Genomic DNA, 230,686 nt, shown 5'->3' with positions numbered 1-230,686 from the left:
CGCTAGCTTGAGGTGCTAGTGCCCTTTATCGGGCGTGGGGGTTCAAGTCCCCCCTCGGACACCAGCAGGAACCCCACTCCGGTGGGGTTCTTTTGCGTTTCCGGTGCCGCCCCCGTCCCCGCCCGCGGGCCGTCGGGGGCGGTGTCATCGGGATTTCATCGGGGTTCCTTAGCGTGGTCGAGTTCGGACAGGGCTCGCACGGCGGGGGAGGACGGTTCGATGGGGCTCAGGAGCATCAGGGCAATCAGGACGCGGCTGCCCGTGGCGGTCGTGGTCGCGGTGGCGGTGATGGGCACGATGGCGGCCGTGGGGGCGCCGGCCGGCGGCGGCGGGGCGGCGGGGGCGGACAAGCCGACGATCCGGTACACCGAGTACGGCATCCCGCACATCATCGCCTCCGACTGGGAGGGGCTGGGCACGGGCTACGGGTACGCGGTGGCCAAGGACAACATCTGCACCCTCGCCGACACCTATCTCATGGTCAACGCCCAGCGGTCGCGCTATCTGGGGCCCGACGGCAGGACCAGCCCCGGCGAGCACCAGAACACCACCAACAACCTCAACAGCGACCTGTACTTCCAGCGGATGAACGACGACCGGGTCGTGGAGCGGCTGATCGGCCTGCCCGCCCCCGACGGGCCGGAACCCGAGGTCAAGGACGCCATCCGCGGCTACGTCCGGGGGTACAACAGGTACCTGGCCGAGACGGGCGTGAACAACATCTCCGACCCCGCCTGCCGCGGCGCGGCCTGGGTGCGGCCGATCACCGAGCTGGACGTCTACCGGCACGCGCACGCCGAGATCATCATGGGCACCGCCGACGCGCTGCTGGAGGGCGAGGTGAACGCGGCGCCCCCCGGCGCGTCGGCGGCGCCGGCCCAGGCGGCCCCCTCGCCCGAGGAGACCGCGAAGAGGATCCGCGACGCGATGGCCGCCGGCCGGCAGCAGGGCATGGGGAGCAACGCGCTCGCGGTCGGTTCGCAGGGCGTGTCCGGGGGCACCGGCATGCTCCTCGCCAATCCGCACTTCCCCTGGCAGGGCAAGAACCGGATGTGGCAGAGCCAGTTGACGATCCCGGGCAAGGCCAACGTTTCCGGGGCCAGCCTGCTCGGCTTCCCCGCCGTGAACATCGGGCACAACGACGACGTCGCCTGGACCCACACCGTCGCCACGGTCGCGCCGTTCGGCTTGTTCGACGTGCAGGTGGACCCGCTGAACCCGACCAGGTACCTCGTCGACGGCGCCTGGCAGCAGATGACCTCGCAGCAGGTCGGCGTCGACGTACGGAAGGCGGACGGCACCGTCGGCAGGGTCACCAGAACGCTGTGGGCCACCCGTTACGGCCCGATCACCACCTCCGTCCTCGGCACCCCGCTGCCCTGGGTGGTCAGCGCGCACGCGGTGCGCGACGTCAACATGGACAACCTGCGCGCGCTCAACACCTGGTTCCACCTCGACCAGGCCAAGGACGTCGACGACGTGGTGCACACCCTGGAGAGCACCCAGGGCGTCCCCTTCTTCAACACCATCGCGACCGACCGCAAGGGCAACGCCCTGTACGCGGACATCCAGGCCACCCCGAACATCACCGACGCGCACGCCCGGTCGTGCCTCACGCTGACCGGCCAACTGCTGTTCGACCAGACGCTGCGGCTGCCGAACGTACCGCCGGTCTCCGTCCTCGACGGCAAGCGCAGCGCGTGCGACTGGCCCGACGACCCGAACGCCGTGGCGCCCGGGCTGCTGGACCCCCACAAACAGCCCCGCCTGATCCGGTCCGACTTCGTGGGGAACGCCAACGACAGTGCCTGGCTTGCCAATCCGGCCCAGCCGCTGTCCTTCCCCCGCGTGATGGGAGACACCGCGGCGCCCCGGTCGCTGCGCACCCAGGAGCTGATCCTGACCGCGCAGAACCGGATCAACGGCAACGACGGCCTCCCGGGCAGGGGCTTCACACCGGAGAACATGCGGCAGTTGCTGTTCACCGACAACAGCCGGGCCGCCGACCTGGCCCTCAACGCCACCGTCGCGGCCTGCCAGGGCGCACCCTTCGGGCTCGTCCTGGTGGACGGCAACCTGGTCAACGTGAGCGAGGCCTGTCCGGTGCTGGCCGCCTGGAAGGACCACGACTTCACGGCGGACAGCAGGGGATCGTGGCTGTTCGAGAACTACTGGGTCCGCCTGCTCGGCGGTCAGGCGATCGAGAAACTTCCGTGGCGCGTCCCGTTCGACGCCAACGACCCCGTGCACACCCCCAATTCGCTGGATTCCGGCAACTCGGCGGTCCGCGACGCGCTCGCCCGCGCGGTGCTCTCGCTGCGCACCGCGGGCGTGCCGCTGAACGCCCGGCTGGCGGACGTCCAGAAGGTCACGCGCAACGGCGAGCAGATCCCGGTCCCCGGCTCGATGAGCGAGCTGGGGGTTCTGAACGTGGTCACCCCGGGCCTGGTCGACGGCACGTTCGACATCACCTTCGGGTCGAGCTTCATCCAGCAGGTGCGGTTCACGGCCGACGGCCCGCCGCAGACCTCCTCGGTACTGGCCTACTCGCAGTCGGCGAACCCCAACTCGGCCCACTACGCCGACCAGACCAGGCTCTTCTCGGCGGGCCAGTGGGTGACCGAGCGCTACACCGAGAACGACATCGCGGCCTCTCCGGTCCTGGAGGTCAAGGTCCTGGACTGAAACCGCCCGGCCGCATGATTCACCGACATGTCCATTGATTGATCGAGACACCGAAGGAGCATGCTGTGACGAGGACTTCGAGCCGATGGCGCGCGGTGGTGGCCCTGATGGCCGCGATCGTGGCCCTGGCCGTGCCGGCGGGTGCGGCGCGGGCCGCCGACGGGACCGCGCCGCCGGTCATGACGGACGGCTTCGGCCTGACCCAGGTCGACGCGCCGGTGGGCGGCGCGACCAACTTCTACATCACCGTGACCACGCCCGAGGTGGCGGGCAAGCACCACATAAAGATCATCCTGCCGAGCGGCTACCACGACGATCCGGGCAGGCGCTACCCGGTGCTGTACTTCCTGCACGGTTCGCCCGACGACCCGATCCAGCAGAACTATCCGGCGCTCACCACCTCGAACCAGATGATCACCGTGATCCCGGACGGCGGGCCCCGGGGCTGGTACGCCAACTGGCTCAACCAGAAGACCGCGGCCGGAGCCCAGAACTGGGAGACCTTCCACCTCAAGCAGGTGATCCCGTTCATCGACGCCAACCTGCGCACCATCGCCGCCAAGAAGGCCAGGGCCGTCGCGGGCATCTCCATGGGCGGGTTCGGGGCGTTGCACTACGCCCAGGTCCGCCCCGACCTGTTCGCCCAGACGGCGTCCCTGTCCGGCGACGTCGACCTGTCGGTCAGGTCCATGGACCTGCGGATGGCCGTGGTCGGCTCCCTGGTCGCCTACCAGCCCAGCGTCGACAGCGACGCCGTGTTCGGCTCGCCCTACCCGGTGTTCAACGCCGACTGGCGGTTCAACGAGGTCGATCCGGCGGCCCACATGAACAAGCTCGCGGGCGTCGGAGTCTCCCTCTACGTCGGCAACGGACGCGGTGACGTGACCGACCCGGAGTTCTGGGTGGAGAGCGCCTCCCAGCACGTCAAGGACAGCATGGACGCCCTGCACATGCCCTACTACTACGTCGACTACGGTGACGGCTCCGCCTGGGGCAGCCAGTGCAACGGCGGCCACAACGCGGGCTGTTGGGAGCAGGACCTGCGGGACCTGATCCCCCGGCTGGAAACGGCGTTCGCCGCCTGACCGCCTGACCGCTGACCGCCGGCCGGGTCGGCGCCCTCGCGCGCCGGCCCGGTACGCCACCCCCGCCGCGTCAGGCGGTCTCCTCCGGCCGGGCGGTCAGGCGCGCCGCCGTGAGCCAGAGGCCGGGGGGCAGGGTCGGTTCCGCCTCGGTGTCCATCAGCATGCGGGCGCAGAACTCGGGCCCGTTCCCCTCCTCCGGGAACTGCTCCAGGTAGCACGCGCCGAGGAGCCGGTAGCGCGGGTTGCCGGTGTGCAGCCGCCGGTGCTGCTCCGCCTCCGACTCCAGGTCACCGCTGCCGCGGACGAAGTCCTCGGCGAGCAGGTAGTCCGCGAAGGGCTCGGCGTGGGAGGCCAGTTCGTGGACCAGGATCTCCACCAGGCAGCCGGGCCAGTCCAGTTCGGCGCCCGCCGTGACCTTGACCTTGATGGCGAAGCGTCCGGTGGGGTGCGTCTCGCGCCAGGCGCGCACCTCGTCGGCCGTGGCGTGGGTCAGGTCCTCTTCCGCGCCGGACGCCGTGAAGCCCGACAGGCAGGTGCCGCCGCCGGGCTTGCTGCCGAAGGATCCGTACACCACCACCTGCGTGTCCGGTACGTTCCCCAGCTTCACGAGAAGGGGCGTGGCGAGGCCGTCCTGGACGGATACCAGGGTGTCCCCGTCCGGTTCCTCCCACAGCTTCCACCGCGCGTCCGCCGGGACCGCCGCCCGGTCCACCGCGGTGAGCTGCGCGTGCGCGAGCATCCAGATCGCGTCCGATAGGAAGGTTCCCCCGAAGCTGATGGTCATGCTGCTGCCCCCTCGGCATCCGTACTGACGTCGCGGGAACACTATCCGCTGGTTTGCAGAACAGGCCGGGAGAACAGGGCAATTGACACCGGCACGTGGCGCGCGGGCCGTTCAGGTGTGCAGGACGACCAGGCCGCCGCCGGTCCCGAGCGGGGGCAGCGGGGCGAAGGTGCGGGGGAGGGCGAGGACCGGGCGGCCGCGCTCCTCTGGTCCGGGCGCCGCGTCGAAGAGGTACGCCGCCTCGGCGGCCGGATCGCTGACCAGGTGCGGCCCCCGGGACGCCGCGGCGCCGGCGGCGCGGGTGTGCCGGGTACGGAAGGCGCCGCGCAGGTGGCGCAGGGTCTGTTCGGCGGTCGGCGGGCCGGCCGGAGGGGCCGCGTCGACCGGGGGGAGCGCGCCGGTCAGCAGCAGGGCGAGCAGGACCGGTACGGCCTTGCGGCGCAGGGTATCGGTGGCGGCGCCGAGGCGGTCGGCGTGCGCCACGGGCAGGGACAGCGCCAGGCTGCTCGCCGTACCGCCGGCTCCGAGCGGCACCGCCGAGCAGACCACGCCGGGGGAGTACTCGCGCAGGTCGAACACCGGCTCGCCCGGGGCCAGCGCGTCCAGGGTGTGGAAGAGGACCCGGCAGTCGGTGATGGTGCGCGCGGTGAGCCGGGCGGGCCGGTGCCGCGCCACGTGGTCGGCCCGGTCGTCCGGACCGAGCTGGGTGAGCAGGCACTTGCCGACCGCGCTGGCGTGGGCGGCCGCGCGGAAGTCGATCCATTCCTCGACGGGCGGGGTGCCGGGCCCGTCCGCCACCTGGGTGATCCGGACCTCGCCCCCGGCGTACCGGCTGAGGTAGAAGGCGGCGCCCGCGCTGTCCCGGGCCAGCGCCAGGGTGTGCTGGAGCTGGGCGGCGAGCCCGTGGCCGCCGGGGGCGCCGAGACGGTCCAGCGCGGGACCGCGCCCGAAGACCCCCGCCGCCGGGCGGTTCGCGTACTCCTCCTCGCACAGCATGGCCAGCACCGGGCGGAGTTCTGCCTCGGCCAGCCCCGTCTCCCGTCCGATCCGGGCGGCGCCGACCCCCAGGGGGTGCCGCTCGATGGCGCCCACGACGGCCAGCGCGCGCCGCGCCGCGGCCAGTGCCCCGGTGGTGTCGGCATCGGCCGCGCGGGGACGCGTACCCCGGCGCGGGGCGGAAGGGGCGGAGGCGATGCAAGGGGCGGCCGGGGCGGCTTCCGGCAGGCCTTCCCCGCGGCCCGCCCCCGGGGGGACCCGCCCCCCGGCATCCGGCCCCCGGCTCACCCGCCCGGCCTCCGGGCCCGGGGGACCGTCCGGCTCGCGGGCCGGGGCGGTGGGCAGGAACGCGGGGAGCACCTCGGCCAGCCCGGGCCGGGGCAGCGGCACCGGACCCAGATCGACGTCCTCCAGCTGGTCCACGTACCGCAGGACCCGGGCCTGTGCGCACAGCCGGATCTCGCGCAGGTCGCGCGGCCCCCCGGGGAGGTAGCCGAGGCGGGCGAGGTCGGCGGCCCAGAACCGCGCGTCCTCGTGTTCGCCGCGCCGGGAGTGGTCGAGGAAGAGGCAGTAGGCGGCGGCTTCGGTGTGCGCGGCGCCGGAACCGGCCGCGAACTGCCACCAGAAGCGGGCGCCGTCGCGCAGTCCGGCGAGGTGCAGCAGACAGGCGAAGACCAGGGCGCCGGGCGGATCACCGCACCGGCCGGCGGCGAACGCGCGCAGCCGCGCGGCGGCTTCGGGCCCGCAGACCACGGCCAGGCTGACCGCTTTGAGGTCGCGGCGGGCCTGCTCGGCCTCCACGGGCCGGTCGCGGGCCGGATCGCTCCAGCCGGGCGGTCCCGGGCGGGCGCGGGCGGCGGCGGCCCCGGCGGCGGCCGCGCGGGTGCGCAGCAGCAGCCGGGTCTCGGCCGCGCCCAGGTCGTAGTGCGGGTAGCGGTCCGGGACCCGGGCCCGGGCCAGGAAGTGGGCCAGGGTGCGGGCGGGACCGCCGTTCCCGCCGTCCCCCGGGCCCGCGTGCCCGGTGCGGCCCGGATGCTCGGCGCTGTCCGCGTGCTCGCCGTGGTGGGTCATGGCGCGGGCTCCCCGCCGAGGAGCCGGGCGAGCCTGCGGCGCGCCTGGCTGAGGTGGGAGCGCACGGTGGCTTCCTCGACGCCCATCACGTGGGCCGCCTCGCCGGTGGTGCAGTGCAGTCCGTAGCGCAGCAGGACCGCGTCGCGCTGGCGCTCGGCCAGCCGGGAGACCGCCGTGTAGAATCGGATGCTGTCCGTCAGCACCTCGTACGGATCGACGGCGGCGTCCTTGAGGGCGGCCTCGAAGGCGCTGATGTCCATCGGCCGCGGCCGCCGCTCGCGCGTGCGCTGCACGTCGACGATCCGGTGTTTGAGGACGGTCCAGGCGTACGCCTCCAGCCGGTCCATGTGGAGCATCCGGAGCCACTCGTTCATGATCGCGTCGAAGGCGGCGTCGACGGCGTCCTCCGCGTCCGCTTCGGTACCCAGCTGCAGGTACGCGAATCTCATGTACGCGGGCCGCCGGTCGGTATGGAAGGCCCAGTACGACAGGCGCGCCCGCGTGTCCCACTGGCTCATGGGCGTCGCCGGCCGCTGCCGTCGGCTCGGCAGCCCCACCGCCCCACCGGATTCCTCCGGTCCGCCATCGCTCACCGCTCCACCTCTCCCCCTCGTGGCACTGGAGGTGCTCGCCCCCCACCCTGCCAGCGTTCGGGCGGGCGTGCGGGCGCCGCGGAGAAACGGGTGAACGCCCTGGCCGGTCCTGGTCGTTGGGTGATCGACTCCGATCGCGGGCGGTGCCGAACTGTCGATTCCCCAGCGATTGCGCATATGACGTACGGGCATTCCGGCGATCGCCGCCGGTCAGCGGCGCACCGGCGGGGCCCGGCGGCGGACCGCGGGGAACGTCGGCCCCGGCGCGCCCGGCCGGACGCGGCGCGACATGTGACCATCCCAAGATTCACTCGTTTGTCGGACCGTGGGCACATCACAGCGATTCGGCTCCACCGCCGTCGAACAAGCCGAGGCGGTCCTCGTCGAGCAGTACCCCCACCTGGTACGGCTCGCCTACCTGACGCTCCCGGACACCCTCGGGCGGCACGCCCGGGTGCTCCTCGCGCACCGGGCCGTCCAGCGGGCGCTGCCCCGGGCGGGCGGGGGTGGCGAGCCGCAGCGGCCGGGCGGCGCACCGCCCGGCCGGGCGGTGCCCGGAGCTCGGCGAGAATCCGGCGGTCCGGGGGCGCCGGGAGGAGGGTCCGCGACCGCGGCGGGCTCCGCCCCGCCCACCGGCCCCGGCGGTCCGCTCGGCGGGGTGAGGGCCCGGGTGCTGCGCGCCGCGCTGGCCCCCGGGCGCCGGCCCGGGTCGGCCCTCGCGCGGTTCGGGTGGCCGCCCGCGCCCCCCTTCGTCTGGGGGCTGCGGCTCTGGCCCCCGGCGGGCGGGATCGACGAGACCGCCCGGCTGCTCGGAGGGGTGGCCGCCGAGGTCCGGGCCGCCTTCGTACTGCACCGGCTGGACGGGCTGGCCGAGGAGGCGGTGGTCCGGGTGCTGGCCGCGGCCGGAGCCGCCGCCCCCGCCGACAGCGTCCGCGAGGCCCTCGCCCTGCCGGTCGGCGAAACGCTTTTGCGGTCCACGGAGTTCGACGCCTGCGTCGTCAACACCCGGCCCACCGACCTCCTGCGCCGACGCCGCCGGGTGCGCGCGGGGTGGGCCGCCGCGGCCGTACTGGCCCTGGTCGCCGGGGTGGCGGTGGCCGACGGGGCTCCGCCCGGGCCGGCCGCGCGGCCCGCCGCCGGGAGCGTGACCGCCGGAGCGCTGGATCCGGCCCGGCTGGTCCGCGTCCCCGCCGCCGCCTGGTCCGACACCGCCCGGGTCGACTTCACCGCCTGGCCCGCGCGGGGCGCCCGGGCGGGGGACCGGGCCCTGCTCGCGCGGGCGCTGGGGGCCTGGGCCGCCCGGTCCCCGCAGGTGCCGGTGACCGCGGCGCCCGGGACCCCGGTGGACCCGCCGGGGCGCCCGCCGCAGCTGCTGTACGCCGGGGACGTGGACGGGCGTGCGGTGGTGCTGTTGCTCGACGCGGACCGGGTGGTGCGCTACGGCGAAGCCGCCGGGGGACCGCGGGACCGGGAGCTGGAGTTCGCCCGTACCGACGAGGCCGGGGTCACCACCGCGGGCGCCCTCGCCGTGGGCCGGGCGGGCGGCCGGGCCCGCTACCTGCTGGCCCCCTGGATCGCCACGGCCGCCGTCCTGGACCTGGCGCGGCCGGGCGACGCCGGGCAGCCGCTGGCCGTGGCCGCCGACGGACTGACCGCCGCCGCGGCGGTGCCCGCGGCGGCCGGGCCCTGCGCCGGGTGGCCCGTGCTGGCCCTGACCTCGTCCCCCCGGATCGTGGAGAAGCACTCCTTCGTGCTCGCCGACCTCGGCGCGCTGACGCCCGTACACCTGACCTACACGCCCCTGCCGGACGGGCCGGGCGCCGTGCCCGCGCGCCAGCCGAGGGAGGCGACCGGGCCCGCGGCGCGCGCCGCCTGGGCGCCGGTCGCCTGCGGGCTGGGGGACCTGCGCGGGGGCGGGGTGCGGGCCGTCAACATCTGGGACTTCGCCGCCACCGAGCTGCCGGAGGGCGGCGGGCGGGCCGTCTGGTCCTGCACCCGGGCCTCCGGATGGGCGGGACCCGGCGACGTGCGCGTCCGGCTCCGGCCGCCGTCCGGCCCGCTCCAGGAGGTGGCCCGGGCGCGGTCCACCGCGGCCTGCGGCCGGTTCGGCCAGCACCTGCTGGTCGGGACCCGGTGGCGGACGGCCGCCGGACACTGGTTCCAACTGGCCGCCGGGAGCCGGGAGGTCACGTCCGTCACGGCCACCGGAGCCGTCCGCGCCGAGGCGAGCGGCCACAGCCTGAGCGTCCCCGCCGGACCCGAGGGAGCCCCCGTCGCCCTGACCGGACGGCTCGCGAGCGGCGCCCGCGTCACGGCGCTCGACGGGGCCGCCGGAGGCCGCGACTGAGCGCCGCGCGAAGCCCCTCCGACGGCCGTTCCGACGGCCCTTCGAAGACTGCTCCGACGGCCGTCCGACGGCTCCGGGCAGCCGTCGGGCAGCCGTCGGCCGGGCCGGACATGATCGGCGCTCCTGTACCATGACCGGGAGCGCGAGGGCAGTGACGCACGAGGTCACAGCCCTCGCTTTCGTGTAAGGCCCACCCCTTGAAATGCGGCACGTGGTGTTTCGGCGGTTCGATACGATGAGCCCCTTCACGATCCTTCACACGCCGCACGTATGAAATGGAGCATCCGAGGATGTCTCGACACCTGATCACCAGCGCGCTTCCCTACATCAACGGGATCAAGCACCTGGGCAACATGGTCGGGTCGATGCTTCCGGCGGACGTGTACTCCCGGTACCTCCGCCAGCGCGGCCACGAGGTCCTCTACATCTGCGCCACCGACGAACACGGCACCCCCGCCGAGCTGGCCGCCAAGGCCGCCGGGCTCTCGGTCGCCGAGTTCTGCGCCCAGGCGCACGACGCGCAGAAGGCGGTCTACGACGGCTTCGAGCTGTCCTTCGACTACTTCGGCCGCAGCTCCTCGCAGCAGAACGCTGAGATCACCCAGCACTTCGCGCGGCGCCTCCAGGAGAACGGCTTCATCGAGGAGCGCGCGATCCGGCAGGTCTACTCGCCGGTCGACGGCCGCTTCCTGCCGGACCGCTACGTCGAGGGCACCTGCCCGCACTGCGGCTACGACAAGGCCCGCGGCGACCAGTGCGAGAACTGCACCCGCGTCCTGGACCCCACGGACCTGATCGAGCCCCGCTCGGCCATCTCCGGCTCCACCGAGCTGGAGGTCCGCGAGACCAAGCACCTCTTCCTGCTCCAGTCCGCGCTCCAGGGCGAGGTCGAGGCCTGGGTCGCCGAGCACGAGGAGGAGTGGCCGCAGCTCGCCTCCTCCATCGCCCGCAAGTGGCTGACCGAGGGCCTGCACGACCGCGCGATCACCCGCGACCTGGACTGGGGCGTGCCGGTGCCGGCCGACACCTGGCCGGAGCTGGCCGCCGACGGCAAGGTCTTCTACGTCTGGTTCGACGCGCCGATCGAGTACATCGCCGCGACGAAGGAGTGGGCGGACGCCGACCCGGCGAACCGCGACTACAAGGCGTGGTGGTACGAGGCCGAGGACGTGCGGTACACGCAGTTCATGGCCAAGGACAACGTCCCCTTCCACACCGTGATGTTCCCCGCCACCGAGCTGGGCACCCGTGAGCCGTGGAAGAAGGTCGACTACGTCAAGGCCTTCAACTGGCTGACGTACTACGGCGGCAAGTTCTCCACTTCGCAGAAGCGCGGCGTCTTCACCGACCACGCGCTGGAGATCCTCCCGGCCGACTTCTGGCGCTACTTCCTCATCGCCAACGCGCCCGAGTCCGACGACTCCTCCTTCACGTGGGAGCACTTCACCACCACGGTCAACAAGGACCTCGGCGGCACCCTCGGCAACTTCGTCAACCGCGTACTGACCTTCTCCCGCAAGAAGTTCGGCGACGAGGTCCCGGCGGGCAGCCCGGCCGGCGAGGCCGAGGCCAAGCTGGGCGAGCAGATCGCCGAACTGCTGGCCGAGTACGAGGGCCACATGGACGCGCTCCAGTACCGCAAGGCCGCGGCCGCGCTGCGCGCCCTGTGGTCGGCCGGGAACGCCTACCTCGACGAGAAGGCCCCCTGGCTGGAGGTCAAGACCGACGCCGAGGGCGCGGCGCTCACGCTGCGCACCGCGATGAACCTCATCCACCTCTACTCGGTGGTCTCCGAGCCGTTCATCCCGGCCTCGGCGCGCGCCATGCGCTCCGCGTTCGACCTGGCCGACGACACCGCGACCTGGGTGACCCCGGAGCGGGCGAAGGCGCTGGACGCGGTCCCCGCGGGCACCCCGTTCACCGTGCCGCCGGTGCTCTTCGCGAAGATCACCGAGGACGACCTGGAGTCCTACCGCGAGCGCTTCGGCTCCGCCGTCGTGGCGGTCTGACGCCGCGCTCCCACCGCACACGCGAAGGGGCGCGGACCACCACCCGGTGGTCCGCGCCCCTTTGACGTGCCGGGCGGCGCTACATCGCCGCGCCCAGGGCCACGAACCCGCAGATCAGCACGAACAGAACGGCCAGCAGCGGCCACACGAACCGCAAGTACGTGTCGTAGCCGACCTTGGCCAGGGCCACCCCGCCGATCGTCACCGCGGTGGTGGGCACCCACAGGTTCATCCAGCCGCTGGCCGACTGCCAGGCCGTCACCACCACCGCGCGGGGCACCCCGGCGAAGTCCGCGAGCGGCGCCAGGATCGGCATGGCGAGGGTGGCGTGCCCGGAGGTGGACGGGATCAGGAGGGCCAGCGGCAGGTTCACCAGGAAGACGATCACCGCGAAGACACCGGACGAGGTCCCCTTCACCACGCCCTCGATCGAGTGCAGGACGGTGTCGGTGATCTTCGAGTTGTTCATGATGACCGTGACCCCGCGCGCCAGCATGATGACCAGGGCGGGTGAGATGAAGTCGGCCGCGCCCTGGATGATGGTGGAGCTGAGCTTCGCCTCGCCCATCCGCGCCACCAGGCCGACCAGCACGGCGGCGCACAGGAACAGCGCCGAGAGCTGCGGGAAGGACCAGTCCAGCTCCCAGCCGTACGGCGTCGCGTCCGCCTTCCCGGTGAGCGCGCTCGACCACGGCACCACCGAGAAGATCATGAACGCGAAGACCAGGACCAGCAGCGCCAGCACCGTCTTGTGCAGCCGGGTCAGTTCCGGCTCGGCCACCTCGTCGCCGGTCGCCTTCTGTTCGCGGTCCCCGGGCAGGAACCCGCACAGCGACTTCGCCGGGTCCCTCTGGACCCGCTTCGCGTACCGGACGACGTAGAGGACCGTCACCGCCGTCAGCACGATCCACATCAGGAAGCGCAGCACGATCCCGTCGCCCAGCGAGATGTCGGCCGCCGAGGAGGCCACGCCCGTCGCGAACGGGTTGACCGTGGAGCACAGGACGCCGACGCCCGCGCCCAGGATCGCGGCGCCCACGGCCACGAGCCGGTCGTAGCCGAGGGCCAGCATCATCGGCACGAGCAGACCGTAGAAGCCGAGGGTCTCCTCCGCGAAGCCCTCCACCGTGCCGAGGACGGAGAAGACCAGCATCACGGCGGCGATCAGCAGCGCGCCGCGCTCGCGCAGCCGGTGGGCGAGGCGGGCGATGCCCCGGTCCAGGGCGCCGGTCGCGAAGACGACCGTGATGAACGCGCCGATCGCCAGGACGAAGAGGAACACGCCCGCGCTGCCGTAGAGGGCGCCGGTCAGGCCGGGGCCGACCTGGCCGGTCGTGGGGTCCTGGAGTCCGTAGAGGCCGTTGACCGGGGCGAGGAACAGGTCGTTCAGGCGGTCGGTGAAGCTCTGGGTGCCCGCGACCCGGTGGTAGGTGCCCGCGACCGGCGCGCCGGTGTCGCCGCGGTCGTACTGCCCGGCGGGGATGAGGAAGGCCAGCAGCCAGATCGCCACCGTGACCAGGGCCAGGACGGTGAGGGCGCTGGGAAAGGCGAACTTCCGCGAGGGCGGCGGGGGCTCGCCGCCCGCTCCGGGTTCCGCCTCCGGTCCGGCCGGGGTGGGGGCCGGGCTCGCGGCGCTCACCGGGCGGCTCCCAGGCGGTGGTCCGCCGCGAACTCGCGGACGAAGGCGGCCATCGCGACGACCGTGTTGCGCAGCTCCGAGAACAGCACCCGTTCGTTGGGCGCGTGCAGGTTGCACATGCTGTCCTGGGCGCCGAAGAGGAGCACCTCGGCCCCGGGCGCCGCCTTGGCCAGGCCGTTGACCAGCGGGATCGAGCCGCCGGTGGCGACGTAGGAGGCCTCCGTGCCCCAGGCCTCCTTCAGCGCGGTCAGCGCCGCCCGGTAGGCGGGGCCCCGGTCCGGGCCTCGAAGCCGGGGCCGGTGTCGCCGGGGGTGACGGTGAGCGGGATGCCGAAGGGACGCTGCGCGCGCAGGTGGGCGACCAGTGCGGCCCGGGCCTCCCGGGCGCTCTGGTGCGGGTGGAAGCGGAGGTTCAGCTTGGCCCGGGCGTACGGGACCACGGCGGAGGCCGCGTGGTCGACGGTCGGGGCGTCCAGCCCGATGACGGTGATCGCGGGCCCGCTCCAGAGCCGCTCGCCCAGCGAGCCGGTGCCGATCAGGGGCAGATCGCCCCGGACGGAGGCCAGGTCCCGGAACTCCTCCTCGGTGTACGTCGTACCGTCCCACGGGTCCCGTCGCAGGCCCGGTACGGCCACGTCCCCCGCGTCGTCGTGCAGGGTGGCCAGCGCCCGGAGCAGGACCAGCAGCGCGTCGGGAGCGGCCCCGCCGAACTCCCCGCTGTGCCGGGGCTCGGCCAGGGTGCGCACCTCGACGGTGACCTCGCAGGCACCGCGCAGCCCGGTGGTCAGGGTCGGCGTGCCCGGGCGCAGGTTGCCGAGGTCCGCGATGACCATCGCGTCGCAGGCGAACCGGGCGGGATCGGTGGGCGGGTAGTCGTCGAAGGCGCTGCCGTACTCCTCCTGCCCCTCGATCACCAGCTTGATCCCGACGGGCGGGCGGCCGCCGAACACCCGCAGCATCCCCAGGTGCGCGATCACGTTCGCCTTGTCGTCGGCGACGCCGCGCGCCCGCAGCCCGCCCGGGACCGGGGTCGGTTCGAAGGGCGGGGACAGCCACAGCCCCGGAGCGCCGACGGGCTGGACGTCGTAGTGCGCGTAGAGCAGCACGGTGGGGGCGTCCGGTTCCGGGGGCGGGATCTCGGCGTAGACCACCGGGGCGGTGTCCGGCAGGTCGATCCGCTGCACCTGCGTCACGCCCGCCTCGCGCAGCAGCGCGACGATCAGGTCGTGCGCCTCCTCGACCGGCTCCGGCGGGTAGCCGGGGAAGGAGATCGAGGGGATCGAGGTCAGCCGTTCCAGATCGGCCCGCAGACCGTCCGTCAGCGCGTCGACCCGCGCTCCGAGATCGCCTTGACTGCTCGCGTCCACCCGGCACCGTCCCTGTGATCCCCGCTGAGCTGCGGCTGCGCTCCCTCGATGATGGGGCGGGCGCGGGGCGGGTGCCGTGGCGGGCTGGGCCGGGCGGGTGAACCGGGCCCGGCCGCGGTGGCCGGAAGTAATCCCCGCCCCGGCGATCTTGACTGATCCACGGCGTATCGAAGCCCCGCCGCAATCGTTTCTTCAGCCGGGAGCACGAACAGGACCGGGAGCGCCGCGAGCCGCGGGGCGCCGGGCGCGCGACAGGGAGGCAGTGCGGTGGCCGCTTGGCAGTACTTCGCCGGAGCCGGGCTGGTGGCCGTCTTCTGTCCGCTGCACGGAGCTGGACACGGTGGGGGGCACGGGCAGGTGGACGTGCCGCCCCCCGGAGCCCGCGTGGACCTGTGCGTGCCGGCCGGGCAGCCGCCCGTGGCGCTGCCTCCGGCCGTTGGCCGGCCGTCCGTGCGGCCCTCCGTCCCGGGCGCCCTGCCGGGGCCCGCGGGTCCGACCGTCCGGCACCCGGCTCAGCCCGCGCCCGCCCCCGCGCGGCCCCCGCTTCCGGCCGCCGGGCCCGCGGCCGCCGCGCCGGACGCGCCTCCCGTTCCGCCCGTTCCGCCGGTCCCCGTGGTTCCCGCGCCGTCACCGCGGCCCGCCGCCGCGCGGGCGGCGGTGCTTCCGGCTGCCGGGTTCCACGTGCGCCCGTACCGTTCCGCGGCCCTCCAACGACGGGGCCCGGCCGGGCTGTCCACCATGATGCTGCTCGTGGTCGTCACGACCCCGGCCGTGCTCGCGGCCGCGGCCCTGCGCCCGCGCGGGCGCAGCGGCCGCAGCCGCACCGCCTGAGCCGGACCGCCCGGAGCGACCGGCACCCCACCACCGGCGCGGCCCCCGCGGCGCCCCGCGGCCCCGTGCGGCCCGCCCCCCCCGTTTCACCGACCGATCCACACCCACACCGGGAGATCCCGCATGTCCGAATGGCTGGTCCTGGCCATCGCCATGGCGCTCGTCTGCGCGCTCGTCCTCGCCTGCACCGCGCTGCGTCACCGCCGCGTCGCCGCCGACGAGGACACCAGCGAAACCCCCGACGTCATCGAGTACATGACGATGATGGTCGGGGTCGTCTACGCGATCGTGCTCGGTCTGGCGATCGCGGGCGTCTGGGAGGCGCGCGGCGCCGCCGAGGACACCGTCCGCCGCGAGGCGCAGTCCCTGTACGAGGTCACCCAGCGCGCCGACGTCTATCCGGCGCCGGTGCGCGACCGGATCCGCGGCGAGGTGGACGCGTACGTCACGCACACCGTCACGGTGGACTGGCCGCTGCTGACCTCCGGCGCGAACGCCTCCCCGAAGGGGGCCGCGCTGCTGGGCGCCCTGCGCAGCGACGTCACGCACCAGAGCCCGGCCACCGAACTGCAGGCCCAGGCCTACCAGCCGCTGCTGGACCAGATCGCGACGGCGGACGACGCCCGCCACTCGCGCACCCAGAGTTCGGGGGCGACGCTGCCGGGCGTGATCTGGTTCGGGCTGCTGACCGGGGGTCTGGTCACCATCGGGCTGATCTTCACCCTGCAGATCCGCCGGTCCGGTCGGGAGCTGCTGCTGGCCGGGCTCTTCAGCGGGCTGATCGTCTTCCTGCTGTTCATGGTGTGGAGCTTCGACGCCCCCTACGGGAGGGAAGGGATCGATTCCGCGGCCCCGTTCCAGGACCTGTTCCCCTCGCTGGCGCTCGCCCTCGGGACGTAGCGCGTCAGGTGCCGGCGGGCTCCACGGGCCCGACGGGCTCCGCCGGTTCGGCGTGCCCCGCCGCGGTCCGGTCCGTGCGCCGGGTGAAGCCCAGCTCCCGTTCCGTCAGCGGCGGCCCGGTGAGCTGGGGCATCCGCGGTCCGCGCAGTGCGTGCAGCAGGACGCGGGGGCGGACCAGCGTGGTGATCGGCGCCGACAGCGTCATCACCTCGGTGAGCGCGGTGGCCACCACGAAGTCCGCGGTGGCGGTGCGTACGAGGCGGCCGACGTAGCGCGAGAGCAGCTTGTCGGCCGCCCCCGGCCGTTTGCCGACGGCGTCCGGGGAGAAGATGTCCTGCCCGGTCGCCAGGTCCCAGGCCACCGACACCGGTGCGGCCACCGCCCGCTGGGTCCGCCGGGCCAGGCCCGCCGCGCGCAGGCCGCCGCCCTCCAGCAGGGAGCGGCGCAGCGCCCGCGCACCCTGCGCGGCCACCGACATGCCGTGCCCGTACACCGGGTTGTAGGAGGCCACGGCGTCGCCGAGCACCACGTAGCCCTCGGGCCAGATCCGCGACTTCTCGTAGTAGCGCCGCCGGTTGGCGGTGTTCGCGAAGGTGGTGACCTCGGACAGGGGCGTGGCGTACTGGAGCAGCTCCGCGACGACCGGATGGCGCGCCGAGCGGGCGAAGGACTCGAAGGCGGCGCTGTCGGCGCTGGGCTGGCCGCCCTTGGTGCCGGACAGGGTGACCAGCCAGCGGCCGCCCTCGACCGGCATGATGACGGCGCTCCTGCCGGGGCGCGGACCGTGCGTCGCCGCCTGGACGTTGACCACGGGGAAGCCGGTCTCGGCACCGGGCGGAGCCTGGTAGAGGCGGCTCGCGTAGACGAGTCCGCAGTCGACCAGTTCCTCGCGGACCCGGGGCACGCCCAGTTCGCCCAGCCACTCGGGGGTGCGGGTGCCGCGCCCGCTCGCGTCCACGACGAGGGCCGCCGACAGGACCTCCTCGGCCCCGTCCGGCGCGGTGATCCGCAGACCGGTGACCCGCCCGGCGTCGCCGGTCAGGCCCAGTACCCGGGTGTCCTCGACGACCCGGACGTTGGCGAGCCCGGCCATCTGCGCGCGCACGGCCCAGTCGATCAGGTCCCGGCCGGCGGTGAGCAGGTAGCGGGTGGGCCGCCAGCGGCGGTACCAGCCGCCGGGGGAGAGGGCCACCATGCCGGAGGTGAGCGGGATCCGGTGCGCGCCCGCCGCGAGCAGCCGCTCGCAGAACCCGGGGAGCAGGCCCTCGATGGCCTCCGCGCCGCCCGACCAGAGCATGTGCGCGTGCCGGGCCTGGGGGAGGAAGGCGCGCGGCTCGGCGGCCCGGGGGAGGGTGTCGCGTTCGATGACGGTGACCCGGTCGGCGTACGGGGCGAGGGCGGCGGCGGCGAGCATGCCGGTCAGCCCGCCGCCGATCACGACGGCCTCGCGCCGCGGGGACGGCGTACCGCTGCCGGCTGCCGCCGCGTCCGGGGCGGGGGCCGTCTCCCCCGCCGCGGGTCGCGGCGCCGGTATGCGTCTCGGCCCGGGCTGGGCGCGGCTCGTGGTCTCGCTCATGGGTGGCTGCTTTCCGTACTGGCCGCGTGCCGGCGGGTCCGTGCTGCTTCGGGGGAGCGGAGGGCGCGCGAGATGCGCACGAGGTCGCGCGGTCCCTGCACGCTCGCCGACGTATAGGCGTCCGCCGAGCCGATGACCTTCTCCTCCGGGTCGGCCGCGCGGGCCCGGACGGCGGCGGCGACCATCGCGGCCTCGGCCGTCGCATCGGCCTGGGCGGTCCCCGCGCCCGCCGCGAGCGCGGCGGCCCGGGTCCGGTCGCGCAGGGCGTGGTCGAAGTACGGGTCGAGGTGGAGGATGCCGTCGTGGATGTCCGCCACCCGCTGCGTGACCCGCAGGTCGGCCGGGGACCACCAGGAGATCCGGACCGCGCGCGAACCGTGCGGGACGACCGTGCGCAGCTCGCGCCACAGCGGTCCGAGCCGGTGGTACGTCGCCCAGGTCTGCCAGAAGGCCGACGCGCGCTGGACGACGAGCGGCAGCACGAAGCCCGTCCCGATCAGGAGGGCGGAGAAGGACGCGACGGGCGGGGCCACCGTGGTGCTCAGCACGTCCAGGTCCTGCCCGGCCCAGCGGGCCCCGACGGCCGCGAACTTGGCCGCGTCGAAGACCAGGTTGAGCATGAACCCGCACACCATGAGGATCAGCCCCGAGCGCAGCGAACCGCGCACGTGCAGGGACCAGCGCCGGCACAATACGGTCATCACGACCGCGGCGACGGTGTGCGCCACGAGGTAGATCAGGATCATCTCGCGGATGTAGGGCGTGTTCGCGTAGTACGTGTCGAAGTCCCGCAGCCGCTCCACCGGGGCGCCGCCCGTCGCGAACAGGGAGAACTGCGAGACGATCACGGCGCTGTACGAGCCCACGCACCAGCGGGACAGGGTGCGCGCGCGGTCGTCGGGGCCGCCCCGCCAGTTGATCAGCAGCAGCAGGCAGGACGCGCTGAAGGCGGTGAGGATGCAGTAGACCAGCGGCGCCGAGAAGTTGGGGACGCCGGTGATCCGGTTGACGGCGGCGATCGTGGGCGGGGCGGCGAAGAAGAACACCGAACTGGCCACGAGCAGCAGCACGCTGACCGCCCGCACGAGCGGATCGCGCCAGTGCCGGGTCAGTCCCGGGAGCTTGCAGGTGAAGGCGATCACCAGGACGCCGGCCGGAATGTAGAAGTCCAGGCCCTTCACTTCTTCAGCACGCCCTCGGGCCGGTGTTCGCCGTGGTCCCCGGCCTTGTGGTCAGCACGTTCTCAGCCTCGTGGTCCTCGGTAGCCGAGGGACGCCTCGATGCGTCCCGCGAGCTTGTCGCGTCGGGTGGGCTCCGGCCCCAGGGAAGCCGACAGCCAGGGGCGGCACTTGCTGCCGAGCAGCAGGCCGAAGGTCTCCGCCTCGGTCTCCTCCCGGACGTCGGCGCGGGTGCGCGCGGCGACCCGGCGGACCGTTTCGCTGAGGTCGGCCTCATCCGACAGCAGCCGGGCGGCCACCGCCGCGCCGTCCACGTGATGGCTGCAGTGACCCGCCTTCATGTGCCACAGCTCGTGGCCGAGGATCACCAACTGGTGGTCGGGGGCCGTGCGCTCCTCCACGACGACCAGGTCGCGGTCGGCCATGTCGAGCCACAGGCCGCTCGCCGTCCCCGGGGGGAAGGAGGCCATGCGGAACTCCACCGGGCGCCCGCGGTGTCTGCTCATGCCCTCGCACAGGGTGGTGTAGAGGTCCACGGGTTCCACGGGGGCGGCCTGGCGGATGGCCGCCACCAGCTCTCCGCACAGCCGCCGCTGCTCTCTGCCTATGCTCACCGTTCTCCCCGTCGGCGCGGATCCGGATCAGGACTCAAGGGTCAGACCCAGGCTTTCGACTGGGTCATGATTCTGTCGGTTTGACGCTTTCGAGGAGCATGTCCAGCCATTCCGTCACTTTGTCCCGGTGTTTGTCACTGGGCAGTTGGGCGGCGCGCCAGGCGATGCCCCGGACGCCGTGGTTCTGGAGGAGTCTTGCCAGCGGATCGCCCGTTGAAGCCTGCCCGGCCGCGTTCTGCCGCTCGCGCCCCGCGAAATCCTGGAGCAGCTGCTGCTCGGTGCGCAGCAGGGCGTCGGTGAGGGCGTCGGCGTCGTGGGCGGCGAGGAAGCCCGCGTGCACCCCGAAGAAGCGCTGGATGGCGTCACAGTGCTCCATGGTGGGCCGCCGGTCGCCGTTGATCAGGGCCCCGGCCTGCTGGCGCGACATGCCGGCGCCGTCCGCGATCTCCTGCTGCGTGTAGCGGCGGCCGTTGGGCTTGACGCGGGTGCGCCGGAGCAGGTCCAGGCGCTGCAGGAAGCGGGTCTGCAGATCGGGCTCGCCGGTGGGGCGGCCCTCCAGCAGGCTCTTGACCACGTCGGCCGGCACCCCGGAGGCCTCCGAGAGGCGGCGCAGATCGAAGACCTCGCTCTGGTCGCGGCCCAGCTTGCCCGCGAGTTCGGCGACGCGCGTTACGGTGGCTGCCAAGGGCACGTTGGCCACCGCGACGGGAGCCGGGAAGCCGTCTGTCACCAGTGGTTCTCCTAGATCGCGCGAGGGTCGGTTCGGGCACATGGTCGGCCCCTGGAGGCTAACCCTTCTCCCCTTGAAGGACTAGAACTTGCCACAGCTGTGGCGTGAATGAGCCGTCAAGGGGCTGGAATTGCCACAATAGTTGACACTCGAATGAAGTCGGTAGCAGGATCGCCACACGTAAATGAAGATCCAGACCGTGAGAAGGGGGAGCTCTCGGTGCCACATCTCGCAGCGGTGGGCCCGTCCGATGGCCTCGCCCGAGCCGGTGAGGGGCGCCTGACGGGTGAAGAGCCCGTCCGTGGCGCGGTGCGGTCGGAGCGACGCAAGGAGATTTTGCGCCAACGGCGCGAAGAGCTGAACCTTAGCCAGGAGGACCTGGCCGCACGCCTGCGCATCAGCGTGCGGGCGTACGGGAACTGGGAACGCGGCCTGGTCAAGGAGTGGACGGACCGCAAGCTGCTCGCCCTGGCCGAGGCGCTGGAGATGAGCGAGCGCCAGTGCTTCTGGCTCTTCCGCGTCATGGTGGACCGCGATCCGCCGCCGACCTGGCGCGCGGCCGAGGAGAACCGGCTGCCCGCCGACCCGGCGCAGCGCGACTACCTGCGCGACTACGCCGCGCTCATGGAGGCGGTGCCCTACCCGAGCTTCCTGGTCGACCGCCGGTGGGACGTAGCGCTCACGAATTCGGCCTTCGACCAGCTCTTCCAGACCGTCCGCCCGCACCCCACCGCGCTGCCCGACGACAACTTCCTGCGCTTCGTGCTGTTCCACCCGGACGCCGCGGCCGTGCTGGAGGACCACGAGCCGGCCTGGTGCGTGCCCCTGCTCGCGCAGTTCGCGACCACGCTGGCCGCCGATCCCGACGACGAGGGACTGCGCAGCATCCGCCAGGAGGTGGCCCGTGACCCGTTCATGGAAGCCGCCTACCGGTACGGCGTCCCGCACTGGCTCAGCACCCACGGAGCCGCGGCGGCCGAGCGCGACGGAGCGGTGCGCTCCGTGCGCCACCCCGACCCGCGCTGGGGCGCGGCCCGCTGCCGGATGGTGGCGGAATCCGGCCGGATGCTGGACCTGATGGGGCTGACCCGGGTCACCCTGATCCTGTCGGCGCCCCAGGGCGTACCGGTCGGGCCCGCGCCGCGCGGAGCGGCCCGCCCGCCGCAGGCCGCCGCCGCGCGGCTGCGCGCCGTGCCGTCGACGGCGGACGCGCCGGCCGGGTGACACTGGTGCCACGAAAGGTGGCACGGGCGGCCCGCCGGCAACGGCACCCGTCCGTGTCACGGAATGTGGCACGGACGGGTGGCATGTGACCGGCGGGACGTGACCGGTGGCACGGGCGCGCGGCGCGTGACACGTGGCCGGAGTGCGGCGGACACCGCCGCGCGGGCGAAGGGCGGTAGGACGTGCGGCTGACGATCCTCGGCGGGGGCGGTTTCCGCGTACCCCTGGTCTACGGGGCCCTGCTCGGCGACCACGCCGACGGCCGGGTCACCCACGTGACGCTCCACGACACCGACCCCGGCCGCCTCACCGCCATGGCCCGGGTGCTCGCGGACCAGGCCGCGGCCGCCGGGGTGCCCGACGCCCCCGAGGTGAGCGCCACCAAGGACCTCGACGAGGCCCTGCGCGGCGCCGACTTCGTCTTCTCCGCGATCCGCGTCGGCGGCCTCGACGGGCGCGCCACGGACGAGCGGGTCGCCCTGGCCGAGGGAGTGCTGGGCCAGGAGACGGTCGGCGCGGGCGGGATCGCGTACGGCCTGCGCACCGTGCCGGTGGCGCGCGAGATCGCGCGCCGGATCGCCCGTACCGCCCCCGGGGCCTGGGTCATCAACTTCACCAACCCGGCCGGACTGGTCACCGAGGCGATGGCCGAGGAACTGGGCGAGCGGGTCATCGGGATCTGCGACTCCCCGGTCGGGCTCGGCCGGCGGATCGCCCGGCTGCTCGGCGCCCGCCCCGAGGAGGCCTGGATCGACTACGTCGGCCTCAACCACCTGGGCTGGGTCCGCGGCCTGCGCGTCGGCGGCCGGGACGAACTGCCGCGGCTGCTGGCCGACACCGCCGCCCTGGAGTCCTTCGAGGAGGGCCGGCTCTTCGGCGCCGACTGGCTCCGCTCGCTCGGTGCGATCCCGAACGAGTACCTGCACTACTACTACTTCAACCGCGAGACGGTACGCGCCTACCAACAGGCCGAGCGCACCCGCGGCGCCTTCCTGCGCGACCAGCAGCGCGCCTTCTACGCGCAGGCCGAGGGCTGGGACGAGCGACCGGGGGACGCGCTCGCGGCGTGGGACCGCACGCGCGCCGAGCGCGAGGCCACCTACATGGCCGAGAACCGCGAGGCGGCGGGCGCCGGGGACCGCGAGGAGAGCGACCTGGAGTCCGGCGGGTACGAGCAGGTGGCGCTCGCGCTGATGCGGGCCATCGCCCGCGACGAGCGCACCACGCTGATCCTCAACGTCCCGAACCGCACCACCCTCTCGGTGCTCGACCCGCAGGCCGTCATCGAGGTGCCCTGCCTGGTCGACGCCAACGGCGCGCACCCCGTCGCCGTGGACCCGCTGCCCTTGCACGCGGTGGGGCTGGTCACCTCGGTGAAGGCGGTCGAGCGGGCGGTCCTGGCGGCCGCAGCCGGCGGTTCGCGCCGGGACGCTGTCAAGGCCTTCGCACTGCACCCGCTGGTGGACTCGGTGGCGGTGGCCCGGCGGCTGCTGGACGGGTACGTGCAGGAGCACCCGGGCCTCGCCTACCTGCGCTGATCCCGCGCGCGGGTGACCCGTACGGCCCAGCGCCGCATGCGGGCGGGCGGCGGCGCTGTGAGAGTGCGAGATGTGACCACAGCCTCCGCGGCCCCCGCGGCCGACCCCGCGATAGCCGCCGCGCCGCCCGTGCTCGACCGGCGGCGGCGCAACATCGTCTTCGGCACGATCATGCTGGGCGTGCTGCTGGCCGCGCTCGACCAGACCATCGTGGGCACCGCCCTGCCCACCATCGTGGCGGACCTGGGGGGAGCTGCCCACATGTCCTGGGTGGTCACCTCGTACCTGCTCGCGGAGACCGTCGCCACGGTGCTGGTGGGCAAGTTCGGCGACCTCTTCGGGCGCAAGGTCGTCTTCCAGATCTCCGCGGTCGTCTTCATCACCGGCTCGTTCCTCTGCGGCCTCGCGGGCAACATGACCCTGCTGATCCTGTGGCGGGGCGTACAGGGAATCGGCGCGGGCGGCCTGATGGTCACCTCCATGGCACTGATCGCCGATGTGGTGCCGCTGCGCGAACGAGGCAAGTACCAGGGCGCGATCGGCGCCGTGTTCGGCGTCGCGACCGTCATCGGACCGCTGCTGGGCGGGCTGTTCACCGACCACCTGAGCTGGCGCTGGGCGTTCTACGTCAACGTGCCGATCGCGGTCCTGGTGGTGATCGCGGCCGCCCGTACGATCCCCTCGGTACGGTCGGGCGCGCACCCGGCCATCGACTACCTCGGCATCGCGCTGGTCGCCGTCGGCTCCAGCGCGCTGATCCTGGGCACCAGTTGGGGCGGCAACGAGTACGCCTGGACCTCCCCCGTCATCCTCGGGCTCTTCGCGGGCGGGGCGGCCGCGCTCGCGCTGTTCTGCGTGGCCGAGACCCGGGCGGCCGAACCGATGCTGCCCATGAGGCTGTTCCTGAACCCGGTCTTCACGGTGTGCTCCGTGCTGAGCTTCGTCGTCGGTTTCGCGATGCTCGGCGCGATGACCTTCCTGCCGACCTACCTCCAGTACGTGGACGGGGATTCGGCCACGGTCTCGGGCGTCCGGACCCTGCCGCTGGTCATCGGCCTGCTGATCGCCTCGATCTTCAGCGGCAACGTCACCGGCAAGACCGGGCGCTACCGGATCTTCCCCATCGCGGGTTCCCTGGTGATGGGCGTCGGGCTCTACCTGCTGTCCCGGATGGGGCCGGGGACGGGGGCCGTACTCGAATCGCTGTACATGTTCGTGCTCGGCGTCGGGATCGGCCTGTGCATGCAGGTGCTGACCATCGCCGTGCAGAACACCGTCGACTACGCGGACCTCGGCACCGCCACCTCCGGCGTCACCTTCTTCCGGACCCTGGGCAGCGCCTTCGGGGCCGCGGTCTTCGGCACGATCTACGCCAACAGCCTCAAGCCCGCCCTGACCTCGGGCGTGGCCGAGGCGGCCCGGATCACCGGCGGGGACCCGGCGGCGATCGGCGCGCGGGCCCAGAGCCCGCAAGGGGTGCACGCCCTGGACCCGGCCGCGGCCGCCCCGGTGATCGCGGCCTACGCGGACGCGCTGCACACGGTCTTCCTGTGGACGGTGCCGGTCGCGGGCGCCGGTTTCGTCGTCGCGCTCTTCCTCAAGCAGGTGAAGCTGCGCGACAGCGCCCGGGCGGCTTCGACCGACATGGGCGACGGCTTCGCCTCCCCCGCCACGGCCTCCGGGGATTCGGCCAAACTGCTCGAACTGGCGGTGGGCAAGCTGGTCCGGAGCATGGGGCCGGAGCAGGCGCGGAGCATCGTCGCCGGATCCGACACCCGGCTCGACATGGCGGGCGCCTGGGCGGTGATGCAGGTCGACCTGCTGACCCGCACGGTCGGGTACGCGAGCCTCGGCCTGATCGCCTCCCGCCGCTCGCTGCCCCCCGAGGTGCTGGTGCCCGTCTTCGACCGGATGGTGGAGGAGGGCTACCTGACGCACGAGGGCACCTTCTTCTCGCTCACCCGGGCGGGGGAGCGGGAGGCCGCGGTCATCTCCGGCGCCTGGGCCACCTGGCTCGGCGACCAGCTCGAACGCGACCGGGGCCGGCCGCGCAGCGCGGAGCTGCGGGCGGCGGCCGACGCCATCGCGAAGCGGCTGCTGGCGGAGGACCTGGGCGAGGGGAACTTCGCCCCGCGGGTAGCGGCGCGGGCCTGAGCGGTGCGGTGCGGCGGGGGTCAGCGGGCTCAGGCGTGAGCGGTGCGGCGCGGGTCAGCGGGCTCAGGCGTGAGCGGTGCGGCGCGGGTCAGCGGGCTCAGGCGTGAGCGGTGCGGCGCGGGTTAGCGGGCTCGGGGCGTCGGGGGGCCGAGGACCTCGGCCAGGTCGTAGCCGACGACCTCCTCCAGCTGGGCGTACGTACAGCTCTCCGGCACCCGGTCGGGCCGCCAGCGGCGGAACTGGGCGGTGTGCCGGAAGCGGTCGCCCTCCATGTGGTCGTAGGCCACTTCCACCACGCGTTCGGGGCGCAGCGGCACCCAGGAGAGGTCCTTCTTGCCCGTCCAGCGGCTCTGCGCGCCGGGCAGCCGGGCGCTCTCGTGGGCGGCCTCCTCGGCCCAGGCCGCCCAGGGGTGGCCCGCGGGGTCCGGCATGCGCAGGGGTTCGAGCTCCTCCACCAGTTCGGCGCGGCGCTTCATGGGGAAGGCGGCGCAGACGCCGACGTGCTGGAGCACGCCGTGCCCGTCGTGCAGGCCGAGGAGGAGCGATCCGACGATCGGACCGCTCTTGTGGAAACGGAAACCCGCAACGACGGTGTCCGCCGTACGCTCGTGCTTGATCTTGAACATGAGGCGGGCATCGGGCCGGTAGGGCAGATCGAGCGGTTTGGCGATCACCCCGTCGAGCCCGGCGCCCTCGAACCGCTCGAACCACTCCTGCGCGAGCGCGGGGTCGGTGGTCGCGGGCGCGAGATGGACGGGGGGACGGGCCGTGGACAGGACTGCGGTGAGCGCGGTGCGCCGGTCGGCGAGCGGGGTGTCGAGGAAGGCCTCGTCGCCGAGCGCGAGCAGGTCGAAGACGATGAAGCTGGCCGGGGTCCGATCGGCCAGGAGGGTGACGCGGGACTGGGCGGGATGGATGCGTTCGCTCAGCCGGTCGAAGTCCAGCCGCCCGCCATGAACGATCACGATCTCCCCGTCCATCACGCAGCGCGGAGGCAGATTGTCCTTGAGCGCCGTGACCAGCTCGGGAAAGTAGCGGGTCAGCGACTTGCCGGTGCGGCTGCCGATCTCGATCTCGTCGCCGTCCCGGTGGACGATGGCGCGGAAGCCGTCCCACTTCGCCTCGTACTGCATGCCTGCGGGGATGCGGGACACGGACTTCGCCAGCATCGGCTTCACCGGGGGCATCACGGGCAGATCCATGTCAGCTCCACCTCGGTCTGTCGTCCATGTCTCCGATTCTGCGGTGGTACGTCCACGCCCGCCCGGTATGCGAGGTGAGCCGGGCGCGCCTACCGTGGCGCACATGGGTGCTGCGGGCAATGCGATCGAGCTGGAAGCGGGTGGGCGGACGGTACGGCTGTCGAGCCCGGACAAGATCTACTTTCCGGAGCGCGGTCTGACCAAGCTGGACGTCGCGCGGTACTACCTGGCCGTGGCGGAGGGCATCACGCGCGCCCTGCGGGACCGGCCGACCACCTTGGAGCGCTACCCGGACGGGGTGGAGGGGGAGTCCTTCTTCCAGAAGCGCGCGCCGAAGAACCTGCCCGAATGGATCCCGACCGCCCACATCGCCTTCCCCAGCGGGCGGACGGCGGACGAGATCTGCCCGACCGAACCGGCGGCCGTGCTGTGGGCCGCGAACCTCGGCTGCCTCACCTTCCACCCGTGGCCGGTGCGCCGCGGTGACACCGACCGCCCCGACGAGCTGCGCATCGACCTCGACCCGCAGCCGGGGACCGACTACCACCACGCGGTGGCGGCGGCGCACGAGCTGCGCGCGCTGCTGGAGGAACTGGGCCTGCGCGGCTGGCCCAAGACCTCGGGCGGCCGGGGCCTGCACGTCTTCGTGCCCATCGAGCCGCGCTGGACGTTCACCGAGGTCCGCCGCTGCGCGATCGCCCTCGGCCGGGAGCTGGAGCGGCGGATGCCGGGGAAGGTCACCACGGCCTGGTGGAAGGAGGAGCGGGGCGAGCGGATCTTCGTCGACTACAACCAGACCGCGCGCGACCGCACCATCGCCTCGGCCTATTCCGTCCGCCCCCGCCCGCACGCCCCGGTCTCGGCACCGCTGCGCTGGGACGAGGTCGACGCGGCCGAGCCGCGGGACTTCGACATCGTGACGATGCCCAAGCGCTTCGCCGAACTGGGCGACCTCCATGCGGACATGGACGACCACGCCTTCAGCCTCGACGCCGTCCTGGAGCTGGCGGAACACGACGAACACCACCGCGGCATGGGCGACATGCCCTACCCCCCCGACTACCCGAAGATGCCGGGCGAACCGAAGCGCGTCCAGCCGAGCCGGGCCAGACCGGCGGAGTGAGCGCGCCCCGGCGCGTCCCCGCCGGCTGACGACGGCGCGGGCCGATGAACGGTGTTGATCGGTCGTTGATCGGACGTACAGCGGGCGCGGTGAGGATCACCGCATGTCGATGAACACGAGCGAACGCACGACGACGGCGGCGACGGACGTCTCTTGGTACGAACTGGCCCTCTGCGCGCAGACCGGTCCCGGCTTCTTCTTCCCCGAGCCGGGGTCCTCCCTGCGCGACGCGAAGCGGCTGTGCGGTGCGTGCGAGGGGCGGGTCGCCTGCCTGGAGTACGCCCTGGCCAACGACGAGCGCTTCGGTGTCTGGGGCGGCCTCTCGGAAGGCGAACGCCACGCACTGCGCTCCCGGGGCTGACGCGCCGGGCCGCCGCGCGCACGGCCGCCCCGGGGAGCTTCTGCCCGGGGGTCGGCCGACACCCGGCCCGGCGTGCCGCGTAGACCCGGCCCCCTGGACCCGGCCCCCTGGGCCGGTCGCGACGATGCCCCGGCGGCGCGGGGCTCTGCCGGGGCATCGTCGTCGTTCCCGAAGCGGGATCAGGCCGTGCGGGTCATCAGGCCTTGCGGGCCGCGATGCGCGCCGCCCGTGCGGCGAGCCGCTCGTCGAACTTCTTGGCTTCGGCGTCCAGGCCGTCCATGTACATGCCCAGCTCTTCCTGAGCCTTCCGGCCGTCGGCGCCCAGGCCGTCGATCTCCATGACCTTGAGGTAGCGGAGCACCGGGCTCAGCACGTCGTCGTGGTGGATGCGCATGTTGTAAATGCCGCCGATGGCCATCTGCGCGGCGGCCCGCTCGAAGCCCGGCATGCCGTGCCCCGGCATCCGGAAGTCGACGACCACGTCGCGCACGGCCTGCATCGTCAGGTCCGGGGCCAGCTCGAAGGCGGCGCCGAGCAGGTTGCGGTAGAAGATCATGTGCAGGTTCTCGTCGGCCGCGATGCGGGCGAGCATCCGGTCGCAGACCGGGTCGCCGGACTGGTGGCCGGTGTTGCGGTGCGAGATCCGGGTGGCCAGCTCCTGGAAGGCGACGTACGCCACCGAGTGCAGCATCGAGTGCCGGTTGTCGGACTCGAAGCCCTCCGACATGTGCATCATCCGGAACTCTTCGAGCTTGTCCGGGTCCACGGCGCGCGACGCGAGCAGGTAGTCGCGCATCACGATGCCGTGGCGCCCCTCCTCCGCGGTCCAGCGGTGCACCCAGGTGCCCCAGGCGCCGTTGCGGCCGAAGAGGGAAGCGATCTCGTGGTGGTAGCTGGGGAGGTTGTCCTCGGTCAGCAGGTTGACCACCAGGGCCGTGCGGCCGATGTCGGTGACCTTGGACTGGCCGACCCGCCACTCCTCGCCGTCCTCGAAGAAGCCCGGGAAATTGCGGGCGTCGCTCCACGGGACGTACTCGTGGGGCATCCAGTCCTTGGTCACCTTCAGGTGGCGGTTCAGCTCTTTCTCCACCACCTCTTCCAGCGCGAACAGCAGCTTGGCGTCGGTCCACGCCTCCGAGCTGCCGAGGTGGGGAGAGGTGATCGTCACGGGTGCTCCTGGGGACAAAGCGAATACCTACGGTTCCGTAGCCTACGAACCCGTAGGTTAAGCGCGCCGTGAAGAGGAACCAAGCCCCACCCCGGGGGGTGGTTGGTTACGTCCGGTTATGTGTGCAGTTGAAAGGGGTGCCAGGGCGTGGAAAGTCCACCGGAAGGTGTCCCCCCGTCGCCGCTCAGTCCTGCCACATCGACGCGCGGACCTCCTCCGCCGTGGTCGGGCGCAGCTCGCCGTCCAGCAACAGCCACCGGGTGATGCCGATCGACTCCAGGAACGGCACGTCGTGACTGGCGACGACCAGGGCCCCCTCGTACGACTCCAGCGCCTGCGTCAGCTGCGCCACGCTCGCCAGGTCCAGGTTGTTCGTCGGCTCGTCCAGCATCAGCAGCTGCGGCGCCGGCTCCGCCAGCAGCAGCGCCGCGAGCGCCGCCCGGAACCGCTCGCCCCCCGACAGGGTGCCGGCCGCCCGGTCCGCCCGCCCGCCCCGGAAGAGGAAGTGCGCGAGCCGCGCGCGGATCCGGTTGTTCGTGGCCTCCGGAGCGAAGCGCGCCACGTTCTCCACCACCGACCGCGTGTCGTCCAGGACGTCGAGCCGCTGCGGCAGGAAGCGGGCCGGTACGTGCGCCACCGCCTCCCCGGCCACGGGCGGCAGGTGCCCGGCCACCGTGCGCAGCAGGGTGGTCTTGCCCGAGCCGTTGCGCCCGACCAGGGCGATCCGCTCCGGCCCGCGCAGCTCCCATTCGCCCGGAACCGCCACCGCGCTCGCATGCGCGAGGCGCAGTCCGCGCAGGGTCAGCACGCCGCGCCCGGCCGGAACCCGCGTGGCGGGCAGCTCGATTCGGATCTCGTCGTCGTCGCGCACGGCCTCCACCGCCTGGTCGAGCCGCTCGCGCGCCTGCGCGAGCTTCTCGGTGTGCATGATCCGGTGCTTGCCGGCCGACACCTCGGCCGCCCGTTTGCGCTGGCCCATCACGATCTTGGGCTCGCGCTTGGTGTCGTTCATCTTCTGGCCGTACCGCTTGCGCCGGGCCAGTTTGAGGTGCGCCTCGGACAGTTCGCGCTTCTGGCGCTGTACGTCGGCCTCCGCGACCCGGACCAGGCGCTCGGCGGCGTCCTGCTCGGCGGCCACGATCTCCTCGTACGCGCTGAAGTTCCCGCCGTACCAGCGGACTTCGCCCTCGCGCAGTTCGGCGATCTGGTCGACCCGGTCCAGCAGTTCGCGGTCGTGGCTGACCAGGACCAGGACGCCGGTCCACGACTCGACGGCGGCGTAGAGCCGCCGGCGGGCCCGCAGGTCCAGGTTGTTGGTGGGTTCGTCGAGCAGCAGGACGTCCGGCCGGGCGAGGAGAAGGGCGGCCAGCCGCAGCAGGACCGACTCGCCGCCGGACAGTTCGCCGACCGTGCGGTCCAGGCCGATCCGGCCCAGGCCCAGCTGGTCGAGGGTGGCGGTCGCCCGCTCCTCGACGTCCCAGTCGTCGCCGACCGCAGTGAAGTTGGCCTCGGTGGCCTCGCCCGCCTCGATGGCGTGCAGGGCGGCGCGGGCGGTGGCGATCCCGAGGGCCTCGTCCACGCGCAGGGCGGTGTCGAGGGTGACCCCCTGGGGGAGGTGGCCGACCGTACCCGCCACGGAGATCTGGCCGTCGCCGGCGGCCAGTTCGCCCGCGATCAGTTTCAAGAGGGTGGACTTGCCCGAGCCGTTGAGGCCGATCAGGCCGGTGCGGCCGGGGCCGACGGCGAGCTGGAGCCCGTCGAAGACCGGGGTCCCGTCGGGCCAGTCGAAGGAGAGGTCGGAGCAGGTGACGAACGTAGGGGAATGGCTCATGGAGGCCTCCAGGTTGCGTGAATGGTGCGGTGCAACGCGGGGAGACAGCCGGCGCGAGCGCTCCTGGCGGAGGGCTTGCGGGATCGGTGTCTCGGACCTCAGAAGAGCAACGTCCTACTCCGTTTCGACGGCGATGGGGCGTCTACGAAGCTACGGGGGGCCGTGGCCGCCCGCAAACGATTTTGCCGCCGGGCGTGGAGCCCCCGGGCCTCAGCAGGAGTCGCGCATCAGCTCGGCCAGGCTGTGGTCCACGTCCAGGTACAGGTGCTCCAGGCCCGGCGGGACCACGGCCGCGGCCCGCTCCAGGAAGCGGTGCAGCTCCGAGGACGCCATCAGGACGATCGCCACGCCTTCCGGAGCGTGGAACTCCACCACGGTCCGGCCCGATCCGTACGGCCGCACCCGCACGTCCCCGTGCCCGCAGGGGTGCTCCAGCCCCGCTTCCAGCAGCTCTCGGGCGAAGGTCCACGACACCTCGACGCCCTCCAGGGTCGCCGGGGCGGGGAAGGCCATGCGGACGGCGAAGGGATCCGAGCGGTCGTAGTGGAAGGTGACGGGGACGGTCTCGACCTTCGGGGCTGTGGCGACCAAACGGGCCTGCACGGCCTGCTCGATGATGGTGATCAAGGCTCGCTCCCTTGCGGCGGATCGGTTGCCGGGCTCTGGCTGGGGCCCGGCAACCGGATAGACGCGGGAAAACGCCAATCCGTGCATGCGGGGAAGGCGTGAGCTGTGTCACCGAATGGCCGGAACACGGTGGTGTGATCACACAGCCGGTCCGTGACGACCGTGGCACGCACGGGGAGCGGTGTGCTGCTGTGACGCGCTGCAGGGGCCAACTAAGGCCGGTTTCCGCTCACTCCACCGGCCCAGGGGATCACCCGTGTGCCCGAACGGGCACCCTGCGTGCCCATCGGTCGAGGCACCCTGGACGGCCGTTGCCGGGTGCGTTAGCTTCCGGCGCCATGAGACTTCTGGCAGTTGGCATGTGCGCGGCAGCCCTGGTCGGGGTACTGGCCGCCCCCGCCGCGGCGGAGCCCGGTGGCTTGGCGGCCTTCGGAGCGGCTCCCGGCTGGGCCCTCAAGGACACCGGTACGGACGCCCGCTTCCGGGGGCTCGCGGCGGTGAACCGCTCGACGGCCTGGGTGTCCGGGTCCCAGGGCAAGGTGCTGCGCACGGTGGACGGCGGCCGCACCTGGGGCGACGTCTCGCCGCCCGGCGCCGCGGGACTGGAGCTGCGCGACATCGAGGCCTTCGACGCGCGCCGGGCCGTGGCCCTGTCCATCGGCGAGGGCGAGGACTCTCGGGTCTGGCGGACCGAGGACGGCGGGGCCGCCTGGACCGAGGTCTTCCGCAACCCCGACCCCAAGGCCTTCTACGACTGCCTGACCTTCTTCGACCCCGCGCACGGACTGGCCGTGAGCGACCCGGTCGACGGCAAGTTCCGGATCCTGTCCACGGCGGACGGCGGCCGCAGCTGGCGGGTGCTGCCCAGCGCCGGGATGCCGGACGCCCTGCCCGGTGAGGCAGGGTTCGCCGCGAGCGGGCAGTGCCTGGTCAGCGCGGGCCCGGCCGACGTCTGGCTGGCCACCGGCGGCGGGGCGAGCGCCCGGGTGCTGCACTCGGCGGACCGCGGGCTGACGTGGAGCGCGGCCGACTCCGCCGTTCCGGCGGGTGATCCGGCGAAGGGGGTGTTCGGGCTCGCCTTCCGCGACCGCGCGCACGGTCTGGCGGTGGGCGGCGACTACCGGACCGGCCAGGCGTCCCCGCGGGCCGGGGCGGTCTCCGCCGACGCGGGCCGCACCTGGCGCCCGTCGGACGCGCCGCCGCCCGGCTACCGCTCCGGGGTGGCCTGGATCCCGTACACGCGGACGGTCGCCCTGGCGGTCGGGCCGACCGGCACGGACGTCACGCTCGACGCCGGCCGCAGCTGGCGGCCGCTGGCCCCGGGCTCCTTCGACACGGTCGACTGCACCGCCGACCTGGCGTGCTGGGCTGCGGGCGAGAAGGGCCGCGTGGCCCGCCTGGAACCGGGCGGCCGGGGGTAGCGGCCCCGGTTACGGCACGGACAGCCCGCGCAGCGCCCCGCGGCAGCCGCTACGCCCGGGGCGCTTCGCGGACCGCGGCCAGGTCCGCCGAGGTCTTCGTGGCGATGAACTCCGTGATCCGGTAGGCGCAGACGCCCGCCACGATGAAGGGGTCCTCGGCGGCGATCCGCTCGGCCTCGGCGCGGGAGACGCCGCCCGCCAGGATCACGCCGCCTTCGCGCGGGACCTTGCGGCCCGACGCGAGGAAGACGCCCGAGGCGTAGTAGCCGTCCAGCCACGCCAGGTGCGCGTCCATGACGTCCTCGACGGCTTCGATGGGCGCGGTGTAGGACAACTCCATGACGAACATGATCGCCAGGCTACCCTCGCACCTCATGACGAGTGTGCAGACCCCCGCGGACGAGACCGAGGCCCGGGCGATACAGGACGAACTCCGCCACCGGGTGGTGCTCGACGAGGCCGGCCCCCCGGTCGGCCGCGGGCGGGTGACCGGGGTCGACGTGGCGTACGACGACGCGCGCGACCTGGTCGCCGCGGCGGCCGTCGTCCTCGACGCCCGCACCCTGGAGGTCGTCGAAGAGGCGACCGCCGTGGGGCGCGTGAGCTTCCCGTACGTCCCGGGCCTGCTCGCCTTCCGCGAACTGCCCACTGTGCTGGCCGCCCTGGACGCGCTGGCCGCGGACCCCGGGCTCGTCGTCTGCGACGGCTACGGACTCGCGCACCCCCGCGGCTTCGGCCTCGCCTGCCACCTCGGGGTGGTCACCGGGCTGGCCACCATCGGCGTCGCGAAGAACCCGTTCACCTTCACCTGTGAGGAACCGGGTGCGAGGAGGGGGGACGCCTCCCCCCTGCGCGCAGCCGACGGGACCGAGGTCGGCCGGGCGCTGCGCACCCAGGACGGGATCAAGCCCGTGTACGTGTCCGTGGGGCACCGGGTCTCCCTCGACAACGCCGCGGCGCACACCCTGGCCCTCAGCCCGCGCTTCCGGATCCCCGAGACCACCCGGCACGCGGACGCCCTCTGCCGCCGGGCCCTGCGCGAGGCGGGCTGACCGGCGCGTCAGGGCTCGGAGTGCGCGCCGGGGGCCTGCGGCCTCAGAGCGCGCGCTCGTCCACCACCCGGAAGCGGATCCCCGCCTTCTGGAGCCGTTCCAGCAGCGCGTCCCCCATCGCCACCGCCGTGGTCACCTGGCCGGAGGTGGCCGGGAGCCGGTCGTACGCGAGGCACAGGGCCGACTCCGCGAGCATCTTGGCCGTCTCCCCGTAGCCCGGGTCACCGCCCGCGACCTCGGTGAACACCCGCCGCCCGCCTCCCGCGCCCACGAAGCGGACCGTGAACCAGCTGCGGGCCCTGCGCTCGGCGTCCGGACCCCGCCCCGGCTCCCAGAGCCCCGAGAGCCAGTTCCGCACGGCCGGGATCTGGGCCAGGGCGACCGTCGCGCCGACCACCCCCGCACCCGCCACCGCGACCGGCAGGTGCCGTACGGAGGCGTAGTGCCGGTAGCGGAAGTCCGGACCGTAGCGCTCCAGCGCCGCCGCGGAGCGCGCCACCACCCGCGGATCCAGGGTCGGCAGCGGCAGCGCCCACGTCCCGGTCTCCCGGCTGTAGCGGGGCGCGCCGACCGGGCCCCGCGTCCGGCGGGCCGACTGCCGGGGCTCGTGCAGCCCGCGCGCCCGCGCGGCGGCCAGGGTCTGCGGTCCGCGGCCGAAGGCGCCGAGCGCGGAGGCCAGGGTGCCGCCGGAGAAGGCGGCCTGCGTGCGCAGGAACCCGTCCACGGTCAGCGGTACGCCCTCGGGCAGTTGCCGGACGGTGAAGTACGCGCCGAGGTCGGCAGGGACGGAGTCGAAGCCGCAGGCGTGCACGATCCGCGCGCCGCTCTCCCGCGCCCGCGCGTCGTGCTCGACGTACATCCGGTCCACGAACTCCGGTTCGCCGGTGAGGTCGAGGTAGTCGGTGCCGCTCTCGGCGCAGGCGGCGACCAGTTCGGCGCCGTAGCGGATGTACGGCCCCACGGTCGTGGCCAGTACCCCTGTGGAGGCGGCGAGTTCGCGCACCTGCCCGGGATCTGCGGCGTCGGCGCGCAGCAGCGGAAGGTCCGCGCAGCGGGGGTCGAGGGCGGTGAGCCGCTCACGCAGCCGTTCGAGTTTGGCGAGGTCCCGTCCCGCGAGGGCCCACCGGCATCCGGCGGGCGCGTGCGCGGCGAGGTAGGCGGCGGTGAGGGCTCCGACGAAGCCGGTCGCCCCGAAGAGCACGACGTCGTGGTCCCGTTCGGCGCGTCGCCGGGGCTGCTCGGGCTGCTGGTCCGGCTGCGGGTCCGACTGCTGATCCGGCTGGTCCTTCGGCGGTTCTGGCGCGATCTGGCTGCTGTTCCGGCTGTTCATCACCGCTCCTCCCGACTGCTGTCGGTCGCTGAGGCTAGCGTGAGGAACGGCTGTCCGTACGAGCAGGTGCGACCTGCGGTGAGTGGGAGGCGACGATGAAGGCTGCGGTGCGCACGTGGGAGGCGGTCCGGGAGTTCGCCCTCGGGCTGCCCGAGGCGGTCGAGGAGCACCCGTGGGGCCCGGAGGACTCCGTGGTGAAGGTCAACAAGAAGATCTTCGTCTTCCTCGGCAACGCGGACGGCCCCGAGCCGCCCGGTCTTTCGGTCAAGCTCAAGGACGAGGCGCTGCACGGTCACGCGATGACCGCGCCGGGCGCCGCGCCCACCGGGTACGGACTGGGCCGCTCGGGCTGGGTCACCGTACCGCTGGGGGAGAAGGGGTCGCCGGGCGCCGAGGTGGTGTGCGAGTGGGTGGAGGAGAGCTACCGGACCGTGGCTCTCAAGCGGCATGTGAAAGCGCTCGACGAACGCTCGGGGACGGTGGACTAGGGCCTCACTAAGCGCTTGCTCGGCCGACCCCTCCCAGGGGCTTGTGTTCGGCGGGGCCCCTTCCTAGCATCACTGGTGTTACATCAGTTGTGTCACACAGGGGTACCACGGAGGCTGGGGGCTCGATGGCAGTGACCGCGATGACCGGGACGGCGATGACGGGGACGCCGACCGGCCCGCTGGCCGGCGTGCGCGTCGTCGAGCTGGCGGGCATCGGCCCCGGGCCGTTCGCCGCCATGCTCCTCGCCGACCTCGGCGCGGACGTCGTCCGCGTGGACCGGCCCGGCGGGGGCGGCCTGGCCGTCGACCCGGCCTACGACATCACCAACCGCAACAAGCGCTCCGTGCTCCTGGACCTCAAGTCCGCCCGGGGACCCGCCCGCGTCCTGGACCTGGTCGAGCGGGCCGACGTACTCATCGAGGGGTTCCGCCCCGGGGTGGCCGAGCGGCTCGGCGTCGGCCCGGCCAAGTGCCACGCCCGCAACCCCCGGCTGGTCTACGGCCGGATGACCGGCTGGGGCCAGGAGGGCCCGCTCGCTCACAGCGCCGGGCACGACATCGCCTACATCGCGGTCACCGGCGCCCTCGGCATGATCGGCAACCCGGACGAGCCGCCCGCCGTCCCCGCCAACCTCGTCGGCGACTACGCGGGCGGCTCCCTCTACCTCGTCATCGGGGTCCTCGCCGCCCTCCAGCACGCCCGCGCCACCGGGACCGGCCAGGTCGTCGACGCGGCGATCGTCGACGGCACCGCGCACCTCACCTCGATGATCCACGGCATGATGGCGGCCGGAGGCTGGCAGGACCGGCGCGGGGCCAACCTGCTCGACGGCGGCTGCCCCTTCTACGGGACCTACGAGACCTCCGACGGCGGGTACATGGCGGTCGGAGCGCTGGAGCAGCAGTTCTACGACACCTTCACCGACCTGCTCGGCATCAAGGACCAGGCACCCGCCCGCAAGGACCTGGCCCGCTGGGGCGAACTGCGCGAGGCCGTCGCCGCCCGCTTCAGGACGCGCACCCGCGCGGAGTGGACCGAGGTCTTCGACGGTACGGACGCCTGCGTGGCCCCCGTGCTCTCGCTGCGCGAGGCCCCGGCCCACCCGCACCTCGCCGCCCGCGGCACCTTCACCGAGGTCGGCGGGATCACCCAGCCTGCCCCCGCCCCCCGCTTCTCCGCGACCCCGGCCGCCGTGCACAGCGGCCCCGCCCTGCCGGGCGCGCACACCGCATCCGTGGCCCGCGACTGGGACGTCCCGGCCCTGACCGAGCAGGAGGACTGAGACCCGTGGAGCGACGGATCTTCGAGCCCGAACACGAGACGTTCCGCGAGAGCGTGCGCACCTTCCTCGCCAAGGAGGTGCTGCCGCACTACGAGCAGTGGGAGAAGGAGGGCGTCGTCAGCCGCGATGCCTGGCGGGCCGCGGGGCGCCAGGGCCTGCTGGGGCTCGCGGTGCCCGAGGAGTACGGCGGCGGCGGGAACCCCGACTTCCGCTACTCCGCCGTCATCGCCGAGGAGTTCACCCGGGCGGGCACCCCCGGGCTGGCCATCGGCCTGCACAACGACATCATCGGGCCGTACCTCACCTCGCTGGCCACCGACGAGCAGAAGCGCCGCTGGCTGCCCGGCTTCTGCTCGGGCGAGACGATCACTGCCATCGCGATGACCGAACCGGGCGCGGGCTCCGACCTCCAGGCCATCCGGACCAGCGCCGAGGACCGCGGCGACCACTGGGTGCTGAACGGCTCCAAGACCTTCATCTCCAACGGGATCCTGGCCGACCTGGTGATCGTCGTCGCGAAGACCACCCCCGAGGGCGGGGCGCACGGCCTGTCCCTGCTGGTGGTGGAGCGCGGCGCCGAGGGCTTCGAGCGCGGCCGCAACCTCGACAAGATCGGCCAGAAGGCGCAGGACACCGCCGAGCTGTTCTTCCACGACGTCCGCGTGCCCAAGGAGAACCTGCTCGGCGAGCTGAACGGCGCCTTCGTCCACCTGATGACCAACCTCGCGCAGGAGCGGATGGGCATCGCGATGGCGGGCATCGCCGCCGCCGAACACCTGCTGGAGATCACCACCACGTACGTCAAGGAGCGCGAGGCCTTCGGGCGGCCGCTCGCCAAGCTCCAGCACGTCCGCTTCGAGATCGCGGAGATGGCCACCGAGTGCGCCGTCACCCGCACCTTCCTCGACCGGTGCATCGTCGACCACGCGAACGGCGAGCTGGACGCCGTCCACGCCTCGATGGCCAAGTGGTGGGCGACCGAACTGCAGAAGCGGGTGGCCGACCGCTGCCTCCAACTGCACGGCGGATACGGCTACATGAGTGAGTACCGGGTGGCGCGGGCGTTCGTCGACGGCCGCATCCAGACCATCTACGGCGGCACGACCGAGATCATGAAGGAGATCATCGGCCGTTCCCTGCTCGGCTGAGACCGGCACCTCCCCTCCCCGCCCGACCATCGAACCCTCGAAAGGCCTGACCAGTGAGCACCGAAGCGTACGTGTACGACGCGATCCGCACCCCGCGCGGCCGCGGCAAGGCCAGCGGATCCCTGCACGGCACCAAGCCGATCGACCTCGTCGTCGGCCTCATCCACGCCCTGCGCGAGCGCAACCCCGGCCTGGACCCGGCCACCATCGACGACATCGTGCTCGGCGTCGTGGGCCCCGTCGGCGACCAGGGCTCGGACATCGCGCGGATCGCGGCGATCGCCGCCGGACTGCCGGACACCGTGGCCGGCGTACAGGAGAACCGCTTCTGCGCCTCGGGCCTGGAAGCCGTCAACCTGGCCGCCGCCAAGGTCCGTTCCGGCTGGGAGGACCTGGTCCTCGCGGGCGGGGTCGAGTCCATGTCCCGCGTGCCGATGGCCTCGGACGGCGGCGCCTGGTTCAACGACCCGATGACGAACTGGGACGTCAACTTCGTCCCCCAGGGCATCGGCGCCGACCTGATCGCCACCATCGGGGGGTTCTCCCGGCGCGACGTGGACGAGTACGCCGCCCTGTCCCAGGAGCGCGCCGCCGCCGCCATCAAGGACGGCCGCTTCGCCAAGTCCGTCGTCCCGGTCACCGACCGCAACGGCCTGGTCGTCCTGGACCACGACGAGTTCGTCCGCCCGGGCACCACGGCCGACAGCCTGGCCCGGCTCAAGCCCTCCTTCGCGGACATCGGCGACCTCGGCGGCTTCGACGCCGTCGCGCTGCAGAAGTACCACTGGATCGAGAAGATCGACCACGTCCACCACGCGGGCAACTCCTCCGGCATCGTCGACGGCGCCTCGCTCGTCGCGATCGGCTCCCGCGAGGCGGGGGAGAGGAACGGCCTCGCGCCGCGCGCCCGGATCGTGTCGGCCGCCGTCTCCGGCTCCGAGCCCACCATCATGCTCACCGGCCCCGCCCCGGCCACCCGCAAGGCCCTTGCCAAGGCCGGACTGACCATCGACGACATCGACCTCATCGAGATCAACGAGGCCTTCGCGGGCGTCGTCCTGCGCTTCGTCCAGGACATGGGCGTCTCCCTCGACAAGGTCAACGTCAACGGCGGCGCCATCGCGCTCGGCCACCCCCTCGGCGCCACCGGCGCGATGATCCTCGGCACCGTCATCGACGAGCTGGAGCGCCAGGACAAGCGCTACGGCCTCGTCACCCTCTGCGTCGGCGGCGGCATGGGCGTCGCCACCGTCGTCGAGCGCCTCTGACCGTCCCTGTCCCCGGCACACCCCTTTCTCACACGGAAGTAGCGAACATGAGCGAGTCCACCACGATCCGCTGGGAACAGGACGAGACCGGCGTCGTCACCTTGGTCCTCGACGACCCGAACCAGTCCGCCAACACGATGAACCAGGCCTTCAAGGACTCCATCGCGGCGATCGCCGACCGCGCCGAGGCCGAGAAGGACTCCATCCGGGGCATCGTCTTCACCTCCGCCAAGAAGACCTTCTTCGCGGGCGGCGACCTCAAGGAGATGATCCGCCTCCGTCCCGAGGACGCGCAGCTCGCCTTCGACACCGGCACCGCCATCAAGGCCTCCCTGCGCCGGATCGAAACCCTCGGCAAGCCCGTCGTCGCCGCCATCAACGGCGCTGCCCTCGGCGGGGGTTACGAGATCGCGCTCACCTGCCACCACCGCGTCGCGCTCGACGCCCCCGGCTCCAAGATCGGCCTGCCCGAGGTCACCCTCGGCCTGCTCCCGGCCGGTGGCGGCGTGACCCGCACCGTGCGCCTCATGGGCATCGCCGACGCCCTCCTCAAGGTGCTGCTCCAGGGCACCCAGTACAACCCGAAGCGCGCCCTGGACAACGGCCTCGTCCACGAACTGGCCGCCACCCCCGAGGAAATGCTCGCCAAGGCGCGCGCCTTCATCGACGCCAACCCGGCCTCGCAGCAGCCCTGGGACGTCCCCGGTTACCGGATCCCGGGCGGTACGCCGGCCCACCCCAAGTTCGCCGCCAACCTCCCAGCGTTCCCGGCCAACCTGAAGAAGCAGCTGAACGGCGCCCCGTACCCGGCCCCGCGCAACATCCTGGCCTGCGCCGTCGAGGGTTCCCAGGTCGACTTCGAGACCGCGCTGACCATCGAGGCCCGCTACTTCACCGAGCTCGTCACCGGACAGACCGCGAAGAACATGATCCAGGCGTTCTTCTTCGACCTCCAGGCCGTCAACTCCGGCGCCAGTCGCCCGCAGGGCATCGCCCCCCGCACGGTCCGCAAGGTCGCCGTCCTCGGCGCGGGCATGATGGGCGCGGGCATCGCCTACTCCTGCGCCCGCGCGGGCATCGAGGTCGTCCTCAAGGACGTCAGCGCCGAAGCGGCCGCCAAGGGCAAGGCCTACTCCGAGAAGCTGCTCGACAAGGCGCTCTCCCGCGGCCGCACCACAGAGGCCGAGCGCGCCGCACTCCTCGCCCGGATCACCCCCACGGCCGACCCCGCCGACCTCGCGGGCTGCGACGCGGTCATCGAGGCCGTCTTCGAGGACACCTCGCTGAAGCACAAGGTGTTCCAGGAGATCCAGGACGTCATCGAACCCGACGCGCTGCTCTGCTCCAACACCTCTACGCTCCCCATCACGGGACTCGCCGAGGGCGTCTCGCGCCCCGTGGACTTCATCGGCCTGCACTTCTTCTCGCCCGTCGACAAGATGCCGCTGGTGGAGATCATCAAGGGCGAGCGCACCGGTGACGAGGCGCTGGCCCGCGCCTTCGACCTGGTCCGCCAGATCAACAAGACCCCGATCGTGGTCAACGACTCGCGCGGGTTCTTCACCTCACGGGTGATCGGCCAGTTCATCAACGAGGGCGTCGCGATGGTCGGCGAGGGCATCGAGCCCGCCTCCGTCGAGCAGGCGGCCGCCCAGGCCGGATACCCGGCGAAGGTGCTCTCCCTGATGGACGAGCTGACCCTGACGCTGCCCCGCAAGATCCGCAACGAGACCCGCAAGGCCTTCGAGGACGCCGGACGCGACTGGGCGGAGCACCCGGCGGACACCGTCATCGACCGGATGGTGGACGAGTTCGGCCGCCCCGGCCGCAGCGGTGGCGCGGGCTTCTACGACTACGACGAGACGGGCAAGCGGGCCGGGATCTGGCCGGGCCTGCGCGAGCACTTCACCAAGCCGGGCACGGAGATCCCGTTCACCGACATGAAGGAGCGGATGCTCTTCTCCGAGGCCCTGGACACCGTCCGCCTCTTCGAGGAGGGCGTGCTGACCTCGGTCGCCGACGCCAACATCGGCTCCATCATGGGCATCGGCTTCCCGGCCTGGACCGGCGGCGTGATCCAGTACATCAACGGCTACGAGGGCGGCCTGCCCGGCTTCGTGGCCCGCGCGCGCGAGCTGGCCGCGGCCTACGGCGAGCGGTTCGCCCCGCCCGCCCTCCTGGTGGAGAAGGCCGGGCGCGACGAGACCTTCACGGACTGACGCTCAGCGCTCGATGCGGGCGTCGGGCGCCGGGGGGCCGAAGGACAACGAGGCGAAGACCCCCCGGTGCGCGGCGCCGTCCGGCGCGCTCCAGCCCGCGAGGAGCCCTTCGGGGCCCGCGTCGGAGCCCGGAGCGGCGTCGGCCGGCCGCAGCACGCGCGTCACCTCCAGCCGTGCGCCGCCGGGCAGCAGGACCTCCGTCCCGCCCGGCCCGTCGGCCACCAGCGGCAGCTCGTCGGCGGGGAACTCGGCGACCTCCGGACCGGCGTACACCGCGGTCACGGAGGGTTCGGGAGTGTTGCTGACGCTCTGGTGCTGGGCGTGCGCGCGGCCCTGGATCAGGGCGAGCAGCCGGTCCACGCAGACCGGGTCGTGCGCGCCGTCGTACACCCAGCGGCGCCCGAGCACCCCGTGCTCCGAGGTCCCGATCAGCCCCGCGTCGGTGCCCTCCAGTGGCGCCCCGCGATAGGTGACCGGCAGGTGGTAGGTGACCGGCCGCTCGCCCGCGGTGTCGGTGAGCACCATGAACTCGATGCCCACCTCGCCCTGCGGATCATCGAGCCGGAAGCCGCCGGCCCTGGCCGGTTCCGGGGGCCGCCCGGCCGCGAGGTACCAGGGCCGCCCGGGCAGCCACGCGGCGAGAAGCTCCAGCTTCCCGGGGTTCATCGAGGTCTTGTGGATGATCGCCATGGCAAAAAACTACCCCCGTCTTCTACTCCGAGACGAAAGCTGCCCGCAGCTCTTCCTTCAGGGACCGCTGAAACGCCGTCACCAGGGCCTGCACGACCATCGGTTGCATGTGGGCGGACAGCGACTTCATCGCCTCCACCCGCTCCGGATCGCTCTCGCCCTCGGTGAACGGCCCCCACACCTCGTCCCGGAACAGGGCGGTCAGCTCGTGCGCCGCCGTCCGCGCGTGCTCCAGCAGTACGGTGCGCGCCGAGAGGATCGTCTCGTGCGCGATCGGTACGTCGAGCAGCGCGACCCCGAGCCGCAGCAGCCCCACGTCCACCCGGAAGGCGTCCGGGTCCGGCGTCGGCGCCAGCACGTTCATCGCGCTCAGCCGCCGCAGGTCGGAGTCCGACAGGGGCCGCCCGGCGCGCTTCTCCAGCTCCTCCCGCGAGGACTCCAGCGCCGCGTCCGGGGCCCAGGTCGCCACCAGCGCCCGGTGGATCGCCAGATCGTGCGCGCTCAGGTCGTCGGGCAGCGCGTCGAGGTAGCGCTCGATCGCCGACAGGGTCATCCCCTGGTGCTGCAACTCCTCGATCAGGGCCAGCCGGGAGAGGTGCTCCGGCCCGTAGTGGCCGACCCGACGGGGTCCGATCACGGGAGGGGGCAAAAGGCCGCGGGTGCTGTAGAAACGTACGGTGCGGACGGTCACGCCCGCCCGGGACGCCAGCTCGTCGACGGTGAGCGTGGGCTCGGGCGCCTGGGTGGTCATGGTCTCCGCCTCGCTCTCTGCACAGCACGTCAGCACGTCAGTACCCGGCACCTCAGCACTTCAGCACCTCAGTACGCCGGCACCTCAGCACGTCTCTGATGCGCGCCACCGTTCGTGTTCAACAGTATTGCTGTCGCACCAACGATGTGAAACGGCCAGGAGCTGCCCATGACCACGAACCTGCGACTGCCCGGACCGCCCGACGGGATCACCCTGCCCGCCCTGCTCGCCCGCAACGCCACCGACCACCCGGAGCTCCCCGCCCTCTCCTGGCGCGAGGGGCCCGGCTGGACCACCCTCAGCTGGTCCGAGGCGCGCCGCAAGGTCGGCGTCCTCGCCGCCGGATACGCGGCCCTCGGCGTCGGGCGCGGCGACCACGTCCTGATGATGATGGGCAACCGCCCCGAGCACTGGCTCAGCGACCTCGCCCTCGTCCACCTCGGCGCCGTCCCCGTGACCGTCTACGGGACCTCCGCGCCCGAGCAGGTGGCGCACATCGCCCGGCACAGCCGGGCCCGCGTCGCCGTCATCGAGGGCGCCCGCGAACTCGGCCGCTGGGAGCCCCTGCTGGGCGACCCGGACGTCCCCCTGGAACGCCTGGTGGTGGCCGAGGCCGCCGACGCGGGCGCGCACGGCACGTACGGCTCCCTGTACGCGAGCGGCGCCCGGACCTTCCGCTCCGACGCCTTCGAGAAGGCCTGGCGGGAGGCCCGCCCCGAGGACCCGCTGACCGTCGTCTACACCTCCGGGACCACCGGCGACCCCAAGGGCGTGCGGCTGAGCCACCGCAACCTCATGCTCCAGACCGTCCGCCTCGACCGGCACACCGAACTGCCCGAACACGCCGAGCACCTCTGCTACCTGCCCTTCGCCCACATCGCCGAGCGGGTCCTCGGGATCTACCTGCCGCTGCTGCGGGCCGCCCACGTCCGGCTGTGCGCCGACCCGACGGCCGTCGCGGGCGCGGTCCGCGAACTGCATCCGGTGCAGTTCTTCGGGGTGCCCCGGGTCTGGGAGAAGCTCGCGGCGTCCGTACGGGCCGTGCTGGCCCGGCTGCCCGCGGAGCAGCAGAGCGCCATAGCGGCCGCCAACGACCTGGCCCGGACCCGCGCCGCACACCGCGAGCGCGGCGAGGAGGTGCCGGCCGCCGTCGAGGCGGCCTACGGCCGGGCCAAGGAGCGGGTGCTCGATCCGCTGCTGGTCCTGGCCGGGCTGGACCGGCTCGTCTGGACGGCAAGCGCCACCGCGCCGATGCCGCTGGACGTGGTCCGCTTCTGGGCGGGCTGGGGGATCACCATCATGGACGCCTGGGGACTGACCGAGACCTCCGGCGTGTGCACCGTCAACAGCGCCGACGGCTTCCGCCTCGGCTCGGTCGGCCGGCCGATCGAGGGCCTGGAACTGAAGCTCGCCGAGGACGGCGAGATCCTCACCCGGGGCGCCACCGTCTTCGACGGCTACCTGCGGGCCGACGGGACGGTGGAGCGCGCGAGCGACGCCGATGGCTGGTTCCCGACCGGGGACATCGGCCGGCTCGACGAGGACGGGTTCCTCTGGCTGACCGACCGCAAGAAGGAACTCATCATCACCTCGAACGGCAAGAACGTCTCGCCCGCCCTGGTGGAGAACACCGTCAAGGAACATCCGCTGATCGGCCAGGCCATGGTGCACGGCGACGGCCGCTCCTACCTGGTCGCCCTGCTGGTCCTGGACGCCGAGATGGCCCCCGCCTGGGCCGCCGCCCACGGCATCGAAGCCACCGGCCCCGAAGAACTGGCCGCCCATCCGGCCGTCGTGGCGGAGATCGCCCGCGCCGTCACGGCCTCCAACGCCCGCCTCAACCGCACCGAGCAGATCAAGCGCTACCGGCTGCTCACCGGCGAATGGGGCCCGGACTCGGGCGAGCTGACCCCGTCCCTGAAACTCCGCCGCCGCGTCATCCGCGAGAAGTACGCCGCCCAACTCGAAGCCCTCTACGAGGACCCGCCGGGCGGGGCGTAACGGCAACCCGCGACCGCGTTCACCGGGAGCCCTGTTCACCGGGAGCCCTGGGATCTCAGGGCTCCCGGGTGAGCGGGTTCTCGTGGCGTCAGCGCGTGAACTTTTCGATGGCCGCCGGGGTGACGGGGGTGAAGAAGTTGACGAGGTTGCCGTCAGGATCGCGGAGCAGCAGCGACCGGTTGCCCCAGGGCATCGTCGTGGGCTCGGTGACGAAGTCGGTGACGAAGCCGGTCAGGTCCTGGTGAAGGCGGTCCACGTCGTCGACGAGGAACTCCGTGATCACGCTGTGGTTGTCCGCCGGGCGGGCGGAACCCGGGGCGAACAGCGGGACGGTGCGGGTGCCGGCGATCGCGAGGGCGGCGCCCGCGGTCCTGAGTTCGGCGAAGTCTTCGGTGGCCCACGTCGCCCGCGCCCCGGTGGCCCGCTCGTAGAACGCGACGAGGCGCGCTACGTCGCTGGTGATGATGCGGATCGAGACGAACTCCATGGGGATCTCCTTGGCTGTGCCGATGGCGTGCACTGCGGAGGCTAGGAGAAATAGAGGACAGAATCGGTCCTGTATTCGCGTTAGGTTGTGCCCATGTCCCGACCCACTCGACCCACTGCCCGCGTGCTGACACTCCTGGAGCTGCTGCAGTCGGGCGGCACCCGGACGGTGGCCGAACTGGCCGACCGGCTCGGCGTCGAGGGGCGCACCGTGCGGCGGTACGTGGACCAGCTGATCGAACTGGACCTGCCCGTGGAGTCGGTGCGCGGCCGCTACGGCGGGTACCGGCTCGCCCGCGGGCACCGCTTGCCTCCGCTCATGCTCAGCGACGACGAGGCGCTGGCCGTGCTGCTCGGCCTGGTCGCCGGCCGCCGGGCAGGGCTGACGACCACGGAGCGCACGGCGAGCGAGACGGCATCGGCGAAGATCCGACGAGTGCTGCCCCAGCACGTCGCCCGTCGGCTCGACACACTCCTGGAGGCCCTCGCCTTCACGGACCAGCCCGGCGAGTTCGACACCCCGGACGCCGGGGTGCTGCTCACCATCGCCGATGCGGTGCGCCACCGCCGACCGGTCTCGATCCGCTACACCGACCGCGACGGACGGCGCAGCGAACGCACGCTGCACCCGTACGGGATCGTCGCCCATGCGGGCCGGTGGTACGTCACGGGCAAGGACGCTCAGATCGGCGAGGACCGGACCTTCCGGCTCGATCGCATCGCAGACGCGCGCGCCCTGCCCGGCGCATTCGAAGCGCCCGCGGGTCCCGGTCCGGCACAGCGCGTGTTGTCGGCGTTCGCCACGGCCGAGTACCGGCATGAGGTGACCTTGCGGATCCACGGGACGGTCGAACAGATCCGAGCCCGCCTTCCCGCCGGTGTCGCGACCTTGGAGGAGCACGAGCCCGCGGCAGACCAGGACCGGGCGGCCGAACGCTGGCGGCGCGTCGAGCTGCGGGCAGAGCGCCTCGACTGGCTGCCTCCGGTACTCGCCGCGCTCGACCGGCCGTTCGTCATCGAGCGCCCCGACGAACTGCGCGACCTCGTCGCCGCGCTCGCGGACCGCCTCGCGTCCTACGCCCGCCAAGCCTGACCCGCGAGGAACCGATGTCATGCGGAGCAGCCCGGTCACAGGCGTCGGCGCCGCGCGGTCCGGGCCGGGGGTCCGGCCCGGACCGCGGGGGTGGGCTACGAGCCGATCAACGGGTAGTGGTCCTATGGAGACCAACTCGCCCGCCGCAGAAAGAGCGGCGAGAACATCCGAACGGCCCGAAGCGCGCCAAGCTCACAGAGGAGTGGGTCGCCCTGGAAGCGGGCATGTAACGCAGCCTTCGAGAGTCAGCCCCGAGGGCGCGGCACGATGAAGCCGCGGACGGGACGAGGCTCGTCCGGGTCACGCGAGTCCGGCTCCTGCGCCGCATCCCACTCGGCGACCAGCTCGGCGTACCGGGGGTCCGTCCATTCCGTCATGCCAGCCTCCTTGTCGAGAAAGCCAGCCTACGGCCGCACGGGCCACTCAGGCTTAGGCATCGGCCGGATCGTGCAGGTAGGCGAGTGCCGGCACTTCGCCGCAACACCGACAAGCTCGTCGGCCAGACCTGCCACAGCTGCTCGTCCGGCTCGTATCCGGCAGCCCGGACCGCGTCCAGGGTGCGCTCGTTGACCGTAGGGTCGTAGCGGCCGGTGTCGGGGCACTCCGGGTAGTGGTGGACGAAGTCGCCGCCGAGCCGGGCGCACAGGGACTGGTACATGGCCGTGTGCAGGATGAGTGCGTGCCAGCCCTCGTCGACGACGCGGGACGGGGCGATGCCCGCGGCCGTCCGGGCGCCGGCAGCGACGATCTGCTGCACGTGCTCGATGAACTTCCGAGGGACGCCGACAAGCAGCGCTCGGTCATCCTCGGCGATCTTGGCGCAGTGGAAGCCGCCGCCGGACGCCCTGAGGAAGCGGCTCAGTACGCGCTCCGCGCGCTGGAGCTGCTGGAATTCCACTGGTACGCCACCGGACTGGAGCGGGTCCGTGAGGTGCGGCGGTCCCTCGCCCCGTGGGGGCACGAGCAGTACGTCCGCGACCTCGACGACCGGCTCTACGGCTGGGGGGCCGTCGTCAGCGCGCTTGGTTGTTGAACTCGGTGATCAGGCTCGGCAGCTCGGCCAGGGATTCCACGCGGAACGTCGGCAGAGTCCGGGCCTCCTCGCTCTCCCACTGGACATAGGCCCAGGGGCCCCGGCGGATCAACGCGGTGTGCATGCCGGCCTTGGCCCCCGGCCGCAGGTCGTTGTCGACACGGTCGCCGACATAGAGGATCTCGTCGTTGGCGAACGGCACGACGTCGGCGACCCGCTCGAAGAACGCGATGTCGGGCTTGCTGGCGCCCCAGTCGTCCGAGGTGCCGATGAGGTCAACGTCGCCGGTGAACAGCGAGCGCAGAATGCCGCCGGCGCGGACGGTCTGGTTGCCGGCGATTCCCAGCCACAGACCCGCCTCGCGGAGGGAGGCCAGCGCGGGCCGGACGTCCGGGTACAGGTCGCTCTCGTCGAAGTGCTCCGGCCGGCCGGCCGGCCGCGGCGCGCGCCTCGCGCTCGGCGGTCAGGTCGAATCCGGCCTTGAACGGCTCGAAGGTCTCCCGGTAGTCGCGGCCCTGGGCGATGACGGCGCCGAACATGGCGGCGAAGGTGTGGCGGGAACGCCGAGCCAATCGGCCCAGGTGCCGTACTCCCGCGTCTCGTCTACGAGGCACTCGCCGACGTCGAAAACCACAGCGCGAATCGTCATGCGGGCAGAGTAACCAGGCAGCCCGGACGCACGAAAGCGCCCGCTCCCGCCCGAAGGCGAGAGGGGGCGGTGTTCGTTCAGGAGACTCCGCGGCACTGGCTTGCCAGACGGCCACCTGATCGCCGGTGCGGGGACTACGGGGCGGCGTACCCCACAACCGGGTAGTGGTCCGAGAGGTTGGTGTAGGTGTAGGAGGTGCCCCAGCTGGAGACGGTCCAGGGGGCGGACTGCTCCTTGACCACGGTGTTGTTCCAGTTCGCCGGGCGGGCGTTGCCCTTGCGGTACAGGACGTAGTCGAGGTCCTCGCGGGGGTCCGTCGGGTAGCGGTAGTTCGCTATCGAGTTGGTGGCCGTGTCGAAGGAGTACGGGTGGCCCGTGCGGGAGTCGGCGCCCGCGAGGTCCGCGTCCGCGAGCATGGAGGCGTACTCCGGGCTGCGCGAGTCGACGTTCATGTCGCCCGCCACGATGACCTGTTCGCCCGCCGGGATGTTCTTGGCGTCCAGGAAGGCGTCGATGTTCCGGAACTGGCGGCTGCGCATCTGGGCCGCCTCGCCCGCCTTGCAGCCCGAGTCGGTGGACTGCGCGTGGGTACCCACCACGTGCACCCTGGCGCCGTTCACGTTCAGGACGACGTACGCGAAGCCCTTGTTGGACCACCAGTCGGAGCCGCAGGCGTCCTTGTAGACGTACTGCTCCTTGCGCAGGACCGGCCACTTGCTGAGGACGGTGACCCCGCCGTCCTCCGGGGTCGTGGAGGTGTAGGCGCCGCCCGTCGCGTCCCAGCCGTCCTTGCTCCGGCCGACCACGGGGGTCTGGTAGGGGTACTGCGCGGCCGCGTTCGCCTTCAGGGCGTCCGAGGTGCCGTTGTCGAAGGCCTCCTGGAGGACGACCACGTCGTGGCCCTGGAAGAAGGCCGCCTTCGGGATCTCGCGGGCCCGGAGGTCCTGGCCCCAGTTCGGGTACAGGCTGGTGCTCATCAGGAAGGTGTTGTACGTCAGCACGTTCAGCCGGGGCGCGGCGGCGGAGGCGGACTCCGCGGCCGGGGCGGCGGAGGCTGCCGGGACCGCGGTGACGGCGAGCGCGAGGGCCGCGAGCGCGCCGACGGCCGCCGCGGCGGCCCTGGCGCGAGGCGCGCGAGGAGTGCGAGGAGTGCGAAGGGCGCGAGCGGTGGGGCGGTTCGTGCTGGGCAGCATGAGGACTCCATCGTTCCTGCGGGGGGAAGATCGGCTGCGCCATCACATCATCTGCAGTTACCTCTGGGTAACACCCAGGACAAGACTTTCCGACCGGGGAGGGGACTTCTCGCGCTCGCATACTGGAGTCATGAGCACCACGCGCGCCACCAGCGCCGGAAGCCACCCGGACCCCCGTGGTCACATCGCTCCGCCACCGCCCGGCGGGGTGCTGTGGAGCATCGCCGGAGACGTCCGCGCGCTGCTGATGCTGCCGCCCGCCTTCACCATGCAGGTGGCCCACCCGGCGATCGGCGCGGGCGTGGACCAGTACTCCGTCTTCCGCAGCGACCCCTGGGGGCGGGGCGAGCGCTCGCTCCGCTCGGTGCAACTGTGGGTGTACGGCGGCGAGGAGGCGGCCGAGGAGGGGCGCCGCGTCCGCCGGCTGCACCGGGGGATCCAGGGCACCGACACCCGCGGGCGGCGCTACCACGCCCTCGACCCGGCCTGCTACTCCTGGGTGCACGCCTCCGGCTTCCCGGTCTACCTCCACGCGGCCCGCTACCTCTTCCGCGCCTTCACGCCCGCCCAGGAGCGGGCCCTCTACGCCGAGTGGCTCCAGGTCGGCCGGATCCTCGGCATCCGCGACCGCGACATGCCCCAGACGATCGAGGAGTACTGGCCGCACTACCACCGGATGCTGGCCGAGGAGATCGAGTCCACCCCGGTCGCCCGCGAACTGGTCGCCACGGACGCGGCGCTGCCCCGGCCCACGGGCGGACCGCTGCCCGTGCGGATCCTCACCCGGCTCGCCTGGCCGCTGCTGCGGACCCTGTTCCTGCGCTTGCGCGCCTTCGCCACCGTCGGCTACATGCCGCCGGAGGCGCGGGCCGCGATCGGGCTGGAGTGGAGCCCGGCCCAGGAGCGCAGGCTGCGCCGGTTCAGCGCGGTCGTACGGATCGTCGTACCGCTGCTGCCCGAGCGGCTGCGGTACCTGCCGGTGGCCCGCCAGGCCCGGGCACGGTGGCGCGCCGCCGCCCGCTGAGGGGCGACGGCGCGCGGGCCGCCGTAGGAGCCGGCTGCTGTGGGGAGCTCAGCGGCCGTGGCCGTGCCCGTGCCCCGGCTCCGTCTCGTGGATGCTGTTCGTCGCGGCGATCTTCTTCCAGGACTTGGGCTCCGCCGCCGGGGCCGCGGCGGGGGCCGGGGCCGCGAGCGAGCGGCCCGTCGCCTTCGCCGCCGGGGGCGCGAAGGCGGGCTTGCCCGGCGTGTAGAGCCAGGTCTCGAAGAGGTCGGCCAGCGGCTTGCCGGAGACCCGCTCGGCATAGCGGACGAAGTCGTTCACCTTGGCGTTGCCGTAGGCGTGCTCGGCCGGCCAGCCCTTGAGGATCGCGAAGAACTTCTCGTCCCCGACCGCGTTGCGCAGCGCCTGGATGGCGATGGCCCCCCGGTCGTAGACGGCCGCGTCGAACTGCTTGTCCGCACCCGGGTCACCGGGCTTGACCTGCCAGAACGGGTCCTCGGCGGGCCGGTTCGCGTAGGTCCAGGCGGCCAGCTCCTGCGCGGTGCCCTCGCCCTCCTTCTCCGACCACAGCCACTGGCTGTAGCGGGCGAAGCCCTCGTTGATCCAGATGTCCTTCCAGCCGTCGACCGAGACGCTGTCGCCGTACCACTGGTGGGCCAGCTCGTGCACGACGACCTGGACGTTGGCCCCGTTCGCGAACTGGCGCGGGCTGTAGAAGGGCCGGGTCTGGGTCTCCAGCGCGAACCCGCTGGGCACGTTCGGCACGTAGCCGCCGAGCGCGTTGAAGGGGTACGGGCCGAAGACGCCCTCCAGCCATTCCGCGACCTCGGTGGTGCGCTCGACGCTCGCCCGCGCCGCGCCCGCGTTGTCGCCGAGGTCCACGCTGTAGGCGTTCAGAACCGGCAGCCCGCTCGCGGTCTTGTCGGTGGTGACGTCGAACTTGCCGATGGCCAGGGTGGCCAGGTAGGTGGCCTGCGGCTTGTTGGAGCGCCAGTTGTAGCGGGTCCAGCCGAGCTTCGAACTCTGCGACTGGAGCACGCCGTTGCTGATCGCCTGCGTGCCGTCCGGGACGTTGACGGAGACGTCGAACGTCGCCTTGTCCAGCGGGTGGTCGTTGCTGGGGAACCACCAGATGGCCGAGTCCGGCTCCTGGGCGGCGATCCCGCCGTCCGGGGTGCGCTGCCAGGCCGACCAGCCGTCGACCTTGAACTCCGAAGGCTTGCCCGCGTACTTGACGACCACGGTGGCCTGCTTGTTCTTCTGCAGCGCGGTCGCGGGGGTCACCTCCAGCTCCTGGACACCGGACTTGGTGAACTTCGCCTTGACCCCGTTGACCCGGATCTCGCTCACCTGGAGGCCGAAGTCAAGGTTGAAGCGGGAGAGGTCCTGCTTGGCGGTGGCCAGCAGGGTGGCCGTGCCCTCCAGGAGGTCGGTCCTGGGCTGGTACTGGAGTCTCAAGTCGTAGTGCGAGACGTCGTATCCACCGTTGCCGCTGGCCGGGTAGTAGGGGTCGCCGATGCCCGGGGCACCCGGAACGGCGGTCGCCGCCGACGCCGGGATCACCAGCAGCAGGGAGGCGGCGAGCACGCTCGGGGCGATGACTTTGCGTCGCACGAAGGACTCCAAGGGGGTTGGGGAGACGGTTCTGTTGAGCTGTGTGCAGCTCGGCTCACGGCTTGTGTGTTCGACCGTATTCACCCCTGCGCCCCACGTCATGTCCATGGCCCCTGCTGTCACACGATCGCCATTCGGACGTCACACCGCGCCATGCGGACGGTTCCCGGCCAGGTGGGGCGGGCCGGGCGGGCCGGTGAAGAACGGCCGGATCTCGCGGGGCCGGTGCGGGGCCGGTGCGGGGCCGGCGCGGGCACGGCGCGGCGCCGCGGGGCTTGCGCGCGGGGGCCGGGGGTGACCCTGTTGTACATACCAATCAGTCGGTAGGGTGCCGGGCATGACGCTCTCCACCCTCCCGCCCCTCGCCGCGCGCCGCTGTTGGCACGCGGCCATCAATCCGCTGCACGCCACCCTCTACTTCTCGCCGGACCTCGCGAGGGAGCTCGCCGCCCTCGGGATCGAGGGCCCGGCCGCGGCCCTGAGCACCCGCAGCGCCGCCCTGGGCGCCGTCGGCCCCGGCGCCGTCGCCGCCACCTTCTACAACTACAGCCACGCCCACCTCGCCCAGTACCTGCCCGCCGTCTGGCAGAAGGCGGACCCCGAGCAGGTCCTGGCCGCCCGCCTGCGGGCCGCCGACGCGACCCTCACCCGGCTGCTCGGCGCCGAGGCCGTCGCCTCCCCGGAGATGGCCGAGGCCGCCGACCTGGCCCTGCGCGCCACCGAGGCCTGCACCCGGCACGGCCGCGCCCTCTACTCCGCGCACGCCGACCTACCCGTCCCCGAGGCCCCGCACCTGCGCCTGTGGCACGCCGCCACGCTGCTGCGCGAGCACCGCGGCGACGGCCACCTCGCCGCCCTCCTCATCGCCGGCCTCGACCCCGTCGAAGCCCTGGTCAGCCACAACGCCACCGGTCGCGGCATGACCTCCAAGTGGCTGCGGGCCACCCGCGGCTGGAGCGCGGCCGACCTGGCGGCGGCCGCCGACCGGCTGCGGGAGCGCGGGCTGCTCGACGCCGAGAACGAACTGACCGAGGCCGGAACGGCGCTGCGCGAGCGGCTGGAGGCCGACACCGACCGGCTCGACGCGGCCCCGTACGAGCACCTCGGCGCGGCCGGCCTGGCCCGCCTGCACGAGCTGGGCGGCGCCTTCGTCGCCCGCGCGATCGGCGCGGGCGCCTTCCCCGCCGACCTCACCGGCAAGGGCTGACCCGCCACACCGGGCGCGGGCCGCCCCGGCCCCCGCCCGGACGGGCGCCGCGCCCTCCCGGCGCGGCCCCGCCCCCGCCGCCGCCGGACCGATCGGCAGGGTTCCCGCCCCGCGATACCGCCACCTGCCACAATTGGCAGCTTCCAGTGCAGTGCAGACGAAGGCGGGACCGGAACGTGACGACGTCCATCGAAGGCAGGATCGCCGAGGAACTCGGCGTACGGGAGCGGCAGGTCAAGGCCGCCGTCGAGCTGCTCGACGGCGGCTCCACCGTGCCGTTCATCGCGCGCTACCGCAAGGAAGCGACCGAGCTGCTCGACGACGCCCAGCTGCGCACCCTGGAGGAGCGGCTGCGGTACCTGCGCGAACTGGAGGACCGCCGCGCCGCGATCCTGGAGTCCGTGCGGGAGCAGGGCAAGCTCGACGACGCGCTGACGGCCATGATCAACGCGGCGGACACCAAGGCCCGGCTGGAGGACATCTACCTGCCCTTCAAGCCCAAGCGCCGCACCAAGGCGCAGATCGCCCGCGAGGCGGGCCTGGAACCGCTCGCCGAGGGCCTGCTCGCCGACCCCTCGGCCGAACCGGCCGCCGCCGCGGCCGCGTTCGTCGACGCGGACAAGGGCGTCGCCGACGCGGCGGCCGCCCTCGAAGGCGCCCGCGCCATCCTCACCGAGCGGTTCGCCGAGGACGCCGACCTGATCGGCGAACTGCGCGAGCGGATGTGGACCCGCGGCCGGATGGCCGCCAAGGTCCGTGAAGGCAAGGAGGAGGCGGGCGCCAAGTTCGCCGACTACTTCGACTTCGCCGAGCCGCTCACGGCGCTGCCCTCGCACCGCGTCCTCGCCATGCTCCGCGGCGAGAAGGAGGACGTCCTCGACCTCACGCTGGAGCCCGAGGACCGCGACGACGCGGCGGCCCCCGGCCCCTCCACCTACGAGGGCATGATCGCTCGCCGCTTCGGGGTCGCCGACCGCGGCCGCCCCGGGGACAAGTGGCTCGCCGACACCGTCCGCTGGGCCTGGCGCACCAAGATCCAGGTGCACCTCGGCCTCGACCTGCGCACCCGGCTGCGCCAGGCCGCCGAGGACGAGGCGGTCCGCGTCTTCGCCTCCAACCTGCGCGACCTGCTGCTCGCCGCGCCCGCCGGGACCCGCGCCACGCTGGGCCTGGACCCGGGTTTCCGTACCGGTGTGAAGGTCGCCGTCGTGGACGCCACCGGCAAGGTCGTCGCCACCGACGTGATCTACCCGCACGTGCCCGCCAACAAGTGGGACGAGTCCCTCGCCAAGCTCGCGCGGCTCGCCAAGGAGCACGCGGTCGACCTGGTCGCCATCGGCAACGGCACCGCCTCGCGCGAGACCGACAAGCTCGCCGGCGACCTCATCACGCGCCACCCCGAACTGAACCTCACCAAGGTGATGGTCTCCGAGGCGGGCGCCTCCGTGTACTCGGCCTCCGCCTTCGCCTCGCAGGAACTCCCGGACATGGACGTGTCGTTGCGCGGCGCCGTCTCCATCGCCCGCCGCCTCCAGGACCCGCTCGCCGAACTGGTCAAGATCGACCCGAAGTCGATCGGCGTCGGCCAGTACCAGCACGACCTGTCCGAGGTGAAGCTCTCGCGCTCCCTCGACGCGGTCGTCGAGGACTGCGTGAACGGCGTCGGCGTCGACGTCAACACCGCCTCGGCGCCGCTGCTCTCCCGGGTGTCCGGCATCAGCGGCGGCCTCGCCGAGAACATCGTCGCCCACCGCGACGCCAACGGGCCCTTCCGCAGCCGCAAGGCCCTCAAGGCCGTGCCCCGGCTCGGCCCCAAGGCGTACGAACAGTGCGCGGGCTTCCTGCGGATCCGCGACGGGGAGGACCCGCTGGACTCCTCCAGCGTCCACCCCGAGGCCTACCCGGTGGTCCGGGCCATGGGCAGGACGGCGGGCGGCGAGGTCGCGGCGCTGATCGGCAACACCGCGGTACTGCGCTCCCTGCGCCCGGCCGACTTCGTCACCGAGGCCTTCGGCCTGCCGACCGTCTCGGACATCCTGCGGGAGCTGGAGAAGCCGGGCCGCGACCCGCGCCCCGCCTTCAAGACGGCCACCTTCAAGGAGGGCGTGGAGAAGATCGGCGACCTGGCGCCCGGGATGATCCTGGAGGGCGTGGTCACCAACGTGGCGGCCTTCGGCGCGTTCATCGACATCGGCGTCCACCAGGACGGCCTGGCGCACGTCTCGGCGCTGTCGAAGACCTTCGTCAAGGACCCCCGTGACGTGGTCAAGCCCGGGGACATCGTCCGGGTGAAGGTCATGGACGTCGACATCCCGCGCAAGCGCATCTCGCTGACCCTGCGGCTGGAGGACGAGGACGGGGCGGACCGGGCGGCGGGCGCCCCGCGGCCCCGCCAGGAGCGCGGCGAGCGCGGCTCCGGCGGACGCCCGCCGCAGCAGCGCGGCGGCGGCGACCAGGGCCGGGGCGCGTCCGGCGGCAACTCCGCGTCCGGTGGCAACGCGGCGGGCGCGGCCAACGGCGCCGGCGGAGCCCGTGGCGGCGGCGGCCGGGGCGGCGCCGGAGTCCGGGGCGGCGCCGGAGCCCGCGGCGGATCCGGCGGCGGGGCGGGCGCGGCCAAGGGCGCCCCGGCGCCCGCCAACAGCGCCATGGCCGACGCCCTGCGCCGGGCCGGCCTGACCGGCCCCGAGGACCGCCGCAAGCGCTGACGCGGGAGGGCCCCGGCGGCGGCGGGGAGCCGGTCCGCAGGTCGCGGCCCCGGGCAGGAAGAAGTGGCCGAATAAGCGCCTTGCCCGGGGCCCCGCCTTGCCAACCCCCGCAGCCGATCTGTAGGCATGTGGGAACGCCCGTTCGTCATTCGCGCACGGGCTTCCCTGACCCCCCTCAGGACGTCATGCCCACATCAGCCCCTGCCTATCGACGCTGCCCGGGAAAGGGTCCGAAGAGGGAGCACATGCCATACCGGCAACTCAGCCTGCGCAAACGCTGCGAGACGATTCTCGGCCGTTTGGACTTGCCGCATCCGTTTTCCCTCGACGCCCTGTGCGGGCGCATCGCCGAGCAGCGGGGCCGGCCCATCCGGCTGCACCCGCTTCCCAAGGAAGCCGCCGAATCCGGCGTGTGCGGCCTGTGGGTGGGCACCACGAGCGTCGACTACGTCTTCTACGAGGCCCAGACCTCCCCGCTGCACCGCGAGCACATCGTCCTCCACGAACTGGGCCACATCCTCTTCGGCCACAACTCGCTGACGAGCGAGGAGAGCGGCGCCGAGGCCCCGGTCATCCTCGGCCGCACCAACTACACCACCCGGCAGGAACAGGAGGCCGAGATGCTGGCCAGCCTGATCCGGACGAGGGCGGGACTGCCCCCGGTCGACGAGGCCGCCGGGACACTGGCGCGCCTGGAGTCCGCCATGGGGTACCGGCGGGTGCAGCATGGCGCCTGACCCCATCGCCGCCTTCGGGGACTCCCTGGCGGTGCCCAGCGTGGTCTGCCTGTGGCTCGCGGTCCTGCTGCGCTCCCCGGCCGCCGTCCGCTCCCCGCAGCAGCGCGGACTGCTGCTCGCCGTCGCCACGGCCGCCGCGGCGATGACCCTGAACCTGCCCGACGTGGTGACGTACGCGATGCGCGACCCCGCGTACTCGCACACCGTCGGACTGGTCCGCAACCTCATCGGCGTCTTCTCCGCGGGCGCCGTCCTCTACTTCGTCGCCGCGGCCACCACCCGGGGCCGGCGGCTGCGCCGGACCGCCGCCGTCACCACCGTGGGCCTGCTGACCGCCCTGGTCCTGCTCGATCACGCCGCCCCCGGCCACGGCACGCACACCATCCCGCCGCACGGCGACCCGGTGCCCTCCCTCGGCTACTGGCTCGTGCTCATCGCGGCCCACCTCAGCGCCAACACCGCCTGCGTGTACGTCTGCTGGCGCTACAGCCTGCGCACCGAGAGCCGGGGCCTGGCCGCCGGGCTGCGGCTGTTCGGCCTGGGCACCGCGCTCGCCGGGGTGTTCTGGTTCGTCTACCTGCTCAAGCTGCTGTTCGGCAGCACCGCCGCCATGCCCTGGCTGCCCCTGCTGATGAACCTGCACGGGCTGCTGCGCGCCGCCGCGCTGCTCGTGCCCGTGCTGTTCGGCGTGCGCCGGACCGCATCCGACATCGGCACCGCGTGGCGGCTGTGGCCGCTGTGGCGCGACCTGGTCGAAGCGGTGCCGCACGTGGCGCTGACGAAGCCGCGGGCCGGGCGGGTCGTGGAGCTGCTGTGGCCGCCGGTCCCGCGCGACCTGCTGGTCTACCGCAAGGTCATCGAGACCCGGGACGCGATCCTGATCCTCAACGAGTACGTCGTCCAGGGCGTCCCGGAGCGCGCCCGCAGCCACGTCGCGGGCGCCGGAGTGCCCTCCCAGCGCCGCGGCGCGGCCGCGCTGGCGTGCGTGCTCAAGGAAGCCCGGCAGGCCAAGCTCGACGGGCTGGCCGGCCGGCCGCAGGACGGCGCCGAGCCGCTGTACGTCCCGTCCTCGGTGCACGGACCCACGGGCACCGTCGAGGGCAGCGACCTGGAGGACGAGAAGAGCTTCCTCGTCGAGGTCGCCCAGGCCTACGGATCCGCCGCGACGCGGACCTTCACCCCCGAACCGCCCGCACGACCCGGAAAGCGAGACCGTCCGTGAACCGCCGCACCACCGTACTGATCACCGGGGCCAGTGCCGGGCTCGGCGCCGCCTTCGCCCGCGGGTTCGCCGCCAAGGGCTGCGACCTGGTCCTCGTCGCCCGTGACAAGGACCGCCTGGGCGCCCTGGCGCAGGAGCTGCACCGGGAGTTCGGCGCGGAGGTGGAGGTGCTGCCCGCCGACCTGCTCGATCCGGCACGGTGCGCCGCCGTCGAGGAGCGGCTCGCCGACGCGGGGCGGCCGGTGGACGTCCTGGTCAACAACGCGGGCTTCGGGCTCCCGGCGCCCTTCCCGTACAGCCCGGTCGAGGACGAGGAGCGGATGCTCGACCTGCTGGTCAAGGTGCCGATGCGGCTGACGCACGCGGTGCTGCCGGGGCTGCGGGAGCGGCGGCGCGGGGCGGTGCTGAACGTGTCCTCCGTCGCGGGGCTGCTGCCGACCGGCACGTACGGGGCGGCCAAGGCGTGGGTCACCGCCTTCAGCGAATCGCTGCGCGTGGACATGGCGCCGTACGGCGTCCGCGTCCTGGCGGTGGTCCCGGGCTTCACCCGGACCGAGTTCCAGGAGCGGGCGGGGATGGACGTCAGCAAGCTGTCCGACGCGGTCTGGCTGGAGCCGGAGGCCGTGGTCGCACAGGCGCTGCGGGACCTCGCCCGGCGGCGGCCGCTGAGCGTCACCGGGCGGCGGTACAAGGCGTACGCGCTGGCCGTGCGGCACCTTCCGCGGGGGCTGGTGGCCCAGCGCATGGCCCGCAAACGCCTCCCCCCGCCGAACCAAGCCTGACCCCGGGCCGTGCCGGCCCGCCTCCCGACCGCCTCAATCGCCGGCGAGGCGCGGGTGGTGGGCCGGGTTCGGTCAGCCCTCCGACGCCGGGGGCTGAGGTTGCCTCCGGCGGCGCCTCAAACGCCGGCGGGGCTGGGGTGGTGCGGGTGAGCCGGCGTGGTGCAGCTGGTTGGCTGGTCCGCCTCAAACGCCGGCGAGGCTGGGTTGGTGCGGCTGGTTGGGCCGGTTCGCCTCAAACGCCGGCGAGGCTGGATGTGGTTTCGGCTCGGTGCCGAGGCGCCGGAGCGGGGCAAAAATCAGCCTCGCCGGCGCTTGAGGCGCCGCCGGAGGCATGCCGTAGGCCCCGCCGGAGGCGCACCAGGAGTCCGGACGGAGGCGCACCCGGGTCCGACGGGAGGCACACCCGGGGACCGGCCGGAGGCGCACCCCGGGGCCGGACCGGAGAAGCACCCCGGGGCGGGACCGAAGGCGCTCCCCGGGCCCAACCGGAGGCGCACCCCGGGGCCGGACCGGAGTAGCACCCGGGGACCAGCCGAAGGCGCACCCCAGGGCCGGACCGGAGACGCACCCCGGGCCCAACCTGAGACGCACCCCGGCCCCGGCCGGAGGCGCGGCGCGGCGGTGGTCGGACAGGGGGGACAGCCGGGGCTATTCCTCCGTGACGCGGCCCCCGGCCACCCGCAGGCGGCGCGTCACGTGCACCGCGTCCAGCATCCGCCGGTCGTGCGTGACCAGCAGCAGCGTGCCCTCGTACGCCTCCAGCGCGGACTCCAGCTGCTCGATCGCGGGAAGGTCGAGGTGGTTCGTCGGCTCGTCCAGCACCAGCAGGTTCACCCCGCGCCCCTGGAGCAGGGCCAGCGCCGCCCGGGTCCGCTCGCCCGGGGACAACGTGCCCGCCGGACGCAGCACGTGCGCCGCCTTCAGGCCGAACTTCGCGAGCAGCGTACGCACTTCCGCCGGCTCCGTCTCCGGCACCGCCGCGCAGAACGCCTCCAGCAGCGGTTCGTCGCCGAGGAACAGCCCGCGCGCCTGGTCCACCTCACCCACCAGCACGCCCGAACCGAGCGTCGCCGCACCGGAGTCCGGGGCGAGCCGCCCCAGCAGCACCGCGAGCAGCGTGGACTTCCCGGCGCCGTTCGCCCCGGTGATCGCCACCCGGTCCGCCCAGTCCAGCTGGAGACTGGCCGGCCCGAAGGTGAACTCCCCGCGCCGCACGGTCGCCTCGCGCAGGGTCGCGACCACCGAGCCGGAGCGCGGCGCCGCCGCGATCTCCATGCGCAGCTCCCACTCCTTGCGCGGCTCCTCGACCACGTCGAGGCGCTCGATCGCACGCTGCGTCTGGCGCGCCTTCGAGGCCTGCTTCTCGCTGGCCTCGCTGCGGAACTTCTTGCCGATCTTGTCGTTGTCGGTCGCCTTGCGCCGGGCGTTCTTGACGCCCTTGTCCATCCAGCCGCGCTGCATCTGCGCGCGCCCTTCGAGCGCCGAGCGCTTGTCGGCGTACTCGTCGAACTCCTCGCGGGCGTGCGTCCGGGCCCGCTCGCGCTCCTCCAGGTAGGCGTCGTACCCGCCGCCGTACAGGTTGATCTCCTGCTGGGCCAGGTCGAGTTCGAGGACCTTGGTGACCGTCCGGGTGAGGAACTCGCGGTCGTGGCTGATCACCACCGTGCCCGCGCGCAGCCCCTTCACGAAGGCCTCCAGCCGCTCCAGGCCCTCCAGGTCGAGGTCGTTGGTCGGCTCGTCGAGCAGGAAGACGTCGTAGCGCGACAGCAGCAGCGACGCGAGCCCGGCGCGGGCGGCCTGGCCGCCGGAGAGCGCGGTCATCGGCAGGTCGAGGCCGACGGACAGACCGAGGTCGGCGGCGACCTCCTGGGCCCGCTCGTCCAGGTCCGCGCCGCCGAGGTCCAGCCACCGGTCGAGCGCGGTCGCGTACGCGTCGTCCGCGCCCGCGATCCCGTCCACCAGGCCCTGCGTGGCCTCGTCCAGCTCCGTCTGCGCGGCGGCCACCCCGGTCCGGCGGGCCAGGAACTCCCGGATCGACTCGCCCGGGCGGCGCTCCGGTTCCTGCGGCAGGTGGCCGACGGTGGCGGTGGGCGGGGAGAGTCGCAGCTCACCGGTCTCCGGCGTGTCCAGACCGGCGAGCAGGCGCAGCAGCGTCGACTTCCCGGCGCCGTTGACGCCGACGAGGCCGATGACGTCACCGGGGGCGACGACGAGGTCGAGCCCGGTGAAGAGCGAGCGCGCACCGTGCCCGGCGGCGAGTTCCTTGGCGACGAGGGTTGCAGTCATGATCCGTCGATCCTATCGGCCGCCCCCCGCCCGGCCGACCGATGAGGCGGTGGCAGGAAAGGTGGGGAGCCCGGCATTGCGGACGTCCACCCGGCGGGAAGACGATGGATCCATGCCCCCCGAACCCTGCCGGGACGTCCTCGTCCTGCTCTACGACGGTGTCCAGAGCCTGGACGTCACCGGCCCCGTGGAGGTCTTCGCGGGCGTGGGCCACTACCCCGGCCGCGCGGGCTACCGGATCCGCACGGCGTCGCCGGGCGGCGCGCCCGTGCGGACCGGCAGCGGGCTGACGCTGGTCCCCGACGAAGCCCTGGAGGACGCCGTTCCGGGCCCCGGCACCACGCTGCTGGTGCCCGGCGGCCGCTACCGGGGGGACTTCGAGCCGCGGCTCACCGACTGGCTGCGCGCGCACGGCGCACGACCGGGCCGGCTCGTCGCCGTCTGCACGGGCGCCCTGCTGCTCGCCGAGGCGGGGCTGCTCGACGGCCGCCGCGCCACCAGCCACTGGAACGCCTGCGAGCGGATGGCCCGCGACTACCCCGAGGTCCGGGTGGACCCCGAGCCGATCTACGTCCGGGACGGGTACGTGGCCACCTCGGCCGGGGTGACCGCCGGCATCGACCTCGCGCTGGCCCTGGTGGAGGAGGACCACGGCCGGGACCTCGCCCTCGACATCGCCCGCCACCTGGTGGTCTACCTACGCAGACCGGGCAACCAGGCGCAGTTCAGCGCGCTGCTCGCCGCCCAGAGCGCCCGGCGCGAACCGCTGCGCGAAGTACAGCACTGGATCACCGGGCATCCCGGGGCCGAGCTGACGGTCGAGGCGCTCGCCGCCCGGGCCCGCCTCTCGCCCCGGCACTTCGCCCGCGCCTTCCACGCCGAGACCGGGACCACCCCCGGCCGCTACGTGGAGCGCGTCCGCATCGAGCACGCCCGGCGGCTGCTGGAGGACACCTCGGACGGCGTCGCCCAGATCGCCCGGGCCTGCGGTTACGGCACCCCCGAGGCGCTGCGGCGGGCCTTCGTCAAGATCCTCGGCCAGCCGCCCGCCGAATACCGGCGTCGCTTCGGCGCCGGGTGACCGCCCCTTTCCGGCTTCCCCTTTCCGGCTTCCCTTTTCCGACTCTCCCTTTCCGGAGGACACCGCATGCAGATCGCCATCCTGCTCTTCGACGGCTTCACCGCCCTCGACGCCATCGGCCCCTTCGACACCCTGGGCCGGCTGCCCGGCGCCCAGAGCGTCTTCGTCGCGGAGCGCCCGGGCCCCGTCCGCAACGACTCCGACAGCTCTCGCTCGTCGCCGAGCGGTCCCTCGCCGAGGTGACGTCCCCCGACATCCTGCTGGTCCCCGGCGGCCCGGGGCAGAGCGCGCAGATGGAGAACGAGGTGCTGCTCGACTGGCTCCGCGCCGTCGACGCCACCACCCTGTGGACCACCTCGGTGTGCACCGGCTCGCTGCTGCTGGCCGCCGCGGGCCTGCTCCGGGGCCGCCGCGCGACCAGCCACTGGCTGGCCCTGGACCAGCTCCCGGCGTACGGGGCGCGGCCGACGGGGGAGCGGGTCGTCACCGACGGCAAGTACGTGACCGCGGCCGGGGTGTCCTCCGGCATCGACATGGGCCTGACCCTGCTGGGCCGGATCGGCGGGGACCGGGTCGCCCAGTCCGTCCAGCTGCTGACCGAGTACGACCCCCAGCCGCCCTACGACGCGGGCTCGCCGCAGAAGGCGCCCGCCGACCTGGTGGCGCAGTGGCGGGAAAAGAGCCGGTTCGTCATGGAGTAGCCGCACCGGGCGCCGCGGCCGCGCCCAGCGTCCAGGTGAAGGCGGGCGTACGGCGCTCCAGGAAGGCGCCGACCCCCTCGGCGGTGTCGCCGCCGGCGCGCGCCTGCTCGGCCCAGTGGGCGTCCCGGTCGGTCCGCCCGTTCGCGAACTCCTTCGCGGCGGCCTGGGTGAGCTGCGAGCGGCCGGCCAGGATCCGGGTGAACTCCGCGACCCGCTCGTCCAGCTGGCCCGCGGGCAGCAGCTCGTCCACCAGACCGGTCCGCAGCGCGCGCTCCGCGTCGATCAGCTCGCCGGAGAAGAGGAGGTACTTGGCCGTCGCGGGGCCCACCAGCGCGGTCAGGCGGCGGGTCGAGGAGGCGGGGTAGACGATGCCGAGCTTGGCGGGGGTCACCCCGAAGGACGCGCCCTCCTCGGCGAACCGCAGGTCGCAGGCGGCGGCGAGCTGGCTGCCGCCGCCCACGCAGAACCCGCGGATCGCGGCCAGCGTCGGCTTCGGGAACGCGGCGAGCGCCTCCTCGGCCCGCACGGCCAGCGCCTGCGGGTCGTCGGCCGGACCGGCCCCCGCCTCCGGCGAAGGCACCGCTCCCGCCGCGGCCCCCGCCTCCGGCAGCGGCTCCCGGCCCCGCAGCGAGGAGATGTCGGCCCCGGCGCAGAAGGTGGCGCCGGCTCCAGTCAGCACCAGGGCCCGTACCGCGGGATCGGCAGCCAGCTCCTCCAGCAGCCCGGGCAGCGCGCGCCACATCGCGGCGGTCATGGCGTTGCGCTTGGCGGGGTGCGAGATGACGACCGTGGCGACCCCGTCCGCGACGGTGTGCAGTATCTGCGCGTCCATGCGCCGGATGCTATCCCGGCCGGTCGATCCTATGATCAAGGAGTCCGGGGGGCTCGGGGGGTGCGAGAAAGAGGCATGTCCATGGCCGCAGACCGCACACGCCGCATCGACGGGGCCGGGCAGCAGAAGCAGGAGAAGAAGAAGCTGAGCCGGGGCTTCGGACTGCTGGCCCTGCTCGGGGTGATCCTCGTCGTGGCCGGGCTGGTCGGCCTCATCTACACCGGGGTCGCGACGCTGACCTCGATGTTCCTCTTCGGCTGGCTGCTGCTGATCGGCGGACTGGTCGGCCTGCTCCAGGCGGTGCAGGCCCGCAAGAGCAACTACTTCTGGCTCGCCGTCATCGTCGCCGCGATCAACCTCGCCGCCGGGTTCGTGATCCTGCGCCGCCCCGAGGCGAGCGCCGAGGCGCTGACCATGTTCGCCGCGCTGCTCTTCCTGACCGGCGGGGTGTTCCGGCTGGCGGGCGCCCTGGTGGTGCGGGGATCGAACTTCGTGCTGACCCTGGTCCAGGGCGCCTTCGGGATCCTGCTGGGCGTGCTGGTGCTGTGGCGCTGGCCGGGCAGCAGTCAGTACGTGATCGGAACCTTCTTCTCGCTCGCCCTGCTGTTCGACGGACTGAGTCTGGTGGCGCTCGGCATGGGCGCGCGCCGGATCCTCGGCCTGGTCAGGGAGGACGAGGTGGCGGCGGTGCCGGTGACCGATCCGGCCGCGGCGGCCACTGCACGGCAGGCGGCCGATAAGCGGGCCGTGGGAGATCAGGAACAGTCGAACAACTGACGAGGCCATACTTCGACGGTCAAAAAGCGTCCGAATAACGCTGACTTATGGTCAGTGGTCCGGTCCGCGCCGACCCCGTCCCCACTCTTGACGCGTGGAGACGATCGAGCGTGAAGACGGGGGCCGGAAGATGGACGTCAGCGGGAATGTCCCGCCAGCCGGGGGGAGCGCGCCGGTCGACCCGGCCGGTCCCCTCGCCTACGAGGGCGTGTGGCGGTTCACCGCGCCCTCCACAGAAGAATCCGTTCCGCAGGCGCGCCGGGCGGTGCGTGACCTGCTCGGCCGCCAGGGCGTACCGGCCGACCGGGACCTGGTCTACTCGCTGCTGCTGATCGTCTCCGAGCTCGTCACCAACTCGGTACGGCACGCGGCCCTGCTCTCGCCGGAGGTGGCGGTCGAGGTCGCCATCGGCCGCGAGTGGGTGCGGGTGGCCGTCGAGGACGACCATCCCTACCGGCCCAAGGCGCTGGAGGCGGATTTCGGCCAGACGGGCGGCCGGGGCCTGCTGCTGGTGCGCGAGATCACCCGGGAGGCGGGCGGGGTCTGCGACGTCGAGCACACCTCGACCGGCGGCAAGGTCATCTGGGCGGCCCTGCCGCTCACCGCCCCGGGCCCGCTCACCGCGGCGGGCTGACCGGCACCGGCGGCGCCCCGGGGGCGCCGCACGGCGAGGCCTACCAGCCCGCGGCTTCGCCGGTCAGCTCGCGGATCGCCGGACGCGCCGCGTCGAGCACGGTCATGAACCAGGCCGAGAACGGCACCTCGGCATGGCGCTTCACCAGCTCGTCGGCCGTCACGAAGGCGGTGTCGCCGACCTCGTCCGGATCCGGGTCGAGCCGCGCCTGCGCGAGTCCCACGAACAGGTGGTTGTACTCCTGCTCGACCAGCCCCGACGCGGGATCCGGATGGTTGTAGCGCACGGTCCCCGCCTGCGCCAGCAGCGAGGGCGACAGCCCCAGCTCCTCGTGGGTGCGCCGGGCGGCCGCGGCGAACGGGGACTCCCCGGGATAGGGGTGCCCGCAGCACGTGTTCGACCAGACACCGGGGGAGTGGTACTTCCCGAGGGCCCGCTGCTGGAGCAGCAGCCGCCCCTGCCCGTCGAAGAGGAACACGGAAAAGGCCCGGTGCAGCAGGCCGGGCGCCTGATGTGCGGAGAGCTTCTCAGCGGTACCGATGGTCTGACCGGACTCGTCGACAAGTTCGAGCATGATCGGTTCTTGAGTGCCGGTGCCGGTGGACGCGCTGTTCGCGGCGGTGGCTGGTGTGGTCGGCATACCCATCCTTCGCTTCGGACTTCGGCGTTCAGTCTGCCGCACAAATGCGGCTTGTCCCCACTTCGGTGATCTGCGGCGGGCTGCCCCCCGAGGCGTGGTATGCGGCGGCGGACACCTGCCCGTGCCCCAGGGGTACAGGGGCCGGATCGTCCGGCACCGGAGCCCCCGCGGTGCCCCGCGCCGCTCGCCCGCGCACCCTCGCACCCGGGGCGGTTTGGCGTGCGTGGCACGATCGTCAATGATGATCCGAACGGGTCCGCACGCCGGGCAATCGTCGGATCGTCGGTCGCGAACGGGTGGTGAATGCCCGGTTCCCTTCATCCGATAGCCTCTGCCGACGTGCCGCCGCCCCTCGTGGCGGCCGTCCCGTGTGTACGTCGCAAGGAGTGAGTTCGTCTGCCGACCGCCATCCTCACCGGCCAGCCGGTTCCCGGCTCAGCGCTCGCGGACGACCTGAGGTCGCTCGGCTTCGACGTCGAGCCCGCGACCGATCCGGTCCGCACCGCCGCCGTGCTGGCCGCCGTACCCGCCGACCAGCGGGTCGCGATCGTCGACAGTGAATTCGTCGGGCACCTGCACGCCTTGCGGCTGGCCCTGACCGACCCGCGCTTCGACGCCTGCGCGGTACCGGGCGCGCTCGCCGTCCAGAGCGCCGCCCGCGCCGCGCTCACCCGCGCCGTCGCGGCCGACGGCGCGGCGTCGGCCCCCGCTCCCTACCCGGACCGGCTCGCCGCGGCCGTCGAGGCCGCCGGCACCCCCGTGCACCGGCCCGAGCTGGGCAGCCTGGTCGCGTCCGTGCCCGCCGCGGGCCCCGAGCGCACGGCCGCCGAGGCCGCCGTGGCCGCCGTCGACGACGAGGCCGTCCGGCTGCGCACCGCCGTGAAGTCCCGCGACGGGTTCTTCACCACCTTCTTCATCAGCCCGTACTCGCGCTACATCGCCCGCTGGTGCGCGCGCCGCGGGCTCACCCCGAACCAGGTCACCACCGCCTCGCTGATCACCGCGCTGATCGCGGGGGGCTGCGCCGCGACCGGCGACCGCTGGGGCTACGTGGCCGCGGGCGTGCTGCTCCTCGTCTCCTTCGTCCTGGACTGCACCGACGGACAGCTCGCCCGCTACTCGCTCCAGTACTCGACGATGGGCGCCTGGCTCGACGCCACCTTCGACCGCGCGAAGGAGTACGCCTTCTACGCGGGCCTGGCCCTCGGCGCCGCCCGCCACGGCGACGACGTGTGGGCCCTCGCGCTCGGCTCGATGATCCTCATGACCTGCCGGCACGTCGTGGACTTCGCCTTCAACGAGGCCAACCACGACGCGACCGCCAATACGAGCCCCACCGCGGCGCTGTCCGGCCGGCTCGACAGCGTCGGCTGGACGGTATGGGTCCGCCGCATGATCATCCTGCCGATCGGCGAGCGCTGGGCGATGATCGCGGTCCTGACCGCCCTCACCACCCCGCGCACCGTCTTCTACGCGCTGCTCGTCGGCTGCGCCTTCGGCGCGCTCTACACCACCGCGGGCCGCGTCCTGCGCTCCCTGACCCGCAGGGCGACCCGCACCGACCGGGCGGCCGGGGCCCTCGCGGACCTGGCCGACTCGGTGGTGCGCGCCTGGAGCGACACCCGCCGGGTCGCCGCGCGCAAACCGACGAGGGCCTCGCTGTGGCTGGCCCTGGGCGCATCCGTGGTGATGGCCGGTGGCGCCGTCATCCGTGACTTCGGTGACCCGTGGCTGATCGCGACCGCGGTGGGCTACGTCATCTTCACGGGCGCGGCCGTCTCCTACCCTCTCAAGGGCGCCCTCGACTGGCTCGTCCCCCCGCTCCTGCGGGCCGCCGAGTACGTGACCGTCCTCGCGCTCGCCGCCAAGGCGGACGTCCCCGGGGCCCTTCCGGCGGCATTCGGACTGGTCGCGGCGGTCGCCTACCATCACTACGACACGGTGTACCGGATCCGCGGCGGCACCGGCGCGCCCCCGCACTGGCTGGTGCGGACGACGGGCGGCCACGAGGGCCGGGTCCTGTTGATCACGGTCCTGGCCGCCGTCCTGGCGGAGCGCGCCTCGGACTTCCCCGTCGCGCTCACGGCCCTGGCCGTGTTCGTGGCACTCGTGGTGCTCGTGGAGAGCATCCGGTTCTGGGTCTCCTCGGGAGCACCCGCCGTACATGACGAAGGAGAACCAGCATGATCGGCCTTGTCCTCGCGGCCGGTGCCGGACGCCGCCTGCGTCCCTACACCGACACCCTTCCCAAGGCCCTCGTGCCCGTCGGCCCCGAAGGCGACGAGGAGAGCATCACGGTCCTCGACCTGACCCTCGGCAACTTCGCCGAGGTCGGCCTGACCGAGGTCGCCATCGTCGTCGGCTACCGCAAGGAAGCCGTCTACGCGCGCCGCGAGGCGCTGGAAGCCAAGTACGGCGTCAAGATCACGCTGATCGACAACGACAAGGCCGAGGAGTGGAACAACGCCTACTCCCTGTGGTGCGCCCGCGAGGTCCTGAAGCAGGGCGTCATCCTCGCCAACGGCGACACCGTGCACCCGGTCTCCGTCGAGCGCACCCTGCTGGACGCCCGCGGCCGCGGCCAGAAGATCATCCTCGCCCTCGACACGGTCAAGCACCTGGCAGACGAGGAGATGAAGGTCATCACCGACGGTGAGAAGGGCGTGCGGCGCATCACCAAGCTGATGGACCCCGCCACCGCCACCGGCGAGTACATCGGCGTCACCCTCATCGAGCCGGAGGCCGCCGAGGCGCTGGCCGAGGCGCTGAAGACCACCTTCGAGCGCGACCCCGACCTCTACTACGAGGACGGCTACCAGCAGCTCGTCGACGACGGTTTCACGATCGACGTGGCCCCCATCGGCGACGTCAAGTGGGTCGAGATCGACAACCACGACGACCTCGCCAAGGGCCGGACGATCGCATGCCTGTACTGACGCGGCTCATCCCCTCGCCGGTCGTCGTCGACATCAGCCACGGCGCCATGGACGACCTGGCCGGCCTCCTGGCCGACCAGCGGATCTCCGCGTCCGGCAAGCTGGCGATCGCGATCAGCGGCGGGTCCGGTCAGGTGCTGCGCGCCAAGCTGGAGCCCGTGCTCCCGTACGCCGACTGGTACCCCGTCGTCGACGGCACCCTCGACTCCGCGGTCAAGCTGGCCGACGACATAAAGGGCCGCCGCTACGACGCGGTGGTCGGCCTGGGCGGCGGCAAGATCATCGACGTGGCGAAGTACGCCGCGGCGCGGGTCGGGCTGCCCATGGTGTCCGTCGCCACGAACCTCTCGCACGACGGCATCTGCTCGCCGGTGTCCATCCTGGACAACGACAACGGGCGGGGCTCCTACGGCGTGCCGATGCCGATCGCGATGGTCATCGACCTCGACGTGATCAAGGAAGCCCCGGTGCGCTTCGTCCGCGCCGGCATCGGCGACGTGATCTCCAACATCTCGGCGATCGCCGACTGGGAGCTCTCGCACCGCCTCACCGGCGAGCCGGTCGACGGCCTGGCCGCCGCGATGGCCCGGACCGCCGGAGAAGCCGTCCTGCGCCACCCGGGCGACTGCGGCGACGACGAGTTCCTCACCGTCTTCTCCGAGTCCCTCGTACTGTCCGGCATCGCCATGGCGATCAGCGGCGACAGCCGTCCTTCCTCGGGCGCCTGCCACGAGATCAGCCACGCCTTCGACCTGCTGTACCCCGGCCGCTCCGCGCTCCACGGCGAGCAGGTCGGCATCGGCGCGGCCTTCGCGATGCACCTGCGCGGGGCCCGCGAGCAGTCCGGGCTCTTCGCCGAGGTACTGCGGCGCCACGGCCTGCCCGTGCTGCCCGAGGAGATCGGGTTCAGCGTGGACGAGTTCGTCGAGGCCGTCGAGTACGCACCCCAGACCCGCCCGGGACGCTTCACCATCCTGGAGCACCTCAACCTGTCCGCCGCCGAGATCAGGGACGCTTACTCCGACTATGCAGAGACCATCCGTAGCTGAACTCCGGCCCGTCGTTCACCCGGCGGGCGTCAAGGACCGGGTCAGCGGGGAGCACTGGGGCGGGCGCCTCTACATGCGCGAGATCTCCCTGCGCATCACCCGTCTCCTGGTCACCACCAAGGTCACGCCGAACCAGCTGACCTACGTGATGACCCTCTCCGGTGTCCTCGCCCTCCCGGCGCTGCTGGTGCCGGGCGTCTGGGGCGCCGTACTCGGCGTGGTCATGGTCCAGGGCTACCTGCTGCTCGACTGCGTCGACGGCGAGGTCGCCCGCTGGAAGAAGCAATTCTCCCTCTCCGGGGTCTACCTGGACCGGGTCGGCGCCTACCTGTGCGACGCGGCGGTTCTCGTGGGCTTCGGCCTGCGCGCCGCGGACCTGTGGGGCGGCGGCCGCGTCGACTGGCTGTGGGCCTTCCTGGGCACCCTCGCGGCGCTCGGCGCGATCCTGATCAAGGCCGAGACCGACCTGGTCGGCGTCGCCCGCCACCAGGCCGGCAAGCCCGTGGTCAAGGACGCGGCGGCCGAGCCGCGCTCGTCCGGCATGGCCCTGGCCCGCCGGGCCGCGGCCGCGCTGAAGTTCCACCGCCTGGTCCTCGGCATCGAGGCCTCGCTGCTCATCCTGGTGCTCGCCGTCGTGGACCAGGTCCGCGGCGACCTGTACTTCTCCCGGCTCGGCGTGGCCGTGCTGGCCGGCATCGCGATCCTCCAGACCGTGCTGCACCTCGTGTCGATCCTGGCCTCCAGCAGGCTCAAGTGAGCGCCCCGATGCGGCTCGGCGCCGTGATCATCACCATGGGCAACCGGCCCGACGAACTGAAGGCGCTCATCGACTCGGTGGCCCGGCAGGAGGGCGACCCGATCGAGGTCGTCGTCGTGGGCCAGGGCGTGCGGGTCACCGGCCTGCCCGACGGGGTCCGCACCGTCGACCTCCCGGAGAACGTCGGCATCCCGGCCGGCCGCAACGTCGGCATCGAGGCCTTCGGGCCCGGCGGCCGCGACGTGGACGCCCTGCTCTTCCTCGACGACGACGGGCTGCTGGAGCGCACCGACACCGCGCAGCTGTGCCGCCGGGCCTTCGCCGAGGACCCCGAGCTGGGGATCGTCAGCTTCCGGATCACCGACCCCGAGAGCGGCGAGACCCAGCGCCGGCACGTGCCCCGGCTGCGCGCCTCGGACCCGATGCGGTCGTCCCGCGTGACCACCTTCCTCGGCGGCGCCAACGCCGTCCGCACGAAGGTGTTCGAGCAGGTCGGACCGCTGCCCGGGGAGTTCTTCTACGCGCACGAGGAGACCGACCTGGCCTGGCGCGCGCTCGACGCGGGCTGGCTGATCGACTACCGCGCGGACATGGTGCTGCTGCACCCGAAGACCGCCCCGTCCCGGCACGCGGTCTACCACCGCATGGTGGCCCGCAACCGGGTGTGGCTGGCCCGGCGCAACCTGCCCGCCCCGCTCGTTCCGGTCTACGTCGGCGTCTGGCTGCTGCTGACGCTGGCGCGCCGGCCCTCGGCGAGCGCGCTGAAGGCGTGGTTCGGCGGCTTCAAGGAGGGCTGGGTCGCCCCGTGCGGACCCCGTCGCCCGATGAAGTGGCGGACCGTGTGGCGCCTGACCCGGCTCGGCCGTCCCCCCGTCATCTGACGGCGGCCCGCCACCCCCGTCCGACCGCGGCGACCGCCCGCCGTCCACCCGTCATCCGCCGACCACGCCGGATCTGGGAGCATGGGTACCTGCCCCCGGCACCCGGCGGCCAGCCCGACGCCCCCCTGCCGCATCTTGAAGACGAAAGTTTCAACTTGTGAGTGACACAACCCACGACGGCGCCCTCGCCACGAGCAGGCCGCCGTCAGCCGACGAAGGCCTGACGGCCGCGGAGCTTGCCAAGAAGTACGGCCTGTCCGTCAGCGGGGCCCGACCCGGGCTCGGCGAGTACGTCCGGCAGCTCTGGGGACGTCGCCACTTCATCATGGCCTTCTCCCAGGCCAAGCTGATGGCCCAGTACAGCCAGGCCAAGCTCGGCCAGATCTGGCAGGTGGCGACCCCGCTGCTGAACGCCGCGGTCTACCTGCTGATCTTCGGCGTGATCCTCGGCGCCTCCAAGGGCATGACCCTGAAGGAGTACATCCCCTTCCTGGTCATCGGGATCTTCGTCTTCACCTTCACGCAGAGCTCCGTGATGGCAGGTGTCCGGGCGATCTCCGGCAACCTCGGCCTGGTGCGCGCCCTGCACTTCCCCCGCGCCTCGCTGCCGATCTCGTTCTCGCTCCAGCAGCTCCAGCAGCTGCTGTACTCGATGATCGTGGTCGTCGTGATCACCATCGGGTTCGGGAACTACCCCCGGCTGTCGTGGCTGCTGGTGGTGCCCGCGCTGGTGCTCCAGTTCGTCTTCAACACCGGGCTGGCCCTGGTCTTCGCGCGGATGGGCTCCAAGACGCCCGACCTCGCGCAGCTCATGCCGTTCCTGCTGCGCACCTGGATGTACACCTCCGGTGTGATGTTCTCCATCGAGACGTTCCTCAAGAGCAAGCCCGCCTGGATCTCGGACGTCCTGCAGTGGAACCCGGCGGCCATCTACATGGACCTGATCCGGTTCGCCATGATCGACAACTACACCGCGGCCAAGCTGCCGCCGCACGTGTGGGGCTTCGCCATCGGCTGGGCCGTCGTCGTCGGCGGTCTGGGCTTCGTCTACTTCTGGAAGTCCGAGGAGCGTTACGGCCGTGGCTGACACCACCGTGGGGCAGGTCCCCACCGTCATCGCGGACGACGTGCACATCGTCTACCGCGTCAACACCGGCGGCGGGGGCCGGGGCAGCGCGACCGCGGCCCTCAACAAGATAATCCGCCGCCGCAGGAACAAGGGCGACACGCCCGGGGTCCGCAAGGTGCACGCCGTGCGCGGCGTCTCCTTCACCGCCTACCGCGGCGAGGCCATCGGCCTCATCGGATCCAACGGCTCCGGCAAGTCCACCCTGCTGCGGGCCATCGCCGGGCTGCTGCCCTGCGAGTCCGGCAAGGTCTACACCGACGGGCAGCCCTCCCTGCTCGGCGTGAACGCCGCGCTGATGAACGATCTGACCGGCGAGCGCAACGTGATGCTCGGCGGCCTCGCGATGGGCATGTCCCGCGAGGAGATCAAGGAGCGCTACGCGGGGATCGTGGACTTCTCGGGCATCAACGAAAAGGGCGACTTCATCTCCCTTCCGATGCGCACCTACTCCTCAGGCATGGCGGCCCGGCTGCGTTTCTCCATCGCCGCGGCCAAGGACCACGACGTCCTGATGATCGACGAGGCGCTCGCCACCGGTGACCGGAAGTTCCAGATCCGCTCCGAGGAGCGCATCCGGGAACTCCGCAAGGAGGCCGGTACGGTCTTCCTGGTGAGCCACAGCAACAAGTCGATCCGCGACACCTGCGACCGCGTCCTGTGGCTGGAGCGCGGCGAACTCCTCATGGACGGACCGACCGAAGAGGTCGTTTCCGCCTACGAGAAGGAAACCGGGCGCTAGAGCGGCCGGTACGGGCCGGACCGCTTTCCGCGGCCCCGGCCCGACGGGCGACACGCCGCAGGCCTCCGCCGTACGCAACGGCGGGGGCCTGCGGCGTGTCGCGGCGCCGTCGCGGCGCGCTCGGGATGTCCTCGTCCTGTCCACCGCGGAACCGGCGGGCACGGCAGCGGGCGGTGGCATATTCGCGCCGACAGATCTCACATGAGATCTCCCGTGACATCTCGTAATGGAGCGAATACCCGATAGGTCCCCGCGCCGTTGTACAACGTAAGCTGGGCCGGTCCTGAATCGCGCTCCGCGGGCCGGATTACCCGCAGGTGAACGGCCCGGCGCACCCCGGGTAAAGTCCGGCGGCGTGTCCGAAATAGGATGCATTGGGTCGGCAGTGTAGAACGGGAGATGTGACGGCAATGGCTACGGGAATTCTCCGGCCCCCAGGCGTTTCCGCCGTCCCGGCCCCGGGCGGCGGGCGGTGACCCCGGGGCAGCACCTCCGTCTCCCGGCCGACGCCGACCCCGCGCGCGCCACCCTCCGCAAGGCCGCCGCGGAGAACTTCCCCGTCGCCCCCGCCTTCCTGCCGCGCGCCTGGCGCGACGGCCTGACCGCGGTCTACGGATACGCCCGCCTGGTGGACGACATCGGCGACGGCGACCTCGCCCCCGGCGGCCGCGACGCCGAACTGCTGGGCCTCGACGCCGGGCAGGCCGACGACCGCCCCGCCCTGCTGGACGCGCTGGAAGCCGACCTGGGCCGGGTCTTCGCCGCCACCGGCGACGGCCCGCACCACCCGCTGCTCCGGGCCCTGCGTCCCGTCGTACGCGCCCACGCGCTCACCCCCGAGCCCTTCCTCGGCCTGATCGAGGCCAACCGGCAGGACCAGCACGTGTCCCGCTACGAGACGTACGAGGACCTGCTCGGCTACTGCGAACTCTCCGCCAACCCGGTCGGCCGCCTCGTCCTCTCCCTCACCGGAACCAGCACCCCCGAACGGGTGCGCCACTCCGACGCGATCTGCACCGCCCTGCAGATCGCCGAACACCTCCAGGACGTCACCGAGGACCTCGGCCGCGACCGGATCTACCTCCCCGCCCAGGACATGCGCCGCTTCCACGTCCGCGAGGCCGATCTGCGCGCCCCGGTCGCGGGCGCCTCCGTCCGCTCCCTGATCGCCTTCGAATCCGAACGCGCCCGGCACCTCCTGAATGAAGGCACCCCCCTGGTGGGTAGCGTGCACGGCAGACTCCGGCTGCTGCTCGCGGGCTTCGTGGGAGGCGGGCGCGCCGCCCTCGACGCCGTCGCCGCGGCCGGATTCGACGTGGCACCCGGCCCGCCCAAGCCCACCAAGCGCGGCCTGCTCCGCGAGGTGGCCGCCGTCCTGCGCACAGCGCCGAGAAAGAGGTGAGCCCGAACGTGGAGGGCCCCGCACACGCGTCCGCACCATCCGCCCCGTCGGCACCGGTAGTCGCCGCCTACAGCTACTGCGAGGCCGTCACCGGCGCCCAGGCGCGCAACTTCGCGTACGGCATCCGGCTGCTGCCCGCCGACAAGCGGCAGGCGATGTCCGCGCTGTACGCCTTCTCGCGGCGCGTCGACGACATCGGCGACGGGACGCTGCCGGCCGACGCCAAGTTCGCCCGGCTGGAAGAGACCCGGGCCCTGCTCGGCCGCGTCGTCGAGGGAGCCGTCGGCGAGGACGACACCGACCCGGTCGCCGTCGCCCTCGCCGACGCAGCCCGCCGCTTCCCCATCCCCCTCGGCGGCCTCGACGAACTCATCGACGGCGTCCTGATGGACGTCCGCGGCGAGCGCTACGAGACCTGGGACGACCTGAAGGTCTACTGCCGGTGCGTCGCCGGCGCCATCGGCCGGCTCTCCCTCGGCGTGTTCGGCACCACCCCCGGCGCGCCCGACGCCGCGCGCGCGGGCGAGTACGCCGACACCCTCGGCCTCGCCCTGCAACTGACCAACATCCTCCGCGACGTCCGCGAGGACGCGGGCAACGGGCGCACCTACCTGCCCGCCGAGGACCTCGCCAAGTTCGGCTGCGCGGACGGCTTCCACGACGACCGGGCCCCCGCCGGATCCGACTTCGCCGGACTGATCCACCACGAAGTGCGCCGCGCCCGTGCCCTGTTCGTCGAGGGCTACCGGCTGCTGCCCATGCTCGACCGGCGCAGCGGCGCCTGCGTCGCCGCGATGGCCGGCATCTACCGGCGCCTGCTCGACCGGATCGAGCGCGAGCCCGAAGCGGTGCTGCGCGGGCGCGTCTCGCTGCCGCCCCACGAGAAGGCGTACGTCGCCGTGCGCGGCCTCTCGGGCCTCGACGCGCGGCACATCTCGCGCCAGAGCACCCGGAGGCGGCCCTGATGGGACCCGGCGCAACCCCGGACGTCGCTCCGACGTCTGTCGGGACGACCAAGGAGGACCAATGACCGCGGACCGTGCGGTGGTCGTCGGCGGCGGGCTCGCGGGAGTGAGCGCCGCGCTGCGGCTCGCCGACACCGGCATGCGCGTGACCCTGCTGGAAGGCCGCCCCCGGCTCGGCGGGCTCGCCTTCTCCTTCAAGCGCGGCGAACTCGACGTCGACAACGGCCAGCACGTCTACCTGCGCTGCTGCACCGGCTACCGGTGGTTCCTGGACCGGATCGACGGCGCCGCCCTCGCCCCGCTGCAGGACCGCCTCGACGTACCCGTCCTCGACGTCGCCCACCCCGGCGGACCGCGGCTGGGCCGGCTGCGCCGCAGCCCCCTGCCCGTCCCCCTGCACCTCGCCGCGTCCCTGGCCCGCTACCCGCACCTCTCGCTGGCCGAACGGGCGGGCGTCGGGCGCGCCGCCCTCGCGCTGCGCCGCCTCGACCCCGCCGACCCGGCGCTCGACGGCCTGGACTTCGCGACCTGGCTCGGCCGCTACGGCCAGTCCCCCCGGACCATCGAAGCCCTGTGGGACCTCGTCGGCATCGCCACCCTGAACGCCACCGCCGAGCAGTCCTCCCTGGGACTCGCCGCCATGGTCTTCAAGACCGGCCTGCTCTCGGAGAACGGCGCGGCCGACATCGGCTGGGCCCGCGTCCCCCTCGGCGAACTCCACGACACCCTCGCCCGCAAGGCCCTCGACGCGGCGGGCGTGCGTACCGAACTGCGCACCCGGGTCACCGGCATCACCCGCACCCCCGAGGGCGGCTGGAGCGTCGGGACCGAGGAGCACGCCATCGACGCGGACACCGTCGTCCTCGCCGTGCCGCAGCGCGAGGCCCACGGCCTGCTGCCCGCCGGCGCCCTCGACGACCCGGACAAGCTCCTCGACATCGGCACCGCGCCCATCCTCAACGTCCACGTCGTCTACGACCGCAAGGTGCTCAAGCAGCCGTTCTTCGCGGCCCTCGGCTCCCCGGTCCAGTGGGTCTTCGACCGGACCGACAGCTCGGGCCTGGCCGACGGCGGCCAGTACCTCGCCCTGTCCCAGTCCGTCGCCCACGACGACATCGACGAACCCGTCTCGGTGCTGCGCGCGAAGTACCTGCCCGAACTGGAGCGGCTGCTGCCCGCCGCCCGCGGCGCCAAGGTCCGCGACTTCTTCGTCACCCGGGAACGGACGGCGACCTTCGCCCCCGCGCCCGGCGTCGGCCGGCTGCGACCGCCGGCCCGGACCGGCGCGCCCGGGCTCTACCTGGCCGGCGCGTGGACCGCCACCGGCTGGCCCGCCACCATGGAGAGCGCCGTCCGCAGCGGACTGAACGCGGCCCACGCCGCGCTCGCCGCCCTCGGCCGCCCCCGCGAACACCCGCTGCAGGAGGCGGTATGACGATCACCAGCACGACCGGTACCGCACGTACAGGAACCAGAGGAGAGCCAGTGAACCCGGGGAACCCGGCTGACGGGAGGGCCGAGCAGGCCCAGGGCGCGGCGGAGAAGACGGACACCGTCGCGCTCCTGGAGCGCGGCCGCACCCTGTCGACCCCCGTCCTGCGCGCGGCGGTCGAGCGGCTCGCGCCGCCCATGGACACCGTCGCCGCCTACCACTTCGGCTGGATCGACGCCCAGGGCAACCCGGCGGACGGCGACGGCGGCAAGGCCGTGCGCCCCGCGCTCGCCCTGCTCTCCGCCGAGGCGGCGGGAGCCGCGGCCGAGGTCGGCGTCCCCGGCGCGGTCGCCGTCGAGCTGGTGCACAACTTCTCGCTGCTGCACGACGACCTGATGGACGGTGACGAGCAGCGCCGCCACCGCGACACGGTGTGGAAGGTGCACGGTCCCGCGCTGGCGATCCTGGTCGGCGACGCGCTGTTCGCGCTGGCCAACGAGGTCCTGCTGGAGCTGGGCACGGTCGAGGCCGGGCGCGCCGCGCTGCGGCTGACCACCGCCAGCCGCAAGCTGATCGACGGTCAGGCCCAGGACATCTCCTACGAGCACCGCGAGCGCGTCAGCGTCGAGGAGTGCCTGGAGATGGAGGGCAACAAGACCGGCGCGCTGCTCGCCTGCGCGGTCTCCATCGGCGCGGTGCTCGGCGGCGCCGACGACCGCACGGCCGACAAGCTGGAGGAGTACGGCTACCACCTCGGCCTCGCCTTCCAGGCCGTCGACGACCTGCTCGGCATCTGGGGCGACCCCGAGGCCACCGGCAAGCAGACCTGGAGCGATCTGCGCCAGCGCAAGAAGTCGCTGCCCGTGGTCGCCGCGCTCGCGGCCGGCGGACCGGCCTCCGAGGAACTCGCCGAACTCCTCGCCGCCGACGCCAAGAGCAACGACTTCGAGAACTTCTCCGAGGAGGAGTTCGCGGCCCGCGCCGCCCTCATCGACGCGGCGGGCGGCCGCCAGTGGACCGCCGACGAGGCGCGCCGCCAGCACGTGATCGCCGTCAAGGCGCTCGACGACGTGGACATGCCCCAGCGGGTGCGCGACCAGCTCGTCGCCCTCGCCGACTTCGTCGTCGTGCGCAAGAGGTGATCGCCACCCGTACGCGGATATGACGCGCAAGTCGCCGGCCGGTGCCGCTTCCCCGTGAAGCGCGCACCGGCCGACGGCGGACCCCAGCACAGCAGAGGACACTGCCACGTAAGGGGAAGCCATGACAGCGACGACCGACGGCGGTGCCGGGGACTGCGGCACCGACTCGGGCAGCGACACCGCCACACCGGTCCGCCCGGTGCGGACCGGACCACCCGGGCCACCGGGACCACTCGGACCACCCGCACCGTCCGGACCACCCGCACCGTCCGGACCACCCGCACCGTCCGGGCCGCCACCCGGAGCGCCGGCCCGCGGCCGCTCGGCGCCGGAGGTCACCGACCGGCGCGTCCGGGAGGCCACCGACCGGGCCACCCGCCACCTGCTGGACCGCCAGGACCCCGAGGGCTGGTGGAAGGGCGACCTGGAGACCAACGTCACCATGGACGCCGAGGACCTGCTGCTGCGGCAGTTCCTCGGCGTGCAGGACGAGGCCGTCACCCGCGCCGCCGGCCTGTTCATCCGCGGTGAGCAGAGCCCGGACGGCACGTGGGCCACCTTCCACGGCGGCCCGCCCGACCTCTCCGCGACCGTCGAGGCGTACGTCGCCCTGCGCCTGGCCGGCGACCGCCCGGACGAGCCGCACATGGCCCGCGCCTCGGCCTGGATCCGGGACCAGGGCGGCATCGCCGCCGCCCGGGTGTTCACCCGGATCTGGCTGGCCCTCTTCGGCTGGTGGAGCTGGGACCACCTGCCCGAACTCCCGCCCGAGCTGGTGTTCCTGCCCAAGTGGGTGCCGCTCAACATCTACGACTTCGGCTGCTGGGCCCGCCAGACCATCGTCCCGCTGACGATCGTCTCCGCCCAGCGGCCGGTCCGCCCCGCGCCCTTCGCCCTCGACGAACTCCACACGGACGCGCGCACCCCGTACCGCGCCCGGCCCTTGGCCCGCCTCGCCAGCTGGGACGGCGCCTTCCAGCGCATGGACCGCGCCCTGCACCTCTACCGCAGGCTCGCTCCGCGCCGGCTGCGCAAGGCGGCCATGGACGCGGCCGCCCGCTGGATCATCGAACGCCAGGAGAACGACGGCTGCTGGGGCGGCATCCAGCCGCCCGCCGTGTACTCCGTCATCGCGCTGCACCTGCTCGGCTACGACCTGGGCCATCCGGTGATGCGGGCGGGCCTGGAGTCCCTCGACCGGTTCGCGGTGTGGCGCGAGGACGGCGCGCGGATGATCGAGGCCTGCCAGTCCCCGGTCTGGGACACCTGCCTCGCCGCGATCGCCCTCGCCGACGCGGGCCTGGCGCCCGACCACCCCGCGCTCGTCAAGGCAGCCGACTGGATGCTCGGCGAGGAGATCGTGCGCAGCGGTGACTGGGCCGTCAAACGTCCCGGACTGGCCCCCGGCGGCTGGGCGTTCGAGTTCCACAACGACAACTACCCCGACATCGACGACACCGCCGAGGTGGTCCTCGCCCTGCGCCGGATCCGCCACCCCGACCCGGCGCGGCTCGAAGCGGCCGTGGCCCGTGGAGTGGCCTGGAACCTCGGGATGCAGTCCCGCAACGGTGCGTGGGGGGCCTTCGACGCCGACAACACGAGCACGCTGCCCAACCGGCTGCCGTTCTGCGACTTCGGCGAGGTCATCGACCCGCCGTCGGCCGACGTCACCGCCCACGTGGTGGAGATGCTGGCCGTCGAGGGCCGGGCCGCCGACCCCCGCACCCGGCGCGGCATCGCCTGGCTGCTCGCCGAACAGGAGTCGTACGGCGCCTGGTTCGGCCGCTGGGGCACCAACTACGTGTACGGAACCGGCTCGGTGGTCCCCGCGCTCACCGCCGCGGGGATGCCCGTCACCCATCCCGCGATCCGGCGCGCGGTGACCTGGCTGGAGAAGGTGCAGAACGAGGACGGCGGTTGGGGCGAGGACCAGCGCTCCTACCAGGACCCCGCCTGGGCCGGGCGGGGCACGTCCACCGCCTCGCAGACCGCGTGGGCGCTGATGGCCCTGCTGTCGGCCGGTGAGCGCGAGAGCCGGGCCGTGCGGCGCGGGATCGCCTACCTGGTGAACACCCAGCAGGCCGACGGTTCCTGGGACGAGCCCTACTTCACGGGCACCGGCTTTCCCTGGGACTTCTCCATCAACTACCACCTCTACCGGCAGGTGTTCCCGCTCACCGCGCTGGGCCGCTACCTGTACGGCGAGCCCTTCGCGGCCGACGCCACCGCGGCCGCGCGGACGGCCGGGCCCCCGGCCCTGCGCACCGCCGAGGCGCCGGCCCCCGCCCCCGCTCCGGCCCCCGCCCCCGCTCCGGCCCCCGCTCCCGCCCTGGACGGGGAGCCCCGGTGACCGCGCGGCCCCCGGGCGGGCCCGGGGAGCCGGGACCGGACGCGCCGCTCCTCATCGCCTGCGCCCTGCGCATCGAGGAGGCGGCCCTGCGCAGCCGCCGCGACCGCGGCGCTCCCGAGGGGTACGCGGTCCTGCGCACCGGCATGGGCCCGCGCGCCGCCGAGCGGGCCGTCGCCCGCTCGCTGGCCGCGCCCCGGATGCGCGGGGCGGCCGTACTCGCCACCGGCTTCTGCGCCGGCCTCGTCCCCGGCATGCACCCCGGCGACCTCGTGGTCGCCGAGGAGACCCGGGACCCGCGCGGCGCCGTCGGCTGCGCGGCCACCGGACGCCTGGCCGACGCACTGGCCCGGGCGGCACCCGGCCGGACCATCCACACCGGCCCCCTGATCGGCTCCGACCACGTCGTCCGCGGCCAGGAACGCGCACAGCTGCGCGCCACCGGCGCCATCGCGGTCGACATGGAATCGGCCGCCACCCTCTGGACCGCCGCCCACACGGGCGACCGCACCGGGCCGCGCCCGGTTGCGGCCGTCCGGGTGATCGTGGACGCTCCGGAGCATGAGCTCGTCCGTATCGGCACCGTGCGCGGTGGAATATCGGCTTTCCGCGTATTGCGTGCGGTACTGCCCGCATTTTATGAATGGCACCGTTCTTCGCTGCTCCCCAGGAGGTGAGCCAGATGGCCATGCCGCTGCGACAGTCCATCAGGGTCGGGACGTATCTCTTCGAACAGAAGCTCCGCAGGCGTGAGAAGTTCCCGCTGATCGTCGAGCTGGAACCGCTCTACGCCTGCAACCTGGCCTGCGAAGGGTGCGGGAAGATCCAGCACCCGGCCGGGGTGCTCAAGCAGCGCATGCCGGTGGCCCAGGCGGTCGGCGCCGTACTGGAGTCCGGCGCGCCCATGGTGTCCATCGCGGGCGGCGAGCCCTTGATGCACCCGCAGATCCACGAGATCGTGCGGCAGTTGGTGGCGAAGCGGAAGTACGTCTTCCTGTGCACCAACGCGGTGCTGCTCCGCAAGAAGATGGCGAAGTTCACCCCCTCGCCCTATTTCGCCTTCGCCGTCCACATCGACGGTCTGCGCGAACGCCACGACGAATCCGTCGCCAAGGAAGGCGTCTTCGACGAGGCGGTCGAGGCCATCAAGGAGGCGAAGAAGCGCGGGTTCCGGGTGACCACGAACTCCACCTTCTTCAACACCGACACCCCGCAGACCATCATCGAGGTGCTCAACTACCTCAATGACGACCTCCAGGTCGACGAGATGATGATCTCGCCTGCCTACGCCTACGAAAAGGCGCCCGACCAGGAGCACTTCCTGGGCGTGGAACAGACCCGGGAACTCTTCCGCAAGGCATTCTCGGGCGGAAACCGGCGCCGCTGGCGGCTGAACCACTCCCCGCTCTTCCTGGACTTCCTGGAAGGCAAGGCCGATTTCCCCTGCACGGCGTGGGCCATTCCCAACTACTCGCTGTTCGGCTGGCAGCGCCCCTGCTACCTGATGAGCGACGGGTACGTGCCCACGTACCGGGAACTGATCGAGGACACCGACTGGAGCAAGTACGGCCGCGGAAAGGACCCGCGCTGCGCGAATTGCATGGCGCACTGCGGCTACGAACCCACCGCCGTCCTCGCCACCATGGGCTCGCTCAAGGAAACCCTGCGGGCGGCCCGGGAGACGGTGGGGGGCAACTGGGAGAAGCGGGTATGACAGCCGTCGCGCAGGGCCCGGGCGCCGACGGCGGCCCGGGCCCGGGCAAGGAGTTCGACCTCGGCTCCCTGCTGGCCGAGCGGGGCGGCGAGCGCTACGAGCTGCACGCCCGCCACCTCAACCACCAGCTGCCCCGCATGCTGCACACCATCGGCTTCGACAAGGTCTACGAGCGGGCCGAGGGCGCCCACTTCTGGGACGCCGAGGGCAACGACTACCTCGACATGCTCGCGGGCTTCGGGGTGATGGGGCTCGGCCGCCACCACCCCGTCGTCCGGCGGGCCCTGCACGACGTGCTCGACGCGCAGCTCGCCGACCTCACCCGCTTCGACTGCCAGCCGCTGCCCGGGCTGCTGGCGGAGAAGCTGCTGTCCCACAGTCCCCACCTGGACCGGGTCTTCTTCGGCAACAGCGGCACCGAGGCCGTGGAGACCGCGCTGAAGTTCGCCCGCTTCGCCACGGGCCGCCCCAGGGTCCTCTACTGCGACCACGCCTTCCACGGGCTCACCACCGGCTCCCTGTCGGTGAACGGGGAGGCGGGCTTCCGGGACGGGTTCGCGCCCCTGCTGCCCGACACCCGGATCGCCCTCGGGGACCTGGGGGCCCTGGAGCGCGAGCTGAAGCGCGGCGACGTGGCCGCCTTCGTCGTGGAGCCGATCCAGGGCAAGGGGGTGCTGGCGGCCCCGCCCGGTTTCCTGCGCGCCGCGCAGGAGCTGCTGCACCGGCACAAGGCCCTGCTGATCGCGGACGAGGTGCAGACCGGCTTCGGCCGGACCGGGGAGTTCTACGCCTACCAGCACGAGGCCGGGGTGGAACCCGACCTGGTGTGCGTCGCCAAGGCCCTGTCGGGCGGCTACGTGCCCGTCGGCGCGACCCTGGGCAAGGACTGGATCTTCAAGAAGGTGTACTCGTCCATGGACCGGGTCCTCGTGCACTCGGCCAGCTTCGGCTCCAACGCCCAGGCCATGGCCGCCGGGCTCGCGGTGCTGTCCGTCATGGAGAACGAGTCGGTCGTGGCCAACGCCCGTGCCATGGGCGATCTGCTGCGCGGCCGGCTCGCGGCGATGGTGGACGAGTACGAACTGCTGCACGAGGTGCGCGGCCGGGGGCTGATGATCGGCATCGAGTTCGGCCGCCCGTCCTCGCTGGGCCTGCGCAGCCGGTGGACCATGCTCCAGGCCGCGCGCAAGGGGCTCTTCGCGCAGATGGTCGTCGTACCGCTGCTCCAGAAGCACCGGATCCTGACCCAGGTCTCCGGTGACCACCTGGAAGTGATCAAGCTGATTCCGCCGCTGATCGTGGACGAGGCGGACGTGGACCGCTTCGTGGGCGCCTTCCGGGAGGTCATGGACGACGCCCACGGCGGGGGCGGGCTGATGTGGGACTTCGGCAGGACGCTGGTCAAGCAGGCCGTCGCGAACCGCTGACCCGCCGGGTGGTCCGCCGGTCGGCCGCCCGGCGGACCGGCCGGCGCCGTCACTCCAGGAGGCGGTCGCGCAGCTCGTCGAGGGTCTCGGGCGCGAGGCCGAGGCCCTCGGCGAGGTAGCGGTCGGTGCTGCCCCAGATCTCCTCCAGGGTTTCGAAGGCCGCGTGCAGGTACTCGGCGCGCGCGTCGAAGAGCGGGGCGAGCAGCTCCATCACCTCGGGGGAGCGGGCCTCGGGGGTCCCGCCGCTGCGGCGCACCTTGTAGCGGCGGTGCGGAGCGTTCGACTCCAGGTAGTCGGCCACGATCGCCTCGCGCTCCACGTCGAGCGCGAGCAGGGTGACGGCGATCGAGAGCCCGGCCCGGTCCTTGCCGGCCGCGCAGTGCATCAGGACCGGCACCTCGTTCCGGGCGAGCGCCTGCACGACCCGGCGGTGCTCGGCGGTGCGGGTCGTCACGATCTCGCGGTAGGAGGCGGCCATCCGCCGGGCGGCCTTGCCGTCGCCGAGGGCCTCCCGCAGCTGGCCGAGATCGCCGTCGCGGACCATCCGCCAGAACTCCGTGCCGTCCGCCGGGTCGGAGAGCGGGAGGTTGACGTTGCGCACGCCCGGCAGCTCGACGTCCGGGCCCTCCAGGGCGTGGTCGGCGGCGTTGCGGAAGTCGAAGACGGTGTGGAGACCCAGCGACGCGAGGAATTCCGTGTCGGTTTCGGTGGCATGCGCCAGATGTCCGCTTCGGTAGACCTGTCCCGATCTGACCCTCCGTCCGTCGGTGGCCGGGAGGCCGCCCACGTCACGGAAGTTGCGCACTCCGGTCAGTTCCGGCTCCGTGGACGGGGCCTGGGGTATCTGCTGGGTCACGAAGACTCCTCCGTATCGTCGCGGCATGTCCGAATTGCGCTGGTTGAACGCAACTTGCCATAAGGGGCGGGGAGATCGGGCCCGTCCCCGTGAGCAGGATCATACGGTGACCGTGAGTGTGTGATCGCTAAAGCCGAATTGCCTTGTGCGCAAGGGTGTTGCCGCAGCGGATTCCACGGAGGGTGACCGGAATTCCGGCGGCCCCTCACCCGCGCCATTACCCAAGGGAATTCGCGGCTTGTTCCACGGGACCGGAGCCAATACCTTCACCTCCACCCGGATGGACCGCCTAATCCTGCCACCGTCCGGCACCGCACCCGACGATCCACGCGCCCGGCAGGAGCGGGGGAACCAGGTAAGCCGCCGTTTCCGAATCCGATCTTCTCGATGTTCTCGAATGGATCTCCTCCGGACGGCTCGGGGTGAAGCCGTAGATCTACGGCCGGACATCTCCAGTCCGAACCCGACAGCTCACCTCGCAGGCGACGGAGAGGAATTCACCATGCCCGCAAAGGGAAAGCACCGCCGTCCGAAGTCCGCCGCATTCACCCGCGGTCTCGTCGTCGCGGGCACCGGAAGCGCGGCGCTCGCGCTGCCGCTGCTGGGCGCCGCCGGCGCGCAGGCCGCCCCGCAGGCCACGGCTCCCGCCACCGCCGCGCTGCCGGCCCAGGCCCTCCCGGCCCAGGCTCCGGCGGCGCTCCGGGCCGCGGCCGCCGCGCCCGAGGCCTCCTCGGTGTACACCGTGGTGTCCGGCGACTGCCTCTCGGAGATCGCCGCGGAGCGGCACCTGAGCGGTGGTTGGCAGCGCCTCTACGCGGACAACCGCGAGGCCGTCGGCTCCGACCCCTCGCTGATCCACCCGGGGCTGAAGCTCGCGCTCGGCGGACCGGGCGGACAGGCTCCGGCGCCCGCCGCGCAGAGCGCCGAGGAACCCGCGCCGGTGGCGGACGACGCTGCGGACGCGGACGAGGACGCGGGCCAGGACGAGGGCGCCGCCGCCGCGGAGGCCCCGGCCGCCACGGCCGACGAGGGTGCGTCGCAGGAGGGAACGAGTGCTCGGGGCGGCACCTCCGCCGGCACGGGCTCGGGCAGCGGTACCGCCTCGGCCTCCGGCTTCGTCGCCCCGGTCTCCGCCTCCATCGCCACCCAGTACCGGGCGAGCGGCAGCATGTGGTCCAGCGGTTACCACACCGGCGTCGACTTCGCCGTGGGCACCGGCACCACCGTCCACGCGGTCGGCGCGGGCACCGTGGTCTCCGCCGGCTGGGGCGGCGCGTACGGCAACGAGGTCGTCATCCGGCACGCGGACGGCCGCTACTCGCAGTACGGCCACCTGTCCCAGCTCTCGGTCTCGGTCGGCCAGAGCGTGACCGCGGGCCAGAGCATCGGCCTCTCCGGTGCCACCGGCAACGTCACCGGCCCGCACCTGCACTTCGAGATCCGCACCGGGTCCGGCTACGGCACGGACATCGACCCGCTGGGCTACCTGCGCTCGAAGGGCGTGAACGTCTGACGCCACCGCCGCGTCGGTGTCCCCGCCTCCCTTGAAAGACCTGACGGACTCCTCACTTATTCCTTACCCGCCGGGTGGTAAAGATCACGGTCCGTCAAGGGGTGGCTACGGTCGCGTAGGTCACCGCCCGGGGTGGAGTATGGGCTCTCGTGGCAGCGACGACAGCGATGACGACGAAGACGACGGCACGGACGACGGAAATCAAGACGGCACTGCCGGGCATCGGCTCGTACGCGGCGATCGGGGACAGTTTCACCGAGGGTGTGGGCGACCCGGGGCCGGGGGGCCTGTGCGTGGGCTGGGCCGACCGGCTCGCCGTGCTCCTCGCGGACCAGCGCGAGGAGCACGACTTCCGGTACGCCAACCTCGCCGTGCGGGGGAAGCTCCTGGACCAGATCGTGGCCGACCAGGTACCGCGGGCCAAGGAACTGGCGCCCGACCTGGTCAGCTTCTGCGCCGGGGGCAATGACATCATCCGGCCGGGGAGCGACCCCGACGACGTGGCGGAGCGGTTCGAGGCGGCCCTCGCCGACCTCGTCGGGTCCGTCGGCATGGTGATGATCACCACCGGTTTCGACACCCGCGGGGTGCCGGTGCTCAGGCACATCCGGGGCAAGGTGGCGACGTACTCGGCGCACGTCCGGTCCATCGCCGACCGGTACGGATGCCCGGTGCTCGACCTCTGGTCGCTGAAGTCCGTACAGGACAGGCGGGCTTGGGACCACGACCGGCTGCACCTCTCGCCCGAGGGGCACACCCGGGTCGCGCTGCGCGCCGCGCAGGTGCTCGGCCTGGAGGTGCCCGCGGACCCGGACCAGCCGTGGCCCCCGCAGCAGCCGCGCGGCTCGGCCGAGGTGACCCGCGACAACATCCAGTGGGCACGGGAGCACCTCGTGCCGTGGATCGGCAGGCGACTGCGCGGGGAGTCCTCGGGGGACCGCATGGGGGCCAAGCGCCCGGACCTGCTGCCGCTGTAGGGGCGGGCCGAGGGGCGTCGCGGGCGAGGCGGGGAGGCGCGCGGAATCCTTCGGGGGCGGCGCGCGTTGGGATGGTGGTAGAACGTACGACCAGCCCTGCCCACTTCCCCTCTGGAGGCGCCTTGACCGGCTCCGGCCCCGGCTCCCGTTCCTTGCGTCCACGGCTGCGCGCCCTGCGGCCCGAAGCCTTCGGCGCGGATCCGTCCGGCGCGCGGCTGGAGCGGATCCTGCGCTCGCCGAACTTCGCCGACGGCGTCTTCCAGAACCCGGTCGGTGCCCGGACCAGGCCTTCCGGCTCCATGGTGGAGTTCGCCAAGATCTATTTCCACAAGGAGCAGCGGGTCCGGCGCAACCCGGGCGCGCCCGTCCCGGTGCACCCGACGACCCTGGCCGATCTGGCGAAGCCCCCGGTCAGCGGCCTGCGGCTGACCTGGATGGGGCACTCCAGCGTGCTCGCGGAGATCGACGGCCGCCGGGTGCTCTTCGATCCGGTGTGGGGAGAGCGGTGCTCTCCCTTCCCGTTCGCCGGACCCCGCCGACTGCACCCCGTACCGGTGCCGCTGGCCGCGCTGGGGCCGGTCGACGTCGTGGTGATCTCGCACGACCACTACGACCACCTCGACCTGCCGACGATCAAGGCCCTGGCCGCCACGGACACGGTCTTCGCGGTCCCGCTCGGCGTCGGCGCGCACCTGGAGCACTGGGGCGTCCCGGCCGACCGGCTGCGCGAACTGGACTGGAACGAGACCACCAAGGTCGCCGGACTCTCGCTGACCGCGACCCCGGCCCGGCACTTCTGCGGGCGCGGCCTGCGCAACCAGCAGTACACCCTCTGGGCGTCGTGGGTCGTCGCGGGCGACGAGCACCGGATCTTCCACAGCGGTGACACGGGCTACTTCCCCGGCTTCAAGGAGATCGGCGCCGCGCACGGCCCCTTCGACGCGACGATGATCCAGATCGGTGCGTACTCGGAGTACTGGCCGGACATCCACATGACCCCGGAGGAGGGCATGACCGCCCACCTCGACCTCCAGGGCGGCGCCCCGCACGGCACGATGCTGCCGATCCACTGGGGCACCTTCAACCTGGCCCCGCACCCGTGGGAGGAGCCGGGCGAAGGGACCCTGTCGGCCGCCGGACGGGTGGGCGCGGCCATCGCGCTGCCGGTGCCGGGCCGCCCCTTCGAGCCGGGAGCGGCGGACGCCCCGGCCGAGCCGTGGTGGCGCCCGTTCGTGGCGGCCCCCGTCCCCGGCGCCGCGACCGGGCCGGGCTCCGCCGCCCGGCCCGCCGCCCCCTCCCGCCCCGTGTCGGCGCCGGCGGCGGACCCGCGCGAGGAGCCGGAGGCCGTCGGCAGCTGACGCCGGTCCGGCCGGTGCGCCTGGTGTGCCCGGCCGGCGGGGTGCGGGCCCGTGCGGTGAGCGCGGGTCCATACGTTCAGCGTGGGCCCGTCCGTGGAGTGCGGGCCCGTACGAGGGGCTCACGGCGGTGGTGGGGGCGCGGGGACGGCGCCCGCGAGGGGATTCGGGCGGCCGTGCGAGCGCTCCTTCCGGAGCGGGACGCACCCCGGTGAAGTTCCCGGACTGGCCGCCTGTGGGGTGAGGACGCGGTCTAGCGTGGGTATTCGGTGATCAACACCGGGTCCCGGTACCCCGGGGGCCCGGGCCCCCGTACCGTACCGAGGACGCCGATGTCCGGACTCCGCGCCGCCCGCCCCCGCCACTCCCCGTCGCGACACGCCGTCACCGGTCCGGGCCGGCAGATACGGCCCCAGCTGATCCGCGCGGCCGTCCTGCCCACCCTCGCCGCCGGGCTCAGCGGCGCCGCCGCGGTCATCTTCACCCTCCAGCTCGGCGGCGGCGCGGGCGCGCGGGACCCGCGGCTGTGGCCGGCGCTCGGCGGCTGCGTTCTGCTCGTCGTCGGCGCGCTCGCCGCCGCGCTGCTCGGGGCCCAGCGCGCGGGCAAGGCCGTACGGGACCGCTGCGAGGCGCTGCGCCGCTCCAGCGCGCGCGGCCGCCGGGAGCTCGGCGTGGTGGCCGACCGGCTGGAACGCGGCGAGACCCCGCCCCGTCCGCCGCGCGCCGCCGGCGCTGCGGCGGCCGTCCCCGCCGACGGCCCCGGCCAGGAGCGCCTGGACGAATTCTGGCTGCTGTCCCAGGAGTTGCGCGGAGCCCGGGAACAGGCGCACGCGACGCTCGTACGGCTGGCCGGGCCCGCCGCCCCCTGCGACAGCGACCGGAAGGTCGAGGTGTTCGTGAACGTCGCGCGCCGCCTCCAGTCGCTGGTCCACCGGGAGATCTCGCTGCTCGACGACCTGGAGGACACGGTCGAGGACCCCGACCTGCTCAGGGACCTCTTCCAGGTCGACCACCTCGCGACCAGGATCCGGCGCCACGCGGAGAACCTCGCGGTACTCGGCGGCGCCGCCTCGCGGCGGCAGTGGACCCGCCCCGTCGACCTCAGCGAGGTACTGCGCTCCGCGGTGGCGGAGGTCGAGCAGTACGCCCGGGTGAAGGTGGTGCCTCCGGCGGGCGGGACGGTGCGCGGGCACGCCGTGGCCGACGTGGTGCACCTGCTGGCCGAACTGGTCGAGAACGCCACGGTGTTCTCCGCCCCGGACACCGACGTCGTGCTGCGCGCCGAGCGGGTCACGGCGGGCATCGCGGTCGAGGTCGAGGACCGCGGCCCCGGCCTGCCGCCCGAGGAGCAGCACCGCATGAACGCGCTGTTCGGCGACCGCGACCGGGCCGACGCCCGGCGGCTGCTGGCCGACGGGCGGATCGGGCTGTTCGTGGTCTCGGCGCTGGCCCGCAGGCACGGCATCGCCGTCGAACTGAAGTCGAACATCTACGGCGGCGTGCTGGCCGTCCTGGTGCTGCCACCGGAGCTGCTGGGCGCCGGGGCGCCGGGCGCGGCCGACGCGGTGGGGGGCACGCGGACCACCTCGTGGGGGACCGGCGCGGCGCTCCCCGTACCGCCGCTGGAGCCCGTACGGAGGGTGGTGGCGCACCCGCCGTGGAGTCCGGGACCGGCTCCGGCCCCGGTACCGGATCCGACCGCCCCGACGCGGGCCCCCGGGCCGGCGGTCACCGCGACGATGTGGACGGCCGTCCCGGAACCGGGGCCGCAGGCGGGTCCGGTGGGCGCTGCGCCCGAGGCGGTGAGCGAGGTGCGGGCGCCGGTCGTGGAGGTGCCGGAGCCCGCGCCCGGGCCGGTGTCCCCGACCGGGGACGTGCCGGAGCCGCAGCCCCGGCCGGTGGTGATCGCCGCGACCGCGCCCCCGGTCACGGCGGCGCCCCCGGCCGCGGCGCAGCCCCCGGCCGCGGACGGCCGTACCGGTACCGCCGCCGTGGTGCCCGCAGCGCGGAGCGGCGGCGGCGGGGCGGCCGACCGGCCGTCGCTGCCGCGGCGCCGGGCCCAGGAACACCTGGCGCCCCAGCTGCGCGACGCGCCTGCGCCGCGCCGCGCGGACGACCACGGTCCCGGGGGCGAGGCCCCCGTGCACGACCCGGGTCTGATGGCCGCCTTCCAGCGGGGCTTCGGCCTCGCCCAGTCCGAGAGCCCGTCATGACGACGCCGCGCACCCCATCCGCGTACCGCAGCGAGGAGACCTTCCGATGACAGCCGAAGCGGCGACCAGGATCACCCCCCACGCGGATCTGGACTGGCTGCTGAGCGGCCTGGTGCGCCGCGTGCCCTACACCCGCAGTGCCGTGCTGCTCACCGCGGACGGCCTCGTCACCTGCGTACACGGCCTCGACGCCGACGCGGCCGACCACTTGGCGGCCCTCGCGTCCGGGCTCCACTCGCTCGGCCGCAGCGCCGGGTCGCGGTTCGCGGACGGCGCGGAGGTCCGGCAGGTGGTCGTGGAGCTGGACTCGGCGCTGCTGTTCGTCTCGGCGGCCGGCGCGGGCACCTGTCTGGCCGTCCTCGCCGACCGGGAGGCGGACGCCGGAGTGCTCGGCTACGAGATGGCGATGCTCGTCAAGAGCGTACGGCCGTACCTGGCCGCGCCGCCGCGCCGCCCGGCCACCGCCCCGGAGCGATGAGGCGGCATGCCACGGGGGCACGCGCGAGCGGTCAGCACCCGGCCGGAACCGGCCGGGACGCGCCCTGGCTGGACGCCACGGCGGGCCGGGTGATGCGCCCGTACACCGCGAGCGGCGGCCGGACCCGTGCGGCGATGGCACTGGACCTGCTGTCCCTCGTGAGCGCGACCGGCACCCGGCCGTGCGCGCCGCTCGGCCCCGACCACGGCCTTGCGCTGCGGCTCTGCGCCGGTGCGGGAGCCGTCACGGTCGCCGAGGTGGCCGGCCGGCTGCGGCTGCCCGCCGTGGTCGCGAAGGTGCTGCTGTCCGACCTGATGGAGTGCGGGGCCGTCACGGCCCGCTCGCCGCGCTTCCCGGGCACCCCCGGGGACCCCGAGAGCGCGGCCGATGACGTGTCCCTGCTGCGGGCGGTGCTCGATGGCCTGCGCCGCAGGCTCTGAGGCGGGGGCCGGGGGCGGCCCGCCCGGCGGCCCCCCGGCGGCACTGAAGATCGTGGTCGCGGGCGGCTTCGGAGCGGGCAAGACCACCTTCGTGGGCGCGGTCAGCGAGATCGAGCCGCTGAGTACGGAGGAGCTGCTGAGCGGTGCGGGCGAGAGCACCGACCCGCTCGACGGCGTCGAGGCGAAGACGACCACGACGGTCGCGCTGGACTTCGGCCGGATCACCCTGGACGCCGAGCGGGTCCTGTACCTCTTCGGCACGCCCGGTCAGCAGCGCTTCTGGTTCCTCTGGGAGGAGCTGTGCGCGGGCGCGCTCGGAGCCGTGGTGCTCGCCGACACCCGGCGGCTCGCCGACTGCTTCGACGCCGTCGACTTCTTCGAGCGGCGCGGGATCGGCTTCGTCGTCGCCGTCAACGAGTTCGACGGCGGCCACCGCTACACCACCGACGAGGTCCGCGAGGCGGTGGACCTCGCGCCGGACGTGCCCGTCGTACGGTGCGACGCGCGGCTCACCCGATCCGGCACGGCGACGCTGGCCGTCCTCGTCCACCACCTGCTGTCCACGGCCACGTCTTCTGAGTCGGGGGAACCGCCATGACCTCTTACGAATCCACCGGGCACCTGCTGCTCACCCCGGAGGACCGCGAGGCGCCCGCGCGCGTGACGCGGTTGCGCGAACTGGGCCTGGGGGAGCGGGTGGACGCCGAACTCGACGCTTTCGCCCGGCGGATCGCGGTCACGCTGGGCGCGCCGTACGCGGGGGTCAACTTCGTCGGCGAGGAACGGCAGTTCTTCGCCGGGTTGCACCGCGGCGGCGAGGCACCCGCGAGCGGCTATCCGGCGCGGGTGCTCGCCCGCGACCGGGGGTACTGCCCGCACGTGGTGGTCCGGCGCCGGGCCCTGGTCCTGGAGGACGTACGGGACTTCGCGCGGTTCGCCGGGAACGCGGTGGTCGACGAGAGCGGGGTCCGCGCGTACGTCGGCGCGCCGCTGACCGACCGGCGCGGGGTGGTGCTCGGCACGGTGTGCGCGGTGGACGTCGTACCGCACCGGTGGGGCACGGAGGGCCTGGCCGCGGTCAAGGCACTGGCGGCGGAGCTGGTGTCCGTCTTCCACGCGCGGGAGGACGGGACGCGGGCGGGCTGACGGACCCGCGCCCCGGGGGGCCGGAAGGTGACGGATGGGTGAGGGGAGGTAGGGGCTATGCGGCCGGCTCCTCGGTGGTCCGCTGCGCTACTCGGTCGGCCGGCCGGAGGAAGGCGGTGATGCGCTCGCGCAGAGCGCGCGGGTCCAGGCCGTGGGCGGCGGTGTGTTCGTCGACCGTGCCGAACCTCCGCAGCTCCGCCCTGCCCACACCCAGCCCCAGGATCCGGTGCGGTACCTCGATCAGCGCCCCCGCGGCCGCGCCCGACGAGGTCCCGGCGAGGTAGGGCTCGACCAGGACCACGTCGGCCGGTCCGGAGCCGACGGCCGCGCACAGGGCCGCGGCGTCGAAGGGCCGCACGGTGGTCGCGTACAGCACGCCCACGTCCAGTCCCTCGGTGGCCGCCAGGACGTTGTCCAGCAGCGGGCCCACGGCGATCACCACGCCGGCGCGCCCCTCGCGCACGGTCAGGAAGCGGGCGCCGTCGACCGGCCGCGGGGAGGCGTTGGACTGTTCCGAGAGCCGGACGTACACCGTGTCGTCCCCGGCGTCGTAGGCGTGGCGCAGCAGCGCCTCGGCCTCGTCGGGGTGTCCGGGGACGTGGACGGTCCAGCCGTCCAGGGTGTCGAGCAGCGCCACGTCGCCCGGCGCCATGTGGGTGAACCCGCCCGCGGGCCAGTCGTACGAGGCGCTCGCGCTGACCAGCACCGCGCCCGTGCCCTGGTGCCCGAGGTCCAGCTTGACCTGCTCGAACGGCCGCTCGACGAGGAAGCTCGCGAAGGTGTGCAGCACCGGCCGCAGCCCGGTCAGCGCCAGCCCGCCGCCGACGCCCACGAGCAGCTGCTCCCGGATCCCGACGTTGATCACCCGGTCCGGGTGCCGCTCCCGGGCGGGGGCGAACCCGCTCATGGTGATCTCGGCGAGGGCCAGCGCGAGGCGCGGGTCCTCGTCGAGCCGCCGGGTGGTGAAGGAGACGAAGCGCTCCCGCATGGAGGCGTTGGCCACGATGTCCATGGATCTTTCAGCCCTTCGTCTCGACGCGGGCGACCACGGCGTGCGGCCGCCCGGGGTGGGGTGCGGTGAAGGCGGCGTACAGCGCCTCGTGGTCGCGACCGTCGACGGTGACGGCCGACCACCCGGCCGCCTCGAACCGGGACGCGATGCCGCCCGGCCAGCCGTGGGTGGCGGAGTCGTTGTCGATCACCACGGTGTGCAGCCGCTCCAGGGCGGCCGGCCCGGCGTAGGCGAGGGCCTCGTGGTTGCTGCCCTCGTCCAGCTCGGCGTCGCCGATCAGCACCCAGACCGCCGGCTCGTGCAGCCCCTGGGCCCGCAGCCCGAGCGCGCTACCGACGGCGAGGGGCAGCCCGTGCCCGAGGGAGCCGCTGCTGATCTCCACGCCCGGCAGGAGGGTGCGGTCCGGGTGGTGGCCGAGGGGGGACGCGTACCCGCCGAAACCGGGGAGCAGGCCGACGGGGAAGAACCCCTTGGCGGCGAGCACGGCGTAGTACGCCATCGGCCCGTGCCCCTTGGACAGCAGGAACCGGTCCCGCCCCGGGTCCGCGGCGCGCGCCGGGTCGACGCGGAGCACCCGGTCGTAGAGCACCCACAGCACGTCCAGCGTCGACGTGGCGGCGGGCCCGTGCTTCTCGTCCCCGGTCATGAGCCCCATGAGCCGGTCCAGATCCTGGAAGCGGAACGCCGTGTCCGCAGTCGTTTGTGTCATACACCGATCGTGCGACCTCAACCGCGCTTGAGGTCAACCCGCCGTGCCGCACCCCCGGCACGATCCGGCCACGCCGGGCCCCCAAAAGGTGCGCGCGACCACCACCCGAAGTGCGGTATCGTTCTCGTGCACGAGCGATCGCGGCGAAACGCCGCAGGTCAGCGCGTAGCGGGACGTGGCGCAGCTTGGTAGCGCACTTGACTGGGGGTCAAGGGGTCGCAGGTTCAAATCCTGTCGTCCCGACTGTGCGGAAACGCAGGTCGGAGGCCGTTCTCTCATCCATGGGAGGGCGGCCTTTTCCATGTCCGGGGTCCGGGTGGTCGTCAGTGGGTGTGGCCGTGGGCGCCCGGGGCCGGTGGTCTCCAGCCGATGCCGTGGCGGCGGGCCGCCGCGAGGGCCGTGGGTATGCCGTGCCCATAGGGTTCGCCGTGGCCGGGGAGCAGTGTCGTGGCGGTGATTCCGGTCAGGGCGGTCAGGCTGGCCAGTGCCTGGGCGGGGTCGTCGTTGAGGGTGCCGCGCATGATTCCCACCCCGCGCCGGCCGGTGACGTCGAGGCGCTGGCCATCGGTGTAGGGCTCGGCGTGTCCCGGGGTGAGCACGATGTCGGAGCCCGCCGGTTCGACGAACTCCGCGACTGGTTGCGGATGAGCGAGAAGCACGCTTGTCCGACGGCTGGCGGGGCTGACTGCCGCGGGCGTCCTCACGCGCATGCAGTACAGCCTCAAGCCCACCCGCTTCGAGGGCGGCCAGATCGGCGGCCCGGGGCGGGCTCCAGCCGGTGAACGTTTCGGCCGCTACGGTGCGCAGGCTGCTCTGGTCGGCAAGGGCCGCGCCGCCGTCGACGGTGACCGCCGTGACCGTGCATCCGCCCCCCCCCGCTGCGGACGCCTGCCACCTGGCACACCTCGCAGTGCCTCCCCTCGGGCGGGTCAGCGGTGGGTCTCGATCACGCCGGCCTTGTCGATCCCGTCGCCGGAGCGGCCGTGGAAGCCGGTGATCTGCCAGCCGGCGGGCGCGGTGTGGGTGACGCAGTCGGGGGTCGGGGTGCCGCCGGCCAGGGTGCGGCCGAGGTTCGTGGTGAACGCGGCGTGGAAGATCCGGGTGTGCCCGTCCCGCTGGGCACGGCACAGGTGCGCGGTGGTCAGGTACTCGCCCGTGCCCAGCGTGAGCGTGGACGCGGCGCCGCCGGTGCCGCCGTGGGTGAGGGCCGTGCCGTCGTCCAGGGTGATGCCCATGCTGTCGATCCGGGCGCCGGAGCGCAGGGTGAGGGTGGTGGCGCGGGCGCCCGCCGGGACGCGGTCGATGTCGGTGAAGGGGGCGCCGTGCGGGCCGCCGAACGGGTCGCTCAGCCGGTAGGCCGGGTTGCGGGACCAGGAGAAGCCCACCGCGACGGGATCGTGGTCGGAGAGCATGAGCCCGCCGGCGTTCAGGAACGCGGCGTGCTCGTTGTGGTAGGCGGTGGCGTGCAGGGAGAGGAGCCTGCTGCCGCGGTAGAGGACCTTGTCCACGAGCTCGCAGGTGTCGGGGACGGTCGGCTGGGACTGGTCGCACAGCAGGGGGTCGCTGCCCTGGGCGGGTGGCATGCCGCCGCGGACCAGCTCGGTCCACGCGTCGGTGAGGCCGCCCGCGGCGGCGAACGCGGCGATCGTGTCGCCGCTTCGGGTGTAGCGGGTGTTGGTGTCGCCCATGACGACGACCGCGTTGCCCGCCGAGTGGGCCGCGATGTAGGCGGTGAGCTGCTTCAGGTTGTCGGCGCGCGAGGTCAGGTCGCCCGGGTTGGTGCCCGCGTTGGTGTGGAGGCCGTAGAAGTCGACGTACACGCCCTCGGCGAGGCGCCGGCGGTCAAAGGTGAAGCCCTTGGGGGTCAGGCAGTCGCCGGAGTCGTACTGGCAGGAGTTCCAGCGGACCCGCTCGAAGTCGTCCTCGTCGGACGGCAGCGTCGACAGGGTGTTGAGCCCGCTGCCGATGCCCGCCCCGCCGCTGGTCGGGGTGCGGTGGGGGTGGGCGGTGTCGGCGGCGTACAGCAGGGCGTGGTAGTTGAAGTCCTCCTGCACGTGCACGACGTCGTACGGGGCGATGCGCCGGCCGATCTCCGTCGTGCTCGGTTCGCGCGGGGTGGGGGCGCTGGAGATGCTCTCGGGGAGCCCGGCCACGTTGTAGGTCAGCACGCGGAAGCTGCCCGAGTCGGCGGTGGCCGCGGTCGGCGCGGCCGCCGCGGGTGGCGCCGTCGCGGTGAGCCCGGCCAGAGCGGCTGCCGCCGCCGCCAGGCAGGCGAGGAGTCTGCGCATGGGTGTCTCCTGGTCGCTGGGGTGGTGCCGGGTGCTGTCGGGGCGTTGTCGGGGTGTCGCCGAGGGGGAAGCGGCCGCGGCCGGGTCCGGGCGGGGGATCCGCCCGGGCCCGGCCGGCCGTGGGTCAGGCGCAGGCGCCTCCGTTGAGCGCGAAGGCCGTGGGGGAGGAGTTGGTCCCGCTGTACGTCCCCTGCACTCCGAAGCTCGCGCTCGCGCCGGGGGCGATCGCCCGGTTCCAGTCGGTGTTGCGGGCGCCGACGGCGGTGCCGTTCTGGGTGACGGCCGCGTTCCAGGCGCTCGTGACGCGCTGGCCGCCCGCGTAGGCCCAGGTCAGTTGCCATCCGTCCACGGCCGTCGGACCGGTGTTGCGGACGGTGACGGTCGCCGTGAAGCCGGTGCTCCAGACGTTGTCCACCCGGTACGTCACCGCGCAGGCGGCGGCGGGCGGTTCACCGGTGGAGGCCCGCTCGGCGGCGTAGGCGGCGAGCCAGGCCAGCGGGGCGTTCCAGTTGACCGCGACCTCGTTGGTGGAGTACGAGCCGATGTCGTCGATGTAGCAGGCGGCCGGCGCGCAGCCCGTCAACTTGGCCTGCGCCACCGGGTCCTGGAGCGCGCTGTCGGGGCCGCCCGCGAGCGATCCGGCCGGCGGGTGAGGCAGCGAGGAGTCCAACTGGTGCGCCCAGAAGCGGTGGTGCTGGTTCTGCGAGGACAACTCGCCGTAGCCGCTGACGTAGGACTGGCCGAGGGCGTTGCGGCCGAGCAGGTAGTCCATGGCCTCCAGCGCGCCGGTGCGGTAGCGGCCGTCACCCGTCAGCTCCCCGGCCACGGCCATGACGACCGCGTCATCGGCGACTTCGCCGTTGGACCCCCAGAAGTACCCGTCCGCGGGGACGGGCACCGCGTAGCCCTGGGCGGCCATCCTGGACAGGTAGCCGTCCGCCGCCGTGGTCACCGAGGCACGGACCCGGGCCACGTCGGCGGCGGGCAGGCCGTTGGGCACGGTGGCCAGGGTGAGCCGGCCGAGTGCGGCGGTGTCCGCCCAGCCGAAGCCGTAGGGGGTGAAGGCGGTGGCCGAGGTGTGCCAGGCCGAGGAGGTGACGGCGTCCCGGTAGGCGCTCTCACCGGTCGTCGCGTACAGCTCGGCGGCCGCCCAGTAGAACTCGTCGGTGACCTGCGCGTCCCCGTAGGCCCCGCCGCCCGTACCGTCCGAATCCGGCGCGATCAGGGCCGGGTTGGCCTGCGCCCCCGCCCAGGCGCGGCGGGCCGCGGCGAGGCAGCGGTCGGCGTACGCCGCGTCGTACGGCCGGAAGACCCGGGCGCACTGCGCGGCCGCCGCCGCGAGGTTGAGGGTCGCCGCCGTGGACGGGCGGTGCAGTTCGCGGGGCTGGACGTCCTGGTCGGGGCGCAGCGGCATGCCGGTCCAGGCCGCGTCGTGGACCTTGTGGAAGGCCATACCCGCGTACGGCTTGCCCTCGGGCACCTGCATGCGCATCAGGAAGTCGAGCTCCCACCGCGCCTCGTCCAGGGCGTCCGGCGTCGCGTTGCCGCGCTCCGGGACGCGCAGGGTCCCGTCACCGAGCGCCGCGTCCTTGCCCGCGCGCTTGGCGCGCTCGAAGGAGTTGACGACCAGCCAGGTCGAAATGCCGCCGTTCACCACGTACTTGCCGTGGTCGCCCGCGTCGTACCAGCCGCCCCTGACGTCCCGGGTGTAGTCGCACACGCCGGCCTGGCAGGGGACGGAGACGTCTCCCTTGTTGGGCGCGACGCCGAGGTGCCCGGCCGGGCGCGCGTACGCGGGTCCCACCAGGGAGGCGTCGATGGAGACGCCGCTGCGCTGGTGGTAGAAGAAGGCCATCGAGTCGGCGCGCAGCGCGTCGTAGAGGTCCGCGCGGATGTCGAACGGCACGCTGTCGGCGCCGTCGACCGTCAGGACGTACCCCGAACCCGTGCCCTGGTACGAGGAGAAGTCCGCCACCTGGACCGACTGCCCGGAGGGCGCGTCCGCACCGCGCGGGGCGGTCGCTCCGGAGGCGACCACCGCCCCGGCGGCGCTGCGCAGTTGCCAGGTGAGCGCCTGCGTCGCCGGGGTGGCGACGGTGGCGCGCTTGGGTCCGGTCGGCAGGTACCCGACCTGGTTGACGCGTACGGCCGTGCCTGCCGCCGCGACGGATGTGCGCGGGGAAGCGGCCACGGCTCGCGTGCTCGTGGACGTGTCGGCCGCCGCCGGGGCGCTCAGGGCCCCGCCGAGGAGGAGGGCGCCCGCCAGCAGGGCGGCGGGCAGGCGTACGGGGCGGCGCAACGGCGTGGTTGCTCCCGGCATGAGCGGCTCCTGTGTCGTGGGGGACGGTCCCGTGCGCCGGCGGCTCTCCGGCGGGACCACGCACGCCGCGGACCTGCGAAGGCTCCTGGGAGCGCTCCCATGGGAAGCGGTCAGGTGGCGCGATGCGCAGGCCCGGGGGGTGTGGCCGGTATCGTGGGCCGCCCTGCGCGGGCTGTCAAGTGCGCACACAGGAACGGTAGTTGTGGAGCGGTTCGGCGGCCCGGGGCAGGCGCCCGGCTTGTGACGGTCCGTCAGGTGTCGGTGGTGATGACTTAGCCGAGGCTCACCTTGGTTTTGGGGTCAGGTGGACGCGGGAGTTGCCGCCGTAGGGCCCGTGGGCGTGCGGCGGGCCAGGGCGTCGGACGTGCGCACGGTGATGTAGAAGGAGGCCGCCAGGGTGAGGACGAGGACCGTGCCCACCGCGAAGACGCTGCCGTCGGAGACGGCGGGCGGGCTGCCGGCCTCGGAGCGGGCGGAGCCGCTGAGGAAGGGGACCACGGCCAGCACGGCGATGCCGAGGGCGACTTCGCCCCAGACGACCTTCGGGAAGTGCCGCAGGGTCAGGTGGAGGAGCGAGGACGTGTCGTCCTGCGCGCGGGCCCGGGCGATGCGGGGCATCAGCCAGAACTGGTTGACGCCGCCCGCCGCCATCATGGCCATCACCAGCAGGATCTTGATCAGGACGAAGAGCCCGTAGGTCGTCGTCCACAGCTGGCTGACGGCGCCGACGTGCTTCCAGGTCAGCCAGAGGCCCGAGGTGAGGACGGCGCCCACGCAGACGAGGGCGACGAGGGAGTAGCGGCGCCAGATGTCCGCCCACAGCAGGCCCGCGCCGTCGCCGAGCCGGCCGCGGGAGGTGGTGAGGGCGGCGAGGAAGGCCAGGCCGCCGATCCAGACCACACCGCTGGTGATGTGGACCTGGTCGAAGACGAGGTCCAGCACCTTCTGCGCGTCCTTGGGTGCGGTCGCCGGTATCGCCGCGATGAGCGTCACCGCGAGGCTCAGGGGCAGCGCGGTCAGGGCGAGGGCGTTCAGGTGGCGGCGTGCGCGCGGGAGGAACAGGGCGATCAGGGTGGCGGAGGCGAGGACGAGCACGGCGTTCTGGACGACGTAGAGCGTGCCCTGGGCCACCCAGGCGCCCTTGGCGGCGGGGGCGGTGAGGAAGTCCGCGATGCGGGCGGGGGAGAGGGCGTCGCCGAACGGCATGCCCTTCCCCGCGCGGGCGACGCGCCCGGCGAGCTGGAAGTAGCCCGCGATGAGCAGGACGACTCCGGCCCAGGCGAGGTACCCCGCCGTTCTTCGCCCGAGGACCTCGGTGTCGCCGCCGCGGCCCGTCGACGCGCGGAGCGCGGGGCGTACGGAGGTCGCGTAGGTGACGGTGGTGCCGATCGCCCCGGTGAGGCCGATGAAGTAGCCGGCCTTGGTGAGGACGCGCCAGAGGGGAGGCGTGGTGTAGCCGGCCGAGGCGGCCAGGTGGAGGAGCTGCATGGAAGGGAAGGCTAGCCTAACTGGCCGAGGCCTCCTGAGGGCAAAGTCGACATGGTTGAATCTTTACCTACCTGTGTGCCCGTGTGCCCGTGTGCCCGTGTGCCCGTGTACCTGCGTCGGCGGGGCGGGACCGTGTCGGCGGCCTCCCGCGCGCTATTGGTACGCGGCCCTGACCGGGACGGCTTCCGTCGTGGGGCTTTCGGCCTTGCGGTAGTCGGCGGTCCAGAGGGGGCGGGAGCGGTCCGGGTCGCCGTAGACGGTGCCGCCGCCGTCGCAGAAGTAGTTGAGGCGGCGGCCGGCCAGGACCGAGGTGGCGCCGGAGGCGAAGCCGCAGGTTTCGCCGTTGGCCAGTTCGAGGATCAGGCTGTTCGGGTCCGGGTTGCCGGAGGCGCGGAAGGCGTCGGCCGGGAGGGGTTCCGTCAGCGTCATGCGGAGCATGCGCCGCGCGGTGCCGTCCAGGCACAGGACGACGTCCGAGGGGCCCTCGCCCGGGGCGAAGCAGGGGTCGACGATGGTGTGGTCGCTCTTGCAGCGCCAGGCGTCGGAGCGCTGGGTCTTACTGGAGACCGTCCAGCAGGAGCCGGTGGTACTGCCCGTGAGGGTGATGCCCTCGGCCGGTTCGCCGCCGGACACGGACCAGGGCGCGATCGTGTGGACGGTGGTCCGGGTGAGCGCCGGGTCCGTCGCGGGCCCGGTGGTGGCGGTTCGGGTCGGTGCGGTGGTCGTGGACAGGGGAGCGCCCGGGCTGCGGGGCGGCGCGGAAGGCGCCTGGGCGGCGCGGGGCGCCGTACCGCGCCGGGCGTCGGGGGACCCTGACGACGCGGCCGCCTGCCCGGTGTCCCGGCCGTCCCCTCCCGGCGGGAGCACGCTCAGGCCCAGCCCGACCACCCCGTCCAGGGCGGCGGCCGCCGCGACGAACAGGCCGCGCCGCAGCCACAGCCCGCGCCGGGTGGGCCCGGGAGCGCTCGCGTCCGCGTGGGTGGGAAGCGGGGCGGTGCCCCAGGCGGGGTCCTCGACGGAGGGCATGTCCCACCGCGCGGCGACCAGGGCGTCGTCGACGGGTACGCCGTCCCCGGCGGCGGCGGTCGTGGCGGCGGGCGGCCCCGCCGGCAGCACCTCCGTGTCCGCCCCGCCCAGCAGCCGGGCGGTGACGACCGCGAGGGCCCCGGACAGCGGCCGCTCACCGGGTTCCTTGGCGAGGCAGGCGCTCAGGACGCCGTGCAGTTCCCCGGGCACGCCCTCCAGGTCCGGCTCCTCGCGCAGCACGCGGTACGCCACCGCGTCCGGCGCCCCCGTCCCGAAGACGGGCCTGCCGGTGGCGGCCGAGGCGACGAGCGCGCCCCAGGCGAAGACGTCACCACGGCTGTCCGCCGCGCCGTCGCGGTACTGCTCGGGGCTGATCCAGCCGGGCGTGCCGGTCATGACGCCGGTACGGGTCACCGCGGTGCCGTCCGCGACGTGCGCGATGCCGAAGTCCAGCACCCGGGGGCCCGCCGGGGACAGGATCACATTGGCCGGCTTGAGGTCCCGGTGGACCACCCCCGCCGCGTGGACGGCGGCCAGCGCGGCCGCCGTACCGGCCGCCAGGAGGTGCAGCCGGGCGCCGGTCAGGGGGCCGTGCGCGGCGACGTACTGGTGCAGCGTGGGGCCCGGTACGTACGTCGTGACCAGCCAGGGCGCGGCGGCGTCCGGGTCCGCGTCGAGGAACGGGACCAGGCACGGCCCCGTGACCCGCCGCAGCACCCCCACCTCGCGGTGGAAGCGGGCCCTGAACTGCGGATCGGCGGCGAGGTGCGGATGCACCGTCTTGAGCGCGACCCTGCGCCCGTCGGCGTCGACGGCCGCGTAGACGATCCCCATGCCGCCCGCGCCGAGCCGCCCCACGAGGCGGTACGAGGCGATCACCGGCGGGTCACCGGGCAGCAGCGGACCCATCACGGCGGCCGCGGCGGGTGGGCCGGGCCGCGCGGGACCGGGCGGATCAGCGGGCACGGCGGGTACAGCGGGCACAGCGGGCACGGCGGATCCATCCCCCACGGTCGGTGACCATCACGCAGGAGCACGCTACCGCCCGGCCGCGGCCCTCATCCGCCGGATCGGACGGCTCCACACGGGAGTTGCACGGCACCACCGGCCGCGACACCGCCCCCGAGGCACCGGGAGAGCCCCTCGCCCCGCCCCCGGCCAGGCTCCCGGCCCCGCCTCCGCCCCAGGCCCGCTACGCGAACGCGGCCAGCTGCCGGGCGAGCGTCGAGACGCTCTGGAACGTCGCGCCCAGCAGGGCGACGTGCTTCCAGTGCAGGGTGCCGTCCGGCGCGACGAGGAAGACCGACCGGCGCAGGCCGATCCCCGGGGCGCTCACCCCGAAGGCGCGCGCGACCTCGCGTCCGGTGTCCGCGAGCAGCGGCATCCGCAGGCCGTGCCGCCGGGCGAAGTCCTCGTGGCTGTCGACGTCCTGCGGGCTGATCCCCCATACGGTGGCGCCGAGTTCGGTGAACTCCTCGAAGCCGCTGGAGTACGAGCACAGCTGCTTCGTGCACACCGCCGTGTTGTCGCCCGGGTAGAACGCGAGGACCAGCGGCCGGCCGCGCTGCGCGCTCAGCGTGAAGTCCCGGCGCTCGAAGACATCGCCGACCAGTTCGCCGCCGGGCAGCGTGAAGTCGCCCACCACGGTCCCCACGTCCAGTGCAGTCGCCACAACCGTCTCCTCGGGTTCGTCCCTCCGCGCCGTCGGGCGCGGCGCGGTCCTCGTACGCGCCGCAACGGTACGCGGCCCCGCGCACGCGCCGGCCGGAGCCCCCGGCCCGGAGCCCCGGGGCGGGGCTGCCGCCCCCCGCGCGCCGGTGGCACACTGGCGGGCGATCCGCCGAAGAGGGGTACCACCGTGACGATGTTCAGCAGCCTGCGCACCGGAGGCCTGCGCATGGGAGGCCTGCGCATCAACGGTCTGCGCATCAGCGGCCTGCGCAAGGCCGTCCGCCGCGGCTACCGGCGCGCCGTGGACCTCAGCCACCCGGCCAGGTCCCCCCTGGGTAGCGCCGTGGTCAACTGCGTGGTCTACCGCGACGGGGTGCGGCAGGAGGACTGCGCCGACGCCGAGGAGGCGCTGCGCCGCGTCCGCAAGAGCGGCGAGGGCTTCGTCTGGATCGGCCTGCACGAGCCGGACCAGCAGGAGATAGCGGGCCTCGCGGCGCTCTTCGCACTGCACCCGCTGGCCGTGGAGGACGCCGTCCACGCCCACCAGCGGCCCAAGGTGCAGCGCTACGACGACACGCTCTTCACCGTCCTCAAAACGGTCCGCTACGTCGAGCACGAGCAGCTGACCGAGACCAGCGAGGTGGTCGACACGGGCGAGCTGATGGCCTTCGTCGGCCCCGACTTCGTGATCACGGTCCGGCACGGCGGCCACGGCTCCCTCGGCCCGCTGCGCGAGGCCCTGGAACACGACCCCGAGCAGCTCGCCAAGGGCCCCGCGGTGGTCCTGCACGCCATGGTGGACCACCTGGTCGAGGACTACCTCTGCGTCACGGACGCCGTCCAGAACGACATCGACTCCGTCGAGACCACGGTCTTCAGCGAATTCAGCGGCCGCGGCGACGCGGGCCGCATCTACCAGCTCAAGCGCGAACTCCTCGAACTGCGCAGGGCGGTGGCCCCGCTGGACCGCCCCCTGCACCGACTCGGCACCGAGCCGATGCCGGCCGTCCCCGCCGAGGTCCGCCCGTACTTCCGCGACGTCGCCGACAACCTCACCCGCACCACCGACCAGATCGCCAGCTACGAGGCCCTCCTCGACTCCATCCTCCAGGCCCACCTGGCGCAGGTGACCGTCGCCCAGAACGAGGACATGCGCAAGATCACGGCCTGGGCGGCGATCGTCGCCGTCCCCACCATGGTCTGCGGCATCTACGGCATGAACTTCGACCACATGCCGGAACTCCACTGGACCTACGGCTATCCCGCCGTCCTCCTGCTCATGGCCGCCTCCTGCTTCGCCATCCACCGCGGCTTCCGCCGCAACGGCTGGCTCTGACCGCCCGCCCGGTACCGCACCGCTGCGCCCGTCAGGGCCGCGGTGGCGGCCAGGGCGTAGGCGGTGGTGGGGGTGGCCGGGCCCAGGGCGGTGGGGGCGGCGGCCACGTAGGACGCGGCGCCCGCCAGGGCGGTGGGGAGCCATTCCCAGCGGCCGTCCAGGGCCACCAGGGCGATCAGGAGCAGGGCGTACCAGGAGTAGCCCGGGGTCAGGAGGAGGAACGCCGTGCCCGTGACCAGGAGCGAGCCGTGCCAGGGGCGGGCCGGGTCGCCGCGGCGCCAGACGTGGGCGGTCACCGCGAGGAGGACGAGGACCACGGCCGGCAGGGACCAGGAGTCCGGCAGGACCAGGCGCAGCAGGGCGTAGCGGCCCTTGGCGGCGGGGTCGTCGTAGCCCTCCTCCTCGGCGTAGCCGCCCAGGTACCCGAAGACGGAGGAGCGGGAGGCCAGGACGTAGGGGAGGTAGGTGAGGGCCACCACCCCGGCGGCCGGGAGCAGCAGGGCCGCCGCGTCGCGCCACCGGCGTACGCCGGACAGCGCGCCCGGCAGCAGGACGGCGGGCAGCATCTTCGCCGCGACGGCCAGGCCGAACAGGGCTCCGCCGAGGGCCCGGCGGCGGGTGACCAGCCCGAGGGCGGCCACCGACAGGAGCACCGCGAGGACGTCGGCGTGCGCGTTGTTCACCGCCTCGACGGGTACCGCGGGGCACCACGCCCAGTAGGCGGCGCGGCGCGGGTCCGCGCCTCGGCGGCGCAGGACGAGCAGCAGGAAGGCCGTCACGGACACGGCCAGCAGGGCGCCGCCGGTCTGGAGCGCCTTGTGCCGTACGCCGGGCGGGGACAGGGCGTGCACCAGGAGGAAGTAGCCCTCGGCGACGGGCGGGTAGATCGTGTGGACCCGGGGCCGGTTGATCCGTGTGCACACCCCGGGGGAGACCGCGGCCCGGTCCGGTCCGGCGCAGGCGGCGGCGCCGCGCGGGAACAGCCAGTCGTCCCGCAGCCGCGCGAGCGCGGGATCGGCCGGGGCGTGGTCGTACGGGGAGATTCCGGCGGCCTGCACGCGCCCGTCCCAGGCGTACCGGAAGGAGTCGGTGCTCGTACGCGGCGGGGCGGCCAGGCCGGTGGCGGCCACGGCGACGGCGCCCGCCAGGACCAGCGGCGCGGCGTACCGGGCGGGCACCGCGCGCAGGGCCGCCACGGCCAGCGCGAAGAGGGTCCAGGAGACGGCGTACCACCAGGTCAGGCCCGCCTGGTCGGTGAAGAAGCCGTCCTTGCGGACCGTGGCGAGGAGCGCCGCCACGAGCGTGCAGAGGAGGACGGGGGCCAGGGCGGGGAGAACGAGCGCGCGGGCGGTGGCGGGGCGGGGGCCGGTCATGGGGTCAGCCTGGCAGCGGGAGCGGACCCGGCGGGGGCGGCCGGGCCCGGCGTCCGCGTTTCGTAAGGTGTCGAAACCCCCGTCCGGCGGCCCGTGGGGCTGTGATGGACGGTATGACCGCACCGACCCGGCGCCGGGACCGCCTGCCGCGCCCGCGACCGCCCGCCTTCTCCGGCCGACTGCACGACGCCCGTACCGCCACCGCCGTCGGCCGCTGGCTCGGCGCGGCCTTCGCGGTGTGCTTCGTGACAGGGCTGGTCAGCCACTACCTCCAGCACCCGCCGTCCTGGGCGGCGGACCGGCTGCCGGTCCGTCCGGTGTGGGGGTACGCGCTCAGCCAGGGGCTGCACGTCGGCGCCGGGATCGCCGCGCTCGTGCTGCTCCTGGTCAAACTGTGGGCGGTGTATCCGCGGCTGTTCGTCTGGCCGCCGGTGCGCTCGGTGCGGCACGGGCTGGAGCGGCTCTCGGTGGCGCTGCTGGTCGCGGCCGCCGTCTTCGAACTGTTCAGCGGGCTGCTCAACATCGCCGAGTGGTACCCCTGGCCCTTCTCCTTCGTGCCGGTGCACTTCGCCGTCGCGTGGGTGGCGATCGGCTCCGTCCTGCTGCACGTCGCCGTCAAAGCGCCCGAGATCAGGGCCCATTGGAGCCGCACCTCGACCGGGACCCTCGAACTCCCCGCCCAGGACGGCCCCGACCGGCGGTCCCTGATGCTCGGTCTCGGCGCGGCGGTCGGCGCGGTCACGCTGACCACCGCGGGCCAGTCCTTCACCCCCCTCGCCGCCCTGGACCTGCTGGCTCCGCGCCACCCCGGGTACGGGCCGCAGGGCCTGCCCGTGAACCGTACGGCGGCGGCCGCCGGGGTGGACGCGCGGACGCTGGGGGACTGGCGGCTGGAGGTGCGCGGACCCGTCCCGTACCGCCTCACCCGTGCCCAACTCCTCGCGCTCCCGCAGACGTCGGCGAGGCTGCCGATCGCCTGCGTCGAGGGCTGGAGCGTGGACGCGCACTGGGGCGGCGTGCGGGTACGGGACCTGCTGGAGCGGGCCGGAGCCCCGCCCGGCGCGGCCGTCCGGGTCACCTCGCTGGAGGCGGGCGGGGCGTACCGGGTGATGGAGATGGGGCGTGAGTACGCCCGGGACCCGCTCACCCTGCTCGCCCTGACCCTGAACGGGCAGCCGCTCTCGCCCGACCACGGGTTCCCGGCCCGGATCATCGCGCCGAACCGGCCCGGGGTGCTCCAGACCAAGTGGGTCGCCCTGCTGGAGGTGCTGTGATGAGGTCCCGGAGCATCCCCCGGTACCTGCTCGGGGCGCTCGGGCTGGTGCTGATCGCCGTCGGGGTCCGGCAGGTCCTGGCGCTGCCCGACCCGCTGGACGTGGTGATCTGGCTCGGCGGCGGGCTCGTGCTGCACGACGGGATCATCGCCCCGCTGGTCTTCCTGGTGGGGCTGGTCCTGGCCGTCGCAGGCGCGGGCGCGGGCGCGGTACGCCTCGCGCCCGGGAGGCGGCCGGGCCCGTGGTCCCCGGGGACGCGGGGGCTCGTACGCGGCGCGCTGCTCACCGGGGGAGCGCTCGTCCTGATCACGCTGCCGCTGCTGCTGCGCCCCGGCGCGCCGCCCAACCCCTCGGCGCTGCCGCTCCCGTACGGCCGCAACCTGCTGATCGTGCTCGGCGCGGTGCTCGCCGTCACGGCGGCCGCGGCCGGGTACCGCGCCGTCCGCCGCCCGCGCCCCGGCAGCACGGCCGAGGGCGCGGGCGGCAGGGAGGACGGGACAGCGGGCGGGACGGCAGGCGGCACGGCGGACGGGGAGACGAGCGCGCAGGACTGAAACTCGTTCTGGTTTTGCGGGTCGCGGCCCTAGGAACCTGCAGGCCCGCTCGCTACCCTCCGCGCATGATTTCCACGGTTGTCTGGGGTACCGGCAACGTCGGCCGCGCGGCCATCCGTGCCGTCGAGGCCCACCCGGCTCTGAAACTCGCCGCTGTGCTCGTCCATGATCCCGCCAAGGTCGGCCGCGACGCCGGTGAACTGGCGGGTCTCGACCGCGCCCTCGGCGTCCCCGCGACGGACGACACCGCAGCCGTCCTGGCCGCCGGGCACCGCGCCGTCGTGTACGCGGCCTCCGGAGACGTCCGCCCCGACGGCGCCCTCGACGACATCGTCCGGGCGGTCCGCTCCGGGGCGGTCGTCGTCAGCCCGGCCCTCTACCCGCTCTACGACCACCGCAGCGCGCCGCCCGAGTTCCGCGACCCCGTGCTCGCGGCGGTCGCCGGGGGCGGCGGCTCGTTCTTCGCCTCGGGCGTCGACCCCGGCTGGGGCAACGACGTACTGCCCCTGCTGATCAGCGGACTCGGCACCACCGTGGACGCGATCCGCTGCCAGGAGATCTTCGACTACTCCACCTACGACCAGCCGGACTCCGTCCGCAACCTCGTCGGCATGGGGATGCCGATGGACGTCGAACCGATGATGCTCGTGCCGTCGGTCCCCACCATGGTGTGGGGTGGCCAGATACGGATGATGGCCCGGGCCCTCGGCGTCGAGCTCGACGAGATCCGCGAGACCTCGCAGCGGCGCGCGCTGGAGACGACCGTACGGACCGCCACCATGGGCGAGTTCGAGGCCGGCACCCAGGGCGCCATCCGCTTCGAAGTGCAGGGGATCGTCGAGGGCGAACCCCGCATCGTCATCGAGCACGTCACCCGGATCCACCCCTCCTGCGCCCCGGACTGGCCCACCCCGCCCGACGGCGCCGGAGCGCACCGCGTCGTCATCGAGGGCCGCCCCCGCATCGAGGTCACCATCGAGTGCACCGACGAGGGCGAGAACCGCTCGGCGGGCGGCAACGCCACCGCCGTGGGGCGGCTGGTGGGGGCCATCGACTGGCTCGCGGCCGCCGACCCGGGCCTCTACGACGCGCTCGACGTGCCGCTGCGCCCGGCAGTCGGCCGACTCGGAAGGAAGCAGCCATGAACGCCCTGCACATCGACATCCCGGAAGGCCAGCACCCGATCGAGTACGTCTGGGGCGACATGGTCCCCGGCATCGGGATGGCCGCCGCCAACTTCTCGCTCTCGGTCTACGCCCACACCACCCTGGGCCTGCGGGAGTTCGAGGCCGCGCGGCTGCGCGTCGCGCAGATCAACGGGTGCGTCTTCTGCCTCGACTGGCGCACCGACCGGGACGGCGAGAAGGTCGACGACGCGTTCGCCGACGCCGTCACCGACTGGCGCACGACGGACGCGTTCGACGAGCGCACCCGGCTCGCCGCCGAGTACGCCGAGCGCTACACCCTCGATCACCACGGTCTCGACGAGGAGTTCTGGGACCGGATGAAGGCGTCGTACACGCAGGTCGAGATCGTGGAGCTGAGCATGAGCATCGGCTCCTGGCTGGCCTTCGGCCGGCTCAACCACGTCCTCGGCCTCGACAGCGTCTGCGTGCTGCCCGGCCGGTGACGCGCACGCCGGGGGAGCGGGAGCGGGACCGGTGAAGCGCACGAGGTGCGGGGCCGACCGGTGGCGTCCGGTCGGCCCCGCACCCTTCGTGCGTCGGGGCGCATCGGCGACCGCCGCCGGGTCACAGGTCCGTGGCGATGATCTTCTCGATGTTGCGCTCGGCGAGCGCGGTGATGGTCACGAACGGGTTGACGCTGGTGTTGCCGGGGATCAGCGCTCCGTCGATGACGTACAGACCGGGGTGCCCGTGCAGCCGCCCGTAGTTGTCGGTGGCCTTGTCCAGGACGGCCCCGCCGAGCGGGTGGTAGGTGAGGTGGTCCCCCCAGATCTTGTAGGTGCCGAAGAGGTCGGTCCGGTAGATCGTCCCCTCCTTCGAATTGATCTTGTCGAAGATGGTCTTGGCCATGTCGATGGCCGGCTGCTTCCAGGCCGTCTGCCAGTCCAGGTCCACGTTCCCCGTACCGGCGTTGTAGCTGAACTGCGCCCGGTGGGGGTTCTTGGTGATCGACAGGTAGAAGGAGGCGTACGTCTCGATGCCGGTGGGCAGCGGCGCCACCTCGGCGAACGCCCCGCCCGCGGCCCAGTTGTCGATGCCGCCGCAGGGGATGGTGGCCTGGAGCTTCCCCGTCGGGTCCCACATGTGGTTGGCGCGGCCGCACATGACGTTGCCGTTGTCGCCCCAGCCCTTGCCCACCTCGTCGTTGAGGTTCGGCAGCAGACCGGTGGCCTTGAGCTTGACGAGGAGTTTGCTGGTGCCGACGCTGCCCGCGGCGAAGAACACCTTCGCGGCGGTGACGCTCTTGGTGGCGACGGCGGCGCCGGTGGTGTCCAGTTGCTGCATGACGACGGTGTAGCCGCCACCGGCCGAGGGGGAGACGGTGGTGACCTTGTGGAGCGGCGAGATGGAGACCTTGCCGGTGGCCTTCGCGGCCGCGATGTAGGTCTTCTGGAGGGATTTCTTGCCGTTGTTGTTGCCGTAGAGGATCTCCCCGTCCAGCGCCGACTTGGTGGCGGTGCCCGCCGCCTCCCTCTTCATGTAGTCCCAGTCGTACACGTCGGGCACGAAGACGTAGGGGAAGTTGGAGCGCTGCGCGTGCTTGCGGCCGACCCGGGCGAACTGGTAGCAGTCCACCGTGTCGAACCACGCCGGGTCGATGAGGCCCACTCCCAGCCCGGCGTTGGCGCGCGGGTAGTAGGTCGTGTACATCTCGTCGGCGTTGACGGTCGGGAGCACGGCGGCGAAGTTCTCGCGCTTGGGCGTGACCGCCATGCCGCCGTTGACCAGCGAACCGCCGCCGACGCCGCGGCCCTGGTAGACCGTGATGCCCGCGAAGTCCTCCGCGTCGAGGATGCCGGTGTACTTGGGGATGTCCTTGTCGATCGGGAACCCGAGGAAGTAGTTCAGCGGAGCCTTGGTCCGGGTGCGCAGCCAGTACGACCGCTGGTCCGGGGTGAGCGTGTTGCAGAAGATCTTGCCGTCCGGCCCGGGGGTGTCCCAGGCCATCCCCATCTCGACCATCTGTACGTCGACGCCCGCCTGGGCGAGCCGCAGCGCGGCGACGGAGCCGCCGTATCCGGTGCCGATCACCAGCACCGGGACGTGGGCCCCGTCGCTGATCGGTGCGGAGGTGACGGCGGTGGCGGCCGGGGTGGATCCGGCGCTGCGCAGCTGTGCGGCGTTGGCTCGACCGGCGACGGCCATGGCCCCTAGAATGGAACCTGTTCCTGTGATGAATCCGCGGCGGGAAAATCCCTTGGATCCCTTGTCGGGCATGGTGGAGTCACTCATGTGACCTTCCTCACTCTCGGCGGAGTGAGAACAAGTTCTACTGTCGCTTGCGTGGTAAGTCACTAGATACCTCTAAGTAACTTGCGGTCCGCTCCGCCCCCGTCGGCCCGGTCCCAGCACCTGCCCGGACCGCCCGACGAGCCCTCCGCGCCCGCCGTGCGCGCGCCGTACGAGCCGGACGAAGACCCGGCCCTGCGCGGTCCACCGCTCGGCCGCGGCCCACCCCGCCGCGCCGGCGTACCCGTCCAGCGCGGCGGCGCCGACCCGGGCCCAGGGGAACGGCGGACCCGCCGCCCCGCGGCCGTCGTCGACCCGCCCCACGCACCGCTCGTCGAGCCGGTCGGCCCGCGGCCGGGCGCCCGCCGCGCACTCGACGATCAGCGCGCCGCCCGGGGAAGCCACCCCGGCGAGGCGCCCCAGCAGCGCGGCCGGGTCCCCGCCGATGCCGATGTTCCCGTCGATGAGCAGCGCGGTGTCCCAGCGACCCTCCCCGGGCAACGGCTCGAAGACCGAGCGGTGCAGCGCCGCCCCGCCCGAACGCGTCGTACGGGCCACCGCCTCCGGGCTCACGTCGATGCCCAGCGCCCGGTGGCCCCGTACGGCGAGCGCCGCGACGAGGCGGCCGGGTCCGCAGCCGATGTCCAGGGTCGTGCCGCGGCAGCGGTCCAGCACCGTCCGGTCCGCCGGGCCGGGCGCCCCGCACCAGCGCTCCACGTCCAGCGGCAGCAGCCGGCCGTCGCCGCTCCGCAGGAAGAGGGGGCCGCGGCCGCTGCGCAGGGCCGCGGTGTACGGATCGGCCGTCCAGGCCGCCGCCGCCCCGCCGCCGCTCCCCACGGTGTCGACGTCGAGGGCGCTCATGAACGGACCGCCGTGTCCGCGGCGGCCGCCCCTGCCGTCAACGTTCCGTACAGGGCCGCGAACCGGCCCCCCGGAGCCTCGGCCGCCACCAGTCGGGCGTCCTCGCCGCCGTCCACGTCGCGCAGCAGCGGCAGCCGTCCCACCCGCAGGCCGGCCGCGCGCAGCCGTTCCTCCTGCACGGCGCCCGTCTCGGGCACGGACATCGGGACGCCGCGCAGCAGCCGGGGGTCCGGCGCGGCCAGCCCGAGGGCCCAGAACCCGCCGTCGACCGCCGGTCCGAACCATGCGTCGTACGTCGCCCAGGCCTGCGGACCGGTCGCGCGGGCCAGCAGCTCCGGCGTGACCTGAGGCGTGTCCATGCCGATCAATAGCGCGGGCCCGGCGCACCCCGCGAAGGCGGCCGCCAGCCGCTCGTCCAGCGTTCCGGCGCACTGCGGCACCACCTCGAAACCGGGCGGCAGCCACGGCCCCGGCCGCCCGTCGAGCACGAGCACCCGCCGCGCGGCCGGGGTCGCGGCCACCGCGTCGAGCGTGTCGGCGAGCGAGGCCCGCGCCAGCGCGGCGGCCTCGGCCGGGCTGAACGGCGGGGTGAGCCGGGTCTTCACCCGACCCGGCAGCGGCTCCTTGGCGATCACCATCAGCGTGGTGCCCGCCGGCCCGCCCGCGGCCCGGGCGGTCGCCGTGCCCGCGGTCACAGCGCGGCCCCGGCGCCCGAGGGGGCGCTGCCCGAGGCGGCGGTGAGCGGAGGTTCGGCCAGGACCCGGCTCATGTCGTGCACGGCCTGACAGGTGCCCCGCCAGGTTCCGGTCACCTTCGACTTCCCCGCACGCGGCAGGTACGGCACGTCCACCTCCCGGATCCGCCAGCCCGCGTCGGCCGCCCGGACCACCATCTGCAGCGGATAGCCGCTGCGCCGGTCGCTCAGCTCAAGGCTCAGCAGCTCCGTGCGCCGCCCGGCCCGCATCGGGCCCAGGTCGCGCAGGGCCAGGCCGGTCCGGCGGCGCAGCAGCCGGGCCAGTGCGAGGTTCCCGGCCCGGGCGTGCAGCGGCCAGGCACCGAGGCCGCGGGGGCGGCGGCGCCCGAGCACCAGGTCCGCCTCACCGGCGGCGACCGTGGCCGCGAACCCCGCCAGCAGCCCCGGATCGAGGGAGGCGTCGCCGTCGCAGAAGCAGACGACGTCCGCCTCCGCGGCGAGCAGCCCGGCATGGCAGGCGGCGCCGAAACCCCGCCGGGACTCGGTCACCACCGTGGCGCCCAGCGCCCGGGCGATCTCGGCGGAACCGTCCGTGGAACCGTTGTCCACGACCAGGGCGCGCCAGCCCGCCGGGATGCGGGCGAGGACCCAGGGCAGCGCCTCGGCCTCGTTCAGACAGGGAAGGACGACGTCCACGGAGGGGGGCGTCGCGGGCAGGGGGGCCGCGGTTGCTGAGTCTGCTGTCACGGGTTTCACCGTAGGAACGACAGGGCCGCGAAAGGGCCATCGACTCCTTACGAAACGCGGACGTCACCCCTGCCGGGGGGACCGGCGGCTCCGCCGGGGGGCCGCTGGTGGGAGGCTGGACGCATGAGCATGGACCCCCCGTCGCCGCCCCCGCCCGTGTCCGTGTCCGGCGCCGCGCCGCCCGGCGACGCGGCCGGGCGGATCCTCGTCGTGGACGACGACCCGACCGTCGCCGAAGTCGTCAGCGGCTACCTGCACCGCGCCGGGTACGCCGTGGAGCTCGCCGCGGACGGCCCCGCCGCCCTGGCCCGCGCCGAGCGCCACCGGCCCGACCTGGTCGTCCTCGACCTGATGCTGCCCGGCATCGACGGGCTGGAGGTGTGCCGCCGGCTGCGCGCGACCGGGCCGGTACCGGTGATCATGCTCACCGCGCGCGGCGACGAGGACGAGCGGATCGCCGGCCTGGAAGTCGGCGCGGACGACTACGTCACCAAGCCCTTCAGCCCGCGCGAACTCGTGCTGCGGGTCAGCTCCGTCCTGCGGCGCAGCCGCGCGGCCGACCGGGACGCCGGTCCGGACGCCCCGGCCGCCGCGCCGCCGGTGCTCGCGGGCGCCGGGCTCGCGCTCGACCCGGCGACCCACCGGGCCACCAAGCACGGAGCCGAACTGGCCCTGACCCTGCGCGAGTTCGATCTGCTGGCGCACTTCCTGCGGCACCCCGGGCGGGCGATCGGCCGCGAGGACCTGATGCGGGAGGTGTGGGGCTGGGACTTCGGGGACCTGTCCACCGTCACCGTGCACGTCCGGCGGCTGCGCGCGAAGATCGAGGACGATCCCGGCAGCCCCCGGCTGATCCAGACCGTGTGGGGCGTCGGCTACCGCTTCGACGCCGGGGCCGAGGGGGCGCGGTGAAGGACATCGCGCTCATCGCGCTCTTCGCCCTCGGCGGCGCCGCCTGCGCCGGGGCCCTCGGCGCGGCCGTCCTGCGCCTGGTCCGCCACCGGTCGGTGACCGTGTCCCTGACCGTCGTCGGAGCCGTCACCGTCACCGCCATGCTCGCCGGTACGCTCGCGGTCGCCCAGGCGATGTTCCTCTCCCGGCACGACCTGGGCGTGGTCACCCTGGTCGCCGCGATGGCCGCCGTGGTCTCCCTGGCCACCGCGCTCGTCCTGGGCCGCTGGGTGGTCGCCCGCAGCCGTGAACTCTCGCTGGCCGCGCGGGATTTCGGGGACGGGGGCAGCTTCGCGGCGCCGCCGGGGCAGGCGACCGCCGAGCTGGCGGGGCTCTCCCGGGAGCTGGCGGCGACGAGTGCGAAGCTGGCCGCCTCGCGGGAGCGGGAACGGGCGCTGGAGACCTCCCGGCGGGAGCTGGTCGCCTGGATCTCGCACGACCTGCGGACCCCGCTCGCCGGGCTGCGGGCCATGTCGGAGGCGCTGGAGGACGGCATGGCCGCCGACCCGGCGCGCTACCACCGGCAGATCCGCACCGAGGTGGAGCGGCTCAACTCCATGGTCGGCGACCTCTTCGAACTCTCCCGGATCCACGCCGGGGCGCTCGCCCTGACCCCGAGCCGGATGTCGGCGTACGACCTGGTCGGGGACGCGCTGTCGGGGGTGGACCCGCTGGCGCGGGAGCACGGGGTGCGGCTGGTGGGGGAGGACGTGGAGCGGGTGCCGGTCGAGGTGGACGGCAAGGAGATGACCCGGGTGCTGGCGAACCTGCTGATCAACGCGATCCGGCACACCCCGGCCGACGGGACGGTCGCGGTGGCCGCGGAGCGGCGGGGGGACGGGGTGGTGCTGTCGGTCACCGACGGGTGCGGGGGGATCCCGGCGGAGGATCTGGCGCGGGTCTTCGACACGGGGTGGCGGGGGACCGCGGCGCGGACGCCTCCGGCGGGGGCGGGGCCGGTGCCACCCGCGGGGGCGGGGCTGGGGCTGGCCATCGTGCGGGGGATCGTGGAGGCGCATGCGGGGCGGGCGGAGGTGCGGAACGTTCCCGGGGGGTGTCGGTTTGAGGTGACCCTGCCGTTGCGCTAGCGCTGGCCGGGCGGGGTGGGGGTGGGGCGGGGGCCCCGGGTCCGCTTGGTCCGCTGGGTGCCCGGGTGCGGGTCGAGTGCGGGGGCTCCGCCCCCGGGCCCCCGCGCCTCAAACGCCGGCGGGGCTGGAGTTGCCTCAAGCGCCGGCTGGGCTGGAGTTGCCTCAAACGCCGGCGGGGCTGGGGTCGCCTCAAGCGCCGGCGGGGCTGGATTTGGCAGGGGTGGGTTCGGGGGTGGCCGAGGGGCGTTGGGGGGCGTGGGCGAATTCCGTCATGCCCGTCGTGAAGGTGGTTTCGGGGTGCCAGCCGAGGTCTTGGCGCAGGCGGCGGGAGTCCGCCGTGATGTGGCGGACGTCGCCGAGGCGGAACTCGCCCGTCACCACGGGGGCCGGGCCGCCGTGGGCGGTGGCCAGGGCCGTGGCCATCTCACCCACCGTGTGCGGGTCCCCGCTGCCGGTGTTGTAGGCGACCGCCGTGCCCGGGGGCCGGGAGCCGACCGCCTCCAGGGCCGTCACGTTCGCTTCGGCGACGTCCCGGACGTGGACGAAGTCGCGCCGCTGGGCGCCGTCCTCGTACACGCGGGGCGCCTCGCCGCGGGCCAGCGACGAGCGGAAGAAGGACGCCACCCCCGCGTACGGGGTGTCGCGCGGCATGCCCGGACCGTACACGTTGTGGTAGCGCAGGGACATCGAACGGCCGTCCGCGCAGCGGGCCCAGGACGCGGCCAGGTGTTCCTGGGCCAGCTTCGTGGTCGCGTACACGTTGCGCGGGTCGGCCGGGGCGTCCTCGTCGACCAGACCCGGCGTCAGTTCCGCGCCGCAGGAAGGGCAGTGGGGTTCGAAGAGGCCCGCGCGCAGGTCCGCCGCGCGCCGCGGGGCCGGGCGCACCACGCCGTGCGCGGGGCAGTCGTAGCGCCCCTCGCCGTAGACGACCATCGAGCCGGCCAGCACCAGATCGCGCACGCCGGCCGAGGCCATCTCCGCCAGCAGCACCGCCGTGCCCAGGTCGTTGCAGCCGACGTACGCGGGCGCATCCGCGAAGTCCTTGCCGAGCCCCACCATCGCGGCCTGGTGGCACACCGCGTCCACCCCGCGCAGGGCCTCCCGCACGGCTGCGGCGTCCCGCACGTCGGCCCGTACGAACTCCGCGTCGGGCAGCTCCGGGGGGCCGGGGTGCGCGGCGGGCAGCAGCACGTCCAGCACGACCGGGTTGTGTCCTCGGCGCCGCAGCGCCCCGACGATGTGCGAGCCGATGAATCCGGCTCCGCCTGTGACGAGTACTCGCATGGGCCGGACGCTACGGATCCGCGGGCCCCAACGGGGCGCCACGCGCCCGCCGTAAGGATTCCGTCACCCGGAAGTGCCGCCCGTAAACATGGTTTTTGGCCGGGGAACGCCTTGAAATAGGCTCTTAATACGTCTTGTGTGATGGCTTGACCGCAACGTAAAGGGGGCATAAGTTCTGCCCCGGCTTGCTCCACCAGGACGGGCCGCCAAAACCCGTCCTTTGGGGGGACACATGCACTGGTACACCGATGTGCTCAAGCGCTACGTCGACTTCTCCGGCCGCTCGCGCCGCCAGGAGTACTGGATGTTCGTCCTGTTCAACATGATCGCGCTGATCATCGTTGCGGTCGTCGACAACCTGCTGGGCACCTACCCGCTGCTCTACGGCATCTACGCGCTGGCCGTCCTGCTGCCGGGCCTCGGCGTCGCGGTCCGCCGTCTCCACGACACCGGCAAGTCCGGCTGGTGGATGCTCATCGCCCTGATCCCGCTCGTCGGCGGCATCTGGCTGCTCGTCCTCATGGCCAGCGAGGGCAACCCGCAGCCGAACCAGTACGGCCCGAACCCGAAGCTCGCTGTCTGAGGTTCCCCCGGCGCCACGCCGAGAGCGCCGTGTCCGACGTATCCCGTCGGGCGCGGCGCTCTCGCCGTTCCCGGCGCTCCCACCAGGGGTGACGCGTGTCTCGCCGACGCCGGAGCGGGGGGCTGTCGGAGCAGGCCCGATCACGAGATATCTTGATGTCGAGCAATGTTGCAGACGAGAGACGCAGACTGTGGAGCGGAGCATCCGGTGACTGACTCGACCATCATCTACACGCACACTGACGAGGCCCCGGCCCTGGCCACCCATTCGTTCCTGCCCGTGATCCAGGCGTACGCCTCGACCGCCGGCGTGCGCGTGGAGACGCGGGACATCTCGCTGGCCGGCCGGATCATCGCGAGCTTCCCCGAGCGTCTCCAGGAGGACCAGCGCATCGAGGACGCCCTCGCCGAGCTGGGCGAGCTGGCCAAGACCCCGGGCGCGAACATCATCAAGCTGCCCAACATCTCGGCCTCGATCCCGCAGCTCAAGGCCGCGGTCGCCGAGCTCCAGGGCCAGGGCTACGCGCTTCCGGACTACCCGGACGACCCGAAGACCGACGAGGAGCGCGAGACCCGCGCCCGCTACGACAAGATCAAGGGCAGCGCCGTCAACCCGGTCCTGCGCGAGGGCAACTCCGACCGCCGCGCCCCCGCCTCGGTCAAGAAGTACGCGCAGGCGCACCCGCACCGCATGGGTGCCTGGACCCCCGAGTCGAAGACCAACGTCGCCACCATGGGCGCCGACGACTTCCGCTCCACCGAGAAGTCCGCCGTCATCGCCGAGGCCGGCACCCTGCGCATCGAGTTCGTCGCCAAGGACGGCGCGACCACCGTCCTGCGCGAGTCCGTACCGGTGCTCGCCGGTGAGGTCGTGGACGCCTCCGTCATGCGCGTCGACGCGCTGCGCACCTTCCTCAACGGCCAGATCGAGCGTGCCAAGGCCGAGGGCGTGCTCTTCTCCGTGCACCTCAAGGCCACGATGATGAAGGTCTCCGACCCGATCGTCTTCGGCCACGTCGTCCGCGCCTTCTTCCCGAAGACCTTCGCGCGCTACGGCGAGACCCTCGCCGCCGCCGGCCTGTCCCCGAACGACGGCCTCGGCTCCATCCTGAACGGCCTGGGCGCGCTGCCCGACGCCGACGCGATCAAGGCCTCCTTCGACGCCGAGATCGCCGAGGGCCCGGCCCTCGCGATGGTCGACTCGGACAAGGGCATCACCAACCTGCACGTTCCGAGCGACGTCATCGTCGACGCCTCCATGCCGGCGATGATCCGCACCTCCGGCCACATGTGGGGCCCGGACGGCGCCGAGGCCGACACGCTCGCCGTCCTGCCGGACAGCAGCTACGCCGGTGTCTACCAGGTCGTCATCGACGACTGCCGCGCGCACGGCGCGTACGACCCGTCCACGATGGGCTCGGTGCCGAACGTCGGCCTCATGGCCCAGAAGGCCGAGGAGTACGGCAGCCACGACAAGACCTTCGAGATCGCCGCCGCGGGCACCGTCCGCCTCGTCGACGCCGAGGGCAACACGGTCCTGGAGCAGGAGGTCGCCGCCGGTGACATCTTCCGCGCCTGCCAGACCAAGGACCTGCCGATCCAGGACTGGGTCAAGCTCGCCGTCACCCGCGCCCGCGCCACCGGCTCCCCGGCCGTCTTCTGGCTGGACGAGACCCGCGCGCACGACGCGCAGCTGATCGCCAAGGTGAAGACCTACCTCGCCGACCACGACACCGACGGCCTGACCATCGAGATCCTGTCGCCGGAGAAGGCCACCGCCTACTCGCTGGAGCGCATCCGCCGCGGCGAGGACACCATCTCGGTGACCGGCAACGTGCTGCGCGACTACCTGACCGACCTCTTCCCGATCCTGGAGCTGGGCACCAGCGCCAAGATGCTGTCGGTCGTCCCGCTGATGAACGGCGGCGGCCTCTTCGAGACCGGCGCCGGTGGCTCCGCCCCCAAGCACGTGCAGCAGCTCGTCAAGGAGAACTACCTCCGCTGGGACAGCCTCGGCGAGTTCCTCGCGCTGGCCGTCTCCTTCGAGCACCTCGCGCAGACCACCGGCAACGCCCGCGCCCAGGTGCTGGCCGACACCCTGGACCGCGCCACCGGCACGTTCCTGGACGAGGACAAGTCCCCGAGCCGCCGCCTCGGCGGCATCGACAACCGCGGCAGCCACTTCTACCTCGCCCTGTACTGGGCGCAGGAGCTGGCCCGCCAGAGCGAGGACAGCGAGCTGGCGGCCGCCTTCGAGCCCCTCGCCAAGACCCTCGGCGAGCAGGAGTCGACGATCGTCGCCGAGCTGATCGCGGTCCAGGGCTCCCCGGCCGACATCGGCGGTTACTTCCACCCCGACGCGGCCAAGGCCACGGCGGTCATGCGTCCGTCCGCGACGCTCAACCAGGCGCTCTCGATCCTGGGCTGATCCACCCCGCGGCCGATGCGCCGGCGGCGCACGCCGCCGCACGCCATCGCACCGCGGCGTACCGCCCCGGCCGGGAACCCCCGGCCGGGGCGGTGGCGCGTCCGCCGGTAATCCTGTTGTGGTCCCTTCCCGCCAGCGACTAGTAATACCGCGTGATCAAAGGACATCTGGCCGGGCTGCGCGCCCGCCACCCCGACGACGTGGCCGTCCTGCACGCCGAGCTCTACGACGACGTACCCACCCGCGCCCGGGCCGATTCCCGGCCCTGGCGCCCCCTGTCCGCCACGGGCGGGCACTCCCCGTACGAACCCGCCGCGCCCTCGGAGGACGTCGACTTCTTCTCGGTGGTCGACCTCGGCTCCGGCGAACTCGCCGGCGAGGCCCTGCTCTGGGGCATCGACACCCACAACCGCTGCGCCCACCTCGGCCTGTCCCTGCGGCCCGGCAGCCGCGGCCGCGGGCTCGGACGGGAGGTGGTCCGGCTCCTGTGCCACCAGGGCTTCACCGTGCGCGGCCTGCACCGCCTCCAGCTGGAGACCCTCGCCGACAACACGGCGATGACCAGGGCCGCGGCCGCGTCCGGCTTCGTCCTGGAGGGCACCTTCCGCCGCTCGGCCTGGGTGTACGGAGCCTTCGCCGACGAGGTGGTCCTCGGCCTGCTGGCCGAGGACTGGACCGCCCCCGACCTCACGGCCGTCTGACCCGTTTCCGCCCAGCCGCGTCAGAGGCTGTGGATCCGCTCCTGCTCCAGTTCGAGCGGGTGGCGTCCGGCCGCCAGGATCCGCAGCCCCGGCGCGCGGGTGAGCAGGGTCCGCAGCCAGGTCACCGCCTCCGGAGTGAGCCGGTCGGAGCCGTCCAGGACGAGCAGCATGTCCCGCTCCGCGAGCCACGACGCGGCCTGCGCCGATCCGTGGGGCACGGACGCCCGGCCGGGTACGGAGCCCAGCAGGCCCACCAGCTCCCGGACCCCGCAGGCGCGGTCGAGGGTGACGACGGCCACCCCGTCGCAGAAGTTGGACGCGAGGCGGCGGCCCATCTCCCGCACCAGCAGGCTCCGCGGCGCGCCGAACCCTCCGGTCACCGTCAGCACCCGCCCCCGCCGGACGGTGGTGAGCAGCCGGGACAGCTCGGCGGAGGTCGCGGGAAGCGTCCCCGGGGAACCCGGCTCGCGGCCCGGCTCCCGCCCCTGCTCCGCCCGACCCGTGTCCCGCGCCGCTTCGCCGCCGGGCCCCCGGCGGTGTGCCTGATCCCCGTCCCCCATCGGCACGATGCCCCCCTCGCACGCGTGGCCACGCGCGGATCGAGGGTTGGATCGAGCCGCGTGCCGCCGATTATGCGCCAGTGGCGCTCCAGGGCCAGAGGAATTACGCATTCCGGTGGCGTCCCCGCGGAGCCGTCACCGGGGGACCCGCCCGGCCGCCCCTGCGTTCGGCGTAGACGCCGTGGTCCCCGTGACGTACGTGCCCGGCCCGGCCGTCCGGGGAACGGTTGTCCGGATGACGGGAATCCGCTCTACTGCTGTGCAGCCCGGTCCTCGGGCATATTCCGGCGGAGGGAACCAGGATGACGGCGCACCGCCGGAGACGGCCCTTATCCCACCGGCGCCGCGCGGGTCTGCGCGGCGGCCGGGCCCTGCTGGCCGCCCTCGCCGGGGCCTTCCTCCTCGTCGGCGTGTTCGCCGCGACCGGGGTAGCCGGGGACCCCTTCTCCGGCGGATCCCGCGGCACCCGTCCGGCGCCGGCCATCGGCACGCCCTGGTCCGCCCGGCCCGACCAGCGACCGCCCGCCGCCGACGCCTCCGGCAGCGGCGCCCCGGACACCGGCGCCGCCCCCTCCGCACCCGGCGGCGGGGGCGGGGCGGCCGACGGGGACGGCGCGGGGCAACGTCCCCCCGGCGCACTGCCGTTCGATCTGCCCGCCCCCGCCGCGCTGCGCTCCGGCAAGAAGCTGGTCTTCGCCCACTACTTCACCCCGTACCCGCTCTCCCTCGACAACGCGAGCGCGGACGGCGACTACTACACCCGCAACTACCTCACCCCGGCGGGGGAGAACGGCAAGCACGCGCGCTACGGCGGCCTGCTGCGCGACCGGCCGCTGCCCACGGCGCCCAAGAGCGGTGACTGGGAGGCCGCCAACCTCCGCGAAGAGGTGCGCACGGCCGTGGCCGCGGGCATCGACGGCTTCACCCTCGACCTCCTCTCCCTCTCCGGCCCCAACTGGGAGCGCGCCAACCGGCTGATGGAGGCGGCCCGTTCGGTCGACCCGGGCTTCAAGGTCATGCTGATGCCGGACATGACATCCCTGCGGACCGACGACCCGGCCGTGCTCGCGGACGCCCTCGCCGCGCTCGGCAGGGCCCCCGCCGCCCACCGGCTCGCCGACGGCCGGCTGGTCGTCTCGCCCTTCAAGGCGGAGCAGCAGAGCGCCGCGTGGTGGACCGGGGTGCTGGACCTGCTGAAGTCGAAGCACGGCATCCGGACCGCGTTCGTCCCGCTCTTCCTCGACGCCGGCGCCCACAGCGCGCAGTTCGCGCCGATCAGCTACGGGTTCTCCGAGTGGGGCAGCCGCAGTTACGTCGGCCAGGACGGCGCCGCCGGTGACATCCGGCGGGCGCACGACCTCGGCAAGATCTGGATGCAGCCGGTCTCGGTCCAGGACGCCCGCCCCAACCAGGGGATCTACGACGAGGCGGGCAACACCGCCACCCTGCGCTCCACGTGGACCCACGCCATCGACGACGGCGCCGACTGGGTGCAGCTGACCACCTGGAACGACTACTCGGAGGGCAGCCAGTTCGCCCCCTCCCTGCACAACGGCCATACCTACCTGGACATCTCCTCCTACTACCTCGCGCGGTTCAAGACGGGGGCCTGGCCCGAGATCGTCCGCGACACCCTCTACCTGACCTCCCGCACCCAGTTCGCGGCCGCCGACCCGACCGGCAGCCAGTCCCTGGTGATGTCCCTGCGCAAGGGCAGCGCGGCGCCCCGGGACGCGGTGGAGGTGCTGAGCTTCCTGACCGCGCCCGCCACCGTCCGTACCGCCACCGGCCCGGCGAAGGACGCGTACGAGGCCCCGGCCGGCGTCCACGCCCACCTGCTCGCCCTGCGCCCCGGCACCAGCTCGGCGCGGGTGGTCCGGGACGGGGGCTCGCAGACCGCGGTGGAACTGCCGTACCGGGTGGACGGCACGGTCGAGGTGCAGGACCTCCAGTACTACGGGGTCACCAGCGGCCGGACACCCTGAGCGCGCGCCGCGGCGGAACGGCGCGGGGAGCGTGCGCGGGGCGGCGGACGCTCGGAGCGTGCGCCCGGTGACGCGCCGTCCGCCGTGACGCAATTGGCCCTACCGGAGCACGCGGCCACCGCGCATGATCCGCAGGACAGCACCGCCGCTCCCGCGCGCCCGTCCGTCGCGCCGCACCCCCGGAGGCACCGTGACCGAGCCCACCACCCCGTCCGCCTTCCCCGGCGGGGCCGGACTCTTCCGCCTGGACCCGGACATCGCCCACCTCAACCACGGCTCGTTCGGCGCCGTGCCGATCCCCGTCCAGGACGCCCAGCAGGCCCTGCGCGAGGAGGCGCACGCCGACCCTGACGCCTTCTTCATCGAGGCCCCCGACCGGGTGGCCGCCGCCCGCGCCAGGATCGCCGCCCACCTCGACCCGGGCGCCGACCCGGACGGCATGGCCTTCGTCTCCAACGCCACCGAGGGCGCCAACCTGGCCCTGGCCGCCCTCGCGCTCGCCGACGGCGACGAGATCCTGGTCACCGACCACGGCTACGGCACCGTCGTGGAGGCCGCCGCCCGCCGCGCCCCGCTCACCCGGGTCGCCCTCGACCCGTCGCTGCCCGACGAGGACGCCGTGCGCGAAGCCGTCCTGGCCGGACTCACCCCGCGCACCAAGGCGGCGGTCCTGGACCACATCAGCTCGCCCACCGCGCGCGTCATCGCCTCGCCGCGGCTCCTCGCCGACCTCGCCGAGCGCGGGATCACCACCGTCGTCGACGGAGCGCACTCCCTCGGCATGCTCGCCGATCCGCTCGCCGGACGCGCCGACTTCTGGTTCGGCAACCTGCACAAGTGGGGCTACGCGCCCTCCGGCAGCGCGATCCTCGCCGTCGCCGATCCGGCACACCGGGCCCGGATCCGGCCCCTGGTGCCGTCCTGGGAGGACCACCGGGGCTTCCCGCGCTCGGTGGAGGGCCGGGCCACCGTCGACTACACCGGCTGGCTCGCCGCCCCGGAGGGCCTGGACCTGCTCGCCCGTCTCGACGCCGCCAAGGTACGGGCCCACAACAGCGCGCTGGCCGGCTACGGCGCCGCGCTGCTCGCCGAGGTGCCCGGCCTCGTCCCGCTGCCGTACACCGAGGGCCTCGCCCTGCGCTCCCTGCGCCTGCCGCCGGGGACCGCGGAGACCCAGGAGGGCGCCCGCGCGCTGCGCGAGGAGATCGCGGCGCGGCTGCGGATCCGGGTCCTGGTCTGGCCCTGGCCGGGCGGCGGCGGCATCCGGGTCTGCGGCCAGATCTACAACCGGCCCGAGGAGTACGAGCGCCTCGCGGCCGGACTCCCCGCGCTGCTGGGCTGACGGGGCGGGACGGGGCGGTGGGCGGGAAGCCCCGCCCACCCGCGTCCGTCCGGCCGGTCAGTTCCGGCGCAGCAGGTACGTGTCCATGATCCAGCCCTTGCGCGCCCGGGCCTCGGTGCGCAGTTCCTCGATCCGCCCGGCCACCTCGGCCAGCTTCCCGGAGACCAGGATCTCGTCCGGGGTGCCGACGTAGGCGCCCCAGTAGATGAAGAGGTCCTGGTCGAGGTGGCGGGTGAAGGCGTGCCGGGCGTCCAGCATCACCACCACGTCGTCCACGTCGGCGGGCCAGCCCTCGGCGAGCCGCCGGCCGGTGGTGATCTGCACGGGCCGGCCGACCCGGTTCAGGTTGGTGCGGTGCCGGGCCAGCAGCGCCGAGACGCTGCTGATGCCGGGGACCACCTCGTGCGCGAACTCCACCCGGCCCCGCTCCAGCACCTCGTCGAGGATGGCGAGGGTGGAGTCGTACAGGGAGGGGTCGCCCCACACCAGGAACGCGCCGGTCTCGCCCTCGGCCAGGTCCTCCGCGATGAACCGCTCGAACAGTTCGGCCCGCGCGCTGCGCCAGCCGTCGACGGTCGGCGCGTAATCGGCCGGGGTGCGGTCCCGGTCCGGGTCGCGGCCCTCCACGAGCCGGTGGTCCGGGCGGGCGTGGGCGTCGAGCATCGCGCGCCGCAGACCCGTCAGGTCCGCCTTCTCCTCGCCCTTCTCCAGGATGAGGAACGCGTGCGCGGCGCCGATCGCCTTCACCGCCTGGAGGGTGAGGTGGTCCGGGTCGCCCGCGCCTATACCGATCACTGAGAACTTCTTCACCGGGCCATTCTGCACGGCACGCCCCGGACCCGGCCCGGCGCCGCCCCCGCGCCCCGGACACCGCGCTCCCTACCGCACCATAGGGGTCATGTCCGCCTACATCGCCCTCACCGCACTGCTGGTCCACGACTACGACGAGGCCCTCGACTTCTACACCCGCGCCCTCGGCTTCGAGCCGGTCGAGGACACCGCCCGCCCGGACGGCTCCCGCTGGGTCGTCGTCCGTCCGCCCGGCGCCACCGAGAGCGCGCTCCTGCTGGCCCGGGCCAAGGACGGGGCCCAGCGCGCCCGCGTCGGCGACCAGACCGGCGGCCGCGTCGGGTTCTTCCTGTACACCGACGACTTCGCGCGGGACCACGCGCGGATGAGCGCCGAGGGCGTCCGCTTCCTGGAGGAGCCGCGGCACGAGCCGTACGGCTCCGTCGCCGTCTTCGAGGACCTCTACGGCAACCGCTGGGACCTACTCCAGCCCGCCGCCGCGTAGCCGGGGCGCCTCCCCCGCCGCGTCCACGGCCGGACCGCCGCCGGCCGCGACCCGGTGGGCCAGCTCACCGGCCCACCGGACCAGGCCCGGTACGTCGATGCCGTGCGCCCCCTCCATCTCCGCGAGGGAGGCCGCGCCCCGTCGCAACAGCCGCGCCCCGCCCACCGCGTTGCCGCGCGCGGCGTGGGTCAGCCCGACCGCCAGCTGCGCGAGGCCGCGCCACAGCGGCGCCTGCTCCGGCGGGCCCGACTTCCACGCGTCCTCGAACACCTCGTGCGCGTGGAACGGCATCCCCGCGTCCAGCAGCCGCTGCGCCTCGCGCACCGTCTCCGCCGGGGTCCGCACCACCCCCTCGGGCTGCCGCTCGACACCCGCCACCCCGTAGGGCAGGGGCCGCCCCAGCCCGTCCCGGGGCCGCGCACTGCGCGCCCGTCCTTCGCCGTCCCGGTCTCTCGCTTCCGCGTCCACGGGCCCATCCTGCCCCCGCCCGGTCACCGATGCGTACCCACCCCTCGCCGTGGGGTAATGTTGCCCATGCACCGCCGCCCGGGGGAAACCCCAGGTGACAGGGGCACCGGGACGTGGCGCAGCTTGGTAGCGCACTTGACTGGGGGTCAAGGGGTCGCAGGTTCAAATCCTGTCGTCCCGACTCGTGAGAGTCGTAGGTGAGGGGCCGTTTCAGAGAAATCTGGAACGGCCCCTTTCCCGTCTTCGGGAACGGATGCCTCCTACTGGTCGTCCTCTCGTAAGCAGGCTCTGCGACCATGCCTTCGTCCCGCTTCGCGGTGGGGCGGCCGGGCCGACATCGGTGGGACAGCCGGGGGGCACTCCACCGTGATCACCAGACCAGTGATCACAAGACCAGTGGGGAAGGAAAACGGGACTCATGGGGGAAGACGGCATCCGTTTCACCGTGCTCGGAGCCGTTCGGGTCGTCCGGGACGGCGCGGTCCTGACCACCGGATCGCCGCAGCAGCAGGCGCTGCTGGCGGCCCTGCTCCTGCGGGCGGGCCGCGCCACGCCCGCGCACGAGCTGCTCGCCTCCATCTGGGGCGAGGACGCGCCGGACTCCGCCCTGTCGAGCCTGCGCACCCACGCCTGGCGGCTGCGCCAGATCGTCGAGGAGGACCGCTCCGCGCCCAAGGTCCTCGTCTCGCTGCGCGACGGCTACCAGCTGCTGGTACCGCCCCCTTCGGTGGACGCGCTGTACGCCGAGGACCTCGCGGCGCGGGCCGCGCGGGCCCGGGCCGCCGGCCGGGAGGACGAGTGCGGGCGGCTGCTCGCCGAGGCGCTCGGCCTGTGGAGCGGCGAGCCGCTGGCGGGAGTACCGGGGCCCTTCGCCGAGCAGCAGCGCTCCCGGTTCACCGCGCTGCGCCTCGCGCTGGTCGAGGAGCGCTTCGAACACGACCTGCGGCAGCGGCGGCACGCGCTCGTCATCCCCGACCTCATCGGCTTCACCCACGAACACCCCCTCCAGGAACGGCCCTACGGCTTCCTGATGCGGGCGCTGTACGCGATGGGGCGCCAGGCCGACGCGCTCGCGGTGTTCGGCCGGGCCCGCCGGGTCCTGGCCGACGAACTGGGCATCGACCCCGGTCCCGAACTGACCGCGCTCCACGAGCGGATCCTCGCGAACGACCCGCTGCTCATGGGCCATCCGGCCGAGGAACGCGACCGGTCGGCGCACCCCGCCGCGCCCGAACCGGAACCCGAACCGGAACCGGCCGCCGGGGCGCCCAGGGAAGTGCCCGCGCCGACCAGGCCCGCCCAGCTGCCCGCCGACATTTCCGACTTCACCGGCCGCGAGGACCAGGTCCAGGACCTCTACCGGTCCCTGACGGACCCCGCGCGCCCGTCCCTCGCGGTAGTGTCCGTCACCGGCATGGGCGGCATCGGCAAGAGCACCCTCGCCCTGCAGGTCGCCCACCAGGCCAAACCGGACTTCCCCGGCGGCCAGCTCTACGCCGACCTGCGCGGCAACGGCATGGAGCCCGCCGACCCGGGAGCCGTCCTGGGCAGCTTCCTCACCGCGCTGGGCGTCCCCGGCCCCGGGCTGCCCGCCTCGACCGAGGACCGGTCCCTGCTCTTCCGTACGACCCTCGACGGCCGCCGCATCCTGGTCGTCCTGGACAACGCCCGCGACCCCGCGCAGATCAGGCCGTTGCTGCCGGGCTCCGCCGACTGCGCGGTGATCGTCACGAGCCGCGCCGTGCTCGCCGGGCTCTCCACCACCATCCAGCGGGACCTGGACGTCTTCGACACGGCCGAGGCGATCGCCCTGCTGCGGGCGATCGTCGGAGCGGCCCGCGTGGACGAGGAACCGGAAGCCTCCGCGGAGCTGGTCGCCCTGTGCGGCCACCTGCCGCTGGCCGTGCGCATCGTGGCGGCGCGGCTCGCGGCCCGGCCCCGCTGGCGGGTGGCCACCATGACCGGCCGGCTCGCCGACGAGCGGCTGCGCATCGGCGAGCTGCGGGCCGGGGACCTGGCCGTGGCGGCCGTCTTCGAACTCGGCTACCGCCAGCTGACCCGCCCGCAGGCGCGGGCGTTCCGGCTGCTCGCACCGGTGACCCGGCAGGGCATCGGGACGGCCGCCGCGGCGGCCGCGCTGGGCCTGGACGCGTACGACGCCGAGGAGCTGCTGGAGGCACTGGTCGACGCGGCGATGCTGGAGGCGCCGCGGCCCGGCCACTACCGCTACCACGACCTGGTCCGCTCCTTCGCGCTCCAGCTGGCGGGATCGGAGCAGCCGGGAGCGCAGGAGGCGGACGGCGACGACGGGGCCGCGGCCCTGGGGCGGCTCCTCGACTTCCTGCTGGACGGATCGTGCGCGGCGTTCCAGCTGATGGTGCCGGGCGACCCGGTCGCCGCGATCCTCGGCGCCACGCCCGCCTCGGGGCCGGGCTTCGCCACGCTCGCCGAGGCACGCGCGTGGGTGAGCGACGAATTCGACTGCGCGGCCAACGCGGCCGCCCTGGCCGCCCAGGGCTCCGCAGGCGGCGACCCGCGGACCCTGCGCACGGCCGGCGACCTGCTGGTCGCCCTCAGCCCCTTCGGTCAGGACATCCCGTACCTGCAACTGGCCACGGCGGCCCGGAAGGTGGCCGACGCCGCGGCGCTCCGCGGCGACGACCAGGCCGAGGCGCGGGCCCGGTTCGTGTGCGGCAACGCCGCCCTCCAGAACACCCTGCTGGCCGAGGCCGAACTGCACACCCGGCTGGCGACCGAGGCCTGCGGGCGGGCCGGGGACGAGGTCATCCTGCGGCAGATCCTCAACGACCGGGGACTGATCGCGCAGTGGCAGCGGCGCTTCACGGACGCGGTGGTCTTTTACGACCGCGCCCTGGAGCTGGCCCGGCGCCTGGGACACCGTTCGGGGGAGCTGACCACCGAACTCAACGCCGCCCAGGCCCGGTTGCGCAGCGGCCGCCCCGCCGACGCGGTGGAGGTGTGCGAGGCCGCGCTGGAGCGGCTGCGCACCGAGCGGGACCCGCACGTGACCTCGTACGCCTGGTACGTCCACGGCATGGCACTGAACGAGCTGGGGCGGCACGCGGACGCCGTGGTGAGTTACACCGCCTGCCTGGACCTGTGCGCCTCCGCCCGGCTGCGGGGCCGGGAGACCCAGGCGCGGTTCCGGCTCTCCGACAGCCTGCGGGGCCTGGGCCGGTACGACGAGGCGCTGGCGGAGGCCGAGCGGGCGCTGGCGCTGAGCGAGGAACTGAACTCCCAGCAGCAGCGCGCGCACTGTCTGCTCGCCCTGGCCCGCGCGCTGGCCGCGACCGGGAACGGCGCGGCGGCGCTCGTCCGGGCGCGCCAGGCCCGTGACGTGTTCGTCCTCCTCGGGCTGCCCGATGTGGACCAGGCCGAGGAACTGGCCCAGTCGCTGGGCGCGCAAGGACCGGCCCGGCCGGCGGGCGCGGACGATCCGTCCCGCTCGCCCGGCCGGCCCGTGAGCGCGAACGGCCCGACGGGCTGAAGGACGCCGGCTGCTCGGCGGGCGGGTCGGCGGCCCGCAGCCGGCCGTGGCTCAGCCCTGGCTGTTCCAGTCGGTCGGGTCCTTCGGGCCGCCGGTGGCGACGGTCACGGTGTGCTCGGACGCCGGAGCGTCGAGGTGGGAGGCGGCCACCGAGAACAGCGAGGCGGCGGCGCATCCGACGGTGACGACGATGGCGGCCTTGCGCAGGACCAGGGTCTTCAGGGAGTGCTTCATGGGGTGCCGTCCGCTTCGTGGTTCGATGCCTGCGTATGGGGGAGAGCCGGTGGGACCGTGATGGTTCCGGCCGCTCGAGAACAAGATTGATCCAGCCCGCTCTACGACGGATATATGCGGGATCACAGGCTCCCCGCCCGCCGTCGGCGCGCTCGAGGATCCTCCGTATATGCGCCCCGTGCACCATTCGGACCGTGCGGTGGTCGGCCACTGGGCCGGTGCTTCCCGCCGGACCCACCCGGTCCGTCCGGGCCCGCACCGCACGCCGGCTCCGGCCACCCCGACCACGCACCGTACTCCCACAGCTGCACCCGAACCGCCACACGATGGAACCGGGCCAGCGGAGGTTGCCATGACTGCCCTTCTGTCTCCTTCGACCGCGCACCCCTCCTCTGCCGCGCACCCGGCCGACCTCAGCTTCGAACTGCTGGGCGAGGTCCGGGGCTGGCGAGGCGGCGTCGAGCTGCCGCTCGGCGCACCCCGCCAACGGGCGCTGCTGGCCGTCCTGTTGCTGCGCGCCGGTTCGCCCGTCGGCCGCGACCACCTGATCGACGGCATCTGGGGCGACACCACCGTGCTGGACGGCGCCAACCTGGTGCAGGCGTACGTCTCCAAGCTGCGCAAGCTCTTCGAGCCGGACCGGACGCCGCGCACCGCGGGCGGAGTGCTCACCCGGGTCGGCGCCTCCTACCGGCTCTCCATCGGGCCCGGGCAGTGCGACCTCGGCCGGTTCGAGCGGTCGGTCGCCGACGCCCGGGCCCTGCGGGCGGCGGGACAACCCGAGGCGGCGGAGCGGATGCTGGCCGCCGCCCTGGCCGACTGGCCCGGCCCCGCGCTCACCGGAGTGAGCGGCCCCCTGCTCGACGTCGAACGCACCCGGCTCGCGGAGCTGCGGCTGGCGGTCGTCGAGGAGCACACCGAACTCGCGCTCGAACTGGGCGGCCACGCCAGGCTGGTGCCGCACCTGCTCGTCCTCACCGCCGAACACCCCTACCGGGAACGGCTGTGGGCCCTGCTCATGGTCGCGCTCTACCGCGGCAGCCGGCAGGCCGACGCACTGGCCGCCTTCCAGCGGGCCCGGCACACGCTGATGGAGAACCTGGGCCTGCTCCCGGGCCCGGAGCTGCGCGGCATCGAGGAAGCCATCCTCGCCCGCCGCCCCGATCCCTTCGCCCGCCTCGCCCCGGCCGATGCGGCCCGTACGGCGCCGGGCCACGACGGCTCCGACCGCGCCCCGGCCGCTCCGTACGGCGCTGCGCCGGAGCTCGGCGGCCGGCCCTACCAGGTGCTCTGGCAGTCCGCGGTCGCCGCCGAAGCCCAGGGCCGGGTCTTCGCCCTGCGCCGCATGCTGACCCAGGGCGGCATCCTGCTCGGGTACCTGCTGGCCGGACCGCTCGCCTCACAGGTCTTCGGCCCGCTGGTGGAGCCCGGCGGTCCGCTCGGCGCCACCCTCGGCCGCCTCTTCGGCACGACCCGCGACCGGGGCAGCGCGCTGCTCCTCTGCTGTACGGGCCTGCTCCTGGCCGTCACCGCCCTGGCCGGTCGCCACCACACCATCACCCCCTTGCCCGCACCGGCCGCGCAGGACCCGATTCCGGCCGAAGGGTCGCCACGGAGCGGGAGCCCGTCACCCGCCGAACGCGAGAACGCGGCCCGCCTACCCTCGGGTTGACCGACCGATCCACCGGCCGCCCGACCCGCACCGACCGGCCCCAGCCCGACCGGCCCCGCCCCGATCAGGCCGCGCCGCCCTCCACCGATCCGGAGTCACTGTGATCTTCCGCCCCGCCACCACGTCCGACCTCGACCGCATCCTCCCGCTCATCGTCACCGACGCGGCCGGCGGGATGACGGCCGACACGTACACGGCCCGCCTCGCCGCCGGGGAGTACCGCCCCGACTGGACCTGGCTCGCCGAAGACACCCCCGGGGGTCCGCCGCTCGCCCTCGCCGTCTGGTGGGGCGACCCCCACGAGGGCCTGCCCGGCGCCCTCGACGGCGTCTTCGTCGCCGCATCGGTCCGCTCAGCCGGCAAACGTACGGACCTGGTGGCCGCGTTGCTCGCCGCCGCGCACGCCGCCTACGCCCGGGCCGGTGCGAGCGCAGCGCCCGAATACCACCTCTCCCTTCCCGGCGACTGGCGCGAGCGGCCCGACACCGCCAAGGCCGTGGCCTGGCGCCGGGAGGCGGCCCGGCGCGCGGGGCTCCCGGTCGTCCTGGAGCGGCTGCGCTACGAGTGGACGCCGCGCACCCCGCTCCCCGAGCCCACCGGACGGCTGCTCTTCACCGCCGAACCCGACGACGAGGTCTTCGTCGACCTGTTCCGCCGGGTCCTGACGGACACGCTCGACACGGCTTCCCGCAAGGAGGCCGAGAGCATCGGCGCCGAAGCACAGGCCCGTGGGGACGTCGCCTTCTACCGCGACACCATGCCCGGGGACCGGTCCTGGTGGCGGGTCGCGCGGACCCCCGGCGGCGAGCCCGTCGGCTTCGGTCTCCCCTCCCGCAACAACGCCTTCCCCGTGGTCGGTTACCTGGGCGTGCTCCCCGGCCACCGGGGCCGCGGATACGCGCAGGAGATCCTCGCCGAGATCACCCGGATCCTGGTCGCCGAGACGGACCCGGAGAAGGTCCGCGCCGACACGGACCTGAGCAACACGCCGATGGCCGCGGCCTTCGAGCGCGTGGGCTACCGCAACGACGCCCGCCGCCTGGTGCTGTCCGCCCACTGAGCGGACGCCGAGATCGTGCGTCTATCCGGTGCATATCCTCCCTCGCTTCCATGGGGTGATGCAGCAGCCCGCGGAGAGGGACGACCGAAGATGAGCACCGAAGAACCGACCGCGGCCTCGACCGCCGCGTGGACCGAGGTCTCGACCGAAGCCGAGGCCCGGGCCGCGTTCCTGTCCCGGGCCGGCGGCCCGGCGCTCGGCGCGCGTGCGGTGCTGGAGCGGGCGGCTCGCCTGCTGCCCGGCGCGGTCGACGCCACCTCGGACGTCGAGACGGCGCTCACGGAACTGGCGGCCCGGGCCGCGAGACGCCCGGCGCCCGTGGATCCCGCGCCCGTGGAGCCCGTAGCCGCGACGCCCGTACCCGCGACGCCCGCGTCCTGGGGCCTCGAACTGGCCACGGGGGCGCTGCGCAGGGTTCCCGTCCCCGCGTCCGCCTCCCCGGTGGGCATCGCGGCGGGCCTCACCTGGGTCGGCGCCCTCGAAACGGGTCTCGCCCAGCACTGCGAGGCCCTCCTCGCCCGCTGCCTCGGCACGTCCGGAACCCGGGTGCCCCGACTGGACCTCGCGGGGGAGGGTCTCGCCGTCCCCGACGCGCTGCTATGGGCCCTGTACAGCGCGGGCGAGCCCGTCGCGCACGACCTGACCGGGCTGCTCTCCCTGCCCGCCTGCGCCGTCGCGCTCGCCCCGCGCACGGACGCTGCACCCTCGCCCGGGGGCCGTGCGCCGGGCGCGGGGGAGACGGACACGGCCATCGCCACGGGCGCGACCCTGGCCGAGGCGGCCCGTACCGCCGCGGAGCGCGCCCTGGCCCGCCGGCGTGCCCGCGCGAGCGGCCGTCCCGTCCCGCCCGCGGTCCCCGCCATAGGCCGGGAGCTGGAGTGCGACCCTCCCCGGCCCCTGCCCCGCGCCCAGTGGTCCCACCCGCTGGACGCCCTGCGCTCCCAGGGCCACGACCCGGTCGCGGTGTTGCTGGACCACGAGGCGCCGGTGAGCGAGGTGCTGCCGTACCTCGTGCGGATCGTCCTGTCGGCGAAGTGACCTCCGTTGCAGGGGACGGGCCTCAGCCGCAAGCGCCCCCGTCCGGTCCCGCGACGTCCGGTCCCGGCGCGTCCGGGGCCGCCAGCCCGGCGCGTTCGGCCAGCGCGCCGCCCTGGAAGCGGCTCTCGGCGCCCAGTTCCTCCAGGAGTTCCGCGATGTGGCGGCGGCAGGTGCGCAGGGACATGCCCATGCGGCGGGCGATCACCTCGTCCTTGGCGCCCTCGGCCAGCAGCCGCACCAGGGCTCGCCGCAGACTGTCGCCGACCTCCTTGTAGGCGGCGCCGCTGCTGCCGAGGAAGGGGTCCGCTGCGGACCAGTGCTGCTCGAAGACCCGGCACAGGTACGCCACCACGTCGGGGTCCCGTACGAGGACGGCTCCCTCGCCGGTGCCGCCGTCCGCGCGCCGTGGCAGGAAGGCCACGCGCCGGTCGAACACCACGGCCCGGTCCGGGAGTTCGGCCGCCGTGCGGTACTCGGCCCCGGCCGCGGTCAGGGTCTCGACGTACCCCTGCGTGGCCAGGTTGGAACGGGCCGAGTGCTGGTACAGCGTGCGCATCCGCACCCCCCGGCCGCGCATGGCCAGGTCGCGCTCGATGGCATCGCCCAGGCGGTGCGCCGGCCGGCCACCGCCCGGCTGGATGGTGAAGACCTCCTCCCGGCACCGCGCCGACTCCTCGGCGAGCAGGGCCGATACGGCGGCCAGGTCGGGCAGCGAGTCGATGCCCTCGCGGCGGCCCTGCTCCTCGCGGGCGGCCCGGTAGCGGGGCATCAGGGAGTGCAGGTCGTCCCGGACGGCCTGGGCGTGCGCCGAGGTCCGGGCCAGCCGCGCCTCCAGCGGGCCGACCGCTTCGGCCGCGGCGGCGTCGGGACTCACCGCCATCAGCTCCCCGGGGCGACCGGGGACCTCCCTGAGCAGCCGGAGCAGCAGCAGGGTCCGGCACGCCCGCTCGACCTCTTCGGCGCTCAATCCGACGTCAGGGGGTGGGCCGGGCCGGTCCCGCCGCAGACTTCCCCGGGCCAGGACGTGCTCGAAAACGGCGACGGCCGCCGCGTCCAGCCGTGGCAGTTCGGAGAAGTACGTCCCGGTATCCATGTATTTACCCCAGTGTGCGGCCCTGCTACTTCCGTGCCCTGCAGGGTATTGCCAGCTCACAGCGCTGGACCACGAGGGCGGCGCGTGAGGAGATTCGAGGTGTCGGCCACACAAACCCCTCCAGGCGGACACCGCATGGCGAATCCCCTCATCGGGGGCGTTCGCGCACCATGCCACCCCTCCCGACTCAGGAGTCGCACCATGCCCGCAGCCACCCGCTGTTTCCTCGCCCTGACGGTCCTGCTGGCGTGCGGAGTCTCCGCACTCGCCGCGACCGGCGGGTCCGGACCGGCCGGCGCGGCACAGGGCGACGCGGCGACGACCGTGCTCGCGGCCGTTCCCCTGGACACCAGCTGGGGCGACGACTACGTCGCCCCGCTGCACTGACGGCCTCCGGCGCGGCCCCGCCGCCCCGCACTCGCCCCCTCGCCGCCCGCCCGCCCCGCACCGAAAGGCCGAAGAACGTGCCCTCCCCGCCTGAGACCCCCTCCCGGTCCGGACACGGGCCCCGCGAGCGGGCCGAGCGTCCGGCGGACCTCGCGCTCCTGCCCGACCTGGTGCGGGCCGTCATCGCCCGCTCCGCGGAGCGCGAGGAACACGGGAACGGCCTGGCGGGAACCGGCGCCGAGGGCGACGGGGCGCACGGCTGGTCCGTGACACCGGGCGAGTTCTGGTGCCACGTGGTCCCGGACGGCGGCCGCGTCCGGCGCGCCCAGGGCTGGAAGCTCCACGTCTCGGCCACGCCGCTCGCCGCGCCGTTGGCGCTGGCCCGCGCCGCCGAGGTGCTCGTGGCCCGCCGCGCCGCCTTCAAGTTCGCCGCGACCCCGGCCCGGGTGGCGGCCCTGGTCTCGGGACGCTTCGAGCGGGGCGGCGGCGGCAAGTTCATCACCGTCTACCCCTCGGACGACGACCAGTTCCGGCAGCTCGCCGAGGAACTCCACCGCGCCACGCTGGGACTGCCCGGGCCCGCGGTGCTCTCCGACCGCCGCTACCTGCCGGACAGTCAGGTCTCCTACCGCTTCGGTGTGTTCGCGGGAGACCCGGAACTGACCGCCGACGGCTGCTTCGCCACCCTGCTGACCGACCCCGAGGGGCGCCGCGTCGCCGACGAGCGCAACGCCTGGTTCAGCCCGCCCGCCTGGGCGGACGACCCGTTCCCCGAGCGCGCTGCGGCCCCGGTCCGCAGCACCGCCACGGCCAAACCGGTCCTGCTGGGCGGCCGCTACCTGGTGCGCGGCGCGATCCAGCACTCCAACAAGGGCGGTGTGTTCCGCGCCGAGGACACCGAGACCGGCGCCCAGGTCGTCGTCAAGCAGGCCCGGCCCCACGTGGCCGCCGGCCTGGAGGGGCTGGACGTACGGGACCTGCTGCGCCGGGAGGCGACCCTGCTGGAGCGCATCGGCAAGGCCTTCCCGGAGCTGGTGCCCCGGCCGGCCGAGGTGTTCGAGCAGCAGGGCAGCGTGTTCCTGGCGGTGCGGGCCGTCCCCGGCGCCACCTTGCGCCGTACGGTCGCCGAGCGGCTGGTCCGCACCGGCGCCGCCTGCCCCGACGGCGCCACCGCCGACGCCCTGGTCCGCCGGCTCACCGAACTGGTCGGCGCCGCCCACCACCTGGGCGTCACCCTGCACGACTTCAACCCGAACAACGTCATGGTCACCCCGGACGGCCGGCTCCTGCTGATCGACCTGGAGATGGCGGCCCCGGAGGGCGAGCGCTGGATGCTCGGGTCCACCCCCGGCTACACCGCCCCGGAACTGCGGGCCGCCCCCCAGGTGGCCCCCGCGATGGGCCCCGCCGTCGACCTGTACGCCCTGGGCGCCACCGTCCTGCACGCGCTGAGCGGCGCCGACCCGCTGTTCGCCCGGGACCGGCCCGCGGCGGACGCCCGGCCGGACGAGGACCGCCTCGCCCCCCTCGTCACCCTGCTCGCCCGGGACGAGGAGCCGCTGCGCCGCTTCGCCCCGATGATCCTCGGGCTGATGCGGGACGAGCCCGCGGACCGCTGGACCCTGGAGGAGGTAAGGCGGTTCCTCGACGGGGACCGGCCCGCCCCGCGCACGGCCACCCCGGCCACCGGGCGGCCCACCGCGAGCGGACCGGACCGCGCCGCCGACGTCCGCGCCCGCCTGGTGCGCGACGGCGTCGCGCACCTCCTGGACACGATGGGGGCGCAGGACGCCGAGCGGCTCTGGCCCTCCGACACCTTCGGCCGGACCTGCGACCCGGTGGCCGTCCAGCACGGCTCGGCGGGCGGGGTGGCCGTCCTCGCACGGGCCCTGGCCACCTGGGACGACCACCAGGGCGAGGCACCGGACGGCCCGGGAACGCCCACCCGGGAGACCCTGCGCGAGGGGCTGCGCACCGCCGCGCTGTGGACGGCGGACCGGCAGGAGGCCCTGCCCTGGACCCTGCCCGGCCTGCACTTCGGCCGCTCCGGCACCGCCTGGGCGCTGCTCGACGCCGCCGGGGCGCTGGACGACCCCGCCCTGGCGGGGCGGGCCACCGCGCTCGCGCTGACGCTGCCCGTGCAGTGGCCCAACCCCGACGTCACGCACGGCGCCGCCGGATCCGGCCTCGCCCAGCTGCACTTCTGGCGCACCACCGGCGATCCGCGCTTCCTGGAACGGGCCGTCCAGGTCGCCGAGGGGCTGCTCACGGCCGCCCGGCACACCCCCGAGGGGGTCTTCTGGCCGGTGCCCGAGGACTTCGACTCCGGGCTGGCGGGGGCCTGGCACTACGGCTTCGCCCACGGCGTCGCCGGAGTCGGCACCTTCCTGCTGCTCGCCGCCGGAGCCACCGGCGAGAAGCGCTACCTGAAGGCGGCCGTCGAGGCGGGCACCACCCTGGCCACCGCCGCCCGCCGCGGCCCGGCGGGCACGCTGTGGCCCGTCGACCGGGCCCGGCACCTGGCGGACTCGCCCGACCTCGCCCGGCACTGGTGCAACGGCTCCTCCGGGGCCGGCACCTTCCTGGTCCGCCTGTGGGCCGCGACCGGCGGGACCGACGACGTCACCCGCGCGCTCGTGGAGGGCGCGGCCCTCGCGGTGCGGGCCGGACGCTCCGGCGACTCGCCCGCCGCGTGCCACGGGCTGGCGGGCAACGCGGAGTTCCTGCTCGACGCCGCCGAGCTGACGGGCGACGGCGGCCACCGGGCGGCCGCGGAGCTGCTGGTCGAGCACATGGCGGCGCAGGCGGTCCTGCGGAACGGCCGGCTGCTGGTGCCGGACGACGACCGCAAGGGCGTGCTCGCCGAGTACGCCACCGGCCTGGCGGGGAGCCTCTCGCTCCTGCTGCGGATGCGCTCCGGCGGCCCGCGCGCCTGGCTGCCCGAGGACGCGGGCGCCCACCCCTGAACTTCCGGTGGCCGCCGGCCACCGGTAGCCGGTCCGTACGGACCGGTACACCTCCCCAACAGAAGGAGTCCATCATGATGGAGTTCGACATCGACGCCCTGCAGGTCCTCCCCGCCGACCTGGCCACCGAGAACCCGGGCGAGGAGCACGCCGCCGCGCTCATCACCGCCTGCCGCATCCACTTCAGCGGCTGCTGAAGTCCGTAACGGCTGAACGGCGGGCGGAGCCCGTGCACAAGGAGGGGACCAGCCCGGGGGGCTGGTCCCCTCCTCGGGTCCAAAACCGCTGGCCGGCGGGGTGGCCGCTGTGGCAACGTGCTGCGGCGTGAACCATGACGACCTGTCCATCAGCACCCTGGCCGAGCGCCCCGAACTGACCGGGCGCCTCTACGAGATGGCGGACCTCTGGCCGGCCTTCATCCCGCACGAGCCGGTCGCTGGAGCCCTCCTCGGCCGGGTGCCGCACGCGTTCCCGCAGTACTGCGTCGTGGCCACCGACGGCGACCGCGTCGTGGCCCGCGGCTTCGCCGTGCCCTTCGACGCGGCGTCGGACGGCCGCGAGGAGATGCCGGACCAGGGCTGGGACCGGGTGCTGGGCTGGGCGCTGCGGGACCGGCGCTCCGGGGCCGCGGTGACCGCCGCCAGCGCGCTGGAGATCACCGTGGACCGGGAGTACCTCGGCCGCGGCCTCTCGTACCGGATGCTCGCCGCCCTGCGCGGCGCCGCCGCGGCGCGGGGCCATCGCGACCTCCTCGCCCCGGTCCGCCCCACGGCCAAACACCTGCGCCCGCACCTGCCGATGGCCGAGTACGTCCGCCTGCTGCGCGAGGACGGCCTGCCCGCCGACCCGTGGCTGCGCGTCCACGTGAGGGCGGGCGGCGCCATCGAGCGGATCGCCCCCGCGTCGATGACGGTCAGCGGCTCCCTCGACCAGTGGCGCGAGTGGACCGGCCTGCCCCTGGACCGGGACGGCGCGGTGGAGGTGCCCGGCGCCCTGGTCCCGCTGCACTGCGACGCCTCCCACGGCTACGCGGTCTACGTCGAGCCCAACGTGTGGATCCGGCACCCCCTGACCCCCGCCGCGTGACGGGTTCCGCGCCCTCCCTGTCCGAAGCGGTCCGAAGCAGTCACAAGCGTCAGAAGCGGTCCGGGGTGGCCGGAGCGGGGAGCGGAGCGGCCCGCCGCGCGTCCGGAGCGGACGCGGTGGCCCGGCAGCTGACGTCGCGCGCCGGCAGCCGGCCCGTCGCCAGGTAGCCGGTCACGGTCGCGGTCACGCACGAGCCGGGATCGGCCAGGTACACCACGTGGCCCTCCCCGCCCAGTGCCAGCACCATCCGGGAGCCCCGCACTGCCCGGTGTAGGCCCTGTCCGCTGGACAGGGGCGTCTGCGGATCCCATTCGTTCTGCACGGTCAGCACGTTCGCCGGGGTCCGCATCTGCGTCGCCGGCTCCAGCGGCCGCTGCCAGAAGGCGCACGGCTTGATGTTCGCCGCGAAGTCCCCGTACAGCGGGTAGGCGGCCTTGTCCCGGACCGCGTCGAGCCGGTACCGCTCGGGATCGCGGGGCCAGTCGTCCGCGTCCCCGCACACCACCGACCAGAAGACGGCCAGGCTGTTGTCGGCGGCCGGTTCGCCGGACGCGGCGCGCGCCGCGCCGAGCGCCGTCCGCAGGGACGGGACGGACGCGGGCGGGGGCGTGCCGTCGGCCGCCGCCCTGACCGCCGCGACGAACGGCGCTGCCCGGGCGGGGGAGAAGAACAGCGGGCGCAGCTCGCGGACCGAGTCGCCCGTCAGCTTCTCGCCCTGGAACTCGACGGGTTCGCGGTCGGCCCGGGCCACCAGGGCCCAGAACGCGGCCGACACCGCGTCCGGCGTGGCGCCGAGGTGGTAGTCGGCGTCGCGTTCCGCGGTCCACCGGGTCCAGCGGGCGAAGGCGGGTTCCGCCTCGGTCGCCCACGACCGCAGCGCGCCGCGCCACACGTGCCGCGGGTCCACGCCGCTGTCCAGGACCACGCGGTCGGTGCGGGCCGGGAACAACTGCGTGTACACCGCGCCGAGATAGGTCCCGTACGAGTAGCCGAGGTAGGAGATCCGCCGCTCGTCCAGGGCCGTGCGGATCGCGTCCATGTCGCGGGCGGTGTTGCGGGTGGTGACGTACGGGAGGACCGCCCCCGCCTTCTCCCGGCACTTGTCGGCCACCGTGCGGGCCCACACCACGTCGGAGGCGAACGTTTCGGCGTGGTAGGGCCGGTTGACCGTCTGCTCGGCAGCGCTCAGCCCGCAGCTGACGGGGCTGCTCGCGCCCACGCCGCGCGGATCGAAGCCGATGAGGTCGTACTGGTCCCGCAGCTGCGGCGGCAGCACGTCGGCGGCCTGCAGCGGCAGGTCGAGTCCGGGATCGCCCGGTCCGCCCGGGTTGAGCAGGAGCACGCCGTGCCGCGCGGCCGGATTCCCGCTCCTGATCCGGGAGACGGCGAGGTCGAGCAGCGGGCCCCTGGGGCGCTGGTAGTCCAGCGGAACCCGGATCGTCGCGCACTCGTACGCCGCCGGGCGGTCGGCGGCGCAACGGTGCCACGCGGGCCGCTCGGGGCGGTAGTCGGAACCCGGTGCGGCCGGGGGCGCGGCGGTGGCCCCGGTCGCGGAGAGCAGCGGGACGGCGGTGGCGAGGAGTCCGGCGGCGGCGAGCAGGGGCGCGAAGCGTTTCGTGCGCACGGGGAGCCGTTCCTTTCGGCGGGAGCGGTCGACGTGTCCGAGCGGCCGGAACGACCGGGCGGACGGGACCGGAAGGGGCGGGTGACGGGACCGGGAGGACCTGACCGGCCGGTCCCCTTCACCCTGGTGCACGCACCGGGCGGGCGGATCATCCGGAAGGGCCGGACCGTCTCCGCCGTGCGGATGAGCATCCCCGCGGCCAACTCATCCTCGTACCCCGCCGATTGGCCTCCCGGGGCGCGCTGGTGGCCGTACGCCCGCTCGGCCGAGGTACCAGCTGACGCACCGTGAGGCGAGGTGCCACCCGCCGCGGGGCGCCGGTTTCACTCGTCCCGGTGGAAGGCGGGCCGGTCGGCCCAGGGAGAACCGATTCGCTTGCGGAGCGTCGGCATAGCGTCCCTTCCGCCCCCCTCGCCGATCTTGAGGAGACCTTCGTGAAGCTTCGCAGTGCCGTCACCGCGGGCCTGGCCGGGCTGGTGCTCGCCCTCGCCGTCCCCGGCTCCGCCTTCGCCGCGACCGGCGACTTCAGCTACACCTTCACCGACGAGAAGGACCAGGTGCTGACCGTCACCCTGCACGACCCGCGCAGCGAGGAGTGCGTCAACCTGCCCCGCGTCGGCAGCGACTGGTCCAGCCCGGGCCACACGCCCCACAACGCCACCGACGAGCGGGTGACGGTCTACGAGGGAGCGGACTGCGCGGGCCCGGAATGGACCCTGCGCGCCCACGGCAAGCCCGCCACCGAGCACCTCAAGGTGCGCTCGGTGTACTTCCACGGGCACTGACGCGAACCCCGGCCCGGGCCCACCGCGTCGGCGGCGGGCCCGGTCGACCACAATGGCGGTGGCGGCGGCGCCGTCCGCCGCCCGTTCGGACCATGCCGGGAAGGAACACCCATGAGCGACGAGGCCGACACGGTCCTGGTGACCACCGAGGGCCGCACCGGCCGGATCACCCTCAACCGCCCCGGGGCCCTCAACTCCCTCACCCGCCCCATGGTGCTGCGCATCGCCGAGGCGCTCACCGCCTGGGAGCACGACCCGGACATCGCCCAGGTCCTCCTCGCCGGCGCCGGGGAGCGGGGGCTGTGCGCGGGCGGCGACATCCGGGCGATCCACGCGGACGCCCGCGCGGGCGGCACGGCCTCGGCGGACTTCTGGCGCGACGAGTACCGGCTGAACGCGCGGATCGCCCGCTACCCCAAGCCGTACGTCGCCCTGATGGACGGCATCGTCATGGGCGGCGGCGTCGGGGTCTCCGCGCACGGCAGCGTCCGGATCGTCACCGAGCGCTCGCGCGTGGCCATGCCCGAGACCGGCATCGGCTTCGTCCCGGACGTGGGCGGCACCCACCTGCTGGCCCGGGCCCCCGGCGAACTGGGCACCCACCTCGCGCTCACCGGCGCGGCGGTCGGCGCCGCCGACGCGCTGCTGTGCGGGCTCGCCGACCACTTCGTCCCCGCGGACCGGCTGGCGGACCTGGCCGCCGACCTGGCCACCGCGCCCGTGAGCGACGTACTGCCCCGGTACGCCGGAGGCGCCCCGGAGGGCGAACTGGCCGGGCAGCGCGAGTGGATCGACCACTGCTACGCCGCCGACACGGCCGAGGCGATCGTCGAGCGGCTCTCCCGGCACGGCGACCAGGCGGCCAAGCAGAGCGCCGAAACGATCCTGTCCAAGTCCCCGACCGCGGTCAAGGTCACCCTGGCGGCCGTCCGCCGGGCCAGCGCCCTCGGCTCGCTGGAGCGGGTGCTGGCCCAGGAGTTCCGCGTCTCCTGCGCCGCACTGTCCTGGCCCGACCTGGTGGAGGGCATCCGGGCCCAGGTCATCGACAAGGACCGCACCCCCCGCTGGTTCCCGGCCGACCTCGCCGGGGTCTCCGGGGCGGACGTGGAGCGGTCCTTCGCCCCGCTGGGCCCGGAGCGCGAACTGCGCCTCGACGGCCGCTGACCCGCTGGCCCGTCGGCCCGTCGATCGGCAGGGGCGCTCTGGTGCGGCCGTACGGGCGCGAGCGCGCCCCGAGGCCCCGGCGGTTCAGGATCCCGCGGGCCCGTCGGCCCCGTCCCGGGTGCCGAGGGCCTCGATGATGGCGGCGGTGGAGCTGACCCGGCCCAGGCGCGGGAAGATCTTGCCGAAGGAGTGCGCGTGCGACTGCGCGTCCAGGTCGGTCGTGGCGTCCTCCGCGAAGACCAGGCCGTAGCTGTGCTCCCAGGCCGCCCGGGCGGTGGACTCCACGCCGATGCTCGTCGAGATGCCCGCCAGGACGATCCGGTCGATCCCGCGGCGGCGCAGCTGGAGGTCCAGCTCGGTGCCGGTGAAGGCGCCCCAGTGGCGCTTGGTGATGCGGATGTCGCCCTCGGCGGCCAGCGCGGGGGAGATCTCGCTGAACGCGGCGGGCGGCGCGGCGGACGGGCCGGGCAGATCGGTGTCGGCGACCGGCAGGTCACCGCCGTCGGGGGACCAGGCGACGTTGACGAGGACCACCGGCAGCCGCTCGGCGCGGAAGGCCCGGGCGAGTGCGACGGCCTTCTCCAGGACGTCGTCCGCCGGGCGGGCGGTGGGCAGGGCCAGGATGCCCTGCTGGAGGTCGATCAGGACGAGGGCGGTGTGCGCGTCGAGGTGCAGGTCGCTCATGAGGGTCTCGGTTCCTTCTCGTGGGGCGGGGCGGGGCGGGGCGGGGCCTGGGCCCGGGGGCCGGCCGGTCGGCCGGATCAGCCGTCGGCGAGGCGCTTGAGCAGGCGGATCGCCTCGCGCAGGGTCGTCCGCTCGGCCTCGGTGAGGCGGTCGGCCAGCAGTTCGGCGAGCCGTCCGTAACCGGCTTCCCGGCGCTCGTGGACGGTGGCGCGGCCGCTCTCGGTCAGCGTGATGATCTGTCGGCGCCCGTCGGTCGGGTCGGCGCTGCGCTCGACGTATCCGGCCGCGCGCAGGGCGTTCACCGTGGCGATCATCGACTGCGGCCGGATCCGCTCCGCCCGGGCCAGTTCGGCCGCGGTCGCGGGGCCGTGCTGCTCCAGCTGCTTGAGCGCCGCCACCTGCGACAGGGACAGGCCGCCGGAAGCCGCGACGCGCATCTGGCGCACCACCATGCGGACCGCGAGCTGAAGGTCCTCGGCGGTCTCCCGCAGCTCGCGCTGATCGTCGGACATGCCGGGAGCGTAGGGGGTCGACAGGCAGACTGACAAGGATGCCTGTCGATTTCGCGCGCCGGGTGAATGGCCGGAACGGCCGTCTTTCCGCGCCCGGCGTACGCCGGTAGACCTGCGCCCATGACTGCATCGGACATGACCAGCTTCGACGAGGTCTACGGACTGCCGGACCCCCGCGGGTACTTCGCCCAGCTGGGACCGTACGGCTATCAGGCACCGCACCACGGGCAACGGGTCTTCCGGGACCTGCTCGCCGAAGTGCCCCCCGACGAAAGGGTGATGCTCGACATCTGTTGTTCCTACGGGATCAACGCGGCCCTGGTGAACCACGACGTGACCCTCGACGAGCTGTACCAGCGCTACACCTGCGCCAAGGCCGTCGAGCTGAGCACCCCCGAACTCATCGAATGGGACCGGGAGTTCTACGCCTCCCGGCGGCTGCCCGAGGCCGTCGGGTCCATCGGCGTCGACGTGTCTCGGCCCGCGGTGACGTACGCGCTCGCCGTGGGACTCCTCGACGAGGGCTACTGCGAGAACCTGGAGACCGGCGAACCGGACGAGGAACTGCGCCGGGCCGCCGCCGGAGCCGGTCTGATCACGGTCACGGGCGGGGCCGCCTTCCTTACCGAGCGGACCTTCGGCCGGCTGCTCTCCGCCGTGGGCCGTCCCGTACCGGTCGCCGCCTTCGTGCTGCGCACCTGCGACTTCCGCGGCGTCGTCGCCTGCCTGGAGTCGTACGGGCTGACCGTCGAGCGGAGCGCGCAGACCTACCCGCAGCGCCGGTTCACGGACGAGGAGGAGCAGCGGCGCGCGGTCGAGAGGGTCACCGCGCTCGGCGAGGACCCGGCGGGACGGGAGAGCGCGGGCTGGTACCACACCCGGCTCCACCTCGGCCGCTGAAGCCGGTCCCGGGGGGCCCGCGGCGCGGCCGCGCTTCCCCCGGGACCGGCACACCCTCCCTAGAACCAGGTGGTGGTGAGGGAGAAGGCGGTGGTGGCGCTGGTGGGGGTGGTGTCGGTGGCGGTGATGGTGATCCGGGTGGTGCCGGTGCTCCAGGGAGTTCCGGTGATGCGTCCGGTGGTGGGGTCGAGGGTGAAGCCGAAGGGAAGGCCGGTGGCGCTCCAGCGGAGCGGGGCGCGGCCGCCGGTGGCGGTCAGCCGGATCGTGCAGGACCGGGCGAACGTGCAGGTCTGCGGGCCGGGGTCGGTGATCTTGAGGTCACCGGCCGTCGGGGTGGGGGTGGGAGTAGGTGTGGGGGTGGGCGTCGGCGTAGGGCTCGCGGTCGCCGTGGGCGTGGGCGTCGGGTCGGTGCCCGGCGCGAAGACCTCGCTGATCGGCGCCACGTTCGCCGCGTTCCCCGCGTGGGAGGTGGTCCCGGCCAGGTCCTCCAGCGTGCGCAGCAGGTGGTGGTGGCTGTAGGCGGTGGCGTACCGGCCGGTCTTCACCTGGGCGCCGTAGAACACGGTCGCGATCTGGTTCGAGCCGAGGTAGTTGTCCTCGTCCCAGGTCAGCACCAGCAGGCTGTTGTGGGATCCGGCCCACTGCGCGTACCCGTCCAGGCCGTTCTTCGTCCAGGTGTCGCCGGTTCCCACCGCGCAGTCGTGCATGTCGTTGCACAGGTTCGGCACGACGAAGGACAGCTGCGGCAGCGCGCCGTAGTCGCCCTGCGGGAACTGCGCCCACGTCTTGCCCGTGTTCAGCGGCACGTTCTTGAAGGCGAACCACGGATTGTGCTTCTGCGCGTACTTCCCGGCCGAGCAGGCGGTGGAGCCCTCGGCCGGCAGGTCCTCGTTGTACGTCGCGAAGGTCTTCCCCGCCGCGATCACCTCCTGGCCGAGGTTGGCCGCCGTCATCGACTGCGCCGTGTAGCAGCCGTCCCCGGTGATGCCCTGGGTGGCCCCGGAGAAGAGGTTGAAGTAGTTCGGCTGGCTGGGGTGGGTGAGCGCCTTCATGTTGGTCAGGCTCGCGCCGCCGCTCGCCAGCTGGTTGATGTAGGGCGCGCCGGAGTTGCCGATCACCTCGCCGTACTGCTTGTTCTCGAAGACGACGACCACCACGTGGTCGTAGGCGGGCAGCGCCGCCGCGGACGTGCTCTCCGCCGCCTGCGAGTTGGCCATGCCGAACGCGCCGAGCAGGCCGAGCGCGCCGAGCGCCGCGAGGAGCGCGGACCAGCGGCCCCGCGACGGGCGTGCTCCGGGCCCCGGGGGGACGGCGGGTGGTGTGGCCGGTGAAGGTCTGGGCATGGGTCGTCTCTCCTTCTCATTCCTCGCGCCGGGCCGCACCGGCCACGACGATGTTCAGGAAGCGCGGCACGGGCCTCGGCAGTGCGCGGAACCGCGCCGCGACCGCCGCCCGCGCGTCCGCCACCCCGTCCTCGGGCAGCCGCACCACGACCGCCCGCCCGGGCCGCGCCCCCGGCTGCCAGACGTCGAGCGCCCCGGCCCGCCGCGCGCACGCCACGGCCCGGTCCCGGTCCGCGGCCCGGTCGGCGGCCGCCCCGCGCACGGCGATCAGCACCAGCCGGGTTCCGGATGCGGCCGGATCGAATCCGACGTGCCGCGGGGGCCCGCCGGGGTCGCCTCCGGCCCGGGCGCCCTCGGCCAGTGCGTGACCGGGCCGGGCGAAGAGCACGGCGCGGCGCAGTGCGCCGTCCCCGTCCGGCAGCGCCCGCGCGAGCAGCCGGGCGAGCTCCGCGCGGGACGGCTCGGCGCCGGGCGGAGCGTCCGGCTCCCCGGTGGGGTCGCCGGGCGGCGCGCCGGGCGAGCCCGGCGGTACCGTCCGCGGGTGTACGTCGGCCACGGCCAGCGCGACCGCGCAGTCCGCGGGCTCCGCGAGGGCCAGCCCGGCGGCCGCGCTGAGCGAGCCCTGCACGTGCAGGTCGGTCCCGCCGCGCCCGTACCCCGCCCGGGCCAGGGCGCGCAGCAGGGCGTAGGTCCGGACGGCCCAGTCGGGGGCGGTGACGGGCGGACCCGACAGGGAGAGCGGCAGGTCGCAGCTGTGCGCGGGATGGCTGAGCGAGCTGAGCCGCACGACGCCGTCCTCGCGGGGCGCCGCCGCGGCGGCCACCGGCCACCCGGCCGCCACCACCAGCCCGGACGCGCCGAGGCGGAAGGCGTGCGGGGCGCTCCACACGGCGGTGGGCGGCCTGCCGTGCGCGGCTTCGAGGGCGTGGGCGACGAGGCGGAACAACGGGTCGGCGGTCGCGCTCCGGGCCAGGCCGGGACCCCCCGCCACCACCCCGGTCACCGGCCGCCTCCCGGGGTCGCGGGCGGTGCGGTGTCCGGACCGGGGCCCTGTCCGGGGTCCGGGGCCGCCGGCTCCTTGCTGGCCAGCATCCGGTAGGCGTTGCCGCCGTCCGCGCGCCGGGCGGCGGCGCTGCGCAGCGCGTCGAGCACCGCCGCGCCGGCGAAGCAGGGCAGCGCGGCCGTCCGTACCGCGTGGCGCACGGCCCGCCGTACGGGCGGCAGGGCGGGCGCCCAGGGGCGTCCCGGGTCCGGCGCGAGCCGGGTCACGGTCAGCGCCACCGCGCCGAAGAAGTCGTTGCCCTGGTGCGCCGGCCCGTGCTCCTCGGCCAGGACGGTGAACCCCCGATCGGCCAGCGCCCCGCGCAGGTTCGCCGCCGGGATCAGGTGCTGGTGCTGCGGCTGGAACCAGGGCAGCCAGGCCGACCCCAGCAGCCGGCCCATCCGGGAGCCGGGGTCGGGGAGTTCGATCGCCAGAAGCCCGCCCGGCGCCAAGACGGCGGCGGCCGCGTCCAGTTCGGCGAAGGGGTCCCGGGTGTGCTCCAGGTAGTGGTACATGCTGACCACCTCGTACTGGCCCGCCAGTTTCGCGGCGAAGTCCGGGAACTGGCCCTGGAACCCGGTGTCCACCCAGCCGCGCCGCTCCGCCTCGCGGACCCCGTCGCCCATGTCCAGGCCGTCGAACCGGGTCCGCGGCCAGACGCTCCGCGCCGCGTTGCAGAAATGACCGTGCCCGGTGCCGACGTCGAGCCAGGACCCGGGCCCGGCCGCCCGGGCCGCGTGCGGCGCAGGGGCAGCGTCGGCCCGGTCGGCCGCCGCTCCCGGTGCGACGTACGGTCGCAGCAGGGCGGCGCGGTCCCGGTAGGTCGCCCCCATCCGGCCGAAGACGGCCCCCGCGCCCTCACCGCCCTCGCCGTCGTAGAAGTCCCGGTAGTAGAACTCCAGCCCCTCCACCGTGAGCCGGGGGTTCTGGAACACGTGGCCGCACTCCCCGCACTCGTCCAGGGTGAAGCGGCCCGGTTTGCCCTGGAGCAGGTCGGGCACCGTGACCCGGACCGCGAGCGAACCCGACCCGCACCAGGGGCAGTCGGCGCGGCGCGGTTCGAGGAACCGGTCCGTCCCGGCGGCCAGATCGGCGCGGTAGCGCTCCCGGCGCTCCCGCTCCCGGGCGGCTTCCGCGGGGTCGGCGGCGGTGTCCGGCGCGGCGGCGGCCGCGGCGGTCCGCAGCGCCGCGCCCAGCGAGCGCAGCGGCCGGGCGGCCGTGTCCCGGACCAGGGACGCGGGCCTCAGCGCTCCGGCGGGGCCGCCCAGGACGGCGTACGGCTGGAGCCAGTACAGCCCCGCCGCCACCCTTCCCCAGGCGCCCTGGCGCAGCGCCACTCCGGTCAGCAGGGCCAGCCCGGCCACTTGCGCGGCGGCCAGCGGGCCCGGCGGCAGCCCGTGGGCGCGCAGCTCGGCGGCGCCCGCCCGGCGCGGGCCCGGGCCGCAGGACAGCCCGGGTGCGACGGCGGTCCCGGTGGCGTCGGCGGCGTACTCCTTGAGCGTGTGCACGAGGGTGATCAGCCGCGCCGGGTCCGCGCCCTCCCAGGCCTCTGGGTCGATGCCCGCCCGGGCGAGGACCTCCTCGGCGACGAGGACGGCGTACCCGGCCCCGCGGCCCCGCGCGAGCCGGTCGCCCGGGTACGAGGCCGGGTCGAGCAGCCGCAGCAGGCCCAGGACGGACTCCGCGCCGAGGTCCGCCGGGATCAGGTCCAGCACCCGCAGCCCTTCCCGCTCGGCGTGCGCGCAGGCGCTGAGGAAGGTGGCGCCGTCGGCCCCGGTCCCGCGCGCGGTGAGCAGCCGCCACCCGGCGGCCCGGGGCAGTGCGGCGGCGGATGGGGCGCCGGGCAGGACGGGCACCGCACGCGCCCGTCGGCGGGCGCGCGCGGTACCCGCGCCGAGGGCGGCGACGAGCAACGCGGAGGTCCAGGGGACGCGGTGCGTCCACGGCCGGCGCAGCGGACGACGGGGGAGGGAGAACGGCTTCACAGTGTCTTCTCCAACCTGTCGGCCGCGGCGGCGGCTCCGCCCGCCGCGGCGAAGGAGGCCTGGATGCGACGGGCGGCCCGGCGGGGACCGGGCTCGTCCAGCACGGCCGTCAGCGCGTCGCGCACTTCCTCGGCCTGGGCCCGGCCGAACCGCACCCGGACACCGGCACCCGCATCGGTGACCTGCCGGGCCACGATCGGCTGGTCGTCCCGGATGGGCGCGACCACCAGGGGCAGCCCGTGCGCGAGGCTCTCGCAGACCGTGTTGTGCCCCGCGTGGCAGACCACCGCGTCCAGATGCGGCAGCAACTCCAGCTGCGGCACGCTCTCCCGCCACAGCACGGTGTCCCGCGGCGCTGCGCCGTCCCGGAGCGGCAGGGGGTCCGCGGCCCGCCCGGCGCCCGGCTCCGGGAACCGCCCCGCCAGTGCGGCGGGTGCGGCCAGGACCAGCTGCACGGACGCGGCGAGCCGGTCGGCCGCGCCGAGCACGGCGGCGTAGAACCGCTCGCCCGCGGCGCCGTTGAGCGTCCCGAGGGAGACCAGCACGCGCCGCCGGTCGGGGTCGAGCCGGTGCCAGGGGAAGTCCGGCGCGGCCGGACGCGCCCCGAAGGCGGGTCCGACGAAGGCGTAGTGCGCCGGGAACGGCGCCTGCGTGCCGATGAGTTCGGGAGTGGAGAAGACCAGCACGAGCCGGTCCGAGAAACGGGGGTCCCACCCCGCGCCCGCCCCACCGTCCCCGGCCCGCCCGGCTCCCGGCCCGGTCTCGGCGAGCAGTCCCGCGATCTGGTCGCCCACCCACTCGCCGATCCGGGGGAACCCGTCGAAGGGCCGGGCGAACTCGGCCGAGGTACTGGCCGAGGTGACCCACGGCACCCCCAGCCGGCGCGCCACCACCGGCCCCGCCAGGGCCTGTTGGTCGGCGACCAGCACGTCCGGCCGGAAGGTCCGCACCGCCTCCGTGACCCCCGGCACCATCGCCCGGGCGAGCGGCACCAGGGCCTCCTCCCAGAGGAAGCGCAGCGCCCGGACCCCGCGCAGGTCGCGCCAGCGCTCGTGCAGATCGGCGTAGCCCCCGCCGCCCGGCACCTGCCCGGCGGCGTCCCCGGCGGGCAGCACGCGGGCGTGCGCGGGCAGCAGCCGGGCCAGCGCCGCGGCGGGGCCGGTCCAGGCGACCTCGTGCCCGCGCGCCGCCAGCTCGGCGCCGACGGCGGCGGTCGGATTGACGTGGCCCGCCAGCGGCGGAACCGTGAACAGCACCCTCATCGGACCAGCGCTCCCGCCCGGCGCGCCGCGACCTCGTCGAGGTGGGCGAGTACGGACTTCCGCAGCGCCCCGCTGCTCTCCTTGAGGACGTCGTGGCCGAGGCCGGGCAGGATCTCCACCGAGCAGGGACCCGCGGCGTGCCGCACCAGTTCCCTTGCGCCCGGCACCAGTTCGGAGTGTTCGCCGCAGACCGCGAGCACCGGGCAGCGCAGTCGCGCGTAGTCGGCCGGGGTGAAGGCGCGCCCGGCCGCGATGTCGTCGATCAGGCTGGTCCGGTTCAGGAGTTCGTCGGCGGTCGCCGTGAGGGAGGCCGCCTTGCGCAGGCGCAGCGCCCGCAGCTCGGCGGGCACCTCGCTGTCCTCCAGGCTCAGCGCGGCGGCCGAGAGGGTGTCCACCATGTTCTCCACCCAGGCCCCGCTGAGCGGCGGTTCGAGCAGGGTGAGTCCGACGACCAGGTCGGGCCGGGCCAGGGCGGCGTGCACGGCGAGCGTGCCGCCGTAACTGTTGCCGACCAGGTGGACCGGCCGGTGCGCCAGGCCGAGGGCGCCGAGCAGGGCGACCAGGTCGCGCACGGCCGTGGCGCTGTCGTACCCGGTGGGCGGCCGCTCGCTGCGGCCGTGGCCGCGCAGGTCGTAGAGGACCGCCTCGTGGCCCGCGCGGGCGACCGGCACGGCGAGCGGGCAGTAGAAGGAGGAGAGGTTGTCGACGACGAGCCCGTGCAGGAAGACGACCACCGGCCGGTCGGCGTCGTCGGCGCCCGCCGCGGCGGGCAGCCGCTGGACGTGGAAGGCGAGGGAATGCGCGAGGACGTGGGCCACGGCGGGCTCAGCCGGCCGTGACGGGGTGCGCGGCGGATCCACCGGACCGGGCCGGCGCGCCCGGTGCGGCGGCGAGCGGGCGCCGGGTGACGCGGCCGATGTGCGTGACGAGATCGCCCAGCGACATGGCGAGAACGGCCTCCATGTCCTTCTCGGCTAGGAAGCCCATCAGGTCGACGTCCGCGCCGTAGTGCGTATGGAGCTGCTCCGCCAGCGCCACGAACTCGATGCTCTCCAGGGCCAGATCGTCGTTGAAGGTGGTCGCCATCGTGACCTCTTCGGCGAGCAGGAACTCGTCACCGACGATCTCGACGAGCATGCCGGTGATCTCGGCGAGGATGCGGGCGTGGGCGGGGGAGCCGGGGACGTCAGATGCCATGGGTGAACTCCGTGGGGTGGGAGGGGACGGGAACGGATCCGGTCGGGGGCGCGGTCCAGGCCACGATGTGATCGAGGGGCGGGCCGCTTTCGGCGGGCAGGACGGCGGTCCGCACCAGGCGGGCCCGCCCGTCCGGGGCGAGCACCCGCAGCCCGCCGGGCTCCACGGCGCTCACCCGCCAGGCGCGGGGCCGGCCGCCCAGCCCGGTGCCCGCCGCCTTGGCGGCGGCTTCCTTCGCGCACCACAGCGCGGTGAGCGCGGCCGCCGGATCCGCTCCGTCGCGCTCCGCGAGCAGCTCCGCGAGCCGTGCCTCGTCCGGCCCGAACGCGATCCGGAGCAGGGCCGCGGGGTCGGTGGTCACCGTTTCGACGTCGATGCCGACGGGCCCGGTGGGGTGGGCCAGGGCGACCGCGAGCCGGTCCTTGTGCGCGAGGGACAGCCGGACCCCCGCCGCGAGCGGCCCGCCGGGCACCGGGCGCCCCTGGGCGTCGTTGCCGACGGGCACTTCGACGGGGAACACGGGACCCGCCCCGCCGTCCCACAGGAGCCCGCGCAGCGCGTCCTTGGCGGCGATCCGGCCCAGCAGCCAGGGCGCCCGGGCGCGCGGGGCGAGCCCTTCGTACACCGTCCGTTCGGCGGCCCCGAGGTAGCGGCGCATCACCAGCTCCTGCGAGGCGGGGTCGGTCCAGCGCCGCCGGGCCGCGCACCAGCCGCCGGGCTGCGGTTCGCCGATCCCGCACACCTCCGGGGTGAACTTCATCGGCCACACCCGCTCGTCGGCGGCGAACCGGCGGTACGTCCACCCCTCGATCCGGGCCCGCAGGGCGCCGCTCCGGCCGTCCCGCAGCTCGACGTCGCCGAGCACGGTCAGGTCACGGACCTCGCGCACCCGGGCGACCGCCTCGACGAGGGAACCGGGGGCGGGCGGGGGACCGTAGAAGCGGATCCGCTCGATGGTGGCCGGGAAGACCAACCGGTCCACGGGGAGCCGCAGTTGCATCCAGTGGCCGAAGAGCTGCCCGGCCGCGTCGAGGAGGGCGCCGGGCGCGGGCAGCGCCCGCAACACCCCGCGGATGCCGTCCGCGGCGACCGCCCGCACCTCGTGCACCCCGGCGAAGCCCGGCCCGTGGAACATCCACCGGTCGCGGTAGAGCGCCTCCGCGCTGACGGGGGCGGGTTGTTCGGCCGTCAGCGGCCGGGGCCCGGAGCCGTCGGCCGCGGGCGGTGCGCCGTGGCGCGCGCCGACGAGGACGGTCACGACGGCGCAGTCGCCGAGCGTGACGCGGAACCGGCCGGGCCCCTCGGGCCGTACGCCGACGTCGATCCGGACGGCGGGCTCGACGGCCAGCCAGCGCAGGGCCCGGACGTCCTCGTAACCGACCACCACGGACCCGGCGGGCGCGGCGCGCAAGGCGGCGTCGGCGGCGAGTTCCAGCATGGTCGTCATGGGGACGACGGGGAAGCGGTCGGCGGCCTCCGGCCAGTCGGCGGGCTGCTCGTAGACGCAGTGGTCGCGGACGTAGGGCAGCGTGTCCAGCGACAGCGTGAGGGTGTGGTGCGTGCCGGCCGGCTGAGGGGGGCGCGGCGTGGGTGGGGGAGCGTGCCGGGGAGCGGGAACCGGCCGGGACCAGGCCTCGGTGACCGAACGGGCCGCGGTCCGCGAGGCGTCGAGGACCGCGTCCAGCGCGGCCAGCAGGGGCGCCGAGCCGTCCGGCAGCGTCCGCGGCACGGGGTCCGCGGAGCGGGGCGGGGACGGGGGCGGGGACCCGAGCGGGGGTCCGGGCGGGGCGGTCCGCGCGTCCGTCGCCGGGCCCAGCAGCCCGCGGGCCGCGCCTCCGAGCCGGACCAGCGGCGACCCCAGGTCCAGCGTCATCGCGGCCCGGGCCGGCCGCCCGGGAGCCGGTTCCGGGGCCGATGCCGGGGCCGGACGCGTGACCGGTGCCTTCGGGGAGCCGCCGAGCCGCTCCCAGCGCGGGGCCAGACCCTCCGTCCACAGGGCCGCCGCCGTGCGCCGCAGCGCGGCCGTACCGGAGAGGCGCGGTGCGGACGTGGCGACCGCCAGGTGGGGCTGGTCGCGCAGGGTGTCCTCGACGAACCCGGGCAGGCTGCCCGGCCCCATGGTCACGAACGCCCGTACGCCCGCCTCCTCGTAGAGCCGCAGGGTCAGCGTGCGGAAGTCGACGGGTTCCAGCAGGTGCCGGACCACCAACTCGCGCACCTCGTCCGGCGCCTGAGGGAAAGGGGATCCGGTGGTCGCCGACCACACGGGCACGGTCGGCGGCCGGATCGGCAGCCGGTCGAAGGCGGCGCGCACCTGCCCCAGGTACGGCTCCCACATCGGCGTGTGGAAGCCGGACCGGAACGGCAGTTCCTGCCCCAGCACGCCGTCCCGGGACAACCGTTCCAGCACCCCGGCCACCTGCGCGGGCTCCCCGCAGATCACCGACTGGTGCGGGCAGTTGTCGTGGCTGACCACCACCCGGTCCAGCCCGTGCAGGGCCGCCCGCGCCCGCCGCGCACCGCAGCCGACGGCGGCGTACACGAGGTCGGGCACGGTGAGCGAACCCGGCCGCAGCGAGCCGAGGAAGGCGTCCACCGCCTGGCGCGGGTACATCCCGGCGGCGACCATCGCCGCCCACTCGCCGAGGCTGTGACCCGCCAGTACATCGGGCTCGATGCCGAGTTCCGGCAGCACGCGGGCGAAGAAGCGGCCGGTGGCGAGGGCGTCGAGGGCCCGCTCGATCAGCTCGCCGCCCCGGCCGAGCCGTGGCGGCTCCAGCGCGAACCGGTCGGCCACGTCGTCGAGGACCGGGGCGAACTCCGGTTCCAGCCCCGGGAAGAGGAAGGCCACCCGGCCTGGGGACCGCTGTCCGGCGGTGTCCCGGGAGAGCAGCGGCTCGGGCGTGAACCACACGTCCCCGCGGCCGCGCCAGGCCCGGCCGCGCGCCACCACCTTCGCGGCCAGCGCGAGCCGTTGCGGGGTGGGCCCGAGCACCGCGAGCCGGTACGGGCCCCCTTCGGCCCCGCCCTCCGCGTCGAGGCGCCCCCCGGTCCCGGTCCGGTCCCCGCCCCCGCCCCCGTGACCGTCCTCGTGACCGGAACCCGTCCCGCCCGAGCGCTCCGCCGCCAGGAGCCCGGCCAGCCGCTCCGGCGTCCGTGCCGTCAGCAGCAGGACCCCGTCCCGCAGGAGGACCCCGTCCCGAGGGGTTACGTCGTCCCCCGCGCCGGGGTCCGTCATGGGAGTGGCGGCCCGGCCCGGCCCGCGCACCGGCCCTCCCGCGCCCAGCGGCAGGAACCGGCGCCCGGCGGCCGCGCTCCGGGCGGCGCCCGCGCCCGGAGCCTCCTCCAGCACCACGTGGGCGTTGATCCCGCCGAAGCCGAAGGCGTTCACCCCGGCCCGGCGGGGCGCCGTGCCGCGCTCCCACGGCTGCGCCCGGGTCACCGGCCGCATCCGGGTCCGGGCGAGGGCCTCGTGCGGCTCCTCGACGTGCAGGGTGGGCGGCAGCACCCCCTCGTGCACCGCCAAGGCGGCCTTGATCAGGCCCGCCATCCCCGAGGCCTGCATCGTGTGTCCGAGCATCGACTTCACCGAGCCGAGCCCCACCTCCCGGCGCCCGGCCACGGGCGGGCCGAACACCTGCGCCAGCGTGTCCAGTTCGGCCGCGTCACCAACCGGTGTGCCGGTGCCGTGCGCCTCCAGCAGCCCCAGCGCGTCGGCGGCCCGCGGATCCAGGCCGGCCTCCCGCCAGGCCCGCTCCAGGGCCCGCACCTGGCCCGCGACCAGCGGGCTCATCAGGCTCGCGGCCCGGCCGTCACCGGCCACCCCCGTGCCCCGGACCACGGCGTAGATCCGGTCCCCGTCCCGCTGCGCGTCCGCCAGCCGCTTGAGCAGCACCACCCCGGTGCCCTCGGACAACAGGGTGCCGTCCGCCCGGCGGTCGAAGGGCCGGATCGTCTCGCTCGGGCTCAGCGCCCGCAGCTGCGTGAACACGCTCCACAGCGTGGCGATGTGGCAGTGGTGGGCGGCGCCCGCGACCACCAGGTCGCAGCGCCCGCCCGCCAGCAGCCCCACGGCCTGGTCCACCGCGAGCAGCGAGGAGGCGCAGGCCGCGTCCAGGGTGTAGGCGGGTCCGCGGAAGTCCAGCCGGTTCGCGGTCCGGGCCGCGGTGAAGCTCGGTACGAGACCGATGGAGGCGTCCGGCCGCTCCGGGCCCAGGGCGTCCTGGAACGCGGCGCGCACCTCGGCGATCCTCCGCTCGCCCAGATCGGGCGCCAGCTCGCGCAGCGTCTGCGCCACCTGGTGCGCGGTGCGCACGCGCTGGTCCAGCCGGGCGGTGGCGACCCCCATGAACCCGCCGCGCCCGAGCACCACCCCGATCCGGGAGCGGTCCGCGGGCAGCCGGTCCTCCCCGCCCGCGTCGGCGATCGCCTCGGCCGTCGCGTGCAGGGCGAGCAACTGGTCCGGTTCGGCGCCCTCGACGGTGGCGGGCATGATGCCGAAACGGGTCGGGTCGAAGGCCGCGAGCCCGTCCACGAAACCGCCGCGGCGGCAGTAGAATCGGTCCCCGGCCGGGGCCCCCGCGGCGCCGGACGGGTCGTAGTACACCTCCGGGTCCCAGCGCTCCGGCGGGACCTCGCCGATGGCGTCCGTACCGGCGAGCAGGTTGCGGCGGTAGGCCCGCAGGTCGGCGGCGCCGGGGAAGACGGCGCCCATGCCGACGATCGCCGCGTCCGTGGGCCGGGGTCCGCGGCGCGCCTCAGCCACGGCCGTCCGCCTCGGACGGGTCCTCGTCGGCCATCAGCACCACCTGCGCGGTCCGCCCGCCGGGGGCGGGCTCGCCCGCACCGCCGGGTCCGCCCGGTCCGTTGGGCTCGTCCGGCGCGGTGAGCAGGGCGAGTTCCGCGAGGAAGGCGGCGGCTCCCTCCTCCGGGCCGATCAGCGGGATGCCGCGCCGGGCGTAGTTCCGCTCCAGTTCGGGCGTGACCATGCCGCCCGACGCGGCGGCCCAGGGCCCCCAGTCGATGGCCAGCACCCGGCCGGGGAAGGTGTCCGACCAGGTGTGCGCGAAGCCGTCCAGGGCGTCGTTGGCGGCGGCGTAGTCGCACTGGCCGCGGTTGCCGAAGGCCCCCGCCACACTGGCGAACAGCACCAGGAACGAGGGCGCGGGGCCGCGGCCGTGCTCGGCGGCCGCGGCCGCCAGGTGCCGGGCCCCGGCCACCTTCGTCGTGAACACCTCGGTGAAGGCCGCCGGTTCCTTGTCGGCCACCAGCGCGTCGCGCAGCGTTCCGGCGCCGTGGACGATGCCGTCGAGCCGGCCGTGCCGCGCCCGTACGTCGGCCACCACCGCCCGGACCGCGTCCTCGTCGGTGACGTCCGCGCGGTGGTAGCGCACCGACGCGGCGGCCCCGCCGAGGGAGCGCAGGGTGGCCCGCACCTCCCGCTCCGCGAGGACGCGGGAGGCGGCCGCCTCGATCTCGGCGGGTTTGCGCAGCCCCCCGGCGATCAGCGCGGCCCGCAGGGCGACCCGGTCGTGCGCCTGCGCGAAGGCGTCCGGCTCGGCGGCCGGTTCCGGGGTGCGGCCGACCAGTTCGACGTGGCAGCCGGTGGCCTCGGCCAGGGCCAGGGCCGCGCGGGCGGTGATGCCCCGGGCGCCGCCGGTGAGCAGGACCACGGAGTCCGGCCCCAGGGGCAGCGGGCCGGTGGCCGCGGCCCCGGCCGGGAGCGGCGCCGCGACCGCCCGCAGGCAGACCCGGGCGCCGTCGGAGCCGTACCCCACGGACACCGGGCCGCCGGGGGAGCGGAGTTCGGCCAGGAGCCGGGCCGCGATCCGGTCGGCGCGCTCCTTGGGGTCGATGTCCACCGCGCGCAGCAGCACGCCGGGGTACTCCAGGGCAGCGCTCCGCGCGAACCCGTGCAGCCCCGCCCCGGCGGCGGGGTCGGCGCTCCCGGAGTCCGGGGCGCCGTCGGCGGGCCGGTGCCCGAACCGGCCCCCGACCCCGCTGACCAGCAGCAGCCGCCGGATGCCACCGGTCAGGGCGCGCCGCAGGCCCGGGAAGGTCCCGGGCAGCGCCGGCTCGGGGCCGCCGCGCAGCGCGCCGAGGTCCACCAGCCCGTCGAGCCCGTCGAGCCCGTCCAGTGCGCCGAGTTCGTCCGGGCCGTCCACCGCGTCCGGCCGGTCGCCCAGGTCGCACACCTCGGCGCCGTCGGCCCGCAGCAGTGCGGTCAGCGCGAGGGCCACCCCCTGGCCGTCCCCGGCCACCCCGATCCGCTGTCCGCGCAGGTCGTCGCCCGGGGTCCGGGTCTCCCCGGCGGGCACCACGGAGAGCGTCATCCGCCGCACGCGTCCGGGTCGCCGGGGCGCCGTCCCGGCGGGACCGGCCCCGCCGTCCGGTCCGGGAGCGGTGAATCCGGCCCGGGTGGGGCCGACTTCGCCGCCGGGGCGCTCCGGGCCCTGCCCGTCGGCGGCCCCGGCGGGTTCCGCGGCGCGGTCCGCGCCCGCGACGCCGCCCTCCCGCGTGCCCGCATCCGCATCAGAGGCCGGGCCCGGACCCGTGCCCGCGGCATCCCGGTGGCTCGTGATCCACTCCACGATGCCGCGCAGGGTCTTGATCCGGGCCAGTTCCTCCACCGCGGATTCCGCCGACCCGTCGGCGGAGCGGGGGAGGCCGATCCGGTCGGCCAGGGCGCCGATGATCTCGACGCGCTTGATGGAGTCCACGGACAGGTCCGCCTCCAGGTCCAGTTCCGGATCCAGCATGTCCAGCGGGTAGCCGGTCCGCCGGTGGACGATGTCGAGGACCACCTCCATCACCCCGGCGGCCGTCACCGCCACGGGCGCGAGCGGCGCCTCGGCGGCCGCCGCGGCCGTCACCTCGGGCATTGCTTCGACGCCCCCGGCCGGGACGACCGGTCGCGGCTCGGCGGGCGCGCCCGGGCTCGCGCCCAGGTAGCCCAGCACGACGTCCCGCTGGGCCGCGATCAGTTCGCGGGTCCCGTCCAGGTAGGCCAGTACGGCCGCCTCGCGCGCACCGGGGGCCTCGACCGAAGGAGCCGTGGACGCGGACGCGGAGACGGCGGCCGGGGGAGCCGTGATCCGCCGGGGCGGCCGCAGCCCGCCCGCCACCGGGGCGCCGTCCGCGGTCCGGACCAGATGGCCGTCCACCAGCCAGCCCGCCCGGCGCGGCGCCCGCTCGGGCAGGACGGAGGTCCGGCCCCGGAAGAGGGCTTCCGGTGCCACCGGCACACCGGCCGCGACCAGTTCGGCCAGCGCGGTGACCAGCCGGACCACCCCGTGCTCGCCCGGCACGTCCAACGAGACGACGGTGCAGGGCCGTTCGGGGCCCAGGATCTTCTCCACCAGCCCGCTCAGCACCCGCCCGGGCCCGGCCTCCACGAAGGTCCGCACCCCGGCCGCGTACATCGCCTCGATCTGCTCCACGAACCGCACCGGCCGGGCCACTTGGCCGGCCAGCAGCTCGCGCACCGCGTCGGCCCCGGCCGGATACGGCCGGGCGGTGCTGTTCGACCAGACGGGCACCGCCGGGTCGGTGACCTCCACCTCCGCCAGAGCGTCGGCGAGGTCGTCCGCGGCCCCCGCCACCACCGGGCTGTGGAACGCGCACGCCACCGCCAGGGGTTGGGCCGTCAGCCCACCGGCCCGCAGGTCGCGGACCGCCGCGTCGACCGCGGCCGTCGGCCCCGACACCACGCACTGGCGCGGCGCGTTGTGGTTCGCCACCACACAGCCCGCGCGCTCCGCGACCGCCCGGACCTCCTGCGGTGTTCCCGTGACGACGGCCATCGCCCCCGGATCGGCTCCGGCCGCGCCGAGGATCGCCTCCGCCCGGCGCGCGCTCAGCCGCAGCAGGGCCTGCGTGTCGTACGCCCCGGCCGCCCACAGGGCCGTCAGCTCGCCGTACGAGTGCCCGGCCACGGCGTCGGGCCGTACGCCGGCCTCTGCCAGCAGCAGGTGCGCCGCCGCCCCGGCCAGCCCGAGGGCGGGCTGCGCGATCCGGGTGTCCGTCACCGCGTCCCGCAGCCCCGCGCGCTCGGGCCCGGTGAAGGCGGTCGGCGGGAACATCGCCGAGGTGACCGCTCCCGGTGCCCGGTCCAGCAGCCGCCGCAGGGCCGGGAACGCCACGAAGAGGTCGCCCAGCATGCCCGGCCGCTGGCTGCCCTGGCCGGGGAAGAGGAAGGCCACCCGCCCGGGATCCGGCGCCTGCGGCCGTACGTACACGCCCTCCCCGGCCGTGAAGGTACGGGCCCGCTCCAGCCGCTCCGCCAGCTCCCGCGGGCCGCTCGCCAGGACGGCCACCAGCACCGGCGCGGTGCCGCGCGCCGTCTCCGCGGCCAGGTCCCGCAGCGCCCACGGCCGTCCGGCGCCCTCGTTCTCCTCCAGGCGGGCCGCGAGCCGCGCCATGGCCCGGCCGGCCGCCCGGCGGTCGGCGCCCCGGAAACAGAACAGCTCCACGGGCCAGGCCGCCACCGCGTGCCGGGGCTCCGCCGCCCCCGCGTAACCGGCCAGCACCGCGTGGTAGTTGGTGCCGCCGAAACCGAAGGCGCTGACCCCCGCGATCCGGCGCTCCACGGGCACCGGCCACGGCCGCGCCTCGGTGTCGAAGCGGAAGGGGCTCTGCGGCCCCGGCCAGGCCGCGTTGGGTGCGGCCAGGTGCGCCGTCGGCGGCCGCACCCCGGTGTGCACCGCCCACGCCGCCTTGATCAGGCCGGCCAGCCCCGCCGCGCACTTGGTGTGCCCGATCTGGGATTTGACCGACCCCAGGGTGCAGCCGCCGGGCCGCGCCCCCGCCTCGGTGAACACCTCGCTCAGCACGGTCAGTTCGGTGCTGTCGCCGACCACCGTGCCGGTGCCGTGCGCCTCCACGAGGCCCACGGCGGCCGGCGCGATACCGGCCCGCGCGTACGCCCGCTCCAAGGCCCGGCGCTGCCCCTCGGGCCGGGGCGCCGTCAGGCCGAGGGAACGCCCGTCGCTGGACGCGCCGACCGCCTTGATCACCGCGTACACCCGGTCGCCGTCCCGCTCCGCGTCCGAAAGCCGCTTCAGGACCAGCGCGCCCACGCCCTCGCCGAGGGCGATCCCGTCGGCGTCCGCGTCGAAGGGCCGGCAGCGCCCGCCGGGGGACAGCGCCCGGACGGACGCGAACATCAGGTAGTCGTTGATCCCGTTGTGCACGTCGGCGCCCCCGCACAGCACCATGTCGCTGTCGCCGTCCCGCAGTTGACGGCAGGCGAGGTCGAGGGCAGCCAGCGAGGAGGCGCACGCCGCGTCCACGGTGCAGTTCGCGCCGCCAAGGTCGAGCCGGTTGGCGACCCGGCCCGCGATCACGTTCGCGAGGATGCCGGGGAAGGAATCCTCCGTGAGCCGGGGCAGCTGTTCGTCCAGCTCGGCCGGCAAGGGGCCCAGGTAGGCCGGGTGCAGGGCGCGCAGCCCGTAGGCCCCCGCCAGTTCCGTCCCCGCCTCCGCGCCGAAGACCACCGAGGTGCGGCTGCGGTCGAAGGCCCGCCCGGCGCCGTAGCCCGCGTCCGCCAGGGCACGCGCCGAGATCTCCAGCGCCAGTAGCTGCACCGGTTCGATGCCCGACAGCGAGGTGGGGGCGATGCCGTGCGCGAGTGCGTCGAAGGGCAGCGGTGCGAGGAAACCGCCCCAGCGGGACGGCGTGCGCTCCCCGGCCCGGGCCGGGTCGGCGTCGTAGTACATCTCCGGATCCCAGCGCTCCGCCGGGACCTCGGTCACCGCGTCCGTCCCGGCCAGGACCTGGGCCCAGAAGGCGGCCAGGTCGGGCGCACCCGGGTAGGCGCAGGCCATCCCGACGATGGCGACGTCCAGCGGATCGGCCGTCCCGGCCGCCACGGCCGGGACGGCGGCCCGCGCGAACTGCCGGGCCCGCCGCTCCAGCAGCTCCGAAGCCCCGTGGGTCACCTCGTGGTGCAGGGCGGCCACCGTGGTGGTCTCGGCGCGCAGAGTCGCCGCCTGGCCCAGCATGAACAGCCCTTCGGCGCGCTGCTGTTCCTCACCGACGGCCTCCGCGGCGGCCCCCGACGCGCCGCCGCCGGACCGGTGCCCGAGCCCCTTGCTGGCGATCCGCAGCCGCCCGAGGTTGAGCCGCTCCAGCTCCTCCCACACCTGCCGCTGGTCCGTCCCCTCCCGCTCCAGCCGCCGCCGGGTGCTCACGAACGTCTCGGCGTACGGGGTGGGCGCACAGCGCGTGGCGTGCCCCGGTGCGGTGTGCAGCAGGACGGTGTCCGCGCACTCCAGGGCGGCCCGCTGGAAGCCGGGCAGCACCGCGCCCGCCGCGACGGCCTCCTCGGTGAAGAGGTAGGCCGTGCCCATCAGCACCCCGAACCGGGCCCCGCGCTCCACCAGCGGGGCGGCCGCCGCGGCCGCCATCGCCGCGGACCGGGCGTCATGGATCCCGCCCGCGAACAGCACGTCCAGCGAGGCCGGTTCGCCGTCGGCGAGCAGCAGTTCCAGCTGCTCCTCCCACAGCGGGAACGAGGCCCGCGGCCCCACGTGACCGCCGCACTCCAGCCCCTCGAACACGAAGCGCCGCGCCCCCTCGGCGAGATAGCGCTCCAGCAGCGCGGGCGACGGCACGTGCAGGTGGGTCACGGTCCCCGCCGCCTCCAGGGGCGCCGCCTGCGCCGGACTGCCCCCGGCGACGATCGCGTACGGCGGCCTTACGTCGGCCACCGCGGCCAGCTGCTCCCGCCGCAGCTCGGGCGGAGCGAAGCCGAGCAGCCCCACCCCCCAGGGGCGTCCGGCCAGCCGCTCGGCGGTTTCGGCCAGCAGGCGGCGTACGTCCGCGCCCGCCATGACAGCCAGCGCCAGGTACGGCACCGCGCCCCCGGCGGCGACGGCCTCGGCGAAGGCGGCCTGGTCGCTGACCCGGGTCATCGGCCCCTGGGCGACCGGCAGCCGGGATCCACCCTGACGCGGGCGCAGCGGTGCGCACCGCGCCACCAGCGCGGGCCGCTCCAGTACGGCGGCCCGGACGGCCTGGAGCACTCCACCGGTGGTGCGGTGGCGGGCGGCGAGCCGGGCGGCGAAGGCCCCGTCCTGCCCGACGGGCAGCAGCTGCCGCGCGAGGCTCCGGGCCCCGAGGAGGGGCGCCACCGGGCCTTCGGGCGTGGCGAGTCCGGGCCGGGCGTAGACCCGGTGGCCGTCGGCGATCCGGGTCTGCCCGGCGTCCATCGTCCGCAGGGCGTCGACCACTTCGGCCGGCAGTGCGGCCTCCCCCTCGGTGGTCAGGGCGAGTTGCCCGTCGAGCACCACCCCGGCGGCGCCGCCCGCAACGGCCGCGGCCGCGGTGTGCGGGCCGAGCCCGCCGCAGGCCAGGACGGGCACCGTGATGCCGGGGTCCGCCAGCAGCCGCTGGACGAGCACGAAGGTGGTGGAGTCGCCGACCCGGCCGCCGGACTCGTGCCCCCTGGCCACGAGCGCGGCCGCCCCCGCCGCGAGGGCGGCGACGGCCTCCGCGTGCGTGGTGACCTCGGCCCAGAGCCGCCGCCCGCCCGCGGCCCACGCGCCGGGCGTGCCCGCGGGGTCCGCCAGCAGCACGGTGTCCACCGCGGCGGGCAGGTCGGCGGGGCCGAGCGGACAGCCCCGGGGCACCCGGACGCCGTACGGGCGGCCCAGGCGCCGGCCCAGCTCGGTGAAGGCGCTCCGGGCCGCGGCGGGGTCCCGGCCGAGGTCGAGGAGGCCGAGCGCACCGGCCCGCTCGGCGGCGGTCACGAGGCGCGCGTTGGGTTCCTCGAAGGGGCTGAGCGCGACCACGAGGTCGCGGGGTGCGGCGGGCGGGGCGGCCTGGGGGGTCACGTGCGTTCCTCTTCCGGTGGGGGACGGGGGAGTGCTGTGTGACATGTCGCGGGGAGGGGCGCCGCCCGGCGGACCCGCGGGCGGTGCGGGCGGTGCGGGCGGACGGACGGACACGAGCGGGGAACACGGAGCGGTGAGCACGCACCGCCGGGCACCGGCGCGGCGGTGCGCGGGGCGGGTCCGTGCCGCCTCCGGTTCGGGCGTTGCGCGGTTCCGGGCGACCCGCCGTGGACCGGACGGGCTTGAACGGCGGTCGCGTTCCCCGACGCCGCGATGCATCGTGCGGTGGCCGCCGCGTACTGTCAACGGGCATGCGGAGGACGGTCTTTCGGGTGGGTCGATTTCCGGACCGCCTCGCCCGGCGACCGTCAGGCAGCCGACTCGGACCGTCGTCCGGGCCGTGGCCTGCGCGGTTCCCCGGCCCGGGGGCCGGCCCCGGCGTACGGACCGGCGCAGCGCCGCGGCGCGGGTCATGCCGCGCCGGTATGCGTTGTCGCCCACCGGGTATGACAGCTTCGACAGGTCGGACGGTTGCTCACCCGGCTGCCCCTTACACCTGCGTCATCGCGCGGTTACCGTCCGGTCATGACCCCCACACTGGCGCAGCTCCGCTACCTGGTCGCCGTCGCGGACTGCCGCTCCATCACCAGCGCCGCGGCCTCCGTCTTCGTCGCCCAGTCCGCGCTCTCGCGGGCCGTGCAGGCCATGGAGAGGGACCTGGGGGTGGACTTGCTCGCCCGCCGGGGAAGGGGGGTGGACCTCACCCCGGAAGGAGCCCGGGTGGTCCGGCTCGCCCGGACCGTGCTGGACGCCGTCGAGGCGATCGACGACATCGGCACGGCCCACACCGGCGGCGCCCGGACCACCCTCATGGTGATCGCGACCCCCACCCTCGCCCTGGACCTGGCCGTCGACCTGGTCCCCGCCTTCACCGAGCGGCATCCCGGCATCGACGTGCGGCTCCGGCAGTACGACAGCCGCGAGGTGCTGACCCGCGAACTCCTGGACGGGCGGGCCGAACTGGCCCTGGTCGACCTTCCGGTGGACAAGGAGCTGTCGACCCACCACATCCAGGAGCGCGAGGTGGTGCTGATCTCCCCGATGGGCTCCCGGCTGCCGGATCCGCTGCCGTTCCGGGCGCTCGACGGGCTGGACATGGTCCTGCCGATGCCGGGGACGGGGCGGCGCACCGAGATGGAAGCCATGTTCAGCTGTCTCGGCGTCCGCCCGGTGCCCTGCCTGGAGGTGGACGAGCGGCTCGCCTGGGTGACCGGCGTGACGGACGGGCGGGGCTCGCTGATCTGGTACCGCGACGTGGTGTCGAGAGCCTTCGGCCACCGGGCCGAGATCCGGTCCTTCACCCCGCCGCTGCTGCGGCCGGTGGGCATCGCGCACGCCCGGCGGCCGCTGAGCCGGGCGGCCCGGGCGTTCATCGCGCACGCCCGGCACAACGCGCCGGTCCGGGAACCGGCGCGCTGACCGGGGGCGACGTTCCCCGCCTTGGGGGAGGGGGAGGGCCCCGGGGTGTCATGCCCGCCCGGCATCGAACCATGCCCACCCAGGGGGCGGACACCCCTGGCCCGTTGGCTGACGAGCCGTCACCTTGTGGGCATGTCCCGACTCCTCATCCCCTCGCCCCGGGCGGCCGCGCTGGCGACGGCGGCCCTCGCGGCGGTGCTGCCCACCGTGGCCTGGGCGGCCACCGCCGCTCCCGCCGCTCCTGTCGCCCCCGCCCCGGAGAAGAAGTGCGTCCTGCCGGGCGGGCTGACCGAACTGAGCGGCCTGGCCGCGAGCCGCCGGCACCCCGGCGTCCTCTACGCCGTCAACGACAGCGGGAACACCAACCAGGTCTTCGCCGTGGACTGTTCCGGGGCCACCGGGCAGCTCAAGGCCACCTTCACCCTTTCCGGGGTCACCAACACCGACTGGGAGGCCCTGGCCCTCGGCAAGGACGCGGCGGGCTCTCCCGTCCTCCTCGTCGGCGACATCGGTGACAACCTCGCCGGGCGCGCCGAGATCACCGTCCACAGCTTCCCCGAACCGGACCGGCTCGTGAACGCCGCCGTGACGCCCGTCAGTTACCGCTTCGCCTACGCCGACGGCCGGCACGACGCCGAGTCCCTGCTCGCCGACCCGGTGACCGGGCAGCTGTACGTCGCCAGCAAACTCATCGGAACCGCCGGGCAGTTGTACAAAGCCCCGCTGCCCCCGGTGACCGGACAGCTCAACACCCTCACTCCCGTGCGCCCCGGTCCCGTGTTCACCACGGACGGCGCGTTCTCGCCCTCCGGCGCGTCCTACGTCCTGCGCAGCGGCGGCCCGCTCGGCGCCAACACGGCCTCCGTGTACGACGCCGCCTCGGGCGCCAAGCTCGCGGACGTCCCGCTGCCCGCCCAGCCGCAGGGCGAGACCGTGACGTACGCCGACTGCTCCACCCTGCTGGTGGGTTCGGAGAACGACCCCCAGACATGGCGGGTCCCCCTTCCGCCCGAAGCCACCCCCGGCTGCGGCACGGACCCCACGCCCACGCCCACCGCGACGGCCGGTGACCTCAAGATCACCGACCCCGGCCCGCAGGCCTGCACGTTCGCCCGGTCCTGCACGATCCGGCTGACCGCCACCGGCGGCCGCGCCCCGCTCCGCTGGAGCGCCACCGGCCTCCCCTTCGGCCTCACCCTCGACCCCACCACCGGACGCATCACCGGAACCCCCTGGAGCACCGGCACCACACGGATCACCATCACCGCCACCGACACCACCCCCACCAGCGCCACCACCACCTTCCCCCTCACCACCACCTGGTTCTGAGGCGGGATCCGTACCGCTCAGCCACCACCGGGCGGCGAGAGCTCCGTGCTCAGCCAGCCCAGGGCGTCCGGATACATCCCGCTCCACGTCTGGAAGTTGTGACCGCCCTCGGGACGGACCAGGGTCTTGACCCGGACGTGGGTGCCCGCCGCGGCCCGGGCGAAGGCGTCCAGCTGCCCCGGCGGACTGTCCTTGTCCTGGGCGGAGGTGGCCAGGAAGAGGCCCACGTCCGCCGTCCTCGCGCGGCGGACGAGCCACATGGGGCTGTTGCGCTCCCGCAGGGCGCGATCCGCGAGCACCTCGGGATCCCCGGTCAGCGGGTCCGGGTCCAGGGCCGCGCCCGCCCCGAACACCTTCGGGTACTGGAGCGGCAGCTTCGCCGCGCAGAACCCTCCCGTGGAAACCCCCATCAGCCCCCACCCCTTGGGCCCGGGCAGCGTACGGAAGTGCCGCGCCACCAGCGCAGGGACGTCCTCCGCCAGCCAGGTGGCCACCTTGTGCCCGGGGGTGTCGCTGCAGTCGGTGTTCACCCCGCCCGGATAGATCTCCGGGATCACCAGGATGTACGGGTGCGCCGCGCCCAGCCGGACCAGCTGCTCCAGCGCACCCGGCATGGACCCCAGCTCGACCCAGGACCGGGGCGAGCCCGGGTAGCCGTGCAACAGCGTCAGCACGGGGAAGCGGGTCTTCGCCGAGCCCGGGGCGTCGTACTCCGGGGGCGTCCACACGATGACCTGACCGGCCAGGTGGGACCGGGTTCCGCGGAAGTAGGTGCTGAGGGTGCCGTCCCCGCCCCGCGTGAACGCGGCACGGCCGGGCGGCGGTCCGGTCATCGTGGACGCCGCCCGGCCGGTGCCGAGGAGGTCGTCCCAGGACGCGTAGAGCCCGTAGCTGCCGTTGATCCAGGCGGCCACGACACAGATCGCGGTCAGCTGGCACAGCCCGAGCATCACCGCGCGGGCGGGCCACCGCACCCAGCCGGGGCCGGGGACCCGGTTCCACAGGAGCAGCGCGGCCAGCATGGCGAGCGCGGTGACGCCGACGAGCACGGCCAGGAACGACGTGCTGGTCAGCTCCACGGCCTCGGCTCCTGACGTGCGGTGACACGCGTGTCCCGCCAATCTACGACGGGTGGGCGCCCCCGGCGCGGCGGGCGCGCGGACCCACCGCTCGCGCGGGGCGCCGACGGGACCGCACGGACGCCGACGGCCGCCGGACGCGGGTGGCTACCTGCCCCGTGCCGTCCCCGTCAGGCCCGCGGCGGTCGGCGGCGGCGGTACCCAGCGGCCCGTGCGCGGCGGCTTCACGTCGAACTCGGACTTCAGCTCCGCCGGGATCGCGTGGTGCATGACCCGGCCCCGGGTCAGCGTGGTCAGCTCGAAGCCCGCGAGCAGGGAGCCGGCCTTGTCGAGCGCCCACTCGGCGTAGGGGCTGCTGTCCTCCAGTGTCTCCAGCAGCCCGAGCACGACGGGCACGGCCTTGGCCGCCGTGTCCCAGCCGCTGCGCGGGATCTCCAGCCAGTCGGCGATGGTGTCCCCGACCAGGAACCGGATGGTGGCGGGCACCATCGGGTCGAAGAGGGTGCCCGGCACCACGTCCTCGTACATCCGCATCAGCTGGGCGTTGAGCGCGACGCCCTCGGGGGAGGGGCCGAGGTTGCGCAGCAGGTAGAGGTCGCAGTAGGCGCGGGCCTCGGTCAGGGTCTCCGGCACCGCGGACATGTCGCAGCCGAGCATGTGCGCCACCACCCGCCAGGCGTAGAAGTAGGCGTCCGCGCCCTCCTCGCTCATGTGCACGCCGAGCCGGTGCATGGCGTCGAGGACCAGGATCGAGAAGCAGATCTGACCCCCGATCATGTCCTCCTGGCAGATGGGCATTCCGTCCCGGGCGACGTCCCAGTGACCGCCGCTGCGCAGGTGGTGGCGGACCGCCGCGTGCAGCAGCCGTACCTTCTGGGCGGCCGGGATGAACTTGCTTCCCTCGGCGAAGGAGTTGGTCTGCATGAGGTAGGTGACGAACTGCCCCGTGTTCGCCATCCGCCGCGAGGGGTACGACAGCGAGTGCGTCGAGGAGAGCAGCCGGGACAGCCGGGGGATCGCGTAGGTCGCCGGCATCGCGGAGAAGGACAGCCCGGTGTTGATGTGGGCCGCGTTGTCCATGAAGAAGAGCCGCGCCTGCTCCATGACGTCCCAGTCCACCCAGGCGGGGGGCATGGCGGTCGCCTCGAAGTACGCGGCGGCGGCGGCCGGGAGCTTCTCGGGCAGCTTGTCCCCGGTGGTGGAGAAGAAGCGCATCAGGGTGTTGAGGTCGCCCACCTCCTTGCGTTCGAACATCGCGGCGACGGTCTCATCGGCGAGGGGATCACCCTGCGTGCGCAGGGCGTCGAGCGCGGCGTCGTCGTAACGGGGGCGCGGTGGTGCGGTGGTGTGCGCGTTCACGTGCGTGGGTCCTTGTCTTCGGTGCGGGGGAGGGCGGCCGGGGCCGGGAGGCCGGGCGCTCCGGGCGGCCGCGTCCCGGGGCCGGGCCCGGGACGTCAGATCGTGCGCCGGGCCGCCGTTTCGGCCAGTCCGCGCAGCGCCGACCGGGCCTCGGCCGGCATCGGTACGGTGTCCAGCGCGCCCGCGGCCCGGGCGATGCGCTCGCCGATCATCGACTCGACCTGCCGGAGTGCGCCGCAGCGCTCCATCAACTCCCGTACGGCCGCTGCCTCTTCCTCGCCGAGATCGGGGTTGCCGACGAGCTTGGCGAGCAGTCTGAGGTCGTCCTCGTCGGCCGCGGCCGCGGTGAGCGCGAGCAGCGCGGTCGGCTTGCCGTCGCGGAGGTCGTCGAGGTTCGACTTGCCGGTCTCGGCCGGGTCGCCGAAGGTGCCGAGGAGGTCGTCGCGCAGCTGGAAGGCCTCGCCGAGGGGGAGCCCGTAGGCGGTGAAGGCCTCCATCAGGGCCCGGGGCCCGCCGCCGAGCGTGGCGCCCAGGTGCAGCGGCCGCTCCACCGTGTACTTGGCGGTCTTGTACCGGGCCACCTCCAGGGATTCGGCGACCTGGAGGGGGCGCTCGGGCGCGTCGGTGCGCAGGACCTCCAGGAACTCGCCCGCCATGGTCTCGCGCAGCAGTGCCGACCAGAGCGGCCCGGTGCGGGCGAGGTAGGCGCCGGGGAGGCCGCACGAGGTGAACACGTGCCCCGCGTAGCCCATCAGGAGATCGCCGAGGATCATCGCGAGGGCGGTGGAGCGCTGTCCGGAGGCGGCGAAGGCGGCGTGCGCGGTGAGCTGGCCGTGCCGCATGCGGCTGTCGTCGATGATGTCGTCGTGGGTGCAGGCGGCGGCGTGGACCAGCTCCATCGCGGCCGCTGCCCGGATCACCCCCTCGCAGTCCGGCTGGCCCGCAGCCCGCCAGCCCCAGTACAGGAACGCGGCCCGGATCCGCTTCCCCCGGGCGAGCGAGCGGCGCAACTGCTCGGACAGCGGCGAGAGTTCGACGTGCAGGCCGAGGAGCGCGGCTTCCTCCTCGTCGGCGAGGCGGACCAGGACCTCGTCGATCCGGCCCTTGAAACCGGTGTGGTCATGCACGCGGGTGACCGGCCCGCTCGGCGGCCCGGCGGGCCATGGTCTCCAGGTAGTTCTCGGAGCCGCCGGCCGCCCGCTGGGTGGCCAGTTCGCCGCGCTTGCGCAGTTCGACGACGCCGTCGGTGAGGAGTTCGCGCAGGTCGGAACGGCGCATCACGTCCTGGGCCCGCTCGCTGGACTGGCGTAACTGGTCGAGCGCCAGGTCGGCGACTCCGGCGGCGAGGAAGGTCAGCAGTTCCAGGGCGGCGGCGGGCTTGCGCGCGCCGTCGGCGGCCGGACCCGCCGGACCCGGCCGCTCCTGCTCGGTCTCGGACATGGGCGCTCACTCCTGTGGCGAGGGAAGGGGGCGTGCGGGACGGAAAGGGCAGGCGAAGGCGGACGCACGGGCGTCGCAAGGGGCGGCCACCGGATGCCTCCGGTGGCCGCCCCTGATCGTCTCCGGGTCAGTGAACCCGGACCGCGGGCCGCCCGGCCAACCGGATCCGCCCCTCTCCCCCGCACGTGTTCCGAGATTCCCACGGGAGGGTGACGATCACCGTATGGGGTGATCACCACCGGTCCGGTGGTGTATCCGTGGGCCCGGTTCCCGCGGGTCGGCGCTGGATCAGACGGGCCGGCTCCGGTTCAGACGGGCAGCGCCCAGAGCTGGTCCGGCCGGTGGTCGCCGCAGGCGGCCAGCCGCAGCAGCCCGGTGGCATCGGCCGCGCCCGGCGCCTGGAGGCACAGCCCCGTGCCGCTCTCGACCAGGGAGCCGTCGTGCTGCGCCATCCAGTGCCGCGTGCTGCGGGCCGTCGTCACGGTGTCCCCGGACGGGCAGGCCGCCAGGGTCACCGCCGCGTCGGCCTGGTCCGCGGTCAGGCACTTGCCCGCCAGCCGCAGCGTGGCGTCCTCGCCCATGACCCACCGCTGGTCGTCCCCGCCGGTGCAGGGCGACATGACGACCGCGCCGACGCCCGCCGTGTTCCCCCCGTCCAGGCAGCGGGCGCCCTCGCCCGTGATCTGCCCGGTGGGCACGGCGTCGCCGCAGCCGCGGTCCGGGGTGAGCCGCCAGAGCGCCGTGTCGTGCGCGCCCACCGTGGCGCCCAGGGTGTGCGCGACCTTCTCCCGCGCCCCCGACCACAGGTCCCGCGCACTCACCGCGCATCCGTCCAGGCCGAGGTCGGCGAGCGGCAGCGCCACGTCGCGGGCGCCGCCCGTGCGGTTGAGCACGGCCACGGCGCGGTCGCCGTTCTGCAACGGGCGGACCAGGACGTCGAACTCGGGACCGGAGGAGACGACGGCGCCCTGACGGCCCATCGGGTCCTGGTCCAGCGCGATCAGCTCGTCGTTGCCGAGGGCTTCGAGCCCGCCCGGACTCAGCCGCGACACGTCCGAGGAGATGATGAACGGCGCCGCCATCATGGCCCACAGGGACACCTGGCTGCGCCCCTCCGCGTCGGTCAGGCCGGGCGCGCCGGCGAGCAGGAAGTCCGGGTCGTTCCAGTTGCCCGGGCTCGCGTAGCGGGTCAGCCAGCGGTTGTAGCCGTAGTTGCCCAGCACCGAGGCCCAGCGCGAGGCGGTGGGCGCGGCCGGCTTGTAGACCTGGATGTCCTTGCCCTCGCGCCACAGCTGTCCGCTCTCGCCGACCCAGCCGAGCACCTTGTGCCAGTCGGCGCCGCCCCATTCGCCCTTCTGGAAGTAGGCCGGGGCGGAGGCGGAGAGCACCATCGCGCGGCCGCTGACGCGCAGGGCGCGGGCGGCGGCCGCGTACGCGTCGCGGTAGGCCTGCTCCTTCGTGGTGCCGGGCGGCACGTAGAGGTTGCAGCCGTCCATCTTCACGTAGTCGACCTTCCAGGACGCGAACAGCCGCGCGTCCTGGGCGAAGTGGTCCGCGCCGCCGCCCTCGGGGGTTCCGCTGCCGGGGTAGCGCTCGCAGGTCAGGTGGCCGGCGTCCTCGTAGATGCCGAACTTGAGTCCCTTGCCGTGGAGGTACTCGCCGAGCCAGGCCATGCCGTGCGGGAACTTGTCCCGGTCGGTGACCAGGTCGCCCCGCGCGTCCCGGGCCCTGGTCATCCAGCAGTCGTCGACGGTGACCGTGTCGTAGCCCTTGGCGGCGAGGCCGGTCGCGACGAGGGCGTCGGCGTTGGCCACGACGGTCCCCTCGTCGATGTCGCACATGTAGTGCGCCCAGTTGTTCCAGCCCATGGGCGGCGTGAGGGCGAGCGGGGTGTCGGAGGTGGCGGTGGGCTCGGCGGGCTCGGCCGCGGCGGGGCCGGACGCGAGGGGGAGCGCGAGCAGGGCGGCCGCGATGAGGGAGGGGAGCGACGCACGCAGGCGAGGCGGCACGGGAACTCCTTGACGTCGGACGTACCCGACAGGGACTGTCGTGCGCTCAGTGCAGCGGCGGTGTTACGCGGTGTCAACATATGTCGATGTGTGCGGCTCCATGACCAGCAATATGGCCGCAATCCGGACGTGCCGGAGGAAGGCGGGCGGTTGACACGCCCATTCTGATACGTCGTATGTTACGTTGTATCGCATGCCGAGACGCTCCATGGCCCTGGACCGGGCCACCCCTGAAGTCATCGCCGTGGCCGCGCTGCGGATCCTCGACGACGAAGGCCCCGCGGCCCTGAGCTTCCGCTCCCTCGGCGACCGGCTCGGCGTCTCGCACGCCACCGTCCAGCGCCGCTGCAACGACCTCGCCGGCCTGCTCGACCTGTGCACGGAACACCTCGCGGCCCAACTGCCCGAGATCGAGGAGGGCACCGGCTGGGCCGAGGCCACCGAGCTGCGCTTCAGCCGCTTCTACGAGCTGCTCACCGCCCACCCCGGGCTGCTGGTGCTGCGCGGCGGCCGACCCTGGCTCGGCCGGCAGCTGCTGGCCCGGCTCGTCGAACCCTCCATCGCCCACAGCGTCGCCGTCGGCATGACCGCCGCCGAGGCGATGACCTGCTACCGCCGGATGTACCTGCTGACCCTCGGCAGTGCCGCCTTCGTCGACCACCGGGACCCGGCCGGGGCGACCCAGGCCTCCCGCGCCGCGCTGGCCGCGCTCGACCCGGCCCGCTTCCCGGCGCTGAGCGGCGCGGTGGCCGACGTACTGCCCTGCCTCACCGACCACGAGGTGTACTACGGCGCCCTGCGCCAGCTGATCGCGGCGGCCGACCCCGCCCGCGCCGGGAACCGGCCCTGAGCCGTCCGGCCGTCGCCGTCCCGCGCGTTCTCTCCCCGCCCCGCTCCCGCTCCTCGCCGCCCCCCTTGAACGGAGCACCACCCGCATGGAAACGCAGCTCGACTACGCCGCCGTCCGGGCCGCCGCCGACCGGATCGCCGGGGCCGTGCGCCCCGCCGCCGTCGTCCCGGCCGCCGAGGGCCTCTGGTACGCCCTGGAGTACCTCCAGCACACCGGGTCCTTCAAGGCGCGCGGCGCCCGCAACTTCCTCGCCGCCCACCGCGAGGCCGCTGCCCTGTCCGAGGCGGGCGTCACCATAGCCTCCGGCGGCAACGCGGGCCTTGCCTGCGCCTGGTCCGCCCGCGCCCAGGGCGTCCCGGCCACCGTCTTCCTCCCGGAGACCGCGCCGTGCGTCAAGGTCGAGCGGCTGCGCGGGTACGGGGCCGAGGTCCGGCTCGTCGGCGACCGCTACGCCGACGCGCTCGCCGCCTGCGGGGAGTTCGCCGCGGCCACCGGCGCGCTGAGCAGCCACGCCTACGACCACCCGCTGATCGCGGCGGGCGCGGGCACGTTGCTGGAGGAGATCCGGGCCGCGCTGCCCGGGCTGGACGCGGTGGTCGTCGCCGTCGGCGGCGGCGGGCTGTTCGCCGGTGTGGCCACCGCCGCGCGCGAGCACGGCGTACGGGTGATCGCGGCCGAACCCGAGGGTTCCCGGGCGCTGAACGCGGCCCTGGCGGCCGGCAGGCCGGTCGACGTGCCCGTGGGGTCGGTGGCCGCCGACTCGCTCGGCGCCACCCGCGTCTCGGCCGACGCCCTGGCCGCGGCCCGCCACGACGGCGTCACCTCGGTCCTCGTCCCCGACAGGGCGATCACCACCGCCCGGCGGGCCCTGTGGGAGGACCACCGGATCGTCGTCGAGGCGGGCGCGGCGACCGCCCTCGCGGCGCTGGGCGCCCTGCCCGCCCCGCCGGGCGAGCGCGTCGCCGTCGTCCTGTGCGGCGCCAACACCGACCCCGCGGACCTGTGAGGGATGGGGTAAAGCGGTTTTTCGCCGCGCTTGGTAAAGCGCATTAGTGCCCGCGCACCCCGAACTGTCCGGAAGTGGCCCCACGGTGACGCACCGACGGGTTCGTTATCGAATCGATACCGCGCCGAGGTGAATGGGAACTAAAGCGCATCAGTCCAGGTCACGCCGCTATTGATTCAGCGGGTTTCGCGCGGTATGGAGCGGAGCCGCCGCGATTTCCGGACGTAAGTCCGCGCCCCCTTCGGGACCTTGGACACATTGACGCGATCTTCTTTTCGGACGACCGTGGGCATCGCTCTCCGGCAGCGAGGCCGGAACTCCCCGAAGGGTGGCGACGATGACCCGTTCGAACCTGGCCCGTCTGACCATGGCCGTCCTCCTGAGCGGCGCCCTCTGCGCGTGCGGTCTGAGCGGCGGCGCGGACGTGAAGGAGGCGCACAAGACGGGCAAGGTGTCCGGTGAGATCACCTTCCGGACCCTCCAGCTGAAGCCGAAGTTCACGGGGTACGTCCAGGGCGTCATCGACGCCTTCGAGCAGAAGTACCCGGACGCCACGGTGAAGTGGGAGGACGTGCCGGGCGACGGCTACAACGAGAAGCTCGTCGCCGACGCCCAGGCCGGGGCGCTTCCGGACGTCGTGAACCTGTCCACCGACTCCTTCCAGCTCCTCGGCGACCGCGGCATGCTCGCCGACGTGGCCACGCTCGACGGCGAGGTGGCCAAGGACTACGTGCCGGGCGCCTGGCAGCAGTTCAAGCTTCCGGGCAAGGGTGACGGCGTGTACGCCTACCCGTGGTACGTCACCCCGGAGATCCTCACCTACAACAAGGACCTCTTCGTCCAGTCCGGCCTCGACCCCGCGAAGCCGCCGGCCACCGTCGAGCAGTTCTTCGACTACGCCGAGCAGATCGCCGCCAGATCGGGCGGCCGGTACTCCGCCTTCATGGCCGACCCCAAGGGCCGGCTGCCGGGGGACTGGCAGAAGATGGGCGTCCCGATCCTCAACGAGCGCCAGGACGGCTTCGTCTTCGACACCGACAAGGCGGTCGCCTGGGTCGAGCGGATGAAGGACCTCTACGCCAAGGGCGCGATGCCCAAGGAGTCCCTGCTGAAGTCGGACGACATCAGCCAGCTCTACGGCGCGGGCAAGCTCGTCTTCGGACCCGGCTCCCCGGGCTTCATCAAGGACGTCAAGCAGAACTCCCCGCAGGTCTACGCGCACACCCGGGTCGCCGGTACGGTGACCGGCACCCTCGGCCACATCGGCATCTACGCGCAGTCCCTCGGCATCAAGAAGGACACCGAGCACCTGGACGCGGCGACCGAGTTCGCCAAGTGGGTCACCAACGGGCCCAACCAGGTCGCCTTCTCCAAGAACGCCACGATCTACCCGTCCAATGCCAAGGGCCTCGCCGACCCCTACTTCTCGGACCGGGGCGACGGCACCGACGCCGAGACGACCGCCCGCGCGATCGGGGCCGAATCGTTGAAGACGGCCCAGCTCGACGCCAACACCCCCGTGCAGTGGACCAACCAGGTCGGCGACGCGGTGGTCCGGGAGGTGCAGAAGGCGATCAACGGCGAGCAGGACGCCCGGACCGCGGTGCGCAAGGCACAGGAGGAAGCCAACAAACTGCTGGCCAAGACGGTGCAGAAGTGACGGCGCCCCGGACCCTCCTGGAGCGGCGGCTTCCGCGGCAGGAGGGTCCGTCGCCCCTCGGTACGGGGCGGTGGCAGGCCGGGGGGCGGCGCGGCCGGAAGGCGCGGCGGGACGCGGAGGCCGAGCCGGGACTGGTGCACCGCAGCTGGTGGACCCCGTACCTCTTCCTCGCGCCCGGCCTGGCCATGGTCGTGCTGTTCAGCCTCTGGCCCTTCGTCAACACCGTGATCCTCTCCTTCACGGACGCCCAGATCCTGCGCGGGGGCGGTTTCGTCGGCTTCGACAACTACCGCCGCGCCTTCGCCGACCCGGACTTCTGGGTCGCCACCGGCAACAGCGTGCTGTACCTGGTCGTCGTCGTCCCGTGCCTGGTCTTCCTGCCACTGGCCCTCGCGGTCCTGGTGCGGACGAAGGTTCCCGGCATCGGCTTCTTCCGGTCGGCCTTCTACACCCCGGTGATCGCCTCGGCCGTGGTCGTCGGCCTGATCTGGCAGTGGGTGCTGCGCAGCGACGGACTGGTCAACACCGTCTTCCAGCAGATCGGCGTCATCTCCGAGCCGATCCCGTTCCTGACCGACAGTGCGATGCTGCTCGTCTCCGCGATGATCGTGACGGTGTGGAAGGGCCTCGGCTACTACATGGTCTTCTACCTCGCCGCCCTCGGGAACGTCCCCGCCTCCCTCTACGAGGCGGCCGCGATCGACGGCGCCGGGCCGCTCCGGCGGTTCTTCAGCATCACCGTCCCCCAGGTGAAGCCGATGATGCTGCTGGTCGGCACCCTGTCCGCGATCTCCGCGCTGCGCGTCTTCACCGAGATCTACATCCTCGGCGGCGAGAGCGGCGGCCCCGGCGGCGGCGCCCGCACCCTGCCCTTCCTGATCCGGCAGGTCGGCCTCGGCTTCTCCGGCGAGACCGGTTACGCGGCCGCCATCTCCATCCTGCTGTTCCTCCTGACGCTGGTCTTCAGCCTGCTGGGCCGCCGTCTGTCGAAGGGAGACGAGAGTTGAGCGCCGCCCCGGCCGTCCGGCGCACCGGCGCCGACCTGACCCGCCACCTGCTCGGCCTGGCCGCCCGCTACCTGACGCTGCTCCTGATGCTCGTCGTCATGCTCGGACCGATCGTCTGGCAGTTCCTGACCTCGATCCGCGGCCGCACGGAGAACGTCTACGACGGCGTCCTCCCCTCCCGGCCCACGCTCGACAACTACGCCCGGGTTGCCGAATCGTTCCCGCTGGTGCAGTACGTCGGCAACACGCTCACCGTCGCGGTCCTCGCCATCGCCTCCAACATGCTCTTCGCCGCGATGGGCGGCTACGCCCTGTCCCGGGCCGGCTGGAAGGGCCGCAAGGCCGTCTTCACGGTGCTCGTGGCGACCCTGATGTTCCCCTTCGAGTCCGTGATGATCTCGATGTTCCTCACGGTCCGCGAAATGGGCCTGGTGGACACCCTGATCGGAGTGTGGCTCCCCGGCGCCGTCTCCGTCCTGAACATCATGATCATGCGGGCCTCCTTCCTCGCCGTGCCCAAGGAGATCGAGGAGGCCGCCGTGCTGGACGGCGCCAACGAGTGGGCCCGCTTCACCCGGATCTTCCTCCCCGCCGCCAAGGGCGCCCTCGCCGTCGTCTGCATCACCAGCTTCATGGGCGCCTGGGACGACTTCCTGTGGCCCCTGCTGGTCCTCACCAACAGCGACCACTACACCCTCCAACTCGGCCTGAAGTCCCTGGCCGGCGCGACCACCGTCAACGACCAGCGGATCATCGCCGCCGGTGCGATGGCCGCGCTCATCCCGATGATGCTCCTCTTCTTCGCCCTCCAGCGCTTCTTCTTCAAGGGCGTCGGCGAGGGAGCCGTCAAGACCTGAGCGCGCCCCGACCGCCGCGCCGCCTCCCCAAGCACCCGCCACCCCTCCCTGGAGCAGCCGTCATGCACGACGACCGCAGCATCACCGAGCACCGCCTGCGCCGCGTCCTCAAGGAGCGCGTGAAGCCCGCCGTCCACTCCCTCGCCGTCCCGCTGACCGTGGAGCGCTGGGAGGCACCGGGCGAGCCCGTCCCCGTCGCCGAGGGCCTGGCCGCGGCGTACGGGCCCTGCGCGGTCGGGGACGCGTGGGGGCCGGCCTGGGGCACCACCTGGTTCCGGGTCACCGGTACGGTCCCGGCCGAGTGGGCCGGCCGCACCGTCGAGGCCGTCATGGACCTCGGCTTCGACCGGATGATGCCCGGCTTCCAGTGCGAGGGCCTGGTCCACACGGCCGACGGTGCCGAGGTCAAGGCGCTCAACCCCTACAACGACTGGGTGCGCGTCACCGACCGGGCCGAGGGCGGCGAGCGCGTCGAGTGGTACGTCGAGGCGGCCTCCAACCCCGTCCTGGTCGACCACCGCGTCACCTACGAGGGCGATCTCCCGACCAGCGGCGACCAGCCCCTCTACCGGCTGGCCCGGATGGAGCTGACCGTCTTCGAGACCGAGGTCTGGGACCTCGTCCAGGACCTGGAGGTCCTCTACCACCTCATGGTGGAGCTGTCCGAGGGCGACGCCCGCCGCTACGAGATCCTGCGCGCCATCGACTCCGCCCTGGACGCCCTCGACCTCGCCGACGTCCCGGCGAGCGCGCCCGCCGCCCGCGGCCGGCTCGCCGCGGTCCTCGCGGCCCCGGCCCACGCCTCGGCCCACCGGATCAGCGCGATCGGGCACGCGCACATCGACTCGGCGTGGCTGTGGCCACTGCGCGAGACGGTCCGCAAGGTCTCCCGGACCACGTCCAACATGCTGGCCCTGATGGACGAGCACCCCGAGTTCCTCTTCGCCATGTCCCAGGCCCAGCAGCTCGACTGGATCAAGACCTACCGGCCCGAGCTGTTCGAACGGATCAAGAAGAAGATCGCCGACGGGCAGTTCGTGCCGGTCGGCGGCATGTGGGTGGAGTCGGACACCAACATGGTCGGTGGCGAGGCCATGGCCCGCCAGTTCCTCTACGGCAAGAAGTTCTTCCTGGAGGAGTTCGGCATCGAGACGCACAACGTCTGGCTGCCCGACTCCTTCGGCTACACCGCCGCGATGCCGCAGATCGTCAAGCTCTCCGGCTCGAAATGGTTCCTGACCCAGAAGATCTCCTGGTCCCAGGTGAACAAGTTCCCCCACCACACCTTCTGGTGGGAGGGCATCGACGGCACCCGCGTCTTCACCCACTTCCCTCCCGTGGACACCTACAACAGCGACCTCGGCGGCGAGCAGATGGCCCACGCCGCCCGCAACTACCAGGAGAAGGGCCGCGGTTCGCGCTCCCTGGCCCCCTTCGGCTGGGGCGACGGCGGAGGCGGACCCACCCGCGAACAGCTCGCCCGCGCCCGGCGCCAGCGCGACCTGGAGGGCTCGCCCCGGGTCGAGATCGAGCGCCCCGACGCCTTCTTCGAAAAGGCGCACGCGGAGTACCAGGACGCCCCCGTCTGGGCCGGAGAGCTCTACCTCGAACTGCACCGCGGCACCTACACCTCCCAGGCCAAGACCAAGCAGGGCAACCGGCGCAGCGAATCCCTCCTGCGCGAAGCCGAGTTGTGGGCGGCCACCGCCGCCGTCCGGGTCCCCGGGTTCGGCTATCCGCACGCGGACCTGGAGCGGATCTGGAAGACCGTGCTGCTCCACCAGTTCCACGACATCCTGCCCGGCTCCTCCATCGCCTGGGTGCACCGCGAGGCCCGCGCCACCTACGCGGAGGTACGGGCGCAGCTGGAGGCGATCACCGACGCGGCGCAGGGCGCCCTGGCCGGCCGGGGGAGCACCGAGCTGGTCTTCAACTGCGCCCCGCACGCCCGCCACGGCGTCCCGGCCGGCGGCGCGGCCCCGGCCGAGGAGGCCCGTACGCCCGTCACCGCGCACGAGCGGGACGGCGGCGGCCACGTCCTGGACAACGGGCGGCTGCGGATCGCCGTCGACGGGCGCGGGCTGCTGGTCTCGGCGTACGACCTCGAAGCGGGCCGTGAGGCGCTCGCCCCGGGCGCGGCCGCGAACCTGCTCCAGATCCACCCCGACTTCCCCAACATGTGGGACGCCTGGGACATCGACGCGTTCTACCGCAACAACGTCACCGACCTGGTGGAGCTGGACTCCCTGGAGCTGGCCGAGCAGGGTCCGCAGGCGGTGACGGTCCGGGCCACCCGCTCCTTCGGCGCCTCGAAGGCGGTCCAGTCGCTGACCCTGCGGGCCGGCGCCAAGACCGTCGACATCGTCACCGAGGTGGACTGGCACGAGACGGAAAAGTTTCTGAAGGCCGCCTTCCCGCTCGACGTGAAGGCCGAACGGACGGCGTCCGAGACCCAGTTCGGGCACGTCTTCCGCGCGACCCACACCAACACCTCGTGGGAGGCGGCGAAGTTCGAGATCTGCGCGCACCGCTGGATCCACGCCGAGGAGCCGGGCTGGGGCGTCGCGGTCCTCAACGACTCCACCTACGGCCACGACGTCACGCGCGACGTACGGCCGGACGGCGGCCAGACCACCACGGTCCGGCTGTCCCTGCTGCGCGCCCCCCGCTACCCCGACCCGGAGACCGACCAGGGCGAGCACACCCTGCGCTTCTCGCTCGCCCCGGGCGCGGAGGTGGGGGACGCGGTGCGCGAGGGGCACTGGCTGAACCTGCCCGAGCGGGTCCGGACGGGGGCGGGCCCGGTCGCCCCGCTGGTCGCGGTGGACGACGACGCGGTGGTCGTCGAGGCGGTCAAGATGGCCGAGGACCGCAGCGGCGACGTGGTCGTCCGCCTCTACGAGTCCCGCGGCGGGCGCGCGAGCGCCATCCTGACCCCTGGCTTCGCCGTGGCCGACGCGGTGGAGAGCGACCTGCTGGAGCGCCCGCTGCCGCCCGGCCCGGCGGTCACCGGCCCGGGGGCGGGCGGGTCCGTCGCCCTCGTGCTGCGTCCGTTCCAGATCCTCACCGTGCGCCTGCGCCGGGCCTGACGGACCCGCGCCGGGCGGGGCCGGGCGGGGGCGGAGCGGGGCGTGAGGTCCGCCACAGCGTCCGCCCGCCGGGCCCGCCCGGCCCGGGACGGCGGGTTCCGGGGCGCCGCAGCCTGTTATGCACCTAGTTGCAAAAGCCTCCCCGGATCGCTACAACAGGGGCATCACCCCCGCGCGAGGAGGCGCCCCCGCATGAGCCAGTACCCGCACCTGATGAGCCCGCTGGACCTCGGCTTCACCACCCTGCCGAACCGCGTGATCATGGGCTCCATGCACACCGGCCTGGAGGAGCACGAGCGCGGCTTCGAGCGCCTCGCCGCCTTCTACGCCGAGCGCGCCCGCGGCGGCGCGGGCCTCATCGTCACCGGCGGGATCTCGCCCAACGACAAGGGCCGCCCCTTCGAAGGCGGCGCCCGCCTCACCACCGAGGACGAGGCCGCCGAGCACCGGGTGATCACCGAAGCGGTGCACGCCGAAGGCGGGAAGATCGCGATGCAGATCCTCCACTTCGGCCGCTACGCCTACCACGCCGACCTGGTCGCCCCGAGCGCCCTCCAGGCCCCCATCAGCCCCTTCGTCCCCAACGAGCTGTCCGAGGCGGAGGTCGAGGAGACCGTCGAGGACTTCGTCCGCGCCGCCCGCCTCGCCCGCCTCGCGGGCTACGACGGCGTCGAGATCATGGGCTCCGAGGGCTACCTGATCAACGAGTTCACCGCGGCCGCCACCAACCGGCGCACCGACCGCTGGGGCGGCTCGTACGAGAACCGCGTCCGCTTCCCGCTGGAGATCGTCCGCCGCGTCCGCGAAGCCGTCGGCGAGGACTTCATCCTGATCTACCGGCTCTCCATGCTGGACCTGATCCCCGGCGGCTCCACCCTCGACGAGGTCGTCCACCTCGCCAAGGAGATCGAGGCGGCCGGCGCCACCATCATCAACACCGGCATCGGCTGGCACGAGGCCCGCATCCCCACCATCGCCACCTCCGTCCCGCGCGGCGCCTACACCTGGGTGACCAAGCGGCTGATGGGCGCGGTCTCGGTGCCGCTGGTCACCAGCAACCGCATCAACACCCCCGAGACCGCCGAGGAGGTGCTCGCCGACGGCCGCGCCGACCTCGTCTCGATGGCCCGCCCCTTCCTCGCCGACGCCGACTTCGTCGCCAAGGCCGCCGCCGGGCGCCCCGAGGCCATCAACACCTGCATCGGCTGCAACCAGGCCTGCCTCGACCACACCTTCAGCGGCAAGATCACCAGCTGCCTGGTCAACCCGCGCGCCTGCCACGAGACCGAACTGGTCCTCTCGCCGACCCGCTCGAAGAAGCGCGTCGCGATCGTCGGCGCCGGCCCGGCCGGACTCGCCTGCGCCGTCTCCGCCGCCGAACGCGGCCACGCCGTCACCCTCTACGAGGCCTCCGGCCACATCGGCGGCCAGCTCGACATCGCCCGCCGCATCCCGGGCAAGGAGGAGTTCGCGGAGACCATCCGCTACTACGCCACCCGGCTCGCGGACCTCGCGGTCGACGTCCGGCTGGACACCCGCGCCGACGTCGCCGCCCTCACCGGCTACGACGAGGTCGTCGTCGCCACCGGCGTCACCCCCCGCACCCCCGCCATCGAGGGCGTGGACCACCCCTCGGTCGTCAGCTACCTCGACGTGCTGCGCGACGGCGCGCCCGTCGGCGAGCGCGTGGCCGTCGTCGGCGCCGGCGGCATCGGCTTCGACGTCGCCGAATACCTCACCGACAGCGGCGAGGGCGCCTGCCAGGACCCCGCCGTCTACTTCCGGCACTGGGGCGTGGACACCGCCTACACCGGTCCCGGCGGCTTGGCCGCCCCGGAGCGCCCCGCCTCCCCGCGCCAGGTGCACCTGCTCCAGCGCAAGACCACCAAGGTCGGCGCCGGGCTCGGCACCACCACCGGATGGATCCACCGCGCCGAGCTGAAGCACCGCGGGGTCGTCTCCGTGGCCGGAGCGGCCTACGACCGCATCGACGACGAGGGCCTGCACATCACCGTCGACGGCGAGCAGCGCCTGGTTCCCGCCGACACCATCGTGCTCTGCACCGGACAGGAGCCGCGCCGGGGCCTGTTCGACGAGCTGATCGCGGCCGGGATCGACGCCCACCTCATCGGCGGCGCCGACGTGGCCGCCGAACTCGACGCCAAGCGGGCCGTCCGCCAGGGCACCGAACTCGCCGCCACGCTCTGACGGTTCGCGCCCGACCGGGGTGTTGTGGCGGCCGGGACCGGCCGCCACAATCACCCTGTGACAGTGAACCCCGGCACCACGCCCCTCACCCCGGCGGACGGCGAGAAGATCCTCGCCGAGAACTTCGCCCCCTGGGTCCTCGACCTCGGCCTCGCCGTCGAGGAGACCGGCCCGGACCGCACCGTGCTGCGCCTGCCCTGGTCGCAGCGCCTCGCCCGGGACGGCGGCGGCCTCAGCGGGCAGGCCCTGATGGCGGCCGCCGACACCGCCACCGTGATCGCCGTCTCGGCGGCGCGCGGCGGGTACGGGCCGATGACCACCGTCCAGCAGTCCACCAGCTTCCAGCGCCCCGTTGTCGACGCGGACGTGCTCATCAGCGTCCGCGTCACCAAACTGGGCAAGCGGATGGCCTTCGCGGACGTCACCATGACCCCCGAGGGCGCCGCCGAACCCTCGGCGACGGCCTCCACGGTCTACGCGCTGCTGGGCTGAGCGTAGGTTCCGTAACCCGTCCAGTCCACGACCACACAGGGCTCCTCGCCCACCACCCAGGCGTCGTGCCCGGGCGCGATCTGCATGAAGTCGCCCGGGCCGAACTCCTCGCTCTCGCCGCTGTCCATGACGACGTTGATGCGGCCGCTCACGACGTACCCGGTGTGGCCCGACTCGCAGCTCTCGGTGGCCGCCAGCGGCTTCACGTGCTGCGACCAGCGCCAGCCGGGCTCGAACACGGCGCGTCCCACCGGGCCGCCGTCCGTCGTCAGCAGGTCGAGCCTGCCCTTGCCGTCCTCGAACGGCCTCGTCTCGTCCGCGGAGTCGAAGCTCCGGCGCAGCATTCCGGTCATGATCCACCGCTTCCAGGCGGAACGTCCCCGAGTCCGCCTTCCAGCCTACGCGCGCCCGGGGTGCCCGGCCGCGCGTCCCTTGCCACACTGGGGAGCGGGCCGCCGCGGACACCGACCGCCGCGGACACGCCGGCACGGCAGGAGGTGGCGCATGGACCCGGTCGCGGCACTGAGCCGGATCGCGTTCCTGCTGGAACGCGCCCAGGCCCCCACCTACCGGGTACGCGCCTTCCGCGGCGCCGCCGAGGCGGTCACCGCCATGGGGGAGGCACGGGCGGCCGAGCGGGCCGCCGCGGGCACCCTGGAAGCCGTCAAGGGGATCGGCCCCAAGACCGCCCGGGTCATCGAGGAGGCCGTCGCGGGGGAGGTCCCGGGTTACCTCCAGAAGCTGGAGGACGAGGTCGCCGCCCACCCCCAGGGCGGCCCGCCGCCGAGCCCCGCGGCCACCGCCCTGCGCGCGGCCCTGCGCGGCGACTGCCACATGCACTCGGAATGGTCCGACGGCGGCAGCCCCATCGAGGCCATGGGCCGGGCCGCGGCGGACCTCGGCCACGCGTGGGCGGTCCTGACCGACCACTCGCCCCGGCTGACCGTCGCCCGCGGCCTCAGCCCGGAGCGGCTGCGCGAACAACTGAGCGTGGTGGCGGAACTCAACACCACCTGGGCGCCGTTCCGGCTGCTCACCGGCATCGAGTGCGACATCCTGGACGACGGCTCCCTCGACCAGGAACCGGAGCTGCTGGACTCCCTCGACGTGGTCGTCGCCTCCGTGCACTCCAAGCTCCGCATGGAGTCGCCCGCCATGACCCGCCGCCTGCTGGCGGCCGTGCGCAACCCCCTCGTGGACGTCCTCGGCCACTGCACCGGACGGCTCGTGACCGGCCGGACCCGCCCGCCGTCCACCTTCGACGCGGCCGCCGTCTTCGCGGCCTGCGCCGAGTCCGGCACCGCGGTGGAGATCAACAGCCGGCCGGAGCGGCTGGACCCGCCCCGCGCGCTGCTGCGCGAGGCCGTGGCCGCGGGCACCCTGTTCGCGATCGACACCGACGCGCACGCCCCCGGTCAGCTCGACTGGCAGCTCCTCGGCTGCGAACGGGCCGTGGAGTGCGGGGTGAGCGCCGACCGGGTCGTCAACACCTGGCCGGCGGACGAGCTGCGAGCATGGACCCGCACCCGCCGCCCCCCGTGACGCCCCAGACGTGCCGCTGGTACCGGGCCGCCCCCGGCCCCGGCGCCGATCGGAAAGCAGGCCGCAGATGACGCGTTCGCCCGTCCCCGTGATCGACCTCGGACCCTGGCGCTCCGCCGACCCCGGCGCCCGCGCCCGTACCGCCGACCGCGTCGACCGGGCCCTCCAGGAAGCCGGGTTCCTGCTGGTCACCGGGCACGGCGTCGACCCCGGCCTGCCCGCCCGGATCCGGACGGCCGCCCGCGCCTTCTTCCACCTGCCCGCCGCCGTCAAGGAGCCGTACGCGGTGTCCGTCGGCGGCCGGGGCTGGCTCGGACCGGGCGCCGAGGCCAACAGCCACGCCGAAGGCGCCCCCTCCCCGCCCGACCTCAAGGAGTCCTGGTCCTGCGCCGCCGACGACCCCACGGGCCGGCCCGAGGTGGACGCCGAGTGGTTCCGCCCCAACGTCTGGCCCGCCGAAGTCCCCGCCCTGCACGCCCTGGTCACCACGTACCTCACCCGGATGCGGGCCCTGTCCGACGAGCTGCTGGAACTGCTCGCCGCCGCCCTCGGCGCCGACCGGGACCTCTTCACCCGTCACACCGGCCACCCCACCTGGGGATTCAACGTCAACTGGTACCCAGGGGCCGAGCGCACCGGCCCGCCGCTGCCCGGCCAGTACCGCATCGGCGCGCACACCGACTTCGGCACCCTCACCGTCCTGGACCGCGAACCGGGCGCGGGCGGCCTGCAGATCCACACCGACGCGGGCGGCTGGCAGGACGCACCCTGGGAGCCGGGCGCGCTGACCGTCAACATCGGTGACCTGATGGCCCGCTGGACCGGCGACCGCTGGCGCGCGGGCCGCCACCGGGTGCTGCCGCCGCCCGCCGAGGCGCCGTCCGAGGAACTCCTCTCCCTCGTCTACTTCTACGAGTGCGACCCGCACACCCGGGTCGAGTCGCTGCCCGCGCCCACCGGCCGCGTCGCCCACGCGCCCGTCGACTCCCACCACTACCTGCGCGCGAAACTCGACGCGATCACCGTCACCTGACCGCGGCCACCGGGGGGCGGCGGCGCGCTTCGGGACCGCCCGGGCGGGGCAGGGCTGCACAGGAGCCCCGGCACACCCGCCCCGCCGCCCGCCCGCCCGCCCCTCACCCGGAGGCCCCGTGACCCGACAACCCACCCGGAGGCCCGGGCGACGCCCCCGAAGCCCGACCCGCAGTCCCGGGGCGCGACCCCGCAGGCCCGGGCGACGCTCCCGGCGCCCCGCCCGGCCGCCGCGCCGGTGACCCTGGCCCTGGTCGGGGCCGGGCTGCGCGGCCTGACGTACGCCCGGCACGCCCACGCCACGGGAACCGGACGGATCACCGCGCTCGCCGAGCCCGACCCGGGCCGCTGCGCGGCCGCCGCGGCCGAGTTCGGCGTACCGCCCGAGCGGGTCCACCCGCACTGGCGGGACCTGGTGGCGGCCGGGCGGCATGCCGACGCCGCGATCATCGCCACCCAGGACCGAATGCACACCGCGCCCGCTGTCGCGCTCGCGGCCGCCGGCCACCACCTCCTGCTGGAGAAGCCGATGGCCGCGGAGGAGAGCGAGGCGGAGCGGATCGCCGAAGCCGCCGAGCGCCACGGCGTCCTCCTCGCCGTCTGCCACGTGCTGCGCTACACCCCCTACACCCGCACCCTCACGTCCCTGCTGGACGAGGGCCGGATCGGCCGCCTCGTCGGCGCCGAACACCTGGAGCCCGTCGGCTGGTGGCACTTCGCGCACTCCTTCGTCCGCGGCAACTGGCGCCGCTCGGACACCTCCGGCCCGCTGCTGCTCACCAAGGCCTGCCACGACCTCGACTGGCTCGTGCACCTCTTCGGCCGCACCCCGCGCACCGTCATGTCCTACGGCCGCCGCACCCACTTCCGGCCCGAGGGCGCCCCGCCCGGCGCCGCCGCCCGCTGCACCGACTGCGCGGCCGAGCCCGACTGCCCCTACTCCGCGCCCCGCCTCTACCTCGGCTGCCTCGGCGATCCGCGCCGCGAGTTCTGGCCGCTGTCCGCGGTGACGCCCGTGGCGACCGAGGCCGGGGTGCGGGAGGCGCTGCGCACCGGACCGTACGGCCGCTGCGTGTACGCCTGCGACAACGACGCCGCCGACCACCAGATCGTCGCCATGGAATTCGCCGACGGCGCCACCGCCACCTTCACTGTCAGCGCCTTCACCCCCATGGCGGACCGGCGCACCCGGCTGTTCGGCACCCACGGCCACATCGAGGGCGACGGCGCCACCCTGCGGATCACCGACTTCCGCACGGGCCGCGAGGAACTGGTCGACACCGCCGGACCGGAACCGCTGGGCGGGCACGGCGGCGGTGACCTGGCCCTGACCGAGGCCTTCCTGGCCGCGGTACGGACGGGCGACCGTGACCTCCTGCTCTCCGGCCCCCGCACCAGCCTGGCCACGCACCGCCTCGTCTGGGCCGCCGAACGCGCCCGCGCCCTCGGCGCCCCGGTCGACGTACCGGATCAGCCCGTCAGCCGCCGGCCGGCCGGGGGGAGGGCGCGCAGGAGGTCCCACAAGGGGCGGGAGCCGCCGGCCCATTCGGCGAGGAGGTGGCGGTCGACCAGGTGGAGGCGCTGGGACGTCGCGAAGGCGGCCGCGTTGGCGGTGATGCGGCCGTTGGTGAGCATGACCAGGACATCGCCGTGGTGCACCTGCCTCCCGGTGCCGTTGAGCACGTGCAGGTCGGGGGCGCCGACGGGCTTGCCGGACCAGCCGGCCTTGCGGTGCTTGCACTGGATGACCCAGCGTCGGCCGTAGGGGTCGGTGGCCTTGACGTCGGCGCCGTTGTCGCCGCGGCCGCCGACCTGCCGCGCGTCCGTACAGCCGTCGCGCCGCATCAGGTCCCGCACCGCGAACTCGAAGGCCCGGTGGTGGAGGCCGTCGAGCTGTCCGATGGCGTAGCGCAGGCCGCTCGCCCGGATCCGGGCCCACCGGGCGTTCTCCCGGCGCCGCCATGCCCAGGCTCCGCCCGCGGCGGCTGCCGCCAGGAGCACCGCGGCGACGATCCCGGGATGAGCGCCCAGCCACCGCAGGGCGGAGGCGGCCAGGCTCAGTGCGACGGCCGCCACGAGAGCGGCGAGGAGCAACTGTTCGAGCTGCCGGTCCTTCCGTCGGCGGGGCCGGCGGCCGGGGCGCCGCACCGGCCGGCGCCGACCGGACGCGGTCACAGTTGCGCCTGGGAGACACTGCTGACCAGCTGCCCGATCACGTGCGCGATGCCCTGGCCGACATCGGTGGGGGCGAGCACGACCCCCGGCAGCACCGCCCCATGGATGGTCAGCAACTCCAGCCCCCTGCCCGAACCTCCGGGGCAGCGGACGGCAGCCCCCGGTTCCTGTGTAACCGGAGGGCGGCGCCGCCGCAGTCGGATCGCCCCGATATGGCGGCAATGCGCCGGAGCGGCCGGATCCCATGGGCCGGGTGTTCGAGATGCGCGCTAGTAGGCGTCGTAGCCGGGCTCGCCGGTCGGGCGGTAGACGCCGACGACGGTGCCGCCCTTCGTCGTCGTGACGCTGACCGGCTCCAGCGCGCTGGGCACCGCGCCGTCGGCGAACAGCCGCTTGCCGCTGCCGATGATCACCGGGTGGATGGTCAGCCGGTACTCGTCGACGAGGCCGTGCCGCATGAGGGTCTGGGCGAGGTCGCCGCTGCCGACGACGTTGATGTTGCCGCCGTCGGACGCCTTCAACGCGCGCACGGCATCGACGACGTCGCCCTCCAGCAGCGTGGAATTCTGCCACGCGAGGGACGTCAGGGTGCGGGACGCCACGTACTTGGGCGTCGTGTTCATCCGTTCGGTGAACGGGTTGCCGGGATCGGCGCCCGGCCAGTAGGACGCGAAGATCTCGTAGGTCTTGCGGCCGAGCAGCATCGCGTCCGAGTGCTGGTACCAGCCGGCGATGGCCGCGCCGACCTCGTCGTCGGCCACCGGCTTCTGCCAGCCGCCGTGGTCGAACCCGCTCTCCGCGTCCTCGTCCGGCCCGCCCGGCGCCTGCATGACGCCGTCGAGGGTCAGGAAGGTGCAGATGATGAGCTTGCGCATGGTGCGCTCCTTTCGTCGACGGGTAGACCGCGGGGCCGCCGCAAACTCATCGGCCAACGGGTCAATCGGATGAGATCCGGGGGATCAGGAGGACACGGCGGTGCGCCTGCCCGGCGGCCCGGGGCGGTGTCGCCATAGTCGTCCCCGGCGGCCGGACGGGTCGCCGGAAGTCTTCGTACGGGAGCCGCTCATGCCGTTCACCTCGATCACGTCGAAGTCCGCCGGGACGGTCCTCGCCCTGGCCGCGGGCAGCCTGCTGCTCGGTCTCGCAGGCGCCGGCACCGCGGTGGCCGACGACGGTCCGGCCTCGCCGCAGGACCGGGAGTACGCGATCGGCGAGGTGGTGTCGAAGGGCCCGCTGACCGTCCGCAGCGGGCCGAGCACCCACGCGGGCAACCTGGGCCGGGTCCACCCCGGCCAGAAGCTCCGCATCGAGTGCAAGGAGCGCGGCGAGAACGTCGCGGGCAACCGCCTCTGGTACCGCCTGCACGCCAAGCAGGAGGCCTGGGTCGCGGCGCGGTACGTCAAGGACCTGACGCCCGTGCAGTGGTGCCGTCTCTGAGAGCCAGGGCCCAGAGCAAAAGAAATACCCCGGTCGGATTGACGACCGGGGTATTTCTCTGCGTATATTTATTGTTTCGCGCGTTCGCAACACCGCCAGGCATGGCGAATCTGCGAAGAAGCTTATGGGAACACTGTATCGCGTCGGGAGTGGAATTGTCAACCGCGGAATTCGAGAACGAACAGCAATTCATCACCGAGCTGTACGACCGGCTCGACGCCCTGCGCGATCAGGCCGAACGCGCCGTACGCGGCGCCCTGCGCGACATCGGGACCGGCTTCCAGGCCCGCCTGGAGCGCGATGTGCTGGTCGCGGAACAATCGGGCCTGCTGTCCGCCCTGAACGCGGGGGAGAACGGCCTCTGTTTCGGTCGGCTCGAATTCTCCGACGGGCGCGACCACCACATCGGCCGCATCGGAATCCGCGAGGACGACGCCGACCGCACGCCCCTCGTGCTGGATTGGCGCGCGGACGCGGCGCGTCCCTTCTACCTCGCCACAGGCCACCACCCGATGGGCCTGCGGCGCCGGCGCCACCTCACCACCCGGGGCCGCCGGGTCACCGCCCTGCACGACGAGATCCTGGACCTCACCGACGCCGAGCGCACCGGCCACGAGGGCTCCGACGCGGACGCCGTCCTGCTCGCCGCGCTCGACGCCGCCCGCACCGGCCGCATGCACGACATCGTGCGGACCATCCAGGCCGCCCAGGACCGCATCATCCGCTCGCCGCACCGCGGGGTGCTCGTCGTCGAGGGCGGCCCGGGCACCGGCAAGACCGCCGTCGCCCTGCACCGGGCGGCGTACCTGCTGTACGCGCACCGCGAGCTGCTGGCCAAGCGCGGCGTCCTGATCGTCGGCCCCGGTCCCGCGTTCCTCGGCTACATCGGGCAGGTCCTGCCCGCCCTCGGCGAGACCGGCGTGCTGCTCGCCACCGTCGGTGAACTCTTCCCCGGCGTGCACGCCACCGCCGCCGACCGGCCCGGCGCCGCGGCCGTCAAGGGCCGCGCCGCGATGGCCGACGTACTGGCCCGGGTCGTCGCCGACCGCCAGACACTGCCGGAGCAGGTGCCGGCGGGGCTCGGCGAGGACTACGACACCGTCCCCGAGGCCGCCCTGGAGATCGACCACGACGACTACGGCACCCTGCTGCTCCACCGCACGATGGCGCACGAGGCCCGCGACCGGGCCCGCGCCACCGGCCTGCCGCACAACCTGGCGCGCCCCTACTTCGCCTTCCGGATCATCGACGCGCTCACCGAGCAGCTCGCCGACCGCCTCGGCGCGGACCCGTACGGCGGCCCCAACCTCCTCGGCCCCGACGACATCGCCCAGCTCGGCAAGGAGATCGCCACCAGCAGCGCGGTGCACGCAGCCATCGACACCCTCTGGCCCGCCCTCACCCCGCAGGAGCTGGTCGCCGATTTCCTCGCCGACCCCACGCACCTGACCCCGGACGACGCCGCGTTGGTCCGGCGCACCGGCGGCGGGTGGACCCCGGCGGACGTGCCGCTGCTGGACGAGGCCGCCGAGCTGCTCGGGACGGACGACAGCGCGCTGCGCGCCGCCGAGGAGCGCGAGCGCGAGCGGCGCGTCGCCTACGCGCAGGGCGTGCTGGACCTCTCGCAGGGGTCCGAGTCCTACGAGTTCGAGGACGAGGAGAGCGAGTTCCTCGCCGCGCACGACCTCATCGACGCCGAGCGGATGGCGGAGCGCCACGAGGAGGACGACCACCGCAGCACGGCCGAGCGGGCGGCCGCCGACCGGACCTGGGCCTTCGGGCACGTCATCGTCGACGAGGCGCAGGAACTGTCCGAAATGGCCTGGCGGTTGCTGATGCGGCGCTGCCCGACCCGGTCGATGACCCTGGTCGGCGACCCCGCGCAGACGGGCGACGAGGCCGGCTGCGGATCCTGGGAGCGGATCCTCGCCCCGTACGTCGGCGAGCGCTGGGAACTGGCCCGGCTCGGCGTCAACTACCGCACCCCCGCGGAGGTCATGGAGCTGGCGGCGGCCGTACTGCGGGCCCACCACCCGAGGTTCGAGCCGCCCAGCTCGGTGCGGTCCACCGGGGTGGCGCCCTGGATCCGGGAGACGGGCGACCTGCCGCGCGCCGTCGCGGAGGCGGTCGTGGAGCACCGCGGGGCGGAGGGCAGGCTCGCGGTGATCGCGCCGCGGCCGCTGCACGCGGCCCTGGCCGAGGCGCTCTCCGGAGCCGGGGTGGAGGTGCGGGCGGGGGAGGAGCCGGACCTGACCCGGCCTGCCGTCCTGATCGACCCGCGCCAGGCCAAGGGGCTGGAGTTCGACACGGTGATCGTGGTCGAGCCCGCCGACCAGGCGCCGAGCGACCTGTACGTGGCGCTGACGCGCGCCACGCAGACGCTCGGCGTGCTGCACACGGGACGGCTCCCGGCGGGGCTGCGCTGAACGGGGCTCCGCGGAGAGGGACCGGGGAAGGCCCGAGCGGGTCAGGCCTTCCAGAAGAAGACGGCGGTCATCCGCTTGTCCTCCAGGGTGCTGCCGCAGTAGTCGGTGGCGCTGTGGATCATGTTCGCGGCGTAGAGGAGCAGCCGGTTGGCGCGGTGGGGGACCTCGACGTCCGGCACGAAGGAGTCCGGCGCCACGAACCGCGTGCCCAGCGCGTCGACCAGGGTGTTGTGCGGGGCGGTCACCTGGTTGCCGCCGAGGACCCCGCCGGGCAGGCTCTGGCGGTAGAAACTGGTCCCGCACCCCTTCGGGACGAGGGGGTTGAGGTACAGCACGGCGGCGTAGCGGCACAGGCTGCGCGAGTCGGTGTGGGGGCGCGGTTCGCACTCGCCCTTGCCGACGACCTGTACGCAGTTGTGGTTGAACGTGCCGCCGCCGGCGGGCCGTTCGGCCCAGAGTTCGCGGGCGCCCGTCGCCGTGCGGACCAGCCGCTCCACCCGCTCCAGCTCGCCGGGGTCCAGCCCGGGCATGGCCCGCAGGCCGGGCCAGCTCTCGGGTTTGTGCGGGTACCCCTCGGTCCAGTCGTCCCGGGCCAGCGCGCGCTCGCGGACCGCGGCCGGGTCGGGCAGTACGTCGTCCAGGACCCAGTAGTCGCGGCCGCGGGTGGGCTTGCGGTAGGGGAGGACGGGCAGGGGAGCGGGTCGTGGGGGCATGGGAGGGAACGTAACGGCCGACTCCGCCAGGGTGGTCGAAAGGAGCGGTCAACCTTGCGTCAAGTGTTCCCCATCGGCGGCTATTTCCGCAGGGTGTCCAGGACGCCCCGGGCGAAGGCGTCGACCGTGCGGTCCATGGCGCCGAGGGTCTCGGGCGTGGGCAGCGCGGGGGCGTCCGCGGTGACCGTCACACCCAGCAGCAGGTTGCTGTCCCGCAGGCGCAGTTCGCGTACCTGGTGCAGGTCGTCGGGCTTGGTGTAGGCGAACCGGTACGCCTCCCGGCCGACGCCCGCGACGTCGGCCCGACCGCGCGCGGGCTCGGTGGCGCCGCTGTCCTTCCTGCCCGAGGCGAAGACGTCCTTGGCGAAGCCGACGCTCTCGGTGAAGGCGAAGTCCACCTCGACCTTGACGCCCTTGTAGCCGCCGCCCTTCGGCACCAGCGGCTGGGTGCACGTGAAGCCGGGGGCGCCGCCGCCGGAGCGCTTGGCCCGGTCGGCGACCTCCTCGCGGGCGCCGAAGGGGTCGGCGAGTTTGCCGTAGGGCAGGGCGTTGCAGATCTCGTCCGTGGCCACCCAGGGGTACCCGCCCCTGCCCTCCTGGGAGACCTCCCGGGTCCCGCCGTCGCCGCCGCAGCCGGCCGCGGCGAGGGCCAGCGCGAGAGCGGCGGCGGCAAGAGCGGGGCGGGCGGGTCCGTGCCGGCGCATCACGCATCTCCTGTCGCAGGGTCGGTACACCCTAACCACGCGGGCCCGCACGATAGTTGAGAACCGCCGGATTCGCGGGTCCGATCCGGGGCGGCCGGGCGGAACCGTACCATCCGCCCGCCGCGCCGCCCGGAACTTTATCCGTTCGTGAGGGGCCTTCCGTACGGGCCGCCCCACTCGCCTAGCGTCCCTTGGCACCCGGGGGCACCGCGCCGACAGGCAGACACGGCGCGGCTTTCCCGGACCACGCACAAGGAGGCACGGTGCTGTCATTCCGCCGCTCGTCCGTCGGCAGCATGTCCGGCGCTTCGCGCCAGGTGATCGGTACGGTCGTGGTCATCGGCGCCCTGGCCTGCACCCTGGTCGCGCTGCTGATCCCGGTGCAGAAGTTCGCGGGCACCACCACCGGGGCGGCGGCCGCGGCCGCGAAAACCCCCTCGCCCGACGACGACGGGGCCGGGACCCTGAGCACGGCCTTCGGCCCGCTGAGCCCCCAGGACCGGGACTTCGTCCGCAAGGTGCGGCTCGCCGGACTGTGGGAGCTGCCCGCGGGGCGCCAGGCCCAGCAGCGCGGCGCCCGGCCGGCGGTGCGCACCGCCGGGGAGCACCTCGTCGAGGGTCACACCGAACTCGACCGGCGCGTGCGGGAGGTGGGCGAGGCCCTCGGCGTCGACCTGCCCGACCGGCCCAGCGCACAGCAGCAGGGCTGGCTCGACCAGCTCGACCGGGCCCAAGGGGCCGAGTACGAGCGGCTGTTCGTCCAGCTGCTGCGCCGGGCGCACGGCAAGGTGTTCGCGCTCGTCGCCCAAGTGCGGGCGCAGACCCGCAACTCCATGGTCCGGGGGCTGGCCACGGACGCCAACACCACCGTGCTGGACCACATCGAGGTCCTCGAAGCGAGCGGGCTGGTCGATTTCGACGGGCTCGCCGACGCCACGCCCGCCCCCTCCACCGTCCCCCGACCGACGAAGTGAAGTGAAGTGATCGCATGAGCAAGAACGGCCACAAACGCCGTCTCCGGCCGAGGTACAAGGCCCTCGCCCTGGTCAGTGCCCTCGCCCTGGGAGGCGGGGGAGTCGTGATCGTCACCCAGCAGGCCTCGGCGGGCCAGGACGCCGCCCGCAGCGCCCCGGTGACGGCCACCATCGACTGTCCCGACGTCGGTGACACCCTCCGCGACGTCCCCGAACAGGCCCGCTCCGCGGTCGACGGCGACCTCGCGCAGCTGGACGGGCAGGTCGCCGACGCCTACGCGGAGCTCGCCACGGGCCGGGCCCGCGGCGACGCCCTGCTCGCCGGCCTGAAGCAGCAGCGCGGCACGACGATCGGCCGGATCTCCGACACGCTCGGCAAGGCGTCCGCCCGCCCCGCAGGTCTGGAGGCGCTGGGGACGTGCACGATGAAGCAGGCCGCGGCCGCCGATCCGGCGGACGAGCCCGCCGCCGGCGGCGACGCCCAGGCCCTGGCCCGCAAGAGCGGCGCGGGCGGCGGCCCGGCGCGCAGCGACTTCGTCGCCATCAACACCGTACGGCCGAACGTGCGCCCCCCGGCGGCCTCCTCGCGCGCCTCCACCGGATCCCTCACGGTGAACTGCGGCCGCAACGAGAACCGCCACCTCAACCCCGACAACGTGATCGTCGCCCCCGGCGTCGGCAACGGCGCCCACCACATGCACGACTACGTGGGCAACAAGACGACGGACGCCTTCTCCACCAACAAGAGCCTGGCCGCCGCCGGGACCACCTGCACCAACGGCGACCAGTCCACCTACTACTGGCCGGTGCTGCGGCTGCGCGACGGCCGGGCCGAACAGGACGCCAAGGCGCCCGGCGGGGGCCAGGACGCCAACGTGGGCACGATCCTCAAGCCGAAGCAGGTGACGACCGAGTTCAAGGGCAGCGCGGCCGCCAAGGTGACGGCCATGCCGCGGTTCCTGCGGATCATCACGGGTGACGCCAAGGCCTTCACCAACGGACCCGCCAACGCCAACGCGTCCTGGAGCTGCACCGGTTTCGAGAACCGCCAGCTCAAGGACAAGTACCCGATCTGCCCCAAGGGCAGTGACGTCGTACGCACCTTCAGCTTCCAGAGCTGCTGGGACGGCCGCAACACCGACAGCGCCAACCACCGCACGCACGTGGCCTTCGCGGGGAAGGACGGCGCCTGCCCCGCCGGGTTCAAGGCGATCCCGCAGCTGGTGCAGCGGATCGTCTACGGCGTGGCCCCCGGCGCCCGGTTCGCGGTGGACAGCTTCCCGGAGCAGCTCCACAAGCCGGTGACCGACCACGGCGACTTCATCAACGTGATGTCGGACGGGCTGATGGCGAATGCGGTCCGCTGCATCAACGGCGGGCGCGCCTGCCGCTGACCCCCGTGACCCCCGGCGCGGCGCTCCCCCTCCCACCTCCCCGGCGCCGCCCCGGGCGTGGCTCCGGCCCCTCCTCCGCCGTACGGGCGGGGAAGGGGCCGGGGCCTGTGGTGTGTGGGGGGCGGCGCGTTCCGCCGCCGGCTCAGAGGCCGTTGACGCGGGCCATCACGTCCAGGGGGCGGAAGTCGGGGGCGCCGCCGCGGGTCCGGCGGCCCGCCCGCGAGTGCTGGCGCCGCACCTGGGCCATGAGGCGGCGGCTGCGCAGGGCCATCTCCAGCTCGAAGCGGGTGCGCGGGTCCCGCAGTCCGGGGCCGAAGAGCTTCTCCAGCTGCCGCATGCGGTAGCGGACGGTCTGCGGGTGCACGCTCAGCGCCTTGGCCGCCTCGGGTGCGCCGCCGCCTTCGAGCCAGGCGAGGAGGGTCACTTCGAGCCGCTCGCTCTGGCGGGGGGTGAGGTCGTTGAGGGGCCGCAGCCAGCGCGCGGCGAGCGCGTGCGCCAGGGGCTCGTCCTGGAGCAGCAGCAGGGTCGAGAGGTGGTCGTCGACGAAGACGGCCCGCGCGTCCAGCCCGGTGCGGGTGGGGGTGAGGGCGAGCAGGCGCAGCGCCCAGCGCAGCGAGGAGGCGGTGTCGCGCAGCGCGACCGGGTGGCCGACGGCCGCGAACCGGCCGCGCAGCGCGCCCTCCAGGGCGCCGCGGGCGTCCGGGTCGGGGGCCGGGACGATCAGGCAGGGCTGCCCGCCGGCCAGACCCGCGAGGCCGTCCTCCAGGACGGCGGCGAGCTGCTGGGTCTCGCCCGGCGTGGCCGCGGCGACGGCCCGGACGGTGGCCGGAAGGGGCCAGTGCGCCGCCGCGGCCAGTTCGCCGAGTTCGGCATCGGTCATGGTCATGTCACCCGTGAGCGCGGCGAAGAGTTCCCGCCGCGCGCGGTCGGCGGCGCTGCCCTGGGCGGGAACGGCGGTCAGGGCGGGCCGCGGTGCGCGCACCGGGGACTCGTCGTCGCGCTGCTTGGGGATCCGGGGGTGGTCCGGGAGCCGCCGGTGCTCCGGTGCGAGGGCGGGATCGCACTCCGGCTCGGCGCCGGGCGCGCGGCCGGCGCCCTCGTGGTAACCGAGGACCGTGAGCAGGGCCGCCTCCACCCGCCGTCTGACCGCTTCGTCGCCGAGGTCCTCGACGAGTGCGGAGAACTCCGGGAGCACGTCGCGCAGTTCCTCCACCATGCCCGCGGCCAGCGCGGGCAGTTCCTTTCGCAGGACCCGGGTCCATTCGCCGCGGGGGCGGGACCAGATGCGGTTGAGAAGTTCGCACATTGTTACCTCGTTCATGCCGGGGTACGGCCTGTCCCGTGGGAGGGTGGCACGCCCCGTCGGGGCCCGCCTCCCCCTGTGTAGCGGTGAACCGCGCGTCGGGCCGGTCACATCCGCACCACTGGAAGGGAATCTTCCGGGGATACTCGATGCGATGACGCTGCGGGCACCAGAACTTGTCACGTTTCGATAAATCCTGTGGAGGCGTTGCGCAGCTCCACGATGCTTCTGCACTCCGGCCCCCGCTCCCCGGTCGGCGAGGCACCCATCCGCCGCCCGCTGCCGAGCAGTTCCGACGATCACCCCGGGCGCCGAGCGCGTGACGTGGAGTGCTCGGTCCTGGCGTATGGGAGAACCCGATGCCCCTGTCCCAGATCCGCGCGCCCCGCTCGCACCGGGCCCACCGCACCAGACGCCACGCCGGCGCCGCGGCGGCCGCCGCGGTCGGCCGCCGCGCCCTGCGACGGCCGCCCCTGCTCTCCGCGGGCGGCGGCCCGCACCCCGGCGCCCTGGCCGCCGCGGCCCTCGCCGCCCTGGTCTCCCTGGGCGTGGCCGCCCGGGCGGGCGCCCTGTCCCACCTGTGGGACTTCCTCGACTACGGGGCGGGCGTGCTCTCGCTCGTCTCGCTCACCTCCGCCGTCCTGTGGGGCCTGGCCGCGACGGACCGCACGCTGTTCGCCTCGGGCCACCGGATCGCCGCCCAGGGCGCGCACCGCGGCCTCGCCGTCGCGGGCCTCGGCTTCCTCGCCCTGCACGTCTGGGTCAAGGTGGCCGGGTCGCGGACCACGGCGACCGCGGTCGCCGTCCCCTTCACCGACCCCGACCAGGCCCTCCTCATCGGGCTGGGCACGCTGGCCGGTTACCTCTTCGTGGCCGTCGCGGTCTCCGGCGCGGTCCGCAGCGCCTTCGCCACCAAGGGCCGCTCCCTGTGGTGGCGCGCCCTGCACATGGGTGCCTACCCGGCCTGGGGCGCGTCCCTGGTGCACGGGCTCAAGTCGGGCCGCGCCGCCAGTGGTTGGGTGACCGTCTCGTACGCCCTCTGCCTGGTCGGGGTGGCCGGCGTGCTCGCCCTGCGGCTGCGCGGCAGGCTGCGCGCCCGCCCCGCCCAGCCGGTCCGGCCCGCCGCCCCGGCGCCGTCCGCCGCCCGGGTGCCCGGCCCGCGCTCGGCCGCGCCGCCGCGGTCGTTCCTCCACCAGCCCGCGGAACCGGCCGCGGCCCGGCCGGTCACCCGCCCGGGGCGCCAGGCGGACCGGCGCGGCGGCGCACCGGCCGAGGCACCGCTCGTACCGGCCGAGGCGCCGTTCGCACCGGCCGCGGCGGCCGATCTGCTGCTCACCCCGCGGGCGGCGGCCGCGCCGGTGGTGGCCGGCCGGTCGGTGCCGGTGGGGCCGCCCGCCCCCCTGCCGGTCATGCCCTGGCCCGAACCGCAGCCCTACGGCCCCCCGTGGGGCGTCGGCGGGGTCGTGGCCGGTGACCGGCCCGCCGGACCGCTCGACGGAATCCGGGGCCGGCAGTGACGGACGCGCCCCACCCGGCCCTCGGCTGCGTGGGGCAGCCCCGGCTGCTGGCCGGGCTCGACGCCGCCGACCGGCTCGACCGGCGCGGCCACCTCGCCGTGCACGGCAGCATGCCCCGCTACCGGCCCGACGAACTCCTCGCCCTGGCCGAGAACACCGACCTGCGCGGGCGCGGCGGAGCGGGCTTCCCCTTCGCCCGCAAGCTCCGCGCCGTCACCCGCTCCGCCCGCGGCCGCGAGGGCCGCTCCGCCGTCGTCGTCAACGGCACCGAGGGCGAACCGAGTTGCCTCAAGGACGCCGCGCTGTGGCTGCACGTCCCGCACCTCGTCCTCGACGGCGCCCTGCTGGCCGCCGCGGCCCTGGGCACCGAGGACGTGGTCGTCGGCGTGACCCGCGAGGACGTCGAGCGCTCGGCGCGCGCCGCCGTCGCCGAACGCGGCCCCGCCGGCCGGCGCGTCCGCGTCACCCGGCTCCCCGAACGGTTCGTCACGGGGGAGAGCACCGCCCTCATCGCCGGACTCGACGGCGGCAAGGCGCTGCCGTCCGGCCAGAAGGTGCGCACCAGCGAACGCGGGCTGGGCGGAGCGCCGACCCTGCTCTCCAACACCGAGACGTACGCCCAACTCGCGGTCGCCGCCCGGCTGGGCGCCCTGGACTACCGGGCGGTCGGACTGCCCGCGGAACCGGGAACCACCCTGCTGACGGTCGCCGGATCCACCGTGGTGGAGGTGCCCATGGGCACCTCGCTGGCGTACGTCCTCGGACTGTGCGGCGCGGCGCCCGGCCAGGGCGTGCTGGTCGGCGGCTACCACGGGCGCTGGCTCACCCCGGGCGCGGCGCTGGCCGCCGTGCTCTCCCGCGAGTCCCTCGCCGCCTTCGACGCGGTGCTCGGGGCGGGAGCCGTACTGCCGCTGCCCGAGGACACCTGCCCCGCCGGGGAAGTGGCCCGGGTGGTGCGCTGGATGGCGGCGGAGTCCGCCGGGCAGTGCGGTCCGTGCGTGCGCGGACTGCCCTCGCTGGCCGGGGCCGTCACCGACCTCGTGAACGGGGGCGGCCGGGCAGCCCTCGAAGCGGTGGAGGCACGGATGCGCGGGGTGCGCGGCCGCGGCGCGTGCAGCCACCCCGACGGCACCTCGTCCTTCGTGGCCTCCGCGCTCGCCGTCTTCCCCGACGAGTTCCGCGACCACGCGGTCGGCAGCGGCTGCGGACGCCGCGTCCTGGGCGCCCTGCCGCTGCCCGCCGACGCGAACCCCGAACGGCTCGTCGTGGACTGGACCCTGTGCAAGGGCCACGGCCTGTGCGTGGACCTGCTGCCCGACGTCGTGCGGCTCGACGGCGACGGCTATCCGGCTCAGGGGGTCATGGAGGTCCCCGCGCCGCTGCGCCCGAAGGCCCTGCGGGCGGTCCGGCGTTGTCCGGCGCTCGCTCTGCGTATTCAGGAGTAGGCCGGAGCAGTTCACCGTTTGGCGCGATCTGACAAATTCCGGGAGATCCGAAGGGAAAGGGGTCCGCGGGCCCTATGAATGGAACACGGCGTGAAAAGCGCCGGTCGTCATCCGAATCCTGGAAATCTTGGGAGCAGTCGTGAACAACAAGCGTCGTGGGTTAATGCTCGGATCGGTGGCCGCCGTGGTGCTGCTGGCGGCCGGATGCGGAAGTGACACCGAGAATTTCCGCACCGCGAATGCGGCGCAGCCGGCCGGGAGCAAATCCCCGGGCGGCGGCAGCGGTAACGGTGACGGATACGGCGCCGGGTACGGCTCGGGTTCCGGCTCCGGCTCCGGTTCCGGCTACGGAGCGGACGCCGCGGCGGACCCCGCGGCCGGCTCCGGCTCCGCGGCCGGCGCCGCGGCGAAGGGCGCGCCGGCCGGGCAGCTGGCCGTACGCGCCGTCCCGGCGGTGGGCAACGTGGTCACCGACAGCGCCGGGGCCACCCTATACCGGTTCGACAAGGACACCGCCCAGCCGCCCAAGTCGGCCTGCGACGGCAGCTGCGCCACGACCTGGCCCGCGGTTCCGGCGGATGACGCCACGGCCTCGGCGGGCATCGACACGAACCTCCTGGGCGCGGTCGTCCGCCCCGACGGCACCCGCCAGCTGACCCTGGCGGGCTGGCCCGTGTACCGGTACGCGCAGGACAGCCGGCCGGGCGAGGCGAAGGGCGAAGGGGTCGGCGGAACCTGGCACGCGCTGGCGGCCGACGGAAAGAAGGCCGTCGACCAGAAGCCGGCGGCGGCGAAACCGGCGGAAGGCATGTCCGTGGGACAGATGGGCGCGGAACTCTCCGTCATGAACGACGCGAAACTCGGAAACATTCTCATGGACGGCCAGGGCCGCACCCTTTACCGGTTCAACAACGACAGTGCCTGGCCGATGAAATTCGGCTGCCTCGGGGCGTGCCTCGACACCTGGAAGCCCGCCGCGGCCGTGGACAAGAAGAAGGTGAACGGAATTGCCGCCGCATTGGTGGGATCGGTGAAGCGCCCCGACGGCACGATGCAGCTGACGATCGACTGCTGGCCCGTCTACACCTTCACCGGTGACACCGCGCCCGGCCAGACCAACGGCCACAACAAGCAGGGGCTCTGGTTCGCGGTGACCGACGCGGGCAAGAAGGCCCCGGCGGCGGGCTGAACCGTGCCGCGACCGCCGACATCACCGCCCCGGCCGGAGCTGCCAGGGCTGCCGGAGCTGGCGCACCCGCCGGAGCCACCGCGGCCGCCGCACCCGCCGCGCCCGCAGCCACCGCCACGGCCGCGCCCCCTGCGGCCGCCGCCCGCGCCCGCGCCCGCACCCGGCCCCGCGGCCCGCCGCCTCCTGCCGGCGACGGCCGGGCTCTGCCTCTCCCTCGCCCTGCTGTGCGCCGCCTGCGGTGCACCCGCCGGGCAGCCGTCGGCGCGGCGCGCCCCCGCCGCCCCCGCCGTCGCTTCCCCCGCCCCCTTCCCGCCCGGTTCGCCCACGCTCCAGGACCTCGCCGCCGCCCTCGGCTGCACGGCCGAGGTCACGGTGGAGGCGGACGAGCTGCGCGAGGGCGCCTGCGGCTCGGGCCCGGGGGCCTACCGCATCGCCACCTTCGCCGCCGACGCGGGCCGGGCGGCCTGGCTCGCCGAGTCGCGGGCGTACGGCGGCGCCTACCTGGTCGGCGCCCGCTGGGTCGTCACCGCCGCCTCACCCGAAGCGCTGGCCCCCGCCCGCGCCCGCCTCGGCGGAACCATCGAGTCCGGGACCGCCCACACGGGCCCCCACACCGGCCCCCCGGAGGCTCCCGCCGCGCCGCCCCCCGCCCCGGCGCCCTCCGGATCCGCGGCCTCCCCGCCCCCGGCGCACCCCTCGCACGCCGGGCACGCGTAAGGACGTACCCGCTCCCGCCGGGCCCGGCCCGCCGGAGGAGGCCTACGCACCCGGCACGCCCGGGACGGCCTCCTCCGGCGCCACCGGTCCCGGCGGGGTGCCGTCCCCGAAGGGGCGGCCGCCGAGGCGGTCCCGGTCGTGCGGTGCGAGCCAGCCCGACAGGTCGGGACCGGCGGGGACGATGCCGGCCGGGTTGATGTCCTCGTGCACCAGGTAGTAGTGGCGCTTGATGTGGTCGAAGTCGACGGTGTCGCCGAAGCCGGGCGTCTGGAAGAGGTCGCGCGCGTACGCCCACAGGACCGGCATCTCGGACAGCTTCCGCCGGTTGCACTTGAAGTGGCCGTGGTAGACGGCGTCGAAGCGCACCAGGGTCGTGAACAGCCGGACGTCCGCCTCGGTGAGCGTGTCGCCGACCAGGTAGCGGGAGCGCGTAAGGCGTTCGGTGAGCTGGTCGAGGCGGGCGAACAGGCGCGCGTACGCCGCTTCGTACGCCTCTTGCGACCCGGCGAAACCGGCCCGGTAGACGCCGTTGTTCACGTCCCCGTAGACCGCCTCGTTCACGGCGTCGATCTCCGGCCGCAGCTCCGCCGGATAGAGCGCGGGCGCCCCTTCGCGGTGGTGCTCCGTCCACTCCAGGGAGAGGTCGATCGTCAGCTGCGGGAAGTCGTTGGTGACCACCTTGCCGGTGGGCACGTCCACGATCGCCGGCACCGTGATGCCGCGGTCGTAGTCGGGGTCGCGGGCGAGGTAGGCCTCCTGGAGCCGCTCGATGCCGAGCACGGGGTCCCGGCCGCCGGGGTCCAGGTCGAAGCGCCAGCTGCGCTCGTCGTGGGTCGGGCCCGCCACGGCCATCGGCAGGGCCCGCTCCAGTCCGAGCAGGCGCCGGACGATGACCGCCCGCCCGGCCCACGGACAGGCCCGGCTGACCACCAGCCGGTAGCGGCCCGGCTCGACGGGGAAGCCGTCGCGCCCGTCGCGGGTGATCCGGGTGGTCAGGTAGCGGTCGTCCCGCGCGAACGCACCGCCGGGGTTCACGTAGCTCACGGGCCTCCTCCGTCCGTTCACGGCTCGGCGACAGGGGACGCCGGGCCCCTGCCCGGGAACGGCCCGTTCACACGCATCCGGCCGCCGCCGCCCCCGCCGGACCCGGCGGGAATGGGGTCCGCGGGCCCGGGTAGGCGCCCTCCTGCTCGCGGTGAGCGGCAGCACGCTCTGGAGAGGAGCCGACGCGATGACGCGACGTACCCCGGCGGCAGCGGACCCCGGCGCGACCGTCGAACAGGAGCCCGCACGACCGCGCGGTCCCGAAGAACCAGGCGGAACGCGCATCGTGGTCGTCGGCGCCACCGGGAACGTCGGGACCAGCGTCGTGGCCGCCCTCGCGGCCGACGGCGCGGTGGGAGCCGTGACGGGCCTGGCCCGCAGGGTGCCCGACTGGCGGCCCGCGAAGACGCGCTGGCACGCGGTGGACATCGAGCCGGGCGGCCCCGACCTCGAACCGCTCTTCGCCGGAGCGGACGCGGTGATCCACCTCGCCTGGAAGTTCCAGCCCACCCACCACCCCGCCGAGACCTGGCGCACCAACGTCCTGGGAAGCATCCGCGTCTTCGACGCGGTCGCGCGGGCGGGCGTCCCCGTCCTCGTGCACGCCTCGTCCGTGGGCGCCTACTCGCCCGGCCCCAAAGACCGGGCCGTGGACGAGTCCTGGCCCACGCACGGCTGGCCGCAGGCCGCCTACACGCGCGAGAAGGCCTACCTCGAACGCGTCCTGGACGCCTACGAGCAGCGGCACCCGGACATCCGCGTGGTCCGGATGCGCCCCGGCTTCCTCTTCAAACGGCAGTCCGCCTCCGAGCAGCGCCGGATCTTCGCGGGACGGCTGCTCCCCGGCCGCCTGGTCCGCCCCCGGCTGCTGCCCGCCGTCCCCGACCTGCAGGGCCTGCGCTTCCAGGCCCTGCACACGGACGACGCGGCCGCCGCCTACCGCGCGGCCGTCACCCTGCCCGTCCGGGGGGCGTTCAACCTGGCGGCCGACCCGCCCGTGGACGCCGACGTGCTGGCCCGCCTCTTCGACGCGCGGAAGCTGTCGATGCCCGCGGGCCCCGTCAGGGCGGCCCTCGCCGCCGCCTGGCGGCTGCACCTCGTACCGGCCTCACCGGACCTGTTCGACTCGGTCCTGCGGCTGCCGCTGATGGACGCCGCCCGGGCGCGCGAGGAGCTGTCCTGGGAACCCGCGCACACCTCGGTGGAGGCCATCGAGGAGTTCCTCGCGGGCCTGCGGGCCGGGGCGGGCATGGACACCGCCCCGCTGGCCGCCGACCGGGCCGGGGCCGCGTCGTGACCGGGCCCGCCCGCGAGCCCGCCCACCCCTCCCGCCGGCCGGATCCGGCCGCCTACCGCAGGGCCGCCGACTACGTGGCCGCGGCCCTCGTCTTCCTCCGGGACAACGTCCTGCTGCGAGAGCCGCTGCGCCCGGAGCACCTCAAGCCCCGGCTGCTCGGCCACTGGGGCACCTGCCCCGGCATCACCCGGGTCTACGCCGCCCTGAACACCCTGGTCAGGGAGCGCGGCGCGGACGTCCTCCTGGTCACCGGGTCCGGCCACGGCGCGCCCGCCCTGCACGCCAACCTGTGGCTGGAGGGCACCCACGAGGACTACGACCCGGCCCTGGCCAGGACCGCCGGGGGACTGCGGGAACTTGCGCGCCGCTACTGCGCCCCCGACGGCTTTCCCAGCCACCTCTCCCCGGCGGTGCCGGGCACCCTGCACGAGGGCGGCGAACTCGGCTACGCCCTGGCGACGGCCTTCGGCGCGGCCCTGGACGCGCCGGACCGGATCGTCGCCTGCATCGTCGGCGACGGCGAGGCGGAGACGGGGCCCACCGCCGCCGCCTGGCACTCGACGAAGTACCTGGACCCGGTGACCGGGGGAGCGGTCCTGCCGGTCCTGCACCTGAACGGCTTCAAGATCTCCTCGCCGACCGTCTTCGCGACGATGTCCGACGACGAACTGACCGCGCTCTTCCGGGGTTACGGCTGGGACCCGCGGATCGTGGACGTCACCGGCGACCCGCCCGGGGACCCGCTCGCGCAGGCCGTGCTCGACGCCCACACGGCGATCCGCGCCCTCCAGCTCCGCGCCCGCTCGGGGGACAAGCCGGTCCGCCCCGCGTGGCCGGTGATCGTACTGCGCAGCCTCAAGGGGCAGGGCGCCCCGGCCGAGGTCGGGGGCCTGGCCGTCGAGGGCACCTTCCACGCCCACCAGGTGCCCCTGCCCGATGTCCACGACGACCCGGAGCAGCTGCGGGCGCTCGAAGCGTGGCTGCGCGGCTACCGCCCGCAGGACCTCTTCGACGCGGCGGGACGGCCCGTACCCGAGGTGCTCGCCGCCGTACCGGACGGGGCCGCCCGCATCGGCGCGCAGCCCGCCGCCAACGGTGGAGTCCTGCGCCGCCCGCTCGCCCTGCCGCCGATCGGCCCGCACGCCGTCGACGCCGCCAAGGGGCCGGGCACGGCCACCGCGAGCCCCACCCGGGTGCTCGGCGGCTGGCTCGCCGAGCTGATGCTCGCCACCGCCGGGGACCGCGACTTCCGCATCGTCTCGCCGGACGAGCTGGCCTCGAACAAGCTGGACGCCGTCCTCGCCTCCAGCGGGCGGGCGTACGTCTGGCCGGTGGAGGAGTACTCCGAGGACCTGAGCCGCGACGGCCGGGTGATGGAGATGCTGTCCGAGCACACCTGCCAGGGCTGGCTCCAGGGCTACCTGCTCACCGGACGGCACGGGCTCTTCCCGACCTACGAGGCCTTCGCCGCCGTCGTCGACAGCATGGCCAACCAGCACGCGAAGTGGCTGAAGGCGGCCCGCGAAGTGCCCTGGCGCGCGCCGGTGAGCAGCCTCACGTACCTCCTCAGCAGCGAGGGCTGGCGCCAGGAGCACAACGGGTACAGCCACCAGGGCCCCGGCTTCCTCAGCAACCTGCTGAACCGGAACAGCGCCGTCACCGGCGTCTATCTGCCGCCCGACGCCAACACCCTCCTGGTCACCATGGAGCGGCTCCTGGACGAGACCGACAAGGTCAACGCCGTCGTCGCGGGCAAACACGAAGCCGCGCAGTGGCTCGACCTCGACGCCGCCCGCGCCCACTGCCGCGCGGGCGCGGCCGCCTGGCCCTGGGCCGGTACGGACGGGGGCCGCCCACCCGAGGCCGTCCTCGCCTGCGCCGGAGGGATCCCGACCGTCGAATCGCTCGCCGCCGCCGACCTGCTGCGGCGCGACGCGCCCGAAGCCCGGATCCGGTTCGTCAACGTCGTGGACCTCTGCGCACTGGCCCCGCCGGACCGGCACCCGCACGGCATGGCCGACGACCGGTTCCGCGCCCTGTTCGGCGAGGAGACCCCCGTCGTCCTCGACTTCCACGGCTACCCCTCGGCGGTGCACCAGCTGCTCCACGGACGCCCGCGCCCCGACCGGTTCCACGTCCGCGGCTACGTCGAGGAGGGCACCACCACGACCCCCTACGACCTGCTGGTGCGCAACGGAACCTCCCGCCACGACCTCGCCGCCGCCGTCCTGCGGCACCTGCCGGCCGACGACCCGGCCCGCCGCGACCGGTACCGGGACCTCGCCGCCGGGTACCTGCGCGAGCGCGACGCGCTGTGCGCGGAACTGCGCCGCACCGGGGTGGACCCGGCCGCGGTCACCGAGTGGACGTGGTCCGGATGAGGCCGCGGATCCGCGGCGCCGGGAGTGTTTCGCTCGTGCGTGGGGGGTACCCGCTTCCCATGACGACCGTGGAGACGCCGCACGCACCCCCGGGTCAGGCCCCGCCGCCCGGACTGAGCCCGCCCGCTCCCGCCGCGGGCCCGCTGCCCAAGGACCACACCCAGGCCATTCTGGAGACCACCAAACTGGTGGCCGCGCTTCTGAAGCGGTCCGGGCCGCCCTTCGCGCTCGCCGGGAGCGTGGCCGCCTTCGCGCACGGCCTGCCCGCCCGCTTCCAGCACGACACCGACTTCTGCGTCCGGCCCGAGGACGCGGAGGCGGCCGTCAAGGCCCTGGAAGCAGGCGGCATCGAGATGCGCCGCGCCCCGGAGGACTGGCTGGTCAAGGGGCGCTCGGGCGGCGAGGAGATCGACCTGATCTTCGAACTGGCCCGCCGCCCGGTGAGCACCGAACTGCTGGAGCGGGCCCACCTCAAGGCGGTGGACTCGGTGTGGATGCCCGTCCTCGCCCCCACCGACCTCATGGACAGCCGCCTCGCCGCGCTCTGCGAGCACTACTGCGACTTCGGCGACCTCCTGCCCATGGCCCGCATGCTGCGGGAGCAGATCGACTGGCACCGGCTGGACCGGGCGTACCGGGCGGAGCCGCTGCCGGACGCCTTCCTGCACCTCCTGGAGCGGCTCCGGGTCATCGGCGACCGGGAGCCCGCACCGGACACCGCCACCGAGGAGAGGTCATGACCGGCCGCGAGCAGACGGAGTACCGCATCGGGCGCCTGTACGACCGGCTGGCCCGCGAAGACCTCGCGGAACTGGGCGTGCGCGTCGAGGTCCACGGGGCCGGCGCCATGGTCCGGGGCAGCGTCACCAGCCCCGAGTGCCGGGCCGAGGTGCTGCGCATCGCCGCGGAGGAACTCGCCGGAGTGGAGTGGCGCGAGGACGTCACCGTCTGCCGGCCGGTACCGCCCGACCACTCCGAGGAGCTGTGGTGATCCGGGTCGCCGCGGTCGGGGACATCCACCTCGGCCCCGGCAGCAACGGCACCCTGCGGCCCGCCTTCGACACCCTGGGCGAGCGGGCGGACCTCCTGCTGCTGGCCGGGGACCTGACGCGGCACGGCACCGTCGAGGAGGCGCGGGTGGTCGCCGCCGAGGTCACGGGGCTGGACGTGCCGGTGGTGGCGGTGCTCGGCAACCACGACTACCAGAGCGACCAGGAGAAGGCCGTGACGGCGGAGCTGACCGCCGCGGGCGTGCACGTCCTGGAGGGCACCGGGGTCACCCTGGACATCGACGGGACCAGGGTCGGCGTCGCCGGGACCAAGGGCTTCTGCGGCGGCTTCGCCGGACGCAGCGGCAGCGAGTTCGGCGAACCGGAGATGAAGGCCTTCATCCGCTACACCCGCGACTGCGCGGAAGGCCTGGAGCGAGCCCTGTGCGCGCTGGAGGAGGACGGCAGCGAACTGCGCATCGCCCTCACCCACTTCGCACCCGTACCGGACACCCTCGCCGGCGAACCGCTGGAGATCTACCCCTTCCTCGGGAGCTACCTCCTCGCCGAGGCGATGGACGGGGCGGGGGCCGACCTCGCCGTCCACGGGCACGCGCACGCGGGCACCGAGCACGGGATGACGGCGGGCGGGATCCGGGTGCGGAACGTGGCGATGCCCGTCATCGGCAACGCCTTCGCCGTCTACCACCTGCGCAGCCCCCGGGAGGCGGCCGCCGGCCCCTGACCGGGCGGCGGTGCGCCGGGGCCGTACGCGGTTCCGTCACGCCGGGTCCGTCCGGGGCCCGGCGTTACGGCGGGCCCTCCGCGTGCGCGGTGAGCAGGCGGCGGCGTTCCCGCGGGTCCAGTCCGCCCCACACCCCGGCCGGTTCGCCCGTGCGCAAGGCGTGCCGCAGGCACTGCGGCTGCACCGGACACAGCGCGCACACCTCCTTCGCGGCGGCGACGGCGGAGGGGGAAGCGGTCGGCGCGTCGAGGCGCGCGCGGAAGAACGGGCGCGCGCCGAGGCGACGGCACTCGGCCCGCTCCCGCCACGGCCCCTGGCCTCCACCGGCTTCCGGCGGACGAGACACGTGCCCCACCCCGGGCTCCCTTCGCCACGTCGCGTACGTCCCCGTACTCGCCCTCGTCTGGCCCGTCGCGCCCTCTTGAAACGCCCACCCCCGCCCGGTGAATGAGTCGCGGAGCCGGGGGCAGGCGCGCGGGAGGCGGCGGACGCGCTCCGCCGCGAGCACGCGAACGGAAAAAAGGCAGGACGGCGGGTCGTCCCGGGGCTGCACACGCCCTGGGTCCGGACCCCCCTTCGGTCACCTGCGGTCCCCCGGTAGGACGACGCAGACGGAGAGAAGGGTGCGCATCGTGAGTACGGCTGAACGACAGTCCCGCCCCGCGGACGACTCGGTGGGCGTGCTGGTCTCGCGGGCATCGGAACAGATTTCCACCCTCGTGCGCGAGGAGATGAGGCTCGCCCGCACGGAACTGGGACAGAAGGGCAGACAGTTCGGGAAGGGCGGCGGCCTGCTCGGAGGCGCCGGCCTGCTCGGTGTCCTCTCGGCGCAGGCGGTGACGGCGGCCGCGATCGCGGCCCTGGCCCTGGTGCTGCCGGTGTGGGCTTCGGCCCTGATCCTCGCCGCGCTGCTCGCGGCACTCGCCGCCGTACTGGCGGGCGTGGGCAAGAAGCGGATCACGCGGGCCGGCCCGCCCGTACCCGAGCGGACCATCGACAGCGTCAAGGCCGACGTGGCCGAGATCAAGGAGAGGACACACCGATGACCGAGCAGTCGCAGAGCGACGAGGCCACCGCCGCGGAGCTGCGCCACCAGATCGAGCACACCCGCGAGGAACTGGGCCGCACCGTCGAGGCGCTCGCCCACAAGGCCGATGTGAAGGCGCAGGCCAAGGAGAAGACGGCGCAGGTCAAGGAGAAGACGGCCGAGGCCAAGGGGAAGGCGGTGGCCGTGAAGGACCAGGCCGTGGAGAAGGCCGCGGTGGTCGCCGGCCAGCTCCGGGAGAGCGCGGAGCACGCGGCGCGGCGGGCGAAGGAGAAGACCCCCGACCCGGTCCTCGACACGGCCGGCCAGGCGGTGGCCGCGGCGCGCACCAACCGCACCCCGCTGCTGGCCCTCGGCGGCGCCGTGCTCGTGTTCCTGCTCGTGCGCCGCGCGCGGGGGCGCAAGTGAAGGCGTCCAAGGTCGCGTACAAGCCGGTCGGGTTCGCCCTCGGCGCGCTCAGCGGCATGCTGGCCGGGATGGCCTTCAAGCAGGTCTGGAAGCTGGTCGAGGGGGAGGGGGACGCCCCCGACGCCACCGACGAGGACCGCTCCTGGAAGGAGATCCTCATCGCCGCCAGCCTCCAGGGCGCGATCTTCGCCGTCGTGAAGGCCGCCGTCGACCGGTCCGGGGCCGTGGCCACCCGCCGCCTGACGGGCACCTGGCCGGGCTGAGATCCGCTGTACCGCACGCTGTACCGCACATCGGCGCCGGTCCCCCCGCTGCGGGGGGACCGGCGCCGGTTGCGTGCCGCGGGGCGGCTGTGGCGGGCATGCAGCGGGCCCGGAAATCCCCGGGCCCGCGGTCCTTCACCTGGTTCGTTGCACGGCGCTCACTCCATGCGGCGGCGGTCCTCGTCGGTCCAGGCGCGCGTGTCGCGCGGTTCGACGTACGGTTCCTCCCCCTTGGCCAGCCCGCCGGAGATCGCCCGCTGACGGGCCATCTCCGCGTCGAACTCCAGCCCGAGCAGGATGGCGAGATTGCTGAGCCACAGCCACACCAGGAAGACGATGACACCGGCGACGGCGCCGTAGGTCTTGTTGTAGGAGGCGAAGTTCGCGACGTAGAACGCGAATCCGGCCGAGGCCGCCATCCAGATCAGCAGGGCGAGGAAGCTGCCGGGGGTCACCCACTTGAAGCCGCGGCCCTTGGCGTTCGGCGCGCCCCAGTACAGGAGCGCGATCATCACCGTCACCAGGAGCACGAGCACCGGCCATTTCGCGATCGACCACACCGTCAGCGCGCTCTCGCCGACACCCAGCAGGTCGCCCGCCTGACGGGCCAGGTCCCCGGTGAAGACGACGATGAGCGCGCTCGCGCAGGCCAGCACCATCAGCGTGACCGTGAGCGCCAGGCGGAGCGGGAGGACCTTCCAGACGGGGCGGCCCTCGGGCACGTCGTAGACGGCGTTGGACGCGCGGATGAACGCGGCGGTGTAGCCGGAGGCGGACCAGAGCGCCACGACCAGACCGATGACCGCCACGACCGAGCCGACCCCGCTGCGGCCCTGTACCTGCCCGACCGCGTCGCCGATCATGTCCCCGGCCGCACCGGGAGCCACGCGGCGCAGCGCGTCCAGCACTTCCCGGGTCGCCGACTCGCCGGTCATGCCCAGTACGGACACGAGCACCAGGAGGGCGGGGAAGAGTGCCAGGACCCCGTAATAGGTCAGGGCCGCCGCGCGGTCGGACAGCTCGTCCCGGGAGAACTCCCGCACCGTGCCCCGCAGTACGGCCCACCAGGACCGCCGCGGCAGCTCGGTCGGCCGATCGGGACCGCGCTCCTCGGCCGCCTCGATCCGGTCGCCGATCCGCTCGCGGGAATCACCCGGCTCGGCGGTCCGATGGTCGGAGCCGGTCGGCTCGCCGGGCGGGCCGACCGTCCGGTTGTCCGGAGCCCCCGGTGGCGCAGCCGCGTGCCCGCCCGGCCCCGGGTTCTCCTGCTCACCCTCACGGTGTGGTTTCGCGATGCGTGTCATACCCCGCGGATTTCCAGTTCTGCGGAACTCATGTCACCGCGGGCGCCACCGGGCCCGGGGTCAGGCCGCCGCCGTGTCCGCCTGGTCCGCCGAGCCGACGGCCGAGCGGCGTTCCTTCTCCGAGAGGCCGCCCCAGACGCCGTAGGGCTCCGCCACGCGCAGGGCGTGTTCCAGGCAGCGGGCGCGCACCGGGCAGGCCGCGCACACCGCCTTGGCCGCCTCCTCGCGCTCGGCACGCTCCTGGCCGCGTTCGCCCTCGGGGTGGAAGAACACCTCCGAGCCGACACCGCGGCACGCGGCGTCCATCTGCCATATCCAGTGGTGTTCCGCCCGCCCGGGCAGATGCGACACCTTCGCCATTCCCATCGTTCTCCTACCACCGGCCGTCGTGGCGCGTACTGCTACTGCGCGAGTTCGTACGCTCGTCTGGCCGCTGCGGCCCGTCTGAAACGTGTCGTCCGGGGGTGTGGCCTCGTAAGACGGCGGATCGTGGGTAGGCGCGCGTCATGATTGCTACCGAACATCTCGCGGCCGAAGGCCAAAGCTCCCTCTTCCTCGTCCTCGCCGGTGTGGTCGTGGTCGTCCTGCTGATCGGCGCCTTCTGGTACGGCGCCCGGCGCAACGCCCGGCGCGCGGCCCCGGCCCGGCCGGCCGAGCAGAATCCCGTGGCCCAGCAGCGCGAGGACTCCTGGCAGACCCCGGACGGCGCCCGGGGCGACGGCCGGGAGGGGCCGCGCGCGTGACGTCCGGCGGACGGACGGCCGACGGGCCGCCGGGAATTCCGTCTGATCCTCCGAAGATCATCGGAGGCGGGATGAGGCGCCCCGCCGGGGGCATGCGCTGCGTGTCGTCCAGGAAAGCCGCCCGTGGGCACGCGCACGGGCCGCGTCCCGATCCAGGAGGTACGAGGTGACCCGTACGAGTACGGCTCGGACGAGGGGCGCGCTGCCCCCCGCCCTGATCGCCCCGCCGGGCGTCTACAAGCCCCAGGCGGACACGCGGCTGCTCGCTGAAGCCCTCGCGCAGGAGGACCTCGGGCCCGGCACGGACGTCCTGGAGATCGGTACGGGTACCGGCGCGCTCGCCCTCACCGCCGCCGCGCGCGGCGCCCGGGTCACGGCCGTGGACGTCTCCTGGACGGCCGTGACCACGGCCCGGCTGAACGCCCTGCGTCACCGGCTGCCCCTGCGCGTCGTGCACGGCGACTTCGAGGCCCGCACCGCGGGGCGCCGCTACGACGTCGTGGTGACGAACCCGCCCTACGTCCCCGCTCCGGCGGAGCGGCTGCCCGAGCGCGGCCCGGAGCGGGCCTGGGACGCCGGTCCCGACGGGCGCGGGGTGATCGACCGGATCTGCGCCGGCGCCCCGGCGATGCTGCGGCCCGGCGGCGTCCTGCTCATGGTGCACTCCGCCATGTCAGGGGCCGAGGAGACCCTGGACCGGCTGGCCCGGAGCGGGCTGGACGGGGAGATCGCGGCGCGGGCCTCCGTACCGTGGGGCCCGGTCCTGCGGTCGCGGCGCGCGTGGCTGGAACGGCGCGGCCTGGCGGCCGCGGCCGAGGAATGGGAAGAGCTGGTGGTCATCCGTGCCCGGAACCTCTGACACCACCGCCGGCCCCGACACCGCCGCCTCCGGCACCTCGGGGACACCCGCCCGCCGGGTGTCCGTGGACCGGGAGGGACCGGTCCTGATCGAGGGCCCGGTCGAGATCGTCCTGGACGACGGAAGCGTCGCCCGGTCCGACCGGTTCCAGGTCGCGGTGTGCACGTGCCGACGCAGTCGCACCTACCCCTGGTGCGACACCAGCCACCGCCGCCGCGAACGGCCGGCCGCGCCGCCGGAGGAGCGGAACACCCCGCAGCGCCGGCAGCACCATCAAGAGCGGCCCCCGGAAAGGACCCAGGAGAGGAACCCGTGATGCCACCCCACGGCCGGGCCCCGAGCCCGACCACGAGCCCGCGGACGCCGACGGCGGCCGGTCCGACCGCGACGGCGACCGCCACCGCGCGCCCCGCCGCCGGTCCCCGCCTCCCCGAGGCCCGGGGCGAGCTGTCGCGCGCCGTGACGCGGGCCCTGCGCTCGGGCAGCCCGGTGGCCTACACGCCGGGCGCCGTGCTCCAGGCCGACCCCTGGGGGGAAGACCTCCAGCTCGCGCTGTACCTCTTGTACGAACTGCACTACCGCGGCTTCGACGGGGTGGACGACGAGCTCGAATGGGATCCCGACCTGCTGCGCCTGCGCCGGGACGCCGAAGCCCGCTTCCTGCACGCCCTGCGGACGGACCTGGCCGACGGCCCGCGCTCCGTCGAGGAGGCCTTCGCCCCGCTGCTGGTCGAGCCGGTCGACCTCTCCGGCAGCCTCAGCCACCGCCTCGAAACGGAGGGTGAGCTCTGGCAGTTGCGCGAATACGCCGCCTTGCGCTCCCTCTACCACCTCAAGGAGGCCGACCCGCACGCCTGGGTGATCCCCCGGCTCACCGGCCGGGCCAAGGCCGCGATGGTCGCCATCGAGTACGACGAGTTCGGCGCCGGCCGCGCCGAACGCGTGCACGCGCGGCTCTTCGCGGACCTCATGACCGACCTCGGCCTGCACCCGGCGTACGGCCGCTACCTGGACCTGGCCCCGGCGCCGCTGCTCGCGACCGTCAACCTGATGTCCCTCTTCGGGCTGCACCGGGCCCTGCGCGGCGCCCTCGTCGGCCACTTCGCGTCCGTCGAGGTCACCTCGTCGCCCGGATCCCGGCGGCTCGCGCACGCCATGCGCCGCTGCGGCGCCGGGCCGGCCGCCGAGCACTTCTACGCCGAGCACGTCGAGGCCGACGCCGTCCACGAGCAGGTCGTACGCCACGAGGTCATCGGCGGTCTGCTCGCCGACGAGCCGGAGCTGGAGGCGGACGTGGCCTTCGGCTGCGCGGCGACCGGCCTGCTGGAGGACCGGCTCGCGGACCACCTGCGCGCGGCCTGGGACCAGGGCCGCAGCGCGCTGCGGGGGCCCCTGCCGGAGGCGTGAGGGGCCGCGCGGCCGGAGCTCGGGGGCCGCGCGGCCGGAGCTCGGGGGCCGCGCGACCGGAGCCCGGGGGCCGCGCGGCCGGAGGCTTGGGGCCGCACGGCCCGGGGGCTGAGGGCTCGCACGGTCCGAGGCTTGCGGCTCCGCGCGGTCCGAGGCTGAGGCCCCCGCGAGCGCCCCCAGGCCTACATCGGGTCCATGGTCGCGCTGCCCGGTCCGTTCTCCTGCTCGCTCTTCTCCCGGATGTGCAGGGCCTTGTCCGTGAGCCGCCGGCGCTCCGCCGGGTCCGCCGCGCGCTGCGCCGCCTGCTCCAGCTGCTCGGCCTTGTCCCGCATCTGCCGGGCCTGTTCGCTCGGCTGGTTCTGGTCGCTCATGACCGCTCCTCGGGTCGGGGGAGTCCGTTCCCCCCAAGCCAAACAGGACCGGAGTGGGCCCGCCACCGTGGACGGCCGGAGGGGTCTCTTTTCAGCCACGAAGATCCGCGGGCTTCGCGCGGCGCTGGATCTCGTCGTGGAGCAGCCGTCCGAGGAGGGCGCCGCCGAAGACGACGACACCGACGCCCACCAGCCAGGACTGCACCACGAGGACCGTGCCGAAGGGGCCGTAGGTGACCGCGCCGGAGGCGATGAGCGGCGAGAAGACGAGCCGGGAGAAGACCCGCAGGCCCAGGAGCCCGAGCATGGTGGCCACCGCCCCGGGGAAGAGGGCGGACCAGGAGACCCTCCCGGCGAGCAGCAGCCGCTGTGACCACCAGAAGAAGAGGACGCCGATGACGACCGTGACGAAGCCGCGGGCGGGCGAGTTCCGCCAGGGCGGAGAGAAGGCCGACAGGTAGAGGGCGCCAACCAGCACGGCGAGCCACAGCACGTGCCGCCACCGGGCCCACCAGCGGGCGGGCGGCAGGTCCCACACCCGCTCGTAACCGCTCTGCAGAGTGGTCGCGAAGGACAGGCCGAAGACGGTGAGCACGGCGAGGCCGAAGGCCGTCGTGGTCCGCCAGGCCTGCTCGGGCAGCGCGAAGAGCCGTCCGATCTCCCGCCGTGCGGGCGGCGACACCCCGAGCCCGTCCCCGAGCCACTGCGCGAACCCCTGCCCGCCACCTGCGTCCGCGGCGGAGACCACGACCAGCAGCGGCACCAGCGTCAGGAACCCGAGCGCGGCGAACCCCAGCGAGCGCTGCCACAGCTCCACCGACCGCACCCGCCCCCACCGCCGCCCGGCCCGCACCCGGCGCACCGCACTGCCGACCCGCCCGAGGGGCGACGGACTCCCGGACCCGGACCGCTCGGCCCCGGTCATCTCCGCAGCGCACCTTCGGGCGGGTGGTACGAGACCGCCGCGACGGACATGACCACTCCCACTGCTGCTCCCCCCCACGGTAGCCCCGGCCCCGTCACGCCGGTGCGCGATGACAGGGCCGCCCGTGCGGCTACCGCGTTTCCGTCGACACCGGACCGAGGAAGAAGAGGCACTGCCCCGGGTTGAATGCGCGCACGGTGGCGACGAAGCGGAAATGATCGCCCGTACGGACGGTCGCGGGCGTATTCCGGCCGGTCAGCCTGAGGTCGCGGACGGTGACGTCCTCGTACTTGAAGGCCGGGCCGACCCCCGTCTCCGGTCCTCGGTCGCCGGGCCCCAGGAGAAAGTCGTAGCGGGTGCCGTCATGACCGCGGGGCGCCATGTGCGCGATCGATCCGTCGAAGACGACCGTCTCGCCCTTGTACTTGGCGGCGAAGTCCGCGTTGGCTCCGTCGCAGTTGTCCGGCGTCTTCAAGAGCGCCGCGAACTCCGGGTTGTTCCCAGACGTGATCAGGTGAGCCGCAGCCGGCCCCGACGCGGTCGGAGCCGACGGGGTGGGCGGTTCTGCGCTCGCGGCGGCCGCCGTCGGCCCGTTCGACTCGTTCTTCTTCCCGCCTCCGTCCTCAAACGCCGCGGCTACGCCGATGACGACCGCCAGGATCGCCAGGCCGCCGACCGCGGCACCGATCAAGAGCCGGGGCAGGGGCTTCTTCGGCCGGCGGAAGTCGAGGGTGGAGCGCAGCATGCCCCGCGCCTGCCCCACGAGCTCCCAGCCCTCCTTCTGCATCTTCGAGATCACCAAGCCGTCGGTGCCGCGAACCGTCTGCACCGTCTTGTACTCGTACGTGATCTCATCGGCCATGCGGTTCCGCGCCCCCTGAATGAACTGTTCCCCTGAACTGCCCCGGGAGCATAGGGCAACGAGCCCTCTCCGCAGGGCACACCTCGGTCACGCGTCACGTCCGTCCACCACGTGCAGGCGCGCGAACTCGTCGGCCAGCATGCCCATCACGACGAGGTCGTGGTGCCGGCCGCCGGAGAACACGTGATCGCGGAGGCGCCCTTCTTCGACGAAACCCAGCCGCCGGTGAAGCGCCAGGGATGCCTCGTTGTGGGCGAAGATCCGCGCCCCGCACTTGTGGTAGCGCCGCTCGGCGAACATGAAGCGCAGCAACGTCACCACGGCTTCCGCCGCGTACCCCTTGCGCCGGTGGTCGGCGCCCATCGTGACGCCGTACTCGAACCACCCCGCACGCGGTTCGGCGTGGTGCGAGCCGACCGTGCCGACGATCTCCCCGGTGCCGACGGCCTCGACGGCCAGCCGGAAACAGTCGCCGTCGGACGGGGCGACCGCCTGCTCCTTCGCCCAGGCACGGAACCCCTCGGCGGACCGGGGCGGGTGCAGCACGTCCCCCAACCCCTCCTCCTCGACGGCGAAGCGCATGAACGCCGCCCAGTCGTCGGGCTCGATCCCACGCAGCCGCACCCGCTCGCCGGTCCAGAACGATGTCATTCCTCATTCGATCACGCGGCGGCGTGCGAGGGGGCAGCCGGGCCGGTCGGCTGTTGCTCACCATGTCAGGAAAGTCATCGTCTCGATGGCCGGGTTGCTGACCTTGACAGTCCCGTGGTCCTGGAACTCGTTGGCGTGCCAGTCGGCAAAAGCCTTGGCCAACTGTGCTGCCCTCGGTACGTCGGGTGAACTGGTGTCACGGAGTTCGTGATCCAAGTCGGTGATGATCCGGATGACTTGGGGCGGACCCGTCTCCTCGGTCATCACGTGCATCGAGATGACGAGGAGATTCTTGGTGGCGTCGCTCTTCTCCAGGTGTCCTCTGAAGGCCTCCGTAGCCGGATCGCCGTTGCCCGGCCACTGCGGTGCAGTGGGGGAGCTGTCCGGTACCGCCTCCGGGGTATCACCGTCTCCGCAGGCCGCGCTGGTGCCGGCCACGAGAAGCGCGACTGCCAAGCCGAGCGTGACGAGGCGGACCCGGTCGGCTCGTCCGGCCTGCCGGCCCCCCGGCCGGGCGCTGGTGCAGGCGCTCTCGTCGGTGTGATTCATACGCTTCGGCCCTGCCATCACATGCTCCCGGAGGTTTCCCACGCTTGCAGGATGCCCGCGGGGAGTCGGCCGCGGAGGGGGACCTCGTATCCGTTGGCCTTGGCCCAGGCCCGGATGGTGTCCGTGTCCACGGGGTCCCTGACCGGGGTCTGCGGGAGTGCGTACGGGCGGGCGGCTGATGGGGTGAAGGCGGGCGGGGTGTCGAGGAGGTCCTCGGGGAACTGGGGGACGGTGGTTTCCCCGCTCAGGACGGCTGCGAGGAAGGCGGTGAGGTTGCCGTCGTAGGTGAACCAGCGGTTTCCGCGGGCCTCCTTGACGGCGATGCGCCATTGGTCGGGCGCGGCCTGCGGTCCGGTGATCCAGAAGAGGTATTCGCCGTTGTCGGTGACTCCGATGGCGGACAGGAACCGCGGCTCGTAGGGCACATGGTGCGTGCCGCCGTCGTGGTCCTGCTGGAGTTGCGCGCGGACCGTGGCGGGCACGGGTCCGGTGAGGCTGACCCATTCGGTGGCCCCGTGCGGGTGGAAGACGCTGAGGTAGTCGGCGTACCGGCCGGGGCCGTAGGTGGAGGCGAGCGCCTTGTAGTCCGGGGGGAGCCGCATGTCCAGTGCCGCTTCGACGGCGGCCCAGTCGACGGGGCGCGGCGCGGTGGCGGGCGGGGGACAGGTCCTGATGAGTACGGTCAGGTCGGAGTCGGTCACTGGAGTCCTCTGCCGAGACGGCGGTCCGGGGCTGCGATGTCGGAAATCGATTGTCGGTGCCCTCCGTTTGGAACGGCCTTCCGCGGCCAGGAGAGCCAAAGTCGCGACCGGAGTGGCGGACCGCCGTCCCGCCCCCGGGTGCCCGTCCGGTCCTCGTACAGAACAGATTGAGCCCCGATGCCTTCCCGTACCGCCGACACCGGTGTGCAGCAGCCGCTCCGCAAGGTGCTCACCACGCGCCTGCTGTACTTCTTCATCCTCGGAGACGTCCTCGGCGCGGGCGTGTACGTACTGATCGGCGAGGTCGCCGCGAAGTCCGGGGGCGCCGTGTGGGTCCCCCTCACGGTGGCCCTCCTCCTGGCGCTCCTGACGGCCGCTTCGTACGCGGAGCTCGCCACGAAGTACCCGCGGGCCGGCGGAGCCTCGTACTACGCCACCCGGGCCTTCGGCCCCGCCGTGGGGTTCTTCGCCGGGTACTGCATGCTGGCGGCCGGGATCGTCTCCGTCGCGGCGCTCGCCCGCGGATTTGCCGGGGAGTACCTGACCGCCCTCGTCTCGCTGCCCGTGGTCCTCGTCGCCGTCGTCTTCCTCGCCCTCCTGGCGCTTCTGAACGCGCGCGGCATCCGCGAGTCCACCCGGGTGAACACCTTGGCCACCCTGGTCGAGACGGGTGGGCTGCTCCTCGTGGTGGGACTCGGCGCATGGGTCGTCGTACGGGGCGACGGCGATGTCGGCAGGCTGACGCAGCTCGGGACGGACTCCGCATCACCCGTGGCTGCGGTGATGGCGGGAGCGGTGCTCGCCTACTACTCGTTCGTGGGGTTCGAGACATCGGTGAACGTGGCCGAGGAGACCCTCGACCCGGCCCGTTCCTACCCGCGGGCCCTGTTCGGGGCGCTCGCCACCGCGGGCTTGATGTACGCCGCCGTCGGCGCGGCGGCTTCCGCGGCCGTGCCGACGGGCACTCTGGCGGCTTCCGACGGCCCCCTGCTGGAAGTCGTCCGTGCCGCCGGGGCCGTACCACCGAAGCTGTTCGCCTTCATCGCGCTGGTCGCGGTGGCCAACGGAGCACTGCTCACCGGAATCATGAGTTCCCGCCTGGCGTACGGGATGGCCGGGGAAGGCCTCCTCCCGGCCTTCCTCACGCGCGTGCACCCGGTCCGGCGTACTCCGTGGACAGCGATCGCCGCGACCACGGCCGTGTCCGCGCTGCTCGCGGCCACCGGGGAGATCGACGTCCTCGCGGGCACCCTCGTCCTGCTCCTCCTCGCCGTCTTCCTCACCGTGAACACCGCCGTCCTCGTCCTGCGACGCGAGAGCTCCGCCGCCTCCCCCCACTTCCGGGCCCCCACGGCCGTGCCCGTACTCGGAGCGCTGTCGTGCCTCGCCCTGGCGACGCAGATCGAGTCGAGGGTCTGGGTGCGGGGCCTGGTCCTGATGGGTGTCGGAGCGGCCCTCGGCGTTCTGGTCCTGTGGCAGCGCCGCCGCCGGGTCCCGGCGGCGGACGGAGTACCCCTCCCGGACGGCCACTGACCTGCTGCCGCGGCCGTCGGAGCGCTGTCGCCCCGCGCGTGCGGGAGCGTGACTCCGGCGCTTCTGCCACGCTCGCACTGTGGGCTCGGGGCAGTGGGTCGCGGGGTGCACCGCAGGTGGAATGCAAGGGAGAAGACCTGTGCAGACGTTCCTTCCGCTTCCGTCGTTCGACGCCTCGGCGGCCGTGCTGGACGGACGAAGGCTCGGCAAGCAGCGGGTCGAGGCCGTGCAGGTGCTGCGCGGACTGGTCGTCCCGGGTTACGGATGGCGCAGGCACCCGGCGGTGCGGATGTGGGCGGGTTACGAGGAGGCACTCGTCCGGTACGGGCTGCAGATCTGCGGGGCCTGGACCGCCGAGGGACGCGCCGACACCTGCGCCGTCACCCTGGTCGAGGACTTCGGGGCCTGGCGGCCGGGGGGCGCCCCGCGGACACAGGAACAGTTGGCCGCCGACGGGGACCTGCCGCCGTGGCTGGGCGCGCCGGACTTCCACCGGAGCCACCAGTCCGCGCTGGTGCGCAAGGATCCGGCCTTCTACCGGGAGCGCTTCCCGGGCGTACCGGACGACCTGCCCTACGTATGGCCCCGGTCCGACCGGGATGCGGACGCCCTGCCCTGAACGGTCAGGCCGGCCCCGGGTCAGGGCAGCGGTGTGCCGCCGGTGGCGTTGACGATCTCCCCGGTGATGTAGCTCGCCCGGGGCGATGCCAGGAACACGTAGGCCGGCGCCATCTCGGCGGGCTGGGCGGGGCGGCCCAGGGGCGACTGCGCGCCGAACTTCGTCGCGTCGGGCATCGTCGCGGGGATCAGCGGTGTCCACACGGGCCCGGGTGCGACCGCGTTGACGCGGATGCCGCGCTCGGCGAGCATCTGGGCCAGTCCGTGGGTGAAGGAGATGATCGCCGACTTCGTCATCGCGTAGTCGAGGAGGTGCGGGCTCGGCTGGTAGCCCTGCACGGAGGTGGTGTTGACGATCGAGCCGCCACGCGGCATGTGTTCCAGGGCCTTGCGGGTCAGCCAGAACATCCCGTACAGGTTGGTCTTCATCACCCGGTCGAACTGCTCCGTGGTGATCGCCTCGATGCCGTCCGGCTGGGACATCTGGTAGGCGGCGTTGTTGACGAGCAGGTCGATGCGCCCGAGTTCCTGCACGGCCCGGTCGATCAGGGCCGCGCACTGCTCCTCGTCGCGGATGTCGCATGCGACCGGTACGGCCTTGCGGCCCGCCGCGCGGATCAGGCGCGCCGTCTCGGCCGCCTCCTGCGCCTCTTCGGGGAGGTGGGTGAAGACGACGTCCGCGCCTTCGCGGGCGAACGCCAGGCAGACGGCCCTGCCGATGCCGGAATCGCCGCCGGTGACGACCGCCGCCCGGTCGAGCAGTACGTCGTGACCCTCGTAGGAGTCCTCGCCGTGATCGGGTTGCGGATCCATCCGCTCCGTGGAGCCGGGGTGGTCCTGCTCCTGCTCGGGAAAGGGAGGACGCGGGTGCAGTGTCACCGGGTCAGGGAGGCGGGGCTCTTTCTGAGGCATGGGATCTCCGTCGGGCCCCCTGGAGGGGCGGATCTGGGGTGTGATGTCACAGCGGGTCACCTGGCTTCTGCACGCGTCTCGCGCTCTCAAACATGCGCGGCGCGCCGCGGGCCCGTGCAGAGCGACCGCTTAAGCGACGCTCGCGTGGGCAGGCGCCTCGCATGTCGACCGCCCGTTCGGGCCGGCCGGACCCTCGTCGGCCGAAGGGCACAGGAGTGTAGGAATGACGTGCGTGACCAGGTGCTCCACGACGAGCGACGCCCTACGGGGGCGGCAGCCCCGAGGTGCCGTGCAGGCGGGAGGTGCCCCGTGTGCGGGCTGAGCGGGGAGGTGCGTTTCGACGGCCGGCGACCGGACCTCGCCGCTGTCGAACGCATGACCGACGCCTTGGAGTCGCGAGGACCGGACGGCCGAGGGACGTGGTCGCAGGGCGCGGTGGCGCTCGGGCACCGGCGATTGAAGATCATCGATCTTTCCGAGTGGGGCTCCCAGCCCATGACCGACGCGCAGCTGGGGCTCACCGCGGTCTTCAACGGGTGCATCTACAACCATCGTGAGCTGCGGGAGCGCCTGGAAGGGCTCGGCCACCGCTTCTTCTCCCGCTCCGACACCGAGGTGATCGTCAAGGCGTACGCCGAGTGGGGCCCCGAGTGCGTCGAGTCCCTCATCGGCATGTTCGCCTTCGCCGTCGTCGAGCACCACACCGGCCGCGTCGTGCTCGGGCGTGACCGGCTGGGCATCAAGCCCCTGTACGTCACGCAGGACGCCGACCGGCTGCGCTTCGCCTCCACCCTGCCCGCCCTGCTGACGGGCGGAGGCGTCGACACGTCCCTCGACCCGGTGGCGCTGCACCACTACCTGAGCTGGCACGGCACGGTCCCGGCGCCCCGCACCGTCCTGAACGGTGTGCGCAAGCTCCCGCCGGCCACCGTCCGCGTCGTCGAGCGGGACGGTACGCAGAGCGACCACTGCTACTGGCAGCCGTCGTACACCCGGCGCTCCGAGCTGGGCGAGGACCCGGCGCTCTGGCAGGAGGCGGTGCACGACGCGCTGCGCACGGCGGTGCGGCGGCGCACGGTCGCGGACGTCCCCGTGGGCGTGCTCCTGTCGGGCGGCCTGGACTCCAGCCTGATCGTGGCGCTGCTCGCCGAGGCGGGGCAGGAGGGCGTCGCGACCTTCGCGATGGGCTTCGAGGCGGAGAACGGGGAGGACGGCGACGAGTTCCGTTATTCGGACCTGATCGCGCGACGGTTCTCCACCGACCACCACCAGCTCATGATCCCGTCCGACCGGCTGCCGTCCGCGCTGGAAGCGGCCATCGGGGCCATGAGCGAGCCGATGGTCAGCCACGACGCCGTGGCGTTCCACATGCTGTCGGAACAGGTCTCCAAGGAGGTCAAGGTCGTGCTCTGCGGCCAGGGCGCGGACGAGGTGTTCGCCGGCTACCACTGGTACCCGCAGATCGCCCCGGCCTCCCGGCCGGATGCCGAGAGGGCGTACGCGGACGCGTACTTCGACCGGACGCACGCCGAACTCACCGCCATGCTCCGTCCCGGCTTCACCGCCGACCACGACGCCTCGGCGGAGTTCGTCCGGACGCACATGGCCGCACCGGGGGCCACGACCGCCCTCGACGCGACCCTGCGCATGGACGTCCACGCGCTCATGCCCGACGACCCCGTCAAACGGGTCGACAACATGACGATGGCCTGGGGCCTGGAGGCGAGGGTGCCCTTCCTGGACCACGAACTCGTCGAACTGGCCGCGGCCTGCCCTCCGCAGCTCAAACTCGCGCAGGGCGGCAAGGCCGTGCTCAAGGACATCGGACGCACCATCCTGCCCCGTGAAGTCGTCGACCGGCCGAAGGGCTACTTCCCGGTCCCCGCGGTCCGGCACATGGCCGAACCCGTGCTCGCGCGCGTACGCCACGCCCTCACCGCCCCGGAAGCACGCCGTCGCGGCATCTTCGACCAGCGCCTGGTCCACGAGCTGCTCGAAGCACCGAACCGCCGTCGCACCAAACGCGGGGCGAACACCCTGTGGCAGGTGGCGTCCCTGGAAATCTGGCTGCAGACGCACGGAATCACGTGAGCGGCCGGCCCGAAGCCGGAGGGTTCCCGGCGCGAGAGCCGCTGCCCGGACCGGCGCCGGCTCCGGCGCCGGTCCGGCTGCCCGGCCATCCCCGCGCCGACCCGCCGACCCTCCTGACGGCCCACGGATGCTGGTACCCGTCGGCCGACCCGACGGGTGAGCACGTGGCGTTCATCTGCGACCGGGCCGGGGTCCCCCAACTGTGGAGCGGGCCCGCCCGGGGGACGGAGGTGCACGTGCTGGACGGCGATCCCGACCCGGTGACAGAGGTCTCCTGGTCGCCGGACGGCCGCTGGATCGCCTACACCTCGGCACCGGGGGGCGGGGAGCACACCCGGGTCCTGGTGGTGCGCCCGGACGGGACCGGACGTCAGGTCATCGCGGGCGCGGAGCCCGGGAGTTCGGCCCACCTCGGGTGCTGGACGCGGGACGGAACCGCCCTCGCCGTCACGGTCGCCCAGCCCTCCCCGGTGCGCTCGGAGCACGCCGGGCCGGGGCACCTGCCGCCGGAAGCGGAGGGTGCGCCGACGACCGGCGCAAGGACTCTGGGCGCGCAGGCGTCCGAGGGCGACGGCCTCGCCCTCGGCCCGGCCCCCGGCCCCGCCCTCGGCCCGGCCCAGGGCGGCGGGCTGGCGGCGTACGTGGTCGACCCGGACGCGGCGAGCGCACCGGTCCTGCTGTTCAGCGAGGAGGGAGCCGCCTCCCTGCGGGTGTGCGACATGAGTGCGGACGGCCGCTTCGCGCTCGTCCGCCGGGGCCCGCGCGGCCGACGGGAGGCCCTCGTACTCGACACCGCTGCGGGCCGCACCACCTTCGCGCTGCACGTCGCCGACGGCGACCCCTGGATCGGCCGGTTCTCCGCCGACGCGCGGACGCTCTGGCTGCGCAGCGACGCGGAACGGGAGTTCGCGGCCCTGCTGAGGGTGCGTCTGGACGAGGAGGGCAGGTCCCGGGGCCTGTCCGTCGCCGCCGAGCGGGAGGGCTGCGCCCTCGATCTGCTGAGCGTGCCCGACCACGGCCGATGGGCCGTGCTCGCCTGGAACGTGCACGGCGCCACCGAGCTGGAGGCCGCCGGGCTCGCCGTCGACGGTACGGCCGGCGACGTCGGACCGCGCCACCATCCCGTCCTGCCCCACGAGGTGGTGACCCGGATCGCGCCCGTGGAACGCGGCGGGCTGTTCGCCGCCCTCTCGGGATCCCGGCGCAAACCCGGCATCTGGGAGCTGGACGAGGCGCTCGTCCCCGCGCGCACCGGCTGGTCGGCGCGGGACGAGGACGCGGTCCCGCCGGGGCGGCCTCCCGTACGCCCGGTGCCCCTGCGCTGCGAGGCCCGGGATGGGCTCGAACTCGGCGGCTGGTACTACCGGGCGCCGGAGCAGGACCCGGGCCGGCCGGCCCCCTGCGTCATCCACCTCCACGGCGGACCGGAGGAACAGGAACGGCCGGTGTTCGATCCGCTCTACCACGAACTCCTCGGCCGGGGCCTGGACGTGTTCGCCCCCGACGTCCGCGGTTCGTCCGGCTGGGGCCGGTCCTTCGTGGACGCCGACCTCGGCGCCGGCCGGTTCGCGGCGATCGACGACGTCGCCGACTGCGCCGCACACGTGGTCTCGCTCGGGTACGCCGACCCCCTGAGGCTCGGGGTGATGGGCCGCTCGTACGGCGGCTACCTCACCATGGCCTCCCTCGTTTGGCACCCGGACCTCTTCCGGGCCGGGGTCGCCGTCTGCGGGATGTCGGACTTCGCCACGTTCTTCGCTGGTACGGAGCCGTGGATCGCGCAGTCCGCGGCCGCCAAGTACGGGCATCCCGAAGACGACCGGGAACTCCTGCGCGCCCTTTCCCCGATGAGCCGCATCGACCAGCTGCGCGCCCCCGTGCTGGCCGTCCACGGAGAGCACGACACGAACGTGCCGCCGACGGAGTCGGAGCAGTTCGTCCGCGCGGCCCGCGACCGCGGCGTGCCGGCACGGCGGCTGACGCTGCGCAACGAGGGCCACGAATTCCTGCGGGCGGACAACCGGCGCCGCTACCGGCGCGCCGCCGCGGACTGGCTGGAGCGGTACCTCCGACCGGCGCCGTGACGGCCTCCAGCCCGATGCGCCGTCGCCGATGTTCCGAATCATCTTTGGCCCGGCGCGTGCCGATGTAGAGTGATGACCGCCCTTGACCTGCAGAAAGCAGGCAGGGAGCCGTCTTCGAGGGACCCGCCTGGCGGAGTCGGGCCGACGGAGCCACGCGGTCACCGGGCGCCAGTCACCGGTCACCTGAGTCCGTGATCGACATCTTTGACGGGAAGTCGTCGTCGACTCCAGGGTTTTGGCGAAAACGGGAGGAGCCGTCGCAACATCACGTTGCGCCCGAGATGGGCCGTGTCCCCATCGCTTTGGTGGCAACCGAATTCGATGCCCGGTGCTGTCTTATGCCCACCGTTCTACTTAAGATCGGCAACGGCATCCCGAAGCGGTGCCTTATTCATATCGCATGTCTGATAGGGCACTTGGGGGAGTGCGGTACTCAGGCCTACCGCTGCGTGGGCCCGCCTCCCCGGGAGCCCGCCGGCTGATGCGCCGCATCGGTGACCACGTGGACGTGGTCACCTACCTCGGCGAGTACACCCGCCGGCGCATCGCCCCCGCCCTGGGGCCGCGGGCCGAGCTCGTACGTCTGGTGCCAGGCGTCGACGCCGCTGCCTTCCGGCCCGCCTCGAGCTGTGCGCGCGACGTGCGAGACGAGCACGGCATCGCCGAAAAGCGGATGTCTCCGGCTGGTGAGCCGCAAGGGCCAGGACATGCTGATCAGGGCCATGCCGCTGGTGCGCCGGACCGTACCGGATGCGGTCTTGGTGATCGTCGGCAAGGGACCGGACGAGGCGCGGCTGCGTAAGATGCCGTCTCGGACCTCCTGCTCTCGCCTGAACGGCCGACGATGGGGAAGGCCGGCCGCCAGTGGGTCGAGGAGCAATGGTCGTGGGACGCGTCAGCCGAACTGCTGACCCGGCTCCTTGCCCCGAGAGAAGGCCGTCGACCGTTCCGCCCGGGGACGACGGGCACCGCGGTTGACCCCTGCGGAGCCGGGCGCGAGCCTTTCACCCGGCTGGAGCGTCCCGGGTCGCGTCCTCGCGGCCACTGCCCGGGGCGCCGCACGTACGGACGAGTACGTGATCGGCCAGGCCCGCCCTTACGGCCGCGTGAGAGTCACGGGCAAGTACTCGGGCCCGTTGACCACGATCGAGTCCAGCAGTTTCGGTGCACCATCGAGTTCGATCCGGACCTTTTGGTTGAGCAGTTCGGCGTAGAGCAGCCGAAGCTCGACGCGGGCGAGCATGCTGCCCAGGCAGAAGTGCTCACCGAAACCCAGAGCCAGGTGCCGATTCGGTTTCCGGTTGATGTCGAAGGTGTCGGGGTTCTCGAAGACGGTTTCATCGCGGTTGGCCGACGGGAGCCAGAAGACCACCCGATCACCGACCGCGATGTTCTTCCCGTGGATCTCGACGGGCTTCGTGGCGGTACGCATGATGTGCGTGGCCGTCGACGTCCACCGCAGGATCTCCTCCACCGCCGACGGCAACAGGTCGGGGTTTTCCGACAGCGTCTGCCACTGCTCGGGGTGCTGGATGAGGGTCAGCATGCCGCCGGCGGCCGCAATTCGGGTGTTCTCCGTGCCGCCGACCAGCAGGTTGTCGCAGTTGAGGATGACATCCTCGGCAGTGAGGGGCTCACCTTCCACACGGGCTGTCGCGAGCACACTCACCAGGTCATCGGCGGGGTTCGCCGCCTTCTCCGCCTGGAGCGTCTCGAAGTACCCGAGGATCTCCAGATGGGCGAACCTGCGGGTGTGCGGATCGCCGGCCGCAAAGGCTTGGCTCGTCAGTCGGTACAGGTACTCCCAATCCGACTCCGGGACGCCCATCATCTTGCAGATGACGTAAAGCGGAACCCGTGCGGCGATATCCGCCACGAAGTCGCAGCTACCGCGTTCCAGCGCCTGCTGGACCACGCGTCCAGTGATGTCCGTCATCTCCGACTCAAGAGCGCGGACCGAGCGGACCGTGAACCATTCGTCGACCAGCCCGCGCAATTGACGGTGCCGGGGCGCGTCGGTCAGCGCCAGAGTACGCCCACCGCCGGGGTCGGCACCGTGCGCCGCGGGGCGCAGCAGAATGCCCTGAGCTGAGCTGAAAGTCTCTGCGTCACGGTATGCGGCGCGTACGTCCTCATATCGGGTGAGGCACCAGAATCCAGGGTTTCCGTCGTCCATCGGCGGGTGCCAGTAAACCGGCTCATTTGCGCGGAGCCAGCGCCACTGAGCGAATGGGTCACCGGTCGAGTAGAGTGCGGGATCCACCAGGTTGATAGGCTCGGCCGACGCATCACGCACAAGAATTCCTTACAGTTTCAGTTGAATTCAGGGATGAGCTTTCACACTGCCAGTCGTGCGAGTGAGCGTCAAGATTTCGCGCATTGCCTTGCCGGCGGGCGAGTGGGCGGGGCGCGGCCTGCTGTCAAGGGGCTCTGCGGCTCTCGGCGCCACCCTGACCGCCCTGTTCAACTGTGGCTGGCGCAGCAGTTAAACACTCGCGCGCCCGTGTCTGCGCGCCACTCGCGCGAAGCGTTGATCGACCTGTACACCTGCGCTCATAGTGGATCGCTCAGGAAGATTCGGCTGTCGCAATGCGGGCGGTGCGGAAAGGCCTCGTCGCACATCAAGTTCATTTGCTCTTGCTAATTTTGTGTTTCAGGGTGTCGGTGCTGCCGGCACCCTGGCCTAGTTTTTGCTGTCGCTGGTTTTCGTATGTGGAGTGCTGGGCGGTTATGTGGCGTCCCTTGGTGTGGTGGCCCGTGCTGTGCCAGTCGATGTTTTCGGACGATTGGGGTGTGCGGGATGTCTGCTGCTGAGGGCGTTTTCGGGGACATGCTGGCTGGCCAGGTCGGGATTTGGTATGCGCAGGAGCTGGCGCCGGAGAATCCTGTTTATAACGTGGCTGAGCTCGTTGAGATCCGCGGTGAGCTGGATGCGGATCTTTTGGTGGAGGCCATTCGCCGGATGGTGATGGAGGCGGACACGTTTCATCTCCGTTTTCGTGGGGTGGAGGGTGTGCCTGGGGCGTACGTGGACGTCTCGGGTGAGTTGCCGGTGTTTTTTGTTGATGTGAGTGGGGAGGTGGATCCGCGGGGGGCCGCTGAGGAGTGGATGCGGTCGGAGCTGCGTCGTCCGTTGGTCGTGGCTGATCGTCTGTTGTTCGCGTTTGCTGTGTTGAAGCTGGGCGGGGATTCGTTCTTCTGGTATTCGCGTAGTCACCATCTGGTGGCAGACGGTTACAGTGGGTCGCTGGTGGCGGGCCGGGCGGCGGAGATCTACAACGCGTTGCTGGAGGGGCGCTCTGGTGCGGAGGGTGCGCTGGAGTCGGTTTCGGTGCTGCGTGATGCGGATCGGGCGTATCGGAGTTCGGCGGATCTTGAGGGGGACCGGGAGTACTGGTCGGGGACGCTGGCTGGTGTTGAGGTTCGGCCGGCGGCTGGTGGGCGTGGGCTGCCGGGCTGGGCGGTGCGTCATGTGGTTGAGGTGGATGCGGATCGTGCGGCGCGGCTGCGGGGTGGTGCGCGGCGGTTGCGGACGAGTCTTGCCGGGTTGGTGATTGCGGCGTCGGCGGTCTACGAGCACCGGGTTTCGGGTGTGTCGGATGTGGTGCTGGGGCTGCCGGTGCTGGCACGTTCGGGTCAGCGGGAGCTGGCTGTCCCGGGGATGACGGCGAATGTGCTGCCGTTGCGGCTGCAGGTTGAGGGGGGTCTGTCGGTTGGCGAGTTGGTACGGCGGACTTCTGGTGCGGTGCGGGGTGGGTTGCGGCATCAGCGGTACCGCTTTGAGGAGATGTTGCGGGATCTGAGGCTGGTTGACGGCGGGGCGTTGTGGGGGCTGGAGGTCAACGTCGTTTCGTTCCAGCAGTCGGTTGCGCTGGGTGATTGTGTGACGGTGCCGCGGAATCTTTCGACGGGACCCGTCGGTGGGCTGCGGGTGAGCGTGTACGACGGTGCGGATGACGGCGGCATCCGTGTGGTGGTCGACGGCAACGGTGACGTGTATGACGCGGCGTCGGTTGAGGTTGTGGCGCAGCGGTTCTTGAGGGTTCTGGAGTGGCTGGCCAGTGCCGGTGTTGAGGAACTTGTCGGTGGGGTGAGTCTGCTCGATGACGTGGAGCGTCATCGGGTGATCGAGCTGTGGAATGACACGGCTGTCGATGTCGGGTCGTTGACGTTGCCGGAGTTGTTTGAGGCGCGGGTGGCGGAGACGCCTGATGCGGTTGCTGTGGTGTTTGAGGGTGTTGAGGTTTTGTATGGGGAGTTGGATGCGCGGGCGAATCGTCTGGCCCGGCATCTGATTGCGCTGGGTGTGGGTCCTGAGTGTGTGGTCGGGGTGTGTCTTGAGCGTGGTGTTGAGATGGTGGTGGCGCTGCTGGCCGTGCTGAAGGCTGGTGCTGCTTACCTTCCGGTGGATCCGGAGTACCCGGCCGAGCGGGTCGGGTATGTGCTGGCGGCGGCTGGTGCGTCGGTTGTCGTGACCACGGACGCGCTGGCGGGCCTGCTGCCGGCGGGTGTGGACCGGGTCCTGGTGGAGGACCGGGCGATAGCGGGTCTTGCTGGTGATGCGGTTGAGCGTTCGCTGTTGCCTGGGCATCCGGCGTATGTGATTTTCACGTCGGGTTCGACGGGGCGTCCCAAGGGTGTGGTGGTTTCGCATGCGGGGATTGTGAACCGTCTGGTGTGGATGCAGGAGCGTTATGGGCTTACCGCGGCTGATCGTGTGCTGCAGAAGACGCCGTTCGGTTTCGATGTGTCGGTGTGGGAGTTTTTCTGGCCGTTGCTTCAGGGCGCGGT

At 73.8% G+C, this 230,686-nt stretch carries 191 protein-coding genes, 3 tRNA genes, 6 pseudogenes and 1 riboswitch (1 of these 201 cut by a window edge); of the genes and pseudogenes, 120 read left to right on the top strand and 80 right to left on the bottom strand.

Annotated elements, in window-relative coordinates:
• The 3 genes from AC0693_RS30525 to AC0693_RS30515 all read left to right on the top strand — a co-directional run.
• A tRNA-Leu gene (locus tag AC0693_RS30525) sits at positions 1-64 on the top strand; it begins 24 nt to the left of the window's first position.
• Positions 65-219: 155 nt separating this feature from the next.
• Positions 220-2,685: a penicillin acylase family protein gene (locus tag AC0693_RS30520; RefSeq protein ID WP_478803453.1), complete on the top strand. Its 2,466-nt coding sequence runs from the start codon at positions 220-222 to the stop codon at positions 2,683-2,685.
• A gap of 65 nt (positions 2,686-2,750) precedes the next feature.
• Entirely contained in the window at positions 2,751-3,770 is a 1,020-nt protein-coding gene (locus tag AC0693_RS30515; protein ID WP_478803452.1) for an alpha/beta hydrolase, read from the top strand.
• A 70-nt stretch (positions 3,771-3,840) separates the two neighbouring features.
• Here AC0693_RS30515 and AC0693_RS30510 read toward each other — a convergent pair whose 3' ends face one another.
• The 3 genes and pseudogenes from AC0693_RS30510 to AC0693_RS30500 all read right to left on the bottom strand — a co-directional run bounded on the left by AC0693_RS30510 (position 3,841) and on the right by AC0693_RS30500 (position 7,214).
• Positions 3,841-4,554, bottom strand: coding sequence for a hypothetical protein (locus AC0693_RS30510; protein WP_478803451.1), 714 nt, complete (start codon positions 4,552-4,554; stop codon positions 3,841-3,843).
• Between the two features lie 402 nt (positions 4,555-4,956).
• Positions 4,957-5,676, bottom strand: a pseudogene (locus AC0693_RS30505) (IclR family transcriptional regulator domain-containing protein); the annotation flags it as partial.
• Positions 5,677-6,617: 941 nt separating this feature from the next.
• Complete coding sequence (locus AC0693_RS30500; protein WP_478803450.1) at positions 6,618-7,214, bottom strand: RNA polymerase sigma factor; 597 nt, start codon at positions 7,212-7,214, stop codon at positions 6,618-6,620.
• 325 nt (positions 7,215-7,539) lie between these two features.
• Between AC0693_RS30500 and AC0693_RS30495 the strand changes: the two genes are divergently transcribed.
• Both AC0693_RS30495 and metG read left to right on the top strand, forming a co-directional pair.
• Positions 7,540-9,561: a hypothetical protein gene (locus AC0693_RS30495; protein WP_478803449.1), complete on the top strand. Its 2,022-nt coding sequence runs from the start codon at positions 7,540-7,542 to the stop codon at positions 9,559-9,561.
• A 290-nt stretch (positions 9,562-9,851) separates the two neighbouring features.
• Positions 9,852-11,570 (top strand): methionine--tRNA ligase, encoded by a 1,719-nt coding sequence (gene metG / locus AC0693_RS30490; RefSeq protein WP_356405090.1) that lies wholly within the window; start codon positions 9,852-9,854, stop codon positions 11,568-11,570.
• 79 nt (positions 11,571-11,649) lie between these two features.
• On the opposite strand, the gene AC0693_RS30485 is transcribed toward metG, so the two are convergent.
• The 3 genes from AC0693_RS30485 to AC0693_RS30475 all read right to left on the bottom strand — a co-directional run bounded on the left by AC0693_RS30485 (position 11,650) and on the right by AC0693_RS30475 (position 14,575).
• Complete coding sequence (locus tag AC0693_RS30485) at positions 11,650-13,095, bottom strand: YfcC family protein (protein ID WP_478803510.1); 1,446 nt, start codon at positions 13,093-13,095, stop codon at positions 11,650-11,652.
• A gap of 110 nt (positions 13,096-13,205) precedes the next feature.
• Positions 13,206-13,355 (bottom strand): hypothetical protein, encoded by a 150-nt coding sequence (locus tag AC0693_RS30480; RefSeq protein WP_478803448.1) that lies wholly within the window; start codon positions 13,353-13,355, stop codon positions 13,206-13,208.
• Positions 13,356-13,456: 101 nt separating this feature from the next.
• Positions 13,457-14,575: a M20/M25/M40 family metallo-hydrolase gene (locus AC0693_RS30475; RefSeq protein ID WP_478803447.1), complete on the bottom strand. Its 1,119-nt coding sequence runs from the start codon at positions 14,573-14,575 to the stop codon at positions 13,457-13,459.
• 267 nt (positions 14,576-14,842) lie between these two features.
• Here AC0693_RS30475 and AC0693_RS30470 point away from each other — a divergent pair, with 267 nt between their 5' ends.
• The gene (locus AC0693_RS30470) at positions 14,843-15,406 is read left to right on the top strand and encodes a hypothetical protein (RefSeq protein ID WP_478803446.1); all 564 of its coding nucleotides are present in this window, start codon (positions 14,843-14,845) and stop codon (positions 15,404-15,406) included.
• A gap of 123 nt (positions 15,407-15,529) precedes the next feature.
• Positions 15,530-16,306 (top strand): bestrophin-like domain, encoded by a 777-nt coding sequence (locus AC0693_RS30465; RefSeq protein WP_356405096.1) that lies wholly within the window; start codon positions 15,530-15,532, stop codon positions 16,304-16,306.
• Between the two features lie 4 nt (positions 16,307-16,310).
• On the opposite strand, the gene AC0693_RS30460 is transcribed toward AC0693_RS30465, so the two are convergent.
• From AC0693_RS30460 to AC0693_RS30445, 4 genes are all read right to left on the bottom strand, one after another.
• Positions 16,311-17,882: an FAD-dependent monooxygenase gene (locus AC0693_RS30460; RefSeq protein WP_478803445.1), complete on the bottom strand. Its 1,572-nt coding sequence runs from the start codon at positions 17,880-17,882 to the stop codon at positions 16,311-16,313.
• Positions 17,879-19,063: an MAB_1171c family putative transporter gene (locus tag AC0693_RS30455; RefSeq protein WP_356405099.1), complete on the bottom strand. Its 1,185-nt coding sequence runs from the start codon at positions 19,061-19,063 to the stop codon at positions 17,879-17,881. The genes AC0693_RS30460 and AC0693_RS30455 overlap by 4 nt, the downstream gene beginning before the upstream one ends.
• A gap of 62 nt (positions 19,064-19,125) precedes the next feature.
• A complete protein-coding gene (locus tag AC0693_RS30450; RefSeq protein WP_356405101.1) occupies positions 19,126-19,674 on the bottom strand; it encodes a toxin-antitoxin system, toxin component in 549 nt (182 codons plus the stop codon).
• Positions 19,675-19,738: 64 nt separating this feature from the next.
• Entirely contained in the window at positions 19,739-20,404 is a 666-nt protein-coding gene (locus AC0693_RS30445) for a helix-turn-helix domain-containing protein (protein WP_478803444.1), read from the bottom strand.
• Positions 20,405-20,740: 336 nt separating this feature from the next.
• On the opposite strand from AC0693_RS30445, the gene AC0693_RS30440 reads away from it, so the two are divergent.
• From AC0693_RS30440 to AC0693_RS30430, 3 genes are all read left to right on the top strand, one after another.
• Complete coding sequence (locus tag AC0693_RS30440) at positions 20,741-21,628, top strand: MmyB family transcriptional regulator (RefSeq protein ID WP_469335440.1); 888 nt, start codon at positions 20,741-20,743, stop codon at positions 21,626-21,628.
• Between the two features lie 182 nt (positions 21,629-21,810).
• On the top strand, positions 21,811-23,166 hold the full coding sequence (locus AC0693_RS30435) for a 6-phospho-beta-glucosidase (protein ID WP_478803443.1): 1,356 nt from the start codon (positions 21,811-21,813) through the stop codon (positions 23,164-23,166).
• Between the two features lie 72 nt (positions 23,167-23,238).
• Positions 23,239-25,320 carry an MDR family MFS transporter gene (locus AC0693_RS30430; RefSeq protein ID WP_478803442.1) on the top strand — a complete coding sequence of 694 codons (2,082 nt, stop codon included), beginning with the start codon at positions 23,239-23,241 and terminating at the stop codon, positions 25,318-25,320.
• Between the two features lie 122 nt (positions 25,321-25,442).
• Here AC0693_RS30430 and AC0693_RS30425 read toward each other — a convergent pair whose 3' ends face one another.
• Positions 25,443-26,522 (bottom strand): ATP-dependent DNA ligase, encoded by a 1,080-nt coding sequence (locus AC0693_RS30425; protein ID WP_478803441.1) that lies wholly within the window; start codon positions 26,520-26,522, stop codon positions 25,443-25,445.
• Between the two features lie 103 nt (positions 26,523-26,625).
• Here AC0693_RS30425 and ligD point away from each other — a divergent pair, with 103 nt between their 5' ends.
• On the top strand, positions 26,626-27,645 hold the full coding sequence (gene ligD / locus AC0693_RS30420; protein ID WP_356405111.1) for a non-homologous end-joining DNA ligase: 1,020 nt from the start codon (positions 26,626-26,628) through the stop codon (positions 27,643-27,645).
• Positions 27,646-27,748: 103 nt separating this feature from the next.
• Positions 27,749-28,006, top strand: coding sequence for a WhiB family transcriptional regulator (locus AC0693_RS30415; RefSeq protein ID WP_468466676.1), 258 nt, complete (start codon positions 27,749-27,751; stop codon positions 28,004-28,006).
• A 196-nt stretch (positions 28,007-28,202) separates the two neighbouring features.
• Here AC0693_RS30415 and AC0693_RS30410 read toward each other — a convergent pair whose 3' ends face one another.
• From AC0693_RS30410 to ssgD, 3 genes are all read right to left on the bottom strand, one after another.
• Entirely contained in the window at positions 28,203-29,174 is a 972-nt protein-coding gene (locus AC0693_RS30410) for an acyl-ACP desaturase (protein ID WP_468466674.1), read from the bottom strand.
• A 184-nt stretch (positions 29,175-29,358) separates the two neighbouring features.
• Positions 29,359-31,005, bottom strand: a complete 1,647-nt coding sequence (locus AC0693_RS30405) for an ABC-F family ATP-binding cassette domain-containing protein (protein ID WP_478803440.1) — start codon at positions 31,003-31,005, stop codon at positions 29,359-29,361.
• A 210-nt stretch (positions 31,006-31,215) separates the two neighbouring features.
• Positions 31,216-31,632 carry a spore wall synthesis regulator SsgD gene (ssgD, locus tag AC0693_RS30400; RefSeq protein ID WP_478803439.1) on the bottom strand — a complete coding sequence of 139 codons (417 nt, stop codon included), beginning with the start codon at positions 31,630-31,632 and terminating at the stop codon, positions 31,216-31,218.
• A 338-nt stretch (positions 31,633-31,970) separates the two neighbouring features.
• Here ssgD and AC0693_RS30395 point away from each other — a divergent pair, with 338 nt between their 5' ends.
• Positions 31,971-33,053 (top strand): WD40/YVTN/BNR-like repeat-containing protein, encoded by a 1,083-nt coding sequence (locus AC0693_RS30395; RefSeq protein WP_478803438.1) that lies wholly within the window; start codon positions 31,971-31,973, stop codon positions 33,051-33,053.
• A 49-nt stretch (positions 33,054-33,102) separates the two neighbouring features.
• On the opposite strand, the gene AC0693_RS30390 is transcribed toward AC0693_RS30395, so the two are convergent.
• Positions 33,103-33,402, bottom strand: a complete 300-nt coding sequence (locus tag AC0693_RS30390; RefSeq protein ID WP_478803437.1) for a YciI family protein — start codon at positions 33,400-33,402, stop codon at positions 33,103-33,105.
• Positions 33,403-33,427: 25 nt separating this feature from the next.
• On the opposite strand from AC0693_RS30390, the gene AC0693_RS30385 reads away from it, so the two are divergent.
• On the top strand, positions 33,428-34,105 hold the full coding sequence (locus AC0693_RS30385) for an endonuclease V (RefSeq protein WP_469317389.1): 678 nt from the start codon (positions 33,428-33,430) through the stop codon (positions 34,103-34,105).
• A 43-nt stretch (positions 34,106-34,148) separates the two neighbouring features.
• Here AC0693_RS30385 and AC0693_RS30380 read toward each other — a convergent pair whose 3' ends face one another.
• A complete protein-coding gene (locus tag AC0693_RS30380) occupies positions 34,149-35,435 on the bottom strand; it encodes a saccharopine dehydrogenase family protein (protein WP_478803436.1) in 1,287 nt (428 codons plus the stop codon).
• 95 nt (positions 35,436-35,530) lie between these two features.
• Here AC0693_RS30380 and AC0693_RS30375 point away from each other — a divergent pair, with 95 nt between their 5' ends.
• The 5 genes from AC0693_RS30375 (at position 35,531) to AC0693_RS30355 (ending at position 41,841) form a co-directional block, all read left to right on the top strand.
• Complete coding sequence (locus AC0693_RS30375) at positions 35,531-35,923, top strand: MmcQ/YjbR family DNA-binding protein (protein WP_478803435.1); 393 nt, start codon at positions 35,531-35,533, stop codon at positions 35,921-35,923.
• Between the two features lie 155 nt (positions 35,924-36,078).
• Entirely contained in the window at positions 36,079-37,206 is a 1,128-nt protein-coding gene (locus tag AC0693_RS30370; protein ID WP_478803509.1) for a CaiB/BaiF CoA transferase family protein, read from the top strand.
• 5 nt (positions 37,207-37,211) lie between these two features.
• Complete coding sequence (locus AC0693_RS30365; protein ID WP_478803434.1) at positions 37,212-38,354, top strand: acyl-CoA dehydrogenase family protein; 1,143 nt, start codon at positions 37,212-37,214, stop codon at positions 38,352-38,354.
• A 53-nt stretch (positions 38,355-38,407) separates the two neighbouring features.
• Entirely contained in the window at positions 38,408-39,622 is a 1,215-nt protein-coding gene (locus AC0693_RS30360; RefSeq protein ID WP_356405132.1) for an acetyl-CoA C-acetyltransferase, read from the top strand.
• Between the two features lie 47 nt (positions 39,623-39,669).
• On the top strand, positions 39,670-41,841 hold the full coding sequence (locus AC0693_RS30355) for a 3-hydroxyacyl-CoA dehydrogenase NAD-binding domain-containing protein (protein ID WP_478803433.1): 2,172 nt from the start codon (positions 39,670-39,672) through the stop codon (positions 41,839-41,841).
• A gap of 3 nt (positions 41,842-41,844) precedes the next feature.
• Here the strand turns inward: AC0693_RS30355 and AC0693_RS30350 are convergent, their stop codons facing one another.
• Together AC0693_RS30350 and AC0693_RS30345 are read right to left on the bottom strand one after the other, a co-directional pair.
• A complete protein-coding gene (locus AC0693_RS30350) occupies positions 41,845-42,531 on the bottom strand; it encodes a maltokinase N-terminal cap-like domain-containing protein (protein WP_478803432.1) in 687 nt (228 codons plus the stop codon).
• 22 nt (positions 42,532-42,553) lie between these two features.
• A complete protein-coding gene (locus tag AC0693_RS30345) occupies positions 42,554-43,282 on the bottom strand; it encodes a MerR family transcriptional regulator (protein WP_469317394.1) in 729 nt (242 codons plus the stop codon).
• A gap of 168 nt (positions 43,283-43,450) precedes the next feature.
• Between AC0693_RS30345 and AC0693_RS30340 the strand changes: the two genes are divergently transcribed.
• Positions 43,451-45,283, top strand: coding sequence for an AMP-dependent synthetase/ligase (locus AC0693_RS30340; RefSeq protein WP_478803431.1), 1,833 nt, complete (start codon positions 43,451-43,453; stop codon positions 45,281-45,283).
• A gap of 88 nt (positions 45,284-45,371) precedes the next feature.
• Here the strand turns inward: AC0693_RS30340 and AC0693_RS30335 are convergent, their stop codons facing one another.
• Positions 45,372-45,770, bottom strand: coding sequence for a VOC family protein (locus AC0693_RS30335; protein WP_469317396.1), 399 nt, complete (start codon positions 45,768-45,770; stop codon positions 45,372-45,374).
• A 93-nt stretch (positions 45,771-45,863) separates the two neighbouring features.
• Between AC0693_RS30335 and AC0693_RS30330 the strand changes: the two genes are divergently transcribed.
• The gene (locus tag AC0693_RS30330; RefSeq protein ID WP_478803430.1) at positions 45,864-46,862 is read left to right on the top strand and encodes a helix-turn-helix transcriptional regulator; all 999 of its coding nucleotides are present in this window, start codon (positions 45,864-45,866) and stop codon (positions 46,860-46,862) included.
• Positions 46,863-47,107: 245 nt separating this feature from the next.
• Here AC0693_RS30330 and AC0693_RS30325 read toward each other — a convergent pair whose 3' ends face one another.
• Entirely contained in the window at positions 47,108-47,239 is a 132-nt protein-coding gene (locus tag AC0693_RS30325) for a hypothetical protein (RefSeq protein WP_478803429.1), read from the bottom strand.
• A gap of 302 nt (positions 47,240-47,541) precedes the next feature.
• Here AC0693_RS30325 and AC0693_RS30320 point away from each other — a divergent pair, with 302 nt between their 5' ends.
• On the top strand, positions 47,542-47,895 hold the full coding sequence (locus AC0693_RS30320) for a hypothetical protein (RefSeq protein ID WP_478803428.1): 354 nt from the start codon (positions 47,542-47,544) through the stop codon (positions 47,893-47,895).
• Here the strand turns inward: AC0693_RS30320 and AC0693_RS30315 are convergent.
• A pseudogene (locus tag AC0693_RS30315) lies at positions 47,876-48,544 on the bottom strand (HAD family hydrolase). The gene AC0693_RS30320 and the pseudogene AC0693_RS30315 overlap by 20 nt on opposite strands.
• A 134-nt stretch (positions 48,545-48,678) precedes the next feature.
• A complete protein-coding gene (sph, locus tag AC0693_RS30310) occupies positions 48,679-49,737 on the bottom strand; it encodes a sphingomyelin phosphodiesterase (protein ID WP_478803427.1) in 1,059 nt (352 codons plus the stop codon).
• A 130-nt stretch (positions 49,738-49,867) separates the two neighbouring features.
• On the opposite strand from sph, the gene AC0693_RS30305 reads away from it, so the two are divergent.
• A complete protein-coding gene (locus AC0693_RS30305) occupies positions 49,868-50,761 on the top strand; it encodes an oxygenase MpaB family protein (protein ID WP_478803426.1) in 894 nt (297 codons plus the stop codon).
• A gap of 48 nt (positions 50,762-50,809) precedes the next feature.
• Here the strand turns inward: AC0693_RS30305 and AC0693_RS30300 are convergent, their stop codons facing one another.
• Positions 50,810-52,351, bottom strand: coding sequence for a M1 family metallopeptidase (locus tag AC0693_RS30300; RefSeq protein ID WP_478803425.1), 1,542 nt, complete (start codon positions 52,349-52,351; stop codon positions 50,810-50,812).
• A gap of 337 nt (positions 52,352-52,688) precedes the next feature.
• Between AC0693_RS30300 and AC0693_RS30295 the strand changes: the two genes are divergently transcribed.
• The 5 genes from AC0693_RS30295 (at position 52,689) to AC0693_RS30275 (ending at position 59,004) form a co-directional block, all read left to right on the top strand.
• The gene (locus AC0693_RS30295) at positions 52,689-53,558 is read left to right on the top strand and encodes an SCO6745 family protein (RefSeq protein ID WP_469317405.1); all 870 of its coding nucleotides are present in this window, start codon (positions 52,689-52,691) and stop codon (positions 53,556-53,558) included.
• A gap of 176 nt (positions 53,559-53,734) precedes the next feature.
• Positions 53,735-56,263 carry a Tex family protein gene (locus AC0693_RS30290; protein WP_478803424.1) on the top strand — a complete coding sequence of 843 codons (2,529 nt, stop codon included), beginning with the start codon at positions 53,735-53,737 and terminating at the stop codon, positions 56,261-56,263.
• 305 nt (positions 56,264-56,568) lie between these two features.
• On the top strand, positions 56,569-57,000 hold the full coding sequence (locus AC0693_RS30285; RefSeq protein ID WP_356405156.1) for a hypothetical protein: 432 nt from the start codon (positions 56,569-56,571) through the stop codon (positions 56,998-57,000).
• Positions 56,990-58,222: an MAB_1171c family putative transporter gene (locus AC0693_RS30280; RefSeq protein WP_478803423.1), complete on the top strand. Its 1,233-nt coding sequence runs from the start codon at positions 56,990-56,992 to the stop codon at positions 58,220-58,222. The genes AC0693_RS30285 and AC0693_RS30280 overlap by 11 nt, the downstream gene beginning before the upstream one ends.
• Positions 58,219-59,004: an SDR family NAD(P)-dependent oxidoreductase gene (locus AC0693_RS30275; protein ID WP_478803422.1), complete on the top strand. Its 786-nt coding sequence runs from the start codon at positions 58,219-58,221 to the stop codon at positions 59,002-59,004. Before AC0693_RS30280 ends, AC0693_RS30275 begins: the two co-directional genes overlap by 4 nt.
• 648 nt (positions 59,005-59,652) lie before the next feature.
• On the opposite strand, the gene AC0693_RS30270 is transcribed toward AC0693_RS30275, so the two are convergent.
• Positions 59,653-61,290, bottom strand: coding sequence for an ABC-F family ATP-binding cassette domain-containing protein (locus tag AC0693_RS30270; protein WP_469337948.1), 1,638 nt, complete (start codon positions 61,288-61,290; stop codon positions 59,653-59,655).
• A gap of 112 nt (positions 61,291-61,402) precedes the next feature.
• On the opposite strand from AC0693_RS30270, the gene AC0693_RS30265 reads away from it, so the two are divergent.
• Positions 61,403-62,371 carry a GlxA family transcriptional regulator gene (locus AC0693_RS30265; protein ID WP_469317410.1) on the top strand — a complete coding sequence of 323 codons (969 nt, stop codon included), beginning with the start codon at positions 61,403-61,405 and terminating at the stop codon, positions 62,369-62,371.
• Positions 62,372-62,437: 66 nt separating this feature from the next.
• Positions 62,438-63,072 (top strand): annotated as a pseudogene (locus AC0693_RS30260) (DJ-1/PfpI family protein).
• On the opposite strand, the gene AC0693_RS30255 reads toward AC0693_RS30260, so the two are convergent.
• Complete coding sequence (locus AC0693_RS30255; protein ID WP_478803421.1) at positions 63,062-63,904, bottom strand: enoyl-CoA hydratase/isomerase family protein; 843 nt, start codon at positions 63,902-63,904, stop codon at positions 63,062-63,064. The pseudogene AC0693_RS30260 and the gene AC0693_RS30255 overlap by 11 nt on opposite strands.
• 81 nt (positions 63,905-63,985) lie before the next feature.
• Here AC0693_RS30255 and AC0693_RS30250 point away from each other — a divergent pair, with 81 nt between their 5' ends.
• Complete coding sequence (locus AC0693_RS30250) at positions 63,986-64,681, top strand: HdeD family acid-resistance protein (protein ID WP_469317481.1); 696 nt, start codon at positions 63,986-63,988, stop codon at positions 64,679-64,681.
• A gap of 94 nt (positions 64,682-64,775) precedes the next feature.
• Positions 64,776-65,315, top strand: a complete 540-nt coding sequence (locus AC0693_RS30245) for an ATP-binding protein (protein WP_356405169.1) — start codon at positions 64,776-64,778, stop codon at positions 65,313-65,315.
• Between the two features lie 40 nt (positions 65,316-65,355).
• On the opposite strand, the gene idi is transcribed toward AC0693_RS30245, so the two are convergent.
• The gene (gene idi / locus AC0693_RS30240; RefSeq protein ID WP_478803420.1) at positions 65,356-65,955 is read right to left on the bottom strand and encodes an isopentenyl-diphosphate Delta-isomerase; all 600 of its coding nucleotides are present in this window, start codon (positions 65,953-65,955) and stop codon (positions 65,356-65,358) included.
• 396 nt (positions 65,956-66,351) lie between these two features.
• Between idi and AC0693_RS30235 the strand changes: the two genes are divergently transcribed.
• The 15 genes and pseudogenes from AC0693_RS30235 to AC0693_RS30165 all read left to right on the top strand — a co-directional run bounded on the left by AC0693_RS30235 (position 66,352) and on the right by AC0693_RS30165 (position 83,875).
• Complete coding sequence (locus tag AC0693_RS30235; RefSeq protein ID WP_478803508.1) at positions 66,352-68,142, top strand: DUF5941 domain-containing protein; 1,791 nt, start codon at positions 66,352-66,354, stop codon at positions 68,140-68,142.
• The gene (locus AC0693_RS30230; protein ID WP_469317413.1) at positions 68,139-68,891 is read left to right on the top strand and encodes a phosphocholine cytidylyltransferase family protein; all 753 of its coding nucleotides are present in this window, start codon (positions 68,139-68,141) and stop codon (positions 68,889-68,891) included. The genes AC0693_RS30235 and AC0693_RS30230 overlap by 4 nt, the downstream gene beginning before the upstream one ends.
• The gene (locus AC0693_RS30225; protein WP_356405175.1) at positions 68,879-69,940 is read left to right on the top strand and encodes an iron-containing alcohol dehydrogenase family protein; all 1,062 of its coding nucleotides are present in this window, start codon (positions 68,879-68,881) and stop codon (positions 69,938-69,940) included. The genes AC0693_RS30230 and AC0693_RS30225 overlap by 13 nt, the downstream gene beginning before the upstream one ends.
• Complete coding sequence (locus AC0693_RS30220; protein ID WP_468466633.1) at positions 69,918-70,697, top strand: CDP-alcohol phosphatidyltransferase family protein; 780 nt, start codon at positions 69,918-69,920, stop codon at positions 70,695-70,697. The genes AC0693_RS30225 and AC0693_RS30220 overlap by 23 nt, the downstream gene beginning before the upstream one ends.
• Before the next feature lie 8 nt (positions 70,698-70,705).
• A complete protein-coding gene (locus AC0693_RS30215; RefSeq protein ID WP_468466820.1) occupies positions 70,706-71,578 on the top strand; it encodes a glycosyltransferase family 2 protein in 873 nt (290 codons plus the stop codon).
• Positions 71,579-71,735: 157 nt separating this feature from the next.
• Positions 71,736-72,665 (top strand): ABC transporter permease, encoded by a 930-nt coding sequence (locus AC0693_RS30210; protein WP_356405181.1) that lies wholly within the window; start codon positions 71,736-71,738, stop codon positions 72,663-72,665.
• Entirely contained in the window at positions 72,658-73,446 is a 789-nt protein-coding gene (locus AC0693_RS30205; RefSeq protein ID WP_356405183.1) for an ABC transporter ATP-binding protein, read from the top strand. Before AC0693_RS30210 ends, AC0693_RS30205 begins: the two co-directional genes overlap by 8 nt.
• Positions 73,447-73,918: 472 nt before the next feature.
• The gene (gene hpnC / locus AC0693_RS30200) at positions 73,919-74,848 is read left to right on the top strand and encodes a squalene synthase HpnC (protein WP_469337957.1); all 930 of its coding nucleotides are present in this window, start codon (positions 73,919-73,921) and stop codon (positions 74,846-74,848) included.
• A complete protein-coding gene (gene hpnD / locus AC0693_RS30195; protein ID WP_478803419.1) occupies positions 74,845-75,813 on the top strand; it encodes a presqualene diphosphate synthase HpnD in 969 nt (322 codons plus the stop codon). Before hpnC ends, hpnD begins: the two co-directional genes overlap by 4 nt.
• Positions 75,814-75,874: 61 nt before the next feature.
• Positions 75,875-77,248 carry a hydroxysqualene dehydroxylase HpnE gene (gene hpnE / locus AC0693_RS30190; RefSeq protein ID WP_478803418.1) on the top strand — a complete coding sequence of 458 codons (1,374 nt, stop codon included), beginning with the start codon at positions 75,875-75,877 and terminating at the stop codon, positions 77,246-77,248.
• Positions 77,249-77,298: 50 nt separating this feature from the next.
• Positions 77,299-78,387: a polyprenyl synthetase family protein gene (locus AC0693_RS30185; protein WP_468466624.1), complete on the top strand. Its 1,089-nt coding sequence runs from the start codon at positions 77,299-77,301 to the stop codon at positions 78,385-78,387.
• A 121-nt stretch (positions 78,388-78,508) separates the two neighbouring features.
• Positions 78,509-80,623: pseudogene (shc, locus tag AC0693_RS30180) on the top strand (squalene--hopene cyclase); the annotation flags it as partial.
• Between the two features lie 110 nt (positions 80,624-80,733).
• A complete protein-coding gene (locus tag AC0693_RS30175; RefSeq protein WP_478742731.1) occupies positions 80,734-81,411 on the top strand; it encodes a phosphorylase family protein in 678 nt (225 codons plus the stop codon).
• A 5-nt stretch (positions 81,412-81,416) separates the two neighbouring features.
• The gene (gene hpnH, locus AC0693_RS30170) at positions 81,417-82,448 is read left to right on the top strand and encodes an adenosyl-hopene transferase HpnH (RefSeq protein WP_478742733.1); all 1,032 of its coding nucleotides are present in this window, start codon (positions 81,417-81,419) and stop codon (positions 82,446-82,448) included.
• The gene (locus AC0693_RS30165; protein ID WP_478803417.1) at positions 82,445-83,875 is read left to right on the top strand and encodes an aspartate aminotransferase family protein; all 1,431 of its coding nucleotides are present in this window, start codon (positions 82,445-82,447) and stop codon (positions 83,873-83,875) included. The genes hpnH and AC0693_RS30165 overlap by 4 nt, the downstream gene beginning before the upstream one ends.
• A 49-nt stretch (positions 83,876-83,924) precedes the next feature.
• Here AC0693_RS30165 and AC0693_RS30160 read toward each other — a convergent pair whose 3' ends face one another.
• Positions 83,925-84,731 (bottom strand): tyrosine-protein phosphatase, encoded by an 807-nt coding sequence (locus AC0693_RS30160; protein ID WP_478803416.1) that lies wholly within the window; start codon positions 84,729-84,731, stop codon positions 83,925-83,927.
• A gap of 320 nt (positions 84,732-85,051) precedes the next feature.
• Positions 85,052-85,231: riboswitch (cyclic di-AMP (ydaO/yuaA leader) on the top strand.
• Positions 85,232-85,233: 2 nt separating this feature from the next.
• On the opposite strand from AC0693_RS30160, the gene AC0693_RS30155 reads away from it, so the two are divergent.
• The 8 genes from AC0693_RS30155 (at position 85,234) to AC0693_RS30120 (ending at position 92,853) form a co-directional block, all read left to right on the top strand.
• A complete protein-coding gene (locus AC0693_RS30155) occupies positions 85,234-86,244 on the top strand; it encodes a M23 family metallopeptidase (protein WP_478803415.1) in 1,011 nt (336 codons plus the stop codon).
• A gap of 167 nt (positions 86,245-86,411) precedes the next feature.
• The gene (locus AC0693_RS30150) at positions 86,412-87,221 is read left to right on the top strand and encodes an SGNH/GDSL hydrolase family protein (RefSeq protein ID WP_356405305.1); all 810 of its coding nucleotides are present in this window, start codon (positions 86,412-86,414) and stop codon (positions 87,219-87,221) included.
• A 122-nt stretch (positions 87,222-87,343) separates the two neighbouring features.
• Positions 87,344-88,579, top strand: a complete 1,236-nt coding sequence (locus AC0693_RS30145) for an MBL fold metallo-hydrolase (protein WP_478803414.1) — start codon at positions 87,344-87,346, stop codon at positions 88,577-88,579.
• Positions 88,580-88,908: 329 nt separating this feature from the next.
• Positions 88,909-90,789, top strand: coding sequence for a sensor histidine kinase (locus AC0693_RS30140; protein ID WP_478803413.1), 1,881 nt, complete (start codon positions 88,909-88,911; stop codon positions 90,787-90,789).
• Between the two features lie 46 nt (positions 90,790-90,835).
• Positions 90,836-91,267: a roadblock/LC7 domain-containing protein gene (locus tag AC0693_RS30135; protein WP_356405205.1), complete on the top strand. Its 432-nt coding sequence runs from the start codon at positions 90,836-90,838 to the stop codon at positions 91,265-91,267.
• Positions 91,264-91,707 (top strand): DUF742 domain-containing protein, encoded by a 444-nt coding sequence (locus AC0693_RS30130; protein WP_478803412.1) that lies wholly within the window; start codon positions 91,264-91,266, stop codon positions 91,705-91,707. Before AC0693_RS30135 ends, AC0693_RS30130 begins: the two co-directional genes overlap by 4 nt.
• A complete protein-coding gene (locus AC0693_RS30125) occupies positions 91,685-92,305 on the top strand; it encodes a GTP-binding protein (RefSeq protein ID WP_478803411.1) in 621 nt (206 codons plus the stop codon). The genes AC0693_RS30130 and AC0693_RS30125 overlap by 23 nt, the downstream gene beginning before the upstream one ends.
• The gene (locus AC0693_RS30120; RefSeq protein WP_478803410.1) at positions 92,302-92,853 is read left to right on the top strand and encodes a GAF domain-containing protein; all 552 of its coding nucleotides are present in this window, start codon (positions 92,302-92,304) and stop codon (positions 92,851-92,853) included. The genes AC0693_RS30125 and AC0693_RS30120 overlap by 4 nt, the downstream gene beginning before the upstream one ends.
• Positions 92,854-92,908: 55 nt before the next feature.
• Here the strand turns inward: AC0693_RS30120 and AC0693_RS30115 are convergent, their stop codons facing one another.
• Both AC0693_RS30115 and AC0693_RS30110 read right to left on the bottom strand, forming a co-directional pair.
• Positions 92,909-93,865 carry a transketolase family protein gene (locus AC0693_RS30115; protein WP_478803409.1) on the bottom strand — a complete coding sequence of 319 codons (957 nt, stop codon included), beginning with the start codon at positions 93,863-93,865 and terminating at the stop codon, positions 92,909-92,911.
• A gap of 7 nt (positions 93,866-93,872) precedes the next feature.
• Positions 93,873-94,574: a transketolase gene (locus AC0693_RS30110; RefSeq protein ID WP_356405214.1), complete on the bottom strand. Its 702-nt coding sequence runs from the start codon at positions 94,572-94,574 to the stop codon at positions 93,873-93,875.
• Positions 94,575-94,743: 169 nt separating this feature from the next.
• Here AC0693_RS30110 and AC0693_RS30105 point away from each other — a divergent pair.
• A tRNA-Pro gene (locus AC0693_RS30105) sits at positions 94,744-94,817 on the top strand.
• 80 nt (positions 94,818-94,897) lie between these two features.
• On the opposite strand, the gene AC0693_RS30100 is transcribed toward AC0693_RS30105, so the two are convergent.
• From AC0693_RS30100 to AC0693_RS30075, 6 genes are all read right to left on the bottom strand, one after another.
• Positions 94,898-95,233 (bottom strand): hypothetical protein, encoded by a 336-nt coding sequence (locus AC0693_RS30100; RefSeq protein ID WP_478803408.1) that lies wholly within the window; start codon positions 95,231-95,233, stop codon positions 94,898-94,900.
• Positions 95,234-95,503: 270 nt separating this feature from the next.
• Positions 95,504-96,862, bottom strand: coding sequence for a jacalin-like lectin (locus AC0693_RS30095; protein WP_478803407.1), 1,359 nt, complete (start codon positions 96,860-96,862; stop codon positions 95,504-95,506).
• Between the two features lie 124 nt (positions 96,863-96,986).
• Positions 96,987-99,182 carry a glycoside hydrolase family 9 protein gene (locus AC0693_RS30090; protein WP_478803406.1) on the bottom strand — a complete coding sequence of 732 codons (2,196 nt, stop codon included), beginning with the start codon at positions 99,180-99,182 and terminating at the stop codon, positions 96,987-96,989.
• 300 nt (positions 99,183-99,482) lie between these two features.
• Positions 99,483-100,670 carry a copper resistance D family protein gene (locus tag AC0693_RS30085; RefSeq protein WP_478803405.1) on the bottom strand — a complete coding sequence of 396 codons (1,188 nt, stop codon included), beginning with the start codon at positions 100,668-100,670 and terminating at the stop codon, positions 99,483-99,485.
• A gap of 153 nt (positions 100,671-100,823) precedes the next feature.
• Positions 100,824-102,689 (bottom strand): serine/threonine-protein kinase, encoded by a 1,866-nt coding sequence (locus AC0693_RS30080; protein ID WP_478803404.1) that lies wholly within the window; start codon positions 102,687-102,689, stop codon positions 100,824-100,826.
• A 199-nt stretch (positions 102,690-102,888) separates the two neighbouring features.
• Positions 102,889-103,368, bottom strand: coding sequence for a peroxiredoxin (locus AC0693_RS30075; RefSeq protein ID WP_356405225.1), 480 nt, complete (start codon positions 103,366-103,368; stop codon positions 102,889-102,891).
• 225 nt (positions 103,369-103,593) lie between these two features.
• Here AC0693_RS30075 and AC0693_RS30070 point away from each other — a divergent pair, with 225 nt between their 5' ends.
• On the top strand, positions 103,594-104,703 hold the full coding sequence (locus AC0693_RS30070; RefSeq protein WP_478803507.1) for a magnesium and cobalt transport protein CorA: 1,110 nt from the start codon (positions 103,594-103,596) through the stop codon (positions 104,701-104,703).
• Here the strand turns inward: AC0693_RS30070 and AC0693_RS30065 are convergent.
• Positions 104,625-106,076, bottom strand: a complete 1,452-nt coding sequence (locus AC0693_RS30065; protein ID WP_478803403.1) for a glycosyltransferase 87 family protein — start codon at positions 106,074-106,076, stop codon at positions 104,625-104,627. The two genes, AC0693_RS30070 and AC0693_RS30065, sit on opposite strands and share 79 nt — an antisense overlap.
• Before the next feature lie 113 nt (positions 106,077-106,189).
• On the opposite strand from AC0693_RS30065, the gene AC0693_RS30060 reads away from it, so the two are divergent.
• The 4 genes from AC0693_RS30060 to AC0693_RS30045 all read left to right on the top strand — a co-directional run bounded on the left by AC0693_RS30060 (position 106,190) and on the right by AC0693_RS30045 (position 109,534).
• Entirely contained in the window at positions 106,190-107,350 is a 1,161-nt protein-coding gene (locus AC0693_RS30060; RefSeq protein ID WP_478803402.1) for a molybdopterin-dependent oxidoreductase, read from the top strand.
• Positions 107,350-107,904, top strand: coding sequence for a hypothetical protein (locus AC0693_RS30055; protein ID WP_478803401.1), 555 nt, complete (start codon positions 107,350-107,352; stop codon positions 107,902-107,904). Before AC0693_RS30060 ends, AC0693_RS30055 begins: the two co-directional genes overlap by 1 nt.
• A gap of 65 nt (positions 107,905-107,969) precedes the next feature.
• Positions 107,970-109,049 carry an NAD(P)H-dependent amine dehydrogenase family protein gene (locus AC0693_RS30050; protein ID WP_469320685.1) on the top strand — a complete coding sequence of 360 codons (1,080 nt, stop codon included), beginning with the start codon at positions 107,970-107,972 and terminating at the stop codon, positions 109,047-109,049.
• A gap of 5 nt (positions 109,050-109,054) precedes the next feature.
• Entirely contained in the window at positions 109,055-109,534 is a 480-nt protein-coding gene (locus AC0693_RS30045) for a carboxymuconolactone decarboxylase family protein (protein WP_356405309.1), read from the top strand.
• A gap of 121 nt (positions 109,535-109,655) precedes the next feature.
• On the opposite strand, the gene AC0693_RS30040 is transcribed toward AC0693_RS30045, so the two are convergent.
• The 4 genes from AC0693_RS30040 to AC0693_RS30025 all read right to left on the bottom strand — a co-directional run bounded on the left by AC0693_RS30040 (position 109,656) and on the right by AC0693_RS30025 (position 113,622).
• Positions 109,656-111,308, bottom strand: coding sequence for a GMC oxidoreductase (locus AC0693_RS30040; protein WP_478803506.1), 1,653 nt, complete (start codon positions 111,306-111,308; stop codon positions 109,656-109,658).
• An 87-nt stretch (positions 111,309-111,395) separates the two neighbouring features.
• A complete protein-coding gene (locus AC0693_RS30035) occupies positions 111,396-112,181 on the bottom strand; it encodes a class I SAM-dependent methyltransferase (protein WP_478803400.1) in 786 nt (261 codons plus the stop codon).
• A complete protein-coding gene (locus tag AC0693_RS30030; RefSeq protein WP_478803505.1) occupies positions 112,178-112,819 on the bottom strand; it encodes a TIGR04282 family arsenosugar biosynthesis glycosyltransferase in 642 nt (213 codons plus the stop codon). The genes AC0693_RS30035 and AC0693_RS30030 overlap by 4 nt, the downstream gene beginning before the upstream one ends.
• A 53-nt stretch (positions 112,820-112,872) precedes the next feature.
• Positions 112,873-113,622, bottom strand: a complete 750-nt coding sequence (locus tag AC0693_RS30025; protein ID WP_478803399.1) for a glycosyltransferase family 2 protein — start codon at positions 113,620-113,622, stop codon at positions 112,873-112,875.
• A 129-nt stretch (positions 113,623-113,751) separates the two neighbouring features.
• Between AC0693_RS30025 and AC0693_RS30020 the strand changes: the two genes are divergently transcribed.
• Positions 113,752-114,534, top strand: a complete 783-nt coding sequence (locus tag AC0693_RS30020) for a response regulator transcription factor (protein WP_478803504.1) — start codon at positions 113,752-113,754, stop codon at positions 114,532-114,534.
• Positions 114,531-115,661: a sensor histidine kinase gene (locus AC0693_RS30015; RefSeq protein WP_469320689.1), complete on the top strand. Its 1,131-nt coding sequence runs from the start codon at positions 114,531-114,533 to the stop codon at positions 115,659-115,661. The genes AC0693_RS30020 and AC0693_RS30015 overlap by 4 nt, the downstream gene beginning before the upstream one ends.
• Before the next feature lie 189 nt (positions 115,662-115,850).
• Here AC0693_RS30015 and AC0693_RS30010 read toward each other — a convergent pair whose 3' ends face one another.
• Positions 115,851-116,945, bottom strand: coding sequence for an NAD-dependent epimerase/dehydratase family protein (locus tag AC0693_RS30010; RefSeq protein ID WP_478803398.1), 1,095 nt, complete (start codon positions 116,943-116,945; stop codon positions 115,851-115,853).
• A gap of 232 nt (positions 116,946-117,177) precedes the next feature.
• Between AC0693_RS30010 and AC0693_RS30005 the strand changes: the two genes are divergently transcribed.
• The 3 genes from AC0693_RS30005 (at position 117,178) to AC0693_RS29995 (ending at position 120,656) form a co-directional block, all read left to right on the top strand.
• Positions 117,178-117,528: a DUF805 domain-containing protein gene (locus AC0693_RS30005; protein WP_469320691.1), complete on the top strand. Its 351-nt coding sequence runs from the start codon at positions 117,178-117,180 to the stop codon at positions 117,526-117,528.
• Positions 117,529-117,735: 207 nt separating this feature from the next.
• On the top strand, positions 117,736-119,955 hold the full coding sequence (locus AC0693_RS30000; protein WP_478803397.1) for an NADP-dependent isocitrate dehydrogenase: 2,220 nt from the start codon (positions 117,736-117,738) through the stop codon (positions 119,953-119,955).
• A gap of 152 nt (positions 119,956-120,107) precedes the next feature.
• Entirely contained in the window at positions 120,108-120,656 is a 549-nt protein-coding gene (locus AC0693_RS29995; protein WP_469338028.1) for a GNAT family N-acetyltransferase, read from the top strand.
• A gap of 20 nt (positions 120,657-120,676) precedes the next feature.
• On the opposite strand, the gene AC0693_RS29990 is transcribed toward AC0693_RS29995, so the two are convergent.
• Positions 120,677-121,222, bottom strand: coding sequence for a hypothetical protein (locus tag AC0693_RS29990; RefSeq protein WP_478803396.1), 546 nt, complete (start codon positions 121,220-121,222; stop codon positions 120,677-120,679).
• 296 nt (positions 121,223-121,518) lie between these two features.
• Here AC0693_RS29990 and AC0693_RS29985 point away from each other — a divergent pair, with 296 nt between their 5' ends.
• The gene (locus AC0693_RS29985) at positions 121,519-123,201 is read left to right on the top strand and encodes a glycoside hydrolase family 71 protein (RefSeq protein ID WP_478803395.1); all 1,683 of its coding nucleotides are present in this window, start codon (positions 121,519-121,521) and stop codon (positions 123,199-123,201) included.
• Positions 123,202-123,391: 190 nt separating this feature from the next.
• Positions 123,392-124,543, top strand: coding sequence for an aminotransferase class V-fold PLP-dependent enzyme (locus tag AC0693_RS29980; RefSeq protein ID WP_478803394.1), 1,152 nt, complete (start codon positions 123,392-123,394; stop codon positions 124,541-124,543).
• Positions 124,544-124,600: 57 nt separating this feature from the next.
• Here the strand turns inward: AC0693_RS29980 and cobF are convergent, their stop codons facing one another.
• On the bottom strand, positions 124,601-125,353 hold the full coding sequence (gene cobF / locus AC0693_RS29975) for a precorrin-6A synthase (deacetylating) (protein WP_356405257.1): 753 nt from the start codon (positions 125,351-125,353) through the stop codon (positions 124,601-124,603).
• Positions 125,354-125,441: 88 nt separating this feature from the next.
• On the opposite strand from cobF, the gene AC0693_RS29970 reads away from it, so the two are divergent.
• Positions 125,442-125,837 carry a VOC family protein gene (locus AC0693_RS29970; RefSeq protein WP_356405259.1) on the top strand — a complete coding sequence of 132 codons (396 nt, stop codon included), beginning with the start codon at positions 125,442-125,444 and terminating at the stop codon, positions 125,835-125,837.
• On the opposite strand, the gene AC0693_RS29965 is transcribed toward AC0693_RS29970, so the two are convergent.
• A complete protein-coding gene (locus AC0693_RS29965; RefSeq protein WP_478803393.1) occupies positions 125,814-126,305 on the bottom strand; it encodes a DUF309 domain-containing protein in 492 nt (163 codons plus the stop codon). The two genes, AC0693_RS29970 and AC0693_RS29965, sit on opposite strands and share 24 nt — an antisense overlap.
• Positions 126,306-126,412: 107 nt before the next feature.
• Here AC0693_RS29965 and AC0693_RS29960 point away from each other — a divergent pair.
• Positions 126,413-126,486, top strand: a tRNA-Pro gene (locus AC0693_RS29960).
• 237 nt (positions 126,487-126,723) lie between these two features.
• Complete coding sequence (locus AC0693_RS29955; RefSeq protein WP_478803392.1) at positions 126,724-129,813, top strand: AfsR/SARP family transcriptional regulator; 3,090 nt, start codon at positions 126,724-126,726, stop codon at positions 129,811-129,813.
• 51 nt (positions 129,814-129,864) lie between these two features.
• On the opposite strand, the gene AC0693_RS29950 is transcribed toward AC0693_RS29955, so the two are convergent.
• Entirely contained in the window at positions 129,865-130,047 is a 183-nt protein-coding gene (locus tag AC0693_RS29950; RefSeq protein WP_469338042.1) for a hypothetical protein, read from the bottom strand.
• A gap of 352 nt (positions 130,048-130,399) precedes the next feature.
• On the opposite strand from AC0693_RS29950, the gene AC0693_RS29945 reads away from it, so the two are divergent.
• From AC0693_RS29945 to AC0693_RS29935, 3 genes are all read left to right on the top strand, one after another.
• Complete coding sequence (locus AC0693_RS29945) at positions 130,400-131,719, top strand: AfsR/SARP family transcriptional regulator (protein WP_478803391.1); 1,320 nt, start codon at positions 130,400-130,402, stop codon at positions 131,717-131,719.
• Between the two features lie 100 nt (positions 131,720-131,819).
• The gene (locus AC0693_RS29940) at positions 131,820-132,779 is read left to right on the top strand and encodes a GNAT family N-acetyltransferase (protein WP_478803390.1); all 960 of its coding nucleotides are present in this window, start codon (positions 131,820-131,822) and stop codon (positions 132,777-132,779) included.
• Positions 132,780-132,869: 90 nt separating this feature from the next.
• On the top strand, positions 132,870-133,817 hold the full coding sequence (locus AC0693_RS29935) for a hypothetical protein (protein WP_478803389.1): 948 nt from the start codon (positions 132,870-132,872) through the stop codon (positions 133,815-133,817).
• A gap of 22 nt (positions 133,818-133,839) precedes the next feature.
• Here the strand turns inward: AC0693_RS29935 and AC0693_RS29930 are convergent, their stop codons facing one another.
• Positions 133,840-134,910: a hypothetical protein gene (locus tag AC0693_RS29930; RefSeq protein WP_478803388.1), complete on the bottom strand. Its 1,071-nt coding sequence runs from the start codon at positions 134,908-134,910 to the stop codon at positions 133,840-133,842.
• Positions 134,911-135,111: 201 nt separating this feature from the next.
• Here AC0693_RS29930 and AC0693_RS29925 point away from each other — a divergent pair, with 201 nt between their 5' ends.
• The 4 genes from AC0693_RS29925 to AC0693_RS29910 all read left to right on the top strand — a co-directional run bounded on the left by AC0693_RS29925 (position 135,112) and on the right by AC0693_RS29910 (position 139,349).
• Entirely contained in the window at positions 135,112-135,297 is a 186-nt protein-coding gene (locus AC0693_RS29925) for a hypothetical protein (RefSeq protein ID WP_478803387.1), read from the top strand.
• A 77-nt stretch (positions 135,298-135,374) separates the two neighbouring features.
• Positions 135,375-138,263 carry a class IV lanthionine synthetase LanL gene (lanL, locus tag AC0693_RS29920; protein WP_478803386.1) on the top strand — a complete coding sequence of 963 codons (2,889 nt, stop codon included), beginning with the start codon at positions 135,375-135,377 and terminating at the stop codon, positions 138,261-138,263.
• A gap of 74 nt (positions 138,264-138,337) precedes the next feature.
• Complete coding sequence (locus tag AC0693_RS29915) at positions 138,338-138,460, top strand: ALQxL family class IV lanthipeptide (protein WP_356416801.1); 123 nt, start codon at positions 138,338-138,340, stop codon at positions 138,458-138,460.
• A gap of 196 nt (positions 138,461-138,656) precedes the next feature.
• Positions 138,657-139,349, top strand: a complete 693-nt coding sequence (locus tag AC0693_RS29910) for an N-acetyltransferase (RefSeq protein ID WP_478803503.1) — start codon at positions 138,657-138,659, stop codon at positions 139,347-139,349.
• A gap of 49 nt (positions 139,350-139,398) precedes the next feature.
• Here the strand turns inward: AC0693_RS29910 and AC0693_RS29905 are convergent, their stop codons facing one another.
• Positions 139,399-140,973, bottom strand: a complete 1,575-nt coding sequence (locus AC0693_RS29905; RefSeq protein WP_478803385.1) for an alpha/beta hydrolase — start codon at positions 140,971-140,973, stop codon at positions 139,399-139,401.
• A 434-nt stretch (positions 140,974-141,407) separates the two neighbouring features.
• Between AC0693_RS29905 and AC0693_RS29900 the strand changes: the two genes are divergently transcribed.
• Together AC0693_RS29900 and AC0693_RS29895 are read left to right on the top strand one after the other, a co-directional pair.
• Positions 141,408-141,758 (top strand): hypothetical protein, encoded by a 351-nt coding sequence (locus AC0693_RS29900; protein ID WP_469315552.1) that lies wholly within the window; start codon positions 141,408-141,410, stop codon positions 141,756-141,758.
• A gap of 111 nt (positions 141,759-141,869) precedes the next feature.
• On the top strand, positions 141,870-142,922 hold the full coding sequence (locus AC0693_RS29895; RefSeq protein WP_478803384.1) for an enoyl-CoA hydratase/isomerase family protein: 1,053 nt from the start codon (positions 141,870-141,872) through the stop codon (positions 142,920-142,922).
• Between the two features lie 84 nt (positions 142,923-143,006).
• On the opposite strand, the gene AC0693_RS29890 is transcribed toward AC0693_RS29895, so the two are convergent.
• A complete protein-coding gene (locus tag AC0693_RS29890; protein WP_478803383.1) occupies positions 143,007-143,606 on the bottom strand; it encodes a hydrolase in 600 nt (199 codons plus the stop codon).
• A 77-nt stretch (positions 143,607-143,683) separates the two neighbouring features.
• Entirely contained in the window at positions 143,684-144,118 is a 435-nt protein-coding gene (locus AC0693_RS29885) for a MarR family winged helix-turn-helix transcriptional regulator (protein WP_478740550.1), read from the bottom strand.
• A 120-nt stretch (positions 144,119-144,238) separates the two neighbouring features.
• Here AC0693_RS29885 and AC0693_RS29880 point away from each other — a divergent pair, with 120 nt between their 5' ends.
• Positions 144,239-145,018 carry a hypothetical protein gene (locus AC0693_RS29880; protein WP_478803382.1) on the top strand — a complete coding sequence of 260 codons (780 nt, stop codon included), beginning with the start codon at positions 144,239-144,241 and terminating at the stop codon, positions 145,016-145,018.
• A gap of 59 nt (positions 145,019-145,077) precedes the next feature.
• On the opposite strand, the gene AC0693_RS29875 is transcribed toward AC0693_RS29880, so the two are convergent.
• From AC0693_RS29875 to AC0693_RS29840, 8 genes are read right to left on the bottom strand one after another with little or no spacing between them, the layout of a single operon-like run.
• A complete protein-coding gene (locus AC0693_RS29875; protein WP_478803381.1) occupies positions 145,078-146,361 on the bottom strand; it encodes an alkaline phosphatase family protein in 1,284 nt (427 codons plus the stop codon).
• A 16-nt stretch (positions 146,362-146,377) separates the two neighbouring features.
• A complete protein-coding gene (locus tag AC0693_RS29870) occupies positions 146,378-147,364 on the bottom strand; it encodes a galactokinase (protein WP_478803380.1) in 987 nt (328 codons plus the stop codon).
• Positions 147,361-149,388: a class I SAM-dependent methyltransferase gene (locus AC0693_RS29865; protein ID WP_478803379.1), complete on the bottom strand. Its 2,028-nt coding sequence runs from the start codon at positions 149,386-149,388 to the stop codon at positions 147,361-147,363. The genes AC0693_RS29870 and AC0693_RS29865 overlap by 4 nt, the downstream gene beginning before the upstream one ends.
• Positions 149,385-150,650 (bottom strand): glycosyltransferase, encoded by a 1,266-nt coding sequence (locus AC0693_RS29860; protein ID WP_478803378.1) that lies wholly within the window; start codon positions 150,648-150,650, stop codon positions 149,385-149,387. Before AC0693_RS29860 ends, AC0693_RS29865 begins: the two co-directional genes overlap by 4 nt.
• The gene (locus AC0693_RS29855; RefSeq protein WP_478803377.1) at positions 150,647-151,468 is read right to left on the bottom strand and encodes an alpha/beta fold hydrolase; all 822 of its coding nucleotides are present in this window, start codon (positions 151,466-151,468) and stop codon (positions 150,647-150,649) included. The genes AC0693_RS29860 and AC0693_RS29855 overlap by 4 nt, the downstream gene beginning before the upstream one ends.
• Positions 151,469-151,475: 7 nt before the next feature.
• Positions 151,476-151,847: an acyl carrier protein gene (locus tag AC0693_RS29850; RefSeq protein ID WP_356416612.1), complete on the bottom strand. Its 372-nt coding sequence runs from the start codon at positions 151,845-151,847 to the stop codon at positions 151,476-151,478.
• The gene (locus tag AC0693_RS29845) at positions 151,837-156,561 is read right to left on the bottom strand and encodes a beta-ketoacyl synthase N-terminal-like domain-containing protein (RefSeq protein ID WP_478803502.1); all 4,725 of its coding nucleotides are present in this window, start codon (positions 156,559-156,561) and stop codon (positions 151,837-151,839) included. The genes AC0693_RS29850 and AC0693_RS29845 overlap by 11 nt, the downstream gene beginning before the upstream one ends.
• 43 nt (positions 156,562-156,604) lie before the next feature.
• Positions 156,605-163,681: an SDR family NAD(P)-dependent oxidoreductase gene (locus tag AC0693_RS29840; RefSeq protein ID WP_478803376.1), complete on the bottom strand. Its 7,077-nt coding sequence runs from the start codon at positions 163,679-163,681 to the stop codon at positions 156,605-156,607.
• A 585-nt stretch (positions 163,682-164,266) separates the two neighbouring features.
• Here AC0693_RS29840 and AC0693_RS29835 point away from each other — a divergent pair.
• Complete coding sequence (locus tag AC0693_RS29835; RefSeq protein ID WP_469315564.1) at positions 164,267-165,160, top strand: LysR family transcriptional regulator; 894 nt, start codon at positions 164,267-164,269, stop codon at positions 165,158-165,160.
• A gap of 132 nt (positions 165,161-165,292) precedes the next feature.
• Positions 165,293-166,489 (top strand): putative Ig domain-containing protein, encoded by a 1,197-nt coding sequence (locus tag AC0693_RS29830; RefSeq protein ID WP_478803375.1) that lies wholly within the window; start codon positions 165,293-165,295, stop codon positions 166,487-166,489.
• Positions 166,490-166,506: 17 nt separating this feature from the next.
• On the opposite strand, the gene AC0693_RS29825 is transcribed toward AC0693_RS29830, so the two are convergent.
• The 5 genes from AC0693_RS29825 to AC0693_RS29805 all read right to left on the bottom strand — a co-directional run bounded on the left by AC0693_RS29825 (position 166,507) and on the right by AC0693_RS29805 (position 172,376).
• Complete coding sequence (locus tag AC0693_RS29825; protein ID WP_478803374.1) at positions 166,507-167,568, bottom strand: alpha/beta hydrolase; 1,062 nt, start codon at positions 167,566-167,568, stop codon at positions 166,507-166,509.
• A 147-nt stretch (positions 167,569-167,715) separates the two neighbouring features.
• Positions 167,716-168,927, bottom strand: a complete 1,212-nt coding sequence (locus AC0693_RS29820) for an oxygenase MpaB family protein (RefSeq protein WP_468466481.1) — start codon at positions 168,925-168,927, stop codon at positions 167,716-167,718.
• 95 nt (positions 168,928-169,022) lie between these two features.
• Positions 169,023-170,054: a polyprenyl synthetase family protein gene (locus AC0693_RS29815; protein WP_478803373.1), complete on the bottom strand. Its 1,032-nt coding sequence runs from the start codon at positions 170,052-170,054 to the stop codon at positions 169,023-169,025.
• On the bottom strand, positions 170,047-170,367 hold the full coding sequence (locus AC0693_RS29810) for a hypothetical protein (RefSeq protein ID WP_356413362.1): 321 nt from the start codon (positions 170,365-170,367) through the stop codon (positions 170,047-170,049). The genes AC0693_RS29815 and AC0693_RS29810 overlap by 8 nt, the downstream gene beginning before the upstream one ends.
• A gap of 308 nt (positions 170,368-170,675) precedes the next feature.
• The gene (locus AC0693_RS29805) at positions 170,676-172,376 is read right to left on the bottom strand and encodes a ricin-type beta-trefoil lectin domain protein (RefSeq protein WP_478803372.1); all 1,701 of its coding nucleotides are present in this window, start codon (positions 172,374-172,376) and stop codon (positions 170,676-170,678) included.
• Positions 172,377-172,569: 193 nt separating this feature from the next.
• Here AC0693_RS29805 and AC0693_RS29800 point away from each other — a divergent pair, with 193 nt between their 5' ends.
• From AC0693_RS29800 to AC0693_RS29765, 8 genes are all read left to right on the top strand, one after another.
• Positions 172,570-173,226: a TetR/AcrR family transcriptional regulator gene (locus tag AC0693_RS29800; RefSeq protein ID WP_469315570.1), complete on the top strand. Its 657-nt coding sequence runs from the start codon at positions 172,570-172,572 to the stop codon at positions 173,224-173,226.
• An 85-nt stretch (positions 173,227-173,311) separates the two neighbouring features.
• Positions 173,312-174,232 carry a serine/threonine dehydratase gene (locus tag AC0693_RS29795; protein ID WP_478803371.1) on the top strand — a complete coding sequence of 307 codons (921 nt, stop codon included), beginning with the start codon at positions 173,312-173,314 and terminating at the stop codon, positions 174,230-174,232.
• A 337-nt stretch (positions 174,233-174,569) separates the two neighbouring features.
• Positions 174,570-175,892: an ABC transporter substrate-binding protein gene (locus AC0693_RS29790; protein WP_478803370.1), complete on the top strand. Its 1,323-nt coding sequence runs from the start codon at positions 174,570-174,572 to the stop codon at positions 175,890-175,892.
• Positions 175,889-176,899 carry a carbohydrate ABC transporter permease gene (locus AC0693_RS29785; RefSeq protein WP_469315573.1) on the top strand — a complete coding sequence of 337 codons (1,011 nt, stop codon included), beginning with the start codon at positions 175,889-175,891 and terminating at the stop codon, positions 176,897-176,899. The genes AC0693_RS29790 and AC0693_RS29785 overlap by 4 nt, the downstream gene beginning before the upstream one ends.
• Positions 176,896-177,756 (top strand): carbohydrate ABC transporter permease, encoded by an 861-nt coding sequence (locus AC0693_RS29780; protein WP_356413370.1) that lies wholly within the window; start codon positions 176,896-176,898, stop codon positions 177,754-177,756. The genes AC0693_RS29785 and AC0693_RS29780 overlap by 4 nt, the downstream gene beginning before the upstream one ends.
• Positions 177,757-177,818: 62 nt before the next feature.
• On the top strand, positions 177,819-180,845 hold the full coding sequence (locus AC0693_RS29775) for an alpha-mannosidase (RefSeq protein ID WP_478803369.1): 3,027 nt from the start codon (positions 177,819-177,821) through the stop codon (positions 180,843-180,845).
• Between the two features lie 192 nt (positions 180,846-181,037).
• Positions 181,038-183,053 (top strand): oxidoreductase, encoded by a 2,016-nt coding sequence (locus tag AC0693_RS29770; RefSeq protein ID WP_478803368.1) that lies wholly within the window; start codon positions 181,038-181,040, stop codon positions 183,051-183,053.
• Between the two features lie 57 nt (positions 183,054-183,110).
• Complete coding sequence (locus AC0693_RS29765; RefSeq protein ID WP_356413375.1) at positions 183,111-183,545, top strand: PaaI family thioesterase; 435 nt, start codon at positions 183,111-183,113, stop codon at positions 183,543-183,545.
• On the opposite strand, the gene AC0693_RS29760 is transcribed toward AC0693_RS29765, so the two are convergent.
• Positions 183,527-183,898 carry a cupin domain-containing protein gene (locus AC0693_RS29760; protein WP_469315578.1) on the bottom strand — a complete coding sequence of 124 codons (372 nt, stop codon included), beginning with the start codon at positions 183,896-183,898 and terminating at the stop codon, positions 183,527-183,529. The genes AC0693_RS29765 and AC0693_RS29760 overlap by 19 nt on opposite strands.
• A 151-nt stretch (positions 183,899-184,049) precedes the next feature.
• Between AC0693_RS29760 and AC0693_RS29755 the strand changes: the two genes are divergently transcribed.
• The 3 genes and pseudogenes from AC0693_RS29755 to AC0693_RS29745 all read left to right on the top strand — a co-directional run.
• Positions 184,050-185,087 carry a PHP domain-containing protein gene (locus AC0693_RS29755; protein WP_478803367.1) on the top strand — a complete coding sequence of 346 codons (1,038 nt, stop codon included), beginning with the start codon at positions 184,050-184,052 and terminating at the stop codon, positions 185,085-185,087.
• A gap of 67 nt (positions 185,088-185,154) precedes the next feature.
• Entirely contained in the window at positions 185,155-186,120 is a 966-nt protein-coding gene (locus AC0693_RS29750) for an isopenicillin N synthase family dioxygenase (protein ID WP_478803366.1), read from the top strand.
• Between the two features lie 237 nt (positions 186,121-186,357).
• Positions 186,358-187,569: pseudogene (locus AC0693_RS29745) on the top strand (Gfo/Idh/MocA family protein); the annotation flags it as partial.
• A gap of 20 nt (positions 187,570-187,589) precedes the next feature.
• On the opposite strand, the gene AC0693_RS29740 reads toward AC0693_RS29745, so the two are convergent.
• Together AC0693_RS29740 and AC0693_RS29735 are read right to left on the bottom strand one after the other, a co-directional pair.
• Complete coding sequence (locus AC0693_RS29740; RefSeq protein WP_478803501.1) at positions 187,590-187,964, bottom strand: restriction endonuclease; 375 nt, start codon at positions 187,962-187,964, stop codon at positions 187,590-187,592.
• 599 nt (positions 187,965-188,563) lie between these two features.
• Positions 188,564-189,169 (bottom strand): dihydrofolate reductase family protein, encoded by a 606-nt coding sequence (locus AC0693_RS29735; protein WP_468466466.1) that lies wholly within the window; start codon positions 189,167-189,169, stop codon positions 188,564-188,566.
• A gap of 190 nt (positions 189,170-189,359) precedes the next feature.
• On the opposite strand from AC0693_RS29735, the gene AC0693_RS29730 reads away from it, so the two are divergent.
• Entirely contained in the window at positions 189,360-189,731 is a 372-nt protein-coding gene (locus tag AC0693_RS29730; protein ID WP_469315582.1) for an SH3 domain-containing protein, read from the top strand.
• Between the two features lie 155 nt (positions 189,732-189,886).
• Complete coding sequence (locus tag AC0693_RS29725) at positions 189,887-192,157, top strand: HelD family protein (protein ID WP_478803365.1); 2,271 nt, start codon at positions 189,887-189,889, stop codon at positions 192,155-192,157.
• Between the two features lie 41 nt (positions 192,158-192,198).
• On the opposite strand, the gene AC0693_RS29720 is transcribed toward AC0693_RS29725, so the two are convergent.
• Together AC0693_RS29720 and AC0693_RS29715 are read right to left on the bottom strand one after the other, a co-directional pair.
• Complete coding sequence (locus AC0693_RS29720) at positions 192,199-192,870, bottom strand: DUF6445 family protein (RefSeq protein WP_478803364.1); 672 nt, start codon at positions 192,868-192,870, stop codon at positions 192,199-192,201.
• Positions 192,871-192,950: 80 nt separating this feature from the next.
• On the bottom strand, positions 192,951-193,574 hold the full coding sequence (locus AC0693_RS29715) for a hypothetical protein (protein ID WP_478803363.1): 624 nt from the start codon (positions 193,572-193,574) through the stop codon (positions 192,951-192,953).
• A 296-nt stretch (positions 193,575-193,870) separates the two neighbouring features.
• Between AC0693_RS29715 and AC0693_RS29710 the strand changes: the two genes are divergently transcribed.
• Positions 193,871-194,548, top strand: coding sequence for a DUF4142 domain-containing protein (locus AC0693_RS29710; protein WP_478740589.1), 678 nt, complete (start codon positions 193,871-193,873; stop codon positions 194,546-194,548).
• Between the two features lie 14 nt (positions 194,549-194,562).
• Positions 194,563-195,942 (top strand): DUF1996 domain-containing protein, encoded by a 1,380-nt coding sequence (locus AC0693_RS29705; protein ID WP_356413395.1) that lies wholly within the window; start codon positions 194,563-194,565, stop codon positions 195,940-195,942.
• Positions 195,943-196,084: 142 nt separating this feature from the next.
• Here AC0693_RS29705 and AC0693_RS29700 read toward each other — a convergent pair whose 3' ends face one another.
• Positions 196,085-197,263, bottom strand: a complete 1,179-nt coding sequence (locus AC0693_RS29700) for a PucR family transcriptional regulator (protein ID WP_478803362.1) — start codon at positions 197,261-197,263, stop codon at positions 196,085-196,087.
• A gap of 341 nt (positions 197,264-197,604) precedes the next feature.
• Here AC0693_RS29700 and AC0693_RS29695 point away from each other — a divergent pair, with 341 nt between their 5' ends.
• The 4 genes from AC0693_RS29695 to AC0693_RS29680 all read left to right on the top strand — a co-directional run bounded on the left by AC0693_RS29695 (position 197,605) and on the right by AC0693_RS29680 (position 202,113).
• Complete coding sequence (locus AC0693_RS29695) at positions 197,605-198,762, top strand: hypothetical protein (RefSeq protein WP_478803361.1); 1,158 nt, start codon at positions 197,605-197,607, stop codon at positions 198,760-198,762.
• Positions 198,759-200,207 carry an NADH-ubiquinone oxidoreductase-F iron-sulfur binding region domain-containing protein gene (locus tag AC0693_RS29690; RefSeq protein ID WP_478803360.1) on the top strand — a complete coding sequence of 483 codons (1,449 nt, stop codon included), beginning with the start codon at positions 198,759-198,761 and terminating at the stop codon, positions 200,205-200,207. Before AC0693_RS29695 ends, AC0693_RS29690 begins: the two co-directional genes overlap by 4 nt.
• 139 nt (positions 200,208-200,346) lie before the next feature.
• Positions 200,347-201,396, top strand: coding sequence for an SCO0930 family lipoprotein (locus tag AC0693_RS29685; protein WP_478803359.1), 1,050 nt, complete (start codon positions 200,347-200,349; stop codon positions 201,394-201,396).
• Between the two features lie 3 nt (positions 201,397-201,399).
• The gene (locus AC0693_RS29680; RefSeq protein ID WP_478803358.1) at positions 201,400-202,113 is read left to right on the top strand and encodes a hypothetical protein; all 714 of its coding nucleotides are present in this window, start codon (positions 201,400-201,402) and stop codon (positions 202,111-202,113) included.
• Positions 202,114-202,155: 42 nt separating this feature from the next.
• Here the strand turns inward: AC0693_RS29680 and AC0693_RS29675 are convergent, their stop codons facing one another.
• A complete protein-coding gene (locus AC0693_RS29675) occupies positions 202,156-203,157 on the bottom strand; it encodes a glutathione S-transferase family protein (protein WP_469315592.1) in 1,002 nt (333 codons plus the stop codon).
• A gap of 286 nt (positions 203,158-203,443) precedes the next feature.
• On the opposite strand from AC0693_RS29675, the gene AC0693_RS29670 reads away from it, so the two are divergent.
• Genes AC0693_RS29670 through AC0693_RS29650 form a run of 5 tightly spaced genes read left to right on the top strand, consistent with a single transcriptional unit; the run spans position 203,444 to position 208,569 of the window.
• Positions 203,444-204,454, top strand: coding sequence for an NAD-dependent epimerase/dehydratase family protein (locus tag AC0693_RS29670; RefSeq protein WP_478803500.1), 1,011 nt, complete (start codon positions 203,444-203,446; stop codon positions 204,452-204,454).
• A complete protein-coding gene (locus tag AC0693_RS29665; protein ID WP_478803357.1) occupies positions 204,451-206,835 on the top strand; it encodes a phosphoketolase family protein in 2,385 nt (794 codons plus the stop codon). Before AC0693_RS29670 ends, AC0693_RS29665 begins: the two co-directional genes overlap by 4 nt.
• Before the next feature lie 59 nt (positions 206,836-206,894).
• Complete coding sequence (locus tag AC0693_RS29660) at positions 206,895-207,575, top strand: nucleotidyltransferase family protein (protein WP_469315594.1); 681 nt, start codon at positions 206,895-206,897, stop codon at positions 207,573-207,575.
• The gene (locus AC0693_RS29655; RefSeq protein WP_356413408.1) at positions 207,572-207,826 is read left to right on the top strand and encodes a hypothetical protein; all 255 of its coding nucleotides are present in this window, start codon (positions 207,572-207,574) and stop codon (positions 207,824-207,826) included. Before AC0693_RS29660 ends, AC0693_RS29655 begins: the two co-directional genes overlap by 4 nt.
• Positions 207,823-208,569 (top strand): metallophosphoesterase family protein, encoded by a 747-nt coding sequence (locus tag AC0693_RS29650; RefSeq protein WP_468466443.1) that lies wholly within the window; start codon positions 207,823-207,825, stop codon positions 208,567-208,569. Before AC0693_RS29655 ends, AC0693_RS29650 begins: the two co-directional genes overlap by 4 nt.
• A 64-nt stretch (positions 208,570-208,633) precedes the next feature.
• Here the strand turns inward: AC0693_RS29650 and AC0693_RS29645 are convergent, their stop codons facing one another.
• The gene (locus AC0693_RS29645) at positions 208,634-208,915 is read right to left on the bottom strand and encodes a WhiB family transcriptional regulator (RefSeq protein ID WP_469315595.1); all 282 of its coding nucleotides are present in this window, start codon (positions 208,913-208,915) and stop codon (positions 208,634-208,636) included.
• Between the two features lie 286 nt (positions 208,916-209,201).
• Here AC0693_RS29645 and AC0693_RS29640 point away from each other — a divergent pair, with 286 nt between their 5' ends.
• Genes AC0693_RS29640 through AC0693_RS29630 form a run of 3 tightly spaced genes read left to right on the top strand, consistent with a single transcriptional unit; the run spans position 209,202 to position 210,285 of the window.
• On the top strand, positions 209,202-209,615 hold the full coding sequence (locus AC0693_RS29640) for a phage holin family protein (protein ID WP_356413412.1): 414 nt from the start codon (positions 209,202-209,204) through the stop codon (positions 209,613-209,615).
• Positions 209,612-210,022, top strand: coding sequence for a DUF3618 domain-containing protein (locus AC0693_RS29635; RefSeq protein WP_469315596.1), 411 nt, complete (start codon positions 209,612-209,614; stop codon positions 210,020-210,022). Before AC0693_RS29640 ends, AC0693_RS29635 begins: the two co-directional genes overlap by 4 nt.
• A complete protein-coding gene (locus AC0693_RS29630) occupies positions 210,019-210,285 on the top strand; it encodes a DUF4235 domain-containing protein (RefSeq protein ID WP_478740521.1) in 267 nt (88 codons plus the stop codon). Before AC0693_RS29635 ends, AC0693_RS29630 begins: the two co-directional genes overlap by 4 nt.
• 158 nt (positions 210,286-210,443) lie before the next feature.
• Here AC0693_RS29630 and AC0693_RS29625 read toward each other — a convergent pair whose 3' ends face one another.
• Together AC0693_RS29625 and AC0693_RS29620 are read right to left on the bottom strand one after the other, a co-directional pair.
• A complete protein-coding gene (locus tag AC0693_RS29625) occupies positions 210,444-211,589 on the bottom strand; it encodes a YihY/virulence factor BrkB family protein (protein WP_469315597.1) in 1,146 nt (381 codons plus the stop codon).
• Positions 211,590-211,649: 60 nt separating this feature from the next.
• Positions 211,650-211,949, bottom strand: a complete 300-nt coding sequence (locus tag AC0693_RS29620; protein ID WP_356413420.1) for a WhiB family transcriptional regulator — start codon at positions 211,947-211,949, stop codon at positions 211,650-211,652.
• A gap of 146 nt (positions 211,950-212,095) precedes the next feature.
• Here AC0693_RS29620 and AC0693_RS29615 point away from each other — a divergent pair, with 146 nt between their 5' ends.
• The 4 genes from AC0693_RS29615 (at position 212,096) to AC0693_RS29600 (ending at position 214,598) form a co-directional block, all read left to right on the top strand.
• Positions 212,096-212,332, top strand: a complete 237-nt coding sequence (locus tag AC0693_RS29615; protein WP_469315598.1) for a DUF6479 family protein — start codon at positions 212,096-212,098, stop codon at positions 212,330-212,332.
• A 166-nt stretch (positions 212,333-212,498) separates the two neighbouring features.
• Positions 212,499-213,191, top strand: coding sequence for a HemK2/MTQ2 family protein methyltransferase (locus tag AC0693_RS29610; protein ID WP_478803356.1), 693 nt, complete (start codon positions 212,499-212,501; stop codon positions 213,189-213,191).
• Positions 213,175-213,507, top strand: a complete 333-nt coding sequence (locus AC0693_RS29605; protein ID WP_478803355.1) for a CDGSH iron-sulfur domain-containing protein — start codon at positions 213,175-213,177, stop codon at positions 213,505-213,507. The genes AC0693_RS29610 and AC0693_RS29605 overlap by 17 nt, the downstream gene beginning before the upstream one ends.
• Complete coding sequence (locus tag AC0693_RS29600; RefSeq protein WP_478803499.1) at positions 213,507-214,598, top strand: iron-containing redox enzyme family protein; 1,092 nt, start codon at positions 213,507-213,509, stop codon at positions 214,596-214,598. Before AC0693_RS29605 ends, AC0693_RS29600 begins: the two co-directional genes overlap by 1 nt.
• Before the next feature lie 182 nt (positions 214,599-214,780).
• On the opposite strand, the gene AC0693_RS29595 is transcribed toward AC0693_RS29600, so the two are convergent.
• The 6 genes and pseudogenes from AC0693_RS29595 to AC0693_RS29570 all read right to left on the bottom strand — a co-directional run.
• The gene (locus AC0693_RS29595; protein ID WP_356413428.1) at positions 214,781-214,969 is read right to left on the bottom strand and encodes a DUF6381 family protein; all 189 of its coding nucleotides are present in this window, start codon (positions 214,967-214,969) and stop codon (positions 214,781-214,783) included.
• A 91-nt stretch (positions 214,970-215,060) separates the two neighbouring features.
• Positions 215,061-215,894 (bottom strand): YhjD/YihY/BrkB family envelope integrity protein, encoded by an 834-nt coding sequence (locus AC0693_RS29590; protein WP_469334949.1) that lies wholly within the window; start codon positions 215,892-215,894, stop codon positions 215,061-215,063.
• Positions 215,895-216,024: 130 nt separating this feature from the next.
• On the bottom strand, positions 216,025-216,756 hold the full coding sequence (locus AC0693_RS29585; RefSeq protein ID WP_478803354.1) for a DUF4839 domain-containing protein: 732 nt from the start codon (positions 216,754-216,756) through the stop codon (positions 216,025-216,027).
• An 87-nt stretch (positions 216,757-216,843) separates the two neighbouring features.
• On the bottom strand, positions 216,844-217,407 hold the full coding sequence (locus tag AC0693_RS29580; protein WP_478803353.1) for a GNAT family N-acetyltransferase: 564 nt from the start codon (positions 217,405-217,407) through the stop codon (positions 216,844-216,846).
• 57 nt (positions 217,408-217,464) lie between these two features.
• The gene (locus AC0693_RS29575) at positions 217,465-217,956 is read right to left on the bottom strand and encodes a hypothetical protein (RefSeq protein ID WP_478803352.1); all 492 of its coding nucleotides are present in this window, start codon (positions 217,954-217,956) and stop codon (positions 217,465-217,467) included.
• A gap of 17 nt (positions 217,957-217,973) precedes the next feature.
• Positions 217,974-218,084, bottom strand: a pseudogene (locus AC0693_RS29570) (Lsr2 family DNA-binding protein); the annotation flags it as partial.
• A gap of 750 nt (positions 218,085-218,834) precedes the next feature.
• Here AC0693_RS29570 and AC0693_RS29565 point away from each other — a divergent pair.
• Both AC0693_RS29565 and AC0693_RS29560 read left to right on the top strand, forming a co-directional pair.
• Positions 218,835-220,190: an APC family permease gene (locus AC0693_RS29565; protein ID WP_478737847.1), complete on the top strand. Its 1,356-nt coding sequence runs from the start codon at positions 218,835-218,837 to the stop codon at positions 220,188-220,190.
• 139 nt (positions 220,191-220,329) lie between these two features.
• Complete coding sequence (locus AC0693_RS29560; protein WP_356413444.1) at positions 220,330-220,809, top strand: MSMEG_6728 family protein; 480 nt, start codon at positions 220,330-220,332, stop codon at positions 220,807-220,809.
• 20 nt (positions 220,810-220,829) lie between these two features.
• Here AC0693_RS29560 and AC0693_RS29555 read toward each other — a convergent pair whose 3' ends face one another.
• Positions 220,830-221,720, bottom strand: coding sequence for an SDR family oxidoreductase (locus AC0693_RS29555; RefSeq protein WP_478803351.1), 891 nt, complete (start codon positions 221,718-221,720; stop codon positions 220,830-220,832).
• A 309-nt stretch (positions 221,721-222,029) separates the two neighbouring features.
• Between AC0693_RS29555 and AC0693_RS29550 the strand changes: the two genes are divergently transcribed.
• The 3 genes from AC0693_RS29550 to AC0693_RS29540 all read left to right on the top strand — a co-directional run bounded on the left by AC0693_RS29550 (position 222,030) and on the right by AC0693_RS29540 (position 226,806).
• Positions 222,030-223,811 carry an N-acetylglutaminylglutamine amidotransferase gene (locus tag AC0693_RS29550; protein WP_478803350.1) on the top strand — a complete coding sequence of 594 codons (1,782 nt, stop codon included), beginning with the start codon at positions 222,030-222,032 and terminating at the stop codon, positions 223,809-223,811.
• Complete coding sequence (locus AC0693_RS29545; RefSeq protein WP_478803349.1) at positions 223,808-225,895, top strand: S9 family peptidase; 2,088 nt, start codon at positions 223,808-223,810, stop codon at positions 225,893-225,895. Before AC0693_RS29550 ends, AC0693_RS29545 begins: the two co-directional genes overlap by 4 nt.
• 707 nt (positions 225,896-226,602) lie before the next feature.
• Positions 226,603-226,806: a hypothetical protein gene (locus tag AC0693_RS29540; protein ID WP_478803498.1), complete on the top strand. Its 204-nt coding sequence runs from the start codon at positions 226,603-226,605 to the stop codon at positions 226,804-226,806.
• A 185-nt stretch (positions 226,807-226,991) separates the two neighbouring features.
• On the opposite strand, the gene AC0693_RS29535 is transcribed toward AC0693_RS29540, so the two are convergent.
• Positions 226,992-228,191, bottom strand: a complete 1,200-nt coding sequence (locus AC0693_RS29535) for a cytochrome P450 (RefSeq protein ID WP_478803348.1) — start codon at positions 228,189-228,191, stop codon at positions 226,992-226,994.
• A gap of 504 nt (positions 228,192-228,695) precedes the next feature.
• On the opposite strand from AC0693_RS29535, the gene AC0693_RS29530 reads away from it, so the two are divergent.
• Positions 228,696-230,686: AMP-binding protein (locus AC0693_RS29530; RefSeq protein ID WP_478803347.1), on the top strand; the 1,991-nt coding region annotated here is incomplete at its 3' end.

The organism is Streptomyces sp. NPDC043876 (assembly GCF_056435825.1).
Note: the sequence above shows the minus strand (reverse complement) of the source record. Positions and strands in the feature narration are given on the sequence as shown.

Excerpts from the sequence above, each read along its gene's own strand:
- AC0693_RS29850 (WP_356416612.1), bottom strand. The coding sequence starts at position 151,847 with ATGGCATCTGACGTCCCCGGCTCCCCCGCCCACGCCCGCATCCTCGCC.
- AC0693_RS29860 (WP_478803378.1), bottom strand. The coding sequence starts at position 150,650 with ATGAGGGTGCTGTTCACGGTTCCGCCGCTGGCGGGCCACGTCAATCCG.
- AC0693_RS29890 (WP_478803383.1), bottom strand. The coding sequence starts at position 143,606 with ATGAGCGACCTGCACCTCGACGCGCACACCGCCCTCGTCCTGATCGAC.
- AC0693_RS29875 (WP_478803381.1), bottom strand. The coding sequence starts at position 146,361 with ATGCCCAGACCTTCACCGGCCACACCACCCGCCGTCCCCCCGGGGCCC.
- AC0693_RS29540 (WP_478803498.1), top strand. The coding sequence starts at position 226,603 with ATGCTGATCAGGGCCATGCCGCTGGTGCGCCGGACCGTACCGGATGCG.
- AC0693_RS29580 (WP_478803353.1), bottom strand. The coding sequence starts at position 217,407 with ATGACATCGTTCTGGACCGGCGAGCGGGTGCGGCTGCGTGGGATCGAG.
- AC0693_RS30095 (WP_478803407.1), bottom strand. The coding sequence starts at position 96,862 with ATGCGCAGACTCCTCGCCTGCCTGGCGGCGGCGGCAGCCGCTCTGGCC.
- AC0693_RS29830 (WP_478803375.1), top strand. The coding sequence starts at position 165,293 with ATGTCCCGACTCCTCATCCCCTCGCCCCGGGCGGCCGCGCTGGCGACG.
- AC0693_RS30090 (WP_478803406.1), bottom strand. The coding sequence starts at position 99,182 with ATGCCGGGAGCAACCACGCCGTTGCGCCGCCCCGTACGCCTGCCCGCC.
- AC0693_RS29715 (WP_478803363.1), bottom strand. The coding sequence starts at position 193,574 with ATGCGCCGGCACGGACCCGCCCGCCCCGCTCTTGCCGCCGCCGCTCTC.
- AC0693_RS30330 (WP_478803430.1), top strand. The coding sequence starts at position 45,864 with ATGTCCCGACCCACTCGACCCACTGCCCGCGTGCTGACACTCCTGGAG.
- AC0693_RS30335 (WP_469317396.1), bottom strand. The coding sequence starts at position 45,770 with ATGGAGTTCGTCTCGATCCGCATCATCACCAGCGACGTAGCGCGCCTC.
- AC0693_RS30070 (WP_478803507.1), top strand. The coding sequence starts at position 103,594 with ATGGGAGGCCTGCGCATCAACGGTCTGCGCATCAGCGGCCTGCGCAAG.
- AC0693_RS30115 (WP_478803409.1), bottom strand. The coding sequence starts at position 93,865 with ATGGACATCGTGGCCAACGCCTCCATGCGGGAGCGCTTCGTCTCCTTC.
- AC0693_RS30355 (WP_478803433.1), top strand. The coding sequence starts at position 39,670 with ATGAGCGAGTCCACCACGATCCGCTGGGAACAGGACGAGACCGGCGTC.
- AC0693_RS29760 (WP_469315578.1), bottom strand. The coding sequence starts at position 183,898 with ATGACCGGAATGCTGCGCCGGAGCTTCGACTCCGCGGACGAGACGAGG.
- AC0693_RS29735 (WP_468466466.1), bottom strand. The coding sequence starts at position 189,169 with ATGCGCAAGCTCATCATCTGCACCTTCCTGACCCTCGACGGCGTCATG.
- AC0693_RS30380 (WP_478803436.1), bottom strand. The coding sequence starts at position 35,435 with ATGAACAGCCGGAACAGCAGCCAGATCGCGCCAGAACCGCCGAAGGAC.
- AC0693_RS29970 (WP_356405259.1), top strand. The coding sequence starts at position 125,442 with ATGTCCGCCTACATCGCCCTCACCGCACTGCTGGTCCACGACTACGAC.
- hpnH (WP_478742733.1), top strand. The coding sequence starts at position 81,417 with ATGGCCATGCCGCTGCGACAGTCCATCAGGGTCGGGACGTATCTCTTC.
- AC0693_RS29925 (WP_478803387.1), top strand. The coding sequence starts at position 135,112 with ATGCCCGCAGCCACCCGCTGTTTCCTCGCCCTGACGGTCCTGCTGGCG.
- AC0693_RS29625 (WP_469315597.1), bottom strand. The coding sequence starts at position 211,589 with ATGACACGCATCGCGAAACCACACCGTGAGGGTGAGCAGGAGAACCCG.
- AC0693_RS30415 (WP_468466676.1), top strand. The coding sequence starts at position 27,749 with ATGTCGATGAACACGAGCGAACGCACGACGACGGCGGCGACGGACGTC.
- AC0693_RS30050 (WP_469320685.1), top strand. The coding sequence starts at position 107,970 with ATGATTTCCACGGTTGTCTGGGGTACCGGCAACGTCGGCCGCGCGGCC.
- AC0693_RS30010 (WP_478803398.1), bottom strand. The coding sequence starts at position 116,945 with ATGCGAGTACTCGTCACAGGCGGAGCCGGATTCATCGGCTCGCACATC.
- AC0693_RS30020 (WP_478803504.1), top strand. The coding sequence starts at position 113,752 with ATGGACCCCCCGTCGCCGCCCCCGCCCGTGTCCGTGTCCGGCGCCGCG.
- idi (WP_478803420.1), bottom strand. The coding sequence starts at position 65,955 with ATGCCGACCACACCAGCCACCGCCGCGAACAGCGCGTCCACCGGCACC.
- AC0693_RS29575 (WP_478803352.1), bottom strand. The coding sequence starts at position 217,956 with ATGAATCACACCGACGAGAGCGCCTGCACCAGCGCCCGGCCGGGGGGC.
- AC0693_RS29700 (WP_478803362.1), bottom strand. The coding sequence starts at position 197,263 with ATGAACGAGGTAACAATGTGCGAACTTCTCAACCGCATCTGGTCCCGC.
- AC0693_RS29775 (WP_478803369.1), top strand. The coding sequence starts at position 177,819 with ATGCACGACGACCGCAGCATCACCGAGCACCGCCTGCGCCGCGTCCTC.
- AC0693_RS30270 (WP_469337948.1), bottom strand. The coding sequence starts at position 61,290 with ATGACTGCAACCCTCGTCGCCAAGGAACTCGCCGCCGGGCACGGTGCG.
- AC0693_RS30295 (WP_469317405.1), top strand. The coding sequence starts at position 52,689 with ATGACGCTCTCCACCCTCCCGCCCCTCGCCGCGCGCCGCTGTTGGCAC.
- AC0693_RS30030 (WP_478803505.1), bottom strand. The coding sequence starts at position 112,819 with ATGGTGATCGCCAAGGAGCCGCTGCCGGGTCGGGTGAAGACCCGGCTC.
- AC0693_RS30225 (WP_356405175.1), top strand. The coding sequence starts at position 68,879 with ATGCCTGTACTGACGCGGCTCATCCCCTCGCCGGTCGTCGTCGACATC.
- AC0693_RS30140 (WP_478803413.1), top strand. The coding sequence starts at position 88,909 with ATGTCCGGACTCCGCGCCGCCCGCCCCCGCCACTCCCCGTCGCGACAC.
- AC0693_RS30425 (WP_478803441.1), bottom strand. The coding sequence starts at position 26,522 with ATGGATCTGCCCGTGATGCCCCCGGTGAAGCCGATGCTGGCGAAGTCC.
- AC0693_RS30405 (WP_478803440.1), bottom strand. The coding sequence starts at position 31,005 with ATGAGCCATTCCCCTACGTTCGTCACCTGCTCCGACCTCTCCTTCGAC.
- AC0693_RS29895 (WP_478803384.1), top strand. The coding sequence starts at position 141,870 with ATGAGCGACGAGGCCGACACGGTCCTGGTGACCACCGAGGGCCGCACC.
- AC0693_RS29835 (WP_469315564.1), top strand. The coding sequence starts at position 164,267 with ATGACCCCCACACTGGCGCAGCTCCGCTACCTGGTCGCCGTCGCGGAC.
- AC0693_RS30255 (WP_478803421.1), bottom strand. The coding sequence starts at position 63,904 with ATGGACGCGCAGATACTGCACACCGTCGCGGACGGGGTCGCCACGGTC.
- AC0693_RS29635 (WP_469315596.1), top strand. The coding sequence starts at position 209,612 with ATGACCGAGCAGTCGCAGAGCGACGAGGCCACCGCCGCGGAGCTGCGC.
- AC0693_RS30465 (WP_356405096.1), top strand. The coding sequence starts at position 15,530 with ATGTCCGAATGGCTGGTCCTGGCCATCGCCATGGCGCTCGTCTGCGCG.
- AC0693_RS29930 (WP_478803388.1), bottom strand. The coding sequence starts at position 134,910 with ATGGATACCGGGACGTACTTCTCCGAACTGCCACGGCTGGACGCGGCG.
- AC0693_RS29950 (WP_469338042.1), bottom strand. The coding sequence starts at position 130,047 with ATGAAGCACTCCCTGAAGACCCTGGTCCTGCGCAAGGCCGCCATCGTC.
- AC0693_RS29705 (WP_356413395.1), top strand. The coding sequence starts at position 194,563 with ATGAGCAAGAACGGCCACAAACGCCGTCTCCGGCCGAGGTACAAGGCC.
- AC0693_RS30060 (WP_478803402.1), top strand. The coding sequence starts at position 106,190 with ATGACCGCACCGACCCGGCGCCGGGACCGCCTGCCGCGCCCGCGACCG.
- AC0693_RS30065 (WP_478803403.1), bottom strand. The coding sequence starts at position 106,076 with ATGACCGGCCCCCGCCCCGCCACCGCCCGCGCGCTCGTTCTCCCCGCC.
- AC0693_RS29600 (WP_478803499.1), top strand. The coding sequence starts at position 213,507 with ATGCCACCCCACGGCCGGGCCCCGAGCCCGACCACGAGCCCGCGGACG.
- AC0693_RS29615 (WP_469315598.1), top strand. The coding sequence starts at position 212,096 with ATGATTGCTACCGAACATCTCGCGGCCGAAGGCCAAAGCTCCCTCTTC.
- AC0693_RS30215 (WP_468466820.1), top strand. The coding sequence starts at position 70,706 with ATGCGGCTCGGCGCCGTGATCATCACCATGGGCAACCGGCCCGACGAA.
- AC0693_RS30395 (WP_478803438.1), top strand. The coding sequence starts at position 31,971 with ATGAGACTTCTGGCAGTTGGCATGTGCGCGGCAGCCCTGGTCGGGGTA.
- AC0693_RS29915 (WP_356416801.1), top strand. The coding sequence starts at position 138,338 with ATGATGGAGTTCGACATCGACGCCCTGCAGGTCCTCCCCGCCGACCTG.
- AC0693_RS29790 (WP_478803370.1), top strand. The coding sequence starts at position 174,570 with ATGACCCGTTCGAACCTGGCCCGTCTGACCATGGCCGTCCTCCTGAGC.
- AC0693_RS29935 (WP_478803389.1), top strand. The coding sequence starts at position 132,870 with ATGAGCACCGAAGAACCGACCGCGGCCTCGACCGCCGCGTGGACCGAG.
- AC0693_RS29585 (WP_478803354.1), bottom strand. The coding sequence starts at position 216,756 with ATGGCCGATGAGATCACGTACGAGTACAAGACGGTGCAGACGGTTCGC.
- AC0693_RS30230 (WP_469317413.1), top strand. The coding sequence starts at position 68,139 with ATGATCGGCCTTGTCCTCGCGGCCGGTGCCGGACGCCGCCTGCGTCCC.
- AC0693_RS29750 (WP_478803366.1), top strand. The coding sequence starts at position 185,155 with ATGACGCGTTCGCCCGTCCCCGTGATCGACCTCGGACCCTGGCGCTCC.
- ligD (WP_356405111.1), top strand. The coding sequence starts at position 26,626 with ATGGGTGCTGCGGGCAATGCGATCGAGCTGGAAGCGGGTGGGCGGACG.
- AC0693_RS29880 (WP_478803382.1), top strand. The coding sequence starts at position 144,239 with ATGACTGCATCGGACATGACCAGCTTCGACGAGGTCTACGGACTGCCG.
- AC0693_RS30165 (WP_478803417.1), top strand. The coding sequence starts at position 82,445 with ATGACAGCCGTCGCGCAGGGCCCGGGCGCCGACGGCGGCCCGGGCCCG.
- AC0693_RS29885 (WP_478740550.1), bottom strand. The coding sequence starts at position 144,118 with ATGTCCGACGATCAGCGCGAGCTGCGGGAGACCGCCGAGGACCTTCAG.
- AC0693_RS29845 (WP_478803502.1), bottom strand. The coding sequence starts at position 156,561 with ATGGGCGCCGTCTTCCCCGGCGCCGCCGACCTGCGGGCCTACCGCCGC.
- AC0693_RS30350 (WP_478803432.1), bottom strand. The coding sequence starts at position 42,531 with ATGGCGATCATCCACAAGACCTCGATGAACCCCGGGAAGCTGGAGCTT.
- AC0693_RS30345 (WP_469317394.1), bottom strand. The coding sequence starts at position 43,282 with ATGACCACCCAGGCGCCCGAGCCCACGCTCACCGTCGACGAGCTGGCG.
- AC0693_RS30220 (WP_468466633.1), top strand. The coding sequence starts at position 69,918 with ATGCAGAGACCATCCGTAGCTGAACTCCGGCCCGTCGTTCACCCGGCG.
- AC0693_RS29590 (WP_469334949.1), bottom strand. The coding sequence starts at position 215,894 with ATGACCGGGGCCGAGCGGTCCGGGTCCGGGAGTCCGTCGCCCCTCGGG.
- AC0693_RS29810 (WP_356413362.1), bottom strand. The coding sequence starts at position 170,367 with ATGTCCGAGACCGAGCAGGAGCGGCCGGGTCCGGCGGGTCCGGCCGCC.
- AC0693_RS30385 (WP_469317389.1), top strand. The coding sequence starts at position 33,428 with ATGACGAGTGTGCAGACCCCCGCGGACGAGACCGAGGCCCGGGCGATA.
- AC0693_RS29755 (WP_478803367.1), top strand. The coding sequence starts at position 184,050 with ATGGACCCGGTCGCGGCACTGAGCCGGATCGCGTTCCTGCTGGAACGC.
- AC0693_RS30325 (WP_478803429.1), bottom strand. The coding sequence starts at position 47,239 with ATGACGGAATGGACGGACCCCCGGTACGCCGAGCTGGTCGCCGAGTGG.
- AC0693_RS29770 (WP_478803368.1), top strand. The coding sequence starts at position 181,038 with ATGAGCCAGTACCCGCACCTGATGAGCCCGCTGGACCTCGGCTTCACC.
- AC0693_RS30085 (WP_478803405.1), bottom strand. The coding sequence starts at position 100,670 with ATGCAGCTCCTCCACCTGGCCGCCTCGGCCGGCTACACCACGCCTCCC.
- AC0693_RS29595 (WP_356413428.1), bottom strand. The coding sequence starts at position 214,969 with ATGAGCGACCAGAACCAGCCGAGCGAACAGGCCCGGCAGATGCGGGAC.
- AC0693_RS29800 (WP_469315570.1), top strand. The coding sequence starts at position 172,570 with ATGCCGAGACGCTCCATGGCCCTGGACCGGGCCACCCCTGAAGTCATC.
- AC0693_RS29985 (WP_478803395.1), top strand. The coding sequence starts at position 121,519 with ATGACGGCGCACCGCCGGAGACGGCCCTTATCCCACCGGCGCCGCGCG.
- AC0693_RS29910 (WP_478803503.1), top strand. The coding sequence starts at position 138,657 with ATGGCGGACCTCTGGCCGGCCTTCATCCCGCACGAGCCGGTCGCTGGA.
- AC0693_RS30370 (WP_478803509.1), top strand. The coding sequence starts at position 36,079 with ATGACGGGGACGCCGACCGGCCCGCTGGCCGGCGTGCGCGTCGTCGAG.
- AC0693_RS30460 (WP_478803445.1), bottom strand. The coding sequence starts at position 17,882 with ATGAGCGAGACCACGAGCCGCGCCCAGCCCGGGCCGAGACGCATACCG.
- AC0693_RS29730 (WP_469315582.1), top strand. The coding sequence starts at position 189,360 with ATGCCGTTCACCTCGATCACGTCGAAGTCCGCCGGGACGGTCCTCGCC.
- hpnE (WP_478803418.1), top strand. The coding sequence starts at position 75,875 with ATGACCGCGGACCGTGCGGTGGTCGTCGGCGGCGGGCTCGCGGGAGTG.
- AC0693_RS30150 (WP_356405305.1), top strand. The coding sequence starts at position 86,412 with ATGACGACGAAGACGACGGCACGGACGACGGAAATCAAGACGGCACTG.
- AC0693_RS30280 (WP_478803423.1), top strand. The coding sequence starts at position 56,990 with ATGGCGCCTGACCCCATCGCCGCCTTCGGGGACTCCCTGGCGGTGCCC.
- AC0693_RS29555 (WP_478803351.1), bottom strand. The coding sequence starts at position 221,720 with ATGCCTCAGAAAGAGCCCCGCCTCCCTGACCCGGTGACACTGCACCCG.
- AC0693_RS30390 (WP_478803437.1), bottom strand. The coding sequence starts at position 33,402 with ATGTTCGTCATGGAGTTGTCCTACACCGCGCCCATCGAAGCCGTCGAG.
- AC0693_RS30040 (WP_478803506.1), bottom strand. The coding sequence starts at position 111,308 with ATGCCCGACAAGGGATCCAAGGGATTTTCCCGCCGCGGATTCATCACA.
- AC0693_RS30375 (WP_478803435.1), top strand. The coding sequence starts at position 35,531 with ATGAAGGCTGCGGTGCGCACGTGGGAGGCGGTCCGGGAGTTCGCCCTC.
- metG (WP_356405090.1), top strand. The coding sequence starts at position 9,852 with ATGTCTCGACACCTGATCACCAGCGCGCTTCCCTACATCAACGGGATC.
- AC0693_RS30035 (WP_478803400.1), bottom strand. The coding sequence starts at position 112,181 with ATGAGCGCCCTCGACGTCGACACCGTGGGGAGCGGCGGCGGGGCGGCG.
- AC0693_RS29695 (WP_478803361.1), top strand. The coding sequence starts at position 197,605 with ATGCCCCTGTCCCAGATCCGCGCGCCCCGCTCGCACCGGGCCCACCGC.
- AC0693_RS29710 (WP_478740589.1), top strand. The coding sequence starts at position 193,871 with ATGTCCGGCGCTTCGCGCCAGGTGATCGGTACGGTCGTGGTCATCGGC.
- AC0693_RS29720 (WP_478803364.1), bottom strand. The coding sequence starts at position 192,870 with ATGCCCCCACGACCCGCTCCCCTGCCCGTCCTCCCCTACCGCAAGCCC.
- AC0693_RS30125 (WP_478803411.1), top strand. The coding sequence starts at position 91,685 with ATGGCCTGCGCCGCAGGCTCTGAGGCGGGGGCCGGGGGCGGCCCGCCC.
- AC0693_RS30305 (WP_478803426.1), top strand. The coding sequence starts at position 49,868 with ATGAGCACCACGCGCGCCACCAGCGCCGGAAGCCACCCGGACCCCCGT.
- AC0693_RS30340 (WP_478803431.1), top strand. The coding sequence starts at position 43,451 with ATGACCACGAACCTGCGACTGCCCGGACCGCCCGACGGGATCACCCTG.
- AC0693_RS29660 (WP_469315594.1), top strand. The coding sequence starts at position 206,895 with ATGACGACCGTGGAGACGCCGCACGCACCCCCGGGTCAGGCCCCGCCG.
- AC0693_RS30120 (WP_478803410.1), top strand. The coding sequence starts at position 92,302 with ATGACCTCTTACGAATCCACCGGGCACCTGCTGCTCACCCCGGAGGAC.
- AC0693_RS30055 (WP_478803401.1), top strand. The coding sequence starts at position 107,350 with ATGAGGTCCCGGAGCATCCCCCGGTACCTGCTCGGGGCGCTCGGGCTG.
- AC0693_RS29945 (WP_478803391.1), top strand. The coding sequence starts at position 130,400 with ATGACTGCCCTTCTGTCTCCTTCGACCGCGCACCCCTCCTCTGCCGCG.
- AC0693_RS30250 (WP_469317481.1), top strand. The coding sequence starts at position 63,986 with ATGGCCGCAGACCGCACACGCCGCATCGACGGGGCCGGGCAGCAGAAG.
- AC0693_RS30265 (WP_469317410.1), top strand. The coding sequence starts at position 61,403 with ATGCCCCCCGAACCCTGCCGGGACGTCCTCGTCCTGCTCTACGACGGT.
- AC0693_RS30520 (WP_478803453.1), top strand. The coding sequence starts at position 220 with ATGGGGCTCAGGAGCATCAGGGCAATCAGGACGCGGCTGCCCGTGGCG.
- AC0693_RS30110 (WP_356405214.1), bottom strand. The coding sequence starts at position 94,574 with ATGACACAAACGACTGCGGACACGGCGTTCCGCTTCCAGGATCTGGAC.
- AC0693_RS30155 (WP_478803415.1), top strand. The coding sequence starts at position 85,234 with ATGCCCGCAAAGGGAAAGCACCGCCGTCCGAAGTCCGCCGCATTCACC.
- AC0693_RS30510 (WP_478803451.1), bottom strand. The coding sequence starts at position 4,554 with ATGACCATCAGCTTCGGGGGAACCTTCCTATCGGACGCGATCTGGATG.
- AC0693_RS29620 (WP_356413420.1), bottom strand. The coding sequence starts at position 211,949 with ATGGCGAAGGTGTCGCATCTGCCCGGGCGGGCGGAACACCACTGGATA.
- AC0693_RS29655 (WP_356413408.1), top strand. The coding sequence starts at position 207,572 with ATGACCGGCCGCGAGCAGACGGAGTACCGCATCGGGCGCCTGTACGAC.
- AC0693_RS30130 (WP_478803412.1), top strand. The coding sequence starts at position 91,264 with ATGAGGCGGCATGCCACGGGGGCACGCGCGAGCGGTCAGCACCCGGCC.
- AC0693_RS30135 (WP_356405205.1), top strand. The coding sequence starts at position 90,836 with ATGACAGCCGAAGCGGCGACCAGGATCACCCCCCACGCGGATCTGGAC.
- sph (WP_478803427.1), bottom strand. The coding sequence starts at position 49,737 with ATGCTGCCCAGCACGAACCGCCCCACCGCTCGCGCCCTTCGCACTCCT.
- AC0693_RS29955 (WP_478803392.1), top strand. The coding sequence starts at position 126,724 with ATGGGGGAAGACGGCATCCGTTTCACCGTGCTCGGAGCCGTTCGGGTC.
- AC0693_RS29565 (WP_478737847.1), top strand. The coding sequence starts at position 218,835 with ATGCCTTCCCGTACCGCCGACACCGGTGTGCAGCAGCCGCTCCGCAAG.
- AC0693_RS30005 (WP_469320691.1), top strand. The coding sequence starts at position 117,178 with ATGCACTGGTACACCGATGTGCTCAAGCGCTACGTCGACTTCTCCGGC.
- AC0693_RS29740 (WP_478803501.1), bottom strand. The coding sequence starts at position 187,964 with ATGCGGCGCGACGGCTGTACGGACGCGCGGCAGGTCGGCGGCCGCGGC.
- AC0693_RS29795 (WP_478803371.1), top strand. The coding sequence starts at position 173,312 with ATGGAAACGCAGCTCGACTACGCCGCCGTCCGGGCCGCCGCCGACCGG.